Source organism: Bacillus sp. J14TS2, from assembly GCF_018333015.1.
In the GTDB taxonomy this organism is placed as follows: domain Bacteria; phylum Bacillota; class Bacilli; order Bacillales; family Bacillaceae_C; genus Lederbergia.
Map to the genome: position 1 here is coordinate 115344 of NZ_BORE01000002.1, position 230686 is coordinate 346029.

At 37.3% G+C, this 230686-nt stretch carries 214 protein-coding genes, 6 pseudogenes, 2 riboswitches and 1 other annotated feature (2 of these 223 only partly in view); of the genes and pseudogenes, 150 read left to right on the forward strand and 70 right to left on the reverse strand.

Annotated elements, in window-relative coordinates; genetic code table 11:
• Nucleotides 1-359, forward strand: the 3' portion of a protein-coding gene (locus tag KI375_RS03155; protein WP_212972106.1) for a 2-oxoglutarate dehydrogenase E1 component. 2482 nt of this gene lie to the left of the window's left edge; the window shows 359 of its 2841 coding nt (coding positions 2483-2841); its start codon lies off the left edge, out of view; the stop codon is at nt 357-359.
• 39 nt (nt 360-398) lie between these two features.
• Entirely contained in the window at nt 399-1640 is a 1242-nt protein-coding gene (gene odhB / locus KI375_RS03160; protein WP_212972107.1) for a 2-oxoglutarate dehydrogenase complex dihydrolipoyllysine-residue succinyltransferase, read from the forward strand.
• Nucleotides 1641-1761: 121 nt separating this feature from the next.
• Here odhB and sda read toward each other — a convergent pair whose 3' ends face one another.
• A complete protein-coding gene (gene sda / locus KI375_RS03165; protein WP_057988101.1) occupies nt 1762-1884 on the reverse strand; it encodes a sporulation histidine kinase inhibitor Sda in 123 nt (40 codons plus the stop codon).
• 292 nt (nt 1885-2176) lie between these two features.
• Between sda and KI375_RS03170 the strand changes: the two genes are divergently transcribed.
• From KI375_RS03170 to KI375_RS03180, 3 genes are all read left to right on the forward strand, one after another.
• On the forward strand, nt 2177-2662 hold the full coding sequence (locus KI375_RS03170) for a Rok-like winged helix domain-containing protein (protein ID WP_212972108.1): 486 nt from the start codon (nt 2177-2179) through the stop codon (nt 2660-2662).
• A gap of 110 nt (nt 2663-2772) precedes the next feature.
• The gene (locus KI375_RS03175; RefSeq protein WP_212972109.1) at nt 2773-3657 is read left to right on the forward strand and encodes an ATP-binding protein; all 885 of its coding nucleotides are present in this window, start codon (nt 2773-2775) and stop codon (nt 3655-3657) included.
• Between the two features lie 150 nt (nt 3658-3807).
• On the forward strand, nt 3808-5730 hold the full coding sequence (locus KI375_RS03180) for a vWA domain-containing protein (protein WP_212972110.1): 1923 nt from the start codon (nt 3808-3810) through the stop codon (nt 5728-5730).
• A gap of 50 nt (nt 5731-5780) precedes the next feature.
• Here the strand turns inward: KI375_RS03180 and KI375_RS03185 are convergent, their stop codons facing one another.
• Nucleotides 5781-6515 (reverse strand): TPM domain-containing protein, encoded by a 735-nt coding sequence (locus KI375_RS03185; RefSeq protein ID WP_212972111.1) that lies wholly within the window; start codon nt 6513-6515, stop codon nt 5781-5783.
• Nucleotides 6516-6664: 149 nt separating this feature from the next.
• Nucleotides 6665-7552 carry a YitT family protein gene (locus tag KI375_RS03190; RefSeq protein ID WP_212972112.1) on the reverse strand — a complete coding sequence of 296 codons (888 nt, stop codon included), beginning with the start codon at nt 7550-7552 and terminating at the stop codon, nt 6665-6667.
• Nucleotides 7553-7872: 320 nt separating this feature from the next.
• Here KI375_RS03190 and trhO point away from each other — a divergent pair, with 320 nt between their 5' ends.
• The 6 genes from trhO to KI375_RS03220 all read left to right on the forward strand — a co-directional run bounded on the left by trhO (nt 7873) and on the right by KI375_RS03220 (nt 12560).
• Nucleotides 7873-8844 (forward strand): oxygen-dependent tRNA uridine(34) hydroxylase TrhO, encoded by a 972-nt coding sequence (gene trhO / locus KI375_RS03195; RefSeq protein WP_212972113.1) that lies wholly within the window; start codon nt 7873-7875, stop codon nt 8842-8844.
• Between the two features lie 411 nt (nt 8845-9255).
• Nucleotides 9256-9459, forward strand: a complete 204-nt coding sequence (locus tag KI375_RS03200; protein WP_207452617.1) for a DUF1657 domain-containing protein — start codon at nt 9256-9258, stop codon at nt 9457-9459.
• Nucleotides 9460-9511: 52 nt separating this feature from the next.
• The gene (locus tag KI375_RS03205; protein ID WP_212972114.1) at nt 9512-9718 is read left to right on the forward strand and encodes a DUF1657 domain-containing protein; all 207 of its coding nucleotides are present in this window, start codon (nt 9512-9514) and stop codon (nt 9716-9718) included.
• Between the two features lie 59 nt (nt 9719-9777).
• A complete protein-coding gene (locus KI375_RS03210) occupies nt 9778-10608 on the forward strand; it encodes a DUF421 domain-containing protein (RefSeq protein WP_212972421.1) in 831 nt (276 codons plus the stop codon).
• Between the two features lie 87 nt (nt 10609-10695).
• Complete coding sequence (locus tag KI375_RS03215) at nt 10696-10878, forward strand: cold-shock protein (RefSeq protein ID WP_207452615.1); 183 nt, start codon at nt 10696-10698, stop codon at nt 10876-10878.
• A 146-nt stretch (nt 10879-11024) separates the two neighbouring features.
• A complete protein-coding gene (locus KI375_RS03220; protein WP_212972115.1) occupies nt 11025-12560 on the forward strand; it encodes an FAD-dependent oxidoreductase in 1536 nt (511 codons plus the stop codon).
• A 21-nt stretch (nt 12561-12581) separates the two neighbouring features.
• Here the strand turns inward: KI375_RS03220 and msrA are convergent, their stop codons facing one another.
• Nucleotides 12582-13139: a peptide-methionine (S)-S-oxide reductase MsrA gene (gene msrA, locus KI375_RS03225; protein ID WP_212972116.1), complete on the reverse strand. Its 558-nt coding sequence runs from the start codon at nt 13137-13139 to the stop codon at nt 12582-12584.
• 188 nt (nt 13140-13327) lie between these two features.
• Between msrA and KI375_RS03230 the strand changes: the two genes are divergently transcribed.
• From KI375_RS03230 to metE, 17 genes and pseudogenes are all read left to right on the forward strand, one after another.
• Complete coding sequence (locus tag KI375_RS03230) at nt 13328-15061, forward strand: ABC transporter ATP-binding protein (RefSeq protein ID WP_212972117.1); 1734 nt, start codon at nt 13328-13330, stop codon at nt 15059-15061.
• Entirely contained in the window at nt 15051-16841 is a 1791-nt protein-coding gene (locus tag KI375_RS03235) for an ABC transporter ATP-binding protein (RefSeq protein ID WP_212972118.1), read from the forward strand. The genes KI375_RS03230 and KI375_RS03235 overlap by 11 nt, the downstream gene beginning before the upstream one ends.
• A 274-nt stretch (nt 16842-17115) precedes the next feature.
• Nucleotides 17116-17493, forward strand: a complete 378-nt coding sequence (locus tag KI375_RS03240) for a glyoxalase superfamily protein (protein ID WP_212972119.1) — start codon at nt 17116-17118, stop codon at nt 17491-17493.
• Nucleotides 17494-17591: 98 nt separating this feature from the next.
• A complete protein-coding gene (gene metA / locus KI375_RS03245) occupies nt 17592-18497 on the forward strand; it encodes a homoserine O-acetyltransferase MetA (protein WP_212972120.1) in 906 nt (301 codons plus the stop codon).
• Between the two features lie 160 nt (nt 18498-18657).
• Complete coding sequence (gene rlmN, locus KI375_RS03250; RefSeq protein ID WP_212972121.1) at nt 18658-19728, forward strand: dual-specificity RNA methyltransferase RlmN; 1071 nt, start codon at nt 18658-18660, stop codon at nt 19726-19728.
• Nucleotides 19729-19930: 202 nt separating this feature from the next.
• Nucleotides 19931-20354: pseudogene (locus KI375_RS03255) on the forward strand (GNAT family N-acetyltransferase).
• Nucleotides 20355-20819: 465 nt separating this feature from the next.
• Complete coding sequence (gene cysC / locus KI375_RS03260; protein ID WP_212972122.1) at nt 20820-21425, forward strand: adenylyl-sulfate kinase; 606 nt, start codon at nt 20820-20822, stop codon at nt 21423-21425.
• A gap of 125 nt (nt 21426-21550) precedes the next feature.
• On the forward strand, nt 21551-22279 hold the full coding sequence (locus KI375_RS03265) for a phosphoadenylyl-sulfate reductase (RefSeq protein ID WP_280528622.1): 729 nt from the start codon (nt 21551-21553) through the stop codon (nt 22277-22279).
• 211 nt (nt 22280-22490) lie between these two features.
• Nucleotides 22491-23633, forward strand: a complete 1143-nt coding sequence (gene sat / locus KI375_RS03270; protein WP_212972123.1) for a sulfate adenylyltransferase — start codon at nt 22491-22493, stop codon at nt 23631-23633.
• Between the two features lie 131 nt (nt 23634-23764).
• Entirely contained in the window at nt 23765-24544 is a 780-nt protein-coding gene (gene cobA / locus KI375_RS03275; RefSeq protein WP_212972124.1) for a uroporphyrinogen-III C-methyltransferase, read from the forward strand.
• Between the two features lie 241 nt (nt 24545-24785).
• The gene (locus KI375_RS03280) at nt 24786-25541 is read left to right on the forward strand and encodes a sirohydrochlorin chelatase (RefSeq protein ID WP_212972125.1); all 756 of its coding nucleotides are present in this window, start codon (nt 24786-24788) and stop codon (nt 25539-25541) included.
• A 1-nt stretch (nt 25542) separates the two neighbouring features.
• On the forward strand, nt 25543-26160 hold the full coding sequence (locus tag KI375_RS03285) for an NAD(P)-binding protein (RefSeq protein WP_212972126.1): 618 nt from the start codon (nt 25543-25545) through the stop codon (nt 26158-26160).
• On the forward strand, nt 26153-26299 hold the full coding sequence (locus KI375_RS03290) for a YezD family protein (protein WP_207452603.1): 147 nt from the start codon (nt 26153-26155) through the stop codon (nt 26297-26299). The genes KI375_RS03285 and KI375_RS03290 overlap by 8 nt, the downstream gene beginning before the upstream one ends.
• A 36-nt stretch (nt 26300-26335) precedes the next feature.
• A complete protein-coding gene (locus tag KI375_RS03295; protein WP_212972127.1) occupies nt 26336-28147 on the forward strand; it encodes an assimilatory sulfite reductase (NADPH) flavoprotein subunit in 1812 nt (603 codons plus the stop codon).
• Nucleotides 28148-28170: 23 nt separating this feature from the next.
• Nucleotides 28171-29895, forward strand: coding sequence for an assimilatory sulfite reductase (NADPH) hemoprotein subunit (gene cysI / locus KI375_RS03300; protein ID WP_212972128.1), 1725 nt, complete (start codon nt 28171-28173; stop codon nt 29893-29895).
• A 560-nt stretch (nt 29896-30455) separates the two neighbouring features.
• Nucleotides 30456-30561: riboswitch (SAM riboswitch) on the forward strand.
• A gap of 160 nt (nt 30562-30721) precedes the next feature.
• Complete coding sequence (locus tag KI375_RS03305; RefSeq protein WP_212972129.1) at nt 30722-32557, forward strand: bifunctional homocysteine S-methyltransferase/methylenetetrahydrofolate reductase; 1836 nt, start codon at nt 30722-30724, stop codon at nt 32555-32557.
• A 118-nt stretch (nt 32558-32675) separates the two neighbouring features.
• A complete protein-coding gene (gene metE, locus KI375_RS03310; protein WP_212972130.1) occupies nt 32676-34964 on the forward strand; it encodes a 5-methyltetrahydropteroyltriglutamate--homocysteine S-methyltransferase in 2289 nt (762 codons plus the stop codon).
• Nucleotides 34965-35049: 85 nt separating this feature from the next.
• On the opposite strand, the gene KI375_RS03315 is transcribed toward metE, so the two are convergent.
• On the reverse strand, nt 35050-35682 hold the full coding sequence (locus KI375_RS03315; RefSeq protein ID WP_212972131.1) for a metal-dependent hydrolase: 633 nt from the start codon (nt 35680-35682) through the stop codon (nt 35050-35052).
• Between the two features lie 271 nt (nt 35683-35953).
• On the opposite strand from KI375_RS03315, the gene KI375_RS03320 reads away from it, so the two are divergent.
• From KI375_RS03320 to KI375_RS03400, 17 genes are all read left to right on the forward strand, one after another.
• Complete coding sequence (locus tag KI375_RS03320) at nt 35954-36706, forward strand: exodeoxyribonuclease III (protein ID WP_212972132.1); 753 nt, start codon at nt 35954-35956, stop codon at nt 36704-36706.
• Entirely contained in the window at nt 36706-37554 is an 849-nt protein-coding gene (locus KI375_RS03325) for an SDR family oxidoreductase (protein WP_212972133.1), read from the forward strand. The genes KI375_RS03320 and KI375_RS03325 overlap by 1 nt, the downstream gene beginning before the upstream one ends.
• Nucleotides 37555-37666: 112 nt before the next feature.
• A complete protein-coding gene (locus tag KI375_RS03330; RefSeq protein ID WP_212972134.1) occupies nt 37667-38689 on the forward strand; it encodes a hypothetical protein in 1023 nt (340 codons plus the stop codon).
• Nucleotides 38690-39138: 449 nt separating this feature from the next.
• A complete protein-coding gene (locus tag KI375_RS03335; RefSeq protein ID WP_212972135.1) occupies nt 39139-39744 on the forward strand; it encodes a DedA family protein in 606 nt (201 codons plus the stop codon).
• A 14-nt stretch (nt 39745-39758) separates the two neighbouring features.
• Complete coding sequence (locus KI375_RS03340; RefSeq protein WP_212972136.1) at nt 39759-40046, forward strand: DUF6509 family protein; 288 nt, start codon at nt 39759-39761, stop codon at nt 40044-40046.
• A 333-nt stretch (nt 40047-40379) separates the two neighbouring features.
• Nucleotides 40380-41471, forward strand: a complete 1092-nt coding sequence (gene proB, locus KI375_RS03345) for a glutamate 5-kinase (protein WP_212972137.1) — start codon at nt 40380-40382, stop codon at nt 41469-41471.
• A gap of 20 nt (nt 41472-41491) precedes the next feature.
• Nucleotides 41492-42739: a glutamate-5-semialdehyde dehydrogenase gene (locus KI375_RS03350; protein ID WP_212972138.1), complete on the forward strand. Its 1248-nt coding sequence runs from the start codon at nt 41492-41494 to the stop codon at nt 42737-42739.
• An 18-nt stretch (nt 42740-42757) separates the two neighbouring features.
• The gene (locus tag KI375_RS03355) at nt 42758-43825 is read left to right on the forward strand and encodes a branched-chain amino acid aminotransferase (RefSeq protein ID WP_212972139.1); all 1068 of its coding nucleotides are present in this window, start codon (nt 42758-42760) and stop codon (nt 43823-43825) included.
• Between the two features lie 101 nt (nt 43826-43926).
• Nucleotides 43927-44784 carry a dimethylarginine dimethylaminohydrolase family protein gene (locus KI375_RS03360; protein WP_212972140.1) on the forward strand — a complete coding sequence of 286 codons (858 nt, stop codon included), beginning with the start codon at nt 43927-43929 and terminating at the stop codon, nt 44782-44784.
• A 6-nt stretch (nt 44785-44790) separates the two neighbouring features.
• Nucleotides 44791-45300, forward strand: a complete 510-nt coding sequence (locus tag KI375_RS03365; RefSeq protein ID WP_212972141.1) for a mismatch-specific DNA-glycosylase — start codon at nt 44791-44793, stop codon at nt 45298-45300.
• 161 nt (nt 45301-45461) lie between these two features.
• Nucleotides 45462-45670, forward strand: a binding site (T-box leader).
• Nucleotides 45671-45952: 282 nt separating this feature from the next.
• A complete protein-coding gene (argS, locus tag KI375_RS03370; RefSeq protein WP_212972423.1) occupies nt 45953-47647 on the forward strand; it encodes an arginine--tRNA ligase in 1695 nt (564 codons plus the stop codon).
• A gap of 227 nt (nt 47648-47874) precedes the next feature.
• Nucleotides 47875-48789 carry a UDP-N-acetylmuramate dehydrogenase gene (murB, locus tag KI375_RS03375; RefSeq protein WP_374706796.1) on the forward strand — a complete coding sequence of 305 codons (915 nt, stop codon included), beginning with the start codon at nt 47875-47877 and terminating at the stop codon, nt 48787-48789.
• A gap of 208 nt (nt 48790-48997) precedes the next feature.
• Nucleotides 48998-49900: a hypothetical protein gene (locus KI375_RS03380; protein WP_212972142.1), complete on the forward strand. Its 903-nt coding sequence runs from the start codon at nt 48998-49000 to the stop codon at nt 49898-49900.
• 29 nt (nt 49901-49929) lie between these two features.
• Nucleotides 49930-50571: a DUF4129 domain-containing protein gene (locus KI375_RS03385; protein ID WP_212972143.1), complete on the forward strand. Its 642-nt coding sequence runs from the start codon at nt 49930-49932 to the stop codon at nt 50569-50571.
• 21 nt (nt 50572-50592) lie between these two features.
• A complete protein-coding gene (locus KI375_RS03390) occupies nt 50593-51732 on the forward strand; it encodes a DUF4350 domain-containing protein (RefSeq protein WP_212972144.1) in 1140 nt (379 codons plus the stop codon).
• Nucleotides 51729-52658 (forward strand): AAA family ATPase, encoded by a 930-nt coding sequence (locus KI375_RS03395; RefSeq protein WP_212972145.1) that lies wholly within the window; start codon nt 51729-51731, stop codon nt 52656-52658. Before KI375_RS03390 ends, KI375_RS03395 begins: the two co-directional genes overlap by 4 nt.
• Nucleotides 52609-53967 carry a DUF58 domain-containing protein gene (locus tag KI375_RS03400; RefSeq protein ID WP_212972146.1) on the forward strand — a complete coding sequence of 453 codons (1359 nt, stop codon included), beginning with the start codon at nt 52609-52611 and terminating at the stop codon, nt 53965-53967. The genes KI375_RS03395 and KI375_RS03400 overlap by 50 nt, the downstream gene beginning before the upstream one ends.
• Here KI375_RS03400 and KI375_RS03405 read toward each other — a convergent pair.
• A complete protein-coding gene (locus tag KI375_RS03405) occupies nt 53945-54925 on the reverse strand; it encodes a stage II sporulation protein M (RefSeq protein WP_212972147.1) in 981 nt (326 codons plus the stop codon). The genes KI375_RS03400 and KI375_RS03405 overlap by 23 nt on opposite strands.
• A 107-nt stretch (nt 54926-55032) precedes the next feature.
• Between KI375_RS03405 and KI375_RS03410 the strand changes: the two genes are divergently transcribed.
• Nucleotides 55033-55833 carry an RDD family protein gene (locus KI375_RS03410; RefSeq protein WP_212972148.1) on the forward strand — a complete coding sequence of 267 codons (801 nt, stop codon included), beginning with the start codon at nt 55033-55035 and terminating at the stop codon, nt 55831-55833.
• A gap of 252 nt (nt 55834-56085) precedes the next feature.
• Here the strand turns inward: KI375_RS03410 and KI375_RS03415 are convergent, their stop codons facing one another.
• From KI375_RS03415 to KI375_RS03425, 3 genes are all read right to left on the reverse strand, one after another.
• Nucleotides 56086-56916: a metal ABC transporter permease gene (locus tag KI375_RS03415; protein WP_212972149.1), complete on the reverse strand. Its 831-nt coding sequence runs from the start codon at nt 56914-56916 to the stop codon at nt 56086-56088.
• Nucleotides 56853-57569 (reverse strand): metal ABC transporter ATP-binding protein, encoded by a 717-nt coding sequence (locus KI375_RS03420; protein WP_212972150.1) that lies wholly within the window; start codon nt 57567-57569, stop codon nt 56853-56855. Before KI375_RS03420 ends, KI375_RS03415 begins: the two co-directional genes overlap by 64 nt.
• A gap of 134 nt (nt 57570-57703) precedes the next feature.
• Complete coding sequence (locus KI375_RS03425) at nt 57704-59413, reverse strand: metal ABC transporter solute-binding protein, Zn/Mn family (RefSeq protein ID WP_212972151.1); 1710 nt, start codon at nt 59411-59413, stop codon at nt 57704-57706.
• 804 nt (nt 59414-60217) lie between these two features.
• Here KI375_RS03425 and KI375_RS03430 point away from each other — a divergent pair.
• The 8 genes from KI375_RS03430 to KI375_RS03465 all read left to right on the forward strand — a co-directional run bounded on the left by KI375_RS03430 (nt 60218) and on the right by KI375_RS03465 (nt 69355).
• Nucleotides 60218-61786 (forward strand): type 2 periplasmic-binding domain-containing protein, encoded by a 1569-nt coding sequence (locus KI375_RS03430; RefSeq protein ID WP_212972152.1) that lies wholly within the window; start codon nt 60218-60220, stop codon nt 61784-61786.
• 59 nt (nt 61787-61845) lie between these two features.
• Nucleotides 61846-62805: an ABC transporter permease gene (locus KI375_RS03435; RefSeq protein WP_212972425.1), complete on the forward strand. Its 960-nt coding sequence runs from the start codon at nt 61846-61848 to the stop codon at nt 62803-62805.
• Nucleotides 62805-63677, forward strand: coding sequence for a carbohydrate ABC transporter permease (locus KI375_RS03440; RefSeq protein WP_212972153.1), 873 nt, complete (start codon nt 62805-62807; stop codon nt 63675-63677). The genes KI375_RS03435 and KI375_RS03440 overlap by 1 nt, the downstream gene beginning before the upstream one ends.
• Nucleotides 63678-63932: 255 nt before the next feature.
• The gene (locus KI375_RS03445) at nt 63933-65135 is read left to right on the forward strand and encodes an MFS transporter (protein WP_212972154.1); all 1203 of its coding nucleotides are present in this window, start codon (nt 63933-63935) and stop codon (nt 65133-65135) included.
• Nucleotides 65136-65274: 139 nt separating this feature from the next.
• Nucleotides 65275-66252 (forward strand): ABC transporter ATP-binding protein, encoded by a 978-nt coding sequence (locus KI375_RS03450; RefSeq protein WP_212972155.1) that lies wholly within the window; start codon nt 65275-65277, stop codon nt 66250-66252.
• Nucleotides 66249-67052 carry an ABC transporter permease gene (locus tag KI375_RS03455; RefSeq protein WP_212972156.1) on the forward strand — a complete coding sequence of 268 codons (804 nt, stop codon included), beginning with the start codon at nt 66249-66251 and terminating at the stop codon, nt 67050-67052. Before KI375_RS03450 ends, KI375_RS03455 begins: the two co-directional genes overlap by 4 nt.
• Nucleotides 67053-67057: 5 nt before the next feature.
• The gene (locus KI375_RS03460; RefSeq protein WP_212972157.1) at nt 67058-67840 is read left to right on the forward strand and encodes an ABC transporter permease; all 783 of its coding nucleotides are present in this window, start codon (nt 67058-67060) and stop codon (nt 67838-67840) included.
• Between the two features lie 51 nt (nt 67841-67891).
• Nucleotides 67892-69355: an amidase family protein gene (locus tag KI375_RS03465; RefSeq protein WP_212972158.1), complete on the forward strand. Its 1464-nt coding sequence runs from the start codon at nt 67892-67894 to the stop codon at nt 69353-69355.
• A 234-nt stretch (nt 69356-69589) separates the two neighbouring features.
• Here KI375_RS03465 and KI375_RS03470 read toward each other — a convergent pair whose 3' ends face one another.
• A complete protein-coding gene (locus tag KI375_RS03470; RefSeq protein ID WP_212972159.1) occupies nt 69590-70501 on the reverse strand; it encodes a DUF4349 domain-containing protein in 912 nt (303 codons plus the stop codon).
• Nucleotides 70502-70641: 140 nt separating this feature from the next.
• Between KI375_RS03470 and KI375_RS03475 the strand changes: the two genes are divergently transcribed.
• The 9 genes from KI375_RS03475 to KI375_RS03515 all read left to right on the forward strand — a co-directional run bounded on the left by KI375_RS03475 (nt 70642) and on the right by KI375_RS03515 (nt 79439).
• Nucleotides 70642-71322, forward strand: a complete 681-nt coding sequence (locus KI375_RS03475) for a PspA/IM30 family protein (RefSeq protein ID WP_207449592.1) — start codon at nt 70642-70644, stop codon at nt 71320-71322.
• A gap of 66 nt (nt 71323-71388) precedes the next feature.
• A complete protein-coding gene (locus tag KI375_RS03480; protein ID WP_212972160.1) occupies nt 71389-72417 on the forward strand; it encodes a TFIIB-type zinc ribbon-containing protein in 1029 nt (342 codons plus the stop codon).
• Nucleotides 72414-73202, forward strand: a complete 789-nt coding sequence (locus KI375_RS03485; RefSeq protein WP_244852283.1) for a TPM domain-containing protein — start codon at nt 72414-72416, stop codon at nt 73200-73202. The genes KI375_RS03480 and KI375_RS03485 overlap by 4 nt, the downstream gene beginning before the upstream one ends.
• A gap of 42 nt (nt 73203-73244) precedes the next feature.
• Nucleotides 73245-74225, forward strand: a complete 981-nt coding sequence (locus KI375_RS03490) for an SPFH domain-containing protein (protein WP_212972161.1) — start codon at nt 73245-73247, stop codon at nt 74223-74225.
• 523 nt (nt 74226-74748) lie between these two features.
• Complete coding sequence (locus KI375_RS03495) at nt 74749-75183, forward strand: VOC family protein (protein ID WP_212972162.1); 435 nt, start codon at nt 74749-74751, stop codon at nt 75181-75183.
• 290 nt (nt 75184-75473) lie between these two features.
• Nucleotides 75474-76640, forward strand: a complete 1167-nt coding sequence (locus tag KI375_RS03500) for a TraB/GumN family protein (protein ID WP_212972163.1) — start codon at nt 75474-75476, stop codon at nt 76638-76640.
• Nucleotides 76641-76837: 197 nt separating this feature from the next.
• Entirely contained in the window at nt 76838-77914 is a 1077-nt protein-coding gene (locus KI375_RS03505; protein WP_212972164.1) for a helix-turn-helix domain-containing protein, read from the forward strand.
• 20 nt (nt 77915-77934) lie between these two features.
• Nucleotides 77935-78738: an ATP-binding cassette domain-containing protein gene (locus tag KI375_RS03510; RefSeq protein WP_212972165.1), complete on the forward strand. Its 804-nt coding sequence runs from the start codon at nt 77935-77937 to the stop codon at nt 78736-78738.
• Nucleotides 78735-79439 (forward strand): hypothetical protein, encoded by a 705-nt coding sequence (locus KI375_RS03515; protein ID WP_212972166.1) that lies wholly within the window; start codon nt 78735-78737, stop codon nt 79437-79439. The genes KI375_RS03510 and KI375_RS03515 overlap by 4 nt, the downstream gene beginning before the upstream one ends.
• Nucleotides 79440-79572: 133 nt before the next feature.
• Here KI375_RS03515 and KI375_RS03520 read toward each other — a convergent pair whose 3' ends face one another.
• The 3 genes from KI375_RS03520 to KI375_RS03530 all read right to left on the reverse strand — a co-directional run bounded on the left by KI375_RS03520 (nt 79573) and on the right by KI375_RS03530 (nt 82694).
• Nucleotides 79573-79953: a hypothetical protein gene (locus KI375_RS03520; protein ID WP_212972167.1), complete on the reverse strand. Its 381-nt coding sequence runs from the start codon at nt 79951-79953 to the stop codon at nt 79573-79575.
• 104 nt (nt 79954-80057) lie between these two features.
• Nucleotides 80058-81845, reverse strand: coding sequence for a cation:proton antiporter (locus KI375_RS03525; RefSeq protein ID WP_212972168.1), 1788 nt, complete (start codon nt 81843-81845; stop codon nt 80058-80060).
• A 162-nt stretch (nt 81846-82007) separates the two neighbouring features.
• Complete coding sequence (locus KI375_RS03530) at nt 82008-82694, reverse strand: TerC family protein (RefSeq protein WP_212972169.1); 687 nt, start codon at nt 82692-82694, stop codon at nt 82008-82010.
• A gap of 412 nt (nt 82695-83106) precedes the next feature.
• On the opposite strand from KI375_RS03530, the gene KI375_RS03535 reads away from it, so the two are divergent.
• From KI375_RS03535 to KI375_RS03560, 6 genes are all read left to right on the forward strand, one after another.
• Entirely contained in the window at nt 83107-84309 is a 1203-nt protein-coding gene (locus KI375_RS03535; protein WP_212972170.1) for an MFS transporter, read from the forward strand.
• 245 nt (nt 84310-84554) lie between these two features.
• The gene (locus tag KI375_RS03540) at nt 84555-85352 is read left to right on the forward strand and encodes an HAD family hydrolase (protein ID WP_212972171.1); all 798 of its coding nucleotides are present in this window, start codon (nt 84555-84557) and stop codon (nt 85350-85352) included.
• Between the two features lie 39 nt (nt 85353-85391).
• Nucleotides 85392-86180 carry an HAD family hydrolase gene (locus KI375_RS03545; protein ID WP_212972172.1) on the forward strand — a complete coding sequence of 263 codons (789 nt, stop codon included), beginning with the start codon at nt 85392-85394 and terminating at the stop codon, nt 86178-86180.
• Nucleotides 86181-86351: 171 nt separating this feature from the next.
• Entirely contained in the window at nt 86352-86819 is a 468-nt protein-coding gene (locus tag KI375_RS03550; protein WP_212972173.1) for a GNAT family N-acetyltransferase, read from the forward strand.
• 289 nt (nt 86820-87108) lie between these two features.
• Entirely contained in the window at nt 87109-87963 is an 855-nt protein-coding gene (locus KI375_RS03555) for a GNAT family N-acetyltransferase (protein ID WP_212972174.1), read from the forward strand.
• A 12-nt stretch (nt 87964-87975) separates the two neighbouring features.
• Nucleotides 87976-89043, forward strand: coding sequence for an undecaprenyldiphospho-muramoylpentapeptide beta-N-acetylglucosaminyltransferase (locus KI375_RS03560; RefSeq protein ID WP_212972175.1), 1068 nt, complete (start codon nt 87976-87978; stop codon nt 89041-89043).
• Nucleotides 89044-89088: 45 nt separating this feature from the next.
• On the opposite strand, the gene KI375_RS03565 is transcribed toward KI375_RS03560, so the two are convergent.
• The gene (locus tag KI375_RS03565) at nt 89089-89739 is read right to left on the reverse strand and encodes an endonuclease III domain-containing protein (protein WP_212972176.1); all 651 of its coding nucleotides are present in this window, start codon (nt 89737-89739) and stop codon (nt 89089-89091) included.
• Between the two features lie 172 nt (nt 89740-89911).
• On the opposite strand from KI375_RS03565, the gene KI375_RS27770 reads away from it, so the two are divergent.
• The 7 genes from KI375_RS27770 (at nt 89912) to KI375_RS03595 (ending at nt 94683) form a co-directional block, all read left to right on the forward strand.
• The gene (locus KI375_RS27770) at nt 89912-90244 is read left to right on the forward strand and encodes a hypothetical protein (RefSeq protein ID WP_306419774.1); all 333 of its coding nucleotides are present in this window, start codon (nt 89912-89914) and stop codon (nt 90242-90244) included.
• On the forward strand, nt 90245-90484 hold the full coding sequence (locus KI375_RS27775) for a hypothetical protein (RefSeq protein ID WP_306419775.1): 240 nt from the start codon (nt 90245-90247) through the stop codon (nt 90482-90484).
• 347 nt (nt 90485-90831) lie between these two features.
• Nucleotides 90832-91323, forward strand: a complete 492-nt coding sequence (locus KI375_RS03575; RefSeq protein ID WP_212972177.1) for a GNAT family N-acetyltransferase — start codon at nt 90832-90834, stop codon at nt 91321-91323.
• A 175-nt stretch (nt 91324-91498) separates the two neighbouring features.
• Entirely contained in the window at nt 91499-91993 is a 495-nt protein-coding gene (locus KI375_RS03580; RefSeq protein WP_212972178.1) for an Lrp/AsnC family transcriptional regulator, read from the forward strand.
• Entirely contained in the window at nt 91990-93162 is a 1173-nt protein-coding gene (locus KI375_RS03585) for an aminotransferase (RefSeq protein ID WP_212972179.1), read from the forward strand. Before KI375_RS03580 ends, KI375_RS03585 begins: the two co-directional genes overlap by 4 nt.
• Before the next feature lie 161 nt (nt 93163-93323).
• Entirely contained in the window at nt 93324-94256 is a 933-nt protein-coding gene (locus tag KI375_RS03590) for a GNAT family N-acetyltransferase (protein WP_212972180.1), read from the forward strand.
• Nucleotides 94257-94491: 235 nt separating this feature from the next.
• Nucleotides 94492-94683: a hypothetical protein gene (locus tag KI375_RS03595; RefSeq protein WP_212972181.1), complete on the forward strand. Its 192-nt coding sequence runs from the start codon at nt 94492-94494 to the stop codon at nt 94681-94683.
• Between the two features lie 314 nt (nt 94684-94997).
• On the opposite strand, the gene KI375_RS03600 is transcribed toward KI375_RS03595, so the two are convergent.
• The 3 genes from KI375_RS03600 to KI375_RS03610 are packed head-to-tail and all read right to left on the reverse strand — an operon-like array spanning nt 94998 to nt 97010.
• Nucleotides 94998-95768 carry a hypothetical protein gene (locus KI375_RS03600; protein ID WP_212972182.1) on the reverse strand — a complete coding sequence of 257 codons (771 nt, stop codon included), beginning with the start codon at nt 95766-95768 and terminating at the stop codon, nt 94998-95000.
• A gap of 1 nt (nt 95769) precedes the next feature.
• Nucleotides 95770-96636 carry an ATP-binding cassette domain-containing protein gene (locus KI375_RS03605; protein ID WP_212972183.1) on the reverse strand — a complete coding sequence of 289 codons (867 nt, stop codon included), beginning with the start codon at nt 96634-96636 and terminating at the stop codon, nt 95770-95772.
• Nucleotides 96636-97010 carry a GntR family transcriptional regulator gene (locus tag KI375_RS03610; RefSeq protein WP_212972184.1) on the reverse strand — a complete coding sequence of 125 codons (375 nt, stop codon included), beginning with the start codon at nt 97008-97010 and terminating at the stop codon, nt 96636-96638. The genes KI375_RS03605 and KI375_RS03610 overlap by 1 nt, the downstream gene beginning before the upstream one ends.
• Before the next feature lie 903 nt (nt 97011-97913).
• Here KI375_RS03610 and KI375_RS03615 point away from each other — a divergent pair.
• Entirely contained in the window at nt 97914-99812 is a 1899-nt protein-coding gene (locus KI375_RS03615; protein WP_212972185.1) for an endonuclease MutS2, read from the forward strand.
• A 365-nt stretch (nt 99813-100177) separates the two neighbouring features.
• Here the strand turns inward: KI375_RS03615 and KI375_RS03620 are convergent, their stop codons facing one another.
• On the reverse strand, nt 100178-102442 hold the full coding sequence (locus KI375_RS03620; protein ID WP_212972186.1) for an MFS transporter: 2265 nt from the start codon (nt 102440-102442) through the stop codon (nt 100178-100180).
• A 560-nt stretch (nt 102443-103002) separates the two neighbouring features.
• On the opposite strand from KI375_RS03620, the gene KI375_RS03625 reads away from it, so the two are divergent.
• The 3 genes from KI375_RS03625 to KI375_RS03635 all read left to right on the forward strand — a co-directional run bounded on the left by KI375_RS03625 (nt 103003) and on the right by KI375_RS03635 (nt 106947).
• Nucleotides 103003-104655 (forward strand): carbohydrate-binding protein, encoded by a 1653-nt coding sequence (locus KI375_RS03625; protein ID WP_212972187.1) that lies wholly within the window; start codon nt 103003-103005, stop codon nt 104653-104655.
• Between the two features lie 129 nt (nt 104656-104784).
• Complete coding sequence (locus tag KI375_RS03630; protein ID WP_212972188.1) at nt 104785-106068, forward strand: protoporphyrinogen/coproporphyrinogen oxidase; 1284 nt, start codon at nt 104785-104787, stop codon at nt 106066-106068.
• A gap of 15 nt (nt 106069-106083) precedes the next feature.
• Nucleotides 106084-106947 carry an RNA polymerase sigma-70 factor gene (locus KI375_RS03635; protein WP_212972189.1) on the forward strand — a complete coding sequence of 288 codons (864 nt, stop codon included), beginning with the start codon at nt 106084-106086 and terminating at the stop codon, nt 106945-106947.
• A 344-nt stretch (nt 106948-107291) separates the two neighbouring features.
• Here the strand turns inward: KI375_RS03635 and KI375_RS27895 are convergent.
• The 3 genes and pseudogenes from KI375_RS27895 to KI375_RS03645 form a co-directional block, all read right to left on the reverse strand.
• Nucleotides 107292-107996 (reverse strand): annotated as a pseudogene (locus KI375_RS27895) (winged helix DNA-binding domain-containing protein).
• Entirely contained in the window at nt 107909-108316 is a 408-nt protein-coding gene (locus tag KI375_RS27265; RefSeq protein WP_244852248.1) for a DNA glycosylase AlkZ-like family protein, read from the reverse strand. Before KI375_RS27265 ends, KI375_RS27895 begins: the two are co-directional and overlap by 88 nt.
• Before the next feature lie 100 nt (nt 108317-108416).
• Nucleotides 108417-108977, reverse strand: coding sequence for a DinB family protein (locus KI375_RS03645; protein ID WP_212972190.1), 561 nt, complete (start codon nt 108975-108977; stop codon nt 108417-108419).
• 233 nt (nt 108978-109210) lie between these two features.
• Between KI375_RS03645 and KI375_RS03650 the strand changes: the two genes are divergently transcribed.
• Together KI375_RS03650 and KI375_RS03655 are read left to right on the forward strand one after the other, a co-directional pair.
• On the forward strand, nt 109211-109402 hold the full coding sequence (locus KI375_RS03650) for a hypothetical protein (protein ID WP_212972191.1): 192 nt from the start codon (nt 109211-109213) through the stop codon (nt 109400-109402).
• 197 nt (nt 109403-109599) lie between these two features.
• Nucleotides 109600-109776: a hypothetical protein gene (locus KI375_RS03655; protein ID WP_212972192.1), complete on the forward strand. Its 177-nt coding sequence runs from the start codon at nt 109600-109602 to the stop codon at nt 109774-109776.
• A gap of 57 nt (nt 109777-109833) precedes the next feature.
• Here the strand turns inward: KI375_RS03655 and KI375_RS03660 are convergent, their stop codons facing one another.
• Nucleotides 109834-110304 (reverse strand): hypothetical protein, encoded by a 471-nt coding sequence (locus tag KI375_RS03660; RefSeq protein ID WP_207449647.1) that lies wholly within the window; start codon nt 110302-110304, stop codon nt 109834-109836.
• A gap of 69 nt (nt 110305-110373) precedes the next feature.
• Nucleotides 110374-111120 carry a YqjF family protein gene (locus KI375_RS03665; protein WP_212972193.1) on the reverse strand — a complete coding sequence of 249 codons (747 nt, stop codon included), beginning with the start codon at nt 111118-111120 and terminating at the stop codon, nt 110374-110376.
• A gap of 217 nt (nt 111121-111337) precedes the next feature.
• Here KI375_RS03665 and KI375_RS03670 point away from each other — a divergent pair, with 217 nt between their 5' ends.
• Nucleotides 111338-112741 carry an FMN-binding glutamate synthase family protein gene (locus KI375_RS03670; protein WP_212972194.1) on the forward strand — a complete coding sequence of 468 codons (1404 nt, stop codon included), beginning with the start codon at nt 111338-111340 and terminating at the stop codon, nt 112739-112741.
• Nucleotides 112742-113063: 322 nt separating this feature from the next.
• On the opposite strand, the gene KI375_RS03675 is transcribed toward KI375_RS03670, so the two are convergent.
• Complete coding sequence (locus KI375_RS03675; protein WP_212972195.1) at nt 113064-113621, reverse strand: TetR/AcrR family transcriptional regulator; 558 nt, start codon at nt 113619-113621, stop codon at nt 113064-113066.
• A gap of 203 nt (nt 113622-113824) precedes the next feature.
• Between KI375_RS03675 and KI375_RS03680 the strand changes: the two genes are divergently transcribed.
• The 3 genes from KI375_RS03680 (at nt 113825) to erm (ending at nt 116488) form a co-directional block, all read left to right on the forward strand.
• Entirely contained in the window at nt 113825-114319 is a 495-nt protein-coding gene (locus tag KI375_RS03680; RefSeq protein WP_244852250.1) for a carboxymuconolactone decarboxylase family protein, read from the forward strand.
• A gap of 68 nt (nt 114320-114387) precedes the next feature.
• Entirely contained in the window at nt 114388-114924 is a 537-nt protein-coding gene (locus KI375_RS03685) for an HXXEE domain-containing protein (RefSeq protein ID WP_212972196.1), read from the forward strand.
• A 718-nt stretch (nt 114925-115642) separates the two neighbouring features.
• A complete protein-coding gene (gene erm / locus KI375_RS03690) occupies nt 115643-116488 on the forward strand; it encodes a 23S ribosomal RNA methyltransferase Erm (protein WP_212972197.1) in 846 nt (281 codons plus the stop codon).
• 245 nt (nt 116489-116733) lie between these two features.
• On the opposite strand, the gene KI375_RS03695 is transcribed toward erm, so the two are convergent.
• A complete protein-coding gene (locus KI375_RS03695) occupies nt 116734-117327 on the reverse strand; it encodes a TetR/AcrR family transcriptional regulator (RefSeq protein WP_212972198.1) in 594 nt (197 codons plus the stop codon).
• Between the two features lie 171 nt (nt 117328-117498).
• Between KI375_RS03695 and KI375_RS03700 the strand changes: the two genes are divergently transcribed.
• From KI375_RS03700 to KI375_RS03775, 16 genes are all read left to right on the forward strand, one after another.
• Nucleotides 117499-118440, forward strand: a complete 942-nt coding sequence (locus KI375_RS03700; protein ID WP_212972199.1) for an ABC transporter ATP-binding protein — start codon at nt 117499-117501, stop codon at nt 118438-118440.
• Nucleotides 118441-118452: 12 nt separating this feature from the next.
• Nucleotides 118453-119622: an ABC transporter permease gene (locus KI375_RS03705; protein ID WP_212972200.1), complete on the forward strand. Its 1170-nt coding sequence runs from the start codon at nt 118453-118455 to the stop codon at nt 119620-119622.
• 29 nt (nt 119623-119651) lie between these two features.
• Nucleotides 119652-120764: an ABC transporter permease gene (locus KI375_RS03710; RefSeq protein WP_212972201.1), complete on the forward strand. Its 1113-nt coding sequence runs from the start codon at nt 119652-119654 to the stop codon at nt 120762-120764.
• A gap of 311 nt (nt 120765-121075) precedes the next feature.
• Nucleotides 121076-121762 carry a nucleoside/nucleotide kinase family protein gene (locus KI375_RS03715; RefSeq protein ID WP_212972202.1) on the forward strand — a complete coding sequence of 229 codons (687 nt, stop codon included), beginning with the start codon at nt 121076-121078 and terminating at the stop codon, nt 121760-121762.
• A 93-nt stretch (nt 121763-121855) separates the two neighbouring features.
• Entirely contained in the window at nt 121856-122209 is a 354-nt protein-coding gene (locus KI375_RS03720; protein WP_244852252.1) for an MmcQ/YjbR family DNA-binding protein, read from the forward strand.
• 235 nt (nt 122210-122444) lie between these two features.
• Nucleotides 122445-123134: a response regulator transcription factor gene (locus KI375_RS03725; protein WP_212972204.1), complete on the forward strand. Its 690-nt coding sequence runs from the start codon at nt 122445-122447 to the stop codon at nt 123132-123134.
• Between the two features lie 23 nt (nt 123135-123157).
• On the forward strand, nt 123158-124090 hold the full coding sequence (locus KI375_RS03730; RefSeq protein WP_212972205.1) for a sensor histidine kinase: 933 nt from the start codon (nt 123158-123160) through the stop codon (nt 124088-124090).
• Between the two features lie 134 nt (nt 124091-124224).
• Nucleotides 124225-125145, forward strand: coding sequence for an ATP-binding cassette domain-containing protein (locus KI375_RS03735; RefSeq protein ID WP_212972206.1), 921 nt, complete (start codon nt 124225-124227; stop codon nt 125143-125145).
• Nucleotides 125138-125827, forward strand: a complete 690-nt coding sequence (locus KI375_RS03740; RefSeq protein ID WP_212972207.1) for an ABC transporter permease — start codon at nt 125138-125140, stop codon at nt 125825-125827. The genes KI375_RS03735 and KI375_RS03740 overlap by 8 nt, the downstream gene beginning before the upstream one ends.
• A 322-nt stretch (nt 125828-126149) precedes the next feature.
• Nucleotides 126150-126833, forward strand: a complete 684-nt coding sequence (locus tag KI375_RS03745) for an ABC transporter permease (protein WP_212972208.1) — start codon at nt 126150-126152, stop codon at nt 126831-126833.
• A gap of 64 nt (nt 126834-126897) precedes the next feature.
• Nucleotides 126898-127266, forward strand: a complete 369-nt coding sequence (locus tag KI375_RS03750; protein WP_212972209.1) for a hypothetical protein — start codon at nt 126898-126900, stop codon at nt 127264-127266.
• Nucleotides 127267-127369: 103 nt separating this feature from the next.
• Nucleotides 127370-128575, forward strand: a complete 1206-nt coding sequence (locus tag KI375_RS03755; protein WP_212972210.1) for a glycosyltransferase family 4 protein — start codon at nt 127370-127372, stop codon at nt 128573-128575.
• 52 nt (nt 128576-128627) lie between these two features.
• Complete coding sequence (locus tag KI375_RS03760; protein WP_280528623.1) at nt 128628-129650, forward strand: glycosyltransferase family 4 protein; 1023 nt, start codon at nt 128628-128630, stop codon at nt 129648-129650.
• Entirely contained in the window at nt 129631-130665 is a 1035-nt protein-coding gene (locus tag KI375_RS03765) for a lysylphosphatidylglycerol synthase transmembrane domain-containing protein (protein WP_212972211.1), read from the forward strand. The genes KI375_RS03760 and KI375_RS03765 overlap by 20 nt, the downstream gene beginning before the upstream one ends.
• A gap of 491 nt (nt 130666-131156) precedes the next feature.
• Nucleotides 131157-131699, forward strand: coding sequence for a PadR family transcriptional regulator (locus KI375_RS03770; RefSeq protein ID WP_212972212.1), 543 nt, complete (start codon nt 131157-131159; stop codon nt 131697-131699).
• A gap of 286 nt (nt 131700-131985) precedes the next feature.
• Nucleotides 131986-133179, forward strand: a complete 1194-nt coding sequence (locus KI375_RS03775) for an MFS transporter (protein WP_212972213.1) — start codon at nt 131986-131988, stop codon at nt 133177-133179.
• Nucleotides 133180-133409: 230 nt separating this feature from the next.
• Here KI375_RS03775 and KI375_RS03780 read toward each other — a convergent pair whose 3' ends face one another.
• The gene (locus tag KI375_RS03780) at nt 133410-133901 is read right to left on the reverse strand and encodes a GNAT family N-acetyltransferase (protein ID WP_212972214.1); all 492 of its coding nucleotides are present in this window, start codon (nt 133899-133901) and stop codon (nt 133410-133412) included.
• A 703-nt stretch (nt 133902-134604) separates the two neighbouring features.
• Between KI375_RS03780 and KI375_RS03785 the strand changes: the two genes are divergently transcribed.
• The 11 genes from KI375_RS03785 to KI375_RS03835 all read left to right on the forward strand — a co-directional run bounded on the left by KI375_RS03785 (nt 134605) and on the right by KI375_RS03835 (nt 144535).
• The gene (locus KI375_RS03785) at nt 134605-135285 is read left to right on the forward strand and encodes a response regulator transcription factor (protein WP_212972215.1); all 681 of its coding nucleotides are present in this window, start codon (nt 134605-134607) and stop codon (nt 135283-135285) included.
• On the forward strand, nt 135282-136289 hold the full coding sequence (locus tag KI375_RS03790) for a HAMP domain-containing sensor histidine kinase (RefSeq protein WP_212972216.1): 1008 nt from the start codon (nt 135282-135284) through the stop codon (nt 136287-136289). Before KI375_RS03785 ends, KI375_RS03790 begins: the two co-directional genes overlap by 4 nt.
• 97 nt (nt 136290-136386) lie before the next feature.
• Nucleotides 136387-137100: an ABC transporter ATP-binding protein gene (locus KI375_RS03795; RefSeq protein WP_212972217.1), complete on the forward strand. Its 714-nt coding sequence runs from the start codon at nt 136387-136389 to the stop codon at nt 137098-137100.
• The gene (locus KI375_RS03800) at nt 137097-137837 is read left to right on the forward strand and encodes an ABC transporter permease (RefSeq protein ID WP_212972218.1); all 741 of its coding nucleotides are present in this window, start codon (nt 137097-137099) and stop codon (nt 137835-137837) included. The genes KI375_RS03795 and KI375_RS03800 overlap by 4 nt, the downstream gene beginning before the upstream one ends.
• The gene (locus tag KI375_RS03805; RefSeq protein WP_212972219.1) at nt 137837-138598 is read left to right on the forward strand and encodes a hypothetical protein; all 762 of its coding nucleotides are present in this window, start codon (nt 137837-137839) and stop codon (nt 138596-138598) included. Before KI375_RS03800 ends, KI375_RS03805 begins: the two co-directional genes overlap by 1 nt.
• 449 nt (nt 138599-139047) lie before the next feature.
• Complete coding sequence (locus KI375_RS03810) at nt 139048-139719, forward strand: response regulator transcription factor (RefSeq protein ID WP_212972220.1); 672 nt, start codon at nt 139048-139050, stop codon at nt 139717-139719.
• 1 nt (nt 139720) lies between these two features.
• On the forward strand, nt 139721-140707 hold the full coding sequence (locus KI375_RS03815) for a sensor histidine kinase (protein WP_212972221.1): 987 nt from the start codon (nt 139721-139723) through the stop codon (nt 140705-140707).
• A gap of 123 nt (nt 140708-140830) precedes the next feature.
• Nucleotides 140831-141598 carry an ABC transporter ATP-binding protein gene (locus KI375_RS03820; protein WP_212972222.1) on the forward strand — a complete coding sequence of 256 codons (768 nt, stop codon included), beginning with the start codon at nt 140831-140833 and terminating at the stop codon, nt 141596-141598.
• On the forward strand, nt 141591-143600 hold the full coding sequence (locus KI375_RS03825) for an ABC transporter permease (protein WP_212972223.1): 2010 nt from the start codon (nt 141591-141593) through the stop codon (nt 143598-143600). The genes KI375_RS03820 and KI375_RS03825 overlap by 8 nt, the downstream gene beginning before the upstream one ends.
• A gap of 181 nt (nt 143601-143781) precedes the next feature.
• Nucleotides 143782-144060 carry a hypothetical protein gene (locus KI375_RS03830; RefSeq protein ID WP_212972224.1) on the forward strand — a complete coding sequence of 93 codons (279 nt, stop codon included), beginning with the start codon at nt 143782-143784 and terminating at the stop codon, nt 144058-144060.
• 244 nt (nt 144061-144304) lie between these two features.
• The gene (locus tag KI375_RS03835; protein WP_212972225.1) at nt 144305-144535 is read left to right on the forward strand and encodes a hypothetical protein; all 231 of its coding nucleotides are present in this window, start codon (nt 144305-144307) and stop codon (nt 144533-144535) included.
• A gap of 84 nt (nt 144536-144619) precedes the next feature.
• Here KI375_RS03835 and KI375_RS03840 read toward each other — a convergent pair whose 3' ends face one another.
• Nucleotides 144620-145492, reverse strand: coding sequence for a DUF3307 domain-containing protein (locus tag KI375_RS03840; RefSeq protein WP_212972226.1), 873 nt, complete (start codon nt 145490-145492; stop codon nt 144620-144622).
• Nucleotides 145489-146265, reverse strand: a complete 777-nt coding sequence (locus KI375_RS03845) for a hypothetical protein (protein WP_212972227.1) — start codon at nt 146263-146265, stop codon at nt 145489-145491. Before KI375_RS03845 ends, KI375_RS03840 begins: the two co-directional genes overlap by 4 nt.
• 423 nt (nt 146266-146688) lie before the next feature.
• Here KI375_RS03845 and KI375_RS03850 point away from each other — a divergent pair, with 423 nt between their 5' ends.
• The 5 genes from KI375_RS03850 (at nt 146689) to KI375_RS03870 (ending at nt 151768) form a co-directional block, all read left to right on the forward strand.
• Nucleotides 146689-147768, forward strand: a complete 1080-nt coding sequence (locus KI375_RS03850) for an iron-siderophore ABC transporter substrate-binding protein (protein WP_212972228.1) — start codon at nt 146689-146691, stop codon at nt 147766-147768.
• Nucleotides 147761-148801, forward strand: a complete 1041-nt coding sequence (locus tag KI375_RS03855; protein ID WP_212972229.1) for a FecCD family ABC transporter permease — start codon at nt 147761-147763, stop codon at nt 148799-148801. Before KI375_RS03850 ends, KI375_RS03855 begins: the two co-directional genes overlap by 8 nt.
• Nucleotides 148798-149829 (forward strand): FecCD family ABC transporter permease, encoded by a 1032-nt coding sequence (locus tag KI375_RS03860; protein ID WP_212972230.1) that lies wholly within the window; start codon nt 148798-148800, stop codon nt 149827-149829. The genes KI375_RS03855 and KI375_RS03860 overlap by 4 nt, the downstream gene beginning before the upstream one ends.
• Nucleotides 149829-150635: an ABC transporter ATP-binding protein gene (locus tag KI375_RS03865; protein WP_212972231.1), complete on the forward strand. Its 807-nt coding sequence runs from the start codon at nt 149829-149831 to the stop codon at nt 150633-150635. The genes KI375_RS03860 and KI375_RS03865 overlap by 1 nt, the downstream gene beginning before the upstream one ends.
• A gap of 80 nt (nt 150636-150715) precedes the next feature.
• On the forward strand, nt 150716-151768 hold the full coding sequence (locus KI375_RS03870) for an NAD(P)/FAD-dependent oxidoreductase (RefSeq protein WP_212972232.1): 1053 nt from the start codon (nt 150716-150718) through the stop codon (nt 151766-151768).
• Between the two features lie 554 nt (nt 151769-152322).
• Here the strand turns inward: KI375_RS03870 and KI375_RS28115 are convergent.
• Nucleotides 152323-152580: pseudogene (locus KI375_RS28115) on the reverse strand (IS4 family transposase); the annotation flags it as partial.
• A gap of 519 nt (nt 152581-153099) precedes the next feature.
• On the opposite strand from KI375_RS28115, the gene KI375_RS03875 reads away from it, so the two are divergent.
• From KI375_RS03875 to KI375_RS03935, 13 genes are all read left to right on the forward strand, one after another.
• The gene (locus KI375_RS03875) at nt 153100-153507 is read left to right on the forward strand and encodes an NUDIX domain-containing protein (RefSeq protein ID WP_212972233.1); all 408 of its coding nucleotides are present in this window, start codon (nt 153100-153102) and stop codon (nt 153505-153507) included.
• Between the two features lie 228 nt (nt 153508-153735).
• Complete coding sequence (gene ilvD, locus KI375_RS03880) at nt 153736-155421, forward strand: dihydroxy-acid dehydratase (protein WP_212972234.1); 1686 nt, start codon at nt 153736-153738, stop codon at nt 155419-155421.
• Between the two features lie 210 nt (nt 155422-155631).
• Nucleotides 155632-157674: a catalase gene (locus tag KI375_RS03885; RefSeq protein WP_212972235.1), complete on the forward strand. Its 2043-nt coding sequence runs from the start codon at nt 155632-155634 to the stop codon at nt 157672-157674.
• Nucleotides 157675-157839: 165 nt separating this feature from the next.
• Nucleotides 157840-159144 (forward strand): Y-family DNA polymerase, encoded by a 1305-nt coding sequence (locus KI375_RS03890; RefSeq protein WP_244852255.1) that lies wholly within the window; start codon nt 157840-157842, stop codon nt 159142-159144.
• A 2-nt stretch (nt 159145-159146) separates the two neighbouring features.
• Nucleotides 159147-159554 carry a hypothetical protein gene (locus KI375_RS03895; protein ID WP_212972236.1) on the forward strand — a complete coding sequence of 136 codons (408 nt, stop codon included), beginning with the start codon at nt 159147-159149 and terminating at the stop codon, nt 159552-159554.
• Nucleotides 159555-160400: 846 nt separating this feature from the next.
• Nucleotides 160401-161291, forward strand: a complete 891-nt coding sequence (locus tag KI375_RS03900; protein ID WP_212972237.1) for a Vgb family protein — start codon at nt 160401-160403, stop codon at nt 161289-161291.
• 15 nt (nt 161292-161306) lie between these two features.
• Complete coding sequence (locus KI375_RS03905; protein ID WP_212972238.1) at nt 161307-161954, forward strand: Vat family streptogramin A O-acetyltransferase; 648 nt, start codon at nt 161307-161309, stop codon at nt 161952-161954.
• Nucleotides 161955-162219: 265 nt separating this feature from the next.
• Entirely contained in the window at nt 162220-162912 is a 693-nt protein-coding gene (locus KI375_RS03910) for a response regulator transcription factor (protein WP_212972239.1), read from the forward strand.
• Nucleotides 162909-163904, forward strand: coding sequence for a sensor histidine kinase (locus KI375_RS03915; RefSeq protein ID WP_212972240.1), 996 nt, complete (start codon nt 162909-162911; stop codon nt 163902-163904). Before KI375_RS03910 ends, KI375_RS03915 begins: the two co-directional genes overlap by 4 nt.
• A 116-nt stretch (nt 163905-164020) precedes the next feature.
• On the forward strand, nt 164021-164782 hold the full coding sequence (locus KI375_RS03920) for an ABC transporter ATP-binding protein (protein ID WP_212972241.1): 762 nt from the start codon (nt 164021-164023) through the stop codon (nt 164780-164782).
• The gene (locus tag KI375_RS03925) at nt 164772-166622 is read left to right on the forward strand and encodes an FtsX-like permease family protein (protein ID WP_212972242.1); all 1851 of its coding nucleotides are present in this window, start codon (nt 164772-164774) and stop codon (nt 166620-166622) included. Before KI375_RS03920 ends, KI375_RS03925 begins: the two co-directional genes overlap by 11 nt.
• Before the next feature lie 383 nt (nt 166623-167005).
• Nucleotides 167006-167500: a LysM peptidoglycan-binding domain-containing protein gene (locus tag KI375_RS03930; RefSeq protein ID WP_212972243.1), complete on the forward strand. Its 495-nt coding sequence runs from the start codon at nt 167006-167008 to the stop codon at nt 167498-167500.
• Between the two features lie 231 nt (nt 167501-167731).
• Entirely contained in the window at nt 167732-168532 is an 801-nt protein-coding gene (locus KI375_RS03935) for a GNAT family N-acetyltransferase (RefSeq protein WP_212972244.1), read from the forward strand.
• 132 nt (nt 168533-168664) lie between these two features.
• Here the strand turns inward: KI375_RS03935 and KI375_RS03940 are convergent, their stop codons facing one another.
• Nucleotides 168665-169930, reverse strand: a complete 1266-nt coding sequence (locus KI375_RS03940) for an N-acetylmuramoyl-L-alanine amidase family protein (RefSeq protein ID WP_212972245.1) — start codon at nt 169928-169930, stop codon at nt 168665-168667.
• A 361-nt stretch (nt 169931-170291) separates the two neighbouring features.
• Between KI375_RS03940 and KI375_RS27620 the strand changes: the two genes are divergently transcribed.
• From KI375_RS27620 to KI375_RS03965, 5 genes are all read left to right on the forward strand, one after another.
• Complete coding sequence (locus KI375_RS27620; RefSeq protein WP_212972246.1) at nt 170292-170894, forward strand: sugar O-acetyltransferase; 603 nt, start codon at nt 170292-170294, stop codon at nt 170892-170894.
• Between the two features lie 255 nt (nt 170895-171149).
• Nucleotides 171150-171767 (forward strand): TetR/AcrR family transcriptional regulator, encoded by a 618-nt coding sequence (locus KI375_RS03950; RefSeq protein ID WP_212972247.1) that lies wholly within the window; start codon nt 171150-171152, stop codon nt 171765-171767.
• A gap of 59 nt (nt 171768-171826) precedes the next feature.
• Nucleotides 171827-173026: an alpha/beta hydrolase family protein gene (locus KI375_RS03955; protein ID WP_212972248.1), complete on the forward strand. Its 1200-nt coding sequence runs from the start codon at nt 171827-171829 to the stop codon at nt 173024-173026.
• A gap of 1063 nt (nt 173027-174089) precedes the next feature.
• Complete coding sequence (locus tag KI375_RS03960; RefSeq protein ID WP_212972249.1) at nt 174090-174764, forward strand: response regulator transcription factor; 675 nt, start codon at nt 174090-174092, stop codon at nt 174762-174764.
• Entirely contained in the window at nt 174761-176095 is a 1335-nt protein-coding gene (locus KI375_RS03965) for a sensor histidine kinase (protein ID WP_212972250.1), read from the forward strand. Before KI375_RS03960 ends, KI375_RS03965 begins: the two co-directional genes overlap by 4 nt.
• A 281-nt stretch (nt 176096-176376) precedes the next feature.
• On the opposite strand, the gene KI375_RS03970 is transcribed toward KI375_RS03965, so the two are convergent.
• On the reverse strand, nt 176377-177402 hold the full coding sequence (locus KI375_RS03970; protein ID WP_212972251.1) for a hypothetical protein: 1026 nt from the start codon (nt 177400-177402) through the stop codon (nt 176377-176379).
• 823 nt (nt 177403-178225) lie between these two features.
• Between KI375_RS03970 and KI375_RS03975 the strand changes: the two genes are divergently transcribed.
• Complete coding sequence (locus tag KI375_RS03975; protein ID WP_212972252.1) at nt 178226-179377, forward strand: LAGLIDADG family homing endonuclease; 1152 nt, start codon at nt 178226-178228, stop codon at nt 179375-179377.
• A 161-nt stretch (nt 179378-179538) separates the two neighbouring features.
• Here KI375_RS03975 and KI375_RS03980 read toward each other — a convergent pair whose 3' ends face one another.
• The 13 genes and pseudogenes from KI375_RS03980 to KI375_RS27275 all read right to left on the reverse strand — a co-directional run bounded on the left by KI375_RS03980 (nt 179539) and on the right by KI375_RS27275 (nt 196776).
• The gene (locus tag KI375_RS03980; protein ID WP_212972253.1) at nt 179539-180000 is read right to left on the reverse strand and encodes a staygreen family protein; all 462 of its coding nucleotides are present in this window, start codon (nt 179998-180000) and stop codon (nt 179539-179541) included.
• Nucleotides 180001-180171: 171 nt separating this feature from the next.
• Nucleotides 180172-181119: an ornithine carbamoyltransferase gene (gene argF / locus KI375_RS03985; protein ID WP_212972254.1), complete on the reverse strand. Its 948-nt coding sequence runs from the start codon at nt 181117-181119 to the stop codon at nt 180172-180174.
• Entirely contained in the window at nt 181119-184220 is a 3102-nt protein-coding gene (locus KI375_RS03990; protein WP_212972255.1) for a carbamoyl-phosphate synthase (glutamine-hydrolyzing) large subunit, read from the reverse strand. Before KI375_RS03990 ends, argF begins: the two co-directional genes overlap by 1 nt.
• The gene (locus KI375_RS03995; protein WP_212972256.1) at nt 184204-185265 is read right to left on the reverse strand and encodes a carbamoyl phosphate synthase small subunit; all 1062 of its coding nucleotides are present in this window, start codon (nt 185263-185265) and stop codon (nt 184204-184206) included. The genes KI375_RS03990 and KI375_RS03995 overlap by 17 nt, the downstream gene beginning before the upstream one ends.
• A 74-nt stretch (nt 185266-185339) precedes the next feature.
• A complete protein-coding gene (locus KI375_RS04000) occupies nt 185340-186485 on the reverse strand; it encodes an acetylornithine transaminase (RefSeq protein ID WP_212972257.1) in 1146 nt (381 codons plus the stop codon).
• Nucleotides 186482-187267, reverse strand: coding sequence for an acetylglutamate kinase (gene argB, locus KI375_RS04005; RefSeq protein ID WP_212972258.1), 786 nt, complete (start codon nt 187265-187267; stop codon nt 186482-186484). The genes KI375_RS04000 and argB overlap by 4 nt, the downstream gene beginning before the upstream one ends.
• Nucleotides 187268-187282: 15 nt before the next feature.
• Complete coding sequence (argJ, locus tag KI375_RS04010) at nt 187283-188512, reverse strand: bifunctional glutamate N-acetyltransferase/amino-acid acetyltransferase ArgJ (protein ID WP_212972259.1); 1230 nt, start codon at nt 188510-188512, stop codon at nt 187283-187285.
• A 24-nt stretch (nt 188513-188536) separates the two neighbouring features.
• Nucleotides 188537-189571 (reverse strand): N-acetyl-gamma-glutamyl-phosphate reductase, encoded by a 1035-nt coding sequence (argC, locus tag KI375_RS04015; RefSeq protein ID WP_212972260.1) that lies wholly within the window; start codon nt 189569-189571, stop codon nt 188537-188539.
• A gap of 272 nt (nt 189572-189843) precedes the next feature.
• Nucleotides 189844-192291, reverse strand: a complete 2448-nt coding sequence (gene parC, locus KI375_RS04020) for a DNA topoisomerase IV subunit A (RefSeq protein ID WP_212972261.1) — start codon at nt 192289-192291, stop codon at nt 189844-189846.
• Nucleotides 192288-194273 carry a DNA topoisomerase IV subunit B gene (parE, locus tag KI375_RS04025; RefSeq protein WP_212972262.1) on the reverse strand — a complete coding sequence of 662 codons (1986 nt, stop codon included), beginning with the start codon at nt 194271-194273 and terminating at the stop codon, nt 192288-192290. Before parE ends, parC begins: the two co-directional genes overlap by 4 nt.
• Before the next feature lie 551 nt (nt 194274-194824).
• Nucleotides 194825-195238: a CoA-binding protein gene (locus KI375_RS04030; RefSeq protein WP_212972263.1), complete on the reverse strand. Its 414-nt coding sequence runs from the start codon at nt 195236-195238 to the stop codon at nt 194825-194827.
• Nucleotides 195239-195556: 318 nt separating this feature from the next.
• Nucleotides 195557-196423 carry a GNAT family N-acetyltransferase gene (locus tag KI375_RS04035; RefSeq protein WP_212972264.1) on the reverse strand — a complete coding sequence of 289 codons (867 nt, stop codon included), beginning with the start codon at nt 196421-196423 and terminating at the stop codon, nt 195557-195559.
• A gap of 125 nt (nt 196424-196548) precedes the next feature.
• Nucleotides 196549-196776: pseudogene (locus tag KI375_RS27275) on the reverse strand (hypothetical protein).
• Nucleotides 196777-197506: 730 nt separating this feature from the next.
• Here KI375_RS27275 and plsY point away from each other — a divergent pair.
• Nucleotides 197507-198100, forward strand: a complete 594-nt coding sequence (gene plsY / locus KI375_RS04040; protein ID WP_212972265.1) for a glycerol-3-phosphate 1-O-acyltransferase PlsY — start codon at nt 197507-197509, stop codon at nt 198098-198100.
• A gap of 21 nt (nt 198101-198121) precedes the next feature.
• Nucleotides 198122-199264: a CapA family protein gene (locus KI375_RS04045; protein ID WP_244852258.1), complete on the forward strand. Its 1143-nt coding sequence runs from the start codon at nt 198122-198124 to the stop codon at nt 199262-199264.
• 264 nt (nt 199265-199528) lie between these two features.
• Here KI375_RS04045 and KI375_RS04050 read toward each other — a convergent pair whose 3' ends face one another.
• The 7 genes from KI375_RS04050 to acnA form a co-directional block, all read right to left on the reverse strand.
• On the reverse strand, nt 199529-199816 hold the full coding sequence (locus KI375_RS04050) for a HesB/YadR/YfhF family protein (protein WP_212972266.1): 288 nt from the start codon (nt 199814-199816) through the stop codon (nt 199529-199531).
• A 17-nt stretch (nt 199817-199833) separates the two neighbouring features.
• A complete protein-coding gene (locus KI375_RS04055; RefSeq protein ID WP_212972267.1) occupies nt 199834-200142 on the reverse strand; it encodes a hypothetical protein in 309 nt (102 codons plus the stop codon).
• Nucleotides 200142-200582, reverse strand: a complete 441-nt coding sequence (locus KI375_RS04060; protein WP_212972268.1) for an acyl-CoA thioesterase — start codon at nt 200580-200582, stop codon at nt 200142-200144. The genes KI375_RS04055 and KI375_RS04060 overlap by 1 nt, the downstream gene beginning before the upstream one ends.
• A 354-nt stretch (nt 200583-200936) precedes the next feature.
• Nucleotides 200937-201176, reverse strand: a complete 240-nt coding sequence (tlp, locus tag KI375_RS04065) for a small acid-soluble spore protein Tlp (RefSeq protein WP_212972269.1) — start codon at nt 201174-201176, stop codon at nt 200937-200939.
• Between the two features lie 29 nt (nt 201177-201205).
• Entirely contained in the window at nt 201206-201349 is a 144-nt protein-coding gene (locus KI375_RS04070; RefSeq protein WP_212972270.1) for an acid-soluble spore protein N, read from the reverse strand.
• Nucleotides 201350-201407: 58 nt separating this feature from the next.
• Nucleotides 201408-201536 (reverse strand): FbpB family small basic protein, encoded by a 129-nt coding sequence (locus tag KI375_RS04075; RefSeq protein WP_207449753.1) that lies wholly within the window; start codon nt 201534-201536, stop codon nt 201408-201410.
• Between the two features lie 217 nt (nt 201537-201753).
• Entirely contained in the window at nt 201754-204471 is a 2718-nt protein-coding gene (gene acnA / locus KI375_RS04080; protein ID WP_212972271.1) for an aconitate hydratase AcnA, read from the reverse strand.
• A 378-nt stretch (nt 204472-204849) separates the two neighbouring features.
• Here acnA and KI375_RS04085 point away from each other — a divergent pair, with 378 nt between their 5' ends.
• The gene (locus KI375_RS04085) at nt 204850-205113 is read left to right on the forward strand and encodes a GlsB/YeaQ/YmgE family stress response membrane protein (protein ID WP_212972272.1); all 264 of its coding nucleotides are present in this window, start codon (nt 204850-204852) and stop codon (nt 205111-205113) included.
• A gap of 221 nt (nt 205114-205334) precedes the next feature.
• Here the strand turns inward: KI375_RS04085 and KI375_RS04090 are convergent, their stop codons facing one another.
• The 3 genes from KI375_RS04090 to KI375_RS04100 all read right to left on the reverse strand — a co-directional run bounded on the left by KI375_RS04090 (nt 205335) and on the right by KI375_RS04100 (nt 207482).
• Nucleotides 205335-205979 (reverse strand): lytic transglycosylase domain-containing protein, encoded by a 645-nt coding sequence (locus KI375_RS04090; RefSeq protein ID WP_374706800.1) that lies wholly within the window; start codon nt 205977-205979, stop codon nt 205335-205337.
• A gap of 239 nt (nt 205980-206218) precedes the next feature.
• A complete protein-coding gene (locus KI375_RS04095; RefSeq protein ID WP_212972273.1) occupies nt 206219-206617 on the reverse strand; it encodes a general stress protein in 399 nt (132 codons plus the stop codon).
• Between the two features lie 106 nt (nt 206618-206723).
• Nucleotides 206724-207482 carry a LysM peptidoglycan-binding and 3D domain-containing protein gene (locus tag KI375_RS04100; RefSeq protein WP_212972274.1) on the reverse strand — a complete coding sequence of 253 codons (759 nt, stop codon included), beginning with the start codon at nt 207480-207482 and terminating at the stop codon, nt 206724-206726.
• 238 nt (nt 207483-207720) lie between these two features.
• On the opposite strand from KI375_RS04100, the gene KI375_RS04105 reads away from it, so the two are divergent.
• Entirely contained in the window at nt 207721-207936 is a 216-nt protein-coding gene (locus KI375_RS04105; protein WP_212972275.1) for a hypothetical protein, read from the forward strand.
• A 336-nt stretch (nt 207937-208272) separates the two neighbouring features.
• Here the strand turns inward: KI375_RS04105 and KI375_RS04110 are convergent, their stop codons facing one another.
• Entirely contained in the window at nt 208273-208464 is a 192-nt protein-coding gene (locus tag KI375_RS04110; RefSeq protein WP_212972276.1) for a hypothetical protein, read from the reverse strand.
• Between the two features lie 328 nt (nt 208465-208792).
• Between KI375_RS04110 and KI375_RS04115 the strand changes: the two genes are divergently transcribed.
• On the forward strand, nt 208793-209218 hold the full coding sequence (locus tag KI375_RS04115) for a DUF2621 domain-containing protein (protein ID WP_212972277.1): 426 nt from the start codon (nt 208793-208795) through the stop codon (nt 209216-209218).
• 85 nt (nt 209219-209303) lie between these two features.
• Here KI375_RS04115 and KI375_RS04120 read toward each other — a convergent pair whose 3' ends face one another.
• Together KI375_RS04120 and KI375_RS04125 are read right to left on the reverse strand one after the other, a co-directional pair.
• Entirely contained in the window at nt 209304-210014 is a 711-nt protein-coding gene (locus KI375_RS04120; RefSeq protein WP_207449769.1) for a cytochrome c biogenesis CcdA family protein, read from the reverse strand.
• Between the two features lie 163 nt (nt 210015-210177).
• A complete protein-coding gene (locus KI375_RS04125; RefSeq protein WP_212972278.1) occupies nt 210178-210963 on the reverse strand; it encodes an HAD-IIB family hydrolase in 786 nt (261 codons plus the stop codon).
• Nucleotides 210964-211053: 90 nt separating this feature from the next.
• Here KI375_RS04125 and KI375_RS04130 point away from each other — a divergent pair, with 90 nt between their 5' ends.
• Nucleotides 211054-211752: a Crp/Fnr family transcriptional regulator gene (locus tag KI375_RS04130; protein WP_212972279.1), complete on the forward strand. Its 699-nt coding sequence runs from the start codon at nt 211054-211056 to the stop codon at nt 211750-211752.
• Between the two features lie 169 nt (nt 211753-211921).
• Nucleotides 211922-212005: riboswitch (ZMP/ZTP riboswitch) on the forward strand.
• Nucleotides 212006-212056: 51 nt separating this feature from the next.
• Complete coding sequence (locus KI375_RS04135; protein WP_280528624.1) at nt 212057-212893, forward strand: bifunctional 5,10-methylenetetrahydrofolate dehydrogenase/5,10-methenyltetrahydrofolate cyclohydrolase; 837 nt, start codon at nt 212057-212059, stop codon at nt 212891-212893.
• Nucleotides 212894-213166: 273 nt separating this feature from the next.
• Here the strand turns inward: KI375_RS04135 and KI375_RS04140 are convergent, their stop codons facing one another.
• The 6 genes from KI375_RS04140 to yneA all read right to left on the reverse strand — a co-directional run bounded on the left by KI375_RS04140 (nt 213167) and on the right by yneA (nt 217530).
• Nucleotides 213167-213385: a YneF family protein gene (locus KI375_RS04140; protein ID WP_207449775.1), complete on the reverse strand. Its 219-nt coding sequence runs from the start codon at nt 213383-213385 to the stop codon at nt 213167-213169.
• A 74-nt stretch (nt 213386-213459) separates the two neighbouring features.
• Entirely contained in the window at nt 213460-213897 is a 438-nt protein-coding gene (gene sirA, locus KI375_RS04145) for a sporulation inhibitor of replication protein SirA (protein ID WP_212972280.1), read from the reverse strand.
• A 212-nt stretch (nt 213898-214109) separates the two neighbouring features.
• Nucleotides 214110-216116, reverse strand: coding sequence for a transketolase (gene tkt, locus KI375_RS04150; RefSeq protein ID WP_212972281.1), 2007 nt, complete (start codon nt 216114-216116; stop codon nt 214110-214112).
• An 84-nt stretch (nt 216117-216200) separates the two neighbouring features.
• Complete coding sequence (locus KI375_RS04155; protein ID WP_212972282.1) at nt 216201-216440, reverse strand: DUF896 domain-containing protein; 240 nt, start codon at nt 216438-216440, stop codon at nt 216201-216203.
• A 91-nt stretch (nt 216441-216531) separates the two neighbouring features.
• Complete coding sequence (locus KI375_RS04160) at nt 216532-217194, reverse strand: YneB family resolvase-like protein (protein ID WP_212972283.1); 663 nt, start codon at nt 217192-217194, stop codon at nt 216532-216534.
• 12 nt (nt 217195-217206) lie between these two features.
• Nucleotides 217207-217530 (reverse strand): cell division suppressor protein YneA, encoded by a 324-nt coding sequence (gene yneA, locus KI375_RS04165; RefSeq protein ID WP_212972284.1) that lies wholly within the window; start codon nt 217528-217530, stop codon nt 217207-217209.
• 160 nt (nt 217531-217690) lie between these two features.
• Between yneA and lexA the strand changes: the two genes are divergently transcribed.
• Nucleotides 217691-218314: a transcriptional repressor LexA gene (gene lexA, locus KI375_RS04170; protein ID WP_212972285.1), complete on the forward strand. Its 624-nt coding sequence runs from the start codon at nt 217691-217693 to the stop codon at nt 218312-218314.
• Between the two features lie 439 nt (nt 218315-218753).
• Here lexA and spoIIP read toward each other — a convergent pair whose 3' ends face one another.
• Together spoIIP and ppc are read right to left on the reverse strand one after the other, a co-directional pair.
• The gene (gene spoIIP / locus KI375_RS04175; RefSeq protein ID WP_212972286.1) at nt 218754-219869 is read right to left on the reverse strand and encodes a stage II sporulation protein P; all 1116 of its coding nucleotides are present in this window, start codon (nt 219867-219869) and stop codon (nt 218754-218756) included.
• Between the two features lie 269 nt (nt 219870-220138).
• Nucleotides 220139-222889 (reverse strand): phosphoenolpyruvate carboxylase, encoded by a 2751-nt coding sequence (gene ppc / locus KI375_RS04180; protein ID WP_212972287.1) that lies wholly within the window; start codon nt 222887-222889, stop codon nt 220139-220141.
• A gap of 426 nt (nt 222890-223315) precedes the next feature.
• Here ppc and KI375_RS04185 point away from each other — a divergent pair, with 426 nt between their 5' ends.
• Nucleotides 223316-223636: a CotD family spore coat protein gene (locus tag KI375_RS04185; RefSeq protein WP_212972288.1), complete on the forward strand. Its 321-nt coding sequence runs from the start codon at nt 223316-223318 to the stop codon at nt 223634-223636.
• A gap of 148 nt (nt 223637-223784) precedes the next feature.
• On the opposite strand, the gene KI375_RS04190 is transcribed toward KI375_RS04185, so the two are convergent.
• On the reverse strand, nt 223785-224330 hold the full coding sequence (locus tag KI375_RS04190) for a GNAT family N-acetyltransferase (protein ID WP_212972289.1): 546 nt from the start codon (nt 224328-224330) through the stop codon (nt 223785-223787).
• A gap of 304 nt (nt 224331-224634) precedes the next feature.
• Here KI375_RS04190 and KI375_RS27780 point away from each other — a divergent pair, with 304 nt between their 5' ends.
• The 3 genes from KI375_RS27780 to KI375_RS04205 all read left to right on the forward strand — a co-directional run bounded on the left by KI375_RS27780 (nt 224635) and on the right by KI375_RS04205 (nt 225485).
• On the forward strand, nt 224635-224811 hold the full coding sequence (locus tag KI375_RS27780) for an HIT domain-containing protein (RefSeq protein WP_212972290.1): 177 nt from the start codon (nt 224635-224637) through the stop codon (nt 224809-224811).
• 32 nt (nt 224812-224843) lie between these two features.
• Complete coding sequence (locus KI375_RS27785; protein WP_306419780.1) at nt 224844-225032, forward strand: HIT family protein; 189 nt, start codon at nt 224844-224846, stop codon at nt 225030-225032.
• A gap of 249 nt (nt 225033-225281) precedes the next feature.
• The gene (locus KI375_RS04205) at nt 225282-225485 is read left to right on the forward strand and encodes a hypothetical protein (protein WP_212972291.1); all 204 of its coding nucleotides are present in this window, start codon (nt 225282-225284) and stop codon (nt 225483-225485) included.
• Here KI375_RS04205 and KI375_RS04210 read toward each other — a convergent pair.
• The 3 genes and pseudogenes from KI375_RS04210 to KI375_RS04220 form a co-directional block, all read right to left on the reverse strand.
• A pseudogene (locus KI375_RS04210) lies at nt 225431-226754 on the reverse strand (ISL3 family transposase). The gene KI375_RS04205 and the pseudogene KI375_RS04210 overlap by 55 nt on opposite strands.
• 222 nt (nt 226755-226976) lie before the next feature.
• The gene (locus KI375_RS04215) at nt 226977-227960 is read right to left on the reverse strand and encodes a BtrH N-terminal domain-containing protein (RefSeq protein ID WP_212972292.1); all 984 of its coding nucleotides are present in this window, start codon (nt 227958-227960) and stop codon (nt 226977-226979) included.
• On the reverse strand, nt 227954-228526 hold the full coding sequence (locus KI375_RS04220; protein WP_212972293.1) for a PadR family transcriptional regulator: 573 nt from the start codon (nt 228524-228526) through the stop codon (nt 227954-227956). Before KI375_RS04220 ends, KI375_RS04215 begins: the two co-directional genes overlap by 7 nt.
• Nucleotides 228527-229200: 674 nt before the next feature.
• Here KI375_RS04220 and KI375_RS04225 point away from each other — a divergent pair.
• Nucleotides 229201-229389 (forward strand): annotated as a pseudogene (locus tag KI375_RS04225) (sigma factor-like helix-turn-helix DNA-binding protein); the annotation flags it as partial.
• Nucleotides 229390-229549: 160 nt separating this feature from the next.
• Here the strand turns inward: KI375_RS04225 and KI375_RS04230 are convergent.
• Nucleotides 229550-230686, reverse strand: a protein-coding gene (locus tag KI375_RS04230) for an IS3 family transposase (protein ID WP_244852262.1) whose coding sequence is annotated in 2 segments (ribosomal slippage) — nt 229550-230436 and nt 230436-230686 — 1359 coding nt in all; it runs 221 nt beyond the window's last position. Because the reading frame shifts where the segments join, the coding sequence is not laid out codon by codon here.

The window sequence follows — 230686 nt, forward strand, 5'->3', positions numbered from 1 at the left end:
GAATTGTTCTTTGTAGTGGGAAAATAAGTATTGATTTGGCCGAGCAATTGGAAAATGAGCAGGATTTAGATTGGCTTCATATTTTAAGGGTAGAAGAATTATATCCATTCCCATCTGAAAAGATTAAAGAAATAGTCGCTCAATATCCTAATACTAAAGAACTTGTTTGGGTACAGGAAGAACCGAAAAATATGGGCGGATGGTCACATGTTGATCCATATTTGCGCAAGCTAGCTCCAACCGATGTCGAGGTTAAATATACTGGTCGTAGGAGACGGTCTAGCCCATCTGAAGGAGATCCGACTGTTCATAAAAAAGAACAAAAACGCATCATTAGAGAAGCATTAACCAAAAACTAAATCACACAAATGTATGGTAATCATAAGGAGGATTTCAAAGTGGCTGAAATTAAAGTACCTGAATTAGCAGATTCAATTACGGAAGGTACAATCGCTCAGTGGTTGAAACAACCAGGCGATCATGTAGATAAGGGAGAATATATTGTCGAGCTTGAAACGGATAAAGTAAATCTTGAAGTGATCTCTGAAGAAGAAGGAACTTTGCAAGAATTAAAGGCAGCTGAAGGAGATACTGTTCAAGTTGGTGAAGTTATCGCAATTGTTGGAGCTGGAGAAAGCAAAGCTGATAACAAAGATACTTCAGCAAATGAAAAACCAGAAGAAAAAGTTACTGAAGAACAAACACCGGAAGCAACACCAGAAAAAGAGACTGAAGAGAAGAAGGAACGAACTATTGCTTCTCCGGCGGCCCGAAAATTGGCGAGAGAAAAAGGCATTGACCTTACACAAGTACCGACTGTTGATCCAATGGGACGTGTTCGAAAACAAGATGTTTCGTCCTATTCCAATCAGCCAAAGCAGGAAGAAGCTCCAGCAGCTGCACCAAAGCCAGCAGCTTCTACAGCTCCAGAAGATGGAAAGCCGGTTGAAAGGGTTCGTTTATCTAGACGTCGGCAAACAATTGCCAAACGTTTGCTAGAAGTGAAACAAAACACAGCCATGTTGACTACCTTCAATGAAATTGATATGACAGCTGTGATGAATTTACGCAAACGTAAAAAAGATAATTTTGTAAAAGAACATGATGTTCGCTTAGGTTTTATGTCATTTTTCACAAAAGCTGTTGTAGCGGCCCTTAAAAAGTACCCAGCTGTTAACTCTGAACTTGACGGTAATGAGTTAATTATGAAAAATTTCTATGACATTGGTGTTGCTGTTTCGACTGATGAAGGACTGGTGGTTCCGGTCATCCGTGATTGTGATCGCAAAAATTTTGCTGAAATCGAATCAGATATTTTAACAGCTGCGAATAAGGCAAGAGATAATAAATTAACCTTAAATGATCTATCTGGTGGAACATTTACGATTACAAATGGTGGTGTCTTTGGTTCTTTATTATCAACTCCTATTTTAAATGGTACACAAGTAGGGATTTTAGGCATGCATACCATTCAAACACGACCTGTTGCAATTGATGCAGAACGAATGGAAAATCGACCAATGATGTATGTCGCTCTTTCCTATGATCACAGAGTCATTGATGGAAAAGAAGCGGTAGGCTTCCTTGTAACTATCAAAAAACTGTTAGAAAATCCTGAAGACCTTCTTCTAGAAGGATAAGTAAGTGTGTTAAGAAAGAGCCGACAAAAATGCCGGCTCTTTTGTTTTTTACAATATAGAATTAAAAGGCGTGCCGGAAAATGGCACGCTAATTTTATAGATATATAGTTTTATATTTACGTTAAGCCTTTAACCCTCGTTTTCTAATTTCTGACTTGAGTAATCTAATCCATTCACTTTCATGTTTGTTTTTCTTTGCATCTCGATAGGCAGCGACCAGCAGTTCGTTACTCATAATTTTCATTGCTAGTAAAACCTCCTCGTGAAATTGGATTATTCAATTGTTAGAATACATTTTACCTTTTTTAGGGAGAAAAGGAAAGCGTTTAGCCTAAATTTTTTTGAAAATAAAGCGCTTCATTAAGTGAAACGCCATCAGACAGTGACTATGATGTGATGGAGTGTATTTTTTAAAAAGCAACTTTTTTCATGATATATAATTTTCTAAATCATCTTGCTTTTCTTAGCGCTTTTGCTCATAATCTAAGATATAATGAAAAAAATGATGAATAAGATAGGGATTGGGGAGGGAATAAATGTTGTTTGATGAAAGAAATGCATTAAAAATTAGATTAGAACAAATGAACGATGTAGAGAAAAGAATATTAGAAGATTTACATGAGGAAAGAAGTTTTATTTTTAATCGATTAAGAGAATTAGATGAACAGGATCCAGCTGAACATCTAAGCGACGAAAGACAGCTTAAAAAGAACAATCCAATATTTACTCAAGCGGATGATGTTACAACTACTCCAGTCCCTATACCTAGAAAAAGAAAAGGACGCCCCTCAAGAAGAAGTAAAACGACTAAATTAAGAGAAATTGCCATTGAGGTATTAAAAGAAGCAAATGCGCCTGTACGAGGGAAAGAATTAAAAGAGAAGATTGAAACGGCTTCGGATTCAAATATCGCAAATATGACCACGTTTATGAATACAATTCGTGAAACAGATCATCATATTATCAAGGTAGGAAGAGGCCTTTATGTATACGATTGGGAACAACAGGAACAGCAAAATTAATGAATGATGAATATTTATATTTAGTTGAGACTTGCTTAAGAGCAAGTCTTCTTTATTTTTGTTAAAATATATAGATGTGAGTTTTTAATATTGTAGAGAGGATATCATTTATGAATACATTATCTTTGCCACAGACAATAGAGCAAGTCATTAAGGAGCGACATGAGCAGTTTTCACAGCAAACAAAGGAAGCTCCCTATATAACAGCCCAATTTTTATCGAAGGATAACGAATTATTATCAGATGCCGTCATTTCAGTGGCATTAGGAAAGAATATTCTGCTTAAAGGACCGACCGGTTCTGGGAAAACGAAGCTAGCGGAAAATATGTCACAGATTTTCAAACAACCCATGCATAGCATTAATTGTTCTGTTGATTTAGACGCTGAAGCTTTATTGGGGTTTAAAACGATTAATCAGAAGGATGGTAAACAGACGATTGATTTTGTTCCTGGTCCAGTCGTTAAAGCAATGAAAAATGGACATTTATTATATGTGGATGAAATCAATATGGCGAAGCCAGAAACATTGCCGATTTTAAACAGCATTCTAGATTACCGTCGATCTGTCTTTAATCCGTTTACTGGTGAGACGATTCATGCCGAAAAAGGTTTTGGTGTGATAGCAGCTATTAATGAAGGCTATATCGGGACGGTTCCTTTAAATGAAGCGTTAAAAAATAGATTTGTTGTTCTAGATATTCCTTATATTCAGGGAGATATATTAAAAACGGTGCTTAAGACAGAAAGTATCTTGGAGGATGCAACGTTATTAGATAAGTTTGTTATATTATCTGAGGATTTAATCACACAAGTACGTAATGGACAAGTACCAGAAGAGGCAGCTTCCATTCGCGCTTTGATCGATACCTGTGATTTATCAGTTTATTTACCTCCATTAAGAGCAATTCAACGTGGAATCGCTGATAAGCTTGAAGAAGAAAGAGAAAAAGCGGCGATCATGAATATTGCATCTACATTGTTCGAAGGAAAGTAAATATAAAATGCTCTTGGAATTGCTTGAGGACTGAGTTCATTGGCGGGGGATGACCTAGTTCGTTGCAGATTTAGCCGATGTTCGGCATAATAACCTGAACCAATGAGGGGCAAAGAGGCCGCGCTTTTCTTAGTATAAGGAGTGAAAGGAATGTATCGTTTCATCGATTTTAATGATGAGAAAATTGATTCTCTACTTATGATGGAATTATCTGATCTTGCCAAAACCCTTGTAAAAGATGAGGAATATGAAGTTGACCTCCGTGTTCATTCGTATATAGACATTGCGGACAAAAAAATATATGCAAGTCATTTCTGGAATCATCGTTCTGAGAAGGATATGGTTCTAGGGATGAAGAGTGACGTTTATTTACGGGCATTGGGGAATTACCATTTTACTGATCAAAAAGTAGTTCGTAAATTTGTGGAGTGGTCTACGTACACTAATATTCCTCGTTTTGCGAGACAATTATTTTCGCTCGCTGAGGATTTAAGAATAGAAGAAATTTGTAAAAGAAAAAGGCCAGGGATGAGAAGGGAATTTAGTCAGCGAAGAAAGCTTTATTTAGGTTTTTTTCAGAATCAGTGGAAGGTTAATATGGAGAGAAGTTTGTTTACGGATGTGCTTTTTAATCTTGCTTATCTCGTTTGGAATACGGAAACGCCGCTTTTTGAAATCCCAGGAATCCATGCTAATATCGACCCAGTTATAGTGTTATATCGAGAAAAATTAGAACGCCTGTTTGATTCAGGCTCAACAGATGATGTAGCGAAAAACTGTATGCAAATTGTGACATTAGTAGAAGATGTTGTACAACGAGATTTATTAAATGATTATTTCCATCTTCATCATGATGATGAAGAGGAACAGGAACAGCATGCAGATTATCGAGATTTATTAAGAAAAGATAAGCTCATTAATAATGATCAATCGGAAGAGAAAGCAACAGGTGATGAGGAGTTTTTTAAGGAAGAGATGAAAACCTGGCATCGTGAAACCAGTGAACCGGGAGAAAACTTTTTACAATTTGATCTTGATCAAGGTACACAAACAGACATCCTTGCAAATGAAGCGAGGGAGGGAGAAGCTGGTGATCAAGCACTTGCGATCGTAAAAGGAAAAGCAGGGAAGAGTCAATACAAGGATTATTCCGATATGGAAGATCTAGGAAGGAAAAATGATAAGGCTGATTCTGTTCATGTTCCATATGGAGTAGAAAATCGCCATGCAGAGGCAATTTTTCTTTCACCAACGGTTCCAAAAAATGAAGAGATTCATCAATATCTACTTTATAAAAAGTCGATGACTTTGTACCAAAAGAAATTAAAACGAACAATTGATATGACGCTTGAACATAAAAAGCAGCTGCCGCGTACTCGTTTACAAATAGGTCGTCTGGACAATAAATTAATACACTTTTTCACAGATGATGAAAAAAGATTATTTTATAAAAAGACAGAAAAATCAACTGCAATAGATGCCGTTTTTAGTTTGTTAATTGATTGCTCTGCCTCCATGCAAGATAAAATGGAGGAGACGAGGAAGGGGATTACCTTATTTCATGAAGCATTAAAATCTGTCCGTGTACCACACGAAATAACAGGTTTTTGGGAAGATGCGAACGATGCGACAAAAGAAAGGCAGCCTAATTATTTTTCTCAACCTATTACTTTTTCAAATTCACTGAAAAAGGAAGCAGGCCCCGAAATTATGCAATTGAAAGCCGAAGAAGACAACAGGGATGGTTTTGCGATTAGAATAATGACCGAAAGATTATTAAGTAGGGGAGAAAAGCAAAAGTTCTTGATTATGTTTTCTGATGGGGAACCGGCAGCTTTTGGATATGACCAAAATGGGATTATTGACACGCATATGGCTGTAATAGATGCTCGAAAAAAAGGAATTGAAGTAATTAATATTTATTTATCTGTCAATGAAGTAGCGGATGAACAACGAAAGGTCTTCCAAAATATTTATGGGGCATACAGTTTAGTATCACCTTCCATTGAAACTTTGCCAGAACTGCTCTTTCCGCTACTTAAGAAGTTATTACTTAAGTCATTAAACAAATGAAGTGAAATGCAAGATAAAGCTATCCAGCTGATCAAATCAGCAGGATAGCTTTATCTTCGTTCTCTTACCTTTACTCTTTTTGCAGGATGCCTACCTCGTTTCTTCTTTATTTTGCGTCGCCTGAGGGGAGAGGTTAAAATGCGAAGAACAGCAAAGCACAAGGCACCACCTAAAAATTTAAAGTCTAAGAAAATAATTCCCAAGAAAACAAGTATAAAAATAGAAATAGTGAGAAGGGATGGTCCACCTTGTCCATATTCATATCCTTTTGCGGAAGCTCTCTTGTCAAGTTCATATTTAATCGCGATTTCATTAAATAACTGATTATATGTATTTGTTATAGCTACTTGAAAATTATTCTTTTCCAAAAAGGGCAGGCTATAGGCCTCTAAAATTCCCCCGATTTTTCCGGGAGGAAAGGTTTCTTCCAAACCTTTTCCAACCTCTATGTAGATTTTTCGATCTTGAACTGCGAATAGTAACAAAACACCATTCTGTTTATCCTCACCCCCAAGCTTGTATTCATGAAACACATCTTTAGCATAATCGTTTACGGATGTGTTTTGGAGGGAAGGGATAGTTAGAACACTTAACTGTGCGCCAATCTGTTTATCAAGATATGTTCCAAGCTCCGTTATCTCTTTCTTTGCTTTTTTTGGTAATAAGTCAGCAGAATCCTGAATATAAATATCGCCGCTTAGCTTAGGTATATCTTCTGCCAATGTAGATGGGGAGAATAAAAAGAGCAAAGGAATTAGAAGGATGCCGTAGATCCATTTCTCCATGATTATAAGTCCTTTCATCATTAAATCTCTGTTTTAATGTTCAAATGATTATGTTATCATCTTTCAATCAATAACACTATAGCGATCAGGAGAAAATTAATCTTTAAAAAGATAGCGGATTCCTTAATGTACATGCTTCCACTACTTCATTAGTGGATACGTCTTTTACGAAAATGTCCTCCGCGCACTTCCGAAATATTCCCAATAGCGAGGAAGGCTGATTCATCATGATCTTCTATAACTGATTTTAATTTCGATTCTTCAAGTCTTGTAATGACACAAAAGATCACTTTTTTATCGTCTCCTGTATAGGCTCCCTCACCGTTTAAATAGGTTACACCTCTTCCAAGTCTTGCTAAAATCGTTTCTCCTATCTCTTTTGCTTGATCACTGATAATCCACACCGCCTTGGATTCATTTAATCCTTCTACAACGACATCAATGACTTTAAAAGCAATAAAGTATGTAATAATAGAATACATCGCACGTTCCCAGCCAAAAATGAAACCAGCAGAAGTAAAAATGAAGAAATTAAAAAACATAATAATTTCTCCAACTGAAAATGGAATCTTATTATTAAGAAGGATCGATAAGACTTCTGTCCCATCAAGGCAGCCGCCAAAACGAATAACGATCCCGACTCCCATCCCTAAAACAATTCCACCAAAAACAGTATCTAATAAAAGATCGTTTGTCACGACGTATACATTATGTAAGAGCACGGATGTGAGAGATAAAACAAAGATGCCATATAAGGTCGTTAAGGCAAAAGTTTTTCCAATTTGTTTATAACCGAGGTAAATAAAGGGAAGATTTAATAAGAAGAGTATAAATCCTACTCTCCAGCCAGTTAGATACGAAAGAATAATGGATATTCCAGTAATTCCACCATCTAATATATTATTTGGAACTAGAAACAATTCTAAAGCAGTTGCCATCAAGACAGCGCCGAGCGTGACCAATAAAATACGCCAAAATATAATTCTTCTTTTTAACTTTTTATGATGTTGTTTGATTTCAATCTGGCTTTGTAGCATCCCATCATCCTTTCTGGAATCAATCTTGTAAGATTTGCTACTGTATCTGGCTATTAGCTCAGTAGTGAATTTGAAGCTTTCCCGTAGGTATTGCTACTCATAACATAATTTATTATAAACTTAATTAGGAGTCTTGAAAATACTTTCACATTATTAATCAGTTAGATAATGGCCCAAGCAGCAGGTTGACATTGATTTTCTCATTGAGAATCGGTAAAATAAAAAGGTAAGAGTAAAGTGTATCTATTCGGGAAACCGAAATTGAATCCTCCTAAACACGTTTATATCTTGCAAATATAACAGGATAGGTGGTATTTTTTGTGGAAAAAAAACCTAATTATCGAGTATTGTTGTACTATCAGTATGTTGAAATTGAAGAACCAGATGTATTTGCCAAAAGACATTTAAAGTTTTGTAAGAGTATTGGATTAAAGGGGCGAATTTTAGTAGCTAGTGAAGGGATGAATGGAACTGTTTCTGGTACATGGGAACAAACAGAAACGTATATGAATGAGATGAAAAAAGATCCTCGCTTTGAAACGATGGTCTTTAAAATAGACGAGTCTAATGAACATGCATTTAAAAAGATGCATGTTCGTCACCGTTCAGAACTTGTCACACTTCGGTTGGAAGATGATATAAACCCACATGAAGTAACTGGAAAATACCTTGAACCAGCCGAATTTTTCCAAGCAATGCAAGATGAAGAATCCATTGTCCTCGATGCTCGCAATGACTATGAATATGATCTTGGTCATTTTCGTGGCGCTATTCGTCCCGATATTAAAACGTTCCGTGAGTTGCCAGATTGGGTTCGGGAAAATAAAGAACAATTGCAAGGGAAAAAAATCCTTACGTATTGTACTGGTGGGATCCGTTGTGAAAAGTTCTCTGGATGGCTTAAGAAAGAAGGCTTTGAAGATGTAGGCCAACTGCATGGAGGCATTGTCACATATGGAAAGGATCCAGAAGTTCAAGGCGAGCTTTGGGATGGTCAATGTTATGTGTTTGATCAGAGAATTTCTGTTCCAGTAAATCAAAAAGAACATGTTATTGTTGGACGTGACTATTTTGATGGCACTCCATGTGAACGTTATGTGAACTGTGCAAATCCTGAATGTAATAAACAAATTTTGTGCTCAGTGGAGAATGAACATAAATATATGAGAAGCTGCACAGATGAATGCCGTGTCCATTCAAGAAATTTATATATTCAAGAACATAATCTCAGTGAAGATGAAGTGAAAAAGAGAATAGATAAGCTAAAACATGATTTAGAACCAAGTGTCTAACAAGAAAAGCGCAAGGCGCCCGCTACCTTCGACAAGCAAATGTTCTGAGGCAAAGAAAGGCGTTCTTTGCCTTTCATTGGCTCAGGTTATTTCGTGGAACATTGGCTAAGGTCGCCACATCCGCATGTCTTTGCCGATGGACTCGCTCCTGCGAGCCTCGAGGGGCTAGGCGCTGGAGCTGGACAACAACTGCCCAGCCTTAGAGCAATCTTAAGGAAAATTTTATGCTTTTTATCTTTTAAGAAATAAAAAAACAGCATTGCCAGATGGAGGCAATGCTGTTTTTTTATTTCATAATTTCAGATGTCAAAATCATTTGTTTTTTTGCTAATCCCAATTTTTTCAATGTATGGAATCCCCAAAAAATCACATAATATGAACGTTCCAAAAAAGATTGAGGGGGTAAAAAATATGACCGTTATTACAAAGGTTCAACAAACATTAACTGGATTAAAAACAGCTCAGGCTAGTTTTGAAGGCTTCGCATTAGATACCGATAATCAACAAGCTAAACAACTTTACAAATCATGCGCTCAGCAAACTCAGACGATTATTGATTCGCTGGAACCACGCGTTCAAGAAATTTTGCAGGAAGAGCCGCAATATAACCAATAATTTAAAAAGGAACAGAGTAAGCCTCTGTTCCTCCTTCTAGGAGGATTAGAAAATGACTGTCTTTGCTAATGTAAAAGGAACGTTTGCATCCGCAAAAACCATTCAAGCCGAATTTAGTCGTTTAGCTGAAATAACTGAAGATGAAGATGCCAAAAGAATTTTTCATGAATGTATGGAAGATATGAATTCAGTCATTGTTGATTTACAGCATCGAATTGAATTTATGAAAGCCGAAGAGCAGCAATACAGAAATTCATAAAGGAGGAACTTGAAGTGAATATTCCTAATTGGCTTGAAATCATCCTTCGTTCTTCATCTATGATATTCATATTATTTTTATTAACAAAATGGTTAGGAAAAAAACAGTTATCACATTTATCTTTTTTTGAGTATATTGTTGGGATCACGATTGGTAGTATAGCTGCAGAGATCTCCACAGGACTACAGTCCAATTTTATGAACGGGGTATTCAGCCTTTTAGTCTGGACAGCCATCCCTTTTATCATCGGATATATGGGACTGAAAAATAAAGGGGTGCGTAATTTTATTGAAGGTACGTCCACAGTGGTGGTTAAGGATGGGAAAATTCAAGAAGAAAACCTTACAAAAGAACAGTATACGGTTGAAGAATTATTGCAGCTCTTAAGAAAAAAGGATGCTTTTCAGGTTTCGGATGTAGAATTTGCCATTTTGGAGCCAAATGGGGATTTAAATGTAATGTTAAAAAAAGATAAGCAACCTATAACTCCCTCTGATCTTCAATTAGAAGTTGCTCCTGAAAAAATGCCTCAGACTGTTATTATGGAAGGAAAAATTATCGATATGGGTCTATCTTCAAGAGGACTAAACAGGTCTTGGCTTGATACAGAGTTAGAAAAATTAGGTGTAGCCCTTGATAATGTTTATTTAGGTCAAGTAGATACATATGGTCAGTTAACTGTGGATATATATGATGATAAGATCCAAATTCCTGAAACCAAACCAAGGCAATCTCTATTAACATCCTTGAAAAAATGCCAAGCTGATTTAGAGTCATTTTCCCTTGAAACTGATTCACAAGAGGTAAAACATATGTACAAGAAAAATGCGGAAAAACTGCAATCCATTATACAAAAATCTGAGCAGCTTCTTACTCAAAAATATTCCTAATGGCGGGTGCTGAGCTGTCAAAGGTGATTTGGTTTATTGTTCTTAATGGCGTATAATATAATTATAAATGTGAAAGGGGATCTTGCCATGGCTTACAGAAGGGGACCTAAGGAACCAACCCCGGAGAAAGAAACGGTTGTTTGGTCATGTACGAATGAAGAATGCTCATGTTGGATGAGGGATGCCTTTTCTAATGATGAAAAAACGATTTGTCCGATTTGTAAATCGGAAATGGAAAAAGAAGTAAGAGTTTTACCTGTTATAAGTTAATGTAAAACGGGGAATGTCCTTTTGGTAGTATATGGACAATCCCCTTTTTTCATTTCTGGGGATGGCTTCGTGGAAAGGGTGTACATATAAAACGATTTTTGGGGAATTATCAATAATAGTAGAAATAGCTGAGGAGGAGTGCTCCAATGAGCGAGACCAACAACAAAGCAAATTTTCCAACATCCCCGGAGTCATGGTGGATTCGTTCCACAAAAGTACATAAATTTCCGAGCCTTGAAGACGATATGAAAGTAGAAGTAGCAATTATTGGGGGTGGAATTACAGGCATAACAACGGCGTATATGTTGGCGAAAGAGGGATTGCAGGTTGCTTTATTTGAAGCAGATTCTTTATTTAATGGGACAACCGGGCATACTACAGCAAAAATTACATCACAACACGGTTTAATCTATAATGAATTGATCCAACATTTTGGAGAAGCGAAAGCTAAATTGTATTATCAGGCTAATCAAAAGGCAAAAGAACAAATGGAAGACTGGATAAAAGCCCATGATGTCCAATGTCATTTTCAAAAAGCAGATGCATTTATCTATACAAATGAAGACAGTTATGTAGATAAAATAAAAACAGAAGCCGATGCCTATCAAAAATTAGGGATTGAAGGCGGAATCACTAAGCAAATTCCGATCGATTTGCCTTATAAAAAGGCAATCCTTATGAAAAACCAAGCTCATTTTCATCCTCTTCACTATTTAGCTAAGATGGTTGAGCAATTGGAAAAGCTTGGTGTAAAAATATATGAAAATGCCGTTGCTTTGCATATGGAAGATAGTGATTCACCGATTATTCCTTTTAAGAGCGGAAAAAGGGTGGAAGCCAACTTCGTGATTTCTACTTCTCATTTCCCTTTTCATGACAGTAAAGGATTTTTTGCGCGTCTATATCCAGAACGATCTTACGTGATTGCCGCAAAGCCCGAAAAGCCTGTTGTCGATGGCATGTACATCAGTGCGGAGCAACCCACCCGTTCTATTCGTCCAGTTACGATAGAAGGAGAAGAAATGTTATTATTTGGTGGAGATGGCCATAAAGCTGGGCAGGGTGGAAATGAATCAGAACATTATCAGGCCTTAGAAAAATTTGCCAAAGAATATTTCGGAGTTAAAGAGGTTGCCTACAGGTGGTCTGCACAAGATCTTGTCACACCAGATAAGGTCCCTTACATTGGGGAACTATCAAAAGGAAGTAATGTATTTGTTGCAACTGGTTTCCGCAAATGGGGAATGACAACCAGTTATGTTGCAGCTCAATTAATTAGAGACTTAATTATCGACCAAAATAATCCTTATAAAGACCTATACACCCCCTTTAGATTTAAAGCCGATCCAAGCATAAAGAAGGTCCTGAAAGAAAGTGCAAATGTGGCCGTTCAATTAGTGGGCGGCAAACTAGAAGTCCCCGATAAAGAACTAAAAGATATAAAAGCAGGAGAAGGAGCAGCTATCGCCATCAAAGGTAAACGAGCTGGTGCCTACAAAAACGAAAAAGGCCAACTCTTTGTAGTCGACACAACCTGCACCCACATGGGCTGTGAAGTAAATTGGAATAGCGGCGACAAAACTTGGGACTGCCCATGCCACGGCTCACGCTTTACCTACAAAGGAGAAGTACTAGAAGGCCCCGCCGAAAAACCATTAAAAATACTTAACAGGGACACCTAACGGGGGCAGTCCCCCGCTACGTTAACGCGTTTCAGCGGCGGGGGACTGACCCCGTAGTTTCCAATGTTTTTGTATAAATTGGTCGCGGCCTGATTTTTCTCTGTCTGTTTGGTAGTCTGTTTTATTTTTTTTATAAAAGTCTTGGTGAAAGTCTTCGGCTGGGTAGAATGTTTGGGCTGGCTTGATTTGGGTGATGATTGGTTTGTTGAATTTGCCACTAGCAGCCAATTTGTTTTTAGATTTTTCAGCAGCTGTTTTTTGTGTTTCATTATGATAAAATATCGCTGTTCGATAGGAGTCACCACGATCATGAAATTGACCGCCTGCGTCAGTTGGGTCAATTTGTTGCCAATAGATTTCAAGTAATGTCTCATAAGGCATTTGTTTTGGATTGAAGGTAATTTGTACAACTTCATAATGTCCTGTTTCCCCTGATTTGACATCCTCATAGGTTGGATTTACGAATGTTCCTCCGGAGTAACCAGAAACAATACGCTCTACACCGTCCCATTGGTCAAAGGGTTTAACCATACACCAAAAGCATCCCCCTGCAAATGTTGCTTTTTCTAATTTCTCCATTGTATCTATGTTCCCTTCCAAACAAGTTAATCCCTATATTTAATCATATTTTTTGAAGAATTTCCATAACCATTATATTTTAGCAAGATTTTGAAAAATCAGCTTGATCAGATGACTTTTTCTTGTTTTTACTTTAAGATAGGTAATGAAAATATATTTAGGCTTACGAATGATCCGGGGGAATGCAAATGCAGAAAGTGGTCTCATATTTAAAACCTTATCGTTGGGCTATGGGCATAGCCTGGATGCTGATGCTTGTGGAACTAGTAGTAGAATTATGGCATCCTATGTTTATGGCCAATATTATCGATGAAGGAATATTAAAACAAGATCTAAATGCTGTGATGAAATGGGGCGGCATTATGGTGGGGATGTCCTTGCTTGGATTTATTGCCGGGATTACAAATTCTTTCTTTTCTGCCCATGCTAGTCAAGGCTTTGGATTTGATGTACGCTCCTCAGTGTTTAAAAAGGTGCAATCGTTCTCATTTAATAATTTAGCTCAGTTCCAAACATCTTCCCTTATCACTCGGTTGACAAATGATATTACACAAATTCAAAATACGTTGTTTATGAGTTTACGCGTTGCCTTGCGAAACCCATTGCTTATCATTGGTGGGGTAACGATGGCTTTTTTTGTCAATGCTAAGTTAGCGCTTATTTTAGTTATCCCTATACCTATTCTTGTGTTTGCGTTAATTTGGATGATGAGAAAAACGGGGAAGTTATTTCGATTAGTACAAGATAAACTGGATAAGGTCAACAATGTCATGCAAGAAAATTTAACCTCGATCCGCTTGATCAAAGCGTTTATTAGAAGAAACTTTGAAGAGAAACGTTTTGGAACAGCTAATGAAGATTTACGAAATCAAACGGCAAAAACATTGAGACTTGTGGAATTGCTTGGTCCGCTCCTCTTATTTATTATGAACCTAGCTATTTTATTCATTTTATGGTTCGCAGCAACAGATGTCCATCAGTCAAGGATGAATGTGGGAGAAGTTGTTGCGATGGTCAATTATGGTTTTCGAATCACAATGGCTTTATCCATGTTATCTTGGATTATTATGGCTTTCTCTCGAGGTTTTGCCTCTTCGGCAAGGATTACAGAAGTTCTAGCGACCTCTGTAGATTTGGAGGATGATGAATCAACCTCGTCCGATAGAAAAATCCAAAATGGAAAAGTAGAATTCCATAATGTCTATTTTAAATATCCAGGGACAGATCAACATGTGCTTCAGAATATATCTTTTACAGCAAATGCTGGTGAAACGATTGCGGTTATGGGGGCAACAGGAGCAGGGAAATCGGTACTTTTTCAACTAATACCAAGACTTTATGATGTGAATGAAGGTCAAATAAAAATTGATGGTCAAGATATTAAAAAAATGACCCTCCATTCGCTTAGAAAACAAATTGGTTTTGTTCCTCAGGAATCGATTTTATTTACAGGCTCTGTTGAAAGTAATATTGCTTGGGGAAAAGAAGAGGCATCGCACGAAGAAATGATGACAAGTACAAAGGATGCCCAAATACATGAAACAATTCAAAGATTACCTAAAGGATATGAAACAAAAGTCGGTCAGAAAGGGGTCAACTTATCAGGGGGACAAAAACAAAGACTGTCTATCGCTAGAGCCTTAGTGCGAACACCTAAACTATTATTTCTAGATGATAGTACAAGTGCTCTTGATATGAAAACAGAGACAAAATTATTAAGTGCTTTGGAAAAATATGATTCAACCATTTTTATTATTACGCAAAAAATTACTACAGCTATGAAAACCGATCAAATTCTTTTATTAGACGAGGGGAAATTAGTAGCATGTGGGAATCATGAAACGTTAATAAGAACCTCACCCCTTTATCAAAAAATCTATCATTCTCAATTTACTAAAGGGGGGATAGCAGATGGCCAATAGGAAGATGGGCCAGCCTCTGAAGGTTGAAAAAGTTAAAAATTGGAAAAAAACGTTGATTCGCATTTGGCGATACCTTGATGTTTATCGCGGCCAATTATTCCTCGTTTTGTTCACGGTGCTAGCAAGTTCTGGGCTCGGCCTATTAGGACCGTTTTTAATTGGGAAGACGATTGATAAATACATTGCTGAAAACAGTGGGAATACTTTGCTTTTTATTCTTGTTATGATAGCTTGCGTTTATTTTTTCTTTTCACTCACTAGCTTTATGCAAAACTATTGGATGATTGGAATTGGTCAAAAGACTGTTTTTACACTGAGGGAACAACTTTTTAATCGGTTACACAAATTACCGATTAAGTTTTTTGATAAACGCCAACATGGAGATTTAATGAGCCGGTTGACGAATGATATTGATAATGTCAGTCAAACATTAAATACGTCTGTAATTCAGCTTTCTTCTAGTGTTATGACTCTCGTCGGTACCATTACCGTTATGTTAATATTAAGTCCTTTACTTACGTTGATTACAATGTTTGTTGTACCGATTATGTATTTTGGAATGAAATGGATCACCAACCGAACAGGCAGGCTATTTAAAGAACAGCAGAAGCATCTTGGTGATTTAAATGGATTTATCCAAGAAACGATTGCCGGACAAACGATTGTAAAAACTTTTTCTCAAGAAGAAAAGATCATAGCCGAATTTACAGAAAAAAACGAACGATTAAGAAATGCTGGTTACTGGGCACAAGTGTATTCCGGTTTTATTCCAAAGTTAATGAACATGCTGAATAATTTAAACTTTGCTGTGATCGCGGCGGCAGGTGGGATTTTAGCGCTTAAAGGATATGTCAGTATTGGGACGATCGTTGTCTTTACGGAATACTCTCGTCAGTTCACACGCCCATTGAACGAATTAGCTAATCAATTCAATACTTTACTTTCAGCCGTAGCTGGTGCAGAAAGAGTGTTCGAAATACTGGATGAACCGGAAGAAAAAGACGGAGAATCCAGTCGTAAAATTGATCATATTCATGGAGAAATCGAATTTAAAGATGTGTCCTTCTCATATGATCCAGAAGGAGAAGAACAAACCGTTCAACAGATAAATTTTCAGGCTAAACCTGGTGAGACGGTTGCGCTTGTTGGGCCAACAGGTGCGGGAAAAACAACGATTATCAATTTGCTTGCCCGTTTTTATGAAACAAGTAGTGGAGAAATTTCCATTGATGGTATGAATATCCAAACAATTGAAAGAAATAATCTACGCAGTTATATGGGATTTGTTCTACAGGATTCTTATCTTTTCCAAGGAACGATTCGAGAAAATATTCGCTATGGAAAACTGGATGCATCTGATAAAGAAGTGGAAGAGGCTGCAAAAATGGCGAATGCCCATTCTTTTATAATGAAATTACCTAATCAATACGAGACGATTCTCAAACAAGATGGCAGTGGTATTAGTCAAGGTCAAAGACAACTTTTATCGATTGCAAGAGCAATGCTGTCCAATCCTTCTTTGCTTATTTTAGATGAAGCGACAAGTAATATTGATACGATTACAGAAATGAAGATTCAAGAAGCACTTTCGCGGTTGATGGAAGGGAGAACGAGTGTGGTTATCGCTCATCGACTGAATACTATCCAAAATGCTGATCAAATTCTTGTATTAAATCAAGGACAGTTAATTGAAAAAGGAACCCATGCAACATTGCTTCAACAACAAGGTTTCTATTATGATCTATTCCACAGCCAAATCCGCGAAGAAGTTGGGTCTTAAGAAAAGCGCAAGGCGCCCGCTACCTTCGACAAGCAAATGTTCTGAGACAAAGAAAGGCGTTCTTTGCCTTTCATTGTTTCAGGTTATATGCAGAACATCGGCTAAGTTCGCGCCGTCCTGTCGCTTCGTCTGCACTAGTACCACCTGTACGTCGCACCGCCGACGGCGCCTGGAGCTGGACAACAACTGCCTAGCTTTAAAGCAATCCTAAAAAATTTCCTTTCTTATCTTTTAAAAAAGGGAAATGCTCGAATATAAAGGAGGAACGCCTAAAATGGAAGCTGAATTTTCATTGACGAATGAAATCATTCCTATTTTAAGAGTTTTTGATGTAAAAAAGCTAAAAGAATTTTATGTAGACTTTTTAGGTTTTAAAATAGATTGGCAGCATCGATTCGACGAAAATGCTCCCTTGTATATGCAAGTATCACAACAGACATGCATTCTCCATCTATCTGAACATCATGGGGATGCCTCGCCTGGAACAAGTTTAAGAATAGGAGTACGAAAACTCCAGGAATTCCACCAAAAGCTTTTAGCAAAGGACTATACTTATGCACGTCCAGGGATGGAGAAAACACCTTGGGGGGCAACAGAATTCACCGTCCATGATCCCTTTGGCAATAAACTTATATTTTATGAACAAAAATAAGCAAACTAAAAAATTAATTTTCTCTTCTTCACTTGCCGAAACGGCAAGTGAACCCTATAATAATGCATATTAGGTTTTTAAGTTAGGGGGGATATGAATTGCCTATAAATATACCAGGTAGAATGCCTGCTAGGGAAATATTAGAGGAAGAAAAAATATTTATTATGGATGAAGACAGAGCCGTTGCGCAAGATATCCGTCCATTAAATATTTTAATCTTAAATTTAATGCCGGAAAAACAAAAAACTGAAGTCCAGATATTACGCCTATTAGGGAATACACCATTGCAACTAAATGTATCCTTTTTACATATGGCTACACATCAATCAAAAACGGTGAGTAAAACCCATCTGGACGAATTTTATACAACGTTTTCGGAAGTGAAAGATAAGTACTTTGATGGGATGATTATTACCGGGGCCCCTATTGAACATTTACCTTTTCAAGAGGTGACATATTGGGAAGAGCTGAAGGAGATCATGGAGTGGACCAAAACTCGTGTCACATCGACTATGCATATTTGCTGGGGAGCGCAAGCAGCCTTATACTACCATTATGGCATCGACAAATACGAATTAAAGGAAAAATGTTCGGGGATTTATGAACATGAACTTCTGTATCCAAAATTAAAATTGGTACGAGGATTTGATGATATATATCTAGCACCACACTCGCGGAATACAAGTGTAAGCCAGCTAGAAATTGAAGAACATCCAGAGTTACTGCTCGTTTCAAAAGGGGAGGCTGGTCCGTTTCTAATTATGTCGAAAGACGAGAAAAATATTATGGTTACAGGACATTTAGAATACGACGCTACCACATTAGCAGAAGAATATGAAAGGGATTTGAATAAAGGAATTTCCATACATCCACCGGAAAACTATTATCCAAATAACGATCATACAAAAAAACCTCTTCACGCATGGCGTTCACATAGCTATTTACTTTTTTCAAATTGGCTTAATTATTATGTTTATCAGGAAACTCCATATGAGTGGAAATAAACGATGCGGGTATCACACCCGCATCGTTTATTTTCATGGGAAAGGATTTTTTTAAAAAATTTCTCATTGATTAAAGTTTTACTGTATAGAAAGGTTGTTTCCTTTTCCAAACCTTAGTATTATAATAACTACATGTAATTTTTGAAAAGAGGTATTTATAGTGAAACAATCGATTTACAGTTTAACGATCGATCAATTAACGGAATGGTTATTGGAGCAAGGACAGAAAAAGTATCGTGCTGAACAAATATGGGATTGGTTATATAGCAAAAGAGTCACCGATTTTTCTGATATGAAGAATATTAATAAAGAATGCTTACAATTATTGGAAGAGCATTTTACAATACAAACATTGAAGCAATCGGTTAAACAGGAATCATCGGATGGAACGATTAAGTTTTTATTTGAAATGCAAGATGGAAATTTAATTGAAACAGTTTTAATGAGTTTTTCTTATGGTTTGTCTGTTTGTGTCACGACCCAAGTCGGTTGTAATATTGGCTGTAGCTTCTGTGCTAGTGGGTTGCTAAGGAAAAATAGGGATTTAAATAGCGGGGAAATTGTTGAACAAATTATGAAAGTACAACAGCATCTTGATGCAAAAGGAAAAGATGAACGAGTTAGCCATATTGTTGTGATGGGAATCGGAGAACCATTTGATAATTATCAAAATCTTATGAGCTTCTTACGTGTAGTTAATCATCCGAAAGGACTAGCCATTGGTGCAAGACATATTACAGTCTCAACAAGTGGTCTCGCCCATAAGATTCGTGAATTTGCTGATGAAAACTTACAGGTAAATTTAGCTTTGTCACTTCATGCGCCAAATGATGAGTTGAGAACACAAATTATGAAGATCAACAAAGCGTTCCCGATTGAAAAATTAATGGCGTCTTTAGACTACTATTTGGAACGAAATAATCGTAGGGTGACAATTGAATATATTTTATTAAAGGATGTAAATGATCATGTCGAAGAAGCTAAGCAATTGGCAAAGTTACTTCAAGATAAACGTCATTTAACATATGTAAATCTTATTCCTTATAATCCCGTCAATGAGCATATTCAATATGAAAGAAGCGAACAAAAAGATATTATGGCCTTCTACGATACTTTAAAGAAAAATGGTATTCAATGCGGCGTTCGTCATGAGCAAGGATCGGATATCGACGCAGCTTGTGGACAATTAAGAAGCAAGCAAATTAAGAAAAACCAAGCTAAAGCCATATAATTGGTAATACCTTAATATAAAAAGCCCAAGCCTATTGTGATTTTCTTGAACCCTACACAAAAGTCCAATTTCTCAATTTTTAGTAGTGAGAAATTGGGCTTTTTAAACTTGACTCATGTCAACGAAATATTGAAATTCAAAAAGGGAAATTCCAAATTAATCTAGAATTAGTATAAAAAGAATACAAAGGGAGAAATGAATTATGGGCTTCTATATTACTAAAGAAGTGGATAGAAAAGCTAAACAACATGTAGATGATGAGCTTTATAAATTTAATTTAAAACACTTTCCAGAGGATTTGAAAGATAGATACGAAGATATTGGTTTATTCATTAAGGATGACAACGGCATTGTACGTGGTGGATTAATCGGTTCAATCTGTTGGAATTGGTTAGAGATTTATAATTTATTTGTAGATGAAGATATAAGGAAACTAGGATTTGGAACAAAATTATTAATAACAGCGGAGAATATAGCCTTAGAAAAGAAATGCGATTTCGTTAAATTAGATACTTTGAGTTTTCAAGCATTAGATTTTTATAAAAAAAATGGCTATACAGTGTATGGAACGTTGGATAATGTAGGGAGAGAATCATAAGCATTACTATTTAAAAAAGGATTTATAAACACAGAGGTCCTTAATAGGTCACTGAAAAAGTCCCTTACTGTGTAATCCGAACTAGAAAATTATCCAAATACATATTAAGTTTCTGTCTGATAAACCTTTTAAATTGACTTCGTAATTGTACCCAGGCACATTTATTATTGGATATTCATAGAATGTGAATTAGAAAGAAGCGGTAATGAGAAGGTAAACTTGACCTATGGACCTTTATTCCTATGTTTCTCACATTTTAAGGACATAAAACCAAGTAAGGTGATAAGTTTAAAAATAAATTCAAAAGATTATTGACAATTGCCTTTTCACCCTGTAATATGAATGACAACTTTAATATTTAAAAAATAATTATGCTGATTAGTCAACTAAAGGCATCCTTATAAATTGGTCTCGATCAGTTTGTAAAGATGCCTTTTTTTATAGGAAGGACTAACCCGAATATTATTTATTGTTGGTTATGGGAGAGTGAATAATGAATATAATCTGGCATGAATCGGAAGTGTCTAAGGAAAATCGGCAACAGTTAAAACATCATAAAAGTGCAATTGTTTGGTTTACTGGACTTTCAGGAGCAGGGAAATCAACAATCTCCTCAGCTTTAGAAAAGGAATTATTTAATAAGGGCATTCATACTTATCGTTTAGATGGCGATAATGTTCGACACGGGTTAAACAAAGATCTGGGATTTAAGCAGGAAGATCGAAAAGAAAATATTAGGAGAATTGGTGAAGTATCGAAATTGCTAGTTGATGCTGGATTGTTTACTTTAACGGCTTTTATTTCTCCTTATCGAGCAGATCGTGATCAAGTTCGGGAAATGGTTGAAGCAAATGAAATGATTGAAGTCTATGTAAAGGCAACTTTAGAAACATGTGAAGCAAGAGATTCAAAAGGATTATACCAGAAAGCTCGTAATGGAGAAATTAAAGATTTTACTGGTATAGATGCTCCGTATGAAGAACCAATAAATCCGGAAATTATTCTAGATACGAATCAGTTAGGTGTTGCAGAATCAGTTGAACTAATTGTGAAATATTTGCAAAAAAAAGGATATATAGGATTAGAGAATCAAAGGTAAAACTTTGCGTTTAATTCACACTTAACCTATAGGAAAAATGATATAGTTGCTGATTGCTGACTATGAACATAGAGGCAATAATTTCAAATATCACTTTCTGTTTAAAATTTAATGGAGGTGAAACCGTGACAAAATTATTGACTTACGAAGCATGGGCTGAGCCAACAGATGAGTTTGTTGTGGATGCTCAATATAAAGGAGCACTTAATGTCCTAAATTGGGCATATGAGATGTATGATGAACGGCTTATTTATTCTTGTAGTTTCGGAATTGAAGGAATTGTTCTAATTGATCTGATTTCAAAGGTTAAACCGACAGCTAAAATTGTATTTTTGGATACGGGGCTCCATTTTCCAGAAACGTATGAGCTAATTGAAACGATAAAGCAGAAGTATCCGCTTCTCCGAATCGAAATGATTAAACCAGATTTATCTGTAGAAGAACAAGCTGACCAATTTGGAGATGAACTCTGGAAAAGACAACCTGATCGTTGCTGTTATATGCGAAAAGTTCTTCCACTAAGGAAAACATTATCAAAATCGACGGCTTGGATATCTGGACTAAGAAGGGAACAATCACCTACTAGGAGAAATACCAACTTTATCAACAAAGATGAAACATTCCAATCGATAAAAATTTGTCCACTGATCCATTGGTCGTGGAAGGATATTTGGAAATATGTGGAGGACCAACAATTACAGTATAATCCGCTCCATGACCAAGGATATCCAAGCATTGGGTGTTGGCCATGTACAATACAAGGCGATATGGAAACAGGTTCAAGATCAGGGCGTTGGGCAGATCAAGGTAAAACGGAATGTGGTTTACATCTAAATAAAAATGATAATCAATAAAGTGAGATTTCAATCAGTGTTTTTTTCGACGCATAGGATGTGCTAGTACAGACTTAGAGATTGTCGTCACGAACTTAGTTTGAATAGAGCGAGATTTATTGGGGTATTATCGCCCGTTCCCCCACTTAGACTTTTTTACGTCTTTTCGTCTTGAAGTGGGGGCTTACGGATGGAGACACTGGGAAAAATAACATGCTAGGGGGATATCAAAATGAGTTTAAGTCAACCACATGGTGGAAAGCTGATTAATCGTTGGGATCCATCATATGATCTTTCTCACATTAAACAAGCAATTGAATTAGATGATACCGCTTTAAGTGATTTGGAGTTAATAGGTGTAGGAGCATATAGCCCTCTAAGTGGTTTTCTAAGTAAGCAGGATTATCAATCTGTCTTAGCGGACATGAGATTATTAACAGGGGAGCCATGGTCCATACCCATTACACTACCAACAACAGAAAAAAATGCTCAAGATATTAATATCGGTCAGTTCGTAAAGCTTGAGAAAGATCAAATAGTTTATGGTGTTGTGCAAGTAGCAGATATCTATCAACCAGATAAGGAAAAGGAAGCTGAGCTTGTCTATCAAACAGTTGATCAAGAACATCCTGGGGTAAAGAAACTATTTGAACGAAATCCCATTTATATTGGTGGGGAAATCACACTTATTAAACGAAGTGAAAAGGGGTTATTTACCGATTATCTTTATGATCCAGTTGAAACACGCAAGCAATTTCATGAACGAGGTTGGAGTACGGTTGTTGGTTTTCAGACAAGAAATCCAGTTCATCGTGCACATGAATACATTCAAAAGTCAGCATTAGAAATTGTCGATGGCCTCTTTCTACAACCACTTGTAGGGGAAACGAAGCAGGATGATATTCCAGCAGATGTCCGTTTGGAGAGCTATCAAGTTTTACTAGATCACTATTATTCAAGGGATCACGTGTTTTTGGGCGTTTTTTCCGCAGCCATGAGATACGCAGGTCCCAGAGAAGCTGTGTTCCATGCGATGGTAAGGAAAAACTTCGGGTGTACACATTTTATTGTTGGTCGTGATCATGCCGGAGTTGGCAATTATTATGGCACTTATGATGCGCAAAAAATATTTAGTCATTTTTCCAAAGAGGAATTAGGCATTACTTTATTATTTTTTGAGCATAGTTTTTTCTGTAAAAAATGTGAAAGCATGGCAACTTCCAAAACATGCCCACATGATGCAAAATTCCATGAAATCCTATCTGGCACAAAAGTAAGAGAAAAATTAAGAAATGGAGAATCGCTTCCATCCACATTTAGTCGCCCAGAAGTTGTTGAAGTTTTAATTTCGGGGCTGCGAGAAAAAGTGGTGTAACCATTAATTGGCTTTAGAAGCAAAAAAGTCATATTGGCTAAAGGGTTGAGTCTACTACAATATGAATCCCTCATATTGTAACCCTTTTATTGAAAAGTCTTTCTAACGAGGGGAAAGGAGGTTTAGCGAAGATGGGAAAGGTTTATATTGTCGGAGCAGGTCCAGGAGATATAGACCTAATCACGGTAAAAGGTCTTAATTGTATTCAAAAGGCAGATGTGATTTTATATGATCGCCTTATCAATAAAGAACTACTTTTGCATGCAAAGAAGGGGACGGAACTGATTTTTGTCGGTAAAATCCCAGGATTTCATCAAAATAAACAAGAAGTAATCAATCAACAGCTCGTTGAATATGCCAAAAGAGGAAAGATTGTGACTCGCTTAAAAGGCGGAGATCCGTTTATTTTTGGCAGGGGAGCTGAAGAAGCACAAACTTTGGCTGAACACGGGATCCCATTTGAAATTGTTCCTGGGATTACCTCTGGGATTGCGGCTCCCGCATATGCAGGAATCCCTGTCACTCATCGTGATTTTAGCTCTAGTTTTGCCGTAATCACTGGTCATACAAAGCCAGGGAATGATGATACGATACAATGGAAAAACCTTGCCCTTGGCGTAGATACACTCGTTATTTATATGGGGGTTCGCCAATTACCTACTATTAGGGATCAATTAATCAAGGCTGGGCGGTCCCCTCATACACCAGTGGCAATGATTTATTGGGGTACAACCAACATACAAAAAACAATAACTGGAACACTTGCGACAATAGAAGAGATAGCTGTTAGTGAGAAAATGAAGAATCCAAGTATGATTATCGTCGGCGAAGTCGTTCGCTTACGTGAAAGTATTCAATGGTTCGAACAAACTTTACAGACCTATGAGTGCGTGTTCAAAAAGGGAGGGTAAAAAAAGGCGCTGATGTCCTGTCAGCAACACCGACACTAGCACCTCCTGTACGTCGAAAGTTCGAGGCGGCGTATGCTTATGCAGCGGACTTGCACAGGATATGCTGACTTTTACGTTGCCCACAAGACGTGGGCGGTTTTAGTAGAAGATCCTTTATCTCGCAGTGTCATTTTTACCAGACTTTTTGAACATCCCCTATAAACAATTACCAGTCATGGGATAAGAAGGAGGAAAGATATCTGTGCAAGCTGTCCTCTATATTAGCCACGGCAGTCGTTCAAAAGATGGGGTGCAGGAAGCCCTCAACTTTATCGACCAATGCCAAAGAAAAATCAATGTAAAGATCCAAGAAATTTGTTTCTTAGAGCTTGTAAAACCGAATATATCGGAAGGGATTGCAAACTGTATTAAACGCGGAGCAACTCATATAACGGTTGTCCCCGTCCTGCTATTAACAGCTGTACACGCAAAAAGGGATATCCCATGCGCATTAGCCAAAGCGAAAGAACTCTATCCTCAAACTGAGTTCACGTATGGATCTCCGCTTGGGGTTCATCCTAAACTAATAGAATGCCTGTATGATCAATTAACAGAACAAAAAAGTGAGGCTCATAGAAACCCAACGATCCTTATTGTTGGCAGAGGGAGTAGTGATCCCGAGGTCAAATCTGATTTAAGCGAAATTGCAAGACAATTTGAACAGATGCACGACGTACCCAAGGTTCATACTTGTTTTCTTTATGGGGCAAGTCCGAAATTTGATGAAGCATTAATAAGTCTGCTAAAAGGGGAAAGGAAACAAATATTCATTCTTCCCTATTTATTATTTAGTGGCTTATTAATGAATGGTATACAACAGAAAATCGAGAAAATGCAGGATGAATCTAAACAAATAATTCTCTGCGAAACATTAGGACATCACCCAGCTGTACCGGACATTCTCTCAGAACGAATAAATGAACTACTTCATTATAAAGAAAAGCGGTGGGTGATCTAGAATGGGGTCCTATCCGATCACGCTTCAATTATCAGGTAAGCAAGCTGTAGTTATTGGTGGTGGTTCCGTTGCATTAAGGAAAGTAATGGATTTATTAGAAGCGGATGCTAGTGTAACAGTCGTAAGCCCATCGCTTGATCCTACATTATATACCTATTATGAAACCCAGAAAATCAAGTGGATCAAAAGGGGATTTCTTCCATCTGACCTAATAGATGCTTTTATAGTAATTGCAGCCACTGATCAAAGTGAGGTAAATCAAAAAGTAAGTATGTCTGTTTCCAATCAACAGTTATTGAATGTGGTTGATCAACAAGAAGCTGGAAACTTCCATGTTCCGGCAAAATTATCAAGAGGGGAATTGGTCATTACGGTATCAACAAATGGTGCCAGTCCTTATCTTTCCAAAACAATCCGTGATGAGATTGGCGAAATCTATGATCAATCAATGAAGGACTATCTTCAGTTTCTTTCACTTGCTCGCCGAATAGTAAAAGAGCATGTAACAGAGATAGACCTAAGAAGACAGTTACTAAAAGAAATCACACACAAAGATTATCGAAACTCAGCGGAAAAGCAAAAAGTTTTTTTAGAGAGGGTGAGTGATTCCAATGAGTAAACAGAAAGAAAATTTGGAAACAGCGATTGAGGTAGTGAAAGAATATCTTAATACGATGAAATATGGATCTATAACATTAGTTGTACAGGATCAACATGTAGTACAAATTGAAAAAAATGAAAAAGTTCGCTTGAAATAGGGAACGATTGATTTTATGGTGTGAGGTGGATGTTTTTTGCAACTTCAAGCAATCAATAGTCCTTTTAGTCAGGAGCAGATTGAGGTGTTGAATCAGGTTTTACCGACTTTAACAGAAGGACAACAATTATGGTTAAGTGGATATTTAACTGCGTATAGCGGAAATACGGCATTAGAAGTAAAGCCGGCAGCAACAACTCAGAATCTAACAAACGTCAGAGAAGTAACTATTCTTTATGGTTCTCAAACTGGGAATTGTCAGAGGCTGGCAGGAGAGCTGTCGGAAACATTGGGAAGTCAAGGATATAAAATAACACTTTCTTCTATGAATGAATTTAAATCGACAAAGTTAAAGAAGCTATCTTATTTATTTCTTATTATTAGCACTCAGGGGGAAGGGGATCCTCCAGATAATGCCATCTCTTTTTACGAGTTTTTATTTAGCCGAAGAGCACCAAAATTGAATGATTTATCTTTTTCAGTCCTTTCTCTCGGAGATAGCTCATACGAGTTTTTCTGTGAAACAGGTAAAAAAATCGACCTACGATTAGAGGAATTAGGCGCGAACAGGGTAACCCCACGAGTCGATTGTGATTTAGATTTTGATGACCCAGCAGCTGAATGGCTAGGGACAGTCGTAAACTATTTAAATGAAACTGGAGAAGGAGCGGGTGGTACAACTCAACCCCTAAGTCCAATTTCCGCTTTGCCTGGAACGAGTACCACGTATTCACGCAGAAATCCCTTTAAGGCAGAAGTATTAGAGAACATCAACTTAAACGGACGGGGTTCAAATAAAGAAACACGACATCTTGAATTATCGATTGAAGGATCCGGTTTTTCCTTTAAACCAGGAGATAGCTTAGGCATCTTCCCAGAAAACACTCCTGGAATTGTTGATCTTATTATCGGAGAAATGGGATGGGATCGAAATGAACTTGTCCCGTTCAACCAAAAAGGAGAGACATGTCCTCTTCATGAAGCATTAACACATCATTACGAACTGACAGTGCTGACAAAACCATTACTAGAGAAGTTAGCACAGATTCATCCTAATGAAAGATTAACGGAGTTACTGCAATCAGATAAACAGGAGCTTAAAACGTATATTGAAGGACGAGATCTTGTTGATGTCATTCGTGACTTTACACCGTGGGACATACCAGCTGATCAATTTGTTGCTATTTTAAGGAAAATGCCAGCGCGTTTATATTCAATTGCCAATAGTTACGAAGCAAATCCGGAAGAGGTTCATCTCACTGTTGGAGCAGTCCGGTATGAAGCCCATAATCGAGCACGCCATGGTGTTTGCTCCATTCAGTGTGCAGAACGAGTCCAGCCAGGTGATTATTTGCCGGTCTATGTTCATGAAAATCCTAATTTTCACCTGCCAGAGGATCCGAGTAGACCAATTATTATGATTGGCCCTGGCACAGGGATTGCTCCGTATCGTTCCTTTCTTGAAGAGAGAGAAGCAATCGAAGCGACAGGAAAAAGTTGGCTGTTCTTTGGAGATCAACATTATGTAACAGATTTTCTCTATCAGATCGATTGGCAGAGATGGCTGAAAACAGGCATTCTCTCGAGGATGGATATAGCTTTTTCCCGCGATGCGGAAGAAAAAGTCTATGTGCAACATCGGATGATAGAAAAAAAGCAAGAACTATTTAAGTGGTTAAAAGAAGGGGCTTATCTTTATATTTGTGGTGATGAGAAACATATGGCTCATGATGTTCATACAACACTTCTTACGATTTGTCAGGAGGAAGGCAGTATGACTTCTGAGGAGGCAGAGGAATATCTTGCCCAAATGTTAAGGGAAAAACGTTACCAACGTGATGTATATTAAAATCCGAAGGGAGAGAGGATCACTTGACAAAAGATCGTTTGCCACCTACACAAGATGGACCGCCTAGTGATGTGGAACGGATTAAAAGCGACAGTAATTATTTGCGAGGATCACTTGCCGAAACGCTAAAAGAGGAGATAAGTGCTGGAATTCCTGATGATGATAATCGTTTAATGAAATTTCATGGAAGCTACTTACAAGATGACCGAGACCTTCGAGTTGAAAGGCAGAAACAAAAATTGGAGCCGGCTTATCAATTCATGGTACGAGTTAGAGCTGCCGGTGGTGTTGTATCAGCCAATCAATGGCTTGTCATGGATGAATTAGCAAATAAATATGGGAATGGAAGTCTAAAACTTACGACAAGACAATCCTTCCAGATGCATGGAATTTTAAAATGGAATATGAAAAAAGCTTTTAAAGAGATTCATGAAGCCTTATTGGAAACACTTGCGGCTTGTGGAGATGTTAATCGAAATGTGATGTGTAGTCCAAACCCGTATGCTTCAGAAATTCATATGGAAGTATACGAATGGGCGAAAAAATTAAGCCAATATCTTTCTCCACAGACAAAGGCTTATCATGAAATATGGCTGGATAAGGAAAAAATCGTTGATACTTCAAAGAATACGGAAGAAGTTGAACCGATTTATGGTCCTACCTATTTACCGCGGAAATTTAAAATCGGCATTGCCGTTCCGCCCTCTAATGATGTGGACGTCTATTCCCAGGATCTTGGCTTTATTGCTGTGGTAGAAAACGAGCAACTTCAAGGCTTTAACATAACTGTTGGTGGGGGAATGGGCTCCACCCATGGAGATAAAGCAACGTATCCTCAAGTTGGAAGAGTGATTGGGTTCTGTAAGCCTGAAGAAGTGCTTGATGTTGCTGAAAAGATTGTCACTATTCAACGAGATTATGGAAATCGGTCTGTTCGGAAAAATGCTCGATTTAAGTACACAATTGATAAGCGCGGCATGCCTTGGCTGATTGAGGAATTGCATTCAAGACTAGGTTGGGAGATACAACCAGCAAGATTCTTTCAGTTTGAGCACAATCGGGATCGTTATGGCTGGGTAAAAGGTTTGAATGATCAGTGGCATTTTACACTCTTTATTCAAAATGGCCGAATTAAGGACTGGGAACATTATAAATTGATGACAGGCTTAAGGAAAATAGCTGAAATTCACACAGGGGATTTTCGCTTGACTCCTAATCAAAACTTAATCATTGGAAACATATCAGAAGCTTTAAAACCGAAAATCGAAGCGCTTATTCAACAATATGGATTAACTGACGGAGAGCATCATACCGCTTTACGTAGAAATTCGATGGCTTGTGTTGCTTTTCCAACATGTGGCCTTGCGATGGCAGAATCGGAACGCTATTTACCTTCCTTGCTTGATAAAATTGACTTATTATTAGATAAGGCAGGGCTCCGTGAAGAGGAAATCGTCATTCGTATGTCTGGCTGCCCCAATGGTTGCTCAAGACCAGCATTAGCAGAAATTGGTTTTGTAGGAAAGGCCCCAGGAAAATATAACGTCTATTTAGGGGGCGGTTTTACAGGAGATCGTTTAAATAAACTGTACCGCGAAAATATTGGGGAGAAGGAAATATTAAGTGAATTAGAGCCAATCATAAGTCATTTTGCGAAGGAACGTAAAGAAAAAGAACGATTTGGCGACTTTGTCATTCGTTTAGGATATGTAAAAGAGGTCCACTCAGGGCTTGATTTTCATGATTAACAAGAAAAGCGCAAGGCGCCCGCCTATCGGCGACAAGCAAATGTTCTGAGACAAAGAAAGGCGTTCTTTGCCTTTCATTGGCTCAGGTTATTTGACCTCGAGCCGATGGCGCCTGGAGCTAGACACCAACTGCAAGGTAAGCTACTTATCCACTAGCTCCAATTTTATAATTCCTTAAACCAGAACAAAAGCACAAGCGCCTTGATCTAGGAAGAAAGGCTAAATTCACGCCGTCCTAACGGCAGACTCAAACCGCGATGTCCTGTCGCTTCGTCTGCACCAGTACGTCCTGTACGTTGCAACGCTGTTCTGACCTACATCCTGATGGCCTCCGACAAGCAAATGTTCTTGAACTTAGGAAGGGGCTTTTTTCCTTCATTGGCTCAAGTTATTTGCCTCGAGGAGCTACGCTAAAATTTTATAAATTGCTGGTAAGTAGAAAAATTTCAAAAAAAACTAATTTTCTCTTGTTTTTTAAACCAACTAACCTTATAATGTTTATAGAATTAAAAATTAATTCTAACACGTGAGTGAAACAAGAAAATTAAATAAAGATTTCATTCTTATCAAGAGAGGTCGAGGGAATGGCCCTAAGACGCCTCAGCAACCACCATTTTATGGAAAGGTGCTAAATCCACAAGTTGGAAACAACTTGAAAGATAAGAAGAATCCTTTTTATAAAAAAGGGCCTTCTTCTTATCGGAGTAGGCTCTTTTTGTTTGGAAGAATAGGGTAAGCAGATTGCTCTCTCTATGTCGATTTGTATGCGACCAAAAAGAGCCACCACTCTAAATAGTTTTCCAAAATATATAGGGAGGGTAGTTTATTGGGATTATTAGAACGTCTCAAAAAGGAAATTTTAATCGGGGATGGCGCTGCAGGAACACTGTTATATTCCTATGGGATTGATCGCTGTTTTGATCAATTAAATCTTACACACCCTAATGAAGTATTGCAGTTGCATCAAGCCTATGTTGAAGCTGGTGCTGACGTAATCCAAACGAATACGTACAGTGCTAATTATTTGAAACTCTCAAGATATGGATTAGAAGAGGAAGTAACGAAGATAAACAGAGCTGCTGTTCGTCTTGCGAAACAAGCAGCAAGTAAAGAAACATTTGTACTAGGAACCATTGGGGGGGTTCATGGAGCTGGATTACATTCTAGTGAAACAGAGGAAATAAAACGCGGTTTTCGAGAACAACTATATGCATTGCTGCTTGAGGGTGTAGATGGCCTTATCTTAGAAACGTATTATGATTTAGAAGAAATAAAAACCGTTTTAAAAATAGCTCGTGATGAAACGAATGTACCGATCATAGCAAACGTCACAATGCATGAACCTGGCGTACTGCAAAATGGAACACCACTTGAAGAGGCATTAAAACAGCTTGATGATTTAGGTGCCGATGTTGTTGGGATCAATTGCCGTCTCGGTCCTTATCATATGGTCAGAGCCTTAGAGTCTGTTCCGCTTTCAAAATCGGCTTATTTAGCAGCCTATCCAAATGCAAGCTTGCCAGAATATGAAGATGGGAAGTTTATGTACAAAACCGAACCAACTTATTTCACAGAATTTGTTCGACGCTTCCGTGATCAAGGTGTTCGATTAATTGGAGGGTGTTGTGGAACAACGCCAGAGCATATCCAAGCTTTGGTCAAAGGACGCCAACATTTAGTGCCGCTTGAAGAGAAGCAGGTAATCAAACAAAAGCCGATTTTTATCCAAGACCAGCAGGTTGAAAAGGCACCATCTTTATTTGAAAAAATTCAAACAGATCGATCCGTTATTGTGGAATTAGATACGCCAAAGCACCTAGATACAAAACCCTTTTTTAGAGGAGCACACGCCTTAAAAGAAGCTGGGGTGGATGGGTTGACATTAGCTGATAATTCATTAGCATCTCCCAGAATATGTAATGCAACAATGGCGTCTCTAGTTAAAAAGGAAGTTGATCTAAATTCATTGGTTCATGTGACTTGTCGGGACCGGAATTTAATCGGTTTACAATCACATCTTATGGGGCTACATACAGCAGGAATTCGTGATATATTGGCCATTACTGGTGACCCGACTAAAATTGGTGACTTTCCTGGAGCAACATCTGTCTATGATGCAACCTCTTTTGAATTAATCAAGCTGATCAAACAATTTAATGAAGGCATTTCTTTTTCGGGAAAATCGCTTAAACAAAAGACTCAATTCCATGTTGCAGCTGCTTTTAATCCGAATGTTCGTAATCTTGGGAAATCAGTTGAGCGTATGGAGAAAAAAGTACAGTATGGTGCCGATTATTTTTTAACGCAGCCAATCTTTTCTCCAGAAAAAATGATAGAAGTAGGGGAAGCAACCAAACATATGACAGCTCCTATTTATATCGGCATTATGCCACTTGTTTCAGCCAGAAATGCAGAATTCTTGCATAACGAAGTGCCTGGTATCAAGCTTCCGGACAATATTAGAGACAGAATGGCTAAAACAGAAGGAGATCCACAGAGAGCCAAACAAGAAGGGCTTGCCATTGCAAAAGAATTAATTGATGTCGCCTATGATTACTTTAAGGGATTCTATTTAATTACTCCATTTATTCAATACGAATTATCTGTTGAATTAGCAACCTATATTCAAGAAAAAACGCAAAATGTTGAAATACTACATTAAAGAGGTTGTTCAAAAAGCACAACAAATGTCGGCGTTGCTAACAGAACGTCAGCGCTTTTAGCCGACTTGGTCCTTTTTTGAACACGCATTTAAAAAACAAACAGGAAGGAAGATTGACATGACACAAATAAATTCATCTAATATTGGCTATCCGAGAATTGGGGAGCAGCGTGAATGGAAAAAGGCATTAGAAAAATATTGGAATGGAGGTATTTCCCAACAAGAGTTATTAGACACCACGAAGGAGATCCGTTTGAATGGGCTTAGAAAGCAAAAGGAATCAGGGATTGACTTAATTCCAGTGGGAGATTTCTCTTTATATGATCATGTATTGGACACAGCACTTATGTTTGGTATTGTACCTCAACGTTTTCAAAATAGTGGTTTATCAGCTTCTTCATTAGACACATACTTTGCTATCGCGAGAGGAACAAAGGAAGCATATGCTTCAGAGATGACGAAATGGTTCAATACGAATTATCATTATATCGTACCAGAATTTGATAATGCAAAACCGATTTTGGTAGAAAATCGCCCACTTCATTTCTATAAAGAAGCAAAAGAGGAATTAGGGATTAAAGGGAAACCAGTCATTCTTGGACCAATTTCCTTTTTGAAGCTTGGTAAGGGGTATAAAGAAACAGAATTCAACACCCTGTTAGAGGAATTACTCCCTTTATATATTCAAATTTTGAAAGAGTTAGAGGCAGAGGGGGTAGAATGGGTACAAATCGATGAACCTATTTTCGTAACAGAGTTAGCTGAACAAGAAATTCCTCTTATTAAACAGACATATCAGGCGATCGCGGATGCTGTGCCGAATCTAAACATTGCCTTGCAAACATATTTTGAGTCAATTCATCATTACGAAGAGTTGATTAATCTCCCTGTTGCTGGTTTTGGACTCGATTTTGTCCACGGGGATACATTAGAAGTCATTCGTCAATTTGGTTTTCCACAAGATAAGGTGCTATTTGCTGGTGTTATTGATGGAAGAAACGTTTGGCGAAAAGATTTAGAGCAAACATGGGGTGTTTTAGAAATCATTCAACAAATTGTCGAGAAAGACCGGATCATTCTTCAGCCATCATGCTCATTGCTACATGTACCGATAACCAAGGAACTAGAAAAAACTTTAGACCCCATCATTAAAGCAGGTTTGTCGTTTGCGGATGAAAAGTTAACAGAAATTGCGATACTTTCCGATGGACTTAAAAATGGTAAAGAGAAAATTAGTCAAGAAATCAATGAAAGTACGATAGCGATTCAAAGATTAAACCAGTCTGATTATCGTGGGGATGCACAGAGTTACGCTAATTTGGAACAAGGACAAGTAGACCGAATATCTCCATTCTCAGAAAGAATTGTAGAGCAACAGGAGGCATTACAACTTCCTTTATTACCAACTACGACAATCGGCAGCTTGCCACAAACTGCTGAAGTTCGTAAAGAAAGATTACGTTGGAGAAAAGGCGATCTACCCACCGCAGACTACGAGCAATTTATTGAGAAAGAAACAAAGAAATGGATTGAAATTCAAGAAGATATTGGCCTTGATGTATTAGTCCACGGTGAATTTGAGCGTACGGATATGGTAGAGTATTTTGGCGAAAAGTTAAATGGTTTTCAAGTGACAAAATTTGGTTGGGTACAGTCCTATGGGTCGCGTTGTGTTAAACCTCCACTTATTTTCGGAGATGTTTCCTTCGAAAATCCAATGACTGTCAAAGAAAGTGTCTACGCACAATCATTGACAGATAAGCATGTAAAAGGAATGCTAACAGGTCCTGTTACAATTTTGAATTGGTCATTTGCGCGTGATGATATTTCTGAATTTGAGGTACTAAATCAGATCGCTATTGCCCTCCGTGCGGAAATTGAAGAATTAGAAGCAAATAATATCACGATCATTCAGGTGGATGAACCAGCCTTGCGCGAGGGACTTCCATTAAAGAGAATAAATTGGGAAGCCTATCTAAATCACGCTGTTCATGCTTTTAGACTAGCAACAGCAACCGTAAAAAATAGCACGCAAATTCATACACATATGTGCTATTCCAGTTTTGGCGATATTTATGATGCGATCAATCGTCTAGACGCTGATGTGATTTCGATTGAAACATCTAGAAGCCACGGAGAAATCATTTCGACATTTGAAGAAAATACGTATGATAAGGAAATTGGCTTAGGTGTTTACGATATTCATAGTCCACGTGTACCGGCTAAAGAAGAGTTAAAAAATAATGTGTATCGAGCTCTTGCCACGATCCCAGTGAAGCAATTTTGGATTAATCCAGACTGCGGCCTAAAAACAAGAAAAGAAGAAGAAACCATCGCTGCTTTAAAAGTTATGGTGGAGGTGGCAAAGGAAATCAGAGAAGAACAGCTTCAAGCCCTGAAAAATTAAGGACACCATTGTTAAAAAGCCGCATTCCTTTAGCGAATGCGGCTTTCTTTTTGTGGAATGTTTCTCAGAGATTAGCAGTCTCGCTTTATAGCTCAACTTTTGAAAAAGGTAAAAATAGTTTTACACCTCTTCGGTTTTTTGGAATCCACTTCATATCTAAAATAAGATGGCTTGCATAAGCTCCTGTACAAACAAACATCAGTCCTTCTAGGAGGACTTCTCTCTCCATGTAATGGCCCAATGCAGCAAAATAGAACAGACCTAAAAGGGAGTGAGTCAGCGAACGATGTGGCAAAAGAGAAGCGATCCCAATATAGATCCCAAACATGATCATCCATACGCTACTATAATAGAAACCGAGCACCCCAACCAGTATACCTGTTAAGGTTAACATCCATTTTTGCCTCATAAAAAGGGGCGGGAAAATGAGGAAGCCAGATCCTAGTAAAATTCCTTGTTGCTTTGACCAATATGTATTGGGGCTTAAAAAACTCGAGGACATCAAATATAGACCAATGAACCCGAGAACAAGAATTGCCCATTTTTTATTAATTGATAGCTTTCTAGCTAAAACACCTGAAACATCTAAATCTGGCACCAAGCCAGAAAATCCTCCCAAAAGGGTAAAGGAAGCCGTTGTCACCAAGTCAACATGGGTATACTGGGCAACGCCAAATCCGATCAAAGCTCCCGCGATAAAATGTGTTTTTCCGTCCATGATACTCTGTCCTTTCTAAAAGAATAAAATTTTGCTAGTGTTAGGATCCAGCTTTAGCGCCTAGTCCCGAGAGGCTCGTAGGATTCGAATCCAACGGCGCGAATTTAGTTTTCTTCCTATACTAGGGCGCTTGCGCTTTTCTTCACGATCTTCTCATTATAACAAGCCGATCACTTGTTTGATAGAGAGAAAAATGTCACAATAAAAATATTATGTTTAAGAGAGTGTTCAAAAAGTCCGGTAAAATTTAAACTTTAAAGGGGTAAAAACAATGAAACTTGTATCTTGGAATGTAAATGGATTACGAGCGTGTGTCCGTAAAGGATTTTTGGATTTTTTCCATGAGGTCGATGCGGATATTTTTTGTGTGCAGGAGACGAAATTGCAAGCAGGGCAAATCGAATTAGATTTAGATGGTTATCATCAATATTGGAATTACGCACGTAAAAAGGGGTATTCTGGAACAGCTGTTTTTACAAAAATCGAACCTCTTTCCGTTAAATATGGAGTAGGTGAGGCAGAGGAAGAAGAGGAAGGGCGCATTATTACACTTGAATTCGAAGATTTTTTCCTTGTTAATGTGTATACGCCCAATTCACAAAGAGACTTGGCTAGACTTCCTTATCGTCTACAATGGGAAGAGAGGATGCGATTATATCTTTTACAATTAGATCAAATTAAGCCACTAATTCTTTGTGGGGATTTAAATGTGGCTCATAGAGAAATAGATTTGCGGAATGCTAAATCAAATCAGGGAAATTCTGGTTTCACTGTAGAAGAACGAGGAAAAATGACCCTTTTTCTTGAGGATGGATTTATTGATACATTTCGTTATTTTTACCCAGATCAAACAGAGGCCTATACCTGGTGGTCCTACATGAACAAAGTAAGGGAAAGAAATATCGGCTGGAGAATTGATTATTTTATTACATCTGAAAGATTAAAAACGAGCCTTGTAGATGCTCAGATTCATTGTGATATTATGGGGAGCGATCATTGTCCTATTATGTTGGAGATAGATTGATGAATAAAAAAACAGTACTGATTACAGGGGCGTCAAGTGGTTTTGGATTGATCACGACAATCGCGTTAGCAAAGAGAAATTTCCATGTTCTGGCAACCATGAGGGATTTGAAAAACAAGGATAACATAATAAAGTTATGTAAACAAGAAGGCGTGAAAGATAGCTCTATTGAGTTTTTTTCATTAGATATTACGGATTCTCAATCCATACAAAAGCTTAGCTCTTTTCTCTCCGATCTGCCTTCTATTGATGTTCTCATTAATAATGCTGGTTTTGCCTTAGGTGGATTTGCTGAAGAAATCAGTTTGCGCGAATATAAAGAGCAATTTGAAACGAATTTTTTTGGTACGATTGCAGTTACACAAGCAGTTCTCCCTTATATGCGTAAACAAGGAAATGGAAAGATTATAAATATGAGCAGCATTTCTGGGAAAATAGCTTTTCCTGGACTGTCTCCTTATGTAGCCTCAAAACATGCCCTTGAAGGTTGGTCAGAAAGCCTAAGATTAGAAGTTAAATCATTTGGAATTGATGTTGCTCTTATTGAACCTGGCTCTTTTCAAACAAATATTTGGACAAAGGGAAAGAGAGTAGCTCAATCATCTTTGCTTTCTACATCTCCCTATGTGTCTATGATGACAGCGCTTGAAGCTGAACTGGAAAGTGGGAGTTCAAGCTATGGTGATCCACGCAATGTCGCTCTCCTGATTGTAAATCTTTGTACAAAACAAAAACTGAATAAATTTCGCTATCCAATTGGAAAAGGTGTAAAAGGATTATTACTTATGAAGCAACTAATCTCATGGCGCTTATGGGAAAAGCTCGTATTCATTAAATTAAAGCGTTGAAGCTATTACGCTAACGATCAATATTTTATTTGAAAATACTGAAAATAGTTGTTATATTGTAGAGAAATAGAGGTAACTTTATTTCTTATGGAAAAATGAGAGGGAGAGTGAAATGGAAATAAAATTTAATAAACAGGAAGAATTGTTTTCATTTTATGATGGGAAAGGAGAAGCAATTAACCGTAAAACGGAGGTTCGCTTTGATCCGCTGACAAGTGAAACATCGCGAATTATCTTTGATGCCGGACTTTCCGTCACACCAACTGATTATTCTGAAGCTGCCAAACTGACAGGAGGAGAGAACTGCCCGTTCTGTCCAGAGAACATTTTTACAATGACGCCCGTTTTTCCTAAAAACATTGCTGATAAAGGACGGATTATCCAAGGAGATGCGATCGTTTTTCCAAACTTGTTTCCTTACAGTCAACAGAATGGTGTTGTCTTATTCTCGGGTCAACACTATGTTCAATTACACGAGTTCACGACTGATATGATTAAGAATGCTTTTTTGGCTGCCCAACTTTATATTGGAAAAATAGCTAAAACAGATCCTGCTATAAAATATGCATCGATAAATTGGAATTATTTACCTCATTCAGGAGGGAGTATTCTTCATCCGCATTTACATGTGATTGCTTCAAAAGTAGCAACGAATTATCAGCGACAGGTGAATAATGCAGTCCAAGCCTTTAGGCAAGTGAATGATTGCGATTATTTTGAAAAGCTAAGTAGCCTTGAGAAGGAATTAGGAGAAAGATGGATTGGAGAAACTGGCGAGATAGCATGGATGCACGCCTTTGCACCAAAAGGGCATAATGATTTTCTAGCGATATTCCAAAATAAACAATCGATGTTTGACATATCGGAACAGGATTGGAGCGATTTTGCAACTGGACTTAAATTGGTTTTCAAAGTGTTTGCAGAACAGGGATTTACCAGCTTTAATTTGCTAACACAACTATCAATCGATCCAAACGGGCTGCAAACTCCCCATGTTCGAATCATTCCTCGATTTACTCTGGGAGGACTAAATACAAGTGATATCAATTATTTTCAAGTGTTACATCAAGAACCATTAAGCTATAAATATCCAGAGGATATTGCCGAGAAAGCACGAAAATATTTCAATAGGTAGCCTTGATATGACCAACCCCTTGTAGGGCGATGTAACTCCATTGGTTTTATGAGGAAGAATGTGCAAATGTCTATTAAACTTTCTAGGAATTGTTCAAGCATCGATTTAGATGCTTGTTTTTTTATGCGTAAATAAAATTATACTAAAAAAGTATTCCAGAAAAACTTTTAAAGGTGGACGACTGCAGTTTTTATAGTGTTCGACTCAAATTGTTAGGACCTGGTACTAATAGTTAGAAGCGGTATTAGTACCAGGTGCAAGGTTTTTGGGAAATAACCCTGCCGCCCCCTTATATTTATTCATTTTTAACAGTAAAACGGTGTGTATATTTATACATCTTCTATTAAGACAAGACAGAACGTGTCATTTCAGCTATAATTTCAGTGATATTTAACTGAAATTGCTTGTATGATAAAATAGACAAGTTTTTAATCTTTAGGAGTGTTCATATGGATAATTGGATTATTACGATTATGGAAGAGTACGGTTATGTTGGCATTCTCTTTTTAATTACGATAGAAAATATTTTTCCACCAATCCCTTCTGAAGTAATCCTTACCTTTGGTGGGTTTATGACCACCACATCCAGTTTAAGCTTGATGGGGGTCGTTTGGTTCGCCACTTTAGGGTCAGCGATTGGGGCAGTGATCCTATATGGAATTGGTTATTTGGTTAATCCCGAACGCATTGAAAAAATAATTGATCGTTGGGGGTATCTATTGCGTTTAAAAAAGGAAGATATTCAAAAAGCAGAGCTCTGGTTTCAAAAGCACGGTGGATGGACTGTGTTTTTCTGCCGGTTTATCCCATTAGTTCGTAGTTTAATTTCAATCCCCGCAGGAATGGCACGAATGCATTTTATTCCATTCTTTCTATTGACAGTACTTGGGACTTTGATTTGGAATGTGATTTTAGTAAGTATTGGTGCAGCAGTTGGGGAATCCTGGACAAAAATTGTTGAAATAATGGACGTATACTCTACTTTCGTATATATTGGATTAGCTATATCATTAATGATTGTGTTCGGTATCTTCTTAAAGAAACGACGGACGTGAGAGAGGTATGAATGATGGATATAACTGGATATACAGTAGAAGCATTACATGATCCAACTGGAATTCTTGAAGGAACAAGATATGAGTTCTTTTTGGAAATCGAAGTACCAGAAGAAGATGAATTATTTTCTGAAAATGGTTTATTGTTAAGGGTGATTTTTGCTGGCGGCAGTCAAGGAAAAAACATTCTTCATTATGAATTTATGGAAAGAAGCTCAAACACCATTTTAGACTTTGCTCTTGAAGACGAGGAGGAAGAGCTCGTTCTTAATTTCTGCAATCAGCATTTTAAAGAGGATTAGGCAGCTTACGTAGTCTGTTCGACCCTTGACAATTCGGGTTATTTTCGTCATAATGTTAGCAAATCATTGAACGTAAAAAAGGATTAGTAAGTGGTCTTTGATGTGCAAGAGAGTGAAATTTACAAGCTGGAAGATTTCGCCACATTCATCCCACAGAACCTGCCTTTTTAGTCCCATGTTAAACATGGGCGCAAACCTCAGCGTTATAGGCAAAGTGGGGTGCTATGAAAGCATCCAATTATGGTGGTACCGCGGAAGTCAAAAGCTCTTTCGTCCTTAATGTTTTAAGGATGAGTGAGCTTTTTTTATATTATATATGTATAGGTGATTGAAATGAAAAAGCAACGTATTGTGGTCAAAATAGGAAGTAGTTCCTTAACAAATGATAAAGGGGAAATTGATCAAGATAAATTTAATGATCATATCCATGCCCTTGCTAAATTACGAGATGCCAAGCATGAGGTGATCCTCGTCTCTTCTGGGGCAGTAGCCGCTGGGTTTGCTTGTTTGGGTTATCCAGGTCGCCCTGTGACTTTAAAAGGGAAGCAGGCCGCTGCCGCTGTCGGTCAAAGCCTTTTAATCCAATCATATATTGAAAAGTTGAAAGAGTTTGAGATTATTCCCGCACAGATCCTATTAACGAGATCAGATTTCAGCGATCGAGAAAGGTATCGAAATGCTTTTGCAACGTTGTCTGAACTACTTGATAGAGGGATTCTGCCGATTATTAACGAAAATGATACGGTTGCGATTGAGGAATTAACATTCGGAGATAATGACATGCTATCGGCGCTTGTTAGTGGCTTTCTCCATGCTGATCAACTAATAATCTTAACAGATATCAATGGAATCTATACAGCCAATCCCCGCATACATCCAGATGCCAAAAGGTTGGATTACTTAGAGGGAATTCCTGATGAACTCATGAAAGGTGTAGATGAAATAGGGTCAAAAGTAGGAACTGGGGGCATGCGTTCCAAGCTTCTAGCCGCAAAAACCGCGCATTCCTTAGGTGTTCCTGTTTTTATCGGCCAAGGAGCAGGGCCGAATAAATTGATGACAATTTTACAAGGAGAGGGAGATGGAACCTATATTTCCAATTCTTCTATTTCATCTATTAATACCAACCGCCAGTGGATTGCGCTTCATTCGGCTTTATCAGGTAGGATTTATGTAGACTCAGGTGCAGAAGAAGCGATCCTTCATAATGGAAAAAGTCTTTTACCTGCAGGGGTATTTAAAGTGCAGGGAACATTTCATAAGGGAGATGTAGTAGAAGTTTTTGGTAGTAGTGGTTTATTAGGCAAAGGAGAAGTAAGCTATTCATCCGATGACCTAAAGAGAACGATTGAGAAGCGGCAGATAGAGAAGGAAATAAAACCAACCATAGAAGTGATCCATCGTAATCGTTGGGTACAATTTTAAAAAGAAAGGGGAATATATTTATGAGCGAAGTCAAAACGAAGGGGTTTGCAGCAAAGCAGGCAAGCTATGCTTTAGTGAATGTAACCACAGAGGAAAAAAATCAGGCACTAAAGTTTATTGCAGATGAATTATTAGCATCACAACAAGAATTGCTTACAGCTAATGAAAAAGATTTACAATTTGGAAAAGAGAATGGGATTTCCACAGCCATATTGGACCGGATCATGTTAAATGAAGAACGTATCCAAGCAATGGCACAAGCGATAGAGCTTTTAATCCAACTTAAAGATCCAATTGGAGAAACAATCGAAGAAATTGAAAAAGAGAATGGATTGCACATCTATAAGAAACGTGTCCCTGTTGGGGTGATCGGTATGATCTATGAAGCACGGCCAAATGTTACGATCGATGCAGCAACATTAGCTTTAAAAACGGGTAATGCGGTTATTTTAAGAGGAAGTTCCTCGGCAAAATATTCTAATATGGCGCTTGTAAAAGTCATTCATCAAGCATTAAAAAATAGTCGGTTACCCCAAGACTCAGTTCAATTATTAGAAGATACAAGCAGGGAAACAGCAAAAGAGCTATTCCGCTTAAATGAGTATTTAGATGTTCTAATCCCTAGAGGTGGTAAACAATTAATTGAAACAGTCATCCGGGAATCAACCGTTCCGGTAATTGAAACAGGGGCAGGCAATTGTCATGTTTTTATTGATGAATCAGCTGAATGGGAAATGGCTAAAAACGTAGCTTTAAATGCGAAAATTCAACGACCTTCTGTATGTAATACGATTGAAACTTTGTTAATTCATGAAAAATGGTTTGAAGAATACGGAGTAGAGCTCGTACAAAAATTCCAAGACAACAACGTAGAAATTTACGGAGATGAAATCATTAGAGAGAAGTGTCATAATATACTTGTGGCAACAGAAGAGGATTGGACGACAGAATATTTGGGTTTATCGATCAGTATGAAGGTCGTATCGAGTGTCCAAGAAGCGATTGATCATATCAATCATTATGGAACCCACCATTCAGAGTCCATTATAACTAGACAGGATCAACATGCTGCACAATTTTTAAATAGTGTCGATGCAGCGGCTGTCTATCATAATGCTTCTACACGTTTTACCGATGGATTTGAGTTCGGCTATGGTGCAGAAATAGGCATAAGTACGCAAAAATTACATGCACGCGGCCCGATGGGATTAGAAGCCCTTACGTCGAGTAAGTTCTTTATTTACGGTAATGGACAAATACGAAATTAAAGCGAAGGAGAACGCCCTATGCAAGAAATTAAAGTACAATTAAGCAAAGATCAAAAAGAAAAGCCAACCGATGCACAATTGCCTTTTGGCCGTTATTTTACGGATCATATGTTTATGATGAACTATGAGGAAGGCAAGGGCTGGTTTGATGCCAGAGTTGTTCCTTATCAACCAATTGTTTTAGATCCTGCTGCGATGATCTTTCATTATGGTCAAACTATTTTTGAAGGATTAAAGGCATATGTAACAGAAAATCAAGAAGTATTGCTATTTAGACCTGATGAAAATATGAAGCGCATGAACCGTTCCAATCAACGGTTATGTATTCCGGCGATCGATGAAAATCTAGCTTTAGAGGCATTGAAAAAGCTCATTTCCGTTGATCGTGCTTGGATTCCTACGAAGGAAGGGACTTCTCTTTATATTCGTCCGTTTATTTTTGCGACTGAGCCTTACTTAGGTGTAGCACCGTCCAAGACCTACCAATTTGTGATTATTTTATCTCCGGTGGGTGCTTATTATAAAGAAGGAATGAACCCGGTAAAAATTGCGGTGGAAAGCGAATATGTGCGAGCTGTGAAAGGCGGAACGGGCGATGCTAAAACTGCAGGTAACTATGCAGGTGCCTTAAAAGCGCAAGAAGTAGCTGAAAGAGAAGGCTATTCACAAGTCCTTTGGTTAGATGGGAAAGAACATAAGTATATTGAGGAAGTCGGCAGTATGAATGTGTTCTTTAAAATAGATGGAGAAATTATTACACCTGCAATAAATGGAAGTATTTTACAAGGGATCACACGCAAATCTGTTATAGAATTATTAAAGCACTGGAACATCCCTGTGGTAGAGAGAAAGATTTCGATGGAAGAGGTTTACGAAGCGCATAAAGAAGGTAAACTAGAAGAAGCCTTTGGTACTGGTACAGCAGCCGTTATTTCACCAATTGGAGAGCTCTTCTGGAATGATCATAAAATCACCATCCATAATGGAGAAACTGGAGAAGTATCAAAAAAGCTCTATGATACTTTAACAGGTATTCAAACTGGAAAAGAAGCAGATCCGTTAAATTGGGTGATGAAAGTAGAATAAAACGCTGATAGTAACTAGTCCAGTCCAAAAGCTGATTAGTTACTATTTTGCATTATGGCGGGTGTTGAAAGCATACACTAATCGCCAAAACAAGGAGAAAAATGATGGCAATTCAAGACAAACGAGAGAATGTATTTTGCAACAATGAATATGGAGCATTAAAAAAAGTCATTTTATGTGAACCAAAATATATGGCGATTCGCGAGATTATTAACGAAACGCAGAAGCATTATAATAACCGGCAAATTGATCATCATCTTGCGGAAGAACAGCATCTTCAATTTATCACTTCTTTACGTGAATGTGGAGTAGAAGTTTTCGTGATTCCACCTAAAAAGGAATATCCTGAACAAGTGTTTACAAGGGATATTGGGTTTACCATTGGTCACCAAGTTTGTGTCTCGAAAATGGCGAGAACTATTCGTCAGGGAGAAGAAATTGAATTAAAAAATAGTCTAACCCATCATCAATTACCTTATCTGGATATCCAGGAAGGGAGGATTGAAGGTGGCGATGTCATGATAGACGGAATCACTGTTTATGTCGGAGTAAGCAGTCGTACCAATAAACAGGCAATATCCTTTTTAAAAAATGCTCTTCCTGACTATCATATCGTTCCCATTCCGTTTCAAGATCAGTATTTACACTTAGACTGTGTCTTTAATATTTTGTCTAAGGAGGAAGCGTTGTATTTTCCTCAAGCTTTTGATGAAAATACAATTGCGCTGTTAAAGGAAAAATATAATTTAATTGAAGTAACGGAAGATGAACAATTTACACTTGGGACAAATGTTCTGTCAATAGGAGGCAAAAGGCTCTTTAGCTTACCTGTTAATCAAAAAGTCAATCAACAATTAAGAAAGAAAGGGTATACGGTAATAGAAATCGATTTATCTGAAATCATTAAATCAGGAGGCTCTTTTCGATGCTGTACCTTACCGATCCTAAGGAGGGAATGATGCATCGTGTCACTAAAACCTGTACCAGATCATCTAAAAAAAGGACTAAAACTTCTGTTTGTTGGGTTTAATCCTAGTATTCGTTCAAGTGAAACCGGTCATCACTATGCAAATCCGACGAATAAGTTTTGGAAGCTTCTATTTGAAGCAGGACTTACGGAACGAAGATATCTTCCAAGTGAGGGGGACGCCCTTTTTGCACAAGGGTACGGATTTACAAATATTGTTCCGAGGCCAACGAGAAATGCTGCAGAAATTACAAAGGAAGAATATCGAAAAGGGAAAGACGTATTAGAAGAAAAAATTCGTTTTTATCGACCGAAAATCGTCTGTTTTGTAGGAAAAGGAGTTTATCTACAATTTTCAGGGAAAAGAAAAGCAGAATGGGGGAGTCAGCCAGATCAAACGATTCCTGGAGTGATTGATTTTGTGGCTCCTTCAACGAGTGGTCTTGTGCGAATGAGTCTTGAAGAAATGAAAGAAATTTATAGCCAATTAGGAAATCTGCTTGATTAATATTGAGGTGGAATTTGTAAGGAAAGAGGTTGCTTTTCTATAAATAATCCATTATAATAACGAAAATTAATTAATAAAGTGAAACTTCAACCAGTGGGGATTTTCTTCATCCCCTACCTGTTAGTTGAACTAATCTGGGATCAACTGGCGGTTGATTCGGGATAAATCCTTTGATGAAGAGAGTAATGATCAATACGGCATAAGCGAGTTAGGGATGGTGAAAGCCTAGCAGTCTGTTTGTTCATGAAACGCACTTCTGAGGAGCGGCCTGAAGGTATAGTAGGGTTTAGCCGGAGAGATTCCGTTATAACATAAAAGCAGGTTCAATATGAACAATCAGAGTGGTACCGCGATTCAACTCGTCTCTTAATTTTAGAGGCGAGTTTTTTTGTTTCTTAAGGAATTGTAAAAATCGCAGCTTTGTGAATGATTTACTGATGTTGGTTGGGGGCGACTTCATGCTCCAGCGCCTAGAGCTCTAGAAGCTCAAAGGTTGTGAGTTCATCGGCGAAGACATGGGGATGTGGCGGTCTGGACTCTATGAAGGGAAAAGGCATCATAGGGGGCAGGGACAATTGCTTGCGAAGTACAACAGGATGTTGGTCAGAAAGGCGTTGCGCTTTTGTTAAAAAATGGGGAGTGTGAAGTGGTAATGGTATATTTTACAGAAGAATATGCGAAGAAAATTACAGAGCAACTGGATGATACTTTATCTTATGAAGAAATCGAAGAATTAATCGAAATTCCCAAATATGAAAAACAAGGTGATCTAGCTTTTCCGTGTTTTGTTCTTGCCAAAAAGTGGCGAAAATCTCCGCAAGAAATAGCTAGAGAATTATCTGAGAAGGTAGCACATCCTTTATTTAGCAAAATCGAGGCTAAAGGATCTTATGTGAATGCTTTTCTCCATAAGGAAACGGTTGTTAAGCATACTTTAGAACAAATTATTCAAGATGGAAGGAACTATGGCTCATGGAACTTCGGAGAAGGAAAAAACGTAGTAGTGGATTTTTCCTCTCCCAATATTGCTAAGCCTTTTTCAATGGGGCATTTAAGATCAACCGTAATTGGAAATTCACTAGCTTACATTGCCGAAAAGTGTGGGTATAAAGCGATCCGTATTAATCATCTGGGTGATTGGGGAACGCAATTTGGAAAGTTAATTGTCGCCTATAAGCTATGGGGAAATGAGCAGCAGGTGAAACAGCAGCCGATTAAGGAATTATTATCCTTATATGTTAAGTTTCATGAAGAAGCTGAGAAGGACCCACAACTCGAAAAGGCGGCTAGAATGTGGTTTAAGAAACTAGAAGATGGTGATGAGGAAGCCTCTCAACTATGGTTATGGTTTCGGGAGGAATCGCTTCATGCATTTACTAAGATCTATGATTTGTTACATGTTCGTTTCGATTCGTATCAGGGAGAAGCCTTTTATAATGATAAAATGGAAGAAACGGTAAACAAGCTAGCTTCGCTTCAGCTACTTGAACACTCAGATGGCGCCCAGATTGTCGAGCTAAAAGAATTCAATTTACCCCCATGCTTAATTCAGAAATCGGATGGGGCCACTTTATATGCAACAAGGGATTTAACTGCTGCTATTTATCGTCATGATCATTACCATTTTGATAAAGCCTTCTATGTAGTAGGTCAGGAACAAAGTCTGCATTTTCAACAAGTAATCCGCGTCTTAGAAAAAATGAATCACCCGTGGGCTAAAAATATTGCTCACGTCCCATTCGGTTTTATTTTAAAGGATGGGAAAAAAATGTCCACTAGGAAAGGCAAAGTGGTGTTATTAGAAAAAGTAATGGAAGAAGCCATTCAACTTGCCCAAAAAAATATTGAAGAAAAAAATCCAAATTTACCATTGAAAGAAGAAGTAGCGAAAATGGTCGGAGTAGGGGCGATTATTTTTCATGATTTAAAACACGAAAAACAAAATAATATTGAGTTTTCTCTTGAGGACATGTTAAAGTTCGAAGGGAATACAGGTCCTTATGTGCAATATACTCACGCTAGAGCCTGTTCACTCTTGAGAAAAACGGATCGCTTGGATGACACTAAGGATATAACAGGAAAAATAGAAGAAGAAAGCTGGATGATTGTCAAACAGCTTATGTTATTTCCTGCGATCGTCGAAAAAAGTTTTTTGCGTAATGAACCATCCGAAATCTCAAAGTATTTAATCCAACTATCTCAAGATTTTAATAAATATTACGCCCATATTAAGATTTTGCATGATGATCACTATCTTGCAACCCGCTTGGCCCTTGTTAAGTCCATGATAATTGTGTTAGAAGAAGGTCTTAGATTATTGGGAATACAGGCCCCAAAGCAAATGTGATCTTAGGTGAAATCCCTATGTAGAACGAATTTGGGCTTGCTGAATATGTTGATAATAGATAGCCCATGGAGCTGCAGGGGGATGAAAGCCCCCTTCTGAATGGGATAAGGTTTTACTTTATACTGCAATCAATTCGACATTTTAGTATAATGAATTTTGAACCGTTGCGAACGGGTCACTTTTTTTGATGTGAATTTTCGCAAATAATTTATAAGAGGCAGAATAAAATGGAAGAAATTTTGAATATGATGAAGGATTTACAAAAAAAATTACCATTGGTTGAGTTTTTATGCTCGGAACCATTATCAAGCCATACTTTTATCAAAACGGGTGGGAATAGTGATATTTTTGCTATCCCTTGTACAATTGAGGAATTACAAGCGATTGTCCAATATGCAGATCAGCATGGAACTCCTTTGACGATTTTGGGAAGAGGAACAAATGTAATTATAAGAGATACAGGAATTCGTGGAATAGTGATAAGTTTGGAGAAGTTTAACAAGATTAGTATAAGTGATGAAGAAATTTATTGTGGCAGCGGTGCTAGTATTATTGATGTGTCAAGAGCCGCTCTTGATTCGCAATTATCCGGCCTCGAGTTTGCTTGTGGCATTCCAGGAACAGTTGGTGGAGCTCTGATTATGAATGCGGGCGCGTATGGTGGAGAAATTTCGGAAGTGCTCATCCAGTCTACAGTGGTGACACCTTCAGGGGAAATCTTAACGCTCGGACAAGATCAGTTCGATTTTGCCTATCGAAATAGTGTATTTGCCAAGAATAAATATATCATTGTAGACGCTACATTCAAGTTGAAAATGGGAAATCCAACAGCCATTAAAGCGAAAATGGATGAAAATACATTTTTACGTGAATCAAAACAACCACTAGAATATCCTTCTTGTGGAAGTGTTTTTAAACGTCCGCCTAACCACTATGCAGGAAAACTAATTCAGGACAGCGGCTTACAAGGAACTAGAATTGGCGGAGCTGAGGTATCAACGAAACATGCGGGCTTCATTGTCAATGTCGATCATGCAACATCAACTGATTATATTAAGCTCATTCAACATGTACAAAAAACAGTGAAAGATAAATTTGGCGTAGACTTAGAAACTGAGGTTAAAATCATAGGCGATGAGTAGGCTTATCTATTAGAAAATCAGACGGGGGAAAACGAAAACCTGTCTGATTTTTTATATATATTCAAGGCCCTAAAACGACTGGACTTTTTGAACATTCTCAAAACAAGAATTTCAGCCTAAAAGTAAAAAACGTTTCCCTGCTTATGTTCGATTAATGTTAAAATAATCCTTATGATTACTTTATAGAGTGTAATAAGGGGGATATTCGTTGGATACCAAATTTAATAGTCCTAAGGGATTTGGAAAAATTTTAGATCATTCATTCAGTTTAGGGAAAAATTATTTTGCACAATTTTTTACTGTTTTCTTACTCTTTATGGGGCCTATTTTTTTATTGCAAGCCTTGATTAGACTTGTGTCAGGTGCAGGCTTTTTTAAAGGGACCGGAGAAGGGGAGTTCTGGTTTGAGCAAACTGTTATGAGTTTTGAAGAGACACCTGCTAATATAATGGCAGATCTTGGAATTAGTCTTGTAAGTTTTATTAGTATTTTTTTATACCCAGTGACATTAGGAACAATTATGTTAATGATCAATCATATCCGCAAAAATGAAACATTCACATTGGGGCAAGTGTTGAAAGAGGTTTTTCCTCGCTACGGCTATTTATTGGCAAGTAGTTTTTTGTTTGGACTGATTTCTTTTGGCTTAATTTTTGTTCCGGTTATCTTCATTAGTATTGTCGCAATCCTTAGTGGATTCATTCATCCTGCTATTGGTGTGATCCTTGCCCTTCTAATGATACTCGGAATGATTATTGGAGTAGGTTATCTACTGACGAGATGGAGTTTTTATTTTGGCCCCGTTATTCTTGGGGAAGAACCACTTGGATTCTCTAAATCTTGGAAAATGACAAAAAGCCGCGTATGGGCACTATTTGGGCTCTATATTGTTTTTTTCTTGATTATTTCCAGCATTACTTATTCGGTTGAATTTTCATTTGCGATCATTTTAGGGAATAGTGTATTGGTTACCCTCATTACTGGAGTTGTCAATTTATTTACCAGTATGATTTTTGCTGTTGGCTATTCTGTTATGTATTATGATTTAAAATTACGTTTTGAAGCAGAAGATTTAAAAAGTTTAATTAGTGAATATAATGTTCGTCCATAACGGACCTGAATAGGTTAGGTGATGGAAATATGTTAGATCCAGAGAAAGCGAGACAAGATATAGAAGAAGTCCTGAATGGCAAAGAGTATCAGGTGTACAACCAAGATACGCAAAATATATTGCAAATCTGGTGGTCTAAAGCCAAGCAATGGTTGATCGATCAACTCGAAAAGTTGTTTCCATCAATGGAAACGATAGATACATCAGCAAATATTTTACTTATTACTTTAATTGTGATTGTTGTACTGCTATTAGCAATTACCATCACATTGTTCATCCGTCGTCGTGTACGAAAAAGTAAGTTTCGCCATCAACAACCATTACAAAATTTATCCGAGATGGAATGGTCTTATCAGCGTCATCTAGCTGAAACAAAAAAACTAGAAGAAGTTGGGGATTATACGAAGGCTACACGCCATTTATTTTTGGCTTTACTTTTATATTTCAATCAATGTGGTTGGCTTGAAGCGAAAATCTGGAAAACCAATTGGGAATATTATGCGGAATTAAAAAGAACCAATCCAGCTTGGGCGCATAAATTTTACACTTTAGCTCATTTTTTCGATAAAGTGACCTATGGTGAACATCAAATTGAAGAAGTAGAATACGAGCATTACAAGAAAGATATTCTAGCAGGTCTAGAAGAAAAACAGCACGCTTCAGAAGAATAAAAGAAAGGGGGAAAATAGGAATTGCAGCCACAATCCAGTCAAAAACGAATATGGATATGGATGACCGCTCTGCTCATTATTTTCGTCGTCTTAAGCTATCTCTTTTATACACCTAACCAAAAAGAATATCCTGATTTCGTTTCCCAGTCACCCTCTCCAACTGGGGTGAAGGCATTTTATACATACTTAGATCAAGAGTTTGATTCAGTCGAAAGATTTCACTTATCTTCAGAACAATTACCAATAGCAGATCAAAATCAGTTACTTATCATCATTGAACCTTTTATCATGCCGGACAGTCATGAGATGGAAGAATACCAAGCTTATATGGAGGCTGGAAATTCTATTCTATTGGTGTCGGAAATGCCTGATGATTTTTTTGAACTGATGACCGAGCCAACAAATGGGGAAAAAATAGATGAAATTGACATTGTCACGGATCAAAATGGCAGGGAACATCAAGCAGTCATAACCAATTCTTTACGACTTGTAACAGAAGCGGCTGATCAGATTCTCCTTCAGGACAAAGAAGGAGCAATAGGCTTAAAGCGTTCCTATGGCCACGGGCAATTGTATGTCGTGAATTCACCGAAATGGCTTGCCAATGAAGAAATATTAACTGCTGACCATATTTCGATCATGATTTCATTGTTAAATGATATTGCGCCAGACGAAGTATTATTTGATGAATACTTACATGGAAACCAGTCTCCACTTACTACTGCGCATGCTTACCCTCAATGGTTTATTTTAATCATGATTCAAGGAACATTTCTAGCGATATTATGGTTATGGCATACAGGAAAAAGATTTGGTCCTACCTTCCTTCCTAGAGAAGAATCTGTTCGCTTTAGTGATGAAAGACTACGAGCATTATCCTCTTGGTATTTAAAAGGGAAACTATATCAAGATAGTTTGCGTACACAGACGGAGTATGTCAGAACATTGATGCAAGAACGTTGGGGAATATCTACTGCAAAAGATTGGGCAGATATTTCAGATGATCTTGCATATAGGGATATAAACATACCTGGTACAGAGCTTACAATATTTATAAGCAAACTAACAAATGTCTTAGCTAAAAAGGATATAAGTAAACAAGAATATCTATATTGGTCAAAAAACATTGATCGCTTAAGGAAAGAGGTGGAGGAAGGATGAAACCAGAATTAACATCCTTATTAGAAAAATACGAAGAAAAGATAATGGGACAAACAACAAATTTACGACTACTCTTATCTGCTATTCTTACAGATGGCCATGTCTTGTTAGAAGGTGTTCCAGGGACAGGAAAAACGAAAACTGTTCGGACGTTAGCAGAATTGTTAAATGGTCGTTTTAATCGAATTCAATTTACACCAGATCTTTTGCCGAGTGATATAACGGGAAGTAGTATTTACAATATGCAAGAAGGGCAATTTGAAACGATACGTGGTCCGATTTTCACCAATATCCTTTTGGCAGATGAGATTAATCGAACACCAGCGAAAACACAAGCTGCTTTATTAGAGGCGATGGAGGAAAAGCAAGTAACGATTCAAGGGGAAACCTATTCATTACCAGATGTCTTTTTTGTGGTGGCTACACAGAATCCCATTGAATTCGAGGGAACTTATCCTTTGCCAGAAGCCCAACAGGATCGCTTTTTATTTAAACTTTACATTGACTTTCCTTCTTTTGATGAAGAAAAAGCAGTTCTTCAACAAATGCTTGAACAAGCACCGTTAAAAACAGCAGTGGATGCTGTAATGCAATTAGATTCCTTTCTGGAAATTAGACAGGAAATTGAACGGATTATATTAGGGGATAGTGTACTCGATTATATTATGAAAATTGTACGTAAGACACGGGAAGTTGAATCGATTCGTTTTGGGGCTAGTACACGAGCAGCTATCTCTATTGGGAAAGCAAGTAAGGCATGGGCTTATTTGGAGGGGAGAGATTATGTTACTCCCGATGATGTAAAAATGGTAGCAAAACCAGCTTTACGGCATCGAGTACAGTTATCTCCACAGATAGAATTGGAGGGAGCGTCCATTGATCAAGTCATCCAAGAGCTGGTGGGGTCGGTTCCTGTTCCAAGATAAGGGTATTTTACCATCGAAACGATTACTTATTGTGTATGGAATACTAAGTGGAGTGTTATTGCTGTTTAGTTTTTGGGGAATTTCTTGGCGTTTTGCCATCGGACTCAATACTTTTGTGCTGTTACTAAGCTTGATAGATCTCTTTTTTTCCCCTAAACGGAAACAAATTCACTTCAAGCGTATTGTCACAGAAGAATTAGAACGAGGACTACCGTACGAGATGATCATCGAAATAAATAATCATTCTCAGTATGCTTTTACATATGCCTTTGTTGATAGCTTACCATTATCGTTTCAACGTCCCTTCCCCGTGAGAGGGAAGAGTGAGAAAGGAAGCGCTAATCAGGTTACATATGAAACAACGGCGGATGTTAGAGGAAATTACGAACTGAAATATTTATATTTTCGCTACCGGAGTATATGGGGATTATGGGAAAAGCAAATGCTTGTCGATTTAGAAAAGCATATAAAAGTCATCCCGGATTTAACGGAGACAAGAACCTTTTTAGAAGATGCGCAAAAGTTTTTATTATACGATGGAGAAAAAATTAGAAGATTCCAGAGTGGAATGGGGGACTTCGCCCAAATTAGGAATTATGTTGTAGGAGATGACCCGCGAAAAATTAATTGGCGTCAAACAGCGAAACTACATGAGTTGATGACAAATGAATATGAACCTGAGCATGGGAAATATATTACAATTTTGATTGATTGTGGCCGGATCATGGGAGCCGAGCTTGAAAAGGGCAATAAGCTTGAAAAAACTATGGAAGCAGCTTTAACTGTAGCGGCGGCTGCTTTAAAAAAGGGGGATTATGTATCTGTCCTTGCCTTTTCAAATGATGTAAAAAAATATATTCCAGCTGCAAAAGGAATGGAGCATCTTCAAACTATTCTCCATGCTATTTATAACTTGCATGTTGATGCTGTTGAATCTAACTATGGAGTAGTGTTCTCTTTTCTAGATACAATGCAAAAAAAACGTAGTCTTATTCTGCTATTTAGTGATATTCGCACGTTTTTACATGAAGAAGCAGCTTTGAACTATTTAAAACGCCTGCGTAGACGCCATTTATTTTTTATGATTGGAATTGAAGATCAACAATTGGTAGAAAAGGCGACAATGCAACCAACATATGCAGATATTGCAATGGAAAAAAGCATTGCTCAACAAGAAATTCTTTTTATTCAAAAGGAGAAAAATAAATGGGAAAGTCAAGGCCTCCAAATGATGGAGGCCAAGGGGGAATATTTAGCAACAATCGCTGTTTCCTATTACATTGATATTATGAATCGACACCTCTTATAGCTTGGCGACGGTTTAATAATTGTTTTCCGATTAAAACATATAGAATTAATCCAATAATCGTGAGAAAAGCAACAAAATACTTTACTTCTAAGGAAAACGCGGCCGGGGTGATAAAACCTTCTATTACTCCGGCGATAATAAATAACGGGATCGTCCCAATTATCAGTTGTACAGAGCGGATCGATTGTTTCTTTAGTTGAAATCCTCTTGAATATTGACCAGGTACAAAGAGCTTATAACCCATTAATAGACCGGCTCCACCGGCAATGAATATAGCGGTTAATTCGATCATACCATGTGGAACGATATAAGCCCAAAAATCGAAGGATTTTCCATGTGCCCAAAAGAGTCCGGCAAGTGCGCCAACAATAATACCGTTATAGACCATTACATATACTGTCAGTAAACCAAACGTTATGCCACCTGCAAAAGCTAGAAAAGCAACTTGAATATTATTCGTCATAATCGAGGCTGACATAGTCGGTGAATCAACCGTTCCATCACTACTTCCTAGTTGGTTAGGATCAACCGATTGAACAATATCATTCGGTAAAATTGTGTAAATATGAAGCGGGTCAGCGATCACAGAGAAAAAGCTCCCTGCCATGCCTAAAACAAATAATCCCATAGCTACTACTATCGCTTTCCATTGTTCTAGTAATAGACCAATAAAGGTGGTAGTAAAAAAGTGACGGAATTGTCCCATGCTCGTCGTTTGGTCTTTATATAACACATTATGAGCTCTTGCGACTAACTCATTAAGATAGCCTGTTAATTTTTCGTTAGGGAAATTTGTTTGGCTATAAGAGAGATTCTGTGAAGCTTTTTGGTATAGCTGGTAAAATTGCTTCATAGATTTTGCCGTCACATTTTTTTGGCTTTTTCCAATCATAGTTGTTAAATGTTCAAGTTCTTTCCAGTTTTCACGATACCTTTGCGTAAACTGTTTAATATTCATTATGACACCCACCTATTATCTCAATCAATTGGATCAATGCTTCTTATTATAATAATCTTTGATCTAAATAGAAACACTTTCACAAAAAAGTCTTTGGAGGGATCTCGTTGGACCAAGAAAAAGTCGGCGTGAAAACGCCTGAATATATATCCCTGCAATTTCAACTAGCAGGATTAGGGTCAAGAACTGTTGCTTTCATTATAGATAACGTTATTTTAACGTTTGTGATGATGATCATAATGCTTATCAGCGTTCTTTTATTATTCGCCTTTCCTGATATATCCTTTATGGGAATGGCTCAATCTTATCTCATTGCTTTTATATTAATCGGTGTGTTTCTCCTCAATTACGGCTATTTTATGATTCTTGAATTCTTTTGGGGAGGGAAAACAATCGGAAAAAAGATCATGGGGATTAGGGTCATACAAGAGAATGGCCAAAGCATCACTTTTTTATCTAGTTTCATTCGTAATCTATTGCTACTGATTGATTCATTGCCTTATTATTTAGTAGGACTTTTAATGGTTTTCTTTCATCCGAAAAAGAAACGGCTAGGGGATTTATTAGCAGGAACAATTGTGGTTTATGATGAAAGTAGTCAATCCAAACAGAAGCAATCGGCGGTTGAAAAGGAAATTCAAGAGAGAGGGCTAACAAAAGAAAGTATGACCATAGATACTTGGAATTTAAAATCAATCGAAATGAAGGATTGGAATTTAGTTCGTACATATGCAAATCGCCTTAAACAATTAGACGTCAAAGATCGGTTACAATTGACTGAACAAGTTGCTGGGATCATTTTTCCTAAATTAGGATTAGACTGGCAAAATAAAGATAAACAAGAATTAGAAAATATGCTATTGATTATTTATTTACATTTAAAAGACGAATGGGAATATGAGGTATAACTAAACAGGAATTTGATTTAGAAAGATGCTGGGACATAAGGATTTTTCACCAAAGAAAAAAACGAACGACTAGGGGGGATATACTTCGCTTCCCGGAGGGCGAGTAGCAAGACTCTTCAGGCTTTGCCTTTCGGAGTCTTGCCGAACTCTCACTTCCCATAATGCATTGTTTGTCATTGGGGCTTGGCCCGGCAAAAGTAAAGGGGAATGCAATTACAAGTACTTATAGCCATGTAAGACAAAGCTTCTAGTCTATTCGCTAGTTGCTTCTTTTTGTTTTCCTTTAGTTGTTTTCTTAAAGACGATTGTCAGTATGAATATTGCGACAAGGATTAATGTTATCGTTGCCCCAGGGGGTGTCCCGTACTCATAAGAAGTGATCAGTCCACTAAACATACCGATTAAGGCAAGGGGGATACCGATCAAGATGGTACCATTAAAGCTTTTGCTTATTTGCATCGAGATGGCTGCAGGTAAAATTATAATCGCTGAAACTAGGAGTGCACCTACAATTGGCATAATAATAGCGATGGTCACACCGGTTAAAACATTAAATAGGATGGACATGGTCCTGGTTGGTAAGCCTGCCGTAAAAGCCGTATCCTCATCAAATGTTAAAACATACATTGCTCTGCGGAAGATGGCATACAAGCCAATAATGAGGATAGTCAGCAGAAGCAACATCCAAACTTGCTCGGTACTAATTGTTACAATAGATCCAAATAGGAATTGGTTAATATTCAAAGTGGTACTTCCTTGGTTTAAACTCATCAAAAACAATGCTAAGGCCATCCCTGTTGACATGAGGATCGCAATCGATACCTCGGAGTAGCTGCGATAGAGCATGCGCAAGTATTCCAGTAAAACAGCAATGATAACTACCATTAAGATATTGGTCCATGTTGGATTAATACTGATTAATAACCCTAATGCCACACCAGCTAAGGAAACATGTGATAAGGTATCTGCCATGAGTGATTGCCTTCGTAATATTAAAAACAATCCTAATAAAGGTGCGATTAAAGAGATGAGAAATGAGGCTTGGAAAGCTCTTTGCATGAATCCATGGAAAAACATCTCCAAGGCAATCCCTCCTTTCGTACGAGTTCGATATGTTTATTGCAATAATGCCGCAATTCTTCGTGATCATGTGTGACCATAAGGATTCCCTTGCTGTGCTGTTCGCTATTATGTTGCAACAACTTATAAAATTCTTCCCGCGAATGGATATCCATTCCGGTAGTAGGTTCGTCCAACACAAATAAATCTGGATCGGTGGCAAATACACGAGCAATCGATATCCGTTGTTTCTGCCCGCCCGACAATTCTCCAATTTTCTTATGCCGCATACTCCACATTCCTACCGATTCAAGGGAGCGTCTGACATGTTCATTGTCGGCCTTATCTAATTTTCTAAACCATTTGTTTTTTTGATAACGACCAGACTTGACGAGTTCTAATACGGTGCTGGGGAAGCCAACATTAAAGGAAGCAACTTGCTGAGGCACATAGCCAACAGTTAATTTGTTTCCAAAGCAATTTTTGTCCGGCAATGTGACTTGACCTGTTGTCGGTTTTAGCAAGCCTAAGATGTTACGTAATAGGGTAGTTTTGGCCGCCCCATTTTCACCAGTCAGCATCACAAAATCACCGGGATTCACTTCAAATGATATATTTGTTAATACAGGTTCCTTTTCATAATGAAAAGCAAGGTCATCTACTTTGATATAGTACATGTTCTATCTACCTTTCTAATTGTTTCAACAAGGAAAAAAGCAACAAGTCCCTATAAATTGAGATTTCCATCAACTGGGGTGAGAAGTCCCACTGATTGAAGTTTCACTTTATAGAGCTTGTTCCTTTTTGTATATTAGTGAATACTGATTTGTAATGTCTCTAAGTTATGTCGCATTGCTTCTATATATCCCAAATCTTCTTCTTTTAACTCATCAGAGAGTACCTCTAAATCATATAGTGCGGCTGTTTCGGTTCCAGTTTCTTCCGCGACAGTTTGAGCAATGGATGAGTTTGCCCCTTGCTGATAATAGATAACTGGTACATCATGTTCTTGTACTAATTTTGTAATCTCGGCAATACGAGAAGGGCTTGGTTCAACTTCAGTAGACAGCCCACCAACGGCTACTTGTTCTAAATCATAGCGTTCTGCAAGATAGCCAAATGCTTCGTGCTGCACGAAAAAAGATCGATTTTCTGCTCCTTCAAAGGCGGTCTGATAGTCTTCATCTAAAGCCTTTAGTTCTTCTATAAAATCTTCAGCATTTTCTTCATAAATCTCTTTTCCATCAGGATCTGCTTCAATTAAGGCATCACGAATAATACGGACTTGATCTTGTGCCAAAATCGGATCGAGCCAAATATGAGGGTCATGCTTTCCGTGATCATTAATGACTACCGATACGGGATCAGATTCGGCATAGGCGTTATGGTCCTCATCATAAAGCACGGCTCGTACTTCGAAGCTTTCCCCAGTTGTTTGATATTCAAGATGATCGGTCATCTGATCTGGTACAGCTTCCCATTCCTGATCCGCATCTTCTCTCATAAACCAATGCCAGTGATCATAATCGGTTTCTTCATCCAACTCGGCAGCTAGTGACACGATATCACCTGTATGATAATGATCAGCGAGTCCAACAATCTCTACTGTTTCTGTTCCTTCAGAACCTTCTGATTCAGCATGATCTCCATGATCATGTTCTGAATCTGCATCGTGATCGTGCCCTTCATGGTCTCCATGATCAAGTTCTTTATCAGCATCGTGATCGTGCCCTTCATGGTCTCCATGATCATGTTCTTTATCAGCATCGTGATCATGCCCTTCATGATCTCCATGATCATCGTGATTATCAATTGTAAGTTCGATAGGTTCAGATTCGGCATAGGTGTTATGGTCCTCATCATAAAGCACGGCGCGTACTTCGAAGCTTTCTTCTGGCACCTCAAGGGTTAATTTTTCTGTACCTTGTCCCGAAATCACTTCCCATTCCTCATCAGCATTAGCTCTTTGATACCAATGCCAGTGATCATAATCGACATCTTCCGATAAATTCGCTGTCAATTCAATCTCACCACCAGTGTGATAGTGGTCTGCTTTTCCTTCAATTGATATACTTGCTGCAGCATCATGATCCGCTTCACCGTGATCATGATCATCATGTTCGTGTTCATGATCATGTTCTTCATTCTCAAGTCCATCTGCAGTCCGAGCGACAACAAGCTCCTTATTTTCAACTGTTTCTAATAAACTTTCTACCCAAAACTCCATTTGTTCACTACTGTATACAAACACATCTGCTTCATTGACAGCCGCGACATCTTTTGCACTAGGCTCATATTGGTGCGGATCTTGGCCGTTTGAAAGCATAAGTTGTACATCTGCCCGATCTCCAGCTACCTGTTGTGTGAATTCATACATCGGTAGAAAGGAAGTAATAACAGAAATTTCACCCTCCTCATTACTAGCGGTATCTTTCCCAGCGGTATCTTTTGACTGACATCCAACAAGGGTTACCACCGAAATAAGAGAGAGTAATAAAGTATAAAGCCACTTTCGATTCATAAATAGATTCTCCTTTGTTAAAAGATTAATAATAAAGTGAGGCTTATCTGATTAAGGTTAGAGCAGAAGAAGCTGTTTGTTCACCTGTATTTTGAAAGATTGCTAAATTAATACTTTAGCAAAATATGTACAAGAGTGAATCTCTCTAATATATCCATCCCTTTCTTATTTAACCTAAATCGAAATCATTACGATTTACAGATTACACTCACTTTTATCGGTTGTCAAGCAAATTTTTTATTGCTCAGGGTAGAAAATACATAAATAACGGATAGGAAGAAAAAGCAATAAAAACTCGATATGAAACTTTTTAATAAAAGGATGGGTTTCCTTCTCGGTCGCTCTTTGTTCAAAGGTAAGAAAGTATAAAGTTTTTCTTAAGATTGCTTTAAGGCTGGGCAGTTGTTGTCCAGCTCCAGGCGCCATCGGCTCGAGGCTCGCAGGAGCGAGTCCATCGGCGTTGCGACGTACAGGATGTACTAGTACAGACGAAGCGACACGACGTCGCGTTTGAGTCTGCCGCTAGGACGGCGCGAACTTAGCCGATGTTCTGCATAATAACCTGAGCCAATGAAAGGCAAAAAACTCCTTTCTTTGTCTCAGAACATTTGCTTGTCGCCGATAGGCGGGCGCTTTGCGCTTTTCTTAAAAATTGGGTTCTTAAACAAGCCTTGCTGAATATATTTCTATAAGAATTACAATGGAGAGGCTATAAAATCTACTACAATGATAAACAATAAAATGCGAATTCTGGTTTTAGCTATATTCATAGTCTTTTCGCTTTTTGTATAAGGGGGGCTTCTAGTGCAAAAAAAATTATCAATGTTTTTTATCATTATTCTCGGGCTTATCATAGTGGCGGGCTGTTCGAAAAATTCCTCTGGCGGGAAAGAACCGAGTGGAAAAGAAGTTGATGATGGTAGTAAAAAAATGACCATTTCCATGATTGTACCAGTACAGCAAGGGGGAGGGTGGGAAGACAAAGACCATCCTACGATCAAGTATATTGAGGATAAATTTAATATTGACTTAGATATTCGCTGGGTACCAGGAGGCAATGATTATAAAAATACATTAAATAGCTTGGCAGCCTCAAAGGATCTACCTGACATTTACATGGTCAATGAACCGGTTCAATTTAGGAAGTGGCAAAAGCAAGGAGCTTTCGTGGATCTCAAGCCTTATTTAAAAGAATTTCCAAAATTAGCAAGTGAGTTCCCACAAGAAGCAGTTGAAGTATTTAATGAACCAGGAAAAATATATGGTTTTCCCAAATATACGATGAAATATAGTAACAGTCTGTGGGTTAGAAAAGATTGGTTGGACAAGTTGGGGTTATCGATTCCAAGTCCAGAGGAATTTACAATTGAGAAGTTTTACGAAATATCAAAAGCTTTTGTCGAACAAGATCCAAATGAAACAGGAAAAGACGATACAGTCGGTTTTACGAATGAATTTGGAACCTCCACTGGTTTAGGGAAAAATAGAAATGCATTTCTTCAAGCTGCATACGGTCTTGCTTATGAATGGAAGGAACAGGATGGCAGACTCATAAAACTAGAGGAACAAAACGAAGAATGGAAGGGACTATTAACATTTTTAAGTAAAGCTTATGAAGAGGGAGTATTTGATCATAATTTCGCCACAAATATCGGAAGTGACATCGAGGCATTAGTGGAGGGGAATAAGCTTGGCTGGGAGATCGCTAGTCCAGGTGAGATTCAAAAACGGGAAGAAGCATTAAAAAAGATTGATCCAAATGCGGAGTTTGTTATGATTCCATATCCACCAACAGGGCCTAATGGGGAGTCTGGCCTAATCGTGCCTGTCCAAGGGAGAGGGAAGCTTGTTCTAAACGCTCAAATGGATGAAGAGAAAATTTATCGGATTTTAGAATGGCTCGATTGGTGGATTACCGATGAAGGGACTGTGGTGATGAAAGATGGCCCAGAAGGAGAGATTTGGGAGAAAAATGTAGATGATGAAATTATATTAACAGAAAAAGGAGAAACCTATGAAGAACAAATCAGTTTATTAAATAATTGGTTATTCCGGGCAAACGATGATGAATTTAATGTTCACGGCTGGACTCCAGAAGAAGAAAAATATGATGCTGAATTTCAGAAAGCGGTTGATCAATATCCATCAGTATGGACGGATGCAGGGGATCCTTATACGATTGATTCGCCAACCTTCCAAGAACGTTCAAAAGATCTGGCAGCAGACTTTAATGAAGCGATCGCCAATATTATTGCAGGCAGAAAACCGGTTGATTATATAGATGAGGCCATTGCTCGTTGGAAAGCAGACGGGGGAGACAAAATGATCGAAGAAGTAAATGAAGCTTACCAAAAACAGAAAGCTAAGGAGTAAACGCAAGGGGCATCTTCGCCCCTTCCTTATTAGAAAGGAAGTGAGGGCAGCTAATGAGCATGAAAACATCTACTTCGTCCACTTATGCAGAGGAGACTTTGCAACCCATACGTCCGAAAAAAACAGGGTTTAATTTTAAGCGCACCTGGCCTATTTACATGATGATTTTACCGGGTTTTTTATTTTTCATCCTTTTTAAATACATTCCGATGGCAGGCATTGTCATTGCTTTTCAAAGCTATGATCCGTTTCAAGGTTTCTGGGGGAGTGCCTGGGTGGGATTCGACAACTTTGTAAGACTCTTTACAACAAGAGATTTTTGGCCATTACTGGCGAATACGATGATCCTAAGTTGCCTTGATATCGTCATCTTTTTTCCAATACCAATTTTATTAGCCATTTTACTAAATGAAGTTAGACGCAAATGGTTTAAAGTTGTCTCACAAACAATTTTTTATGCACCGCATTTTTTATCATGGGTTGTGATTGTAGCAATTACCGTTGTATTATTTGCTACACGAGATGGGGGGATAAACGTACTTCTGAAAGATTTAGGCTTCCATACTGTTGAACCTTTGACAACTCTAGGCGGTTTCCGAATCACTTGGATATTACAAAATATCTGGCAAGGAACTGGCTGGGGAGCCATTATCTTTTTGGCAGCCATTGCAGGGGTAAATCCAAATCTATATGAAGCCGCTTCGATTGATGGGGCAGGAAGATTACGACAAATATGGCATATTACGCTGCCAGCTATCCGTGGCGTTATTGTGATTTTATTCATTTTACGATTAGGGGCCTTTATGGATATTGGATTTGAACATGTATTATTATTACAAAATCCATTGAATATGGGGACATCTGACATCTTCGACACATACATTTATCGAACTGGAATACTAATGGGGAATTTCAGTTATACAACAGCAGTAGGAATTTTCAAAGGAGTTGTTGGTCTTATCTTGGTGATTGGAGCCAATAAAATCGTTAAAAAACTTGGAGAGGAGGGGATCTTCTAATGGCAAAGCACAACCCACAAGGTAGAAATACGTTCCTGGATGCGGTTGTTTACGGCTTGCTTATCATTGGATTGATCATAATCATACTCCCGATCCTCTATGTTGTGATGACTTCTTTTGCACCGGAAAAAGAATATTTAACTCGTGGCTTTTTTATCCTTCCACATCACTTTACTTTAGAGGGATATACTTATTTATTGCAAAATAGTTCTTTTTTGAAAGCATTTAAAAACGCTGTGGAAATTACTGTCATTGGTACATTTATTAATATTGCGATCACAACATTAATGGCGTACGGTTTATCTAAGAAGTTTATAAAAGGTCGCGGATTCTTAAATTTCATCGTTGTTTTCACATTGATTTTTTCAGGTGGGATGATTCCAACTTATTTAGTTGTCGATAGTTTAGGATTGGTCAATACGTATGGTGCTCTATGGTTTTCTACGGCAATCGCCCCATTTAACTTGATTGTCATGCGTAGTTTTTTCGTCAGACTTCCTGATGAATTATTTGATTCTGCCCGTATTGATGGGGCGGGGGAATGGCGGATTCTCTTTACCATTGTCCTCCCTTTGTCTAAGGCAGCAATCGCCACCTTTACTTTATTTTACATGGTGTATAATTGGAACACATATTTTCATGCCATCTTATATTTGCATGACAATAATAAGTGGCCCCTCCAAGTGTTCTTGAAGCTAATGCTTGTTGAAGGGGATGCTGACTTTGGACAACAGGAGATTCAGGGTGTCAATTTTACACATTCTGCAAGAATGGCGGCCATCCTTATAACAGCTCTTCCATTGTTATGTGTCTATCCCTTTTTTCAAAAGCATTTTAACAAGGGAATGCTACTTGGTTCAATGAAAGATTAAGTTTTATTCCCAATTCCCCTATGGATATACATAGGTTTAAATAGATAATCGTGAATGGACAGATGTCTAAAGTTTGTTTTTAAGCTTTAGACATCTGTTCCTTATTGGATAAACTAGACATTAATTCGTTTCTTATGATATAGTAGGAGAGTTATTTCGAGACACTAAAGATAGAATATGAGGATAATTGAATTTCCTACATTGGATAGAAATAAGCGATCGTAGGACATTTTGATGGAAGAAAGGGATATTAAAATGGATTCACAAGGAAAAATTCAAGAGGTTGAGATAAAAGAAAAAATTTGGACAAGAGATTTTGTTTTAATTTGCTTGGCTAATTTTTTCATTTTTCTTGGATTTCAAATGACATTGCCCACTCTGCCGATCTTTGTTAAAGAGTTAGGCGGCAGTGATCAAATGATTGGCATTATTGTTGGGATTTTTACATTTTCAGCATTGTTATTTCGTCCGTACGCTGGACATTCGTTAGAATCAAAAGGCCGGCGTTTTGTTTATATGTTTGGATTATGCATATTTGTTTTATCTGTAGGATCCTATTCCTTTATCGGCAGTATTACCTTGTTGTTAATTATGCGTATTGTTCAAGGAATAGGGTGGGGATTCTCCACTACTGCGAGCGGGACAATTGCCACTGATTTAATTCCACCGAAACGACGTGGGGAGGGCATGGGCTATTTTGGCTTATCTGGGAATCTAGCACTTGCCTTCGGGCCATCTTTAGGTTTAACCTTGGCTGGTGTGATCCCATTTTCACAGCTATTTTTGATTTGTGGTGGTATGGGACTGGCTGCCTTGTTACTATCGACTAGAATTCGCTATAAGCAAGTAGAAGAGTCACCAAATAAAGCGGCTGTACCTAAATTCGATATTTTTGAAAAATCCGCAATTCAACCATCGTTGCTGTTATTTTTCATCACCGTTTCATTTGGTGGGATTGCTTCGTTTCTTCCATTATATGCGGCTGAAAAAAGTATTGCTGGGATTGAAGTATATTTTCTTGTGTACGCATTATTCCTAATGCTCTCACGTACATTCGCTGGGAAAATCTATGATAAAAAAGGGCATCTTTATGTATTTCTCCCTGGAACGATTTTGGTGTTTATCGCAATGGTCCTTTTATCATGGCTTCCCAACCTAACGGTAATGCTAATTGCTGCGGGATTTTATGGGTTGGGATTTGGGAGTGTTCAACCAGCCCTACAAGCATGGGCGATCGATTCATCTCCTAATAATCGTAAAGGAATGGCCAACGCCACTTTCTTTTCCTTCTTTGATTTAGGGGTAGGGCTTGGAGCGATGGTCTTCGGACAACTTGCATTCCTATATGGTTATAACGTGATCTATGTGACATCAGCTGGATCAGTTATGTTATCCATCGTTTTATATCTTTATCTGTTAATACGAACGAAAAATAGAAACAAAAACCTGGCTAATTAAGGTTTAAGAGGGGCTGTCGAGTGGAGACAGCTCTTCTTGCTTTTATCTAGAAAATTCTGATGAATACAGATTGACAAACTGCTGATAGAATGATATTATCTTTTCCTCTGACTATTCTGCCTAAAGGAGGGAAAATGGATTGATTCATATTGAAGGTTTATCCAAGTCTTTTAAAGTCGCTAAACGCTCGAATGGTTTAGGGAATTCTTTGAAAGCGCTTTTTCATCGTGAACATACTATTGTTCATGCTCTTCACGATATTTCTTTTTCGATTCAACCTGGGGAAATTGTTGGTTATATTGGACCAAACGGAGCAGGAAAATCAACAACGATTAAAATCATGAGTGGGATTTTGGTGCCTGATCAAGGCTCCTGCCAAATTATGGATTATATCCCGTGGGAAGATCGAGTCCATTATGTCAAAAATGTCGGTGTTGTTTTTGGACAAAGATCTCAATTATGGTGGGATGTTCCAGTGATCGATTCATTTGAACTTCTACGCGATATTTACAAAATTCCTCAGCCAGAATATAAAGCCAATGTCGCCTTACTGATTGAAACACTTGATCTAGAGAAGCTCATTTATACCCCTGTACGCCAGCTAAGTTTAGGGCAGAGAATGCGCTGTGAAATTGCTGCTTCCTTATTACACAGCCCCAAAATTTTATTTCTAGATGAACCAACGATTGGACTTGATGCACATTCAAAGATTGCTGTTCGGAAATTTATTCAAACGATTAATAAGGAAAAAGGAGTAACGATTCTGTTAACCACCCATGATATGCATGATATTGAAGCATTAGTAGATCGAGTCCTTCTAATTGGAAAAGGGAGTTTATTATATGATGGAAAATTGCAGGAGTTACGCAAACGATATGGCGGACATAAAATTGTAACGGTTGATTATGAAAAATTAACACAGCCCATTACGATTACAGGGGCCACTTTACTCTCACAAAAAATAGAACAAGCTATCTTTTCTTTAGATGCAGAAAAAACAAATATATCTCAGTTCATTTCTAAACTATCGGAACAAGTCAATATCTTAGATATCTCCATTAAAGAACAGCCAATTGAGGATCTGATTGTCCAATTGTATGAGGAATATCAATTATGAATGCCTATTTTTCGGTTTTGCGCTTGAAATTGCAAACAGGCATGCAATATCGGACCGCTGCTTTTGCTGGAGTGGCTACACAATTCTTTTGGGGCTTCATGTATATCATGATCTTTGAAGCTTTTTATGAACACGCTATCCAGTCACCACCAATGTCATTAAAGGAATTAATTACCTATATTTGGTTGCAGCAATTATTCTTTAGTCTTGTAATGCTTTGGTTTCGTGATAACGAATTATTTGAATTAATTACAACTGGCAATATTGCCTACGAATTGTGTAGACCATGTGATATTTATAGCTTTTGGTATGCAAAATTATTAGCGCAACGACTCTCAAACGCCGCTTTACGTAGCTTCCCGATTTTGATTGTCGCTTTTCTATTACCACAACCTTATAAAATGACATTACCTGTGGATTGGACTTCCTTTCTATTATTCTTGCTATCTTTATGTTTAGGATTATTCTTAATCATCACGATTTCCATGTTGATTTACATTTCTGTATTTATCACCATGTCGCCAACTGGTTCGTTACTTATGTTTGGCATTATTGGCGATTTTTTTGCGGGCTTAACGATCCCGATTCCATTTATGCCTGAATGGCTGCAAACAATTGCTTATATTCTTCCCTTTCGCTTGACAGCCGATTTTCCGTTCCGTGTTTATTCAGGACATATTCCACAAGGAGAGGCAATAGAAGGGATTTGTATTCAATTAATTTGGCTTGCTATTCTTTTTTTCGTTGGTAAGTTTTCAATGAAAAAAGCATTAAAAAGAGTGGTTGTACAGGGAGGGTAAGAAATTTGACCTTATATTTCAAATATTTAAAAGTATTATGGAAAGCACAGCTCCAATATCGTACTTCTTTTTGGCTTTTATCATTAGGGCAATTTTTTACACCGTTCACCGTTTTTGCAGGTTTATATTTTTTATTTGAACGGTTTGGACAGATTAAAGGGTGGAACTTTGCCGAAGTAGCACTTTGCTTTGCCGTTATTCATATGGCTTTTGCGATTAGTGAGTGTTTTGCACGCGGTTTTGACTCCTTTTCCAGTCTTGTCCGCGAAGGAAACTTTGATCGATTGCTTGTGCGTCCACGTGGAACTGTTATTCAAGTAATCGGCTCCCAGTTTGAATTCACACGGATGGGCCGTCTAGTGCAAAGTCTAATCGTCCTTATTTGGGCGATCCAGGCTTTACCGATTGATTGGACGCTTGCTAAAGTGTTTACCCTGATGCTGATGATTGGTAGTGGAATCTGTATTTTTACCGGGATTTTTATCCTTGCTGCTACTTTTTGCTTTTGGACTGTCCAGGGAATAGAAGTGACCAATATTTTTACAGATGGAGGGCGAGAGATGGCCCAATATCCATTAAATATTTATCAGAAATGGCTGTCAAAGTTCTTTACTTTTGTCATTCCTTTTGGCTGTGTCAATTATATTCCTTTATTATTTCTTTTGGATAAACATGAAGGGCATGCCTATCTTCATATGTTCGCTCCAGTACTGGGAATCATTTTTATTCTCCCATGTTTATTCGTGTGGAATATAGGGGTGCGCCATTATCGGTCAACAGGATCTTAAATAACGAATAGTAGTATGTGTAAATATAATAGTAGAAACGGAGAAATAAAAATGGAAAATCCTCTATTGAAAAAATTGCATGATGAATGGTTAATAGAAGCAACGATTGAAGATATGCAGGAAAAATTAGCTTCAGGTGACATTACATCTGTCGCCCTTGTACATATGTATTTGTATCGAATATCCCATTTTGATGGAATCATTCGTTCGGTATTAGAGGTGAATCCTGATGCATTGCAGATCGCAGCAGCATTAGATACAGAACGGACTCAAAAAGGCCCAAGAAGTAGATTACACGGAATTCCGATTTTATTGAAAGATAATATTGATACTAGCGATAAAATGCATACGACTGCCGGTTCTCTAGCACTAGACGGCCATGTTGCTATAAAGGATTCGTACGTTGCTGCTAAATTGCGCAAAGCTGGCGCGATTTTACTGGGAAAAACAAACATGACTGAATGGGCCAATTTTATGGGAGTTGGGATGCCGAGCGGTTATAGTTCTAGAGGAGGGCAGACATTAAATCCATATGGAGAATTTGATGTCGGAGGGTCTAGCTCTGGATCTGGTGCAGCGATCGCTGCTAATTTTGCGGCTGTAGCGATTGGAACAGAGACATCCGGATCGATCTTAAATCCAGCTTTAAAGAATTCCCTTGTCGGGATTAAGCCGACAGTTGGCCTCGTTAGCCGGAGAGGAATCATCCCGATTGCTCATACTCAAGATACACCTGGGCCAATGGCGAGAACTGTGAAGGATGCGGCTCATGTACTGACGGCAATCGCAGGTGTGGACGAAAACGATCCTGCTACATTATCCAATTCAAAAAAAAGCATTGATTATGCTAAATTGTTAACAGCAAGAAGCCTAAAAGGTTATCGTATTGGAATTGCTGGAAAACCTTTTTCTGATCGATTAAATAAGCACAAAATAAACATGACAGAAAAGGCGATTGCGTGTTTATGTGCGCTTGGAGCTGAAATTGTGGAAGATATTCTTATTCCATCAGCTGATGAAAAATGGGGTTATGAGGTTTTAAATTATGAATTTAAACCAGATCTAAATGCATATTTGCGTGCAACATCTCCTTTGAACGAAATCCGTTCACTAGCTGATGTGATTGCTTTTAACTACAGGTATCCTAAGGCGATGTTAAAATATGGCCAAAAGCTGTTACTGGAATCTGAAGATACAAGTGGTACTTTATTAGAAAAAGAATATATTAGCGCTTTGGAAAAGGATCAATACCTTTCACGAGAACAAGGTATCGATTTTACTTTAAAACAGCATAATTTAGATGCAATCTTTTTTGGAGGAGACAGAGGCTCTGAGATCGCTGCAAAAGCAGGTTATCCAACAGTTATTGTCCCTGTCGGATACACTCCGAATGGAGAGCCATTTGGCGTATCGTTTACTGGTACGGCGTTTAGCGAAGAGATCTTGCTAAAGATAGCTTATGCTTTTGAGCAGGCAACAAAATCTAGAGAGACACCCATGTTGAAGGAAGATTAGTAATAAATAATAACGAAGGGACTGTCCAATAAGGCCTCAACAACGTAAAAAGAATGGAGAATTTTCCTTCTCTATTACGAGTAAAGACTAAGAAAATCTCCAAAAATGGCGACACGCCTGCGGAAATACCATCAGTTGAAGCCCCCACAGCGAATGAGCTGAAGCTATGCCGCAGCAATGGAGCCTTTTGGGAGATTTTCGACTTTTGGGAAATCCTCTTGTTTTTTTCTGAAACTATCTTTCCTTTTTCACCCTTTTACGCCTTCTAATGACATAAAACAGGATTGCTCCGATACATAAAGCGATGATAAAAATAGGAAGATTTCCAATTAAGAAGACAATGATCCCAGATCCGAGGGCAAGGAGAAAATTAGTGCTCGCTGCCAATTGCTTTTTTGTCTTTTCCCATGTATTTAATGGTTTTTCGGCAATTTTTTGAATCGAGTCTTCGGTCATATAAATGGTAATCGTCGAATAATCTGTTTGATTTTTCAAGAACTTCATCTTACCTGTAATGGTTTCAATTTCTTCTTGCACACTTGCTAAATCATTCGATATTTGTAATAGATCCTCCGTCTTTTTGGCCTCCTCTAAAAAACTTAATAATCTTTTCTCGACCACTTGCTTAGATTGTAACCTCGCTTCTAAGTCGACATATTGTTCTGTGACATCCTCACCAGAAATGGTTCTTTCCAAGACCTCTGCAACTTCCTCTTCTGTATCACGAAGAAACGTTTGAAAATCCTTATCAGGAATGCGAATAACGAGCTGCCCTGCTTTTTCTGTCTCACTTTCCCGATAGATATTTGATTCAACAATATAACCTGCATATTGCTCGACTCTCTTTTCAATCAAAGCTTGAGCTTGTTCGAGCTTTTGAACACGAACCTGCAACTGCACTTGATGAATCACCATTCGATCTGTTGCTGCGATCGTATCTGCTTCTTCTGAAGCGCTTTCGTTTGCTTGATTGTTATCAAAATTTTCGAGTACACCGCTTTCGTTCGAAACGTTATTCGAACTTTCCATTTTGGCTTCATTTTTTTGGAGATGAGCGGAATCACTGCTTTCTTTTGACTGATTTGAACTACAAGCAGCTAAACATAATATAATCAATAAGCAAGTGATAAAAATCATTTTTTTCATTGATATAGCCCCCTTTACCATGATTGGACGTATTGATTATGGAAATGTTACAATTGTAAATACATATTTTTGTAAAAAAGTGAATCTTTTTAAGAGGGAAAGCAGTATATATACTATACAAAAAAACAGGAGGTTCCATTATGAGTATTTTATCTAGATTTAAAGATATAATGGCAAGTAACATTAACGCACTTTTAGACAAGGCTGAGAACCCTGAGAAAATGATTGATCAATACATGAGGAATTTAAAAAGTGATTTAGGGAAAGTAAAGGCAGAAACGGCATCTGTCATGGCTGAAGAAAAAAGATCAAAACGGGCTTTAGATGAATGTATCCAAGAAATTGATAAGATGCAAACCTACGCAGTAAAAGCGTTAGAAGCAGATAATGAAACGGATGCACGAAAATTTTTAGAGAAAAAGGCAAATTTGACATCCCAGCAAGGAGAGCTACAGTCTGCCTATAGTCTGGCTTCTGCCAATACGCTTCGGATGAGAGAAATGCATGATAAACTTGTCTCCGATATTGGAGAATTAGAAGCACGCCGGACTATGATTAAAGGAAAAATGGCGGTTGCTAAAACGCAAGAACGATTAAACAAAGTTGGTTCATCGATTACAGGAGCGAATGACTCTGTTTCCGCTTTTGGTAGAATGGAAGAAAAGGTGAACAAGGCGTTAGATGAAGCAAATGCAATGGCTGAACTTAATGCGAATCCAAAAGATGATATAGACGACCTAATGACAAAATATGATACAGATACTGGGGTAGACGATGAGCTAGCTGCTTTAAAAGCGAAAATGAAAAACAAGGAAGACTAAACTCCGAAAGCTGTAGCTTAAGCTACAGCTTTCCTAATGAAAAGGGAACAGCGAGGTGAAGTATGAGTGGTCATTCAATATAAATGCCCCAATTGTGGCGATGATATGGTTTTCGACAGTGACTCTGGGACCTTATCTTGTCCCAGTTGTGGCAGAAAAGATAATATAGACAATTTTTCGGATGAACATATTCTTACAACTTTTTCCGAAGATGAGGCGAAAGAATATCATTGTAAAAACTGTGGTGCTGTCATTCTTACTGATGCGGACACCACTGCGACAACCTGCAGTTTCTGTGGTGCTGGGGTTGTATTGGCAGATCGATTATCAGGTGTATTGGCTCCAAAGATGGTCATTCCTTTCAAAATTAGTAAAGAAGAAGCAATGAAAGCTTTCAAAACTTGGTGCAAAAACGGACGCTTAACACCAAAGGGGTTTATGACTGCAGATCGTATTAAAGCCATTACTGGTATGTACGTTCCTTTCTGGTTGTATGATTTAAACAGTAAGGTTCATGTGGAAGCAACCGGTACAAGAGTCAGGGAATATACGCGTGGAAATTATATTTATACAGAAACAAAATATTACGATGTTATGCGCAGAATTAATTTAGATTATATAAAGGTTCCTGCAGATGCTTCTGAAAAAATGACAGATCAAATCATGGATAAATTGGAGCCTTTTCATTATGAAGATTTAAAAGCTTTCAAAACTCCATATCTAGCAGGCTATATTGCAGAAAAATATAATTATAATGACGATGAATTGCTTCCTAGAGTAAAAGATAGACTAAAAGGATTTATCGATTCCTATATTTCCTCGACAATGGGAGGATACTCTTCTGTAAGTTACCGAACAAAAGATGTCCACACTAAAAAACAACAAAGTGCATACGTGCTTTTTCCTATTTGGATGGTCTATTATGATTATGACAAATCGGAGCATACTTTTGCGATGAATGGGCAAACAGGAAAAATTGTTGGGAAACCGCCAATTAGTTATGGTAAGATAGCAGGTTGGTTTGGTGGGATAGCTGGAGGAAGCTTTATCACCCTGAAGTTGATTTCCTTGTTGTTAGGGGGCGGGCTTTGGTGAAAAGAACAGGTGTTTTAATCACACTTTTTACGTTATTTTCTCTATGTATCCTACTTTTTACTAGTCCTGTTATGGCTGCTTCTCCAACGAAACAAAGAATCTATGATGATGCAGGATTGTTGTCAGAGCCAGAAACCGAAAAGTTAGAAGCACTTGCGGAAGAATATAGTGTCAAAAGAGAAACAGATTTTATTATTCTCACAACAAATGATACAAAGGGAAAAGATATCATTCCCTATATGCAAGACTTTTATGATGAAAAAGGGCTTGGCTATGATAAGGCGCATGGAAATACGGCGATTTTAACGGTTGATATGCAGGAAAGAGATATTTATTTAGCTGGATTTTACAAGGCAGAGAAATTATTGGGTGATGACCGGCTTGATTTAATTCGTGAGAAAATCACTCCAGCCATGTCGAACGAAAACTATTATGACGCCTTCGAAACGTTCATTGTAACCGCTGATGAATATATGGGGATTCGTTTTGGACTTAGTCCAAATAATGTCCTGTTTCAATTATGGTTTCAAGCAGCTGTATCGATTGGACTAGGGGCATTCATTGTCGGAGGAATGGCTTATAATTCCGGCGGAAGGGTGACCATTAATAATAAAACGTACGAAAATTCAAGTACCTCACGTGTAGTTAACAAACGGGATCAGTATATTAGAACGACCACAACAAAACGGCGGAAACCTGAAAATAATAGTAGTAGCCGATCAGGTGGCGGCGGTGGAAGAACCGGTGGCGGCCACTCTCATAGTGGGAGTAGAGGCAGTTTTTAGCGTTTAACAAAGACCATTGAATGATACAAGGGAGGATGCATAATGAGTTTTTTTAAAAATCAATTTGCTAATGTGATCGAATGGGAAGAATTTCGAGATGATATGATCTTTTGGAAATGGAATAATAGCGAAATTAAAAAAGGCAGTCGACTGATTATTCGTCCTGGCCAGGATGCTGTCTTTTTCAATAATGGAAGATTGGAAGGGATCTTTGAAGAAGAAGGCGATTATAATATTGAGTCGCAAATTATTCCCTTTCTTTCCACATTAAAAGGCTTTAAATTTGGTTTTAATAGTGGACTGCGAGTAGAGGTCTTATTTGTTAATACGAAGGAATTTACGGTTAAATGGGGAACGAAAAATGCGATTAATATTCCTACTCCCCAGTTACCAGGTGGTATGCCCATTCGTGCGAATGGAACCTTCCAATTTAAAGTGAATGACTATATTGCGCTTATGGATAAGATTGCTGGAGTGAAAGATCGTTATTTAGTAGAAGATGTGAAAATTAGGATTACTGCTATCCTTGATCAACTTTTAATGAAGTGGATTACCCGTGAAGGAAAGGATATGTTTAACCTGCAAGCCAATGCTTTTGAGATTGCCAAAGGGATCCAAGAAGATTTGGATATGCAGATTTTGGATAGTGGCATGACGATTACGGGCTTTAATATTATGAGCTTCAATTATCCAAAAGAAGTCCAAGATATGATTACTAAAAATGCCTCCCATGGAATGATTGGCGACATGAGTCGTTATCAGCAAGCTTCCATGACAGATGGAATTGCCTCTGGAAAAGTAAAGGGAGGAGGCGCGGCCTCTGATATGGCTGGCATGATGATGGGCATGGGAATGGCAAAGGAAATGATGAAAAATATGGACCAAAAGGAAGAACCGTCAAAATCAGCCCCTGCAAATTCTGGGGACAATGATGGAACAATTCCTAATTTCTGTCCGAATTGTGGAACAAAAACGGATGGTGGCAATTTTTGTTCCAACTGTGGTCAAAAATTAGTCAAGTAAAGGGGCACGAATTGTTATTAAACAGGGGGAAATCATGGGCAAGTTAACAATGGAAGGATTATAACACTATTTAGCTTTCAAATATAAAGAAGACCGATCGTCAACCGGGTTATTTATGAAGCTGGTAGAAGAAATTGGTGAGGTAGCTGAAGTCTTAAATCAGTTAGAAGGCCGAAAATCAAACACAGGGGGGATCTTCCTTAGAAAAAGAATTAGCCGATGTTATACATTATACCGTTGCAATCGCAAGTATAAATAATATTGACTTATCAAAGGTAATTTTGGAAAAAGACAAAATAGCTGCAATTAAGTATAATCAATCTCCAAATTTAGAGGAATTTTTAAGAGGAAAAACTAGTCCATTAACTAAGGATTAACTGCACTAGTAAAAACGTAATATTCAGTCATGTATCAAAATATATATTAAAGCCAATAAATGTAGCAATACGAATTTTTGAACTTGCTTTAAGCTCCCCTTAATTCGTTTAAGTGATGAAAAATCTGTACATAGGAGTGTGATCAGATGGTTAATGGAGTGGAATTTGATTTTGTTGTAAAAGATAGTAAAGCTGCACTTGAGCAGTACAAATCTATTTTTGAAGTAGCTGTAGTGGAGGAGACAAATTTTAAGGTAGGGAATAACGAAGCTGTATTCACTATCTATGGCACGCGTTTCCATATGCTTGATGAAAATCCTCAATATCAATTATTTGCGCCTAAAGAAGGAAACACACAATCATTTTGGTTTAATATCGTCGTCCCAAATATCCGAGAGACATATGAAAAAGCTCTGTCCGCTCATGCAACGGAAATTCAGCCCATCACCAGGATGGAAGAAATGGGCATATCAAATGCCATGTTTTCTGATAGCAATGGCTATGTATGGATGTTACATGAAATCCACCGAGAAGTATCTTTTGAGGAACGTATTGATATTTTAAGTAAAGATTTTGAATAAACATATAGTGCCTAAAGCACAAGATAATTCTGAACGAATACCGAAATAGTTCCCATGCAAAAAAATTAATAGTACTCACCTTTGAACACTATAAACCACAGGGATGCTTGCTCAAAAAGCATCTTTGTGGTTTTAACTATCTATTGTTGAAATGAATGCAAAATGGAGCTTGCACTTTTCTTAATAATTTAGTCTTTTTTTAGTGAACGCTTAACTTTCATCCTGTCCTTAAGTGGTTTATTATAGTATTATGAATAAGTGACCTAGTCCTAGTCTAAAGGGGTATGAGAATGACGGAGGAAAATATTACAAGAATTCATCTAAATGATAAAGAATACATATTGATTGGAACAGCTCATGTTTCTAAAAGTAGTGCCGAGCTTGTAAAAGAAGTGATTGAAAGTGAAAAGCCAGATGCTGTTTGTATTGAACTAGATGAAGGACGATACAAATCGATTACAGATGGAAACAAGTGGAAGGATATGGATATTTTCCAAGTCATTAAGGATAAAAAGGCATCTTTGCTTTTAATGAATTTAGCGATTTCTTCTTTTCAAAGAAGAATGGCCAAGCAATTTGATATCCATCCTGGTCAAGAAATGATCCAAGGAATTGAATCAGCTAAAGAGACTGAGGCCAAGCTTGTATTAGCAGATCGAAATATCCAAATTACGTTTTCACGGATATGGGGAAATGTCGGCTTCAAAGGGAAAGCGATGCTTCTTACACAAGTGATCGCCAGTATTTTTAGTCGCGAAACAATAACAGAAGAAGACCTAGAAAAAATGAAGTCGCAAGATATGATTGATTCGATGCTTCAAGAGTTTACCCAAGCCTTTCCGAAATTAAAAACACCATTGATTGATGAACGGGATCAGTATTTAGCGCAGAAGATTAAAGATGCACCGGGAGACAAAGTAGTCGCTGTACTCGGTGCGGCCCATGTCCCTGGGATTACAAAAGAAATTGAAAAAGAGCATGATTTGAAGGAGTTAACGAAGCTGCCTCCCAAATCAAAAGCTCCTAAGATTATTGGTTGGTCGATTCCAGTCTTGATTTTAGCAGTTATTCTCTATACCTTTATTGCCAACCCATCAGCTGGTTTACAGCAAACCATTAGTTGGTTTCTGTGGAATGGCACATTAGCGGGGATTGGAGCAGCGATTGCTTTTGGACATCCGCTTGCGATTGTCACAGCTTTTATTGCGGCGCCCATCACTTCATTAACTCCGCTACTTGCAGCCGGCTGGTTCGCTGGAATCGTCCAAGCTTATTTTCGGCGTCCTAATGTAAGGGACTTTGAAACTCTTTCAGAAGATGTCTTTCATGTAAAAGGATTTTGGAATAATAAAGTTACCCGGGTCCTACTAGTTGTCATACTAGCAAATCTTGGAAGTTCAATTGGGACCTTTGTTGGTGGAGCAGATGTCATCCGATTATTCTTTAAGCATATATAGGTTCCACCAAGTTGGCTCGGAAATAATTCCGGGCCTTTGTTATGCTTTATGGAGTGTGTATAGCTTGCTTATGTCATGGTCGACATCCAGCTCCAGCGCCTAGCCCCGAGAGATTCACAGGATGCGATTACATATCGCAAGTAATATCAAATAAAAGACATTAATACCTCTTATAATTTTATTTGGGAGTGAGGTAAATGAATGAACATATGCAGCTTATGGTTGATTGGATTGAAAAGCATTTAAAAAGTGAATTTTCATTAGAGGAATTATCTAACTATATGGGATATTCTCCATATTATTGTTCTTTTAAATTTCACCAAGTGACAGGTATCAGTATAAGGCGCTATATTCTACTCAGAAGATTGTACTTATCTACAAAGGATTTGGCAAATGATAGGAAGATTATTGATATAGCAGTTGATTACGGTTATTCTTCGCAAGAAGCATATAGTAGAGCTTTTAAATCCGTCTTTGGTATAAATCCAAAAGAATTTCAACTTAATAAGAAGCCTGTTCAATCGTTTATTAAACTTACTATTAATAAAGATGAGGAATGGTGTAGAATGAATATTTCTAAAAAAGTTGAAGTTGAACAGTTACAAAATAAGAAAAGTGAGTTGTTTGACAAAGACGTACTTAATATATTGAATGGTCAATGTATGTATGAGGAATTTAAAGATCATAAACTAATGGGAGATTCTGATTACGCCCCTTTTAATGAAGCGATGTGTGAAAATGCGACGACTGAACAAGTTTTTGAACAAGATTTTATAAAAACTCGAGCCGCGGGACATTGCGAGTCCGTTGAAAATTATATTGAAAAGGTTATAGATCCATTAGACAACCTTTTTAATAAATCATATACATATGTCGTTTTATGGTTTGGCGAAGATATGTTTTGTCAAATGAATTTACTTACAATTCTTTCCTATCTTGAACAGTCCGGATATTCGGGAAAAGTGTTTTTAAATAGCTTCAGAGAGGATGAATTCAAAGTAAGCCAGACGGAACTTCAATTAGGCAACTATGCCTCAGTATACAAAGAGGTATTGATAAATCATAAAAAACCAGCAACTCAACTACTTCCGGTCATGTACCAGGCAGTAGATATTTATTTGGAGATGCTCAAAGAAAATAATGTAGTCGTAAAGTATATCTCTCAGCATAAAGAGTTACCAACATCAACATTAGTGAATAGGTTATTTGAGCTTTTCCCAACAATCGGCTACGGAGATTCACAATATATTAAACTGATAAATAAAATGAAGTGAAGACAAGGGGAGGTTAATCGATGGAGGGCCCTATAATCGAAGCAAGAAATATAAGTAAAATAATAGACGGGCAAACCATTTTAAAGCGAGTTTCCTTCTGTTTGCAAGGAAATAAGGCGTTTTTCATCCGTGGACGCAATGGATCGGGAAAAAGCACCTTACTAAAATTGTTAGCAGGAATCTATCAACCAACACATGGAGCTTTAAATCGAGGTACGAATAGAATTGGGTATATGCCTGAACATTTTCCAGAAGGATTGCCTTTCCGAGTCAAAGAATATCTTTCAATGGTTGCGGATTTTCATGGCCATTCAAAAAATGAGTTAAAGGCATATATCCAATTATTTTCTATAGAAGCTTTTCTGAATACATCACTTAAACAATGTTCAAAAGGGACCAAGCAAAAGGTCGGGATTATTCAAGCACTCATTAGCAAGCCAGATATATTACTTTTAGATGAACCACTTACTGGGTTAGATCAGAAATCACAGCAGGTTTTAACACAGTTGCTGGAAAAGCAGAAAAGAAATAGCATGATCATCTTTACAGCCCATGAAAATCCGTTAATCGAAAAGCTTGCTGATGAACATTATCACCTTGAGGCAGGTGGGTTCGCTAAATCCAATATAAAGAGCAGGAAGAAACAAATAAAATTTAAATACACGAGTGTAGATATTTTACAGAATCTCCAGGTGGTCACACATAATCGTAACGAAAAAACGGCTATTCTCTCCGCTAATTCTGACCAAAGTGATCCATTATTACTTCATCTACTAAACAACCAATGCTCTATTTTAGAAGTGTGGGAAGAGGGGGAAAGATGAAAGGATTTTTTATTTACCAATTGCTAAGTTATTTTCGCTCTTTAAAATGGATCCCACCTGTTGTCGTTTACTTCATATGGGTATTCGTCTTTTATACCTATCAAGGGGTCCCGATATTGAGTAGTTACGCCGTTACAAGTATAACGTTATTATTTATTTCAACCTGGATTACAATGGGGATCTTCTCGTTAGAAAATGAAAGTGAAAAACAGCTTTTATTTGTTCAATTATCTAGTAAGCTCCGTTATCTTTGTGGAAAATGGTGTATTTGCCTTCTCGTGGTTATACCGCTGCTTATTTTTGCGATTTTTTATCCTATTCTTATCCAAGCTTTTAAACTGCCAGTTACGCCCATCCATTTTGGCTTCACTTTGTATGGGCATTTTTACTTGGCCCTATCTGGTATTTTTGTTGGCAGTCTTTTTAGTGCAACTGGATTCGCACAAAAAAAGTATTCCTGGTTAGCGGCCATGCTTGTCAATATCATCACAATTGTTTCAGAAGGAATGATAGAAAGGCTGACTATTTTGAAATGGCCGCTTTATTTATTTCCTCCAATTGGAAAACTGATATCTTATTTTCAAGAAGGAGATGAAATTATATTAAATAATGAAATTCTCTTTGTCAGTATATGGGGAATGGTCTATCTCATCTTAGGCTTTGTGATCGTCACTCAGTTATTTTTGAGAAAGGAGAGGTAAAAGTAAGGCTCTCCTACTAATGAATTTCTTTAGTAGGAGAGTGGGGGACTAATCTTTAATTAACACAATCAATTGATCCTCTTCATCAAAAGCAATTTTTGCTTTAGTGTTAAAAACTCCTCAATTGTTCCTTTTATTTAATATTTTCCTCATTTATAGCTTTTATATAGTATCCATTTGAAACCTCAATAGCAATTGCTTCTGTTGTATCAATATTAGAAATTTTAAAGATATCTGTTCCTACTTCATAATAATTAGAAAAATTCTCGTCTGTAGAATCTTCCTCCTTAGTAGAATGATACTTGATAGTACCAATTTTTTTATCAACCTTTTCTACTTGTATATCTTGGGCAACATAAACGTTTCCTTGGAAAAAGATGGACTTTTCATAAGCAAAACTTTCAGAGATACCGTTTGATAACTCATTGTTATCACAGCCATAAATTAGAACTATCGAAAAAAATATCCATAACCTTTTCTCAATAATTATCCCTCCCGTGTTGCTTTTCCTCATCTAAATAGCGTACCATAACTTATTCATAAATATAGACGTGTGTAAAACCAAATAGTTTCAGTTTGTTTTGCTGTGTTCGTTGCTAAACATGCTCATATAGTTTTTTACCTTGTTAAGCAAATCAATTGATCCCCTTCATCAAATGTTAATTTTTGTTTCATTGTCACAAATACAATAGATTCATTCTTTTTCTTTATGAATAAAGGTGTGACATCTTCAGATATTCCATCCTTTTCAATTGTTCCTTTTTTATCGATTTCAATCGCTTTAATGTGATAGCCGGTATTGATTTTTCGATTCAGTTCTGCAAACACAGCTTCCTCCGAGAATAGCAAATGAGCTTTCATGGCAGTTGAAATCGGCATTTGTTTCGCGCTATTCTTGGACCTTACTGGTAAAGCAAAAGTGTTATTAAATCCGAATTCAGGAGCATAGGATTGGCTTACTAATGCATTATAGGCAGCATCACCCGTCATCGCCAGAATCGTTTCATATGGGGTTAAATCAATTTCAAATTGAGTATGTTCAGCAAGAATTTCCCCTTGAAAAGTAGCAATATCTTTATCAGCAGCCGGTTGCAAACGTTCATGAGAGGAATCAATAATCAGCACAGGAATTCCCATCTTTTTAAAATAATGGGCAAGGGAAATAGCAAAACTACTTGCTCCAATCATTAAGATTCCAGGGGGCTCATTGCTAGCAAGTCCTAACTTTTTAGCTAAAGGTCCTAAAGAAAAACCGTGAACACAAACTGTAATGAACACAAGCGCAAACGTAAGCGCAGTTAAAAGAGAGGCGTCTTGATAGCCATCCTCCAATAATATCGACGCAAAATACCCTGACACTGTTAAGGCGACAATTCCTCTTGGCGCAATCCAACCAATTAATGTTTTTTCCTGAAGCGTCAATTCTGTCCCAATCGTAGAAATCCAAATCGATAAAGGGCGTACTAGAAATAACATCGCTATGACAAAACCAATAATAGGCAAAGTAAACACTTCCGCGATGGTTTCTCGTGTTAGAGAAGAAGTTAGTAAAATAAACACAGTCGAGGTCAAAAGAACAGAAATATTCTCAACAAAATGGCCGACATTGCCAATCGATGAAACATATTTCTTCGTCCGGCCAAGTGCAAGTCCCATTACGGTTACAGCAAGCATCCCTGTTTCATGCATAACAACCTCACCGATTGTGAAGCAAATAAGTACAAATGACAAAATGATCGGCGACTTTAAATATTCGGGAAACAGTCCTTTACTAACCATATATCCGACAAGGAGACCGATTATGTAGCCGAGAAGAATTGCAAATAAAGCACCAAGAAAGAAGTTTAACAAGTAGGACGCTGATAAACTTTCATTTGTTAATACCTTGATGACTTGATAAGCGAATAGCGCAAGAAGAGGGCCGGCCGGGTCAACGATAATTCCTTCCCACTTCAGTACGGCAGCCGTTCGTGGTTTTAATTTTGCATTTCTCAAAAGCGGAATGATCACGGTAGGTCCTGTCACAACAAATAATCCACCAATGATAAACGCGATGGCTAGATCTAAGCCAGCAATGAAATGGGCGGCTAATGAACCTCCAATCCACGCTAAAAAGGCTGCCCCTGTCACAATCCGAAACACCGATTTTGAGATACCTTTAATTTCTCGAATATCAAGACTTGAGCTGCCTTCAAATAAAATAATCGCAACAGCTAAGGAAATGAGGGGACTATATAGGCCTCCTAAAGCCTCTTGGGGATTTATAAATCCAAATACAGGTCCAATCAAAATGCCTGCTATCGACATAATCACGATAGATGGCCATTGAATCCTCCATGCTAGCCACTGAGAGAAGATCCCAATTCCAAGAATAATCACAATACTAATTAGGGCTGTTTGCTCCAAATCACTCACCTCTTAGGTCTGATGGGTTATAAAACCCGTCTCTTTTGTTATAAGGTATAGTGTACCAAACTGACCTATTCATTCACAATAACAAGGCCATTTGTGTGATTTGGCAATAAGGAGAATAAGCTGAGCATGGGGAAAGCTTAATTGATCGAAGCTTCACTTTATTTTGAAAAAATTGTGACGATTACCTTTTATATAGGAATAACAGCCAACTAGAATCACTAGAACGATCACAATATTAGCAGAAACATGAATTAGGTTCACTTTTGGCAAATAGCTATTGATTGACAATATCCATCCTTTTAACCATGGATCTCCAATTATACCGACAACCGCTGTTTGGGCAATAAAGGCTCCTGCTATAATATTGACCCATGCAAATTTTGTTGCGATTTTGATAATCACTGGTAAAAAGAACAGGGAAATAACTAAACTTAAAAAAATCCCAACTAAAGCCATTGACATGTTTTGCGAGATTTCGGAAATGACGATCACACTATCTAAACAGATTAAAAAATCTGTAGCAGCTAGCAATGATAATACTTTCACCTTTACGGAAATAGAGCGATTTAGTGGGGGGATGTTGGTTTGTTCAGCAAATGACTTTGTGACAAGACTAAAAGCAACAAATAGCAGAATCACGCCCATGATTAAATGGATGACTGGAATGGTAAGCAGGGTATCCATCACCACAATATACACCGCTCGCGTGCAAGTAAGTACCACAGCCGCAGGCAAGACTATGTTGATCTGAGGATGTTTTCGGATGATCGCTCCTAAAATTAATAAGTTGTCCAAATCACTTATAAATGTAATTAAAAATACCTTTATAATCTCATTCATTACAAATCCTCTTTTTCTCTTTTCCATTATCTGTATGCAAGAATATCGCATTCATTAAACATAATGATTATTTTATAAAAATGCGTGTTCAAAAAGGAGGATAAAAAGGACCAAGAAATTCGAGGCGGCGCAGCTTCGAGCAGCGGAATGTATGCATTTAGATACATGAGCAGCGGAGAAGCAAGCCAACGAACTTCCACACGATGTGGTGACTTCGACGTTCGACACAGGACGTGTCGGTACTTAGTCGAAGATCATTAATCTCGCAATGTCATTTTTACCGGACTTTTTGAACATCCTTTAAAAGTTTTTATTTTTATGAAAAGGATTAGACCTTATTGAAGATTCCTGATAACATGGTGTGGGTGCATATTAAACCATGAGAATTTGGTATACATAGGAGAATTATAGAATGAAAAAGTTTATTTGGATTGCTTGCCTTATTTATTGCTTGAATGGTTTTGGTCATATTATTATTGGCACGATCCTCGAACCAATGGTGGCATCATATGGAATCCAATATGGAGATGGCGGACAATTGATTATGAATCAATTTTTAGGATTTTTAGTCGGGGTCCTCGTCGCACCTTTTTTAGTAAGAGGGTTAGGTAGACGAATCACATTATCCATCGCCCTCTTCTCATTTGCGGTTGCTCAATTTATCTTTGGGTTACTTCCAAATTGGAATTTACTATTACTTGTTGCACCATTTGCTGGGGCTGGGATTGGAATTGGAGAAACGGTTGTTGCTGCGTTAATCGTTGCACATCTAAAAGAAAAAAAGGCGTCCACACTAATACTCGTTGAAGTATTCTTTGGGGTTGGGGCTTTATTGATCCCAGTTATTTCAGCCTTTTTAATTTCCAGGAATATATGGAATTTTTCCTTTTCATTTGTCGCGTGTGTGACAACGATTGCATTGCTGTTTTGGTTATTTTCTTCTTTTGGAGAAATGGATTCTGTTTTAAAAAAGCAGCCCAAACCTGTAGATGAAAATGGAAAGAAACCTGAAAAACTTCGGTATACTCGAAGACAAATTCCAATTGTAACCATTGGGGCTGTATTTTTCTTCGTGTATGTTGGGACTGAAATGGTTTTACCGAACTATTTACCGACCATCCTCCATAAAACAACACAATTAGATGCATCCTCTTTAGCCTTAAGTATAACTGTTTTTTGGCTAGCCATGACTATTGGGCGCATGTTTATGACATTTATTGTCGACAGAATCGGTTATACAAAGCTATTTGTAGTTAGTTGTATCGGAGAATTTATCGGTTTGGTTGTTTTTGCGTTATCTCCATCAATTTGGATTAGTTATGGCGCAATTTTTGTTACCGGGTTATTAATGGGCGGCATTTTCTCAATTGGATTGCTTATTATTAATGATGCCTCTCAAGGACACGAAGAGAGGACAACAAGTCTGTTAGTCGCGCTAGGTGGACTAGGCGGGGCGATCTTGCCAAAGCTTGTTGGTGAATTAATCGACCGCTTTGCTATTTCTGTTACTTTGTGGACATTAGCTGGATTTGCTTTTATTTTAGTTAGTTTAATGGGAATTATTTTTTATCTTAAAAACAAATCACAGGGAATAGATGAAAAAAGTACAGTTTGATAAAGTGAAACTTGAATCAATGAGGTTCGTTCTATCCCCATTGATTGTTAGCTCTCTAAAGCCTTGAGGTGAAGGCTTTACTGCCCGTTAAGTCGGAATAAAATCATTAGCAATGATGATTGTAAATGTGAAAGACCTTACTTTGATGGTAGGGTCTTTTATTATTACAGGAAATCTACCCCTTCTTAGATTAATATTATGGTAAACTAATAGCATAATTATATATAAATGGAGAGAGGGTCAATATGATTAAAGCTGTATTTTTTGATTTGGACGATACTTTACTTTGGGATAAAAAAAGCATTCAAGAAGCTTTTCTGTCTACTTGTAAAATAGCAGAAGAACGTTATGAAATAAAAGCAGAAAAATTTGAGGTAGCGGTGCGTGAGCAAGCAAGACAACTTTATGCCTCGTACGAAACCTATCCTTTTACCCAAATGATTGGTATTAATCCGTTTGAAGGACTGTGGGGGAACTTCCTCGAAGATCATGATGAATTCAAAAAGATGAAAGAGATCGTTCCCACTTACCGAAAAGATGCTTGGACATTAGGTTTAAAAGCAGTGGGGATTGATGACGCAGAGTTCGGTCATGAATTAGCAGAACGATTTCCGGCAGAGAGAAGGAAGCTACCATTTGTATTTGAGGACACTTTTACTGTATTAGACCGTTTACAAGAAGATTATCGACTGTTACTGCTCACAAATGGATCACCTGATTTACAGCAAACGAAACTTACAATTACTCCAGAGCTTACGCCTTATTTCGAACAGATTGTTATATCTGGTGGCTTTGGAAAAGGAAAACCGGATCCTGCTATTTTTGAACATGCGTTATCATTAATGTCGTTAAATAAAGACGAAGCGATTATGGTGGGCGATAACCTAATGACAGATATACTTGGGGCCAATCGAGTGGGGATGAAATCCGTATGGATTAATCGTGAAGAAAAAGAACGAACAGAAGTGATCCCAACTTATGAAATTCAAAATCTAGGAGAATTACATCAACTTTTAGATGATTTGAATAAAGTTAAATTATAGACTTTATAGTAAAAGAGAGTATGGGGAGGGGCATGAGCTGTGGCATTCATGAACGAGGTTAAAGCGATTGTCTTGGATTTAGATGGAACTTTATTGAATTCGAAAAAAGAAGTTTCGAAGAGAAATCAACAAGCTATTTTCGAGATGCACCAAAAAGGAATTTTCATTATATTTGCTACAGCTAGACCTCCGCGCTCAGTTCAATTATTTCTTCCTCAAAGATTGCGAGAAATCGGGGCTTTTGTTTATTATAATGGGGCGTTTTTGACAGATAACGCTTCAGGATATAGAGAGCATATGGGCATTGAAACAATGATCGTAGCTGAAATAATAGAGTATATTAGCGAAACTCATGTGGACGCCTGCTATTCTATTGAGTCAGAAGACCAATGCTACAGTAACAAGCCTTTCTATAACGAGACGGTCCCAAATGTATTGACCAAGCCAACAATCTTGTCTCTTGGTGAATTAAAAAAGCTCAAGGCTTCAAAGTTTTTACTATCAGAATATCCTCACTATCAGAATTTAAAGTCCCAGTTCCAACAAAAAGTAAATGCCATCTGTACTGATGCAGGAACGCTTATTCAAATCATGGCAAAGGGTGTCTCTAAAGAATATGCTGTTCGCAAACTCTGTCTCCATAGGAATATTCTAATGTCTAATGTAATGGCTTTCGGTGATGATTGGAATGATATAGAATTATTTCATGTCTGTGGTATTCCGATAGCCATGGAAAATGCCATTCCAGAATTGAAATCAGCTGCCTGCTCTATTACAAAAACGAATGACGAAGATGGTGTAGCTCATATATTAGAGCAATTAATCTGAATGATCCAACCTTTGTTATCATGGAAGCATGAAGATTATTTTGATTCTACAGAATATATTGGAAATTTGCAGGTAATGAAACAAATCTGGCGAATTATATTTAAAACGGTTTATCGACCATGTGCAATTGAAATAAGGGATTGAGCGGTTATTTAAAGGGAGGTAAGGATCGTGGAATTCAGAAAAATTACTTGGGATAATTTTATTGAGTGTATCGAGTTGCAAGTCACAGAAGAACAGCAAAGATTTATATCTTCCAATCAGCATGCCCTTGCAGAGGCTTATATCGCAGCGGATGAAGGGCAGGATATCATAACTTTTGCGGTTTATAAAGATGGAACCATGGTCGGCTTCATTATGATGTATTATGACGATGGGGATGGTCATTATGAGCATAGCAGTTATGGTGTTTTTAAAATGATGATTGACAAGCGCTATCAGGGTAAAGGCTATGGCAGAGAAACCATGATAAAAGCAATTGACTTTTCAAGGAGTTCTCCCCATGGAAAAGCCCGGGTTGTTGAGCTGACATATAAACCTGAAAATGTAGTTGCGAAAAACTTATATACATCACTAGGATTTGTTGAAACGGGAGATGTATTGGAATGTGGAGAAGTGAATGCCGAACTCAAATTGTAATCAAAAATAAAAAAGATATGTGAGTTATGGTTGATCAAACTTAATCTGAAGTTCCAGCTATTCTTCATATGTGTGGAGGTGGCTGTTTTTTTAAAGTTGGATACAAAATTAAAATACCCGCAATTTATCGTTCAATATAGCATCGACTACATAGCAATGTAACAAGAACGGAGAATATAAATGAATTTAATAATGCTCTCTATTTCAACAGAAAATGATTCAAAAGAACTGAATGAGCTTTTTAGAGAAGCAAAACCATACTTTATGCAAGTTGAGGGGTAGAGAGCCTTTGGCGCCTCTGATCGACATTAATACTGTGATTCCTAATATCCCAAAAGAATTAGTAAAATGTCTTAGCATCCGCTATCTGAACCATTTGATCGGCTACATATGGCTGTTTGAAAAGTCAGAGACGAATTATTATATCTTACATATGTATGTTTCAAAAAAGTATAGAAAACTAGGCTTAGGGACATTGGCAGTTCATGAATTAGATAATTATTATTTAGACAGGGGGTTCTTGACCGCTGAATTATTGGTTTCCGGCTCAAATTATCTAGGCCTAAAATTTTGGACTTCAGTCGGTTTTGACAAAATTATATACGTGGAAGCTCCAGAAGAAAATGCAGTAACGAGTTCTGTTGAATTAGAGTTAAAAAAGGAGTTGAATTCATATACTCAAAAACAACGTGTATACTTAATTCCAATAACCGATGATAATAAAATTCTAGGTCAAAGTTTAAATGTTACGGATGAACAAGTTGAAGCCAAATTAATTCTAAATGTACCAGAAGCAATTGAAGCAGCTGAAGAGCGCCCTAAGTGTGCTCGCCCCTTTTTTATACGATTGAATAATACTATTATTGGATATACAGCGTTTGTTTTCGATGAAGAAATCGGGGAGGAGCGGCTTCGCTATTGGCTCTGGCAATTTATGATTGATGAGAAGTATCAAAATAAAGGATATGCTTCGTTAGCTTTAGAAGAAGTGATCAAATACTTTAAATATAAAGATGTTCAATATATTACTTTGTCTACTACACCAACAAATAACAACGCTCTTCATTTGTATAAAAAATTCGGTTTTTATGAAACTGGAGAAATGAATGATGAAGAAGTAATGCTTCAAAAGAAGCTTTATTAAAGAGGAGTTTTTATGAAAAAAAAGCCAATTGTATTTACGGGTGGAGGTTCAGCGGGACATGTAACCCCAAATATAGCGATTATGAAAGAGCTAGGCCAAGATTGGGACATATCTTATATTGGTTCAAAAAAAGGGATTGAGAAAGAGTTGATTCAAAAACTGAATATTCCCTATTCCGGTATTAACAGTGGAAAATTAAGGCGGTATTTTGATTTGCAAAATGTGAAGGATATCTTTCATGTATTAAAAGGATACTTTGAAGCAAAAAAAATTCTAAAAAACATAAAACCTCAACTTGTTTTTTCGAAAGGCGGATTTGTTTCCGTACCCGTTATTCTAGCGGCTAAGACGCTAAAAATTCCCGTATTAATTCATGAAAGTGATATAACACCTGGATTGGCCAATAAAATTTCGCAAAGATTTGCTACAAAAATCTTTACCTCTTTTGAGGAAGCAAAGAAATTTTTCCCCGAACATAAGACGACCGTTATTGGTTCACCAATTAGAAAAGAAATACTGAGCGGTTCGGCTGCTCGTGGGAGAGCTTTTCTTGGATTTCATTCTCCACTTCCTATTTTAACGATAATGGGTGGGAGCTTGGGGGCTAAAAAAATCAATGAAATTATCAGAATGTCTTTATCTGAGCTGACATCGAAATACCAGATTGTTCATCTATGTGGAAAAGGAAATAAAGATGACCAATACTCAAATGTCTCAGGATATCGCCAATATGAGTATGTACATGATGAACTATCAGATATTTTAGCTGCTTCTGATATCGTCATTACGAGAGGCGGCTCAAACGCCATATTTGAATTTTTGGCTTTGAATATCCCGATGCTCATCATTCCTTTAGGATTAGATCAAAGCAGGGGAGACCAAATCCTCAACGCAAAGGCCTTCCAGGAAAAGGGCTATGGACTTATGTTGGAGGAAGAAAAACTAGACTGTGAGACATTGGTAGATCATTTAGACTCAATTTATAAAAACAAGGAAAAATTCGAAAAGAATATGAAATCAACGCAAAAAAGTTCTGCCTTGCAAAAACTTGTGAAAGAGATTGAAAGTTTTTATTTCTAAAAATTGAAATCGACGCAAACATCACTACGGTTCGTATTCAAAATTTCATCCAAACGACGTTAAATGATAATCACAAAGATCATTCAATGGACATCCAAGACATAGTGGTTTCGTTTTGCAATGTACTTTTCCATGTTCAACAAGAAGGGCATGGTATTCTTGGAATAGTATTAGATCAGCTGGAAATTCACTCTCAACCTGTTTTCTAAAAAAATCATAAGAAGCTGGTACATCATTTCCAAGCCGTGTAAAAATTCTCCTTGCATAAGCATCAACGACAAATACAGGTTTATGGAATGCATATAGGAGCATCGCATCTGCTGTTTCTCGGCCAATGCCATGGATGTTTAATAATTCACTGCGTAATGTCTGTTTATCTATTTGTTTAATTTTTTCGATATCATATTCATATTTTTTAAACCATTGTATAAACGCTTTGATTCGCTTAGCCTTTATGTTGAAAAACCCACTAGATTTGATCAGCTGAGCAAGTTCTGCTTCAGACAAGCGCGCAATCGTTTCAGGATCTAAAAAAGGTTTTAATTGCACGAGTGCTTTTTCAACATTACGCCAACTTGTATTTTGCACAAGGATTGCACCAATCATCATCTCAAAAGGGGTTTCAGCTGGCCACCAGTTTTGTGGGCAGTAATATTGATATAAGCGTTCATAAACGAATGAATATTGTTGTTGCATTTTATAACCTCCGTGAATTTGCCATTATACTAGATTATATGGGAAAGATGAACCCCTCGATGATTATACTATCACTTGGGTAATGTTTTTGTTAAAAATCTCATTCGTAAGAGAAGAATAGAAGGTACTGAATCAATGTATACATAGCAATCAATTGAGAGGATTAATTTTTATGGATGTCAAAGAGCGAAGAATTTGGAATCAAAACCATAAGATATTAACGGAAATTATACAAAAACCAGAAAAACACGCCCAAACTATACAATTATTTCTTTCTCAGCATGCCTTGCTACACTCATCTTCTATCGGGAATACGAGTAGAACAACACTGGAAGATGTGCTGTTAAATGACTTGGACGAAGTCACTTTTAGGAAGTATCCTGTAGCTAATCCAGATACAAAAAACTCAATTGCGTGGCACTTATGGCATATTGCTAGAATTGAAGATATGACTATAAACTTATTGATTGCAGATACTCAGCAAGTCCTTTATATAGGGGAATAGTTGGAGCAAATGAATATCGAAGTCTCTCATTCGGGCAATGACATGAGCGTAGAAGAAATTACTGAGTTAAGTGCAAAAATTAATTTTAATTCTCTCTTAGCATATAGAAGCGCTGTTGCTAAGCGGACACAGCAAGTCATACAATCATTGGAGCTGGACAATTTAAGACGAAAGTTGAACAAAACAGAATCAAACGATTGTTTAATGAAAAAGCCGTCACTCAAAAGTCAGCTTGGCTAGCAGACTATTGGAGTAGAAAAAACATCGCTGGGTTGATATTGATGCCTGCAACAATGCATAATTTTTTGCATTTGAATAAGTGTATTCGTATCAAGGATAGACTGCAATAAGCAAAAGGTAAAATAGATCGTGTTTTGGAAGGTGGGATGGTGAGCACTATGGATACTTGTTAATCCGAAGTGTGAACTAGTTTGAAACCCTCCTTTTGTGGTCTTGAAATTTTTTGATCTTTTGACATAAAAAAAGTTCGATCATGCAAATTAGTTTGATACAATTATATAAGTAGCTGGATTGTGGCAATTTGGCAAACGGACTATCCGGTTTATTTAGTTATGGAGGTAAGATGAGTGGATGTACAGATCGAAAAAGTATCTCTAGAACAAAAAAACGTATTAAAGAACTTACTCGAGTTATACAAATATGATTTTAGTGAGTTTGATCCTGAAGATGTAAATGATCAGGGATTATATGGTTATAAGTATTTTGAACATTACTGGACAGAGCCAAGTCGTTTCCCTTTTTTGATCAAGGTTAATGGAAATTATGCTGGATTTGCGCTAGTTCGTAAAATAACTCAAGAGGGTGAAAACCCTGAATTCTATTTTTCAATGGCTGAGTTTTTTGTTATGAAGAAATACCGAAAAACTGGTGTTGGGAAGAAAACTGCTTTTTATCTCTTTGATACCTTCTCGGGAACATGGCAGGTTTCAGAGATGAAGGAGAACGTTCCAGCGCAAAAATTTTGGAGAAAAATCATCTCGGAGTATACGAACGATAATTATCAAGAAGTTCAAAAAGTTGAATGGGAAGGACCTATTCAAATATTTATTACCGGCTAAACTAGCTGAGTGGTTTCTAACCTAAAGCTTTTTAAAACGAGTGCTTTTATGAAACAATTTAAATAGAAAATGATCAAATCTTTTATAAAAAAATGTATAATGATTTACATAGCATAGGTTCATTTAAAATTATATTCCTGGATATTAAAGTACAGAAGAGGAGAGTAGCCTACTTATGAAAGAAAAACAACTAGAATTACTGGAAATATTGGAAACCCACGGACGAATTGAAATTGAATCACTGGCAAAGATGCTGAATATGGATATAAATGAAGTAGCCGACATGATAAAAGACCTTGAGCAATCACAGGTGATTCAGGGCTATTCTGCGGTTATTGACTGGTCAAAAGTACTGGGCAACGGAGATATCACTGCGATGATTGATGTGAAGGTTGCTCCGAAAAGAGGCGTAGGGTTCGATCAAACTGCTGAACGAATTTATCGCCATAGCGAAGTTAAGTCGGTTTATCTAATGTCCGGGACTTATGATTTATCGGTTACGGTGGAAGGGAAATCAATGTCTGACATCAGTAATTTTGTCTCCGAAAAGCTTTCGACACTCGATTCTGTCATTTCAACAACGACACATTTTATCTTAAAAAAATATAAACATGATGGTGTCATTTTTGATGAAAAATCAAAGGATAAGAGAATGGTGGTGTCACCATGACGGCAACAAAAAGTAGCCATTTCGTTTCAGAGCTAGCCAATTCGATTCAGCCTTCCGGGATCAGACGTTTTTTTGATCTCGCCTCCCAGATGGATGATGTGGTTTCTCTTGGTGTTGGTGAACCTGATTTTACAACACCATGGAATATTATTGAAGCCAGCTATCATTCACTTGAGCAGGGCTATACCGCCTATACTTCAAATGCAGGTCTTTTCAGTTTGCGACAGGAAATCTGCCGTTATTTAACAAAATATGATTTGGATTATAATCCGGAAGATGAAATATTGGTCACCGTTGGGGCAAGCCAGGCAATTGATTTGGTTCTTCGTGCGACGATCAATAGGGGCGATGAAGTGATCATCGTCAACCCAGGATTTGTTTCGTATATCCCCCTCATTCAAATGGCAGGAGGGATAGCCGTTCCCCTCGAAACTAAGGCTGAAAATCAATTTAAACCAACACCAGAACAGCTCGAACCGTTGATTACTGCGAAAACAAAGGCGGTTTTTTTATGTAATCCTAATAATCCGACTGGCACGGTTCTCAGCAGAAACGATTTGGAACCCATTGCTCAAATTGTGAAAGACCATGATTTGCTCGTTTATTCCGATGAAATCTATGCGGAATTAATTTATGAAGATGATCATGTCAGTACAGGGGCGTTGGAAGGGATGAAAGAGCAGACTATCACCATTTCTGGGTTTTCAAAAGCATTTGCGATGACCGGTTGGCGTCTCGGTTATGCGGCGGGACCCAAGGAGATTATACAGGCGATGTTAAAAATCCACCAATCATCGATGATGTGTGCATCAACCATGGCACAGTACGCCGGCCTGGAGGCATTGACCGGCAACAGTGATAATGTCAAACGGATGGTCCGCAGTTATCGTCAAAGAAGAAATTATTTAGTGCATCAGTTGAACAGTATAGGGCTTGGCTGCGAATCACCAGGGGGCGCATTTTATTTGTTTCCATCAATTAAGAAAACTGGCTTATCTTCGGAAGAATTCGCAGAAAAATTGCTCATATCAGAAAAGGTCGCCGTCGTTCCTGGAAGTGTATTCGGTGAAAGCGGTGAAGGGTATATTCGTTGCTCATACGCAACCTCAATGACCCAATTGGAGGAAGCATCGAAACGAATACAGCGGTTTGTGGAAAATTTAGAGTGAATTTAAGTGAATAAACAGAATGATCACCCCAATGTTAATTAAATGGACATTTTCGGCATAAAGACGTTGCATTGCAACGTTCTTTGCCATGTGCCCCTAGGAGAATGATATTCCTGAAATAGCATTGAAGCATTCGATTGAGAGATATGGGGGACATTGATATGATTGTTCGAAATTTCAAGAATAGCGACTTAATTAAAATGTATAGATTGTGGGAGCTTAATCTTCGGCATAAGTGGCCAATTGAATACCAAGATTTCGAGAGAATTATTCGAAGTACAGATAGTAGTCATTCGCATTTTATAGCAGAAATAGATAATCATATTGTGGGATTTATTATTACTGGAATAAGTAGTACAAACAACCCCAGACCACGCGGTTCTGTCGTATTGATAATAGTCAATCAACTGGATCAAGGGAAAGGGATAGGAAAAAAGTTACTATCTATCGGTGAAAGACATCTTCATTCCCAAGGGGTAGTTGATATTCAACTTGGGGCAGGAGCTAATGCTTATTTCTGGCCAGGAGTTCCCGAAAATCTCCCCCACGCAATATCGTTTTTTGAGAAGTGTGACTGGAAATATTCGGAGGATAGTGTAGATTTGATAGGGAATTTGAATGAAGTTCGTCTTCCCTCTAATGTTTATATCAATACTGATATTCGTATTGAAGAATCTAGCGAAAGCGATATCAATGAATTATTAGTGTTTGAACAGAAGAATTTTCCTAATTGGTCTGATTATTTTCAGTACTATGCACAACAAAATGCTTATGAAGATATTCTATTGGCGAAAAGCAAGAATGGAGACATTATCGGATCGGTACTGCTATTTGGTAATGGAAAAGCAGGTGACCGCTTTAAATGGAAGCGGCTTATAAGTGGTCAAGTGGCTGGATTTGGTGCATTGGGTGTCAAGGAAGATTTTAGAGAAAATGGAATTGGAATGGCCATTGCCCTAAGAGCAACAGAGACACTGAGCCAAAGAGGTTTTGAATACAGCTATTTGGGATGGACTTGGTTAACAGACTGGTACGGTAAGCTAGGATACCAAGTATGGAGCAGTTACCGCATGAGTTGGAAAATATTAGAATAAGAAATTTGAAAATCTAACGACTCTGAAAATGATGTCCCACTATGTAATAGATAAGTAAAGCTGATTAGAACCACTCGCATGTTTTTAATCGGCTTTATGCGTTTTGTATATGAATCATTCAAAGTGATATAAATCTGTAAACTATTTATTTCTAGATCAGCGATTCAATCGAGCGGTTTTTTAGCCGAAACAGGAGCAGATAACGTATCGCATTCCAATTTCGAATGTCTAGCTTATGCATGGATTTCGTGTGGAGATTGATTCTGTTCCAATTACTACAGGCTGGCATCAACGACATGCTAAACGAAATCTTTCATACTTAACTTTTCATCCAATCACGACTCGTGATATTTTATGTGAAGAATTATTTCCGCATTATGATCCAGATAAAGCGATCGCTAACTTAAAGGTATGCTACATCATTTAGAATGTGATGTTATGGATTTTATGACATTAGTTCGTCAAGCTTATACCGAACGGGAAGCGATGATTCAATACGAGGGTAGGGCAGCAAAGAATAACAAATGTTAGTCTAAGATTTTTAGAGCTATTCCGAACGTTAGAAACAGGATGGTTTATATAAAATAAGTTAAACGACCACTTTCTCCCCAAAATGATGTGATGAATTAATCAATTCACTTATGAATCGAAGCCTGTATTTATTGCGGAGAGAATAGTAATTAAACAAAGAAAATAACCACTATTGAACTACCAATGGTGGTTATTTCATTTTAAACATATTTATATTTTTATCGGTGCCCGTCTAGTTAGTAGATGAATTAGTAAGATTGTAATCAAAATGACAACGACTACTAATAGTAATGCTAAATTAGTTGGGACAGCGTTTAGTGCTGAGAAACTTTGAAATAGCGGTAAATCAAGTGCTAAGCGAATCATTGAATCTTTTATTGAAATAATTCCAATTCCAATTGCTATAAAGAGTATTCCGCCAATAACTCCTAGACGCTGGAATGCTGCTCCAATTAGCCAACCGATAATATAAAAAACGAAGATATGAAGACTAAACAAAGCAAGGGAGAGGGTAAGGTTGGTTTCTGGGTTAACAAATGGTGTTAAAATGATTGACTGAATAATTTCCCCTATGATATTTCCGTCGATGTCAATTTTAATTTTCTCTAACGTATTGGCGTTCAAAACAATAGAAGAGAAATTGCCTACTATTAGCTTCTGTATCAAGTTAATCACATAAATACCTATTGGGATAATGATCGATAAAGCAACGCTAGCAATCACGTTTCCAATAAAATAATTCTTCCTTGTCACTCCCATCCCTACGTAATAGGAGAGAAAGCTTATCGCAATGATTCCGATGACGAGCATATAGATATTACTGCTAATATATCCTGCACTATAGAAGGAATCAATGTTATTCCCGAACACCAATTTAACAATATTAACGATGATAAAAATCCCCGTAGCCCAAAATGTCCATGTCAGTTGCACCCAAAATTGATCTACAGCAATCATTGGAAAAGATACGACTTTCTTCATACTAATTCCCCTCCTCCGTTAGATGAATAAATAAATTATGCAGTGATACTGGAGCAATATCGAGACGTAGTTCTTTTGCAGAAGCTCGCTCCGCAGTGCTTAATTCTCCGAACAGTGTGATTGAACGTGTGTCACCTAGCTGTTCTTCGTGGATCACATTTTTACCCTCTGAAAATTTTTGAATTGCTTGCTTATTTCCAACCACTGTAATTCCATAGGAAATAAGGCGATCATTTTGTTCATGTAGAAGAATTTTTCCGTCCTTAATTATGATGACCTCATCAAATAGATACTCCATTTCTGAAACAAGATGGGTAGATAAAATGATAATTCGTGGATGTAGCTCTTGATCCTGTAACAATTCTTTATAGAATAAATCGCGTGCTGGTGCGTCCATTCCAAGATAGACTTCGTCAAATATCGTGATCGGTGATCGACTTGCTAAGCCAACCACGACATTAAAGGCAGATTGCTTTCCTTTAGAAAGTTTAGATACTGATTTTTTCCCTTCGAGCTTAAATTTCTTTAATAAACTTTCTGCATACTCCAAATCAAAATTTGGTCGATAGCGTTTCAAATATTTTATGATTGTGGAAGGAGAGTCTGATTCCCCTGTATAATCCTTGTCATACATAAAAGTTACGTCCTGCATGATTCGAGCATTTTCAAATGGTTGCTCGCTATCGATTAATATTTGGCCAGATGTCGGTACGCGAAAGGATCCAAGTAAAGAAAGTAGGGTTGTTTTTCCGGCACCGTTTCTACCGAGTAATCCGTAAATTTTTGGTTCCGTAATTTCAAAATCTATGTCACGTAATATCTCGTCATTTCCATAAGAAAAATGAAGATTATTTGCTTTAATATTCATTATTGTTCACGTCCTTTCACTTCTTTAATATAGTTGAAGATTTCTTCTATCGTAATTTCTAGCTTTTCTGCTTCTAGTACAAGCGAGACAATATTGTCTTCAATAAATGATTGCCGTCGCATCGCGAGTATTTTATCCCGAGCCCCTTTAACTACAAACATCCCAATACCTCTTTTCTTATAAAGTATTTCTTCCTCAACTAACTGATTTATTCCCTTCGAAACAGTGGCATGATTGATTTTATAGTAATGAACAAGTTGATTCGTGGAAGGTGCTTGATCGTCTTCATTCAATTGTTTATTGATAATCTGATCTTCAATAAGCTCACGAACTTGTATATAGATTGGCTTATCAGAATTAAAAACATTACTCATTAACGACCCTCCTTTTGGGGTGGTACGGTGTTATGGTTATATACGTATGTGTGTAACCATAACAGTGAAAGACGATAGTGTCAATAACTTTTTAAGAAGTACGGGAGCCTGGCACCGAACATTATCGTTGCATGGCAGTAAAAATTTGTGCATATAAAAAACTATTGATAAAAATAGAAAAAGCTCCAGTTGTTAGTGTGGGAACGATGACTAAATCCGTTCCTACACCGACAAAGGAGCACAACTCATGAATAGGTTAATCCTTAGGATTTATCAGCTTTAAGAAACTTGTATTGATGGGCAATATGGTTAGGGTTCATTTGTATTTTAAGGCCGTAAGTCAACGACTTAATGCAGAAAAACAAATGGGTTCCAAGTCTAATTCTTATCTTATTTATTTCTTCGACTCGACTTTCATTTCATTTGGCTACCAATCCCAAGTCTTGTGTACGATTATCCTTTAAGCCGATTTCTTAGAACTAAAATATTTGATTATTCTTTACTTTTTCCGTCTCACAAAGTATAATAAAACGGTAAAGTCGATTTCAATGAGCATATAAATAATAAGGGGTGCATTTTGTGAGTGCGGTAGTTTCTGAATAGGAAAACGTATTATAAGGAAATAAGGAAGTTTTAACAACAGGGGATTTTAGTGCGATACACACCCCTTAGTTTGTTTTGGGCTTATTTCCACCTATGAAGATACCTACCATACTTTACAAACAAACGCATCATTTCATAATTAAAACGTTTGTTATTAACGTTTTTTTGATGTATTTACTTTTGATTTGTAATGTAAGCTGCGGTGTCTGCCGCAGCTTTTTTTATTTTGTTAAAACTCATTGGAATCCTGTTAGGTATCTTCATTGCTGATTAAATAATCACATTGAGGAGAATGAAAACATGAATGAAAATACTTTTGAAAAATTACAATACAACGAGCTAAAAGAAATTGTAAAATCGTATTGTGTGAGCGGGCTTGGACAACAATTAATTGATACATTAACTCCAAGTTCTAATCTAAAGGTAGTAAAACATCGATTAACTGAAACCACTGAAGCCCGTAGCATTCTGGATGCAGGAGGAAATGTACCATTTATCGGGATTTCCAACATTGAACATACCATCGACAAATTAGATAAGGGCATCATTTTAGATCCAGAGGAGCTTTTCCGTTTTTCTGACTTTTTAAGGGGCTGCCGGAGGATTAAAACTTTCATGTGTAACAAAGAAGGGATGGCACCGACATTAGCGGTGTATGCTAATTCCATGACAGAATTCACGGGGATAGAAGAGGAAATTAATTTTTCTATTAAAAATAATCAGATTGATTCGGCTGCCAGCAAAGAGCTCAAACGTGTTCGTTTCCAAATCGAATCCACTGAACAAAAAATTAAAGATCGATTGAATAAATTCCTAAACAGTACTGTTAATAAAAAATATATTCAGGAATTCGTTATTAGCGTTAAGGATGATCGCTATACAATACCGATAAAAGCTTCATACAAAAATCATGTACATGGTAGCGTTATTGAAATATCTTCTAAAGGTTCAACAGTCTTTATGGAACCTAATGTGGTAGGGAAATTAAGTGTTGAATTAGCAACATTAAAATCCGAAGAGGATATGTTGGAATATCAAATACTCGCTACTTTAACAGGGCTAGTGGCGGAAAATCTTCAACCGATTAAAATTAATATTGAGCTTATATCCCAATATGACATGGTTTTTGCTAAAGCTAAATATAGCAGAATTATGAATGGGATTGAGCCGAAAATTAATGAGCATGGAGATATTAAATTAGTTGATTGCAAGCATCCGTTATTATCAGGTCATATTGTTCCGCTTCAATTTCAAATTGGGAGTAGTTATCGCAGTTTGATTATAACGGGTCCTAATGCTGGCGGAAAAACAATTGTACTGAAAACAATTGGTCTTGTCACTTTGGCAACAATGTCCGGGTTTCATATTACAGCTTCGAAAGAAACTCAAATTGCCATATTTGCCCGTATTTTTGTCGATATTGGCGATAATCAGAGTCTAGAAAATGCCCTTAGTACGTTCTCTTCTCACATGAAGAACCTATCGGAAATCCTGCAATCTGTAAACAATAATACATTACTACTGTTTGATGAGATTGGCAGTGGAACAGAACCTAATGAAGGAGCAGCGTTAGCCATTTCTCTTTTGGAAGAATTTTATCTTAGAGGATGTATAACCATTGCGACAACGCATTATGGAGAAATCAAACGCTTTTCTGAATGGCATAATGATTTTATGAATGCTGCTATGCAATTTGATCATGAAACACTTGAACCCTTATATAAACTGCTCATCGGCCAATCGGGAGATAGTAACGCCTTATGGATTTCGAGAAAGATGAATGTACCAGAAAATGTTCTAAGAAGAGCAGAAGACTATATGAAAAATAAAGAATACAGCCTAGAACGATTAAAAGAAAATAAAATCCGAAAACCAAAACCAGTTATTGAAATAGTAGAAAATCATCTGGATTATCAGAAAGGAGATCGTGTAAAGCTGCTAGACCAGGACGACATCGGAATTGTATACAAGGAAAAAGATGATGATCATAACGTTACTGTGTTTTATCAAAATCAATTTATTAAAATTAATGAGAAACGATTGGTTTTGGAGTTAAAAGCTGCAGAGCTGTATCCAGAAGGTTATGATGTAGACACTCTATTTGTTGACTATAAAACCCGAAAACGAAATCGTGATATTGAACGAGGCTCAAAAAAAGCGCTTCGTGATGTCAATAAGGAAATACGGAGAAATAAGTAATGAGAAAAAATCCCCGCTTGTTCAAGAGTGGGGATTTTGAGTTTAAGCTTATTAGGGCAGGCGAAAAGTTGATAGTGTCATTCGCATAAATGTCACCAACACTCCCTATATTTCAGCGCATAGTTCGGAATGGCTTCCTGTCCAATAAAAAAAGATTTGCATTGCACGTCTTATCTTATGAAATACTACTGACAGTTTGGACAGATCAGAACCACCTCGATTCAACTGCAGTAGACTTCCCGCCCAGGTGGTTTCAGAACAAGCCTCCAACGAAATCTGGCAAGGCAAAAAATAATACTAAGATCGTTGTTTCCATAAGTATCCCTAAGTTAAGCTTACAGGAGCTGTCGACTGAATGTCGACTTTTATTTTTGGTCATTTCGGATACCGATGTCTTTCATTAAAATTTTTCCTTTGGTGGTCCGATCAAAAATAAAACTGATCTTGTCGATCCGTTCGGGCACCAAATTGGTGTCGGCTTTGACAAAATCATTGATATTGAACGCAAAATTTTGAAAAATTGGTTCCTTAATCGTTTGGAAGAATCCTAACGGCCGCTTGGCAAGAACGCCTTCAAGCATGGGAAGGAGCGGAGAGAACTTGCTAAGTGGCAAATGACTTATATTTCCATTTTTATCTTCAACGGAAATCGTTAAGTCGACCAAAGCGTCCGCGGCACTAACGTCTTGCTCGGTATCAAGGTTGGCGAGGGAAAATACAATAGTGCTTGTGTCAGTTATATCAACAGCGGAATCTGGCAATATGACATTATAAGCAGGCGTGGAGGTAACTGTTGTGTTATCCCATTCTAAAAAAACCGCGTTATACTGCTCATCTGACAGTTCCATTTTTACTTTGTCTTCTTTCCAAACCTTGAGGGAGTCCCCTTCCAAACGTCCGCCAGGCAACGTGGTTGTCCCCGGATCGGAATCTTCTTCATAATTAGTGACGGTGGTGGTTTTTCCGTCCCAATAATTGTTAATATACATTGTTTCGGGCAACCACTCCTTGGCGTATCCCAGATCTTGAAATACCATCCGATATGAATTATTGTCCTTCAACGTAGCCTCCAAAAAGGATGATATCAATACTTCTGCAGCTTGAATCTGTTGTTCACCAGGAAGGATCTCTGAGTTATTGAACAACATGTTTCCTACACCAACAGCATCGGTTCCACCCCAAATCGTATTGAATTGTCCATGATTTGCACCGTAGATATATACATATGATTTGATATAATCACTATTTTCAGTAAAACATGTACGATAATACTGATTCGCCCCAACGAACGAATTGACATCCATGTCGTGGGAACCATGTAGGGACAAATAGTTGATGTCTTGAAGCTTGATGGGTTGTCCTCCCGGTTGATACTGCATGTCGGTACCCGCGATCGAGATAAGGGATTTTATATTAAAATGGTAATCAAATTTGATATTTGCATCCTCTGGATATGTTGTCATTTGGTTGTAGGCGGCTGCCGTAGTGATGGCCTCACCACCACGGGAATGTCCTATCAGAGCAATATGCTGCATATCTACTTTGCCATGAAACGGATTTCCTTTAGAAGCATTCCATGTTTCCCACGTTTTTAAATGTTGGAGCAACAACCAACCTCTTGCACGGTTTTCATCTTCTAATCCATCTAAAATAAATAGATCATCGTACGGAGAAATATTTAAAAAGTTCTCATCGATCGAAGCCATGATAAATCCACGACTTGCCAGTAATTTTCCCAAATAGGCATATCCGGGATCAGAGAATTCAGTCGCAAGATGATTACCATGTACAACGAGTACAAGTGGGAAGGGACCATCACCTTCAGGATACCAAACCGAGCCATTCAGCGGCATCGCTTCTGGACCAAAACCGAAGGTGTTTGTACGTCTGGAAGACCAATTGTCCACAAATGCCGAGCCATCCACAGGCTCTGTCGTCAAGTGTCCTTGGGAATCAAGATCTTTGCGATACGTTGGATCGCTTATATAGGCAATTGATTTTACACGAAATGGGCCAGGGTCAGCCGGATTGGCCACGGAGCTTGAGTAATTGTTCGTAGTCTTAACGGTTTGTAAAGGATTCTGAACTACCAAGTTAGCAAAGCCTTCACTAGTGAGCCAATATCCCAATAAGCAAATGAAAATGCACATCGCTGCAACTCCCGTGCCTGCCGTTACTTTTACCCATCTTGAAGTTTCGCGATAGGAACCCTTTATAAATCTATAAACTAAGGATCCAAGCAGGGAAAAGGAGAAGATGATGCAAAAAAGGACGGATAACGATAACGGTAAGGGGCCTAAAAAACTGAGATACAGCAAACAAATGGAGGATAGCAGAAACCATACATACCGAGAAGGCATTTTTTTAGCCCAATGCAACCCGCTAGTAATAAGACCCGTGATTCCCAGAATGGCTAGCAGAGATAATACTGTACCTATGAAGTAGTCCTGAAACCCTCGTGACCCAAGATAATAGGAAGCTTGCACTAAACAAATGAACAATGTAACAAGTGACACTCCAAAAATAGCTCCTTTCCATCCGGGGGGAAGAGGAGAGATGCCTGGAAGAGGAATCTTGGGTAGCAGACTTCTGTGTACTTTCTTTTGATTCTTTGAACTAATGTCAAACATGGATGTACCGCCTTTCGAGTTATCGCCAATCCGCTTAGGGATGACCTTTACGCTAGATAAATCAATCAATGCTAAAAATACTGAACAGTTCTTCTTCGAATTGCATAGCGTGTGAAACTATGTGATATGTATCGACATAGTGAACAAAGAGTCCGTGTTTTGGTTAAAATTAGACATAGATCGCAAAAGTAACTACTATTCATTATTCAGTACTACACGATAAATAATAGCATAGAGTACTGAATAATGCAAGGTAGTGAATTAAAAACTATTCTACATTATTGGAAACCGTATTTTTGGAGTAAAAAGCTAGCTCATCCTAACAACAGGGGGAGCACCGTATCAGTCATAAAGGAATATATCAAAAGTCAAGACTGCGGAGGCTCCCCCTTACTAAATGCTATGCTTTTTTGAAGGGACTGCACCTTGGCCATTTTGTTCAAAAACCAAAGTATTTGTAACCTTCATATATTCTTAACTATTCTTTACTCTCAATTCATAAACGATAAATATTAGTCAATTATACTGAGAAAGAATAAGAATATGGGAGGAGAATTCACTTGAAATTCAAAACTAGTATATTATTAAGTTCAGTTTTAGCTCTGTCAATCGGTGTTGCCCAACCTATTTTTGCGGCAGAGATCCCGCCGTCGGTCATTACTTCCACTGTCACTGAGACCCCTAATAACAGCATGACACTCGCTTGGGAAACGCATGATCAGGAGGTTACAAAGGCGGTTGCGCAAATCGTCAAGAAATCAGACCCTAAAGGATTCTCATCCAAGAATAAATTAGTTTTCTCAAGTAGTGATATCACCTTCAAAAATGGACGTGCTTATAGTAAAGTTACTGCTAGCTCTCTTGAAGAAAATACTAAATACCGCTACCGCGTAGGAGATGGTTCAGAAAAAGGATGGAGTGAGGAGGGCCAGTTTAAGACTGCTAGTACAGAAGAGAATTTTTCCTTTCTTTATATCTCAGATACCCAATTTGACACCGCAGCAGGTGATGGGAAGAAAACAGAACAGATGTTAAAGAATGCGACAAAACAATTAAAGGATAAGGTTGATTTCACCTATCTAGCAGGAGATTTTACAAACACAGCAAATAATCCGGATCAATGGGATACATTCTTTGATGTTTCACATAATCTTTATCAGGATACATTTATGGTACCTGTCATTGGTAATCATGATAGTGCCAGTGGACTTTACTTAGATAATTATTTTCCTTCACCAGAAAGCGGAAAGCAAATTACAGATCTTGAGCTACCTTATGTTTATTCATTCGATTATGGATCTGCTCATTTTGCATCATTAAATACGGAAAATATAACAGATGAAGAGATTGATCAGCAAATTAATTGGTTACGAGAAGATATGCAGGCTAGTGACAAGCAATGGAAAATTGTCTTATTCCATAAAGGGATTTATTCTGGGGCGAGCCACATTACCGACTCAGGTATTATTAAGCTTCGCACTGCCCTTTCACCAGTATTGGATGAATTAAAGATTGATGTTGTCCTCTCTGGTCATGATCATGTATACAGCCGCGGTTTTGTAAATGGTGATGGTACGAAGGAAAAGGCTGAGCTAGTTCATCCAGCCAATCCTTTAACCGTTTTTGCACCTGATGCACCGTTATATTACACAATCGCTTCAGGCGGTTTAAAATTTTATAATCCTAAAAATTATTCCGTCACAGCTGGTGATCCGCTTATTCCTAACTATGATTTCCTTGATATAAAAAATACAAATGTAGAAGATGAAGCCTCCCCAGAGGGAAATAAGATGACATATAGTCAAGTCACGGTAACAGATGAGAAAATTACTTTTAATACATCCTATACAACTACGAAGACAAATGAAAACAAGCATCTTGAAACGTTCTCGATTGTTAAAGAAAAGCAAGATGAAGAATGGTCTGCAGACAAAGTGTATGTAGCAGGGGATCGTGTCAACTATAAAGGTAAGACTTATGAGGCGAAATGGTGGACCAGAGGGGAAAAGCCTTCCGATTCTGGCGAATGGGATGTCTGGAAGGAAATTAAGCATGAAGGCCCTAATCATATTTCAGACTGGCAATCATCGAAGGTGTATGTAGCAGGAGATAAGGTATATGATAACGGTATTCTTTATGAAGCAAAATGGTGGACGCGTGGTGAAAAACCATCTGATTCTGGCGAGTGGGATGTTTGGAAAAAGCTAGACTAATGTTCTTGGAGTAGCCTCAACAAGAAGGTTTCAAGCAATAAGAAATTTGCTTGAAACCTTTTTGTGCATCAACCATGTCACAGAACCTCACCTTTAATCGTCTTGATTATAGAAGGAGGGGAAGTTTAAATGGAAAAGGTCGATGTTGTTATTATTGGCGGGGGAATAGCCGGTCTAACTGCCGCGAATTATTTAGCTAAAGAGGGGAAACATGTCATCCTTCTTGAGAAATCGAATCAATTCGGGGGTCGTGCTATTACGAACCACGTTAACGGTATGTTATTTAATATCGGTGCCCATGCACTATTTACCGATGGAGAAGCCATGGCTGCTTTTAAACAACTTGGTATCAAGATTTATGGGGGAAACGCTTTTGCCCAGACTCATGGTATATGGAAAAATAAAGTGTACCCATTGGCAACGGGATTTGGTTCACTTATCACGTCTTCATTGCTCTCATGGTCTGAAAAAGTGCAATTCGCACAGTTGATGATTCGAGTGTGGAAAATGGATGCAGAAAAAATGCCTATCATGAGTTTGCGTAAATGGGCGGAACGGGAAGTTAAAAGTCCAATGGTCAGACACCATTTTTATACGTTAAGTCGTACAACGACTTATGCATATGCTCCAGATCTACAACTTATCAGCTCAGTAATTAGACAACTTCAAAGATCTATGAAAAAGGAAGTTATGTATGTTGATGGTGGGTGGGAGACGATTGTTTCAGAATTAAGAAAAACCGGAATAAGCAAGGGGGTAGAAATGTTTTGCAAATCTAGAGCGGTGGAGATTGAACATGACGACCATGTGCAAAAAGTTCATTGTGCCAATGGTGAATCGTTTGAAACTGAAAATGTCGTGATTGCTACCCCGCCAGAAGAAGCGTGCCGCCTGATAAAAGGTGTAGAAAGCACCTCTTTGCATCGGTGGAAAGAGCAAGCAGTTCCGATTACAGTGACTTGTCTGGATCTAGGCTTAAGCCATTTACCAAACCCGTCTCACCAGTTTGTCTTAGGTTTGGATCAACCAACTTATTTTACCAATGAATCAAGAGCCGCAAGATTGAGCAGTGCAAACGAAGCTATTGTACATTTGATAAAATACCATCATCCTGGGGATCAAAGCTATGATCCTCAAGCTAATAAGAAACAATTGGAACAAACAATGGATCTTCTTCAACCTGGATGGCGAGAAGGATTGATCAACCAGCAATTTTTACCGCGAATGACTGTTGTTCATGATTTTCCTCGTGTTGATAGAGAGGGCATACCCGGTCCTGCCATTCCTGAAATCAAAGGTCTTTATGTAGCAGGAGATTGGGCAGGGGATGAAGAACTACTTACTGATGCGGCAGTTGCGAGTGGGAAGCGGGCAGCCATGCATATTTTAGAGAACCACAAGGTTTTTAGATGAGAGAAGGGCATTTGTATGAAGACTGAAAAGCTGTATCAAACATATAAACCGTTATTGTTTTCTTTAGCTTATCGCATGCTGGGGAGTGTCATGGATGCTGAGGATATTGTTCATGAGGCGTTTCTATTGTTGGAAAAAGCAGATCCCTCAGAGGAGATTCACGATATCAAAGCTTATTTATGCAAAATTGTAACGAATCGCAGCATTGATACATTACGCTCTGCGGCAAAAAAACGTGAAGTCTATATTGGAACCTGGTTGCCCGAGCCACTTGTAGAAGAATATTCAGATGACCCCTCAAGCTTCTATATGACCAAGGAATCTATATCCACTGCTTATCTTTTGCTATTACAACAATTAACCGAGACAGAAAGGATAGTATTCCTTTTGCGTGAAATGTTTCAATACAACTATGATGAAATTGCCTCAATTGTTGGTAAAAGCAGTACCAATTGTCGGCAGATTTTTCATCGGGCCAAAAAAGGAATCTCGCACAATCCGAATTCAGTCAAGCAGGATTTCGGTCAATTAAGTGGGTATGTCGAGAAATTTACCCAAGCTGTGCAAGACGGAAATATCAGCGAAGTCTTGGCATTGTTGAAAAAGGATGCGATTTATTATTCCGACGGTGGAGGAAAAGTTACAGCAGCTATTCGGCCAGTATACGGTGCCGAATACATTTCACGCTTTTTCCTAGGGGTTATAACTAAAATCCCCGAAGATTTTTCACTCAAGTTTGCAAAAGTAAATGGAAATCCAGGGATGATCCTTTATTCAAGCGGGAAAGTCAAATACGTCCTTTCTTTTGAAATGAATGACGCAAAAATCGAGTCAATATACATGGTGGCCAATCCTGATAAATTAAGGCATATAAAATGATTTCGAAAGGCAAAGACCGAGTTCTGCTGCCTTGTTATGGCTTAATGAAACGAGACTTCATGATTAGATGCGTTACTGAAAACTTTTGCTGATGAGATATCAGTTTGAAGGGGAACTTCATAGTTTTCATAATTCTAGTTGCTGATAAAAACCAGCTAATCTCTCGTTCCGTCAATAGATTAGCTGGTTTTCTTAACTCATCAGAGCAGGTGAAAGGTCGATTGAATGCTGCTCAAATAAGCTTTCATCATAGAGTAAATTTCTTCTACATTGCATTGAAAAGACTGCTGAATTCACTTCTTACTGTAACCTTAAGGGACAAATCGATGTGATAGGGATGTTCATTAAATTGGGTCCAAAAATTGAATATGCTTAAACTCGGAAACAGCAGCAAAATTCATTAATTTGTCTCCCTCAATAGCAAGTTCCTCTTTATCAACCTTCGATAATGGTTTAAAAGGTTCGATAATGAGTGTGGAGGATTTTCCTTTCTGATCAATTCTCCAGAGCCCTTGGACATAACCACCTACAAGAAATGTAGCTTTAATAATACCATTGACTGTAAAGACTCGACTTCGATACTCATCAGCTATAATCCTTGAACGTTTTTTATGAGAAAGAAGGACATTATCAAATTCAGCCAAGAAACGAACGGGTACCGGCGTATCAATATCCGGAAAATCAGCGTGGTCGACATCGAACAACTCATTTCCATCTTCGTCCAAAAAGGTATTTAATTGGAATCTTAGATCCTAAATCACCTTGCGGATTTTGGTTAGTCCGGACCAAGTCTGTATATCTGCGATCGAAGCTGGTCCGAAAGCATTCAAGTAGCGTAAAATAAGTGATTCCAGACTATAATTACTAACAAGTGATTGACCCAACCAGTTCTCAGCCGAAGTATGAATGGCTTTACCTTTAGCTCTCCAAACTCCTCGAGGAGGAGGCTGGACCAATGGCACTAGGTTACGCGCCGCAGCAGCGAGAGCAGACGAATCTGTATTTTCCATGTTTCCTTTAGCAGTTTGCCGAGTTCTCCTAATGTACATGGCTGACTTTTTACAAGATCTTTACTGATTTTTGTCAACTCATTCATATCTACGTCCGTTAGTCGTCGACCAAAATTAGCTTTCAAAGCTTTATCCAAAACTGGCTGAATTAAGGGACGAAGTGTCAAACAATCACGCTTGGTAACAAGAAAGATAGTGGAACGCATAAGTGCAATGCGTACAACGCCGCGATCCAATAATAACTGAGATAATGTTTCATGCTTGAAGTTATCTACTCTAGTCCACAAACTTACATAGGGTGAATTAGGGGTTTGAGATTGCATTCCGATTAGATGCTCAAGGGCATCTGGAATCGACATGTTGGATCGTTTTATAAGAAGCTGCCTGGCTCTAAAAGTGTTCGGTTTAGAGCACGTGAACTTATTACTTTGTTTAAGTTTTTATTATTCTGATTTGATTTCATCGCTGATTATTCACATCCTCCATAGTTAATGACTGATTATGAGCACCTCCCATAAGATTTGAATATAAAAATAGTCCGAAATCTTGCATTACAGAGGTATGACCGATCTGCCGCAACATGGTAGCTATATTTCCACGGTGATAGGATCCGTGTGTGACGAGGTGGAGAATTGTTTCAAAAATTGTAGTTTCTAGAAGCCCAGCATATGGATTATCAACTTCAATCACTTTTTCATAATTTGTTTGGTCATTTAAATATTTTTTGTATCGTTTAGATAATTCAGTAAAAACAACTTTCATTTCCTCAATATTTTTTGTTTCCATCTGTTCCGTCAATTGATTTGTGTATGCCATTGCATCGCTCATGCTTGTACCAGAAATAATCTCAAGCCAGGCTAAATCTGTGAGGTATATATGGCACATTGTTTTTGCCGCTGAAGAAAAACCACTGTTAACTTCCTTATGGAAAACGTCTTGCGGTAGTTCTTTTAGGCGATTTAAAATAACTTCATTTGCCCATATGTGGTACTTATACATTGTTAATACAGAATGAACCATACTATTTCTCCTCCTATCCCCACTTTAACGATTAGATTATGTTACAAAGCTGATTGCAAATTTCAAAAAAACTACATCTATAAATATTCTGTTATTGATTAAAAAAACCTCTATTAATTTATAAAAAATATTCACTAATGCCCCATTGCTCTAAGGGTAGCAGGCGCCAAAAACTGCTCTCTTGTAAAGTATAAATATACAAGTCTTTTGGAGATTACAAATGATAATTGGTTATGTTCGGTTGTCCTATTGGCCAAAACTTTGATCGGAAAATTGGTATGATTAATAAATTGGTTGTAGCGATGAAGAAATTTAACAGTACGGTTAAAGAGTGGGGAGGACTTCATCAACTTTTTGATGACATCCGGAAAGCTGATACAAATATATTGGAGAGCATTTCCTGTTTTGGGGATAAGAACACTTAGATAAGATGAAATTCATTTCTTTAAAAGAAAGTATGGATACACGAACCATATGAGCAAAGCCTTTGCTTAATTAGAAAGAAAACTTATGGCTAAGAGAATAAAGAACAGACTCGAAGCAAGTAAATGGAGGAGAAAACATTAGATAGAGCCAAGTTGCTGGCTATGGCGCTACGGATGTATATGAAGGGAGATAGTCTATGGAAGAAGGTTTAAAGTTCAGGTTTCACTTTGCGGTTTACAGGCCCTCTGTTAGGAACATTAATTACCCTGAATTTTCTGCACCAATGAGAAAATTCAGGGCTTTATTTATGTTATGCTGGAATACTCTGAAAATTATCCTCTTCAAAGCACGAAACAAAGAATACGCAAAATAAGGAATTTAAAAAAGCAGCTGTTTTAGTTCTTATTTGATTAAACTTTATATTGCTAAACTAACTGCTTTTCCTAATCGCTTTTTCAACAAGTGCTTGAAAGCCATAGATTATAACCGCTAAGGATACATTTATAATATACCAACCAGTGTGTGTCATCTTTTTAAATTGGACAATGCCAAACTTGTTTCCAATATAAGGCATAGGATACGCGTTTACTAAATCCAATACCATATTCATGATTAGGTATTTGCGGAAATTCCCATACGTTAATTTAAATATCCACAGGGTTGCGACAAAATAAGGACCTAAAATATATGTAAAATCGATTGGCCCTGGAGATATAGGATTATTCGTTTTCCACCATTTCTTCTTGTTACAGATGAGGCTAAATACGCTTAAGAATAAATTGATAAAACTTGCAACAGGTAAGAACCTTAAAATATTTCTTTTCCCCATAAAAGGGACCGTTAGCCAGGGCAAAATTAATGTTGCGAGCGAAAATGCAATTTTCTTATTAAATTTAACCATTAAACTCAAGTTCCTCCTTAAAAAAAGATACTTTCGATACTATTTACATCAATAAATTTCCTGGATTTGTTAAATCTGAATTTTTTTTATATTCCACATCAGTGAATCAACACCGGTTGAAAAATGAGCGATCGGTTCTCCTTGAGCAAGATCTAATTGATAAGGAGTAAAAAGAGTATTTTTATCTACTTCGATCTTTGCTTTTTGCAATGGCCAAGGTCGATGGTGTATTTCGCCGCAATAGATATTGCCTCTGTTATTCGAACTATATAAACAATATCGCTCAGTAAGCCAATGATCCAGTGTTCCTTGCTTTGGATAATAAACTTCTGATACAGGAATGTATTGGCCCTTAAAAGATACAGGAGGATCGTTGTTTCCTTTACGAATACTATGGCAATGAAAGGTTTGTTCTACTTTGCGAAAAGAAAGCTTCGCCGGATGATAGGGTAAATGATACCAGTTTTTTGCTATCTTTAATGACGCCCAGTTCTCCACATCAATAGACATAAAATAAATGCCAGGTTTGCCATTATATTTTACATATGTCCTTACATTGATTTCTGGAAATTTAGGTGTAAGGGAAACATTTGAAAATCCAAGGGGGTAAATCCCCTCTATCACGAATAAAATGAGGCCTAACCATGCGGATCCATGGAAGGTGTCAATTTGCAAGGAGGAAGGAATATGTGGACGTAGCTTTTCCGGTGAAACAGGCCAATGCAAAAACAATAGATTTCTCCATGTTTGTCGCATAATCCACTTTTTCGAAGGGAATGGGAAAGGCCGATGATTGCTATCATTTAATAAGTCCATTAAATGACCTCCTTCTTACAAGAAAAAGACTCCTAAAGTTAACGAAAATTAAGTGTAAAATAAAGTGACAACTAAAATTAAAAGATCTCTTGTAGTCTTTCCGTAAAGAAAAGTTTAATACCTGCTCTTTTTTCACGATATAGAATATTTAAATGCTTCTCTTTGGGCAATAATGGTTAAATGAATGCTTAATTTATACCATATTGGAGAAGTGATTATGCCGAACTTTTTATATTATGTGTCTTTCGTGATGATTTCCCTATTATTTGTCCTTATATTATTCATACTTATTGGTTGGCGCTGGATCATGAAGCGAATGGTTAAACAAATAGGAAAAATAATTCTAACCGATAGTTATCAAGAAAATATTATCGAGTTACTACCGGGGCTGCGACATATGGGGATTCAAAATATATTGGAAAATAGTCTACGTACAGAAACAGGCGATGTTCTCCATCGACCGCTTGGTTCTTCAAAAAAGTGGCCAAATTTAGATACGCTCACGTTTATCCCTGCTCAAACATCACCATTCCCTTTAGATGGAGAGGAAGAAGTCGATGTTGCCGTTACGATTGGACCAAAAGCGAAAAAACCGATGAAAATAAAGATTCCACTGATCATTAGTGGTATGGCCTATGGTGTCGCACTAAGTGAGGAAGTGAGGCTTTCTTTGGCAGGAGCAGCAAAAAATGTAGGCACTGCTATCAATTCTGGTGAAGGCGGAGTGCTTCCTGAGGAATTAGATACCGCCGGAAAATATATTTTGCAATTTGCTAAAACAGAGTGGTCAAAGGAAGACAAACTTCTTAAACGAGCTGATATGATTGAAGTTAAATTGGGGCAGGGTGCCTTATTGGGAACAGGAGGAAAAATTTCACCTGAAAATTTAACAGGACGTGCTCGTAAGATAATGGGATTAAAGGAAGATGAGGATGCTGTCATTTATGATAATTTTTATGAGGATCAAACACTAGATGATTTGAAAGAACTTGTTGATGAACTTCGAACCTTAACAGGGGGTATTCCAATCGGAGCAAAAATCGGTGCAGGAGGAAAGATTGAAGAAGATATTGATCATTTAATTTACATGGGGGTTGATTATATTGCAATTGATGGAGGACAAGCAGCAACCCATGGAGCCCCGCCAATTTTATCTGATGATTTTGGGATTCCGACATTACATGCGGTTTTCCGGGCAGCCAATCATCTAAAAAAGAGAAAACTAAAGGAACAAATTAGTTTAATTGTATCGGGAGGATTATTTGTACCGGGACACTTTTTAAAAATACTTGCACTAGGTGCGGATGCTGTCTATCTAGGTTCAACCATTTTATTTACAGTTGCACATTCTCAATCTCTGAATGCCCTACCTTTTGAACCACCTACACAAGTTGTTTGGAATGAAGGGAAATTCAAGAATCAATTTAAGATCGACGAAGGCACGCAATCAGCAGAAAAATTCCTAACAGCAAGTATTGAAGAAATGAAAATGGCATTAAGAGCGATGGGGAAACGCTCTTTAAAAGAGTTATCAAAAAAAGACTTAGTATCTTACGATGAATTAACTGCTAAAATGCTTAGTGTTCCATTTTCATTTGAAGCTTGGAAAGACGTAAAGTGAATCTTCAAACTGAATTGCCTTTTATAATCTTCATTTCACATTATTAGCACATGTATTTGTCTTAGGAAAGTTTAGTGTGAATTTTTTATACCAGCGAACAATGATAGTAAACAATATTTAAATGTTTAGAAAGGCAGATTGTTCTGTCTTTCTTATTTATCCCGATGCAACCGTCCGTAAGACTCCCACTTCAAGACTAGGATAATTCAAAGAAGTCTAAGTGGGGGATGAAGACAAATGAGCTAAGTCATTCACGATGCCTTATTCAGAGGGACTACCTGCAAACCTCCAGCAATATCGCCCCCATTTAATTAAGATTTTCTTATCTGTAATAGTTAAACCGACTTATTTCTTCAAAGGCTTTTACCAAATCGTCATAAGAATGTTCAAAGTCGCTATCTATCCATTTCATCAGGATGTTCCACATCCCACCTGCATTAAATGCTAAAGCAAATTCCATATTCTCTTCACTGATGGTATAGGCAAACTTGTCTTCGGTCAGTCTGTGGATAGATGGTAAATGTTTATTAAAAGTCTTTAATAATAGGCCGTCTAGTTCATTTTTGCGGATTAAGCGAGCAAACTCTATCCCTTCAATCCAAAAGGTAATGAAAATTTTAGCCACTTTTCCCATATCCATATTTTCCCCTGCAGCCAGTCTCCGTAAGTATTCTTGTGCTAGCTGATCGAAGTATCGTTCCAGTACAGCTTCCTTGGAATGGAAATGTCGGTAAAAGGTACTTCGATCTAAATCCGCTTTTTCAGCAATCTCCTTGATCGTAATTTTATCATAAGGCTTTTCTTCCATAAGCGATAATAGGGCTTCCATTAGCCACTCTTGCGACCTGATGGCGGAGGGGTTATTGGATGAAAGAGACATCTTGTTGCGCTCCTCTTTTTAAATCCCACACATCACGGTGGTTTGTAGGACTTATTCATATTGTATTGCTAATTCGTTACTACTAGTATACGATAGCCTTGAAAATGCAACAAGTGTTGCACTTGTATCGATGTAATGAATAGGATCTTCGGTGTCGCTTAAAAACATGAAGCAGGCTCAAACTATAAAAGAGGAGAATGAATATGGCGAAATTAGTTAATAAAGGAATTGTCAAAGCAGCAGGAATGATGAAAATGGATAATCGAATAAATTATTTTAAAGTGGCTCCAGACGCAATGGAAACGATTATGGAATCTGAGAAATACGTGCGGAAAACATCCATTGACAGAAAGCTGAAGGAGCTTATTAAAATTAGAGTCTCACAAATTAATGGGTGTTCTTATTGCTTGGATATGCATACCAAGGCAGCAAAAAAATTAAAGGTGTCCAATGAAAAGATAGATACAGTAAAGAAGTGGAAAGAATCGGGGATATTTTCTGAGGAAGAGCAGGTGGCACTAAAATTGGCAGAGAATCTAACAATGGTTTCAGATAACGGTGTTAGTAATGCGTTGTATGAGCAGGTAAGAGAATATTGCAGTGAAAAGGAATACGTTGAACTGGTCATGGTCATTATCCAGATTAATACGTGGAACCGGTTGTCTATTTCTATGGGGAATCACGCCGACGGGATATAAGACTTTATGAATATCCGAAAACAATTAAGAGAGAATAGTAGAATAAATAGATTAGGGGGCATGGCAGTATGGAACAATGGCTTGATGTTCAAACGCTTATCTGGCTGTTTCCAGTGATATTTGTTCTGCATGATTTAGAAGAAATAATTATGGTTGAAAAGTGGATGGATAAAAATTCAGATGTTATTTATGCCAAGTTACCAAGAAAAATTGCCGATAGAGTGATCAAACAATTTTCAATGTCAACAGCACAATTCTCAGTTGCAGTATTCGTTATTTTTTTGTTTGTTAGCAGCTCGACCTATATGGCTAGTCAATATATTAATGGTGGCCCACTAGGCAATATATATTTATTTACCATTATGATATTGATCATTTTTCTTCATATATTTACTCATATTGCTCAATCTATTATTCTTAAGTCCATTACTCCTGGAGTTATAACATCAATATTTATAGTCCTTCCGTACAGCATCATATTGTTTCATTCACTATTTGAAAATAAAATTATAACGTGGAATATGATGTTTTTCAGCACACCTTTCATTATTTTGATCTTTCCAGTGTTACTTTTTGCCCATTGGCTTGGTAAAAAGATAATATGAATTTTTTATGTTTATTACTTGGATGAACTAAGGTGATAAAAAATAATTTCTATTTTTCCATTCCTTCAGGAACAAGAGACATATTCTAAAATAGCAAATCGGATAAGAAATGCGCGTATATAACTTAAATATCGGATTATTCGATTACTATAATAGGATCGGATGCTTTTCCATTATGAATGCAGGATTCAAAATGGTTTGACTTTTAATAAAATACTGATTATAATGTAACATGTAAATTTACCTTAATTTAAGGAGGATTATTAAAAAATGTCATATGCAAATAGACTTCGTTTCCCAACTTTGAATCAGTAATTGAATACTTTCAAAGGCTCTGCTTGTGTATGCAGAGTAAACGGGATTAGTCTGTTCTTTTTTAATAATCTTCATTTCATATTATTTATTATAAGTGCATATAATTTACCCTTAATGAGCGTGTTCAAAGCAGTGTCATTTTTACCAGACTTTTTGGACAAACTCCTGAGGGGAAAATTATCATGTGAATTTCTTATACTATCTTTCAGCAACGAACAATGATAGTAAACGATATGTAATGTTTAGAAAGGCGGATTGTTCTGCCTTTCTTTATTTATGTCTAAATATCTTTGCTAAAGGCTGCCAATTTGCTCCTAACTGAATAAGGATGGGTCTACTTCCCTTTACTTTGAATCACAGGCAGATTATCTGTGATTTTTTTATTTAGAAAGGATGGGAAGAGATGACCAAAAAAACTTATAAGTATAGTAGCGAAAAATTGAGGCCTGGGAAACCTCCCAATTTTTCAGGGCAGCATTTAATGTATAATAAAAGGCTGATTCATGAAATTGTTGACAAAGCAAATATAAGTCAAAAAGACATTGTTTTAGAGTTAGGGGCTGGAAAGGGAGCTTTAACAACTGTATTAAATCAACGAGCAGGCAAGGTTTTCGCTGTAGAATATGATGCCAAGTTTGTAGATATTCTCAAACGAAAAACAGCAGATAAACCTGATACCAAAATTCTTCATGAGGATATTTTGAAAATCCGTTTGCCAAAAGAAGAGTTTGTCGTTGTATCAAATATACCTTACTCTATTACAACTCCCATTATGAAAATGCTTTTAAATAATCCTTCAAGCGCTTTTCAAAAAGGGGTGATTGTTATGGAGATGGGAGCAGCCAAACGTTTTACATCAAAGTCTGTCAAAGATTATTATGTGTTAGCTTGGAGAATGTGGTTTGACATATGTTATGTCAGAAAAATATCGAGAAACAACTTTGCTCCGCCACCAAAAGTGGATTCCGCAATGGTTACAATAACGAGAAAGAAAGAGCCTATTATACCGCACAAGGATTACCTCATTTTCCTTGGATTGGCACAATATGGCTTAAAACACCCCCAGGCTCCGATTAGTGTTGCATTAAAAGGGATATTTACTCCTCCACAGCTAAAACATTTAAGAAGAAATTTGGGTGTAACGAATGATACATCAATAGGATTCCTAACAGCCAATCAATGGGGAGTTGTTTTCAATACGATGATTAAATATGTCCACCGGCCTTTATGGCCGAGAGTAAGGAAATAAAAATGTGGGATTTTTGATCAATATTAATTAAGGGCGCAAAAAGAGGGAAGGATTGCGCCCTTTCTTAGCATATGGTAAAGACAGTCTGCTTGATCTATCTTTCAATAGAGTCCATTTCATAATACAAATTTTATGTTAAAAATCTGCACAATGTTGATTTCCGCTCCAATCAACTGGTGTGAATGATTCATAATTATGAAATTAACTCAAGAAAAGAAAGTAATACCTCGATAATTTCTGTTAAATTATTTTAACCCTGCAACACTAAAAGGACCTTTTATCGTCATTTGTGAGAGTTTTTCCGCCATGTACTCTGACGAATACTGCATGTCATTCTCCAGCCAATAAGAAATAACCCCTACATACCCATTTGCCACATAATGAATAAACAGTTCTTTAGGGATTTCCATTCTATTAGGGGAAGGGTGATATTTTTCGAGATGATTTAACATATACTCCTCAATAATTTTTAAAAATTGCTGTTGAAAAGAGGGGATTCCATTCTCTCCCATCATCACCTTAAAGAACTCTCCATGCTGGTAAATATATTGCGTTGCTCTTAAATAAAAAGGATTCGGGATATCTGCTAAAACTAATTCCTCTTCACTTTTTGGGGCAACTTCTTCTACAAAAGCGATTAATTCTTCGTTCATTGTCTTCTCTAACAAATCATATTTATCGTAAAAATGTGCATAGAATGTAGATCGGTTGATTTGAGCATGCATTGTTAGTTTCTTTATCGTAATCGCTTCAAAGTCCATTTTTGTAAGAAGCGCTAATAATGCTTCTTTAAGAAGCCGCTTTGTCTTCGTTATCCGTAAATCATTTGATTTTTCCATCAGACAATTCCTCCTTATTTGTTGGTTATCTGATTGTTAATACACACTTTCCTCCTTCGTGTTTGTTAAACAACATATCAGCAAAATCATTCGGTTGTATCTTAATTATACCCGAATTACAATAAAAGCAACAACATGTTGTTTTAGGGAATGAATAGGGAGGGAATACAAATGAAAACTATTTCCATTCACGATTTAAATAAAGCTTACAACAAAAGCACAGGAGAAACATTTTTTGCATTAAAGAATCTAAACCTTGAAGTCGAGGCTGGGATGGTCTTTACATTATTAGGACCGAATGGATCTGGCAAGACAACTACGATCAATATGATTAATGGATTAAACAGGCCAACAGATGGAGATGTAAAGGTGATGGGGTTAGATCCAGTCAAAAATATGAAAAAAGTACGCAGTCTTTTATCTGTCGTACCTCAGGAAACAGCTCTTTATAATGATTTAACAGCAAAGGAAAACTTGCAATTCCATGCACAATATTATGGTCTGAACAAAAAAGAGTGGCATGCTAGCATTCAAAATGCTTTAAATCTAGTTGGATTAGAAAAAAGACAAAATGATCGGGTAGGAACTTATTCAGGCGGAATGCAGCGGAGACTGGCGCTTGCTAGAGCATTAATGACCTCACCCAAGTTATTATTGCTGGATGAACCGACGTTGGGAGTGGATGTGCAATCCAGAAATGCGATCTGGAACCAAATTAGAAACTTAGCCAAAGAAGGAAAAACGGTTTTCTTAACAACTAATTCAATGGAAGAAGCAGAAGCCCTTGCTGATCATATTATGATTATTGATCACGGCAAGGAAATCATCTCTGGAACGCCGAAAAATCTAAAAAATGAACTGGATACTAATACCCTTTTGCTTAGTTTTCAAGATCAAGCTGCTGCTAAAGAAGCTGTGAAAACTCTTAAAAATACTTATAAACTGAAACAAGATAAAACAGAGGTAGATATTCAAATAGAAGAGAGAAAAGAAGTTTTTACCCTGATGAATCAAATCTATTTCTTGAATAATAAAATCATTCGTTTTGAAATGAACGAACCAACTTTGAATGATGTATTCTTGCACTTTACTGGACGTGAATTACGAAATTAGGAGGTGTGTAGCATGTTGCAAGCCATAAAAGGAATGATTCTAAAAGATTTAAAAACATCTTTTAGAAATCCTAGTATGCTCGTTTTGAGTATTATTGTTCCGATTGTCTTTATTTTTCTCTACTCTCTTATTTCACAATTGTCAACAACCAATCCTATCGTTATCGCTCAACATTCGGATGATTCTGCAAGTAAAGAGTTAACGACAATTATGAAGGAAATGGAAATAGAGGATGGTCCTTATTATGAGATTATGACACTTGATCCAGACGAAGCATTTCGCATGTATCAGAAGGGAGAAGCTCCAGCTTTAGTTGAAATACCAGAGGATTTTGACCAGAATTTACATGAAAATGGCCATTCCAACGTAAAGCTTTATGTTAATAATTTGAATTCAGACGCCACAAAGAATTTTCAGCTTCGACTTTCGCATGCTTTATATCAATTTCAAGCAAACAGGGATAATGAAAATATAGTAGATATAATCGAAGAGTCGTCTATGTTCGAAACAGATATTTCGATGAAATTATATGTATCGATTGGATTATTAATGTTTGCGGTTATATATTCTGGGATGGTAAATACTGGCACCTTGCTAACAAGAGAGTGGGAAGAGCGGACAAGTAAAGAAATATCCTTAACACCAAACGGCTTTGTTCCATTGTTAATAGCCAAAGCGATTACTGCTTTCCTATTAACTACGGTTACTACAATTTTAGTCATGATTTTAATGGCTTTTACATTAAATTTCCCGATTGGAAATGTATCTCTAGCTATTATAGGCTGGCTCGTTATCTTATTTTTAATCGGTGCTTCACTTGGAGCCTTTGCCGGAGTGACCATAAAAAAATCTTTACCAGTCATTACTTTAGCCGCAGTGATCGGGATATCGCTTTACTTACTTTGTGGAAATGAATCTTCCATTCGCGGGTTTGCTTATGGAGGACCAATTGAAATGGTTTGGCGACTTTCCAGCTTTTTACCAATGTCCTATATTACAGATACGATGAGGTTTATCTTTGTAACTGGAAAAAGCCATATACTAACAAGCGCATCCAACCCATTAACAACAATGACAAGTTTTTATATAAGTATGTTGACCATACCCGCGACGATTCTATTATTCAGTTGGGCTTCTATTATTAAACTGAAAAATAATTTATTTTCTTCTAGTGGACAGTAGGAGAACAAATCGAGAGAGGTGAAATAAACATGAAATGGAAAACATGGTATTATGCTATTGCTGCTGTGAATAGAAAAAATATGAAAATATTATTACGGCAAAGGCAATTCCTTGTAGCGCCTTTCCTTATGCCAGTAGTTGTTATGATTTTGACAGCTCTTATTATGGGAGCAGGTGGAGATGACTGGCCAGTTGGCTTGGTAAATGAATCGGAAAGCGTGGAGTCACAAGAATTTGTTGAAACGCTAGAGAGCACACATTCAAATATTACTCCTTATTTTTCGATTAGGGAAATGGAGTACGAACAAGCCAGCGATGCTGTGAAAGAAGGCAGATTGCAAATGCTTATCCGAATTCCTGATGACTTTCAGCAAGCCCAAACCGTTTATACCGAAACATTTAATATTAATACAGATATGATGAAAAATGTGCGATTACGTTTGGAACATGCAGTATTAAATCAGCTTGAAGAAAAAGCTGAGCTTCAAGTCTCCCCAGAATTAATTACGGTAAAAGAAGAGGATGTGTGGCGAGAATCGTTTATTGCAGGCAGCACTGTTTTGCTTGCACTTATGTTCACAGCCACGATCATAGCAGCAAATTTATTTGCTTTTGATATCGAAAACCGGACACAGAAAGAAATGTCGCTTACCCCTTTAAATAATCTTTTGGGTGGTGTGGGTATTATCCTAACATCCGTTTTCATGGCATTCATATCAGGAATGTTTGCCATGCTTGTTGGTATGGTTGCTTTTCGATTAGAACCTGAGAATTTGTGGATCATTTTTATCGGGATGATACCAGCCCTTATTATTTGTGCCATCCTGGGTATAATACTTGCTCATTTATTAAAAAAATATCGAGTCATTCAACCAATCATCATTGTTACGTTTATGGCTACCTTTTTTGGCGCTGGTGGATATTCAAGTGTGGCTGGTTTACCGCCAATTGCTAGAGCATTTTCAGAAATATGGGCTTTCTCGTATATTTTTGAATGGTTTAATCCTATCTTGCATAATTTTAACAATGGTTTAGCCGCCACTCAATACATCGCTTTGATTGTAGCTACTCTGGTTTTTATAGCAATACTTCCAATCATTTATAAAAGGGAATTGTTAGCTAAAAATAGTGGGGGACAGTAATGGAAAGTTTCTATCCAATTTGGTGCTGATCGATGCTTGAAATGAAGCCGTAAAAGATTCCTAATTTGGTGGAAGAAGACCATAAAAAAAACTGCCACAATATCTGTGTCAGTTTAAGCAATCATACCTATTGAATATGTAACCTTAAAATGTCGTAGTTAAATAATAGTATATAAAAAAAGACAATATAAGTCTATTACTTTTTTTAGAAACCGTGTATGTTAGTTATGTGCCCGCGGTGCATATAGCTTTAAACTTGAACCAATTGGCAGTTTATGAATTGAATAGGATTTTAGGAGGGGAAGAACATATTGAAGATACCAGATAGATCGAAAAATGCTGTGATCGCTGCTCTTGCCAAAGAAATCGTCTCTATAAACTTAGACCACCCGACAAGGGTTGCAGTAGATGGTCGATCTGCTGCCGGAAAGACTACATTAGCTGATGAGTTAGCTAAAACAGTCCGCAATCTAAACCGTGGAGTTATTCGGGCTTCCATTGATCATTTCCATTATCCAGGACATAAAAATCGCTCACAGCAAAGAGAATGGACAGCACAATCTTATTACGATTATGGATTTGATTACACCTCATTTGCCAACTATGTATTAGAGCCTCTTGGTCCTGGTGGAAATCGAAGATGCCGAACAGTGCTTTGGGATTCATTTCACGACAAAGAGGTGCCAGAGCAGTGGGACAATGTGGGAGATAGAGATATCGCCATTATCGATGGTATATTTCTTCTCCACTCGGAGCTAGCCAGTCACTGGGATTATGTAATATGGCTAGATATTGATAACGAAACCATGGTAAATCGAGCTCTGAAAAGAGATGTGGAATGGGTTGGCTCGACTCAGGTCGTTGAAGAGAGATACCGGCAATTTTGGGTTCCCACACACGAACTCTATGAACAACTGACCTTAGCACCCTCTCGTGCTAATGCCTTTGTTGATAATCAAGACTTCACAAAGCCAAAGCTATTACGCCTATCAAACTAATAGCTTAAACTAACCACATTCCGGGAGTATTAGTTCAATGAAACGACAGTCTAGAAATTTAAATTAGATCTAATTGATTAGAAGGTGATGCCAATGAGCAGAGAAGCTATTTTAGCATATGCAAAAAAAAAGTATGATACGGATCCTGATTATCCTTGGGGGAAATTATCCGACTATGCTGTGCTCAGACATAAGAAAAATAACAAATGGTATGGATTGCTTATGAATGTGGACAGAAATAAGTTGAGCATTGAAGGAGAGGGAGAGACAAGCATACTGAATATTAAATGTGATCCAGAATTGGCTAGCATTCTAAGAAAAGAGAATGCAATATTACCCGCTTACCATATGAATAAAGAACACTGGATTAGCATTGTATTGGATGGTTCTGTTTCAAATGAAGAAATTTTCCATCTCTTAGATTTGAGCTATGATTTAACGCAGTAATAAAACTTTTTAGAGCAGTAGACATTGAGTGTTTACTGCTTTTTTTGCGTATTATTAAGTGAATCAATTTCATAAGGGATTATGAAATTGATGTTATTTTAATGCTAAAATTTATCAAATACTTGTGTAGAAATCTATGAAAAAATGATAAATGGCAGACAAGCATGGTCAGCTCACGATAGAATGAAAGAAAATATTTTTTAAAGAAAAAAATTATAGGAGAGTGCTTAGTAGTATGGACAATAAAATTTTGATCGTAGAAGATGATATTTCCGTAAGTGAATTGATGACAACCTACTTAGAAAAAGAGGGGTACAAGGTGGTTACCGCCTTTGAAGGGGAAGAAGGAATGCAAAGGTTTCAAAATGGCGCGTTTGATTTAATCATACTCGACATCATGATGCCTAAATTAGACGGCATCGAGGTAATGAAGCAAATTAGAAGAGATAGTTCTGTACCGATCCTGATTGTATCTGCGAAGGATACGGATGTTGAGAAGGTTTTAGGCCTTGAGCTTGGTGCAGATGATTATATTTCTAAACCTTTTTCCATGATTGAACTGGCTGCTAGGGTGAAAGTAGCACTAAGACGTGCTACCAACTATTCTGAAGCTAAACAAGAAGAGAGTGTTATAAACTATAAGGATCTAATAGTTGATATAAATAATTTTTCTATTAAAAAACATGGGAAGCAAATCAAACTGACTGCAAAGGAATTTGATATCTTAAAATTGTTTCTCAAACATCCAAAAAACGTTTTTACAAAGGCTCAACTATATAGCACGGTTTGGGGTAATGATTATTTTGGTGATGAGAATGTAATCAATGTTCATATAAGAAGGCTAAGAGAGAAGATTGAGGACAACCCAGCGCAGCCTGCATATATTAAAACAATATGGGGGATTGGTTACAAATTGGGTGAATAAATTTTATTAAAGGGTGAAGATATATGGTTTATTTCTTAGTAACGATTATCCTGATTTTAATTGGGATTATTATTTTCCAATATAGAGCTAAGAGAACAAGAGATAATCAAATAAAATATATGCATCAAAAATTAGATAAAATTGTAGCTGATAGAACAAGTGAGAACCTTCTTGTTTTCACCGATGATAAAGAACTAATTGATTTATTAATTGGGATTAACAATCTTTTAAACCATAACAAAAAAATATTGGCTAATTATGCAAAAAAGGAAGCATCCATTCGAAAAATGCTTTCAAATATTTCCCATGATTTGAAAACACCATTAACAGTTATTGTAGGATATTTAGAAATCATCAAATCGAATAAGGCCATAGAAAATGAGTTAGGAAAAGAAGTTAATAAAATATATGAAAAGGCGGTAGAGCTACTTACGCTGATCAATACCTTTTTTGATTTGGCAAAACTGGAATCTGGTGATAAGGAAATACCGCTTGAAAAGATCAATATCAATGAGTCATGTAGAAAAAGCATTTTAGAGTTTTATGAAATCTTAACTGAGCAAGGATTAGATGTTTCTATTAAGATTCCAGATGAGGATATTTATGTAGCAGGAAATGAAGAGGCGCTTGACAGAATCCTTAGGAACCTGATATCGAATGCCGTAAAATACGGAAATGATGGTCATGTCATAGGGATAAACTTGAAGCATGATGACTTATTCGCTTATATCGAAGTTTGGGACAAGGGCAAGGGCATTGACGAAATGAATAGGGAAAACGTTTTCGAAAGACTTTATACACTTGAAGACTCAAGAAATAAGCTATATCAAGGAAGTGGGTTGGGACTTACCATCACCAAAAGGTTAGTAGAAAGTCTTGAAGGAGATATATCACTATCCAGTAAAGCATATGAAAAAACGGTATTTACCGTTAAATTAAAGAAAATAGCTTCGTAGGTTAACGAAAACTTGAGTCTGTCTAATTCTTTGCAAACTTAAGAAAATCGTAAGATATGGTTAAGAAAAAAGATAATTTTAACGTTTACCATTATTGATATAGAATTTTTTTGCATGGAAGAGGAGGACGTATCATGGAGTATATTGTGAGAACACATGATTTAGGAAAGAGGTTTAACGGGAGCAATGTTGTTTCCAATGTGAATATGAACATTCGGAAGGGAGAAATCTATGGACTTTTAGGGCCGAATGGTGCTGGGAAAAGCACGGTCATGAAAATGATCTTGAATCTATTAAAACCAACTCAAGGTGCGATTGAGGTTTTTAACGAAACATTGACAGATACTTCTTACGAATTATTTAAAAGGATGAATGCGATTATCGAGTATCCCATTTTCTATGAGAAGCTTACTGCTAAGGATAATCTAGATTTGCATTGTGAATACATGGGTTACCACAATAAAAAAGATATAAAGGCTGCTTTAAACCTTGTGAATCTTAAAAACGTTGATAACAAGCCGGTTAAAAATTTCTCTTTAGGTATGAAACAGCGGCTCGGGATTGCCAGAGCAGTGATTACGAAACCCGAGTTATTGATATTAGATGAGCCAGTTAATGGGCTTGATCCAGTAGGAATTATCGAGATTAGAGATTTACTTGAAATGTTAAACAAAGAATATGGGATCACGATACTGATTTCAAGTCATATTTTGGCTGAGATAGAGCAAGTTGCTGACACAATTGGAGTAATGAAAAATGGGTACTTGATGGAAGAAGTTTCGATGGAATCGATTAGAGAGAATAATGCAGAGTACATTGAAATAGAAACGAACCATGCCATGCAAGCGACATATATTATTGATTCAAAGCTGAATATCAAAAATTTCAAAGTGCTTGATACTAACAAAATTAGGATATATGAAACAGAGACGCCACAAAGTCAAATATTTAAAACACTAACAGAGAATGATATTTCCATTACATCAATCAATACGAAGACAGCCTCATTAGAGGACTATTTCTTGTCCTTAATCGGAGGCGAGAATAATGCTTAAATTAATCAATTTAGAAATCAAAAAAATAAATTTCGGGCGTTATGTCATTGGTGCTTTAGCAGCATGCTTTGTTCTTACCGGATTGTTATTTTTCTCTCTATATGCTGATAGAAATACCTTTGCTTCCACTAGTTCAGATTTTTTCTTCGTGGTTGACAGCACAAGAATGGTTTTTATCGTGTTTGCAGGTGTATTAATTTCGAGGCTGGTTATTGAAGAATACAATGATAAAACGATCTCTTTGATGTTTACGTATCCAATCAGCAGAAAAAAGATTATTCTCTCTAAATTATTGATTATCATCTGCTCTACATTTTTCTTCATACACGTATCAAGAATTTTTGTAGCAGCTGTTTTATACATATTAAACAGCAACTTGAGCTTTATCGATGGAGATATAACGATTCAGATGATAACAGAATACTTTATAAACACAATAATTTATGACCTTTCTTTCAGCGGTATTAGCCTAGTGCCTTTATTTTTTGGAATGCTCAAAAAATCTGTTAGAACGACGATCATTACATCTATTATCATTGCAGTTTTTTTGGGCACAAGCAATGAAGACCTAGCAGACCTATCAATAAATTCCTTCATCGTCAGATCATTGACATTTACCATCATTGGTGTGGTTGCTTTGTATTTATCGATAAGAAATATTGAGCGTAAGGATGTATTTTAATTATAATACGAAAAACAATAATGCAGGTTTTCTATTCAAAAAACGGAAACACAATTATGTTCCGCTCTCCTTAGATTTAAGTAAAAGAAGTAAAAAGCTTTGACTAGAAACAGGATCGGGATGAATTTGTGAAGGAAAGTACAAAAGAAACCTTTTCAGAAAGCGGGTGCTCTATTTATGCATATGTAATCAAACCAAAACAAAGTAAGAAAGGGCGGACATATGATGCGATACATTGTAAGAATGCAAGACTTAGTTAAAGCGTTTAATGGAGTCAATCTGATTTATTTTGTCAATTTGAACACTAAGAGAGGTGAGAAAAATGCTTAAGCTAATCAGTTTGGAAATAAGAAAGGTGAATTTTGGACGATACACAAACAGCGCTTTAGCAGCATGCTTTGCCGTTACCGGATTTTTATTTTTCATGCTGTATATCGATAGAGATTTGTTTGCTGCCAGCAGTACAGATTTTTTCTTCCTAGTTGATAGCATTACAAGAATGGTTTTTATTGTATTTTCGGGTGTATTGATTTCGAGATTAGTGATTGAAGAATACAATGATAAAACGATTACGTTGATGTTTACGTATCCAATTAGCAGAAAAAAGATTATTATCTCTAAGCTATTGATTATTATATCCTTTACCTTTTTCTCCATGCTTCTATCGAGAATTTTTGCAGCAGTTGTTTTATACATGTTAAATAGCAACTTAGGTTTTATCGATGGTGATGTAACGATCTATATGCTCATCGAACATTTTAAAAACACAATTCTATATGACCTTTCTGCCAGCGGTATAAGCTTAGTTCCCTTATTTTTCGGGATGCTCAAAAAATCTGTTAGAACGACGATTATTACATCTATTATCATTGCTGTTTTTCTTGGCGCAAGCAATGAGGACTTATCGATCGGTTCCTTTATTGGCGTTCCGTTAACTCTTACAATCATTGGGATCGTTGCTTCTTATTTATCTATTAGAAATATTGAACACAAAGATTTACTTTAGATATAACGTAAAATAATTGTGTCCTATATTTTAATTGAAACAGATTATTAAAGGAGGACTGCAGTTGAAAAGATTCAGTTTATTGGTTTTATTGCTAATAGTGTCTATAATAACTTTATTTTTAACTACTTATTTTCAAAGAGACATAAATACTCTTTCATTGAATGATCCACAAGTAATTCAGGCAAGTATTATATTAATGGTTATTTTGTTTTTTCCTCCGTTCGTATTGTCTTTTTTAAATAATAGTGCCTGCAGGGTTATTTCATCCATTTATCAATTAATATTTCTTTTTGGATTTGTCGTACTTATACCAACAGGACTATTGGGCTTTAATGCAGTCTTAATCAGTATCGCTTCATTAGTTGGTGCAGGAATAAGTATTTGGAGCATTATTATTACGTTGCCAAAAAATTTTTTAAAAGAAAAGTAAATTTGTAAAGGTATCATCTCTGATGCAAATAATAAGGCCGATCCAGACGGTGAATTAACCTAGATGAGTATAATTACACCTAGGAAAGAAAGAAGAGAGGGTTATGAATATTGGAATTTTTACTGACACCTATTATCCGCAAATTAACGGTGTGGTAACGTCTATTAATCTATTGGAAAAGCAATTGACCGAATGGGGACATAAAGTATACATTTTTACTTCAACTGACCCTAAAGCAGACATAAAGGCAGAGGTAGGAAAAGTATTTCGCTTTCCAAGCCTTCCGTTTATCTTTTTTCCAGAAAGACGCCTCGCCTTTGCTGGACTATTCAGGCTAACAAAACTAGTGAATCGACTCGAACTTGATATCATTCATACTCATACGGAGTTTTCTTTAGGAGTGATGGGAATATTTGCCGCAAAAAAACACGATTTACCAATCGTACACACATACCATACGATGTATGAAGATTACTTGCACTATATTGGAAACGGAAAATTCGTTAAGCCTACTACTGTTAGGAAAGCAAGCAGATTATATTGCAATTACGTAGAAAAAATAATTGTTCCATCAAAAAAGGCGAAAACAGTTTTGGAAAATTATGGTGTCAACAATGAAATTAAAATCATACCAACGGGAACTGATTTTCATCAATTTGCACAAAAGCAGACATTGCCCAAGTTTAAACAATTAAAGGCAGAATTAGGTATTACTAAAGGACCGGTTTTATTATCTGTCGGACGCCTATCTCATGAAAAAAATATTGAAGCAATATTGCGGGCAATGCCGGCTATCTTAAAACAATTTCCTGAGACAAAGCTGATTATCGTTGGCGATGGACCGATGAAAATGCAATTAAATCAACTGGCAGACACTCTTCAAATTGAAGATTATGTGGTTTTTACTGGGGCCATGCCCTGGCAGGAAATAAATAAATATTATCAATTGAGCGATTTGTTTATCAGTGCATCCACTACCGAAACACAAGGATTGACGATTTTTGAAGCAATCGCAGCGAAAACACCTGTGGTAGCAAAAGCTGATCAAAGCCTTGACAACGTAATCGTTAACGGAAAGTCCGGCTTTGTTTATCAGACGGACGATGATTTGGCCGATGCGGTAAACAACGTTCTCTCTAATGAAGTTTACTCGAAACAAATTGCTATTGCGGCCTTTGAAAAAATTCAATGTTTATCTGTTGCTAGTTTCGCTGAGAACATCATGGATGTATACCGGGAAATAACTGTGAAAAAGCTCCCAATAAAATTGTATCCCGAAGCAGTAAACCATGCGAGCAGAAGACATTGAATACACTCTTTATTTATGCTGAGTAAATGATCAAACAGGAAGGAGACAGACTTTGCTAAAACTGAATATGATGTCATCAGCAGAAAAAGTAAAAGGACAAGGCGTTGCTTCCGCATACAGGGAACTCGTCAATTTATTGAACAACGTTAATCAGAACACTTACCATTTAACAGTAAATAAAAATATTACCGCAGATGTAACTCATTATCATACTGTTGATTTCTTATTTTATCTGTCCACGTTTGCCGCCAAAAAGAGAGGTATGAAAGTAGGGTATGTACATTTTCTGCCAGAAACGATAGAGGGTAGCTTAAAGCTTCTTCCTGGAATAAAAACGCTTTTCAACCGTTATTTAATATCCTTTTACAGACGTATGGACTGGCTAGTCGTCGTTAATCCATCGTTTATACCTAAGCTTAAAGCATATGGAATCCACAAAGAAAAAATAAAATACATTCCAAATTTCGTCTCTAAAAAAATGTTCCACCCTGTTGATCAGGAGAAAAAGATAGCAAAACGGAAAAAATATGGCATCTCTGAAAATGCCTTTGTCGTCATCGGGGCGGGTCAAATCCAGTATCGGAAAGGTATACTGGACTTTATCGAAGTTGCTAAGCAACTGCCAAATATTCAATTTATTTGGGCTGGTGGATTTTCTTTTGGGAAAATCACTGCTGGGTATAACGAATTTAAAAAAATATATGATAATCCTCCTGAAAACGTAAAATTTACCGGAATACTCGACCGCTCTACAATGAATGATTACTATAATCTCTCAGATGTACTATTTTTACCTTCTTACAATGAACTTTTTCCTATGGCTATTCTAGAGGCAATGAACAGCGGACTTCCGATTCTGATCAGGAATTTAGAGTTATACACGGTGATATTGGATGGCTTTTGCGTTAAAGGCGATACAATCGAAGCATTTGTCGCAACCATTCAGCGATTAGAAAATGATCGTGACTATTATGAAGAAGCAAAGGAAAATGCTGCTAAAGGAGCAAACCATTATTCTGAGGAGCGTCTCTGGGAAATATGGAAGGACTTTTATTATGAGATCAGTGGGAATTAATGTACTAAAAAACAAGCAGTTTAATATTATTCTAATCTTTGTCATCAGCTTTGGTTTTATCGCTTACCATTTCCGGACGGTAGATATCGCTATTGTCTGGGAAGGATTAAAGCATGCTAATATTATCTGGCTGCTCGCTGGAATGTTCGTCATGCTTTTATACTGGTTACTAGAATCGCTCGTTCTTTACAGAATATCAAGGAAAGTATATACGCAGCAAACTATTCTGCAATCAATTAAGATCACGATGGCAGGTCAGTTTTTTAACACGATTACGCCGTTTGCCAGCGGCGGCCAGCCGGGACAACTATATATGCTCGCAAAAAACGGAATGGACGTTGGAGTCGGGAGTTCGGTTCTGCTGATCAAATTCATCGTTTACCAGGCTATGCTCGTTGTCAATTCCTTAATCGTCTTATTATTTGGTCATCATTACTTACTGTACGGATCTATTCCAAAGCTGAGCGTGCTGATTATTACCGGGTTTATTCTTAACCTTATGGTCATTATTGCTTTAATAACCGTGGTAAAAAGCAAACGAATCGCTTCTTTTATCGTTCATATATTGCTAAAATCGGTGTCTTTTTTCATCAAAAAAGACAAGTACGGTACATTGAAAAACAGCGCCGATCAGAAATTGCATTCCTTTCATTTGGAAAGTAATCGAATGAGTTTTGATGTGAAATTGTTGCTGCGTTGCAGTGTGCTGACAACGTGGCAATTATGGCTATTTTTTTGCATCCCCTACTTTGTTTTGCAAGGTGTTGGTGTACCGCATGTAGATTTATTTCAAGTCATTGCGTTTCACTCTTTTATTATTATGTTTTCTTCCATGATTCCGATCCCAGGCGGAAGTGGCGGGGCAGAGCTCAGCTTTTCGCTGCTATTCGGTCTTATTCTTGAACCAGCGACGCTCGTCTTATGTTTGTTTTTTTGGCGCTTTATCACTTATTATACTTGTATTTTGTTCGGCTCCATCTCTTTGTTCGTTAAAAGAAAAACAGCAGAAGGCTAACATTGGACGTTCAGTAAAATATAGAAATCGAAAAACAAAGGGATTGCAGTGTGTTATATCTAGCTAAGCCAATCGGGATTATCTGGCAGCTGATTTGGAACAATAAAAATGACATTTTGGCATTTTTATTGTTCGATAATACCCCAAATATGATTAAAAGATCGCCATTATAATAATATTCTATATGGCTATTCATCCACTCAAGGTTCATTACTAACATACGTCACCTTATTTCCTTCGCTTTTCGAGATCCAATCGTGCCAACACATGGAGTGAAGTGACATCATGTTATATCCATATTAACGATCTAGCTGTTAATGCCAAAGAAGGAGCGAGATGGTTAATACAATGATCGTTTCAGATGGTATCTCTATAGGGGACCCAGGGAACGCGCTTTTTCTTTTTAGATATGATTCTTTTCATTACAGTAAATTGACTTGCGAATATATTCATTATATAATACTCAACGTTAAGTAAAGGATGTGATCTTGATGACACGATTGCTCGTACTCAGTATGTTGGATGCAAAACCGATGTCCGGCTATGATATTCAGCAGGCACTGCGAATGACAGATGCTGAAAGATGGGGCGGTGTATTAATTGGTTCGATTTATCATGCGCTCAAAAAATTAGAAAAGGATGGATATATTGCGATTGACAAGGTGGAACAAACCGGTCATCGGCAAAAATTCACCTATCGAATTACAGAAGAAGGCAAAGAACACCTTAAAGAATTGATTCGTGAGGCATTAACTAGTTCATCCGTTCAATATCCTTCCTCTTTATATGCAGGCATTTCATTTTTTGATAAGCTATCTGTTGATGAGGCACGTCAAGCCTTGGAAAAGCAGCAAGTCACTTTGGAGAATGAGTATAGAAGTGTGCAAGCAGGCTGGAGGGAAAAGAAAGCAGCAATGGAAGATAATATCCCTCCAATGGTGCAATTGGTTTTTGATAATATGTTTGCCACTATTCGGCAGCAACAGGATTTTGTTGAGCAAGCATTGGCTTATTTAGAACAAACTGATCAATAATTCTCCCTCTATTGGAGGGAGAAAAATATACTTGTTTAGTCAACGTTGACTAAACAACCATGAGTAAAAATAATAGTGGTGTGTTATAGGTGGATAACCGCAGTAATATAAGTAAAATCAAGAATTGTTGCGGTTATCGGTGGAGGCGGAGCGTTAACGAGGCGGTAAAAAACTTCTATTCTTTTTTCCTCTTAAGGAATAGAGGAAGAAAGGAGGCATTCAACACTGGCAAAGAGGAACGGTTGTTAATGAAAACAACAAAGAATCAAAAGAAAGAGGGAAAAATATGGATAAAGAACAAAATAATAAAAAAGTCCAAAGAATCGCCTTGTTTGTTGTCACACTAGCAATCTTCACCGATATGCTGCTTTATGGAATGATTGTTCCTATTCTGCCGGATTATGCTGAAAACTTAGGCTTATCACAAACCGCAATCGGCATTTTATTCGGAAGTTATGCGGCGGCTTTATTAATAACCACACCTGTTTTTGGCGTTATTTCCGATAAATTTGGGCGGCGTGGTCCGATGCTCTGGGGGATTTTTGGACTTACTATCGCAACTCTGTTATTTGCATTTGCAAATTCGTTTTGGCTCTTGCTTATTTGCCGTATTTTACAAGGGATTGCAGCAGCTGCTACCTGGACTGCTGGTCTTGCGCTCCTTGCCGATTTTTACCCATCAAAAGATCGGGGGAAAGTAATGGGAATTGCTTTGTCCGGTCAGGCCATGGGCACCCTGTTAGGACCGGCATTTGGAGGCTGGCTCTTTCAATTCGGTGGCTATATGCTCCCATTTTTTGTGGCAGCAGGCATTGCCTTCATAGATGGTTTATTGCGGGTGTTTTTATTGAAAGAGGAGCCTTCTCGACAGGAAGAAGAACGATCAGGTGTGTTACGTTTATTGAAAAATCGCACCTTGCTTATGATTGTCGGGGCAGTTATTATCGGCGCTGCTATTCCAAGTGTACTGGAGCCTACATTCCCAGCGCATCTGCAACGTGTGTTTGATGCATCTCCTGGAGTGATCGGTTTATTATTTGGCGTGCCCTCACTTGCTTATGCCTTTGCAGCACCTATTGTTGGAAGTGTTTCCACAAAGATTGGTCATCCTAAAACGATCACCATTGGTTTAGCAGTTACTGCTGTATCATTGGTACTTGTAGTTTTGCCGACAAATATGTGGCTGCAAATTGCTGCGTTAGCTTTTATTGGTATCAGTATGGGGACTGTGCTTGCACCGACACTTCCTGAACTTGCCGATATCGCGCAGGAAAATCATACACAGGCTTACGGTGTGACCTTTGCAATTTATAATACGGCCTATTCTGTAGGAATGATGTTAGGACCGATGATTAGTGGGACTGCATCCGATCTTTTCGGTTTACAACAAAGCTATTTTGCAATCGGACTTATGGTTTTGGTGTATATGCTGTTTTTTCTAGTGATGTCACCTTTGAAAAAGAAACCATACAAGTATTAAAGGAGATTTTTATATGAAAAACACTAGTTTTATCAGTATATCGAAAAGAAGGGACTAAATTCTATCTCTACTCACACCGGTCATGGTCATTCTTGGGAAAGCAAGAGTGTTATACGGCGCTTACTCGCAATGATGGAACCCAACTGTTTTTAATTTCAGTTGGGTTTTTTTATCTTTAAACGTAAATGTAAACAGGTCATGACGTCTGACTCGCGTCTTATAATCATTTGCTATAAAAATCTTTTATCATTGCTTAAAGCAACGGATGTCTCAACTTGTCTTTCTGGCACATTCCAATACTTATTTAATAACTTGCCTTTTTTTTCATTGGAAACAAGTTCAAATCCATTCTTTCTATAAAATCTTATCGCCCATTCGGCCGCTTCCCATGTTCCAATTAGAACCGGCTTATCTGTTAACCCTAACAAATGAGACAAAAGCCGTCCTCCTATTCCACTGTTCCTTTGATTTGTTCTAACATAGGCATGTCTGATTAAAGATACGTCACCTTTATCCTGAACTCCCATCACTCCTAGCAATATGTTATCTTCTTCCATCCCCCAAAACACAACCCCATCAGTCATTTCAAGGCTCAATTCTTCCATTGTCATATAGGGTTCATGATATCTGTCCTCAGGAATGATCCCTTTATATGCTTGGGCAGCATCATTAATAATGTGATAGATTGCTTCCTTATCTTCATCATTACATAATCTAATCATCGATAAAAAACCCCTTTCAAATGAATATATCATTATCTATTTTCCTAGAGCATCATGTTTAAATGTTCTTCAATTTTTAAGTCTAAACAGAATATGCTAAAAAAACAATGTACATTATTGAATAATCTGTTCATTGTTCTTTAGGAATACTCAAAGTAAACTTATATCATCGTGGGTATGTAAAAGGGGTGTTAAAGCGGTGATATTTTTTTTGAAAAATGAATTATACACTGTATTGAAGAGAATGATTCACAAAATATCCTATGTTTTCTTGAGATTTATTTTACATGTATCAGGTGTATTATTAATTCTTACTATTATTTTTCCAACAATGCTTCATGATCTTGATTGGCTCGCTTTTATGCCTTCATTTCGCATCGGCGATTTTTCGCTTAAAATCTAGTTGAAGGATATGAAAAGGGAAAACATTGTCCACCTTTGGAGGATAAAATGTTGATCCAATAGTATGAAAGCTATATGGTAAGCCTGCCTATACGAAATCTTCGTGTTGAACATAGAAACATCTATTGAGGTGCGGATGAAGATACATGAGATCGTGTCTATGATCTAAACTTATACAGACTCTTTTTGGCTTTTAAATTTAGGGAATTTTGATTAATATTTTCATAATTCTTTTTCTGGAAAATCAGATTGCTATGTTATAATTTTAGATAATTTTGAAGTATAGAGAGAAGGTTGCTACTTGAAAAAAAGCGTATTATGTATTGAAGATAATATAGAAATAGGAAATTTGGTGAAAGAAAAACTCGAACAACGAGGTTTTTCAGTACAATGGCTGCTTTCTGGGGAAGGGGCAGAAAAAGAAGTGCTTCATCATGACGTTGTTATCTTGGATATTATGCTCCCAGGATTAGATGGGTTTACGGTTGGAAGACGACTGAAAGAGGTGTCACCAATGATACCGATATTACTGTTATCAGCCAGAACCGCCATCCATGATAAGCTGGATGGATTACAATTTGCGGATGATTATGTCACAAAACCGTTCCATTCAGATGAGCTGATTGCTAGATTAGAAGTATTAATTCGCCGGCATCACGCTTCAGAAACACGTGCACGTATTCAACTAGGTGAGCATATCGAGGTGGATTTGAGCGCCCAAACTGTAATTGATAAACATACAAGAGGAGAAATCATACTGACTGGTAAAGAGCACCGAATTCTTTTGTATTTATTAGAAAACGCCAATCAAATTCTTCCGAAAGAAAAAATTTTTGAAGCGGTTTGGGATGAACCTTATATTCATGGAGATAAGACGTTATTCATGCATATTGGTCATCTTCGCAAGAAATTGGAGCAGAATCCTGATAATCCCGAAATTATTGAAACCTTTAAGGGTATAGGTTATAGGTTGAAGCGATGAGAAAAACAGTTTCATTCTTTCGTCGATATTTACTCGTTCAGTTTTTGTTCCTCATTCTATTATCCGTTTCGTTACTTATCGTAGTTATCAGTATGCTCCCTGCTATCAATGAGGGAGATATCAGTCTCCTTCAACAGTATTACCAGTTCATCTATTTTATTATTTTTCTCATCACTATCATTATTTTCATTTCATGGATTTTCTTTTTCTACCTTCATAAGCGAATTAGCAGACTAAAAAAAGCAATGGAGATTCCAGAAGGGAAGCACCCGTTTCCGAAGCCTGTCGTTGTTCGGACAGATCGAATGGATGAGATTGATCAACTCAAAGCTTCCTTTAATCGGATGATCGAACAGTTAGAAGAAAGCCGGAAACGAGAAATAGAAGAAGAAGCTCTCAAACGTTGGCTGATAGCGAATTTATCCCATGATTTACGTACACCGCTAACGATTATGCGTGGACATGTTTCCGAATTAGAACATGAATCCCTTAGTGTAAAAGGCTCTGTGTCTTTAAATGAAATTGACCATACGATTACACGAGTCAGTGATTTAATGGAGGACTTGTTGTCATATACTTTGTTGACCTCTGGGAAATACCCATATAATCCTATTTCAACAGATATGCTTCGTTTGGTGAGGGCTTCTGTTGTAGCTTGGTATCCCGTATTTGACAAGGAACAAATTCACTTTGATGTGGATTTGCCAGAGGATACGACTTTTTACTGGGAAGTAGACCCAGAATGGATGACGCGGATACTTGATAATTTATTTCAAAATATTCTACGTCACGCAGCAAAAGGGAAATATGCAAAAATTGCGATGAATGTAACAAAAGAACAGATTGTTATCGCTGATAATGGACCCGGTATGGAGGAATCTTCATATGATCGAGGGGCAGGGATTGGTTTATCCATTACAAACTATATGTTGAAAAAAATGAAGCTGCAAGCACATTTTTCTTCTTCTAACCAAGGCACTATCGTGAAAATAGATAGAAGTTGATCATATTTTTACCTAGAATTTACCCAAAAACACACCTAGATTTTACCTGACTTCGTTATAGTAGAAGCCATAACCAAAAAGAAAGGTAGTGTTATGCATGCTTACGATTAATAACTTAGTCAAACGGTACGGTTCTCAAGAAGTATTATCGAATATCAGTTTTAAAGCTCATCCAGGTAGAGTGACGGGCTTTTTGGGTCCAAATGGTGCCGGGAAAAGCTCCACACTCCGTATCCTTTTAGGTCTTGATCAAGCAACATCGGGATGTGCACAGGTGAATGGCGTGGCGTATCGTGAACTCCCTCATCCACTTACGACGGTAGGAGCTGCTTTGGGCGGAGCGGGTGCAAATCGCACTCGAACGGGGAGGGCACATCTGCGTTGGGTTGCTCGTTCCGCTGGATTTCCAACATCAAAAGTAGATGAAGTATTAGAAGTGGTGGATATTACAAAAGCTGCGTCTATGCGTATTGGCAAATATTCACTTGGCATGAGTCAACGGCTTGGGATAGCTGCGGCTCTACTTGGTGACCCAAAGATATTAATTCTGGATGAACCAGTGAACGGGCTTGATCCAGAAGGGATACGATGGATTAGAATGTTTTTACGTGAACGTGCAGATGCTGGAAACACCGTATTATTATCTAGTCATTTAATGGGTGAACTAGCAGAAATAGTAGATGATGTGGTGATTATCAATAAGGGAAGTATTGTAGCGAGTGGAACCTTGGAGGAAGTAATGAATGGATACTTTACCCTGGAAGAAGCTTTCTTTGCCCTTACTTCTCAAAATGACAGGGATCTGAGATGAAAGTATTCATATCAGAAGTATCTAAACTTGTTTCCCTTCCATTTATTTGGTTCGCTTTTATAGCTGGACTTATTGTACCAAATGGGATTGCATTGATTGCATATAGTAATGGCTCCAATGCAGCAACGATTGATATAGGGTTTGCTGAATTATCCGTTGGTGTACTGGGAGCTATTGTCCTTGGCGGCATGGCGATTGGAAGTGAATTTGTGACAGAAGGCGAGGACGCAGCCAGCGGACGGCAAATTACGACCTCCTTAATTGCTGTCCCATCCCGCATCCGCCTGTTGACTGCAAAAGTGGGTGCAACGGCTATTATAACGGCAGTTTTAGCATTTTTTGCTATAATCAGTGTATTTACTACGATTCAGTTCATTAGTGAACCCGGAACCTTGATATTCAATGGAGATATGTTTATTCGCATGGTTGGTGTCGTTATTTATTGGATTCTTATGGCTCTATTGACATTTGGATTAACAGTACTGACTCGCAATGCCATTATTCCTATCGCTGTGATGGTCGTCAATTCATCCGCAATAACGCTCACTTATATACTGACCCAGATGAATTCGCTAGCTACATATCTACCTGATATGGCGGGACAAAAAATGTTTTTTCGAGGAGTAGATACGGGAATAGAGCTTACTCCACTTGCAGGTGGAATGGTCATGGCTGCTTGGGTACTTTTACTACTTATCTTGGCAGGACTTGCCTTCTCACGAAGGGATGTAGGATGATGAAAACAGTGAAAAAAATGGAATCAACTCGGACTTTTTCACATTCCGTATCTGCTGAAATGTCAAAACTGTGGTCCTTGCCATTCCTCTGGCTTGTACTTATTGGAGCACTGGGAATCACCATAGTCTTTGCCTGTATATTTACTTTGAGTTCACGCGGCAGTATTAGTGGAGAAGCAACAGACGCTGTTATTTTAGGAATGACGCCAATCTCGTATATACAAGCCGGTTTTTTTATTTTTGGAGTCATTGCATCCTGTTCCGAATATATCGGCGGACAAATTCGTACCACTTTTTTAGCAATACCTAATCGGATCGAACAGCGGCTTGCGGCCACAGTGGCATTAATCCCAATAACGTTCGTAAGTGCTCTATTAGTTTGCGTTACAACTATTACAGTTACTTATATTTTGCTCGGCAATACTAATACAGTTTTCGATATGTGGTTGACCATCCGTATGATCCTTAACGCAGCAATTTATCTCTTGTTGATGACAATTCTTAGTTCGGCGATCGGTACTCTAGTTCAAAGATCGATTCCAATCATAGGGGGATTATTTCTGTATCTGTTTATCATCAGCCCTTTAATAGTTGGACAGCCTTTTTCATTTTATCTTCCTGATACCGCCAGTGCCACGCTTTGGTTTCCAACACCACCGGAAGGAGCACCTCCAGCAATTGAAGCATGGATGGTTGTGCTTGGCTGGCCACTTATATTTCTGATAATATCCATTATAATTGCTAAACGGCAGGATGCTTGAAATCATTTAGTCAGATATAGTTGGGATTATTCTACTACACAAGGATACAAAACGTTAGTCAAAATAATTTACAATTAACAGGATCCGTTCATCCTCGAAGCAAGTTATCATAATTGGCCAAAAAGGATGTCCTTTATTACCAATGAAGAAAAGACTAAATTATAATTCATTTTATCCGATCCAACTGGACTTTATTTTCAGTTGGATTTATTCTAGTTTAGAAAACCCTTGGTTATGGTCCGAAGTTCCAAAGAGCTTTTAGCGAAGGGCTAAAAAACTAACTTCATGGTAAGATAGAGTTTCTAAATTTTACTGGTTTTGTCGCAGTTTTTGATAATGTAGAGGGGCAGTTACTAATTTTGTTATGAATAGAGATAAAATGCTTACTTGTTCTTCTAGTATTACGAAAGTGAAAACGAGTGGACGCTAATTTAGAAGGGATTGGTAAGATGAAAATATTTATCGTAGAAGATGATGCTGTTATTGCCAAAAAAATAAAAGAACACATAGAAAAATGGGGTTATGAAGGCTCTGTGGTAGAGGACTTTCAAAATGTTTTTTCAGAAATTATTGCCTTTGATCCGCAATTGGTGCTCATGGATATTTCACTTCCGTTTTTTAATGGCTATTACTGGTGTGGGGAGATACGAAAGGTATCGAAAATCCCTATTATCTTTATTTCTTCCGCCTCCGATAATTTAAATATTGTCCGAGCTGTTGAAATGGGGGCAGATGATTATATAACTAAACCTTTTGATTGGGAAGTGCTGATGGCCAAAATACATGCTATTCTGCGGAGGACGTATGATTTTAGTGGTGGCAGCAATTTAATGGAGCATCAAGGTCTAATTTTTAATGTAAATAATTTTACCCTTTCTTTTGAGGGTAAAACAGAGGAATTAACCAAAAATGAAGCAAAAGTCTTTCAAAAACTCATAGAAAATAGAGGGAAAATCATCAAGAGGGAGAAGTTAATGATGACTTTATGGGAATCAGATAGCTTTGTAGATGATAGTGCTCTATACACCAATGTAAACCGTTTGAGAAGAAAATTGGATCAAATGGGATTGGAGAATTTTATTAAAACAAAAAAAGGCGAAGGATATATCATCGAGGGATAATATGAAAATCTTTTTAACGTATTTGAATAACTATAAAATACCGATTGCATTATGGATTTTGTTTGGCTTGATAAATATAGTTATTGGTTATTTGTATCAGGTGCCGTTAGAACGCTCTATTCTGTGGCTGGCAGTATGCGGATTTATTGGGATTACTGCCGGCAGTTTTCATTTTTATAACTATTATAGCAGCCATAAGGAGTTAAAGTCTCATCAAAGCCAAGCACATGTTGAGATAAACCAATTACCCTCACCGAGCAATTTAATAGAAAGCGATTATCAAGTATTACTGGAAAAATTGAGTATAGCACTTTCTCAGCTGGAAAATGTAAAAACACAGAATGAACAAGAGATTTTAGATTATTTCACTATGTGGGTACATCAAATAAAGATACCAATTTCAGCACTTCATTTAATTCTTGAGGATGAAGATAATGAAGTGTCTGAGGAAATGGGAGAGCAGTTATTCAAAATCGAACAATATGTAGAATTAATATTACAGTATGTGCGATTAGGAAGCCAATCAACAGATTATCATTTTCAAAAGGTGGACTTGGATACGGTTGTTCGCGAGACAATCAAAAAATACGCTTCTATCTTTATTCGGAAAAAACTGCCAGTTCGATATGATGAGATAGATCAACGTATAATTACTGATTCAAAATGGCTGAGTTTTGTGTTGGAACAACTTTTATCCAATGCGTTAAAATATACAAACGAAGGTTCAATCTCCATTTATTTTGAAGAAAGCGCTATAGTGATAGAGGATACGGGCATAGGCATTCAACCCGAAGATATTCCCCGTGTGGGCGAAAGAAATTTTACAGGGTTCACAGGTCGCCAGCATAAGAGCGCTAGTGGGATTGGACTTCACCTTTCCAAGCAAATCTTAGCGAAATTGGGACATAAAATAAAAATTGAATCGGAACCTAAACAAGGAACGAAGGTTTCTATCGTGTTTGATCAAAAACAAATGACAACAGAATAGCTAATCTAACAAAATTGTTAGAAACAAAGGAGAAATGTCAGATAGAACTGTGGAATGGCATTTCTCCTTTTTGCTATTGTATTAAGTAGCGATAAGACAATTGTCAAAAGAAAGGAGACTATTATGGCACTTTTACAGGTTCAACATTTAATGAAAGTCTATACAACAAGGTTTGGAGGAAATCAAGTAGAAGCATTATCTGATGTCTCATTCAGCGTAGATTCAGGAGATTATATAGCGATTATGGGAGAATCAGGCTCTGGTAAAACAACATTGCTAAATATTCTGGCTGCATTGGATAAGCCTACACGTGGGAATGTATTACTGAATAATAAGGATATTGTTCAGATAGCTGAAAAAGAAATTTCTGCATTCCGGCGCAATAATTTGGGATTTGTTTTTCAGGATTTTAATCTGTTAGATACTTTTTCTATTGAGGATAATATCTTTGTTCCCTTAGTTTTATCAGGAAAAAAACATAACGAAATGAAACGGAAACTAATACCGATAGCGAAGAAACTTGGTATTGAGCATATATTGACCAAATTCCCCTATGAGATATCCGGCGGGCAAAAGCAAAGAGCAGCAGTTGCTAGAGCGCTGATTGCTGATCCGGAATTAATATTGGCAGATGAGCCTACTGGGGCGTTGGATTCAAAATCATCTGATGATCTTTTACATCACTTTGGCCAAATTAATGCAGAAGGACAAACGATTCTAATGGTAACCCATAGTATCAGAGCGGCAAGTCACTCCAAACGAGTATTATTTATAAAAGATGGAAATGTATTTCATGAGTTATATAAAGGACAAATGACAAATGAGGAAATGTTTCAAAAGATTTCTCATACACTTTCAATATTAGCGGCAGGAGAAGATGGAGATGCGTAATGGCTTTTATTTAAAAATGGCGGCAGATAGTATTCGCAAAAACTGGAAAATGTATTTTCCATTTATCGTTTCCTGTATTAGTACGATTATGATGACGTATATTATCCAAGCATTATCCACCAACCCGGGACTTTCGGAAATTCCTGGCGGGGAGAACTTAAAAACAATTCTTTCTATGGGATATTTTGTATTGATATTATTCTCTACTATTTTTCTATTTTATATGAACAGCTTCTTAATGAAAAATAGAAAAAGAGAATTTGGTGTATACAATATTTTAGGTATGGATAAAAAACATATCACGAAAATGCTTGCTTACGAATCCCTTTATATTGCTGTATTTAGCATGGTAGTCGGGTTCGTCGCAGGCACGATCCTTAATAAAGTTTGTGTATTATTGATTCGCCAAATGATGGGTGCTTCTGTAGCTCTTGGATTTGAGTTTTCTTCCGGAGCAGTTATATGGACACTGAGTTTCTTTTTCATCATTTTTATGTTGATTTTATTGGGGAATGTCTATCAAATTCGCTTAGCAAATCCGATCGATCTTTTAAAAAGCGGAAATGTTGGTGAAAAAGAACCAAAAACAAAATGGTTTCTTTCGATCCTCGGTGTTCTATTAACAGGATGGGGATACTATATTGCGTTAACATTACAATCTCCTATTAGTGGTATGCCCTATGCTTTCCTTGCAGCAATAGTAATTATAGCAGGTACTTACTTATTATTTACTACTGGAAGTATTGCCGTACTCAAAATCTTAAAAAGTAATAAAAACTATTACTATCAGACCAACCATTTTATCCCTGTTTCCGGTATGCTTTACCGGATGAAAAAGAATGCGGTAGGTCTTGGCAATATTACCATTTTATCTGTCGGTGTGATTCTGTTACTTTCTATTGCTGTCTCCTTATATATTATATCTGGCAATGATGCTGATTCACAATATGCAGGGAATGTGATTTCAGAGGTAAGATTATCGGAGAATACAGATGAAGAAGTAAAAGTAAAATTAAGTGAGCTAATTGATCAAACAGCTTCTGAGACCAATAATACAGTTACCGGTTCATCCTCTTATACCTATCTTAATTTAGTGACACTAGCTACGAACGATGGGTTTGAAGTTACAAAAGATGCCTATTCGATGTTAGCAAAACAGAGTCCGGTCAGTTTATATTTGACCGATCAGGAAAGTTATAATCAGTTAACCGGAGATAATATATCGCTTGATGAAAATGAAATATATGTGCATGGCACAGATGACGAATATACAAAGGATACCCTTGCGCTGATGGATTATCAATTTTCCGTCAATGTCATGGAAGATATGGAAGAATTCTCTTTAGACAGTGAAACGACAAGTTTGATTAGCGATACCTATTACATTATCGTTGAAGACCTAGAAACCCTTCGTCAGTTAGAACAGCAGCAAAAAGAAATATTGGAGGACTATGCTGCAAGTACGAACGTGTCTACACAAATCAGCTTGGAACAGGGTGTAAATGAACAGCAGGAAATAGCGTTTGGAGAGCAGCTGCGATTCAACATGGAAAATGCAGATATGGACATTGTTGTCGTAGATAGCCGAACAGAAGCAGCAAGTGACTTACAAGCCCTCAGGAGTGGTGTTTTGTTCATCGTCTTGAATTTAGCAGTCTTACTGTTGTTAATGACAGTACTGATTATTTACTATAAACAGACTTCGGAGGCTTATGATGATAAAGAGCGATTTTCCATCTTGCAAAAAATCGGACTTAATCAAACGGAAATTAAAAAAGCCATTAAATCTCAGATTTTAACCGTCTTTTTTCTTCCTGTTATAGTAACAGGAATTCATATCTTAGCGATTTTCCTCCTAATGAGAAAATTGATGATTCTGGTTATGATCAATCAGGTAAATTTATTTCCAATAAGCGTACTTATCGCTTTTCTGTTTTTCCTGATTGTTTACGTGATTATTTACCGGATAACGGCACGCGTTTATTACAAGATTGTTCAATAAATTGAAACTTCCTTCAGTGGGGGGTCTTTCAGCTCCCACTGAAGGTTAGTTGAACGAATCTGGCCGATACTGGCTGTTGGACCTCCCATTTAGAAATAAAAAGTTTCCTTCATTTCTTGAAGTGGGAGCCTTACAGCCAGTTACACTGCGATAAATTTGTTATATGAAAGAGGTAAAGGTTATGCATTTAAGTCTATTTGAACTGCTGCTTATCTTTGTTGGCGGGATTTTGATTTTAGGGATACAATTTTACTTATCGACAAGAAAGAATCGATTAATGGGGCTTCTTTTCCCGTTAGTAGCCTTGGGTTATTGCATATATATGTTTTTAAAATCAGATTTCTTTTCTGATATGTCATTAAGTATGAAGATTTATATGTTTATTGCCCAAAATATCCCAACAATTGTTTTACTGTTGATTTACTTTTTATGCCGCAGGGGGCTGAAAAAAGTAAAGTGAGGATTACCTCCAATAAAACTCCCCATTGCCGGAGCTATCATTGGTTATGGAAGTACACGGATTGCAAATTTTTATTTAAAATTCTGTTAATACCAAGTAAGTACCCTGCATGGAATGGAATCCCCCAGGTAAATCTGTCCTAGTAATCTAAATAAAATGAGGCCGTTTTTAGGTGAAGTAGCTACCATTAAAGCACAAGCATTTAATTCATCAATTGTTTATATGGAAAACGGAAGAAATGTTCATGAATGTCCAAATGGAAATATACCTAAAGGATAAAAAACCCTCAATAAGTATCTTATATATTTTGGCAGACAACAATGAGTCAGGAAAAATCACATTTAGGCAGTCTGCTAAAGAAGAGTTATTTTCTGATGTTGATAATGATGCTATTGTCAGAAGTTTAGATGATTTAATAAAAAGCACAAATAATTATAGGAGCCATTCCCTTATTGAGAAGGGATGGCTTTTGTAGATTCTATAAATATCTAACAGAAATATTGGAATGTCGATTAGCTACTATTCCAATTTGATTTACCTGCTTTTTTCTCCTTGTCTTTTACATAATGATTCCCTGTACAACAAGCCCAAGCACTAATCCTAGAAAAATAGAAGTTAGTGTTCCTAATAAGAAATATTCCGACCAGTTGCGATCATCCAACTGTTTGAAGCGTGCAATTGATTTGGCGGCGATAATAAATGCAATCGATGGATATGCGCCAATTACTGTAAGGATAATAACAAGCAATCTTTCTATATAGCCGATCAATTTTCCGCGTGAACGAAGTGGGGTGGAGTAGGTAAGATAATGATATTTCTCCGTGAAACTACTTTCTGTTGTTAGGTGGTTTTTTTCTTGTCTTGCCTTAATTTGATTGTTCAATGTCAGTTCACCTTCAAAGTTTGCAAACTCGGATGGCAAGGAACCGATGATATATTTTACGATATGGCCGCTGACACTTGTTGCTAAAATATAAATGATGATCAAAGATAATGCTGTGTTGAACGTGCTTAAACTACTTGTCCCATATAAGTCTAAAAAACTCGCTGTCATTTCTGCCACTTTCATAGAAAAGAAGAGGATAGAGGTTAGTAGTATCATAATAACATGTAATACTTGATCTAATAGAAAGTATCCAAGCCGTTTCATATTATCGGTTGCGCTTTTTGGCATGGAATCTACTAATTTTATCTTTGATAAATCAATCAAAAGGTGTGTGAGCATAATAAAAGCTAAGGGCAGAATAAAGTAGTAGATTATATGTTGAAATTCGTATTGATACCCCCAGATAACCGCAAGTGCGAGTCCTGTTGTCAGTAGATGGTGAAGTAAGTGCTTTTTCAGATATTTTATTTTGTTTTCCACCATCTGGTCTGATTGCAGCCAAAAGTCAGCGATTAAATGTGCGAGAAGTAGCAATAATACAGTCATTGTAATTTCCTTTCTTTAGGAAAATAATCGTTTAGATGATTCCTGACATGTTGTTTAATGTTTGTTTGCAGTTTATCTGTTAGTTGATGCTTATCTTGCGCTCCCAATGAATCCAGCACCTTTACAATATCATAAAAAGCATGTAAAATGACTTGCGTTTTACCCTGTTTCATATGATGAGATATCGTAGCTGTTGTTCTTTCGAGGTATTGACTTACTTTATTTTGTTGTCCGAGCATGATATACAAAGAACAGACGAGGGATTGTATTTCGGTTTGCTCGTCCATGTGTTCCTGTTTAAGAATTAAAATCGTATTGATTAGTGTCTCAAACTGTTTGTTGAAAGCGGTGAAACCTCGTTCATCTGAAAAATCTAATAATGTAAAGTGAAATAGCGATCTGTTCTGTTGTTTTTTCAGGTAATCATTGGCATTTCTTGCTTGTTTCATTAATGGATGAATCCAAGTTTCTATGTTTATTTCGCTTACATCCTCTTGGATATCGCCGAATGATAATCCGAAATAAGGTTTATGATTTGTGAATTTCCAAATCTGGCTTATATAGAAAGCAAGTGCATATGCCGATGCATAGCCGCTGCTTATAACCACCAATTCATCGCCGGCACGGTGACTAACCTTCGTCACAGCTGTATTTTGTGTCCACTCAATAATGTGACTTTTTAATTGCTCCAGATATTCACTTAATACATTCCCGCTATTTTTTTTAGACGAATTACTTATATCCATGATGAAGACAGAGACTTCATTTGACATGAACAAAACAACTCCTTTTTTTATCCCAATATAGAGAAGTTTGATTATATAGTCGAATATATCATAAGTTAGATGAAATAATCAAACTTTATCAAAATTAGATGGTTAGTAAAAGAAATGCAAGGGGAATAATCTGCTCCTAGTCCTATGCATAAAGGAATATATAAACCTCTATAAAACGTCAATTGGATATAATTATATTGACAATATATTAGTTTGAGGATAGAATTACCTTGATAATGAGAATCATTATCAAGGTAATTCTACTTTAGCTGTAATAGCTTAAGAGAATTTGTTTGAAATATTGCCAATTCTTGATATTTTAATTAATTAATTTAATTGGAAAGGGGAATGGAAACTTTACAATAAGATAATTAGTTGTGTGATAGATACATATTATTACGAAGGAAGAAGGATATATTAATGAAATTACAACAAAAAGTTCAATTAGGAACATTACTTATGTTATTTGTGATTATGCTTGGCCTTGTTGGATGTTCCTCAGATTCGGCATCCAAAGAAAGCTCTACTGAAGACAAAAAGGCAGAACAAACAGATTCTTCTGGTACTGATTCTGAAGATGCAACGGAATATCCGATCGTCATAGAACATGCCCTTGGAAAAACGGAAATTAAAAGTAAACCTGAACGAGTGGTTACCATTCAATGGGGGAACCAAGATGTGGCGCTTGCCCTTGGAGTTGTCCCTGTAGGATTTTCGGAAGCAAATTTTGGCGTTCAAGATGACAGTGGACTTTTGCCTTGGACTAAGGAAAAACTTGAAGAACTTGATGTCACAGATCCAAATGTATTCCAGGATACGGATGGTCTTGATTTTGAGGCAATTTCAGATGCGCAGCCAGATGTTATTCTTGCAGCTTACTCTGGTATTACACAGGAAGATTACGATTTACTAAATGAAATTGCACCAGTTGTGGCATATCCAGCTTCTCCATGGACGACAACATGGCGTGAGCAAGTACTTTATAATGCAAAAGGGATGGGAATAGAAGCAGAGGGAGAACAGCTTATTAAAGATGTAGAAGATACAATTGCTGAGAAGTTAGAGAGCTATCCAGAAATTGAAGGAAAAAAAGTGGTATGGGTTAACTTCTCAGCTGAAGATACATCTCAATTGCATATATACACACCAACAGACTCTCGCGGCGCTTTTTTATATGAATTAGGATTGGAATACCCGGAAAGTATAACGGAAATGCTCGATGATCCAGACAGTTATTCCTTGAATCTAAGTGCTGAAAATGCTGGAGCGCTAAATGATGCAGATATCATTGTCGGTTATGGGAATGACGAATTGTTAAAAACGCTTCAAGAGGATCCATTGATTGGTAAAATTCCGGCAATTGAAAGAAGTTCTGTTGCATTTATTGATAGCGATACGCCTTTAGTGGCTGCGGGAACACCAACTCCACTTTCGATCACGTATACAATTGATGAATACTTGGAATTAATTGGAGGAGCTATTGAAAATATAAATGAATAGATTTTCAGGTACAAAAGTACAACAGCCAAACCCGCATATTCCGAAATATTTTGTACTTGTTCTGGTGGTTGGCTTGATCTTACTTGCTGTGAGTGTCGTTGCTTCATTTGTGTTTGGCTCAAAAATAGTTGGACTTGATGAGGTAATCAATGGATTATTTCATCCAAGCATAGACTCATATGATGCTAATATTGTTCGCAAGAGAATTTCCCGAACTGTCTTTAGTCTATTATGCGGCGTAGCACTTGGGGTTTCGGGAGCGCTTATGCAATCCGTAACCCGTAACCCGCTTGCTGATCCGAGTATACTTGGAGTAAATACCGGAGCGTCATTATTCGTTGTAATTGGCATTGCTTTTTTCCATATTAGTAGTGCCAGTCAATATATTTGGCTTGCTTTAGTTGGTGCTGCAATTACAACCGTTATTGTTTTTGGAATTGGCTCGATGGGACGTAATGGGGCTACTCCCATTAAGCTTGTTCTGGCAGGAACAGCTATCAGTGCTGCGCTTTCTTCCTTTGTCACCGCAATTCTGATTCCGCGTTCTCACACTATGGATCAATTTCGGTTCTGGCAAGTAGGAAGTGTCGGATCAGGAACATGGGATAGTATCATTACATTTGTCCCATTCCTGGTCACTGGTGTATTGATTGCCATATTTACTGCTCCAGCACTAAATGCAATGGCATTAGGGGACGAAGCTGCAACTGGTTTAGGCGTTCGAACAGGAATTCTCCGGTTTATTTCCTCTCTTGGTGCTGTTCTTTTATGTGGAGCAGCTACTGCTCTAGCAGGTCCAATTGGCTTTATCGGACTATTATCAACGCATGTCATGCGCCTTGTTCTCGGACCCGATTTGCGATTTGTGATACCCATGTCAGCTATCTCCGGAGCAATTATCTTAACATTGTCAGATGTAGTCGGCAGGCTTGTTGGCAGTCCTGGAGAGTTAGAAGTTGGTGTCGTAACAGCATTTATAGGGGCACCGTTATTAATTACACTAGCTATTAGATCGAAAGTGAGTTCATTATGAGAAATGATTCTATCGCATATATTATGGAAGGCAGACAGCAAAGACGGCGGCGTTGGATGGTCGTGACAACTCTTCTCACTGTCTTAGCAGGCGTTCTATGTCTTCTTATGCTATTACTTGGGAATACGATTTATCCAATAAAAGAAGTTTATCGGACACTTATGGGGGAACAAATTCAAGGCGTTTCTTTTGCAGTGAATGTTATACGATTGCCGAGAATGGTAGCAGGTTTTTTTGCTGGCCTTGCATTTGGTATTGCCGGGACGATTTTTCAAACATTGTTTCGTAATCCATTAGCGAATCCAAATGTACTTGGTATCACCGGCGGTTCCAGTGCGGCGGCAGTGTTTTGCATCGTTATCTTGCAGGCAAGTAATGCTGTTATTTCTGTTGCATCATTAGTTGCAGGTCTCATTACTGTTATTGTGATTTATGGGTTATCAAGAGTAAGAGGTTTTTCAATTGGCAGGTTAATCCTAATTGGCATTGGTGTTCAAGCAATGTTTGATGCTCTTATATCTTATCTGTTGCTCGTTAGTGCTGAACAAAATCTTCCTGCCGCACTTAGATGGCTGAACGGTAGCCTTAACGGTTCACAAATGCATGAGTTGCCACCTTTGATTATATCTGTTCTCATCTTGGTTCCTATTGTTATTCTTTTAACCAAACATTTAAGCGTACTAGAACTTGGAGAGCAATCGGCCGTTTCTCTTGGGGTGAACACAGACATGACAAGAATGTTGCTTGTTTTGAGTTCTGTTGTCATGATTTCTTTGGCAACCTCTACAACGGGACCCATTGCATTTATTTCTTTCCTTGCGGGACCCATTGCGAAAAGACTAGTAGGGGCAGGATTTTCAACGATCATTCCTGCAGGTCTAGTAGGTGCGAATCTAGTTTTGGCAGCAGATCTAATTGGACAATTTGCCTTTAATGTCAGATTTCCGGTCGGCGTCATAACAGGAATCATTGGAGCACCATACTTGATTTACTTACTGATTCGAATGAATCGAAGGGGAGAATTATAATGAAACCGGAACATCATTTTGAAGTGGAGCAAGTAGTAGCTGGATACGATCATAAAACGATTATTCATAAAGTGAGTCTTGTTATTCCTAATAATAAAATAAGTGTCATTATTGGACCAAATGCATGCGGTAAGTCTACCCTCCTTAAAACGATGGCCAGGCTATTAAAACCTACTTCAGGAAATATTGTACTGGATGGAAAGTCAATTGAAAAAATACCATCTAAAAAATTAGCTCGAACACTAGGACTTTTACCACAATCTCCCATTGTTCCAGAGGGAATCTCGGTTGCGGATTTAGTTGGAAGAGGGAGATTTCCTCATCAATCCTTACTCAGCGGATGGTCAAAGAAGGATTATGAAGCAGTAGCTGAGGCAATGGATATTATGAATATAACAGAACTTGCCAATTATCATATAGATGAACTTTCAGGTGGACAAAGGCAACGGGTCTGGATTGCAATGGCTCTGGCCCAGCAAACAGATATCCTATTTCTCGATGAGCCTACAACCTTTTTAGATATTACGTATCAAGTTGAAATTTTAGATTTACTTACTGATCTTAATCAAAAATACGGAACAACGATTGTGATGGTTCTTCATGATATTAATTTATCTGCACGTTATGCACACAATATTTTTGCGATGCATAATGGAAAATTAATGGCAGAAGGTAAGCCATCTGAAGTTATTACAAGTACATTGATTAAGGAGATCTTTGGTTTAGCTTGCCAGGTGATAGAGGACCCAGTTTCAGGATCACCTTCTGTGATACCTATTGGACGGCATCATGTGAACTACTCTTGAACCCACTTACTAAATTTAAAACATATAAAAAGAGAAGATGCTAAGGAGACTAGAAATTTTAACTTAAGGAGGGGTGTTAAATGACGACAGAATGCAAAGATGTAACAATTATTGGTGGTGGCTCGGCAGGATTATATGCAGCTTTCTATTGTGGAATGCGAGATTTATCCGCCCGTATTATCGAATTTAAACCTAAGCTTGGGGGCAAGGTTCATGTCTATCCCGAAAAAATGATTTGGGATGTAGGAGGTATAACACCGATTACCGGTGCTCAATTGATAGAGCAAATGGAAGAGCAAGCGCGTACATTTGATCCGGACATTATTTTAAATGAAAAAGTGGAAAAGCTTGAAAAGAATCAAGATGAGCTCTTTGTGGTAACAACCCATACAGGACATGAATACGTAAGCAAAACAGTTATCTTGGCAACTGGCGGAGGGATCTTTGAACCAATTAAATTAGATATAGAAGGAGCTGACCGTTTTGAAGTAAGTAATCTTCATTATACGGTTCAAAGTCTTGAGGCATTTAAAGACAAGAAAATAGTCGTTTCTGGTGGGGGAGATACAGCCATCGACTGGGCCAATGAACTGGAACCCATCGCCGAAAAAGTATCATTGATTTATCGTGGTGAGGAATTCAAAGCGATGGAAGCACACATCGCTCATCTAGAAGCCTCCTCTGCCAGCATCTATAAAAATACAAAGATAGAAAAGCTAATTGCTGACGAGGACGGTCATCGTGTCAAAGAGGTGTTGACGAGAAATCAAAAAACCGGTGAAGAGGTTCGGTTTGAAGTGGATGACTTAATCATTAATTATGGGTATGACAGAGAACTGAAATTTATTAAAGAAAGTCCATTACAAATAGAATTGGAACGCGATTTTTTCGTGAAAGGATCTGGTAAAGCCGAAACGAACATAGCTGGTTTATATGCTGCTGGTGATATTCTTTCATTCGATGGAAAGGTGCGATTAATTGCTGGTGCATACAATGATGCAGCGAATGCAGTAAACCAAGCAAAGCTGTATCTTAAGCCAGATGCATATGCAGAGATTTATATATCTTCTCACAACGCGAAATTTGATGCAAAAAACAGAGAACTGCTTTCCCACTTATACACTAAAAAATAAGAGGGTAGAGGCAGTCCTTTGCCAGTCTATTAAACCTTTTATCTCGGAAATGCAAAGAGCCCCGCGGCTTTTTCTAAGCATGTAACCCTATCTGTGATCTGATCTCCTTCCTGGTGTAAGAACCTTCAGGTTATCATTGATCATCTTGATTGGGTTATTTTTTCGAGAAAAACCTTTTTCTGACCTGAATACATTGAATTATTGAAAAATTACTCCTATAAATTTTACAGTCTTATTTTTTATTTGCATTCACAAACATCTTTTGTATAACAGAGCATGTTTAAAATATATTCGTCAATCTTACTAAAGCATGGACATATAAGGGAAAGGCTAAAAACTGATACCCTCTAAAGACGGTGGAGCTAAACCCGCATTTGTAACATAAACCCAATAGATTTAGATTGTTTGTAAGCTCGCTATTGAATTTCACATAGAGTGTGGGCTATTTGTGCAAACGAAGTTCTAAATATTATGTACTCGAGTTTCGGACATGCTAAATAAGCCTTAACGCTTGGTATGAAAGGGATAGGTTCAATTCTATTATCATGCTGCCCCAGCATTAAGTAGGAGATTTCCAAAATAGTCATCAGTGCCTGTGCAAAACGAATATCTTCCATTTCATTGCAGCACAAAGAGAATGGCTGACCAATGGTCTTGGGATCCTCTTCTTCCCGGCCACTAAGTGACAACATCATATATCGTAGAAACACAATCGTAGTATGTGCAGCTGCGACATTGAAACTCGCTAGTCGCAGATTGGACTTGACCACCTTGAAAAAACACTCGATTTCCCTTATCCAAACCTTTTTATAATCCAAACTTTTCAATGATTTTAATGAAAAAAGTTTGAATTATGTCCCAACGCTTGCTAAAGAGTATATGTAAAAGGACATAAAAGTTTGTACAACAAATTGAAGGTATAATAATATTGATTTTACAATACATACTTTTGATTTTGTACATATTTTTTGTCTTTTTATATGGACAAGAAACTATGTACAATTTATAATAAAGACAAAAAATTTTTACTCTTTGAAAATTTCGCTATAATATCTCTTTACACAAAATTCATTATGTTGAACAAGCAAAATAAAACATGTTAATTCTGGAGGCGGTGAAATATGTATCCCCCACTAATAACGGATGGGAATAAACATTTTGGAAATAATAGATGGCATTCAATTAGCTCGAAATTTTAAAAAGAGTTTATTTGTTTAGTGATTTGGAGTATGAACATTGGTTAAATGTAGAATCCAATCCAAATATCAATGAAAAATAATTTTGATTGTTCAAAAGTGACGAGTAATAAGTAAAAAGAAGGGGGTATTTGAATGAATTATCCTGTAGGTAAAGTCGATGAGATCCGTTTTGTTCAAATATTTGCAAAACACAAAGGTAAGTGGGTTCTATGCTTCCATAAAAAACGTCAAAAGTGGGAGTTTCCAGGAGGGCATGTAGAAGAGGGTGAGGATCCTCTTACAGCAGCCAAACGGGAGTTATATGAAGAAACAGGTGCGATTAACTTTATCATTACACCACTTTGGGACTATTACAGTCATAATAATGGAAGAGTATATTTTGCCGATGTCGATAGATTTGATGAACTACCTGATTATGATATGGAGAAAATCGGATTTTTTGACCATTTACCAGAAAATGTTACATATAATCGTACTAAAATGAACGAAGATTTAGAACGAGTTAAGAAATATATGCGGGAGCATGAATATAAAGAATGATACCAACCTCAATCTTTAGCTAGAAAATAAATCGGATTTAATTCCGTATGATTTCTAAACATGTAACCCTATCTGTGATCTGATCTCCTTTCTGGTGTAAGAACCTTTAGGTTATCATGGATCATCTTGATTGGGTTATTTTTTTCGAGAAAAACCTTTCATTGACCTGAATACATTGAATTATTGAAAAATCACTCCTATAATAGTCCACAGAAGGGTGGTATTCAGATGGAAAAAGATCTACGCATAAAAAGTCATGTTTTTAGTGAAGGTACCCTGAAAGCGCCAAACAGAGGGATGCTTCGTGCTGTCGGTGTAACGGATGAGGATTTTAAGAAGCCAATGATCGGTATTGCTAGCACATGGAGTGAAGTGACACCATGTAATATCCATATTAATGATTTAGCTGTCAATGCCAAAGAGGGAGCAAGAGCGGCCGGTGGCGTACCATTGATTTTTAATACAATTACAGTTTCAGATGGTATCTCTATGGGGACCCAAGGAATGCGCTTTTCCTTACCAAGTCGTGATCTAATTGCTGATTCAATAGAAACTGTTGTTGGAGCTGAAAATTTAGATGCATTTGTAGCGATTGGTGGTTGTGATAAAAATATTCCAGGCTGTATGATCGCGATAGCCAACGCCGACGTACCTGCAGTGTTTGTGTATGGGGGGACAATTGCACCTGGTTCCTTAAACGGCAAAGATATTGATCTTGTGTCAATATTTGAGGGTGTCGGTAAACATAATAATGGTGATATTGATGATGAGGAATTACGTTCAATCGAATGTCATGCGTGTCCAGGCGCGGGTTCTTGTGGTGGTATGTACACAGCAAATACGATGGCATCTGCTGTTGAGGCAATGGGCATGAGTCTGCCTGGCAGTTCTTCCAATCCGGCAGTGTCAGATTATAAGGCGCAAGATTGTGAGAAAGCAGGACAAGCAGTCTATAAATTGCTTGAGAAAGGCATTTATCCAAAAGACATTATGACAAAAAAGGCATTTGAGAATGGGATTACTGTTGTAATGGCGCTTGGTGGATCGACAAATGCGATCTTGCATTTAATGGCAATCGCCCATGCCTTAGAAGTCGATTTGACACTGGAAGACTTTAATCGCATTCAGGAAAAAGTGCCACATCTTGCTGATTTAAGACCAAGTGGTAAATATGTTATGCAAGACCTGCATCGGGCAGGTGGTGTACCTGCAGTCATGAAAATGCTATATGAAGCTGGATACCTTCATGGCGATTGCTTAACAGTTACAGGTAAAACAATCGCCGAGAACCTCGCGGAAGCACCGGATCTTGTGGAAGGACAGAAGGTTATTATGCCATTTGATAATCCGAAACGCGCAGATGGTCCGCTAATTGTTCTAAAAGGAAATCTTGCGCCTAGTGGTGCGGTTGCAAAAGTATCTGGTGTGCAAGTAACCAGGCATACTGGACCTGCTCGTGTGTTTGATACAGAAGAAGAAGCAACCGAAGCAGTCACACATAATAAAATTAAGGAAGGCGATGTGCTCGTTATTCGCCATATTGGTCCAAAAGGTGCTCCGGGTATGCCAGAAATGTTATCCGTCTCTTCTATTTTAGTTGGAAAAGGATTAGGGGAAAAAGTTGCATTATTAACAGACGGCAGATTCTCCGGTGGTACACATGGACTAGTTGTTGGCCATATTGCCCCGGAAGCCCAGGTAGGTGGCCCTATTGCTTTCTTAAAAGAAGGGGACACTGTAACGATTGATTCCAACAAAAAGGAAATTTCTTTTGAAGTTTCCGAGGAAGAGCTTGAACGCCGTAAGCAGAATTGGGTTGCACCGCCATTATATAAAAAAGGTGTATTAGGAAAATATGCGCATAATGTATCTTGTGCTTCCGTTGGTGCAGTTACAGATTACTTAAATAAATAATGATGAGGGCCCTGATTTAGCTATCGGGGTCCTTCTTAGTTGTATAACGAGGAAATATGATTGATCCTGACCAACGCTGTTAGTCTCACGAACGTTTCCATAGAAAAAAGATCTCCTTCTCACTTCATGCAGCGTTTAAAACCTTCTGAATACATTTAGCTTTTTTTGCTAAAAATAAACGTCATTATCATTGTGAGGAGATGGATCTATATGAGTGAACACCAAGATGTAAATAAAAAGGAAAAACAATTAGAAGCATATGTGAGAGAAACACGTAATCAAGAGATGATTTCCAATGAAGGGAAAAAGATTGTCGATGACGAAAATTCACTGACCGCTGGAGATCGTGGGCCGACTCTGATTGAAGACTTTCTTGCCAGAGAAAAGATAGCGCATTTTGATAGAGAGCGAATACCAGAACGGGTTGTTCATGCACGAGGAACTGGTGCTTATGGAGAATTTGAACTGTATCAATCCATGAGTGATGTAACGATGGCAGATTTCTTGCAGGATCCTTCTAAAAAAACACCATTATTTGTCCGATTTTCACAAGTAATTGGTTCACGGGGCTGTAATGAAACTGTTCGAGATGTGCGAGGGTTTTCCATTAAGTTCTATACAGATGACGGGAATTTTGATATTGTGGCCATCAATTTCCCTATCTTTTTTATTCAAGACGCGATCAAATTCCCCGATTTAATTCACTCTGTCAAACCAGAACCCGATAATGAATACCCTCAGGGCCAAACAGCGCACGATACTTTTTGGGATTTTATGGGGAGTAACCCGGAGACGACCCATATGGCGATGTGGATTATGACTGACCGGGCCATTCCCAAGAATTTCCGCACTATGGAAGGCTTCGGTGTGCACACATATCGTTTTGTGAACAAAGAGGGAGTAGCTCATTTTGTCAAGTTTCATATCAAGCCTATGCTAGGGGTTCATCCATTAATTTGGGATGAAGCGCAAAAGCTTGGCGAGGATGCTGATTTTCATCGAAGAGATCTTTGGACCAATATTAAGATGGGAAATCATCCGGAATTTGAACTTGCTGTACAGATTATTCGGGAAGATCAAGAATTTATGTTTGATTTCGATATTTTAGATCCGACAAAGTTTTGGCCGGAAGAGGAAGTTCCACTTCAAAAGATGGGGAAGATAACGCTAAATAAAACGGTCGATAATGCTTTTTCAGAAACAGAGCAAAGTGCATTTCATCCAGGGAATATTGTGTGTGGAATTGATTACTCCAACGATCCCCTGTTGCAAGGGCGGTTATTTTCGTATACGGATACGCAACAGGCACGAGTAGGTGCAAATTATCAGCAGCTTCCAATCAATAAACCGGTTTGCCCTGTTTTTAACAACCAGCGGGATGGTGCTTCACGTCATGTGATTGACCGCGGAAAAGTTTCTTATCATAAAAACATATTGGCAGATAATACCCCATCCGAAGTTCCGCCAGATAAGGGAGGCTTTGTAACTTATCCTTCCACTGTAGAAGGATTGAAACAGCGTAAAACAGCACCATCATTCAAAGATCATTATTCACAGGCTAGGCTCTTCTGGAATAGCATGACACCAGTAGAACGAGAGCATATTATTGGGGCCTATAGTTTTGAATTAGGAAGATGCCTTCATGTGCCTGTACGTCAGCAAATGGTTGACCGCTTAGCAAGAGTCAGCAAAGAGCTTGCGGAAGCCGTTGCTAATAATGTTGGCGTTACAGTACCAGATGTAGAAGAATCCACTGTTACGAAATCATCGCCCGCGGTAAGCCTGATGAATACAAAGTTCATGGCGGATACACTTAAAGTGGCTGTTTTTCTTGCAGAGGGTTTTCCTGGCAAGGAAGTGGATGCCCTGCTTAAACAATGGAAGGAGGCGAAGATGCATCCTGTTATTGTTAGCGATAAGCTTGGTGAAGTAAGTGGCAGCGGAGGAGTAACATATCAGGTTGATCAAAGCTTTCTCACGGGATCCCCATTAAGCTATGAGGGTGCGTATCTAGTTGGCGGAGCCGAAGCAGATGACTATTTTTATTATCAAGCCCGGACCTTTATTATGAATATGTATAATCATTTCAAGCCAATAAGCGCTAGGGAAGAGAGCAGTCAGCTATTGAAGGAAATGGGGATTAAAGAAATGCCGGGAGTTGTGATCGATACAGATCACCAATTTGGACAAACATTTATCGATGCAATGGCTAAACAACGCTTTTGGGATCGACCTAGTTACCTTTATAGATAAGCCTGTTTGGTAAACAGAATCGGTAGGAAGAGGGAGAAGAGACGTGCGGCGCATGCTTCTTCTTCCATATATTGGCATCGTGATTTCATCGTGTTGATCTTGACTAATAGAATGTACGTTCTTATAATATGTATACAAACATATATTCGTACAAAAGGTGAGACAATGAAAAATATTATGATGATGGATTATTCAAATGAGCCAAGACGGGATATTATGTGCATAGATGTCAAATCTTTTTTTGCAAGCGTAGAAGCTGCAGCACGCAATCAGCATCCTTTAAAAGCCCGGATTGCGGTTGTATCTAAACCGGATAACCAAGGTGGTTTGGTTTTAGCCTCATCTCCTTTAGTAAAGAAAGAGTATGGAGTTAAAACAGGAACAAGAATATATGAGATTCCGCACGGAGCAAATATAGAAATTGTAGAACCTCGTATGGCATTGTATGTAAAAAGAAACTTAGAAATATTAAGTATTTTTAAGCGTTATGTAGCAGAAGATGATGTCCTTGCTTATTCTATTGATGAATCGTTCATTGATGTAACTAAATCGCATAAACTTTTCGGCAGCACACATGATATAGCAAAAAAAATCCAACATGCTGTATGGCTAAAATTAGGCCTAGTCCTGACTGTGGGAATAGGGGATAATCCGCTATTAGCAAAATTAGCACTCGATCATCAGGCGAAGCATGACGAACAAAATGGATTCATAGGTGAGTGGCGTTATGAAGATGTACCACATACCGTGTGGAAAATAGCACCATTAATTGATTTCTGGGGAATCGGAAGGAAAACAGAAGCTAGTCTCAATCGGCTAGGTATTAGAAGTATCTATGATTTGTCTCAGTATGATATTCGTGTATTAAAGGCAAGGTTTGGCGTGATTGGAGAACAACTCTTTTGCCACGCACACGGAATTGACCGAACATTACTAGCGGACGCATACAAACCTAAAAGTACGTCATTCAGCAAAAACCAGATACTCAACAGAGATTATGTAGTGAAACATGACATTGAGATTGTTATTCGGGAAATGACAGATGAGAATGTAGCAAGACTAAGGAAACACCAGCTAGTGGCTGGTGTTGTTAAATTGGCCATTGGCTATTCGAAAACGATAGCGCAAGACGGATTTAATCATCAGATGAAGATTGATGCAACCGATTCGTCAAAAAAATTAAAGAAGTATATGCTGATGATCTTTCATAAATATTATCAAGAAAATGTACCGGTAAGAGTCGTTAATATCACCTTTGGAAAACTGCAGCCAAAGCAGTCATTGCAACTGGATTTCTTCGAACCAGTAGAAGAAACGATAGAAAATGAAGAGATGGATAGGGCGATTGATTTTGTGAAAAGAAAACATGGATACACGTCACTACTGCACGCTTCCAGCTTACTTGAAAGTGGAATGGCTAGATATCGTGCGAAACTGCTTGGCGGTCATCGATCTGGAAAGGAAGAGTGAAAATGGAGAAAATATCGATCACACGCATCACACCGGAACAGCTGGGATATAAAGATAGAGGAATTGTGAAATGGTTAGGGATGATGCTAAGCGACCATTCAGAAGCACTCAAAAAAGAGAAAGTAAATAACCAGCTACTAGAGGTTGAGCCGAAAAAAGAAATGACAGAAGAAGAAATCGCCCAAGTGTTGTATCAAGCTTTTGTAATGAATTCACCGGTTTCGATTCAGGCAAATGTGATAAGAAGAGATGGGAATTATTATAAAGACTTAGAGTGTAAAGTATCCGGCTATGTTGAAAATCAAATACACTTATCCTTAAAGGATGGGCGAGTTACAAGTTGTACACTCGAGCAAATAAGAAATGTGGAAATGATGGATTCGATGGATTGGTATGATAAAAGGAAATAAGAAACTTTCCAAGAGCAGACTGCCGCTCTTTTTGTAATGATTCTCTCCCCTGGATTCAATAACATCAAAACGAACATTGAACAAATTAGTATTTATTTAGAAAACACCAATACTTAAAAAGATTCATCTAAATAAAGTTAAGTTAATAGAAAGATTATAATGATTTGTGATAAACTTCTTTTGGGACAATACTAAAATGCGAAGCTTCAACAGACGAATATTGCATTACCTTAGCGGATCCGGAGCGAGGGTTATGCACATACTAATTCGGTTTTCCTTTGGTGGAAGCACTTTGTTCTAGCTTCCAAATCCATTATTTCTATGCTTACGGTAAATATAATGTGACCATACATATCATATCCCCTTTTGTTACCTCTCTAATAAATCTCCAATAAGAATTGCAAAAGACAATCTATAAAATAGTTATTTAATGGAAAAAGCACACAAATCATTTAATTTTGGAATTATCAAGCAAATCATTTTAAAAATATCTAAAAATAAGCTGAAGCTTTACACAAAGGTAGTTGACAAAACTGAGGTAGTGTTTTATTGTGAAATTATCGAAAGACGGAAGGGTGAAAAAAGGATATGATCCAATAATTCTAACTTTTAGAAAAGTCGATAACTTAACATATACATTCAGCTTTTCCATGGTCTGAATGGTTATAGGTTATGTTTTTTGATTAATTTTCTGAGATAGGATTATTGTGAAATGTACCTTATAAAGACTAAAGGACTTTAAAAACAAGTCTATTTTAGTCTGGACTAGTTTGCATAGCCTCCTATCTCAGAAAATGAGTATAGGAGGCTATTTGCGTTAGAAAATTCTCAATGGAGGGATTTTATATGAGATTTGAGCAGCAAGAAATAAATATTTCACATTCTGATTCAGGTCCTTATGGAATAGCTGTCACACAAGAGGGAAAGGTATGGTTTACCCAACATAAAGCAAATAAGATCAGTTGTCTTGATCAAGAAGGGGAGATTAAGGAATATAATGTTCCAACTCCTGATGCTAGAGTAATGTGTTTAACTGCTTCTTCAAAAGGCGATATTTGGTTTACGGAAAATGGAACAGACAAAATAGGAAGAATTACAGCAACTGGCATAGTTAAAGAGTATCCTTTGCCACACTCGAATTCAGCACCATATGGGATTACGGAAGACTCCAATGGAGATATTTGGTTTACAGAAATGAATCGAAACCGTATAGGTAAACTGACGGAGGACGGTGTGATTCATGAATATGAATTACCCAATAAAGAATCCTACCCAGCTTTTATTACGCTAGGCCCTGATAGCTCACTTTGGTTCACTGAAAATCAAAACAATGCAATTGGAAGGATAACTGAGTCGGGGAAACTAACGGAGTTTCAAATACCTACACCCTCAGCAGGACCAGTAGGTATAGCAAGAGGAAACGATGATGCACTTTGGTTTGTAGAAATATCGGGAAATAAGATCGGGAGGATTACTATTTCTGGTGAAATAACAGAAATTGACATCCCTACACCAAATGCACGTCCTCATGCAATCACTCAAGGATTGGATGAGGACTTATGGTTCACCGAATGGGGTACAAATAAAATAGGAAGGATAACAAAAAATAAATCGATTGAAGAATATCCAATCCATACACCTAATTCTGAACCTCACGGAATTGTATGTGATAAAGAAGGCACCGTATGGTTTGCATTAGAATGTAACAAGATTGGAAAATTAAACTTAATGGAATGAAGGGTGGACAGTTTTATGGACTCTAAAAGACCACTGGGACCTAACCCAGATATGATTTACCCAATTTCAGGTAATAATGGTGTCCAATTTATTAAACCGTCACTAACCAAACCCAATATTGAAGTTGGAGATTTTTCTTATTATGACAGTAAACAAGGAGAATCTTTTGAAGAACAAGTTCTTTATCACTATGAATTTATTGGGGATAAATTGATAATTGGAAAGTTTTGTTCAATCGGACCGGGTACTACATTTATTATGAATGGAGCTAACCATCGAATGGACGGATCCACCTATCCTTTTAATATTTTTGGAAATGGTTGGGAGAGTCATACACCAACATTAGAAAATCTGCCACTAAAAGGGAATATAGAGATTGGAAACGACGTATGGATTGGCAGAAATGTAACAATCATGCCTGGAGTAAAAATAGGCGATGGTGCAATAGTTGCAACAGAATCTGTTGTCACCAAAAATGTTGACCCTTACACTATTGTTGGCGGAAACCCCTCCAAACTAATAAAAAAGAGATTTTCTGATGATATAATCGCGGACTGGATCAAACTTCAGTGGTGGAATCAAGATATAAACTTGATAAACGAAAATCTTGATTACATTGTAAATGGCGATTTGGAAAATTTAAAAATAAACTTAACTAAATAAAATTTCAACTATAATTAAGAGCATGATTAATCTTTATCAAATCATGCTCTTATATAGAATCAGTGTGTAAATTTAGAGATTTTAATGAAGGTTATGGCGTATAAACTTGATAGAGCATAATACGGAATAATGTCTGTCTCCATGGGGCGTCCTTAGTGAGATACATGCATGAAGTATAAAGCAATCCTTGGCCATTGTATTTTATAAGTATAAGCAGATAATATATAATTTAAATACAAGAGTATCTAATGAGTCGGGGGATTTTATGTATAAAATATTAATTGTGGAAGATGAAACAAGTATTGCAAGCACATTAAAAAATCATATTGAAAAATACGGGTATGAATGCCATATAGTAGAAGACTTTGAAAAGATACTAGATATTTTTCAAGAGATAGAACCACATTTGGTTATAATGGATATTAACCTCCCTGCCTTTGATGGTTATTATTGGTCACGAAAAATAAGGCAGGTATCAACATGTCCGATTATGATTCTGTCTGCTCGAATGAGTGAAATAGATCAGGTATATGGTATTGAAAATGGCGCTGATGATTTTATCACCAAGCCCTTTGTAATGGATGTAGTACTAGCAAAAATCAATGGACAAATTCGTCGCATCTATGGAGAGTATGCCAAAGATACCAAATCACGAATTTTAAAAAAGGGTAATACTGCTTTAAATTTGGATACCGTGCGTTTGTCCACATCGATAGAGGAAGAAGTACTGACAGTCAAGGAACTTCAGCTCTGTAATATGCTTTTTGAGGCGTTTCCGAATGTAGTATCGAGACAGCAGCTACTTGCAGCAATTTGGGATGAAGAAGCATTTGTTGAAGAAAATACACTTACGGTAAATATTAAAAGATTACGAAATAAATTAGAAACAATTCATTCTTCTTTAGAAGTGAAAACCATTCGGGGAATTGGCTATCAACTCATGGAGAAAAATAAATGAAGCTGTTTTTAAAAGACCACCTCAGTATTATTTTTTTGTATCTGCTGACATTTATTGGTTTGCCGATTATTATTGGCCAATTAGACGGTTTTGAAAATCACTATGGCTATTTTAGCTTTTTAGCTATCATTTTACTGATTATTCTGCTTGTTCTTCGTTATCTACGTCGTAAGAAAATGTATGCACAATTAAAGAAATCAAGTTTGAATCAAGCCCATTTCCTTATCTATCAGCCTAGTGCCCCAATAGAAAAAGCATATGCCAATCAATTGAAGGCTACTTCATCTATGCTTATAGAGGAAGAGAAAGCGCATCAAACCTTCTTGCAGGAACAGCAGCTACTCATTTCCCATGCTGTGCACCAGATGAAAACCCCAGTTTCAGTGATGCAATTGCTTGTTCAAGCAAATCAAATGAACAATGTTAATTCATTGGAAGCATGGCAGAAAGTAAAAATCGAATGCGATAAGCTAAATTTTTCGTTAAATCAGCTATTGTCTTATAGCCGTTCTACCAAATTATTAGCAGATTTAAAAATCGAAGCGATGCCATTAAAAAAGATTGTACAAGAAGTTATTAATGATTTGAAGGATTACTTTATTGAGGAGGAAATATTTCCAAAGGTAGCAATAGCGGATGGAGTTCTTCTTTATTCAGATCGGAAATGGATGAAAGTCGTTATCTATCAATTGCTGAGCAATGCGATTAAATATGGAGAGAAGCAATCAACTGTTCATATCCAATATAAAAATGGACAGTTATCGATTCACAATAGAGGGGAGACCATCTCAAAAAGTGAGATTAATCGCTTGTTTGATCTGTTTTATACAGGAGCGAAGGGGAGAAAGAGAAATGAAGCGACAGGAATCGGTTTATATTTAGTGAAAAAGATTTTGACGACACTAAATCATTCTTTTGAGCTAACATCACAGCAACAAGAAACGACCTTTACCATTGATTTATCAGAAAGTATTGGAACGGCTGTCAATTAAGACAGCCGTTTTGAATGTGTCGATTTTGTCACTTGGCTGTCATGTTATCAAATGTTAAGCAATGGGTGGACTTCGCTATACTTAAATAAATAAAAGAAACAGGAGTGAAGTAAAAAATGTCAGCCATCATTTTAGATATTAAACAACTTCATAAAGAATATATAGGAGAAGTCAATTATAAAGCATTAAAAGGAATTGATTTTCAATTACAGCATAACGAATTTGTTGCCGTAATGGGACCATCTGGAAGTGGAAAAACAACATTTCTGAATTGTATCTCAACCATTGACCGCCCGACAAACGGTTCTATTATGATAAACGCTAAAAATCCTTATGTGTTAAATGATGAGGAGCTTGCAAAATTTCGGCGTAGTGAATTAGGATTTGTTTTTCAAGATTTTAATTTAGTTCACACATTAACTGTAGAAGAAAATATTTTATTACCACTGACACTCGATACAATGAATAAAAAAGAAATGACAACCCGTTTAACACAAGTCGTCGAGTTTTTAGGAATTGAAGAATTAATGAAAAAGCGAACATTTGAAATTTCAGGTGGGCAGAAACAGCGTGTAGCTATTGCAAGGGGCGTGATTCATCAGCCAAGCCTGCTATTAGCTGATGAACCGACTGGAAATTTAGACTCCAAGGCAGCGAATAGTGTGATGACACTATTTCAATCGATCCACGAAACATTTCAAACCTCTTTATTAATGGTAACGCATGACCCATATGTAGCCAGTTTTGCTGAACGGGTGATTTTTATGCAAGATGGGATGCTTTACAATGAAATACAGCGCGGTGAAAATAAGCAGCAATTCTATCAGGAGATAATGGATACACTGACATTCCTGGGTGGTGGACATCATGAGCTTTAATCATATTGTCATTCAAAATATTTTACGGGATAAATGGACCTATATTTCCTATTTTTTAAGCAGTGTTTTTTCGATTTTAGTCTTTTTCTTGTTTTTGATTACGGCATTTCACCCGATGATGGATGCAATTAATCCAGATAGTACACTAGGGATGACAATGATGTTTTGCAGTTTTATTGTTTATATTTTTTCATTTATTTTTATCATCTATTCAATGCTTGCCTTTCTAAAGAAAAAAACCAAGAGTCTAGGAATCTTTATGATTTCTGGAGCATCGATGAAACAAGTACAGAAAATGGTTTTTCGAGAAAATATACTAATTGCCGCTGCTGCTATTGTTACTGCGCTCATCGCAGGATTAATAATATCCCCTTTATTTTTAATGGTGGTTAAAAATATCTTACAAGCGGATAGTTTTGGGATGTATATCCCAGTAAAAGCTATTATGATGACATTCATTTTGTTCAGTGTTTTATTTCTGATTGTTTCTAGATTTACGACCCGGTTTATCAAGAAAGAAGAAGCGGTACAGCTATTAAAAGCGGATGTTACACAAGAAAAATTAATCCTTCCAACTCCATGGAGGCTACTGTTATCCATCTTGATGACTGCTATTTTATTACTACTGTTCAAAATGGGTTCAAGCATTATTGAAAGTTTGGGAAGCCTTTATTACATCCTTGTATTTATCAGCTTGTTAAGTACGATTTACTTTGTTTTAACCCAAGGAATGTTATTTGCTATTCGTAGATTGCAAAAGAGTTCATCTTATTATAAGAAAACGAACCTGCTTTTTGTATCAAATTTACAAGCAAAAGGCAATTCGCATGTGCATATTATTTATTTGCTTAGTATCTTATTGCTTGCCGTATTTGTTTGTACAAGTGTTTTATACAGTTCATATTATAATGTCGAAGAAAGTACAGAAGCTGTATATCCATATAGCTTTCAGTATATTTCACTTCCAGATAATCCTGTAGAAAAAGAGCAGGAAGATATTGAGTATATCGAGACAACCCTTAAGCAGACTGTTGGAGATTACGAGGCTTATCAATCTGCGTTCAAAACGGACGAAGAACGTCGAATTGGGTTTATGTCGAATGCGAATTTTAATGCACTTGGTTCACATCAGCCGATAACATTAAATGAAAATGAGTACTATGTAGTCGCGGGGAATAAAGCCACGACCCCAAGTACAGATGCGATTCAAGATTACCTGGATGGCGACATGCAGTATGTAGGATTAGAAGAAGAAATGATTCTTTCAACATCCCTACGTGAAGTATATTATGTTATACCAAATGAGATGTATGAAACAATGAATTATCCGGAATACAGTGTATTTGCCTTCGAATTGGAAGATTGGACGGAGAGACTGGATGTTGCGGAAAAAATAGAATCACAAGTAACGACTGAACCGGGTGAACGTTTGGTCACGTCGAAAATTTCATTATATGATACCGAGTCATTTATAAAAAGCATCACGTTCTTTATTGGTTTTATATTGAGTCTAATTTTTTTAAGTGCAGCCATGAGTATTCTTTATTTTTACTTACAAACCTCTCTAGCAGGAGAAAAAGAAAAATATGCAGGTATTCGTAAAATTGGTCTATCTATTAAAGAAATTAGTTCTGTTGTATCAAAAGAACTAGCGATTCTGATTTTTGTCCCTTTTACATTTGCTGCGGTTTTATTGTTTATCGTTCTAATTAGCTTACGTAATATGATTGCACCAGCATTTTATCAGATGACTGCGATTGGTGTGGGAATCTTTTTTCTATTGTTTATTTTAAGCTTTTTTATCATACGCAAGGCATATTTAAAAAAGCTAGTAGAGTAAATCAACTATAATTATATACCATTTGCAATGATAGAGATGATTATAGTTGATTGTTTTTTATAGAAAAGGGTGGTCCAACTCCAACTGTATTGGCCGCCCTTTTCTCTATCCCTAGTTATTAATCATAGGCCTCTTCAGAAACTCTAAATAAAGACAAGTATAAGAAGGATTCCAAAAAAATCATTCCGCCAGCAGCAAAATTCTTAGGCAGGAATAGCCATGTCTTGTAAAAAAATTCTATTTTTTCATTTTCATTACAATTAAATTAAAAATGTTCATATAAATAGAATCCAAGTTTACAAGCTAAAAAGATGGGTAGATAGGAATTATACATTGGAGAGGGAGGTGTTATTATCAAGCATATTTCTTCGATTTTTCTTGCTTTGCTCGGGTTGGTACTCTTCGCGGGAGCAGCAGCTGCTGAGAAGCATTATGAAGTACAATCAGGAGATAATGTATATCGTATCTCACAAAACTATCAAGTAGATGTAAATGCTATCATTGCAGCAAATCCATCCCTATCAGACCCTACATATATTAAACCAGGGCAAACAATAAAAATACCAGATGAATCTGGAACTTCTTTTACCGTTACAGCTTATACGGCTGGACCTGAATCTACAGGAAAAGAACCTGGTGATCCGGCTTACGGTATAACAGCATCTGGTAAAGTGGTAGAGGAGGGCAGGACAGTTGCATGCCCACAATCTCTTCCTTTTGGTACGAAAATACATATCCCGAAGTTAGATGAAACATACGTATGTGAAGACCGGGGAAGTGCTATTACAAATGGCCATTTGGATATTTATATGGAAGACTTAGACGATGCACTGGAATTTGGAGTACAAGAACTTCAAGCTAAAGTGTGGACCTATTAAACCTAAGAACCACCACAACAGAAAGTAACCACCTATGCACCTCATCGGGTTGGTTGCTTTCTTTGTGTGCAAAAAGGGGATAGGTCCTGTTTGAAGTACAAAAAGACAATTTTTCTTACAAAATTAAACTTGCATTAATTAAGGCTATACTTAAACTTAATATGCTTTAGCTCGAGAAAGGATATTTGAAAAGAATGTTTAATCTGTAAAGTATTGAGAGTTGGTGAAATAATGAATATAGACAGTATTATATTAGCAATCGAAGCTGAGCAGTACGATTTTGAACCTACACTTCGTATTCCTGGTTTGCGGGAAGTTAGAAATGATGAACTTATCCTACGTTTATCAGAGGGTTCCTCTAGCATCTTTGCCAATAAGGTTGTTCGCTCTGCATTTACTTCCAATCCAGATGATAAAATTAGACAGGTAATCGATTTTTATGAATCAAAACAAAAAAGCTTTGCTTGGTGGGTTGGTCCAAAATCTCAACCTGATGACTTATCCATACGTTTAAAATCAAAAGGTTTTACTTTAGAAGATGTATATTCGGGGTTGGCGATCCCCGTTCAAAAAGCATCTTCATTTAAGCCAGCTCAATGGACTTGGACTATTAGGGAAGCTCTAACAGAACCTGATCTGCGTAATTACGTGTCCATTAATGCTAAGATATGGGGTATGGATTTAGACTCTATGGAAGCAGCAATACGTGAAAGAAAGTCTTATATATCCTTACCAGGACGACGTGGTGGCTACATCGTTGCCTATAACAATGGAGGATTGCCAATTGGAAACGCCACATTTCGAATTAGTTCTGATGGTCAAACTATGTATCTTATAGGTGCTGCTGTTTTACCTGAATATCGTAATAAAGGAGTTTACCATTCGTTATTGCAATATAGACTTAATAAGTCTAAAGAGGAGGGGTGTCAGCTTCTAACCGTACAAGCTCGTGCCCGTACATCTGAACCGATACTACGTCGGCTTGGATTTAAAGAGTATTGTAAATTTGAAATGTTCGTTAAAACATTCTAACTCTTATAGTTCATACCTTAGTAATTAGTGTTCTCTTTTATCATTTGTATATAATGTCATCCCATTATATTCCTTGAGTTTTTTCGGAGTAAAGGGTTACCAAAGGTTATTGCACTAAGGTGCAAAATTAATTTATTCATTATAATATTCCTCCAATCCAATGGTAATCCCTTTAACTGCTTCTTCTTGATAACGATCTGTTTGGATAAGCTTTTGTTCATCAGGATTGCTGATAAAACCAAGTTCAATGAGTATAGCTTGTTGTTGGTTCTCTTTTAAAACTTGAAAATCTGCTTGTTTCGCTCCACGGTCATTGAGATTTACATGATTCACCACTGATGAATGAACAGCATTTGCGAGCTGGCGATTATCATCATCTCCGCTATAAAAGGTTTCGATTCCATGGACAGCTTGATCATTCGACGAATTATAATGCAAGCTGATAAATGCATCTGTATTATTGGAATTACTGATTTCAGTCCGTTTTTCTAATGAAATGTACGTGTCATCTGCTCTAGTTAATGTAACAGTAGCTCCTTTATTATTTAATTGTCTTTCTAATTTTTTGGCTGTCGAGAGTGTCAATGTTTTTTCATATACCTCTGATCCGATCGCGCCGGGGTCTTTTCCACCATGGCCCGGGTCAATAACGAAATGATAACCAGCCAGCGAATTTCCGCTAATTTGCTTTGTTTGAGTATTTTGTTTTTCATCATTATCTGTAGACTCAACTGTTAATTTTCTATTTTCATCATCTTTTTGGTCATGCACTGCTTCGGATTCTTCATTTTCAATTTCCTCTTCAGCTTGTAATGAATCATTTGTTTCATTTTCCTCTGATACCCCGCTATCTATTGATTCATTATCTGTCTCTAGCCAATTTAAGGCAACCCATGCCTCATTTCCATCAAAATACGTTTTCCCCCAACCCGATGACTTTTCAAAAATAGACACTTTATAACCTTTATTCAAATGAGTAATAATCGTTGCATCCATATCAGGAGCATTACGCAAATTGAGGACAGATGCTTTAACTCGATATAGTTGTCCCTTTTCCGGCGATTCATTCGCTGTTGTTTCTACTATATTAGCTTGATCTTGCTGTTCAGCTTCTGACAATTCTTGTGTATTGTTAACTGATATTAATTGATATAAGGCAACCCATGCTTCTTTTCCATCAAAATATGTTTTTCCCCAACCATAAGATTCTTCAAAAATAGTCACTTTTTCATCCTGATCTAATTTAGCAAGAACGGTTGCATCCGGAGCAGGTGCATCCATTAACTCAATGGTTGCCGAATCAACTTTATATATTTTTCCATTATCTGCATGAACGTTTGGTAATAAAACAAATAGACCAACAAAAAAAACGATGCTTGTCATTATGTTGTACTTCATATTGGGTAAACCTCCGATTTATAGTTTGTTATATTGGCAGGATTTCCAATAAATTCCAGTATTATACATATTTTTCAAATTTATTTGATTAGAAGTATCAAAGTCCAACAGACTATTGTCCATGAAAATCGTGACATAATGAAGTCTTTTTCCCAACTGGTAAATTTTTTATACGAAATATGAAAGATAGTGAAATACCAAACTGTTAATGAGTTCAATGAATTAAGAATGTTTCAGTTTAAAACATTTGATTGGAAATTTAGAATATGCTGGAGAATCTTTGGACAAAACATTCGTTGATTATGACAAAGAAAAACTCTATAATAATCGTCATATTAATGAAATTAAATGGAGGATAATAATGCAAAAAGAAATAGAGCATATTAAAGAAATAACAAAGAATGGTAATGAGTATGATGATATGGATCGATTTGTGGACAGATATAGAAATCGAGCGCTTAGAGAATGCCGAAAATATAATTTCTTAATCAACTCAGAAAATAAATATGACTTAGACATTTTAAAAAATCTCTTTAATAAAATGGGGGAAAATGTTTATATAGAGTCCAATTTTAATTGTGAGTTAGGGTTTAATATTTCGATGGGCAATAATATTTACATTAATCACGATATGGTAATTCTTGATTGTAGCGACGTAACGATTGGAAATGATGTTTATATAGGTCCAAGGGTCGCTTTATTTTGTGCCAACCATGCAGAAGATCCAATAGATAGAGCTAATCATGTCGTGTATGCTAAACCAATTTATATTGGCGATAAAGTGTGGCTAGGTGGAAATGTTTCTGTTTTACAAGGGGTTTCCATAGGAGAAAATACTATTATTGGTGCAGGGAGTGTAGTAACAAAAGATATTCCGCCTAACGTTATCGCTGCTGGAAATCCATGTAAAGTGATTCGTCCAATAAGAGAAAAGGATAGAAATCAAACTAAAAAAGATGAATAAAACAAAGGATAGTTAAAAGTATACTGTTTTTGAAAAAAATAAATTGGAGCTGTAAAGTGACTTTTGCTGGATTTATACCACTAAAAGTCACTTTTCATATGTCTAATTTAAATAACAAAATGTAGCAGAAAGAAAGGAGACGTATGAGTTATTAAAAGCTGAGAAAGGAAGGTTAATTAAAACATCCAAGGATTTGACACCTGATTTTTATTATGATACGATTCGTATCGTAATGTAAAGGTAGGTGTTTTTAATATGAAGAAAATATCAGATTACACACAGCAAAATGTGGGGCGTCCACGTAGTCAAGAGGCACATCAAGCTATATTGTCTGCAACGCGATCACTTATGCTGGAGGGTGGGGTTGCAAAACTAAGAATTGAAAAAATAGCAGAAAAAGCAGGCGTAGGGAAAACAACTATTTATAGGAGGTGGAAAACAAAAGAGGCGTTAATTTCCGAGGCATTTGGTTCAGTTGCGGATAAAGTTCAGATTCCCAATACTGGCAACAAAATTGAAGATCTCCTCAAAGTCGCAAAGGGAATGCTTGAATCAGTAAGTCAGTCATTTGGTATTTCGGTGCAAAAGGTTACACCTATTATTTCTGAAATACTTAGTCATCCAGAATTGATGAGAATGTATCGAGAGCAATACATCCTTCCACGTCGACAGATATTTACCCAGATTCTAGAAAAGGGGATCGAATGTGGGCAAATTCGTTCTACTGTAGATATTGATCTTGTAATTGATCAGCTCATAGGCACTTACTTTTATTTTGCATTAATGGGAGAAAATATCACGTCACTGGACGAGCGATTTCGAAAAGCTGCTCAGCAGTTGATTGAAGGAATAGGAACTAAAGATAGCCATTGATCATTTTTAATTGTTTTGTAGCAAGTTTTCTAAATATACAATAGGTTGGAGGAGATTTAATGAGTTTTGAAGAGGGAAGAAGTGGTGTTCGTCCTTATTTATTTCAGGACCAGGAAATGGACTTTCAATTAATGCGTACATTAGCAACAATGAGCGAGGGTGGAGCGGAAATTGGAGAAATTTTACAGGTTGTTCAAAATACAGAAGATGGAAATATTTACAGTTTTGCGAATGCTTGGTCAAAGATTGCAGAAACAGTAGAATGTATTGCGAATCAGGTACAACGAGAACAAAATAGACGATCCGCTGGCTTGTTAAACCTACGTGCGGCTAGCTATTATCGCTCTGCTATGGGAATATTATCTCCAAATCATCCAGATCATCAGCGGTATTGGGAACAATCTCGCATAAAATTTGAAAAAGCATGTGACCTATTAGATGAACCTTTTGTAAAACTAGATGTCTCTTATAAAGAAGGAACTCTTCCCTGTTACCTATTTACACCGCGGAGTAAAAAGTCATCCAACCCTACGCTCATTGTAGCTACAGGGGGAGAAGGAACGGCTATGGAAATGCACTTGTGGATTGGGAGAGAATGTCTTCGTCGCGGTTATAATGTTTTACTATTTGAAGGACCGCATAACCCAGGTTCGTATTATCTGTCAGAGTTATCATTAGAAGAACCGGAGGATTGTGAAAAGTCCGTGTCTTCAGTAATTGATCAATTGGTGGAGTTTGACCAAATTGATCCTAAAAAAATAGCGATAACAGGTTATAGTTTTGGGGGCTATGTTGCGATTCGCGCCGCAGCTTATGATACTCGAATTCAAGCATTAATACCAAATTCTCCTTTACGTAGTTTGCATGACTTATTGGGCACTGTTTTAACAGAAGAAGTGCAGCAATTACCTTCTGAAACGCTTGATCAAATAATATCTGAAGGTGAAAAAGCAATTATGGATGTGGCAATGAGGTCTTTTGGTGTTCAATCATTACATGAATTAATGACCAAACTTGATCATTTCCGCATTAACGGATTGGAAGAAAAAATCGTGTGCCCTACTTTATCATTAACTGGTGAAGAAGATGGCGATGAGGTTATCAATCAAGCGCAGCAATTCCATGGAAATATTGCATCTTCTAAAAAACTTCTAAAGATATTTTCGGTCGATGAAGGTGCCGCTGCACATTGTCAAGTAAATAATTTAAGTCGTATGCGCCAAGTTACTTTTGATTTTCTGGATGATATGTTCAATTAATTTATTTTTTTCAAGATTTGAAGAACTATAAGATGCCATATCGCAGAAGTTTTCAATTTCATGATAGTAATAAAATTGTTATTCACCAATCAAACTTTGCGAAGGAATTTTTCGATTTAAAGACTGATGAACAGTCAGTTATTCAAGCTCTACATTCATTACGCTAGTTGGTACGTTAGTTTAACTAAGTTAAAGAGTTAAATATCATAATTATGATCTTAAGTGATCGCACACGATTGTTACCAACGCGGGTAGAAAATGATATATGTTATTAGATAATAATCCATTTTGATTAGTCTTTTTTTCAAAATGGATTATTTTAATTTACTGTTAAATGCAACTTCATTCGATATTTTTAATCAAACTTTTTTCAAAGTTACGCGTGTAACATAGAAAAGGGAAGAGAGGATAATTTCTCTCAAACATCATTCTCATCATCAATTGATAAGCCAATCAACTATTTCACTACGCTGCTAATTTTCCAAAGTATTCTTTCGCCTTCCTAGCGATTTTTTCAGTAATCATAATATTTACACTGAATCCTTTTACCCACAAAAATCCATCTTTCGGCCCCAAGGCAATACAATAACCAACCTTAAACTCATGGGTTTATCGTCAAAGATTAAACTAAAAATAAGCATCTTTCTCGAGAAGCTTATAGTCATTACAGGATGGGTATGGAACTATTCGAGAGTCAAATTATAGTGTTGTTCATCATTTGGATAAGAATAATGATGAGCTTCTTCTTATAATTCTACTTTGGACACTTCATTTTCACTGTAGAGACTATAAATAAAGTGACCAAAAATGGCTTGACGTTATTATGAAGAGTCCATATTATTGAATTGACTGAAAAATATCAATTACAGACTGGGGAATAATCCTTTTTCATCATTTCGGAACACGTAAATTAGGGGTCCTAATGACAAAAATTGAAATGAGCGGAAACACCATTCATGCCTGTTATCTATCAGGTGTTCACAGATATACATTAAACTGGCATTCTATTAGAAATAAGCAACTCCATAAATTACAAAATAATTCGAAAAAGGGAGTTTTTTAGATGCAAGCTACAATTTTACAAATTGAAGATAACGAAGAGATCGGTTCGTGGCTCAGTGAATTTCTGACAGATAAGGGATATAAAGTGATTTGGTTGAATTCAGGGATGCCTGCATCAGAGCATGTCACGGCGGCAGATCTCATTATTTTGGATATTATGCTTCCTGGACTAGACGGGTATACAATCGGACAACGCCTTAAAAGTAAGCATCCTGACAAACCAATTCTAATGCTGACTGCAAGGAGTTCTATCGAAGATAAGCTACAAGGACTTTCCTTTGCAGATGACTATATGACCAAACCTTATCATCCTGATGAACTAGCAGCACGTATTCAGATTCTGCTTCGCCGATCAGGCGCTATTACTAATGATATTGTCGAGGTAGGGCATTTACGGGTCGATCAAAAAGCAAACCGGATTATAAATACTAACACGAACAAGGATATTATTCTAACTGGAAAACAGTTTCACATTTTTATGTATTTACTTGACCATTCCAATCAGATTTTAACACAAGCGCAAATATATGAAGCAGTGTGGGAAGAACCCTATATTAAGGGGGATCGAACGTTAATGGTACATATACGTCATTTACGCGAAAAAATAGAAATCAATCCTGGCCAACCACAAATTATCGATACAATTCGTGGGATAGGGTATAGGTTAAACCAATGAATAAACGAAAATCACTAGTCTTTAAATATTTGTTAATTATCATTGCCTCCATTCTAATGTGGCCTGTTTTACCGGCAATCTATTATTTGCCTGGCATTGTAATGGAAAAACAACATTTCTACGATACGATGGAATTAGAAGCCATGTGGGACCAGACAGCGGAGGAGCTGCAACATGCTGATAGTCAGACTATTCATATGAAGCTAAGTGAGATACAAGAGCAATACCCCCAAGCCGAGATGTTTTGGATTGACGCTGCAGGAGAATCTCATTTTTTGAATAAGGTGCTCACTGACATTCCCGATCAATGGACACATACAAGCTTAGTTCAATTTATTGATGCGAAAAAGAAACAAGATCTTTTTACTGTAACCGCTATGATTGATTATGAGAAAGAGAATCAGGGCATTATAATATTCTATATTCCTATTTCAAATACGACGCTCTCTTTAATAAACACCGAACTCTATTTGAATCTTATTTTTATCATTACGGGAATTTCTATTATCTTCGTATCCCTGTTGTTTTTCATAACTATTCGCAAGAGGTTGGTTCGACTTTCCAGTGCAATGTCAGATACAGGACATACCATGATTCCTGATAGGGTTCCTATTAGTAACAGTGATGAAATCGGGCAATTAGAAAATGCTTTTAACGAGATGGTTGATAAATTGAAAAGCAGCAGACAACGCGAGATAGAGGAAACGAATTTTCGTAAGGATTGGGTCGCCAACATATCCCATGATCTGCGTGCACCGTTGACCGTTATTCGCCAACATGCTTATACCATTCAAAGTCATCCCTCATCTCCAAAAGCCAAGGCTTCTATTCAAATCATTATCCATAAACTTAGTGATATCGAAAAATTACTTGAAAAAATGTTTACCTATACTTTGCTATCAGCTGGGAAGCATCCTTTTCATCGGGAGAATGTGGACGTTGTTGAGCATCTGCAGCATATCGCTATCGAATGGTATCCCGTCTTGGAAAAGGAGGAATTTCAGATTGATATCGACCTGCCGGATCAACCGTTGTACTGGGATGTCGATCCATTATGGCTACGATGCATATTGGATAACCTGATCCAGAACGTGATCAGATATGCTAAGTCTGGTCAATATATCGGGATGGGTTTTGTAGAGCAGAATGGTACTATAAGCCTATTTATTAAAGATAGAGGAGGAGGAATCGCGGAGGAAACTAGAAAGAAAGGGGCCGGTATCGGTCTGTCTATTGTCACCCTTATGACAAAAGAAATGTCGATCTCTTGGGAGGTCTCCAGCTCTTCCCAAGGAACGATCCATTATTTAAGTCAGTCTCTGCCTTCGTAAAATTCTTTGATAAAACAGGACACTATCCTATGGAGTAATTTTTCTCAACAGCTCATTTCAATTCATGAACAACCCCACCAGTTTACACTGGCGGGGTGTTTGGGCTGTGAAAACCACAAAAAATCTTTGTTTAATTTTTTTGACAACCTTCTGTATGAAGAAGGGATTTAATAGTGGATTTCTATCATTTACTGTGATTATGAATTTGACTACTAATGCCCATAATTTCTGTGAAGTGAATATAGGCAACACACTCAGAAAACTTAATTATCCTAAATACTTTACACTCTACCGCAGCGATCACAGTGTCTTCGCCGCCGATAATAATAGGCGATGGCGGCTAGTCCCAATGCCACTCCCCAAGGAATCCAGGTAAGCATTGGTCCAATTGTGCCCCATGCTTGCTCCAAGAGAATATTATCAACAGATACAATTTGAAACTTGTAAGCGATAAAAGAGGAGGTAAAAACCGTTCCAGCACTCGTTATGGCAATGGCGGTAATCATCGCTGGGATTACTGCTAATAAAATAGGGACTCTTTTGCCATTAAACAATGGAAACCATGCAGGAAATTGTTCACCCCAAGGTTGAATAAGGCCAAGTGTTAGCAGAGCTCCTCCCACACATAAAGAACCAAGTACCCATTCAGTCGTATGATGCACGGGGTTGATAGCTGTAAAATCTTGCAAAAATTCCCCATCTACTCCAATCGGGATGCCCAACGCCCAGGCATAACGCGTCATCACATAGGGCAATGGAGCAAAGACAGCAAGATAGGTAATCCATTTGCTCCATTGAACGAGCCAAAATGATTTTTTATTGTCTGTTCTCCCACAAATAATACATGCTTGACGTTGCTCCCTGTAGAACGCTAGCGCAGTCAAACCAAAAACTATGGCGCCTAGAATACAAAAAATCTGGTTACCCATCTCCCACGTGAAATGAAATTCAAACAAAAATACGTAAGCCATCGAAGTAATCAAGAGCGCATCGGGGACAAAAACAATTAGCACAGTTGACATGCCAATTAAATAAGTAAGGATCATCCGATTTGGGATAACCCTTGCTGGCCTCTGCATTTCTATGCCCATCACTATGCCAAGGAAACACAGGATAGTGAACATCCAACCTCCCAACTGGTCTGGAAGATACGTAATGATAGCCTCAAATAAATACCCATCGTTCTGAAACGGATACCCTGCTCCTCCAAGCAACCAATACAGATGAAGTAAACCATTGACAACAGACCAAGCTATGACCAAAAGTCCAGCTAATCGCAAAGTAGATTTTTCATTACTATTTATCATTGAAATCACCTCCATTTCAACATTACTTGACGAGGTTAAAATGGAGGTAACCTGAAAATTAATTTTGGATTAATTAAGCTTACTCGTATTTCGTTTACATTCGCCTAAACATCCGGCTAGATAGTAAATGATTCATCACCAAATCTTAATCTAAAATTAAACTTCCTCTACCTTAACTTTAAATGAAGGAGCTTATAATCAATGGAGCAGGAATTGAGCGATAGAAAGGTAGTGTGATAGATGAGGGAGGAAAGGGGCAAATGATGTGTTGAGAGGACATTGGGAGGATGAACGTTATCTTCATAATATGAATACATTGCGCTTGCATTGGCACAATTACAGATTCCAGTGATTATTTTCACCTTGCCGGATTTCACCGTTCGTCTCCTACTTTCTGAAAAACGACGTAAGAGGATTTATTCACAATTAAATAAGGCTAATAAAATGATTAAATAAGGCTAATAAAATGATTAAATTACTGGCTAGGCAACATGAATTTCTTCTGATAATTTTTGGAATAATCCGATGGTTACACACGATTCATACTGGTTAAGCGATTGTGTTCATCCTAATGGGCGTTGGTATCTTGAGATAGTAAAAATGGTATATATGAAAAGGTAAAATAAAAAGAATAATGATTTAAAAGAGAACGAAAGCAAGCAAACAATATTTTAGTCATTAATCAAGGGGATGTGGTGGAAGAAGGAAAACATGCTGCTGGCGTTTCATACAAATATTCCTTTTCCACTTGCAATCGCAAACATTTGTTTCTATAATGGATATGTAGGATCGTTTTAATATGTCGTTTTAATAGGAGAAAACAATGCCTAGAAATCCAGGTATTACAGACGAAATGATTATTAAAATGTATAAAAGTGGAATGCCTTTTAAAGAAATGCAACCGATCATTGGACTTTCTGATCGGGCAATACGAAATGTGCTCTATAAACAAGGAGTAAAAATGAATCGGGAACAATCATCAGGGCGGCCTCGTGTACATAAAATTAATGAAAATTTCTTTAAAAAATGGTCTCATGAAATGGCTTGGGTTTTAGGTTTATTTATTACGGATGGCCATGTTAATGAGCAGGTTCCTAGTGTGTCCTTATCTCAAAAAGATGAAAGGATTCTCAAAATCGTAGCAAATTACATGGGTGCAGATTATAGATTAGCACCTTTTGGGAAAACAATGACAACACCAACATTACTTATCCATTCTAAGGAAATCAAGAAGGACCTTGAAGCATTAGGAATAAAATCGAGAAAATCCTTAAATGTGCCTTTTCCCAATGTGCCAGATCAATATTTACCTTCTTTTGTAAGAGGCGTGATTGACGGGGATGGGTGGGTGGATAAGGAAGGATATGTAGCACATGTTACATCCGCTAGTTTTCATTTTGCAGAAGGATTACTATCAGTATTTTTGAACTGGGGTTTACCCTCTAAAATAACGACTTTAGAAAGAAGAACAGGGAATGCAATTTATCGCATTTGGGTGAAGGGAAAGGAAGGTCTTCTAGGACTTGCTGAAATTATATACGCTGATGCAAACTCTAATAATTTCCATGTGTATAAAAGAGTCTATATGACACAGCATGCCGAGCAAGATTATTATGTCGATGATACTGAAAACTTACCTAGATGGAAGCTCGTTAATGGAAAACTTCTTCATACAAATAGTTCCCGAACCTCGTTCCGAACAACTATAAGCCGTTCTTTATTAGAACATCTTAAACAAATGGCTAAGGAACAGAATACTCAGGTTAATTATTTACTTGAAAACGCCATAAAAAAATTACTGAAACAAAAAGAAATTATAATTTATAAAGAATTAAGGCCTAAAGATCGTATTCAATATAAAACAACATATGATCAAGAATTATTAATGAAAGTTAAAGCATTGGCAAAAGAGAACAAGTTATTCATTAATGATGTAATTGAATATAGTGTACGATTTATTAAGGAGGACTTGTAAAAGGTCCTTGAAAATTTACTAGTTAACATAATATATATTATCGGAAGTTAACTGTATATCAATATTTACAGTCTCAATACAAAAGTATACTCCTAACAGTGAGACAAAATGAGATTTTTTACTACACGAAAATAAAAACCGGATATTGAAAATCCGGTTCTCTAAAGCTTATATTCAGCTTTTTCATTTAACATATATTTTCGTGGTGTTCCAAAATTTTCTATTTTTATTAATTGTGAATGGTTATCGTATAATTCAATTAATATCGGTGCATCCATTAACCATGGCACATGCTGAAATAAATAATAATCTGACTTTATAATAAGTGTTAGTATGTGCCTAATGTTATTTTTCCATTGTTTGGTATTTATCTCTTTAAATGTTTCCTCGAAATAATTTATTTTCCCTGTAAGAACGTATTCGCCTAATTTGGGCTTCCATTCCAGTACGAATGGCTGCTCATTTTTATCCGAACAACACTGATTGGAAGAAATACCAATGGTTAAAATGCGATTTGCACCGAATAGCGGTTCCATTATATATTGTCGTCCATCCACAGGAGCGAAATTCGTTGCTGGAGGAACAATGATCACAGTAAGCTGATCTACCTGTAGCTTTTCCATTTTCTAACTCCCCCTTATATTTTTGTTACTTTATTGTATGAAAAAAGCCTATGATGGGTGAATGTTTAGGTTAAAACGTTAACGTCTCTCTGGATATCATCCATATAACTAAAAAAAGATGAAACCAAGGAATGATTTCATCTTGAAAAAGTTGACCATAAGGCTTTGTTTTTACTCTCCCATCAAAGCAACCATCAACGCTTTTTGCGCATGTAAGCGATTCTCTGCTTCATCAAAGACAAAAGATTGAGAACCATCAATCACCTCTGCTGTTACCTCTTGCCCTCTTTTTGCAGGTAAACAATGAAGAAATATCGCTGCTTTATCTGCGTATGTCATAAGCTCACTATTTACTTGATAAGATTGGAAAGTTTTTAAGCGTACTGCCTCTTCCTCTTCCCAACCCATGCTTGTCCAAACATCCGTATACACGGCATCAGCATGTTGAACTGCTTCTCTAGGGTCATTAGTGACAAGCAAACTAGCCCCAGTCTCTTTGGCGATATTTGCTGTTAAATCAATTATTTCTTGTTTTGGCTCGTATCCTTTTGGAGAAGCGATTGAACAATCAATCCCAAGCTTAGCGCAGGCGATCATTAATGAATGGGCCATATTGTTTCCATCACCGATATAAGTAAGTTTCTGGCCTTTTAGTTCACCCTTTACTTCATATAATGTCATTAAGTCAGCTAATACTTGGCATGGATGGAAATCATCTGTCAAAGCATTGATAACTGGCACATCAGAATGTGCAGCTAATTCCTCTACACCAGCATGCTCATAAGAACGAATCATAATGCCATCAACATAACGGGATAAAACCTTAGCCGTATCAGGTATCGTTTCTCCTCTTCCTAATTGGATATCATTACTGCTTAAAAATAAAGCATGACCGCCTAGTTGATTCATCCCTACTTCAAAGGAAACTCGGGTTCTTGTTGAAGATTTTTCAAAAATCATCCCCAATGTTTTTCCTTTTAAGTAGTGATGGGGAATCCCTTCCTTTTGTAATTTCTTTAACTCAATCGCATTTTCAATTAATTGCGTGATTTCCGCTGGAGAGAAATCAGCTAGTGTTAGAAAATCTCTCCCCTTTAACGAATTGACTGTGTTTTCCATTACATCACCTTCTCTTTTGTCTGTTTGATCTGATGCCATTCATGTAAAGAAACGGGAGGAATGACCTCTGTCTTTATCCCTTTTAGAAATGCAACTAATGTTTCCATTTCTGTGATGACTTTATGCTGTGCTGCGGATGCAGCCATTCTTTTGTTCGCTGCATTCTCTGTGTCTAAGAAGCTGACAAGAATAGAACCTCTACTATTTTTTAACCATTCATTAAAAGGAGCAGCCGTGATGGCAACATCATATTCTTTCAGAATCCCTTGTATATGAGTAAAATCCGCTTCGTTACTATCCACATAGATCGCGGCATTTTGCTGAATGGAATGGCCATCCCAGTTTACGGCCTTCGATAGAGCTTCATCATAACAATAACCAAAAGCAATAACTTCCCCTGTTGATTTCATTTCTGGTGTTAAAATAGGATCTACACCATCAAGCTTTCCTGTAGAAAAAACAGGGTTTTTAATTGCATAATAATCTTGCTTTATCTGTTCATACCTTATAATAGCTTTTCCAAGTAAGATATCAATACATTCTTCAATCAAATTTACACCCGTCATTTTACTAATAATTGGTACCGTACGGGAAGCTCTAGGGTTTACCTCTAATACATACACTTCATCCTTATATAAGACAAATTGCACATTGAAAATCCCTTTAAATCCGAGTTCTTTAGCAATCTTTTCAGCATAATGATAAGCCTTTTGCTGATCTTGTTCAGTAATAGTTATGGGCGGTGTTACCGCCATACTGTCACCTGAGTGGACGCCTGCTTTTTCAATATGTTCAAAAAAGCCAGGAACATAAATATCATGACCATTTGAGAGGACATCTATTTCCATTTCTTTTCCTTTATAATAAGCGTCTAATAGCACAGGATAAACAATTTTATTTAACTGCTTTTGCAAATCTTTTTCTTGTTCGATAATGATCATCCCTTGCCCGCCAATAACATAAGAAGGGCGTAATAATAGCGGGAATCCCACTTCTTTTACTTTAGCCAATAAATCTTCTTCATTGGCTGCGGAAACACCTGGAATATGAGGTATTTGCAGGTGTTGTAACAGTGTATAAAAACGATCACGATCTTCCAAAATATCGATCTGTTCCTGTGAAATAGAAAGGAGTGGCATCCCATTTTCTTCTAAAGCCTGTGCTAAATTAATAGCCGTTTGCCCCCCTAATTGGATAATCACGCCATCAGGTTGTTCGTATTCAAGTACATTAAGTACATCTTCTGTGGAAAGAGGTTCAAAATATAAGCGATCGGCTATTTGGAAATCTGTACTAACAGTACCTGGATTATTATTAATCAGGATTGCCTCATAACCAGCCTTTTTCAAAGCTAAGACACCATGGACTGTGCAATAATCAAATTCAATTCCTTGACCAATTCTTACGGGTCCTGAACCAATGATCGCAATTTTTGGTTTATCCTTCTTCTCGAATGGATCCCCTTCCCCTTTCCATGTTGAATAAAAATAAGGAGCAGCAGCTGGATATACACCTGCACATGAATCAACCATATTATAAACAGGCTGTAATCCTAATGCTTTTTGCTTTAACCGCACCTCTTTTAAGCTTGTTTGCCATGTATGAGCTAACCAAGCATCAGAAAAGCCAAGTCCCTTCACTTTTTGGAAAAAGTCTTTTTCGATTTGCCCTATATCCGTTGCTTTAATTTGTTTCTCCATTTGGACTAAGAAATCAAGATTTTCTAAGAAAAATGGTTGTATCGATGTGGCTTCATGTATTTCTTTCACAGAAATACCACGTCTCATTAATTCTAGAATCGAGAAAAGACGGAGATCATCTGGTAAAAGAATGGATTTCCATAATTCTTCATCCTGGTAATCTGCAAGGCCTTTAAATTCAAGACCTAATGTAGGCATTTCTAATGAGCGAATCGCCTTCTGAAGAGCACCGGGCAAATGACGGTCAATCGCCATGATTTCTCCTGTTGCCTTCATTTGCGTACCCAATTTACGGTCAGCCTCATGAAACTTATCAAATGGCCATCTCGGCATTTTTACCACTGTATAATCGACTACGGGTTCCATACTTGCAAATGTAACACCAGTAACTGGATTGGTTAATTCATGTAACTGATAACCAAGAGATAGCTTAGCAGCCATTTTCGCAATCGGATACCCTGTTGCTTTGGAGGCTAAGGCCGAGGAACGGCTTAATCTTGGATTGACTTCAATTAGATAATATTGGCTAGAATCTGGATCTTGTGCAAATTGAATATTACATCCGCCAATAATTTTTAATGCACGAATAATTTTAACTGCTGATTCATACAAAGTCGCATATTCATCGCTACTTAGAGTTTGCTGTGGAGCAATAACAATCGAATCACCTGTGTGGACACCCACAGGATCAAAATTTTCCATGCTGCAAATAGCAATACAAGTATCATTATCATCACGAATCATTTCAAACTCTAATTCTTTAAAACCAGCAATGCTTTTTTCGATTAAACATTGGGTAATTGGACTAGCCTCTAACCCTTTTTTAACAACGGAGATCAGCTCTGTCTTAGAGGTAACAATTCCTCCGCCACCACCACCAAGTGTATAAGCTGGTCGTATAATAACAGGATAGCCTATTTTGTTAGCGAAACTTATTGCTTCTTCAACAGTATGAATAATTTCACTTTCTGGAACAGGCTCCTTTAACTCATGCATTAAGGCCCGGAATGCCTCTCGATCTTCTCCCTGACGAATCGATTCAGGAGAAGTCCCTAATACCTCAACATTGTTTTGTTTTAGGATACCTGCTTCATATAATTCAACTGTCAAATTGAGCCCGGTCTGTCCCCCTAAGGTTCCAAGAATCGCATCTGGTTTTTCTTTTTCAATAATTCTTTCGATACTTTCCACTGTCATAGGTTCAAAATAAACAGTATCAGCTATTTGTTCATCGGTCATAATGGTAGCTGGGTTGTTATTGACCAATACAACTTTGATTCCTTCCTCTTTCAACGCCAAGCAAGCCTGTGTACCAGCATAATCAAATTCCGCAGCCTGCCCAATCATGATCGGTCCCGAACCAATCACGAGTACTTTCTTGATGTCATTTCGCTTCGGCATACAGCTTTTCCCCTTTACTTTGCTCCAATTGTTGAAAATAAGCGTTTTTTATCAGTGATTCTAATTTAAAATTCGTTCCATCTGGGTGAAATTGATAAGTAGTAATTGGTAAGTCCTTATGAATTAATCCTTCAATATCACCATCTTGAACGGAAAGGAAAGATGGTGTCAATCCTGTCTTCTCTATGTTTTGTAAGGAAATATGATGACCATGATTCTGATTCGTTAAATATACCTGCTGCGAGGAAGTATGAAGGATAGCTTGCTTGAAACCTCTGTGTCCCCATTTCATTTTTTCCACACTTGCTCCAAAGGCAAGAGCGAGGATTTGATGACCTAAACCAAATGCAAGTATTGGATATGATTCCGCTATTTTAGCATAGTCTTCAAAATACGCTTGATAATCAGCAGGATCGCCACATCCTCCAGAAAGAATCACACCATCAGGTTTAAGTTCGGCAATAGTGGAAGCGGAAGTCTCAGCTGAAAGAATCGTAAGTTTGCAATGGAACCCTTTTAGCCAATTGAGTAATGACTTTTTAATCCCAAAATTAAGGACGACTAGATTCGTTTTTCCAGTCGGATTTAACACTTTTGTCTTTTCGTGGCTTATCGACTTCTGATCGTCGAGTGCGGATGCTAGATGATGGTGATCAGCTGTCATTTCAGCAGCCATTTCTCCATCCTTTAATAACTGCTTAATGATTGTGCGTGTATCCATTCCACTCATAATCGGGATTCCTTTTTCATTAAAAAACGCAAGCCAGTTATTCTCCGCTTCGGAAAGACCAAAGATTTCCTGTTGAATGATTAAAGCGCTCAACTGTAAATCATCACTTTCACATTTAGCGGGATCGAAATGGGAATGTAGCACTCCTGGATAAGTAGCAACTACAATTTTCCCTTTTGTCTCCGGATCAGTCATAAATTCTAAAAAATTACCCATTCCTGTATAAAAAATGACTTCCCCTTTACAATGGGACACATCTCCGTGCCATTGGCCGGTATATTGCTTATGATTTTCTAATTGAATTACACCTTTCATTCATACCGACTCCTCTTGTATCTTTATAGTTATATATGAATTTTTATACATTTTATTTCAAAAAAATATTTACTTTATACAGTTTGCAGCAAAGTTTTCTTCATTGTCTCAATCGCTTGATCAATCTCCGGTTTTGTTACCGTTAATGGGGGTAGAAAACGTAAAACATTCGGTCCAGCGTTTAACACAATTAATCCATTTTTTCTTAGTTCAGCCATGAAAGGAGCCACCTCTTGCGAAAACTCAATTCCAAGCATAAGGCCCTTATGACGTATACTTTTGAAGGCATCACAATGAGAGAAAGCCTCTTCTAATTTATCCGCCAGATACTCACCTTTTTTCGTCACTTCTTCGAGGAACTTTTCTTGAAAAATAAGCTGAAGTGTCTTCTTAGCTGCAGACATTGCCAGCGGATTACCGCCGAAAGTGGAACCATGGCTACCTGGTGGAAAAGCTGCTTTTAAATTTTCCTTCCCAATCATAGCGCCAACGGGAATACCATTTCCAAGCCCCTTCGCTGAGGTAATGATATCTGGGGAAATGGAGTAATGTTGATAAGCAAATGGTTTTCCAGTTCTCCCAATTCCGGTTTGTATTTCATCTATAATTAATAAAGCACCATATTTTTTACATAATTTTTCTACATCTTGTAAAAATTCTGCTGTAGCTGGGTGAACGCCACCTTCACCTTGAATTATTTCAAGCATAACTGCCGCTGTTTCTTGATCGATCTCTTTTTCCAACGCTTCGCTATTGTTGAAAGGCAGATGAACAAAGGTTTCTAACATGGTTCCAAAGCCTTGCTTCACTTTGTCTTGTCCGGTTGCGGCCATTGTCGCAAAAGTACGTCCATGAAAAGATTGCTGAAATGTAATCACTTTTGATTTCCCTGTATATTTCCGAGCTAATTTTATCGCCGCTTCATTGGCTTCAGCCCCGCTATTACAGAAGAAAACGGCATCTCCGTCTGAGAATGTTGTGAGCTGCTCTGCCACTTCCTCTTGCAGAGAGCTTTTAAATAAATTGGACATATGCCATAATCGATTGGCCTGTTTCGTTAACGCCTCTACAACTTCTGGATGGCAATGACCTAAGTTGCAAACCCCGATGCCAGATGTAAAATCCAAATACTCCGTCTTGTTTATATCAACAACAGTCGTACCCTTCCCAGATACTAGTTCTAAATCCCAACGTCCGTAATTTTCAAATAAATCGGTCATCCGAAGCTCACCACTTTCTCTTCTTTTAAAATCGTCGTGCCAATAAAATGTCCTTCTCTATATAAAGGTGTTTTCCCACTGACAATCATTACTCGATTCATTCCACCTTCAAGACTTTTAAGAGCGGCTAATACTTTAGGGATCATTCCACCCGTAATCACGCCTTCTTGGATAAGTGTTTGAACTTCATTTTGAGAAACAGTCTCCATAACTTGTTTATTCTTTAAAATACCTGGTACATCTGTTACGAATAAAATTTTGTCAGCATTCATAGCTACCGCAATGGCTGCCGCCGCAGAGTCCGCGTTCACATTAAAATATTGATTGGAATTTTCACTAATCGCGATCGGTGAAATGACAGGAACTAGATCCATAGATAGTAAATTTAATAGAAGCTCACGATTAATGGACGTTACTTCACCAACAAAACCAAGCTTCTCAAAATCCTTCGCTTCCGCTTGGATTAAGCCACTATCAGATCCCGTCATCCCAATGGCAGAAATCCCATTTGCATGCATTGAACGAACAATTTTATTTGTAATACTTCCCGATAGAACCATTTCTACAACTTCCATGACTTCCTCTGTCGTTTTTCTTAAGCCGTTAATAAACTCTGACTGTATCTGTAAATTCTCCAGTAAGCGATTAATAGCAGGTCCACCACCATGGACGATAATCGGTTTAAATCCGTGCTCTTGCATTTTTTTTATATCCATAAAGAATTTTTCAGACAGGTCATCAATCATGCTGCCACCGCATTTGATGACAATAATTTTTTTCATTTTGATTCCCTCCAATTACGTGCGGTAACTAGCATTGATGCGGACATAATCATAAGTAAGATCACAGCCCCATGCTTTACCAGAACCATCTCCCATATTTAAATGAATCGTAATTTCTACCTTTTCATTATTTAAATACTGACTTAATTGTTCTTCGTTGTAATGAGCTGGCTCACTTTTTTCAAGTAATGCATATGGTCCAATTTCTATGTCAATGGCATGAGGATCTAATGTAATCCCGCTTCTTCCAATCGCCATCATTAAGCGTCCCCAATTCGGATCAGAGCCATAGACCATTGTTTTAACTAAGTCAGAGCCGACTACTGTCTTAGCGCACTTTCCAGCATCGCTAGAAGTCATTGCTCCATGCACTTGTACTTCTATTAACTTTGTTGCCCCTTCTCCATCTTTCGCAATCATAATCGCAAGATCTTCACAAACTTGCTTCAATAATTGCTTGAAGGTTTCCCACTCATCATGAGCAGGTGAAAGCGTATGATTGTCAGCTAAACCATTTGCCATGACAAGCACCATATCATTTGTCGATGTATCACCATCGACTGTGATACGGTTAAAGGTTTCATTCGTAATGTCTCGGAGCGCTGTTTGCAAATGTTGATGAGGGATATTGGCATCTGTCGTAATGAATCCTAGCATCGTTGCCATATTAGGCGCGATCATTCCAGAGCCTTTCGCCGATCCTCCCATTGTAATCTTCTTACCATCAATATACGTTTCATAACAAGTCGATTTCATACAAGTATCCGTTGTTAAAATAGATTCATTAAAGTCATAAGCTGCTTGATTCGTTTTTTCTGGTGTTATCTTCTCAATTCCAGAAATAATTTTATCCATCGGCATTTTTTCGCCGATTACTCCAGTCGATGCAACTGCAACGAAATGCTCTTGAATGGAAAATCGTTCAGAAACAGACGTTCTCATCGTTTCAGCATCTAAATATCCTTGCTTTCCCATACAAGCATTTGCGTTCCCGCTATTAATCACGATTGCCTGAATTTTACCTTCTTTAGCAATACTTTCTTTTGTAACAAGAAGAGGAGCAGCAATAATTTGATTCAATGTATAAACAGCAGCAGTCTCTGCAGGAACCTCACTATATAAAACTCCTAAATCATTCCTTTTATACTTTACCTTCGTGTGAAGGCCAGCAGCAGAATAACCCTGAGGTGATACAATGCTCCCCTCTGTTACTTTTGAAATTGGCTGTTTACTAGCTACATTCATTTTGAACACTCCTCTAAAACTAGTCTATGGATATACAGGACTAAACTGAAGTCCTAAAGTTTCATCAAACCCAAACATGATATTTGCATTTTGAACTGCTTGACTCGCAGCCCCTTTCATTAAATTATCAATCACCGAAACAATGGTGACCCTGGAAGTTCGTTCATCGAAATCTATCCCGATATCACAGAAATTAGAACCTGCTACTTCTTTAGTTGTGGGAAAAGTCCCTAGCTTTCTTAGCCTCACAAAAGGTTCATCAGCATAAGCCTGTTGGTAGAGCTCCCAAATTTCGTTCTTTGTTACTTTCGTATCTATATTTCCATATATTGTCGCCATAATTCCCCTTGTCATTGGAACTAGATGGGTCTGAAATGTAATCGGAGATTCGTAACCCAAGTTTCCTAGCATTTGTTCAATTTCTGGTATATGTTGATGTTGATTCACTTTATATACTTTCAAGTTTTCATTTAATTCGCTGTATATAGTAGCTAAGCTTGCGGATTGCCCAGCACCAGAAACACCTGATTTTGCATCGATGATGATTGAATTTTCCGTTAACAACTTTTCCTGCACTAGTGGTGCAAGGCCTAATATCGTAGCTGTAGGGTAACACCCTGGATTTGAAATAAATCTCGCACCCTTTGCTTTCTCCCGATTTAGTTCTGGTAATGAATAGACAGCCTCTTCAAGCCAAAATGAATTAGCTGCTTCTTTCTTATACCATTGTTCATATTCAGCTTGGTTTTTGATCCGAAAATCCCCAGATAAGTCAATGACTGAACAGCCATTTTCCACCAGTTGCGGTGCTAATTTAGAAGCGATTCCCGATGGAGTGGCCAAGAAAATTAAATCTGTTTCTTTCGCCATTTTTGCTGGATCAATCTCTTCTAACTTTTGTGGGATTAGTCCAGTTAAATGAGGATAATGTTCTTCTATATTCTTCCCATGCTGGGATGATGTGTATAAAGAGGTAATCGAGAATTCTGGATGTACCTGTAAAATCCTCAGTAATTCCGCTCCACTGTAACCTGTCGCACCCACAATGCCTATTTTCATTGATTTCACTCCTATGAATTCGTCCATAACTGTATATTTAGAGTATAACTTTTCATACTCATATTCATCTAATCAGTGTCTTTATCAAGTTAATCTTTAAGGTTTATTGGATATTTATTATTATACTGTGAATAAAAATAAATACAATAGTATATTTATAACTTTCTTGAAAAAATTAAATTTTTTGCTTTATCCCTTTTTAATCAAATGATAAAACAGAAAAAGACATCAAGTACATTCTATCCCTGTACTTGATGTCTTTATTGTCTGAATCATTCATTATTATTGTTGTTGGTTGTTTTTTTATAGAGAAGGGTCGCTTTCCCGTCTGTTTTCTCATCGATTATAAAGGACCCATTGGAGTAGCGGTCATTAAATCTAAGAGTAGATACCAGAATAGTTTCTTCTTTTCCGTTTTCTGTTCTTACGATAAGCTCATCTTGCTCCTCTACGGCCTTCATACCAATCAAACGATGCGGGTTATTCTTTAATTCTCTTAATGTGACGAGGCCGCGTTTCGCTCGTGCCGCCCGCTCAAACTCGGAGAGACGCATTTTCTTAATCGCTCCTCGGTGAGTGACAATACAGATTGCTTTTCCAGTTGGAGAACCATCTATTGAGATAGGTTCCGCTCCAATGACGAAATCTCTCTCTTTTAAGCTAATTGCTTTAACACCTGCCGCTCTTGGTCCAATGATCCCTACTTCCGATTCAGGATACCAAAGAACATAACCAAAGTGGGTCGCAAAGATAAGATCTTGCTGGCCATCTGTTAAAAAGATGTCAATTAACTCGTCTTGCTCTTTTATATTAATGGCAACAAGCGGCTTTGAATAGCGCATTGCTTTATAGGCGGCAAGTGAACTTTTCTTCACCATTCCCTGTTTCGTTACAAAAACAAGGTTGATTGCTTCCTCAAATTCTTTTACATGAAGGACTTTTACAATTTCTTCATCGCGTTCGATGGGAATGAGAGAAGCTATATGTTGTCCCATATCTTTCCACCTAATATCAGGTAATTCATGCACAGGGAAATATAAATAATTCCCTTTATTCGTAAAGATTAATAACGTATCTGTCGTATTTACTTCTTGTTGCAATAGCAGACGGTCCGTTTCTTTCATAGCAAGTTCTTGACCATTAGAAGCCGCGAAGGAGCGGAGACTTGTTCGCTTAATATATCCTTCTTTTGTGACAGTAGCGATCACATCTTCACTTGGGATCATGACCTCAAGATTGATCTTAATCTCAGAAATCTTTTCTTCAATAACGGTTCTTCGTTCATCTTGATACTTCTTTTTGACTTCCTTCAATTCTTTTTTTATAACAGATAATAATTTCTTATCACTTTCAAGAATAGCTGATAACTGGCTAATTGCTTTTAGTAATTCTTCAGCTTCAGCTTGTAAAGCCGTAACATCGGTATTGGTTAGTCGATAAAGCTGTAACGAAACAATCGCTTCTGCTTGCTTTTCGGTAAAGGCAAACTTGGCGATTAAATTATCTTTTGCATCCCGTTTATCCTTAGAAGCTCTAATTGTGGCAATCACTTCATCTAACACGGAAAGTGCCTTCATCAGTCCCTCGACGATATGATGCCGTTCTTTCGCTTTTTCAAGATCGAATCGAGAGCGATTTGTAATCACTTCTTTTTGATGAGCAATATAGGCATCCAACAACTGGCAAAGCCCCATTAGTTTAGGTCGACGTTCGTCAATTGCCACCATATTAAAGTTATAATTCACTTGTAAATCACTATTTTTGAACAAGTAGTTTAAAACACTTTCTGAATCAGCTTCTTTTTTTAATTCTATTACAATTCTCAAACCAGTTCGATCTGTTTCATCTCGGACCTCAGCAATCCCTTCAAGTTTACGATCAATCCGGAATTCATCCATCCTTTTTACAAGACTGGCTTTATTGACGTCATAAGGGATTTCTGTAATGACGATTTGATCTTTTCCTCCCCGAATCGTTTCAATCTCCGTCTTCGCTCTAACAATAATTCTACCTCGTCCAGTTTCATACGCCTTTTTTATACCATCTACCCCTTGAATGATTCCTCCAGTTGGAAAATCAGGGCCTTTAATTACCGACATTAAATCTTCGACTTGAGAAGTTGGTTTTTCCATGCGCATGATCACTGCATCAATTACCTCCTCAAGATGATGCGGTGGGATTTCCGTTGCATATCCGGCAGAAATTCCAGTAGATCCATTAACAAGTAAATTTGGAAAACGAGCTGGGAGGACAATCGGTTCCGAAGAGGTGTCATCAAAATTAGGGACAAGATCGACTGTTCGTTTTTCAATATCTCTTAAAAGCTCTGAAGAAACTTTCGATAATCTTGCTTCTGTATAACGCATTGCCGCAGCTGGATCTCCATCCACACTTCCGTTGTTTCCGTGCATATCAACAAGCATATTACGAACTTTCCATGACTGACTCATTCTCACCATCGCATCATAAACAGAAGTATCACCATGTGGATGGTAATTCCCAATGACGTTCCCGACTGTTTTAGCTGATTTCCGAAATCCTTTTTCCGCCGTATTTCCTTCCATATGCATCGCATATAGAATACGCCGTTGAACCGGTTTTAAGCCATCTCGGGCATCCGGTAATGCACGATCTTGAATAATATATTTACTATACCTGCCAAAACGATCGCCAATGACTTCTTCTAGTGCTAAATCTTGAAACTTTTCTTGAATACTCACGATACCTCAGGGCCCCCATCTACCATCAAATTATCATTTTCTAAAATACTTTGATCTTCTTCCAATCCAAATTGAACATTGTTTTCAATCCATTTTCGGCGTGGTTCTACCTTATCCCCCATCAAGGTTGTCACTCTTCTTTCAGCACGGGCAATATCATCAATTCGAACACGAATAAGTGTCCTTGTATCTGGATTCATTGTTGTCTCCCACAGTTGATCGGCGTTCATTTCACCAAGACCTTTATAGCGTTGGAGCATATATCCTTTCCCAACCTTTTGAATGACACTATCCAATTCTTCATCTGTCCAAGCATACTCAATCTTTTCCTTTTTCCCGCTCCCCTTGCTTACTTTATAAAGAGGCGGGAGAGCGATAAACACTTTCCCTGCTTCCATTAATGGTTTCATATAGCGATAGAAAAATGTCAGTAATAATACTTGAATATGAGCTCCATCTGTGTCAGCGTCCGTCATAATCACAACTTTATCGTAATTTATGTCTTCTAAATTAAAATCAGGTCCGACACCGGCACCAATCGTATGAATAATGGTGTTAATCTCCTCATTTTTAAAGATATCTTGTAGCTTGGCTTTTTCTGTGTTGATGACTTTCCCACGCAAAGGGAGAACAGCTTGAAACTTTCGATCCCGACCTTGCTTAGCTGATCCCCCCGCGGAATCACCCTCCACTAAATAAAGCTCATTCTTTTGTGGGTTACGGGACTGAGCAGGCGTTAACTTCCCTGAAAGAATGGCTTCCGTTTTACGGCGTTTTTTCCCACTACGTGCTTCTTCTCGAGCTTTACGAGCCGCTTCTCGTGCCTGAGAAGCTTTGATGGCTTTTTTCGTCAATAATGCACTCACATCATGATTTTCTGCCAAAAAATAGGATAAATGTTCAGAGATCACTGTGTCTACTGCTGATCGTGCTTCTGCGGTTCCGAGTTTTCCTTTTGTTTGACCCTCAAATTGCAGTTTTCCTTCTGGAACTTTAACTGAAACAATAGCAGCCAATCCTTCCCTGATATCTGTTCCCTCAAGGTTCTTATCTTTTTCCTTTAATAATCCTGTTTTTCTGGCATAGTCATTAAACACTCTTGTCATAGCAGCCCTGGTTCCTGCTTCATGAGTGCCCCCATCCTTCGTTCTAACATTATTGACAAACGATAGCATATTTTCGGAAAAACCATCATTAAATTGAAAGGAAAATTCTACTTCAATTTCATTCGCTTCGCCTTCAAAATAAGCAACCGGGTGCAGCCTATCTTTATCTTCGTTTAAATATTCAACGAAAGCTTCAATTCCATTTTCATAGAAGAAGACATCTTTTTGATCAAAGCGTTGATCCTTAATCTCAATCCTTAATCCCTTTAATAAGAAAGCAGATTCCCGTAATCTTTCACATAAAGTATCGTAATTAAATTCTGTCACACTAAAGATACTTGGATCTGGTTTAAAGTGGATTTTTGTCCCAGTTTGTTTCGTTGTTCCGATTTTTTCTAGCGTTGTTTCCGGTTTACCACCTTGATGAAATCTTTGCTCGTAAATAAAGCCATCGCGTTGTTTTATCGTGACAACCAACCACTCTGATAAAGCATTTACCACAGAAGCACCTACTCCATGAAGTCCTCCGCTTGTTTTATAACCACTTTGTCCAAACTTTCCTCCAGCATGTAGCACTGTAAGGATGACTTCTGTTGTCGGCCTCCCAGTATGATGGATCCCAGTGGGCATCCCCCGTCCTTTGTCTTCTACAGTCACACTCTGATCATGATGAAGTGTAATCGTAATTTCGTTTCCGTAGCCCGCTAACGCTTCATCAACAGAATTGTCTACAATCTCATATACGAGGTGATGCAAACCACGTGCATCCGTTGACCCTATATACATCCCCGGGCGTTTTCTAACAGCTTCTAATCCTTCTAATACTTGTATAGAATCATCATTATATGCAAACTCTTTATTTTTAAGATCGGTCACACAAACTTCCCCTTTCAAAACTGCACAAATAATTGCAAAGGACTTAATTTCTATGCCTTCACAAAAACGTACGTTCCCTTATCTATCGTACCATAATAGAACACATATGTCTTATAATATAACTGAATGATCGATTTTGGCAAATTACTGTAGCATTCGATGGACTCCTTTATGTAAAAAAATAAGCGCCACTCTGCGCTTATTTTGTGGTTAGCGTACTATAAAATTCTTGGCTTGTGGATAAAAGTTCTTTTGTCTCCAGCTCCAACACCTAGCCCTAAGAAGCCCTCAGGATATGAGTTCGTCAGCGAAGACATGCGGATGCGGCGACCTTAGCTGATGTTCCTCTTAATAACCTGGCCAATAAAAGTCATAAACGAGCTTTTATTCGCTCAGAACATTCGCTTGTCGGAAGCCCGTTCTATGCGGGAAAGAATAGCGTTGGGACAAACAGGATGTCCGAGTGCAGACAAAGTGTCAGGACGCCGTAAGTCTGCCGCCATGAGGGCATGTCATTAGACGTTCTAATTAGATCAAGCCTTGCAATTTGTTCATTTTGTCATTGCATGTTCCACTTTAATACAGCGGTTCATGATAACGGTATATCCTTTGTTTGTTAAAAAGTCAAAAGCTTCTTGGTTCTCAATGCCAAGTTGGGCCCAAAATACATCAGCATCAATCTCGTCAAATTCTTTGGCAAGTTCTGGTAAGTATTCTGGTCGTCTGAAAATATTTACGATGTCAACATGTCCATCGATCTCTCTTAAAGAAGGTACAGCTTTTATGCCAAAGACCTCATCTACTGTAGGATTGACTGGAATGATCTCATAACCAGCATCCTTCATTGCTTTGGCTACAGAATAGGAAGTACGACTTGGTTGTTGACTTAACCCTACAACAGCGATCTTTTTTGCCTTATGGAGAATTTCAGCGATTTGCTTGCGGTCTGGATTCTGAATGGACATACATAACCTCCTCAGCATTATTCGTATTATCTAAATGTTAATTTAATCCTCATAAAGATTCAAGTGAAAGCGCCTATAAGAGGTAATACTAGCTAAGCTGACACCATAGGGGAATGTCAAGTTTATAATCCTCTTTGAGTTAAATACTTTCGATACACATATCCCCATCCTGTTTTGGATGAGGGCAAAATAACGTTTCATTAGCAATAAAGACGTTTGAAAATCAAAGTTTTATACAATAAATGCTCCCGATTGTTGAGTTTCTTTTTCGAAAACCGCATTTCCATATCGTAGGTATAAAGGGTGTCCAATCTGGCTCTATTTTAAACGATGAAATGATTTTGTTTGAGCGAATTGTTTAAAACCAATTGACTTGTAAAGCTCATATGCATCTGGGGAAGTACAAACAACAACTGCTGTTTTTGCCCCCTTTTCACTCAACGCATTGAGAGCAAGTTTGCTGACTGAACTGGCTAACCCCATTCTCCTAAATCTCGGATTCGTTCCAACAGGTTCCAGTAACCCCACCTTGTTAACTTCATCAAACCAAATTAAACAAGATGCTACAAACTCACCATTCGGGGATTCTATTACCCAATCAAGAGAAGAATCATAAGGATAGGTATTCATAACATTCAAGTAGCTTTCTTCTGTGACTCTAGATTTATGAAATGCAGCCTTATGTACTGCCACACGATTTGTTAAATCCTCAGAACCTTTGATATGGCGACCTTTAAATTTATCTGGTAATTGAACAGGGAATAAACAACTATCCAATGAAATTTTTGTGAGGACTTCTGGATTTTCTGCAAATGGTTTGAATAAAGAATCTTCTAAGGCTGAAATAAGATGTGACTCCGTTTCTAAGACAGTCACTTTTTGCTCATTGGTTTTAGTTATTTTATCAAACCAGTCAATGACATCCTTGGCCACCTCAGGAAAATCGGGATCAACTTGACATATTAACTCACCAGGTTTTTGAATCCATCCCCAAGCAACGGGATTCCCATCCATTTCCCAAATTGCAGTATCCCAATCATCCTCTCGTCCAGCGTGTCGGTAGCGTTGCCAAGCTAGATCGCCTATATGGTAATTAGGTTCCAGTGACCATATAGCTTGTGTGAGTTTCTGCATCCGTTTTAAATCATTTGAATCCTTGTAAGTTCGAATTACAGGTTTACTCATTTATCTAACCTCCTCGAGAATTGTTTCTTTCTACCCTAGTATTCTATTTTAAAATCCATATCAGCATTTATAAATAGAAATAATGACTAGGAAGCAAAGTTACCATAAAAAAACGCTGATTATCTTTAATAAGAAACCAGTGCTAGTTGAATAAATGATTTTTTTAATGTATCTGTTGAAAGTAAATAATCTTGAGCCAGTTGACTAATGGACTTGTCATTATACTATTCATTTATTATATAAGCATTTGTTTCATCATTTTTCTTCCTTCCGTCTAAAAGCGAGACCCATTTTTGATAAGTACATGTTTGTTTCTTTATATAAATCGTTCTACCTTGAACGTATTTTTGAATCTCAACTAAAAGTTATTCAGGTAAAATAGTAGTTGCTTTTACATATTTCACTTTTGTCAGCCCCTTATTTATTTTTGATAATTAAAATAAGGTTGCAAAGCCAAGTATTTTTGATGTAATTATTCAATAGGCGATTGTTTTAATTACTACCAACTCATACAAAGAAACCGCCATTCTAATACTTAGCTTTGCATGAGATCTTGAGAATTTTGTCAATACAAAGTTATTTTGAATTTTTACAACTCTCTTCTTACTTTATTTATCTTTATTAAATAAATTTCAATTTTAATCGAATCCCATAAAGTTAATTACTATTCTACATGAATACGTGAAAACTTTCCTCCAGAATCTGGCCCAATTGCGCAAAAGAGTCGTTGTGGAGAAATGGAATTCCACCAACGGCTTTATTTTTTACGGAAAAGATAGAGAAATTTCAACAAATAGATTGGAAGACCAGGAGATTGCTGTTCTTCCCTGCATTTATTACCTCAATGAGACAATTAAAGTTAAAGACAGTGATGTCGAAAGTTTGAGGTGAACCGTTTCGAGCACAGGACGTGTGTCGGCACCTAGTCGAAAATCCTTCATCCTGAAGTGTCATTTCTACAGGTGTTTTGAACTTTCTCATAGGGAAAATAGTTTTTTCATTTATCGTTCTTCATGGTACAATGAGTGAGCAGTGATTGTCCCAATCGGACTCATTTGACGCATTTTAAAAGGGGTAATGCTTATGCAATATGTATTAATACTTTTATTGGCCTATTTAATTGGGTCCATTCCTTCTGGCTTGATTGTTGGTAAAGTATTTTACGGAATAGATATTCGAGAACATGGAAGTGGGAATCTAGGAGCGACAAACTCATTTCGTACTTTAGGGAAAAAGGCGGGGTCAGTCGTTATTCTAGCCGATATCTTAAAAGGAACAGTAACTATTTTTTTACCAATGATGTTTGGAAGTGAGCTTCATCCATTAATCCCGGGAATCTTTGCCGTTATTGGACATATGTTTCCTGTTTTTGCTCATTTCCGGGGTGGTAAGGCTGTGGCAACTTCTGGAGGAATCTTACTCGGTTATGATCCCCTACTTTTTATTTCCGTTGTAATTGTATTTTTAATTTGCTTAAAACTTTCTAAATACGTATCTTTATCATCGATTATTGTGGCAATTTTTGCGATTATCTATTCGTTAATCAATATGATCTTCACAAAGGACTATCTTTTGTCGCTTGTCGTGGCACTTCTAGCAGCCTTCGTTATTATACGACACCGAACGAATATCAGTAGAATTCGAAATAAAACAGAACCTAAAATAAAATGGTTATAAAGATGATAAGGAGGGAGAGATTTGACAAGAAACAGGCGGTTGATATGGACAGTCTCTCTTACTTTTTTGGTGATGATCTGCATAATTGCTCTGTTAATTTTTCAAAAAACAACTGCTCTTTCGAACCGTGAAATAGCGCAGAATGGCCAGAACTCACTTCAGCATACTCCTAAACAATTTGAGACAGAAGCTGTGATTGCCGGAATTGGAGATATTTTACTCCATGACACTGTTTATCATGATGCTTTAACTAAAGATGATGATTATAATTTTGACCCTATGTTGTCTCCAGTATATTCGCTACTGCAAAAACCGGATTTCTTAATTGCCAATCAAGAGTCTGTTCCAGGAGGGACGAAATTAGGGCTTTCGGGTTATCCTAGTTTCAATAGCCCTTATGAAATCATTGATGGCATTATCAATGCTGGTGTTGATATGGTCACAACGGCCAATAATCATATGTTAGATAAGGGTGAAAAAGGGGTTTTAAGTGCTATTGATTATTATGAAGAAAAAAATTTACCCTATACTGGGACATTCAAAAGTCCAGAAGACAAAAGCACAATAAGAGTCGTGAATGTGAATGGTATTAAATTAGCTGTCTTGGCTTATGCTTACGGAACAAATGGAATCCCCGTTCCAGCAGGAAAGGATTATTTGGTCAGTATATTAGAACCGAAGAAAGTACTAGATGATATTGAAGAAGCCAAGGGTAAATCAGATATTGTCTTACTTGCGCTACATTGGGGAGATGAATATGCCAGAACACCTAATCAAACGCAAAAGGAACTCGCTCATCAGTTCATTGAGGCTGGAGCTGACATTATTTTTGGCCATCATCCTCATGTCTTACAGCCGATTGAATGGATAGATAAACCTGACGGAGGAAAAGGGGTTGTTGTTTACTCTTTAGGAAATTTTCTTAATGGGCAAACAACGGAGAATGAATACATAGATATTGGGGGAATGATTGAAGTCTCAATCAAGAAGAAAACGGTCGGTGAATCCAGTGACACAACGATTGAGAATGTTGATTTTCATCCCACCTTCAACTCGAGTACACAATTTAAAAATTATCGAGTATATCCGATTGATGAAGCAAAAGAAAAAGGCTTTACAGATTATAGTGGAAAAGATTTAAAGCAATTCATGTTTCCTAAATAATGCAGGAATCCCGTAAACATAGAAAGAGGCTGAGACAAAAGTGTTTTCACTAAAGAAAAAAACGAACTAGTATGGTGCATATACCCGCTTCGGAAATATACTTCGCTTTCCGCGGGCGAGTGGCAAGCCTCTTCAGGCTTCGCCTTTCGGGGTCTCGCCGAACTCTTACTTCCCGCAGGAGTCTACGTATATTTCCTCCGCTAAGGTAATACATTGTTCGTCTTTGGAGCTTAACGTCTTAGTTATGTCCCAGCTTCTTTTCTATTATTTATAATCATAAATTGGTTCATCCTGTTTTTCATCATAATCAACAATTAAATCATACTGATCAAAGTACCAGACATCACGTGTTTCTACGAAATAGGTTATCCCGTTTTTTTTCATTTCAATGCCTGGATCCATAGGTTCTTCCTTATTCACACCTAATGAGAAGCCTTGTTGAATAGGGCTTGATCCACCATAACGAACATAAAAACGGACAAAATCACCACTATGTAAAGACATTTCCGATTCAAACCACTCTGCCGCTCTATCGGTTAATTTTATTTCCATTTCGAAGACCTCCCCGTTTAATTTAATTGGATTTTTGCTTTTATTTGATCAAGCAATCCTTCTTTTTCCAATACTTCTATCTGTTTTTCCCCAAGTAAGTCATAATGGGAATAGCCATCTTTACGATGATGAATCCATTCTTCTTTTAATTGGAAGCCTTCCCCCCACTTAGCAAGTTTCACTAAATCATGACAACCTACTTTCGTAACAGACTTACAATCAGGAAAACGAGCATCTAACCAATAATGGGTAAGAAAAGCTATTTTCCCTTGATCAATTTCCTGTTTCCAATGATGTAAATCCAATTTTGTAATGCCAAATGCCATTATCTATTCCCTTCCCGTTCAGGATCTTTTTTTGCATTTAAATAAGCCTTGTGCCAATCCGGATAAAGTTTGCGTAAGGAAACAGGTTTGAAAGTCTCTTTTTTTACACATACATGCTTTGAAAAGCCAGTTACAGCTAAATCTTTATCGTGTATATAAATCTTATATCCATAAGTTGTCCTAAGACCATTATATTCTTCTATCCATGTTTCGATTTTAACGGGATCACCATATTTTACAGGCTGATGATAGGACACTTGGATATCAACAACGGGAGCTAAAATTCCATCCTCTTCCATTTTGGTATAATGGAAGCCTAGATCCTCAATGAGCTTTGTTCTTCCAATTTCCATCCAAATAAGATAGTTTGCATGGTAAACAATTCCCATCTGGTCTGTTTCAGCATATCGAACTTCTATGCTCGTTTCTGATAAATACATCTATTCTCACCCTCTTTATGCTTATGTTCATTCTATCACATTAATTTATTTTCTAAAAAGAATATGGATTAGAACAAAGCGCAAGCGCCTTGATGAAAGACGAAAGGCTAAGTTCGCGCCGTCCTGGCGCAACACCTTTCTGACCAACATCCTGTTGGCCTCCGACAAGTAAATGTTCCTGAATCTATGAAGGGTGTATTTTCCCTTCATAGATTCAGGGTTATTTGACCTCGAGGGGCTAGGCGCTGGAGCTGGACTGCGACTTCACTCAGACTCAAGGCAACCTCAAGAAAATTTCTTTTATGTTCCTTATTTTTAAATCAAAAACCGGCTTAAAGGGCCGGTTTTTGATGATTATTCATATTGATTTTCTTGTGCAGCTGCTTCATCTGCTATTTCTTCACGCATACCGTTCAGACTTTGTTGTCTCTTTTCATTTTTCTTAGAAATATTTTCTCTTTGTTCACCATCAGAAAATTTCATTGTTGCTTCTGCTTCTTCCATATTTTCAATGGTATCATCAATCATATCTTTTAATTTTTCTACATTATCACTGCGATCGTCGGGTTTTGGTTGATATTTATCATGTGTCATCATAAAACACTCCTTTTGATAATGTAGTTTTATTCCCCTTTTGTTTGTATTACATCAGGCCCTTTATTAGTTTTATTAGCCATCTTTTTTCCTTTATTTGCATCAACTGCTACACTTTTTTCTCCAAGATGATCTGGAGTAAAGTTTTGCTGACTATGTTTTGGTTTACTCATGTTTTCTCCCCCTTTCCATCATATCTTTCACAGAAAGGGGGAGATTTATGAGAATTAATTATGCTCTTTTTGTATGCTTTTCTTCCAATTTGCTTTCTATTTTTTCAATTGCCTTTGCATCATTTATTAACGCTTGTTTATTTTCTTGTACAAGATCAGAAAAAGACTTTCTATGCACTTTTCTCACTATGTATCACTCCTTCACAATTTCCTATTATTACTATTCACCAAAAGGCGACTGACTAAACCAAATTTTCAAACTTTTTTCAGGAAAGGTTTTGAATTTCTCTTTAAAGAAAACACTTTACCCTAAAAAATTAGGGCAAAGTGTTTCCGTGTACAGGATCTACTGATTCTCGTGTTGCCCATAGAACATGGGAAATTTTGGTGATAGATCTAAAGCTTTATGCAAGCTTTCCACGAAGAACGAGTTGTAGAATTCCTCCATTACGATAGTAGTCAATTTCTACTTCGGAATCAAAGCGAACCAGTGCTTCAAATTCTGTCTTCTTTCCGTCTTCAGCTATAGCTGTAACCTTAATAATATCACGTGGTTTTACTTTTTCATCAACATGTACATTGATGACTTCTTTTCCAGTTAAACCAAGAGTCTCAGCATTTTCACCTTTTTTGAACTGTAATGGTAACACACCCATCATCGCTAAATTCGAACGGTGAATTCTTTCAAAGCTTTCAGCAATAACTGTTTTAATCCCAAGGAGATTCGTTCCCTTTGCTGCCCAGTCACGAGAAGATCCCATACCATAGTCTTTCCCAGCAAGAACAACTAGACCAGTATCTTCCTCTTTATAACGCATGCATGCATCATAAATCGGCATAACTTCTTCTGTTGGCCAATAAGTCGTGAAACCACCCTCTGTTTCCGGAGCAATTTGATTACGGATGCGGATATTAGCAAACGTTCCGCGCATCATGACTTCATGGTTCCCACGACGAGATCCATAAGAGTTAAAATCACGTGGTTTTACACCCTTTTCGATCAAATATTTTCCAGCTGGTGTATCTTTACCAATCGCACCGGCGGGAGAAATATGGTCAGTTGTCACGGAATCCCCGAACTTACCAACTACTCTTAAATCAGTAAGTGGTTTGACTGTTTCTAAGTCATTAGCTAAATCTTCAAAGAAAGGTGGGTTTTGAATATAGGTTGAATCATCATTCCATTTATACAATGGATCATTACTTGTTTTAATTTCATTCCAACGCTTGTTATCATCAAACACATGCTCATATTCTTTACGGAATAGTTCAGGTGTCACAGCGCTACTTACAGTTTCAGCAATTTCCTCTTTTGAAGGCCAAATATCCTTCATGAACACGTCGTTCCCATCTTGGTCTTTTCCAAGCGGTTCATTATTCAAGTCAATATCAACTGTACCTGCAAGAGCATATGCAACAACAAGTGGAGGGGATGCCAGGTAATTTCCTCTCACAAGTGGATGGATACGTCCCTCAAAATTTCGGTTACCTGAAAGTACAGATGTAACAAGTAAATCATTATCCATAATCGCCTTTTCAATTTCATCTTTCAAAGGTCCAGAGTTTCCGATACATGTTGTACACCCATAACCAACTAGATCAAAACCTAATTTAGATAAAAACGGCATAAGTCCAGCATCACGCAAGTAACCAGTTACCACTTTTGAACCTGGAGCAAGTGATGTTTTGACATACTTCGGTACTTCCAATCCTTTTTCAACGGCTTTTTTCGCAAGTAAACCTGCACCAAGCATAACGTATGGATTTGATGTATTTGTACAACTTGTAATCGCTGCGATGGCTACTGCACCTGTCTTCATCGTAGCTTCATCACCATTATTAAATTTAACCGCTGCTTCTTTATCGATTTCTTTTGCCGTCAAACCAAAGCCTTGATTTCCAGCAGGGGCTTGAAGAGACACTTCAAAAGAAGTTTTCATTTTTGATAGTGGGATCAAATCCTGTGGACGTTTTGGACCAGAAAGATTTGCTTCTATTTCCGATAAATCCAATTCAACGATATCTTTGTATACTGGATCCTCTTTATCCACTGTAAAGAACATATCATTTTCTTTTAAGTATGTTTCCACAAGTTGAATTTGTTCTTCTGGACGACCAGTAAGACGTAAATAGTTTAATGTTTCAGCATCTACAGGGAAAAATCCACATGTTGCCCCATACTCTGGAGCCATATTCGCAATCGTTGCACGATCTGCTAGTGGTAGACTTGCAACACCAGGACCATAGAACTCAACAAATTTACCAACTACACCATGTGAGCGTAGGACCTGTGTAACCTTTAACGCCAAATCAGTTGCTGTTGCAGCATTTGGTAATTCACCTGTTAACTTAACTCCAACTACTTCTGGAATTGGAAAATAAGATGGCTGGCCGAGCATTCCCGCTTCCGCTTCAATTCCACCTACACCCCATCCAAGCACACCTACACCATTGATCATGGTTGTATGGGAATCAGTTCCCACTAACGTATCCGGATAAGCATCAAAATCTCCATCTGGCGTTTCGACAGCATGTACCACATTAGCTAAATACTCTAAGTTAACCTGGTGAACAATACCTGTAGCAGGTGGTACAGCACGATAATTATCAAATGCTTTTTGGGCCCAGCTTAAAAACTCATAACGTTCAGCATTTCTTTGAAATTCAAAATCCATATTTGTTTGTAATGCCTCTGGTGTCCCATAAGAATCGACCTGTACAGAGTGGTCAATAACTAGATCTACAGGAATTTCCGGATTAATCTTTTCAGCATCTCCGCCTATATCAGACATTGCTTTTCTAAGTGAAGCAAGGTCCACTACAGCTGGAACTCCTGTAAAATCCTGTAAAATAACTCGAGATGGTTTAAATGGGACTTCTCCTGTCACTTCGCTATCCTCTGCCCATTTAGCCAAATCTTCTACATGCGATTGTTTAATCACCCGTCCATCCATTTGACGAAGTACAGATTCCAATAAGACCTTAATAGAGTAAGGTAGACGCCCTACTTTGGCCACACCTGCATCATCTAAAACTGATAGTCGATAATAGTTATACCGTTTCCCATTCAATTCAAAAGAAGAACGCGCTTTAAAAACATCATTTTTCGATTGTTTTCCCATAAGAATACCCCCATTTCCAATTCATCCAACCTATTTAAAAAATAGGCTTAAAACCGCTAATTTTTCCTCAATATTATTTTATAATAATTATTGTTATAAGTAAATATTAAGAAAGTTATGGTTTTCGATAAAAAAAACTTATGACTTCATAAAAGAATGCAAGTCCCAATCCATTGTTCATCATATCAAAAAAATCGAGTGAATGGAATAAAAATGATTTTGCAGGGAATACTATAAATTTCTCATCAAATGAATCATCATCAAATGTATATCAGCATATTTTTCAAATTCTTCCAATATGTTTATCCTCAACCTTTTCGGTCATAATAAAAACAAGTTCGTTAGTTTAAATCAATTATCTTAAAGGAGATGAATATAATGAGCTTTCTTTTATATCTAATCATTGGTGGAATTATCGGTTGGATTGCAAGTTTAATTCTCGGAAAAAATATTCCTGGTGGAATCATTGGAAATATCATCGCTGGGATTATTGGAGCTTGGATCGGTGGAGCCTTATTTGGAGACTGGGGACCACAGGTAGCCGGAATGGCAATCGTACCAGCCTTAATTGGTTCATTAATTTTGGTCTTTATTATGAGCTTAATTCTTGGGGCTATTTCGAAGGGAAGAGACAATGCCTAAATAAGAAAAGCGCAAGCGCCTTGATGTAAGAAGAAAGGCTAAATTCGCGCCGTCCTGTCGCTTCGTCTGTACTAGTACATCCTGTACGTCGCAACGCCGATGGATTCACATCCAGCGAGCCTCGAGGGGCTAGGCGCAGGGGCTAGATCAAAACACTAGCCAAAACTTTATAATTTCCTATCTTTTAAAAAAAACCGGGAGCATAAACACTCCCGGTTTTTTTAAGTTTCAATGTCATCCTCGTCCTCTTCAACATATTTTTCTTTATATAAATTCATGTAATGAAGGACATCCTCTACATATTGATCACTATGATTATAAGTATAGATCGCTTTTTCTACCTCTCCCTCGGCAGCACCTGAATGGGATAAAAAATTGGCTGCGCTGAAAATAGCATCTTCTATATCCCAGGGATCTGCTTTACCATCACCATTTGCATCTATCCCATAACCGTTATACTTTTTTATAATTTCTGGGTCTACCTTGTCCTCTTCTGGAATATCTCCCTCTCCTAGCCCATCACAACTCGGATGAGTCCAGCCGACAAATGTACACGGCATAAACTGCATCGGTCCTTCTGCCCCTGCAGGCGATAGCATAGGGTCCATAGTGGAAAAAATCGTTTCTACTCTATGGTGAGCGGCTAACAAATACCATGGTACTCCGAATTCTTGCTCTGCCGCTTTATAAATTGGGATAAACTCTTCAGGTATAAGGGGGCGGTCTACTTCTTGATTTCCATTAAACAAATGACCAATATAAAAAATGAGCGCGATAAAAATAGTCATGGGGACGAGAACAATCGCGAATACGATTCTTCTTCTAACAGCCTGCTTTGTCTTTTTTACGTTTTTCTTTTTATTCACTTTATTCAACCATGGATTCTCCTTATTAACTCGTGTAAGTTTGGATGAAAGTAAAATGATCCTGATCTTTTAGCGAAAACAGTTTGTCTTATAAAAGTACGCTTTTTTCACGTAGAAATATCACGAGAAACAACTTCCTTTACTCTAAACAAAGTGATTGGAAAAAGCAATTTTTTCACTACAAAAAAATAGACCCCCTTCATATTATGAAGGAAAGTCTATTTTTTGTTTTGGTTCCCTTATTCTTTTAATAAAAGAAGGATTTTCCCATTGTCAAGTTCTTCTGTATATTCATCTGATAGGTTATTTTCCCAATCATACATAGTTCCTTCTTGAAGCCCTGAAACGATTGGTCCAATCGCTAAAACGCCTGCACCAGATGTTGCACCTGTAGTGGTTCCAGTTGGAACGCCAGCCGCTGGTCCAGCCCCTGCTAAAAATCCACTTAAAAAATCAAATGGTCCACCTGAATTCTCATCATCTACATCCATTTTTTCTGTTAAATATTCAGTTTTTTTGTCATCTTTGGCGAGTACGGAAAAATTATCCCTCTTTATCCCTTTTTCTTCGTATTTCCTTATTTCCTCAATTACTTCATCCTCACTATCAAAAACACCCACCACTTTAGAAGTATCCATACTAACAGCCTCCTTTTTTTCTAGAATACCCATAGAAGCTATAAATGAAACAAAAAAGACTGTCTAAGGTGAAATAGGAACTTCACTTTAGACAGCCTTTATTTGTTTAATCGAGAACTTTTATTTTAACAGAACGGACACCAAACTTAGTGGCATCTGATTTAGCTGGCATAAATAGGTCAATCTTCTTTCCTTTAATGGCACCGCCAGTATCGCCTGCGACAGCCGTTCCATATCCTTCAACATGTACCTTTGATCCTAATGGAATGACTGTTGGATCTACAGCGATGACTTTTTGGTCTGGATTTTTCTTCAGATCAATTCCAGTTGCAGTAACTCCTGAACAACCATTACAAGAAGCTGTATAGGCTGTAGCTGTAACTGTCATTTCTTTTCCAGCGGGCTCGTTATCAGCCTGCACCGGTTCAGATTTCTCAGATTGAGTAGAAACATCCTTTTCCTCTTTTTGTTGAGGATTATTATTTTCTTCTACCTTCTTATTATTCCCTTGTATGTGAAGTTCTTGTCCCGGATGAATTGTATCTCCATCAAGTTTATTCCACTCTTTTAATTGCTTAATCGTTACATTATAGGTGCTAGCAATGTCCCAAAGAGAATCTCCAGCTTTTACTGTATATATTTCTTCTGCTTCTTGAGCATCTAATGCTAATGTTTGATTAGGTAGAATAATATCGGATGATAAATTATTTAGCTCTTTTAAATGATCGACTGTTGTCCCTTCATTATCTGAGATACTCCATAAGCTGTCACCCTCTTGGACCTTGTATGTAGCCGCAGAAACACTATTGACTCCAATGGTGGTTACGGTAATGGCGGCTGCCATAGCGATTAAAGACTTTTTCATATTTATATCCTCCTTTTTGTTAGCCCAAATCGAACCAACATGTCTTATCCTAACAGAGGAGTATAACAAGACAATAACAAACCAATGTTCATTTCTTTACAATCGTATTTCAGTTCTTGAAAGTAGTTTATTTATTAAAAATAGTGGTAGCACATTTCCCTTATTTGTTGCCCAAACCATCCTCATGCCGACACAAACCAATCCATTTGAACGTAAAATAGGATAAGGAGGGATCATCATGACTTTTCTCAATAGTAAAATCCCCATATACTTTGCTAGTATATTTGCTGGTTTTGCTGTAATTGGTCTATTGTTTGTCCCGAATGTATCAGACATGCTTGGACCAGTAGCGGGGATTCTAATGACCATGTCCGTAATCTTGATCTTACTTTTCGCTGCCGCCATTATACTAAAAGGACTATTTACCTTGTTTAGTTCTTTTATAAAACAATAAAAGTTGAAAAAGACAATTAAAAATCCGCTTTGCATTTATTTTCTGAATGCAAAGCGGATTTTCTTTTATCCCGCCTCAACGGGCAGTCATACTCCCACCTCTATACTTTAGAGAATACGGAGAAACTTAGGCGAGAGGATGAACTGCCCGTAAAGGCCCGATTGGTTCAGGCCAACAGGAGGTCGGTCACAAAGGCATAGTGACGTATAGGATGTACTAATGCAGACGATGCGACAGGACGTCGCGTTTAAGTCTGCCAACAAGATGTTGCGACCTTAGCCTTTGATCCTCTGAAATCAGTGGGATGGAAGGAATCCCGCTGATTGAAGTTTCACTTTATTTTTGCGGTTGCCTTCTTATATTTCGATAGAGCAAAACATTGACAGCTACCGCTGCTATGCAAATGATCAAAATTAGAACTCCAAAAAAATAATACGAGAGTTTGAAAGCAAAAAATGAAAAGACAAATAAGCTTAAAGTGATAAACCAAGCAAAAATCAAGGTTGCTACATAATATGTCTTCTCCAATCAAGTCACCACCTTAAAGTACGGGTTCAAAAAGGCGGGTAAAACGGAGCGAGTCGGCTAAGATCACAAACTTTCGACGTGCAGGATGCAGTGCCTTCGACGTTACCCACAGGACATGTTGATACTTAGTCAACGATCCCTTATCTCGCTGTGTCATTTTTTACCGGGCTTTTTGGAACATCCTCTTAAATCTTATTTTACGTTTCTCATGTTTTAAAGATCAAGTAGAATTAAGAATTTATTTCGACAAACGTCCTAAGTGCTTGTTTTTATAATTTTATATTCGCTATAATAACTAGAGTACTGTATGTTATATAGGGGTGAAAACATGCTTCACGGTTGGTTTTTATGGCTTATACTTTTCTGGGTTGTGTTCCTAATCACTTTTATGGGGATAGGCGGGTTTTTTATGTTTAGAAAGTTCCTCAAACGCCTGCCTAAGGAAGATGGAAAATCAGACATGGATTGGGAAGAATATTTCGTTAAAAAGACTAAAAAACTTTGGACACCAGATAAAAAGGCTTTACTCGATGAATTAGTCAGTCCTGTACCTGAATTATTCCGCGATATTGCTAGACAAAAAATTGCCGGGAAAATCGGAGAACTGGCTTTACAAGAAAAGGTAAAGAAGATCGATTTAGATGTATTGATAAGAGGGTATATCGTCGCTACTCCTAAACGTGATCATAAATTTTTAAGGAAAAAGCTAGAGGAATTAAATATCGATGTTTCTCCTTATGAACATCTTTTTTAGAAAAGCTGTTCTTCTGAGGACGAAAAAATAGGTTTGAATCTATCTGATTCAAACCTATTTTCATATCTCACTTTTCTTTATCCACTTAAAAACCCATAAAATCGCCAAATAGCAACTGAAAAATACCGATAATAAATGTCAAACCATCAAAGAAAAGCAAGATCCCAACTAAAATCATGATAATCCCGCCAATTTTCATGATTTTCACATTATGTTTGCGAATCCAGTTCATTCGACCAATAAAAAAGGAGAGAATGAAGAAGGGAATGGCAAAACCTAATGTATAGGCGATCATATAGATCACACCTGCTCCCGGATTCGAAGCAATCAATCCCAATACAACCATCAAAATGGGGCCTGTACAAGGTGTCCAGCCAGCCGCAAATGCCATTCCAATTAAGGTAGAGCCGAGGTAACCTGCTGGGCGATTCTTAAATTCAAAACGTCTTTCTTTCATTATAAAATCAAAAGAAATCACCCCTGTAATCACCAAACCAAAGAACACAATAAATATTGAGCCAATCCTTCTAATTAGGTCCTGGTACTGTATGAAAAAATGACCTATAAACGTAGTACTGAATCCAAGGACAATGAAAATAATGGAAAAACCTAATAAGAAAAAAAGCGTATGTAACATGCTTCTACGTTTAAACATCGCATTCTCACTTTTTATTTCACTAACAGACATACCAGTAATATACGATAAAAAGGCGGGATATAAAGGAAGACAGCATGGTGAAATAAAGCTCAAAAACCCCGCCCCAAAAGCCAAGAATAAATTAATATCGCCAGACATAACATGCAACTCCTACATTGATTTGATTCCATTCTAACAAATATTTAATCCTATAGGCACCTAGATGCTGTCATCACGGCAACAAAAAAGTGATTCGTTACAAACTGATGAACATTTCACAATTAAGAGGGTTTGGAATGCGGTTTGATTATAAAGGTTACTTTTATATTATACGTGTCATTTCAGATTTAATGTTACTATCTCCCCATTCACCCAATCTTTGTACTAGATTTTTTTCAATCTCTTCATCTAAAACCAATTGTTCAGATGAAAAAGTTGCTAACTGTTCGCTATGACCGATCATAATGGAGTGCATCGCATGTTGAAACATCGTAATATCATTGGCGTCATTTCCAAATGCTATATATTCTCCCTCTTTAACACCTAATTGTTGCAATCCGCTCCATTTATCTATGCCCTTTGGACTAATGTCTAAAATCCCCTCATTTCCGTGGGCATGAACGACAACGTCTATATTTTTTAACTGCTCTTCAGCAGCTTTCATGTTATTGGCAGTAAGCATTAGTATTTTCACAATTGATTGTAATTGCTCTAATTTTACTTTTTTAGCCCGTCTTTGCGGATCAAGATTATTTAAAATTGGATGATCTGCGGGCCCAGTATAGGCATAATCCCAATCACTATCGATTAAATAGGTTACATTATATTTTTTTAATAACTGCGTAACTCTTCCAATTGTTTGATCTTCAAAACAAATCGTTGAAATTATTTCCCCTCTATTTGCCACGATTGCCCCATTTCCACCAATCATTGGATAATGATGGAACCGCTCATGTAAGACGGGAAGCAAATCTCGTATTGGTCTAGCTGAAGCAAATATGATCTCATGTCCCATCCCGACTAATTTTTCTAAGGAACTTAATAAGCTTTCCGAAACTGGCTGCCCTTTAAAACAAATAGTTCCATCTAAATCAAACACAAATTTCATTATGTAACACTCCTGCAACTTTTTAATTATACCTATCATATCAGCTTCGTTTATAATAAAAAGGACATATGTCCCAAAAGGAGTTTTTTTATGAAGTTTATTCATAATAAACAAAAGCTGGAAACGAAGTTACAAGAATTTCAGATTGAGCAAATATTTAATGTAGAAAAGTCACTTCCGTTTACGCTTCAGCAATATGAACCAGATGAAATTATTTTACTAGAAGGAAGTGAACTGGAATCATTATTGTTTTTAGTAGAAGGGAACGTAAAAATCACTTCAAGCATCGAAACTGGAAAATCACTTTTACTACGATTTGCACAACCCTTCTCTATTATTGGTGATATTGAACTAATTCAAGATGTTTCCATTCAATCACAAGTTAAAGCAGTGAATACATGCTTATTCATCGGATTACCCGTTTATTATATTAAACAATTTGAGATGAAAAATCCAAATTTTTTACGAACATTATTAGAACATGTAAGCTATAAGCTGCAAACTTGCACAACAGCTTCCCGTGTCAATTTATTAGCCACTGTGGAAAGTAGATTTGCCAGTTACCTCTTATCAACCTTATCAGTTGAATCTAAGCATAGATTTGGTAAAGAAATACAAACTTCAAATATTAAAGAAATTGCAGACTTACTCGGGACAACCTATAGACATCTAAATCGTGTTATTCAGTCACTAATACAAAAGAACTTGATTGAAAAAGACAAGGATTTTATTCGAATAGTAGATTGGTCCAATTTAGAAAAATTGTCTAGCGGAATTCGATATAAATAAAAAACTTTGTCGAATAGTAACGAGTGAAGTTTCTTTAAAATATGAAAAACACTTTTCACTGCAAAATGCAGTGGAAGAGATATAGTATTGGAATACGCTTTATGGTAATAAAACACGTCCGCTTATTGACATTTAATTCCTATATGCTATCTTTTTCTTATATAAGGAAACTTGACACAGTAACTGACGACATTTGTGGAAAAGACCACAAGGAAGCTGTGTTTTATATGGTCGGGTCGTCTGGGCAGAGATAAGGATATCATCCTTATCTCTTTTTTATTACATTTTAGGAGGAGTTATTATTATGGAGAAAATCATTATGGATGGGAATGTCGTAGCTAAAGAAATAAAAGAAAACTTGAAAGAACGAATTGAATCATTAATAAACAATGGTATCACACCTTGTCTTGCAACAATTTTGGTTGGGAATAATCTTCCTTCAGAGACATATGTAAAAATGAAAGGCAATGCGTGTAAAAAAATAGGTATGAAGTCCATTCGTGTTGATTTGCCCGAAGAAACAGAAACAATGGAGTTAGTAAAAGCGATTCAAGAATTAAATAATGATCATTCCGTTCATGGCATTCTTTTACAGCATCCAGTCCCAGCACATATTGATGAGCGGCTTGCTTTTGAAGCAATTGATATTCGAAAAGACGTAGATGGTGTTACAAGTAGAGGATATGGTCAGACAGCATTAGGATTTGGGGAATATCCTTCCTGTACTCCAGCTGCAATTATGAAAATGTTAGAATATTATCAGATCCAAATTGATGGTAAACATGCTGTAGTAGTTGGAAGAAGCCCAATCCTAGGGAAACCTGTTTCAGCATTACTTCTTAATGAAAATGCAACCGTTACTACCTGCCATTCAAGAACTTCCAATTTACCTGAAATGGTAAAACAAGCAGATATCGTTGTTGCAGCGGTAGGGAAACCCAAGTTTATTCAAGGAAGTTGGTTAAAGAAAGGGGCAATCGTTTTAGATGCAGGTTATAACAAAGGGAATATCGGGGATATTGATTATAATACTTGTTATGAAATTGCCAGCGCCATAACCCCTGTTCCAGGTGGTATTGGCCCTGTAACAATTGCTACATTGATGAAGCATACAGTTGAATCCGCGGAAAAAGCATTATAAATAAGTGGGAGCGAGATATCGTTCTGAATGTCGCAAATGGAATATGCGATCTCGTATAGACAGATCCCGTACACTGACAAGGAAGCTCATTAGCCGCCAGCATCTTCCATTTGTGTGTATCCCTTGGCATTGATTGGCTTTCGAATAAGTCTTTTAAATGCACAAAAACCACTTTTTCTAACAGAAAAAGTGGTTTGAAAAAAATTAATCAAACAGCTATGTTAAGCGAATGAACAAGTTCCTAAATTGTTAGGAACTTTGTTATACCAATGGTTACTTATCCATCTGTTTATTCATTGCATTCATCATTTGATTGATTTTCTTTTGGGATGGTTTCATTCCCATTTGCATCATCATCATTTTGAGCATTTGTTCATTGATTGGTGGATTTTTCTTTAAATAATCCATCATATATTTTCGGGCTATGAAAAAGCCTAGGGCTAGTCCTGCTAGGAGACATAAAAAACCCGTTAGTCCAAATTGCCACCACATAGTGATCCTCCTTCAAGTTGTCTATCATTCAGTTTACTAAATCCTTGATTATTATACAATAATGGCCGACGATTTCATACATATTTTCTTTCTTTAATTGGCTTTACCCAGCCATAATGGTTATGTTTCATATCCATGGCTAAAAATCTACCATCAAATTTGCGTAATGCTTCAAAAAAACTAGACTCACTATCATATCCACCCCACGCTTTTAATTGTAAAAAGCGTTCTCCAATCGATAATTCTGCCCCGTCATTTTTATAGTTAGATTCCTTACAGTATGTTTTTCCGTTAATAAAAAACTCTTTTTTTTCAACCTCATATGATAAATGTTTATGCAGATCTAAATAAGGCAATGGTCTCGTTATGTAATTAATTTGTTTTCTAATAGTTTCTAATAATTCGCCACGCGATTGTTTTTCCGCTCTGAACAATTCGACAATTTTACTTTCTCGTCCATAGAAATACTCGGCAAATTCATCTTCTATTAAGTAAATCAAATAAATTCTCATGATCCCTTCACTCCTCAGCCCTATTTTACTCTATTATAGATGAGGTTTGATAAATTTTTTGTCTAATCTTGTTATATTCAGAAAAAACATTTAAGTTTCAGCATTCCCTACAAGGCTTCCTAAGTCTAATAATACGAGTATACTTTCCTTATAAAAAAAAGAGAGGGGTCCCCTCTCTTTCACCCATTTAGATCGTTACATACATTTTACTATTAGCGATTCAGTAATTTTTCAACCTGAGCTACAACATTTTCAACAGTAAATCCGTATTCTGCCATTACTTTTCCTCCTGGTGCTGAAGCACCGAATCGATCGATTCCAAGTACTGCTCCATCATCACCAGTGTATCTTTCCCAGCCAAAAGAAGAACCCACTTCAATGGCAAGGCGCTTTTTAACAGAGCTAGGCAATACAGATTCCTTATACTCTTTTGATTGCTTTTCAAAACGATCCCATGAAGGCATACTTACAACTGTTGCTTGAATTCCCTTTTCAGCTAATGCTTGCTGAGATTCCACAGCCAAGTTTACTTCTGAACCTGTTGCTAGCAGGAGAAGATCTACATTTTCCTCTTTTGCAGGAGAAACAACATAGGCACCTTTTTCTACCCCTTTAGCCGCTCCATCAATAGTTCCCGGCATCGTATCTAAGTTTTGGCGTGTTAGTACAAGAGCTGTAGGTTGATGCTTCGAGTTTAATGCTAGACGCCAAGCCGCTGCTGTTTCATTTCCATCAGCTGGTCTGATAACTGAAAGGCCAGGCATAGCACGCAATGAAGCTAGCTGTTCAATTGGTTCGTGAGTTGGTCCATCTTCTCCAACTGCAATACTATCATGAGTAAATACATAGGTAACAGGTAGTTCCATTAAAGAAGCTAGACGAATAGCAGGACGTAAATAATCAGAGAACACGAAGAAGGTTCCGCCAAAGACATTTAACCCACCATGGAGCACCATGCCATTCATCGCTGCACCCATGCCAAATTCCCTTACCCCAAACCAAATATTTTTTCCAGAATAGTCGTCTGCACTATAATCAGGGGAACCAGAGATCATCGTTTTATTAGAACCAGCCAAGTCAGCCGCTCCGCCAATCAGGCTAGGCGTATTTTTAGCAATCGCATTTAGAACTTCACTGCTTGATGCTCTTGTTGCTAAGCTTTTCCCCTCCTCATAGACAGGAATATCTTGATCCCAATTTTCAGGAAGCTTTCCAGCAATGGCTTGTTCAAATTGGCTTGCAAGTTCTGGATATGCTTGCTTATATTTAGCTAGGCGGTTTTCCCACTCAGATTCTTTTTCTTGTCCATTTTTGACAATGGTTTTTTCGAATAATTCATAGACTTCTGCTGGGACATGGAAATCCTCTTCATATGTCCATTTATAGTATTCTTTTGTTAGCTTCATTTCATCCTCGCCTAATGGAGCACCATGAACAGCTGATTTCCCAGATTTATTCGGAGAGCCATAGCCAATAACCGTTTTGACTTCAATTAAGGTTGGTTTAGAGGTTTCCGCCTTTGCTTCTTCCAAAGCCTTGGCGATTTCTTCGACGTTATTTCCATCCTCTACTCTAATATAATGCCAACCATAGGCTTTAAAACGATCTCCTACATTTTCAGAGAAGGACTTATCAAGTTCTCCATCAAGAGTGATATCATTGGAGTCATATAATAAAATCATTTTTCCTAATTTTAAGTGACCAGCTAGGGAAACTGCCTCAGATGAAACACCTTCCATTAAATCGCCATCACCACATAATGCGTAAGTATAATGATCCACCACATTATAATCATCTTGATTATAGGTAGCAGCAAGATGCTTCTCAGCCATTGCCATCCCAACGGCCATTGCAATTCCTTGGCCAAGTGGCCCTGTTGTTGCTTCTACACCTGGAGTATGACCATATTCAGGATGCCCTGGTGTTCTACTTCCCCATTGGCGGAAATTCTTAATGTCATCCATTTCAACACCATAACCTGATAGATGCAGTAAACTATATAGTAACATGGAGCCATGTCCTGCTGAAAGCACAAAACGATCACGGTTAAACCAAGCTGGATTTTTCGGATTATGATCCATAAATCTTGTCCATAGTGTATAGGCCATAGGAGCTGCACCCATTGGTAAGCCAGGATGTCCTGAATTTGCTTTTTCAATTGCATCGATGGATAATGTTCTAATGGTGTTTATTGCAATTTGATCTTCTGTCGTAAACATATCTCAACTTCCTTTCGCTCAATCTGTTTTATATTTTACCATATTTTGATAAACTTGCACCAAATTCCTTTTTGAGCACGCATTTTAATGGAGTTTTTTGTTTTTTCCTTCTTGAATTTTTTTGACCTTTTCAGGTGTTACATCTTGACCCTCTGTATCGAAAACACGTACATTTTCAATTGTTTGCCTCATAGATGAACGAAATTGCTGTAAATATTCAGAGCGAAGCTTTGTTTGTTCTTTCGCTTCTTCATTTGATAGCCCCGATGCTTTAGCTTTTTTGGCTAATTGATTAATTCTTTTAATTTTTTCCTTCGATAACATAAAGAAGCTCCTTTTTAAACTTTGCATAATTTATATTATCCTACTAAAAAAAAGCACAGATCACAAATGATCTGCCTTCATACAACTAAAGCTATTCTGTTTTTGTTTCTATGTCTGATTGCAACATATACTCCTGGTACCTTCTATGGACCGTAGCTTTAGAAATTTCGTATCCGAATCCCCTTAAGGTCGCAGCAATTTCTGCAAAAGTCAATTTATTCTTCCGCAATCTTACAATCTCTTCGATCGGGACGATTTTTCTTTCTCTTCCATCTATATTTCCACGGTTCTTCAGGTTTCTCTCAGGCCGATAACCTTTTTTAACCGCACGTTTCATGCCTCTTTTTATTTTTAAATTATGTAATGTTCGCTGGTATTCCTCTACAACACTCAATATATTAAGGACCATAGAGTCAGCCTCAGATAGTTGAAGCTCACCATTTTGTGCTACATTATAAACCTTCACATTTTCCTTCATTAAGCAATGAAGCAAGGCGATTTTGGCATTTCCCCTGCCTATTCTCGTTTCATCTTGGATTAAAATAGCCTCAATATCGTCATTTTTTATTCTTTCAAATACATCTAATATACCAGGTCTTTCCATATCATAGCCACTTGCTTGATCGCAAATAACCGATTGAACATCTAACCCCCAATTTTTTGCTGCCATCTCCAGCTCTTCTTGCTGACGATGGAGAGAGGTGACCTGTGCATCCTTTTCTGTACTTACTCTGCAATAGATAAGAGCATTCATTTATACACTTCCTTACTCTTCCTTTAATGCCATTTTCAGTTGCGAAGGCGAAGAATGAATATATTCACCTGGTATAACAAGTTGTTCCCCGCTTTTGATCACTTTTCCATAAAGTTGATTCTCCTTCTCAATAATTTTTACAAATTGAGCGGTCGAGATCCCGTATTCTTCCGCGTATTGTTTTGAGATCGACCAAAGAGAATCTCCTTCTTGAACGGTTACAGTTAAATGAGTTTGCTCACTACTTGTCTTACTACTTATTATATAAATTCCCATAAGAAATGTAATGAATATAAATACAATGATAAATGAATATCTTCTCCATAAAGTTATCATATTTATGACCCCACTTTTTTTAGAATGTTTGTTCCTATATGGATTCATTATATGAGAACAACCGTTTGTTGTCAATACTTTTTTCGAACTTACGTTTGTTGTATATATATTTTCGTGCTATAATTAAGATAGATATATTTACAGAGGGAGAGTGAGACATATGACAAAGTTATCCAAAAGACAACAAGACATTATTGATTTCATAAAAAATGAAGTGAAAAGCAAAGGATATCCTCCATCCGTACGGGAAATTGGACAGGCTGTTGGATTAGCATCGAGTTCAACGGTTCATGGGCATCTCGCTCGGCTTGAAAAGAAAGGTTTAATTAGACGTGATCCTACAAAACCTAGGGCGATTGAGATTTTACAGGTAGAAGAAGATAATATTCCTCGCCAAAGAACAATCAATGTTCCTATTGTCGGTAAGGTTACTGCTGGACTGCCTATTTCAGCCATTGAGAATATTGAAGAATATTTTCCTCTACCTGAACAATTGGTTCCCGATGACGAACAAATTTTCATGCTTGAAATTGTGGGTGAAAGCATGATCGAGACTGGTATCTTAGATGGCGATTATGTGATTGTTCGACAACAGCAAACAGCCAATAATAATGATATTGTTGTAGCCATGACAGAAGATAATGAAGCAACAGTGAAACGCTTTTTTAAGGAAAAAGATTATTTCCGTCTCCAGCCGGAAAACTCAAGTATGGAACCGATTATTTTAAAAGATGTTTCAATCTTAGGGAAAGTCATCGGCCTTTATCGGAATATTATTCATTAATCTTCCAAGCCTTAACTGATATGAGTTAAGGCTTGTTTAGTTACTTTGGAAACTATTAAATTGTGTTTTATCGTCTAGCTCCAGCGCCTAGCCCCTCGAGGTCAAATAACCCTGAACCTATGAAGGGAAAAAGCCCCTTCCTAGGTTCAGGAACATTTGCTTGTCGGAGGCCAACAGGATGTTGGTCAGAAAGGCGTTGCGCCAGGACGGCGCGAATTTAGCCTTTCTTCTTACATCAAGGCGCTTGCGCTTTAGGTCTGGTTTAGGAAATTATAAAATTGTAGCTTGTGGATAACTGCTTACATTGCGGTTGGTGTCTAGCTCTAGGCGCCAACGGCTCGAGGTCAAATAACCTGAGCCAATGAAAGGCAAAGAACGCCTTTCTTTGTCTCAGAACATTTGCTTGTCGCCGATAGGCGGGCGCCTTGCGCTTTTCTTGTTATTTTGTTGTTTCAACTGCGTCATCCCAATAATACTCACTTATTACATCTGCTAGTGCATCAACTGTACGATTTAGCTCCTCTTCTGTGTTATCGATTCCCCCAATCTCCATTACAATCGACTTCTCTGCTAGGTCCTGATTATAAACCCCGTTACTTCCCATCGATTTTTGTTTCTTGAATGCTCCCCTTGAAACTGTTGGATACTTTTTCTCCAGCAATTGATGAAGATCATTGGCAAAAGCAAAGTTTTTCTCAAAATGATCATGCCCTGTGCCAATGACAAACATCACTTTGGCATAAGATTTGCCATTTATCTCAGTAGTTGTCGTATCTTTCCTAGCAGCATCACGGTGGATATCAAAGACAATGTCGATGCCCTTATTTTGATTTAATGTTTCCGCAGCGACTTCTCTCGATGCTACGTAAGATTGACCATAGTCCATATTTCGTTCATTTAACAAGGCCTGTATATCCTTTTGTTCTACTAAAGTATTAATCCCCTTATCCTTCAATTTCTCACTTAGTCGTTTCCCAAACAAAGTGATATTTTTTTCTTTATGGAATGTTTCATTTGCTTCTTTTGCATTTGGGAGCATAGGGAAAAATGATTCATACGTATGTGTATGGTAAATATATACTTTGTAATCCTCTGTCAAATCTTTTTCCGTTTTTTCTTTTTCTTCTTTATTCTCTTGTTCTTTTTGTTCTGGATTAGCATCCTCCTCATTTTCCCAGTAGTCGAAATCTTTCGGGGGAGGAGATTCAATCGGTAGATTTGTAAAATCTGTTCCTTTTCCAGCGATTAGAATTTGTGGAGTGACAGCTCGTAAACCAGGGATTTCCGTAATCAGAAATGTTTTCATATCTGTTAAATTTATATTTGTCATAAACTCTAATGCCACTTCCCCTAAGGAGCTTTCCTTCTGAGTGTCTAGGACAGATGTGAGTGAATGATTTTCAAGACTCATAAGGTATAAGAATGACTCTGTTCTTGAAAAATCCTCTCCTAAAAATGACAGAAAGTTTACTTTAATACTTGAAAAGGCGATAGCCGAAGTAAGACAAAATATTGCAATGATGATTAGGGTAGATTTTGCTACAAATCGGAACATTCACTTCAGTCCTTTATAAAATTTGTCTTTATTCATCTTTATGAAAAGAATTAGTAGTCTATGAGGAAAATTTACAAGAATAGATAGAATGAGGGAAAGAACGTGATAGCAGAAACGGTTGTAGAGTTTGAAAAAGTTGCATCGAGCGTAGAAGACATTCATTACAATCTTTCCTTTTGCTCTCATTTACGTCTGTATAAACGGAGGAGGAGAACCCAAAAAGGCGGGCTGCAAATTGCAGCCCGCCTCACGAACGTATGCACGATGAATCAACCAGTGTTGACTAAACCAGCAGCCACCCCATTAATGGTAAGCAACACTTCCGTCACTAAATCCTCTGATGGTTCATCGGTTTCTCTTAATTTTTGAATTAAATAGACTTGCAAGAAATTTAAAGGATCTACATATGGATTTCTTCTATGCACAGATTCTTTAATATTTGGAACATGGTCGAGAAGTTCTTCATTTTCAGAAATGAGCAATAAAGCTTTTTTCGTCCGCTGATATTCGTCAAAAATATTACTATAAATTCTCTCCGCTATATCAGGTGACTGAACCAATGTTAGATATTGCTTTGCTGTTGCCATATCTGCTTTCATAAGAGCCATTTGTAAATTATTAATCGTCGAACGGAAAAATGGCCATTTACGATACATTGTTTGTAATATTTCTAGATGTTGTGGTTTTTGGTTAATAAAGGTTTCGAGTCCGGTCCCTGCTGCATACCAAGCTGGCAGCATATGACGAGATTGAGTCCAAGCAAAAACCCAAGGAATCGCTCTGAGGTCCTCAAATTGCTGACTATTTTTTCTACTCATCGGTCGTGAACCTATATTGAGTGCACCAATTTCTTTCAGTGGTGTTGCTTGATTAAAGTAAGTAAGGAAATCTGGATCACCAAACACTAACGACTGATACTTCTTTAATGAATGTTTGGACATTTCTTCCATCGCCAATTCCCACTCCTTCTCACGGGTAGAATCGACTTGTGATTCACTTGAAGCTCGCACGCTTGCTTCAAGTAATGCTGATGCAGCTTGTTCTAAATTTCTATAGGCAATGTCAGAGATTAAATACCTTGAAGAGAGAACCTCTCCTTGTTCTGTAATCTTAACACCATCTCCTAATGTCTCCACTGGTTGTGAAAGAATACTGGTATTCAATGATCCACCACCGCGTCCTAATGAACCACCACGTCCATGGAAAAACTTAAGACGAATATCAAAATCCTTTGCCATATTATGGATCTCTTGCTGAGCTTTAAAGAGCTTCCAATTGGCCGTTAACGTTCCGCCATCCTTGCTTCCATCTGAGTAGCCTAGCATTATTTCCTGATGATTTTGATGTGCCTTTAACTGATTGTAATAGACATCCATTTCGAATAAAGTCTTCATAATTTTTGGACCCGCAATTAAATCATCGATGGTTTCCAATAATGGAGCAACATTGATGTCAGATTCCACTGTACCATCAGCATATAGACGATAAATCCCAGCCTCTTTTGCGAGTAATAATACTTCCAGTAAATCACTTGCAGATTGGGTCATAGAGATTAGATACACTTGAATAGAACGTTTACCAAACTCTTTATGAGCATTTCTAATTAAATGAAAAATCTTTAAAATGTCTCTTGTTTGTTTTGAATAATCCTCTTCGAATAATAGTAATGGACGAGGGTTATTTAGTGCCTCTTCCAGGATCTCTATTTTTTCCGCTTCGTTGAGTTCTGAATAATTCTTTGTGATATTAACAGCTTTAAGAATCTCGTTTACTGCAAATTCATGTTCTCCGCTATGATTACGAATATCTAAAGTGACTAAGTGAAATCCAAATAATTTTACTTGCCTAATCAGTGTACGTAATGATTTAAGGGTTTTACCCTGCGGTTGATGACTTTCTGCACTATCCAAAATTAACTGTAAATCTTCTATCAGTTCCTCTGAATCTTTATAACCTAAATCAGATTTTCCAACCTCATGAAGTCTTTTTAAAATGATGGCAAATTTCCGACGATACACTTCTGATGTAACCGGCCATTTTTCCTCTCCATTTAAATAAACAGGCTCTTCTTTATCAATCGATTGTAATAGATTCTCATTTACTTTGATTCGAGCAGTGGACTGACTGAATCTCTTCATAAGCGCATTAATGGCTTCGTCATATTTTTTAAGTACTAGGTTTCTTTGCATTTGCAATGTTTCCCAAGTGGTTTCTGGTGTAACATTTGGGTTGCCATCCCTGTCCCCGCCGATCCAAGAGCCGAAATGAAGAAAGTTAGGAACTTTCCAATCAAAATCGTCTATTTGATTCTTTAACTGTAATTCTAATTCTTCGTGTACAGCTGGAATGACATCAAATAATGTTTGATCAAAATAGTAAAGTCCGTTACGAACTTCATCCAAAACCCTTGGCTTTCGATGACGCAATTCGTCTGTTTGCCATAGAGTCGCCACTTCATTATAGAGATTTCCCAATAAGTTTTCTTTCTCTAATTCTTCAATAGCTGGACGGTTTAAATTCTGCAAAATCATAGAGATTCTCTTTTGTATCTCTAGTACAGTGCGCTTTGTTGCCTCCGTTGGATGAGCCGTAATGATCAGCTCAATGGATAGATCATGAATAACATTTTGCAAGGCTTCATTTGGCATCTTATAATCTTTTACTTTTGATACAGCTCTTTCAATTGAAAAAGGTTGAGCTTTCTGTTCCTCTACTTTATATTGCTTTCTTCTACGCATTCGGTGGTTTTGTTCAGCGATATTAATTAAGTGAAAATAAATCGAAAAGGCTCTTATCACATTTTGTCGCATAGGTGGTTGCAGTTGCTGAATTTTCTCTTTTAGTTGCTGATAAATATTGACATCATATTCTTGTCTTAGCTTTTTCGTCATTTCCCTAATAGCTTCTACTTCATCAAATAATTCAACACCACCATGGTGAACAAGAATTTCTCCTAAAATATTCCCTAGTTTTTTTACATCGCTTCTTAATAAAGCGTTTCGATCGATTGTCTCGTTCATAAAATCCTCCTTCTTCTAGCTTATAAAAAATCATCACCTAAATAATAAAATTATCTTACATATTTGCGTGATCAGATTAAGCTAAGTATATTATTCTGTTAACTAAATTTGAAAGATTGAATGGGCAAAGAAATTCATGCGAGATAAACAAAGACAGTTTACCTCCCAACGGGTATAAACTGTCCTTTATTGATAGAATATGTACCGCCTGAAAGTACATATAATTTTATCATAGTTAAAATTAACTGGCAAATTTTTTAGAATTTTGACGAATACACCAGACACATATTAATTTTATTTTCCCGGTGCAAACATCCATATACACTCCACTGATGACAGTCTTGCTTTATAAAACGAAAACTAGGTATTTGAACATACACATGATGGACACCTCTCATAATATATAGTGAAAAGGAGGCTATAATAATGAATAGGAACAAACCTTGTGGGTGTGAAGGAAAATGCGATTGCGGATATCCTGAGGTAAAGCCAACGCAGCAGTTACCAGCCCAAACAATGCCTGCACAATATAGCCCAACAAAACAATTCAATGAGTATCAGGGCCAAGATGTTTATATCCCTATGGTCCATCCATCACACACAACGCAACAACAGCATACAACGTATAAATATATGCATTCTTACCCCCACACACAATCTGTTGTTAATTCGGTATCTGAAGAACATTACTGCGTTTGTCCACCAAACCAACATTTCGGTTGTAAACCGACAAAATATTGGCGTTAATATCGCTTAGATAACTGTCCTCAAATAAATATCAAAAGACGAAGGGAGATAAGGAATGCTCCTCCTTCGTCTTTTCTTTGAAAAGCTATTAAGATCCAATATACATGTTATGAATATTTCAAGAGCAAGCTTTAAGTAGCTACCACCTTTATTCTTGTTCCAAAGCCTCCCATTCCTCTTGTAAAATTCCCATACGAATTGAATCATAATATCTACCATTAAAGTAGCGAACTTTTCGAATACGAGCTTCCATTTGCATCCCTAATTTTTCTCCTACCCGAATCATTCGTTCATTTCCAGACCAGGTAGTGAAGCCAACTCTTTTGAGTTGTAAAGTATTAAATATATGATTAATCCATAGTTTCAAGGTACGGGTTCCTAATCCTTTACTCCAATTTTCAGCCTCGTGTATAACAATACCTACTTCCAGCCATTTATTTTGATCATCTTCAAAATAATAGGAAACGATCCCACATACGACTTCATTAATGGTTATAACCCAAAAATCATCCTCGCTGATCCAATTTGCAGCCATTTTCTCAATAAATTGTTCATATGGCATTGATTTGTGTGGAAAGTATGGTGCATCCCACTTTTTCCACTCTGGAGCATCCTCTTTATAGATTAGCTCCCAAAGTTTTAATAAATCCTGTTCCTCAATTGGACGAATGGTTAATTCATTATCACGATACATAATATCCTCTTTTCAGTATTTAGTCGATTTTGTTTGATTGAAAAGAAGAATAAATCACCTACTTTTCAATCACCTTTTTAAATTGAAATTTTTTCACTTGAATCCCATCTTTCGTATGTATAGAATTATTATAATATCTATCTAAATTATACATCAAGATCAACATCTATTCCTCCTATAACTGTGCATAAAACTAAGCCAGATGAATAGTACAGTGAAAACATGTTAAATAGCAAGTTAATTTATCAGAATTTTGAATCGCTATAAAATACGAATTTTATTTTTTGATAAAGGGGACTTATGTATGGAAAGTTGTATATTCTGTAAAATCGGAAAAGATGAAGCGAAATCTTGGAAGGTTTGTGAAGATGAATACGCATATGCATTTCTTGATATTAATCCGGTCAGCGAATACCATACTTTAATCATTCCTAAGAAGCATTACGAGAACATTTTTGATTATCGGAAGAAGAATTATTAAGAGTCACTTCGGTCGTAAAGAAGGTTGTGTCGTTGTATAACGATAAGCTCGGAATAAAGAATGTTCAAATCATCAATAGTTCAGGTCCAGAGGCTCAGCAGGATGTATTTCATTTTCATTTTCACGTTGTTCCTAGAACATTAGGGGATAATCAAGATATTAAATGGACTACTCATAAAGAATGGCGAGAGAAATTTGATGATTTGTTGGCAAAAATATAGGTGGTTTTACTTTAAGTAATCATGCCGACAAAACAAAGCTATTATTTAGTAAGACAAATAAGACTAGATAAATATTGTTAAAATATTATAATTACATCTTGTTAAGCTAATAAGGTGTTTCTCTATTTAGAGCTGGCTGTGAAATAAATGGCAGCTTTTTTATTTCCAAAAAAATGGAACCTTTTCTAATTAAAACACATCTTACTTTTGAAAAAATAAAACCAACAAAATTAATAAGGAGATGAATTCTTGAAGAACAAGGAAGTTCTAGAAGAATGGATGGATAAGTACACGCTACGTCTCGTTAGACTTGCTTATGCGTACGTCAAAGATTGGCTAAAAGCAGAAGACCAAGTACAAGAAATGTTGGGTACTCGGATTATTTGGTGGAAAAGGGCTTATAATTCACCCTTTTCCAATTTTTTAATAAGTGTGGAAAAATCGACACCATAGTTGCCTGTTATGACGTGGTCTGTTACTTCATCCCAATTGAAAGTGTCGTATAACATAGCTTTGTTGAAAGCACTTGAATTAAATCGTGGCTTACGTTTCTTATGAAGGTTCTCATTAAACAGTATCTTGGCTCGTAACGCTTCAAATGAGTAGCCTTTACCCATTCGTTCAACTTGCCTAATAATGCTGTTTATGGACTCTGTATAAGCGTTAGTGAGTCTTTTGTCGGAAGTAATTGAAGATTTCATTCTGCCAATTGTCTACGGCTTTCACAAGATCCTTATAAGCGTCTTTAGAGTTACTGGACAAACAACGTTGTCTCCAATAACTATAACGATCTCTGACCTCGGCTGGGTTAGCTGTATCCCATATCCAGTAAAACTCTTCTTTGAGTTCATAGGCATCATTTAGGTCAGGAATGTTACCTAACCAAGTTTCCAAAAGGAATAAACCTCGTTCATTCAAGTCATGTTTACGTTTAAGAAGGATATATCTCTCACGCATTAGAGTACTCCTCTCTTTTACAGACATATTCGCTTTAAGTGATTTCCTGACGTTGTCTAAGGCTTGATTAGCCATACGGACTACATGAAACTTATCTACAACTACTTTAGCCTGTGGTAAGACCGTATTTACTGCATCTTCGTAAGGCTTCCACATATCCATTGTGACGTATTCAATGTAATGCCTATCACTAATCTCTGAAAGTCGGTGTATAACAGTTTCTTTCTTACGGTTAGGCTTAATATCAAAGATGGTTTTACGCTCAATATTAGTCAGTACGAGACGAGGTTTACGGATAATATGTATTTCATCTATTCCAAGCCATTTAGGAGTCTCAAATTGATATTCTCTTTCTTTTAATGCCACATAGTCTTTAAAGATGTTTCTAACGGTTTTTTCATCTATACCAACGCTTTCGGCTACTTCCACAAAGATCTTAGACATGGATTGTTCTTCAATAGACTCTAACAACCTTTTAGTCATACTACGCTTTTCATCAATGGATATAAGGCGTTCCCAAAATGTGGAACGTCACTCACGACATTTGTAACGTCTGCGGTTTACTTGTAAGCCTACTCCCTTTAAACGAATGGGCAAGTCCATGATTAGTTGTTTTCGTGAACTGTGTTTGTACAGTTTGTCAAAACCGCATTCAGGACAATGTTCAGGTGGTTTGATTGCTTCCACTTTAAACATCATGTCGGTTTCATTTTCTTGCGGTGGTTCTATCGTTTTAAGATCTGGTAGGAATAATAGGTCTGACAAATTGTTCATCCTTTACTACTGGTGTTAAGGTATCAAGTATTTTTCGCTCCGTATAAACGGGTCAATATAACTAAAATAAATATTGTTGCTGTAAAATTTCATTATATTGAGTGTGAGAATCAACTCCTCCATATCTCCACCACGTTTATTAGAAAACACGCTGTCCTCACTAGTAATCATGAATCCATTTTTCTAAAAACTCATTTTTTGAAAGCATTGCAGTCAACTGATTCTTGATAGTTGATTCATTGCTTCATATTCTTTGTTTGATAACTCTAAAAGAATATCAGAAGCCTGATTTAGGAATAGTAATTCATGAGTCTCTCCAGCCTTTTTGATAAGCTTAGATACCTCCTCCCACATAGGTGCGATTTCATTAAACAGATTATATCCATTTTGTAAAGGAGCATGATCAACTATACTCAAACATTCTTTTAAGAAATCTCTGTACATATTTCTAAATAGGGAGCCACCAGTTCCTCCTCGCTCCATTAGTGTGGCTGCTAATACTAAGTCATTCTCAATATTTTCACTTCTCTCAAACCACTTCTTAATCTCTACACTTGTTTTCTTAATACCTTTATAGCCCAAATTTTTGATAGGAGGATTCATATAATCTAAAGCGTTATTTTTGATTGCTTTTATAATCACATCCTTTAAATTTGGTATATCCTCTTTTTTCTTAATGGTATAAGATAGATTTTTTGAAGACATTGGACCTTTTGCGTTTCTTGCCAATGCAAAATTTCCAAGACTTGTTTTTACCATACCACCCTGTTGCTTTGTATCAACCAGGTAGGCAAAACTATCGTCATATCCATACATAGCCACATAATGACCTGCAAAATGTACCTTATTAGTGAAATAATCCAAGTAATAACTGTCAAGCTTTAATCCTACTATAATTCCTTTATCTATGTTTTGTTTAACATTTTCCCAAGCCTTATTTTTGGAAGAAGTCTCTTTTACCTTCATTTGAAGGTTTAAATTATTTACAATGTTACGGGTAAGAAGATCTGGTTTAACTCTTCCTCCAATAAACGGAAAGTCCACATTTTTCATATCCCAATATATATAACCTAATCCTTCACCAATGCCAAACAACATCGCTTCAGACATTTCAATCCCTAAACTTTTCAACAAACTTCCGGTAGCAGTAGTTTCACAATGTTGGCCAGTAAAAGGCGAGAAATTATTTATTAACATTTATCCATCTCCTTATCATCACTTTTTTCCAATAAATCTTTTATTAAGATGTCCATAAACTCCATTTCATTTTTAATGAATAAAAGAGGGTGCCTGAATAATGCTTGCACGTGAAAAGGTAGACTTATTCCACCTTGTGTATCAAATTTTTTATTAATGTTTTTTGCCACTTCAGAAAGGAAATCTTTTCTTTTTTGGAGTGCTGCCAAAACTTCCTCTGTAGTTAAGAAGGGCATACTCGCAAGAGCTAAATCGAATCTGTTATCTCTTTCTCGTGAAGATGATAGAAATTCCAAAGTATTCTTTTTTAGTAATTTTGCACCTGTATCTGTTACTTCAAATTTCCTTGGCGTTGGTCCTCTACCTTTTTTTGATGTATCTAAATAGGAATTTACAAGTTGCTTTTTACTTAATTTTTTTAAACCAACATAAATAGATGTAGACCCAATATCTCCCCACTCCCTATAACCTCGCTCTATTACTAACTGATTAATTTCATAACCAGAAACCTTCTTCTGTTCAAAGATAATCTGTAAAAGCATAAATTCAACGTTAGTGATTTCCATAAAATATCCTTTCTTATATTATACTATACTGCAATATTACACTTGTGTAATATTGCAGTCAATGAAAATGTCAATCCCTTAGCGCAAGCTTATATTTAAAGGAATTTATTTAGCTAAAACTCTTAACTTAGATATTCCAAACACACAAAACACCATTCCGAAAAGGAATGGTGTTCCCGAATTTCTTTTCGATTACAAAGGGTTTTCTTTATTCAACAATATGGCCAATCGTATTGTTAAACACCGCTCTTTCACTATTCTGCCTCGTTCGTAACACAAAATCTATATTAAATTATTCTATACAATAATTCTAATACCCCGATACAGTGTTTAAATTTTTTCACAAAGTATCACTCGTATTTGATTGATACTATTGATTGAGACAACATTCCACCAGATAATCCGATTTAAGCACCCATTGTTTTAAACTATTAGAAAAGTAATTCCACCATAAAATCCGAAGGCCCGAAATGTTTATTAAAGCATTTAATTCAATGGACCAATTAAAAAATAAAGAAGAGCCGTTTCCCTGGCTTGCAAGAATTCTGATTAATGAATGTAAAAGTTCGTTTAGGAAATCATGGCGAGAGATCATAACTGTTTTTTTACCTGAAAAGAAGCAAGAAAGCAGTGAAGAATCATATCTCCGAAGTGTTCGATAAGAAGCAGTACATAGGGCTGTCAACAACCTACCTAAACATTATAGTTTACCTATTACTCTCTTCTATTTTGAAGAGCTTTCTATTCAGGAAATATCACAAATTCTAGATCTTAATATTGGCACAGTAAAATCTAGACTTGCCCGTGGCCGTGAATTATTAAGCAGGCAAAGAGGAAGGTGGATGTTCTCAGTAGCCTCCTGAAAAAAAGAAAATTAAGAGGAGTTAGTTTCCTATTGCTAAATTTCGAAGGTGAAACTAGTTGATTGGAATGGAAGGCGGCGACTCCTGGGGGATTAGCGTGACAGGTGAGACCCCACAGTGAGCGGAGTGCAGTGGCCCCATAAAATTGGACACTCATTTCCTATACGGTTAATGTAAAGTTCTCTCGATAAGCCACTGGACTTTTTCGATTTAACTTTGATTTAATTCGTAAATGGTTGTAGTAATACATGTATTGTTTCAATTCTATTTTGAAATGCTCTATGCTGTCGAACTCCTGTAGATACAGGAATTCATATTTAAGTATTCCAAAAAAGTTTTCTATAACGGCATTGTCATAACAGTTCCCTTTACGGGACATACTCTGTCTTATCTTATTTCCCTTCAGCTTTCTTCGATATTGAGGCATACGGTAATGCCAGCCCTGATCAGAGTGGATCAAGAGCTTGTCACCTTTCTTAGTGGATTTCAATGCTTGATCCAACATCGTTTCCACTAAATCAAACGTGGGTCTGGCTTGAAGGGGATAGGTAATGATTTCGCCGTTAAAAAGGTCTAATACCGGGGAGAGATATAGTTTCTCCCCCAATAATTTAAATTCCGTTACGTCTGTCACCCATTTTTGATTGGGCTTTTCAGCCTTAAAGTTACGTTTCAAAATATTGCGGGCTGCTTTTCCGTATGCCCCTTTGTAAGATTTATATTTTTTGATTCGGACTATACATTGGAGCCTTAAATCTCTCATGAGACGCAGGACTTTCTTTCTGTTTATTTCGTATCCTTTTTCCTTGAGGACATCCGTAATACGGCGATAGCCATAGCGGCCCTTGTGTCGGTGATAGATGAACGTGATCCTTCTTTTCCACTTACGGTCGGGATCTGGCTGTTTCCAGCTGTTCACAATATGGTAATAGGTGCTTCTTACCAGGTTGGCTACCTTTATCATCTTGATCACCGGAAATGCGTGCCTTAGTTCGAATATTACTTTCGCTTTGACTTTGTTGGTGATTTCTCTTTCTGAACTAAGGCTCTTAACTTTTTTAAATAGGCGTTCTCCATGCGAAGGTACTCAAGTTCCTTTTCCAACTCTTCTCTTGATTGGCTGGAAAGATCTGCGGAAGTATGTTTCTTTTGATTACGAGATGTCATAATAGATGGCCCCTTTTCTTTTGATTCAAGGGCATCTACTCCGCCTGTTTCCCACTTTTTCCTCCACCTACGGACCATACTGGGATCCGGGATATGGAAAAGGGCTGATGCCTCTCGAATGGAATAATTC

Coding starts and splice junctions, on each gene's coding strand:
- sda (WP_057988101.1), bottom strand. CDS start 1,884: ATGAAAATTATGAGTAACGAACTGCTGGTCGCTGCCTATCGAGATGCA.
- KI375_RS03170 (WP_212972108.1), top strand. CDS start 2,177: ATGTTGTTTGATGAAAGAAATGCATTAAAAATTAGATTAGAACAAATG.
- KI375_RS03175 (WP_212972109.1), top strand. CDS start 2,773: ATGAATACATTATCTTTGCCACAGACAATAGAGCAAGTCATTAAGGAG.
- KI375_RS03180 (WP_212972110.1), top strand. CDS start 3,808: ATGTATCGTTTCATCGATTTTAATGATGAGAAAATTGATTCTCTACTT.
- KI375_RS03185 (WP_212972111.1), bottom strand. CDS start 6,515: ATGGAGAAATGGATCTACGGCATCCTTCTAATTCCTTTGCTCTTTTTA.
- KI375_RS03190 (WP_212972112.1), bottom strand. CDS start 7,552: ATGCTACAAAGCCAGATTGAAATCAAACAACATCATAAAAAGTTAAAA.
- KI375_RS03200 (WP_207452617.1), top strand. CDS start 9,256: ATGACCGTTATTACAAAGGTTCAACAAACATTAACTGGATTAAAAACA.
- KI375_RS03205 (WP_212972114.1), top strand. CDS start 9,512: ATGACTGTCTTTGCTAATGTAAAAGGAACGTTTGCATCCGCAAAAACC.
- KI375_RS03210 (WP_212972421.1), top strand. CDS start 9,778: ATGATATTCATATTATTTTTATTAACAAAATGGTTAGGAAAAAAACAG.
- KI375_RS03215 (WP_207452615.1), top strand. CDS start 10,696: ATGGCTTACAGAAGGGGACCTAAGGAACCAACCCCGGAGAAAGAAACG.
- KI375_RS03220 (WP_212972115.1), top strand. CDS start 11,025: ATGAGCGAGACCAACAACAAAGCAAATTTTCCAACATCCCCGGAGTCA.
- msrA (WP_212972116.1), bottom strand. CDS start 13,139: ATGGAGAAATTAGAAAAAGCAACATTTGCAGGGGGATGCTTTTGGTGT.
- KI375_RS03230 (WP_212972117.1), top strand. CDS start 13,328: ATGCAGAAAGTGGTCTCATATTTAAAACCTTATCGTTGGGCTATGGGC.
- KI375_RS03235 (WP_212972118.1), top strand. CDS start 15,051: ATGGCCAATAGGAAGATGGGCCAGCCTCTGAAGGTTGAAAAAGTTAAA.
- KI375_RS03240 (WP_212972119.1), top strand. CDS start 17,116: ATGGAAGCTGAATTTTCATTGACGAATGAAATCATTCCTATTTTAAGA.
- cysC (WP_212972122.1), top strand. CDS start 20,820: ATGAATATAATCTGGCATGAATCGGAAGTGTCTAAGGAAAATCGGCAA.
- sat (WP_212972123.1), top strand. CDS start 22,491: ATGAGTTTAAGTCAACCACATGGTGGAAAGCTGATTAATCGTTGGGAT.
- cobA (WP_212972124.1), top strand. CDS start 23,765: ATGGGAAAGGTTTATATTGTCGGAGCAGGTCCAGGAGATATAGACCTA.
- KI375_RS03285 (WP_212972126.1), top strand. CDS start 25,543: ATGGGGTCCTATCCGATCACGCTTCAATTATCAGGTAAGCAAGCTGTA.
- KI375_RS03290 (WP_207452603.1), top strand. CDS start 26,153: ATGAGTAAACAGAAAGAAAATTTGGAAACAGCGATTGAGGTAGTGAAA.
- metE (WP_212972130.1), top strand. CDS start 32,676: ATGACACAAATAAATTCATCTAATATTGGCTATCCGAGAATTGGGGAG.
- KI375_RS03315 (WP_212972131.1), bottom strand. CDS start 35,682: ATGGACGGAAAAACACATTTTATCGCGGGAGCTTTGATCGGATTTGGC.
- KI375_RS03320 (WP_212972132.1), top strand. CDS start 35,954: ATGAAACTTGTATCTTGGAATGTAAATGGATTACGAGCGTGTGTCCGT.
- KI375_RS03325 (WP_212972133.1), top strand. CDS start 36,706: ATGAATAAAAAAACAGTACTGATTACAGGGGCGTCAAGTGGTTTTGGA.
- KI375_RS03330 (WP_212972134.1), top strand. CDS start 37,667: ATGGAAATAAAATTTAATAAACAGGAAGAATTGTTTTCATTTTATGAT.
- KI375_RS03335 (WP_212972135.1), top strand. CDS start 39,139: ATGGATAATTGGATTATTACGATTATGGAAGAGTACGGTTATGTTGGC.
- KI375_RS03340 (WP_212972136.1), top strand. CDS start 39,759: ATGGATATAACTGGATATACAGTAGAAGCATTACATGATCCAACTGGA.
- proB (WP_212972137.1), top strand. CDS start 40,380: ATGAAAAAGCAACGTATTGTGGTCAAAATAGGAAGTAGTTCCTTAACA.
- KI375_RS03350 (WP_212972138.1), top strand. CDS start 41,492: ATGAGCGAAGTCAAAACGAAGGGGTTTGCAGCAAAGCAGGCAAGCTAT.
- KI375_RS03355 (WP_212972139.1), top strand. CDS start 42,758: ATGCAAGAAATTAAAGTACAATTAAGCAAAGATCAAAAAGAAAAGCCA.
- KI375_RS03360 (WP_212972140.1), top strand. CDS start 43,927: ATGATGGCAATTCAAGACAAACGAGAGAATGTATTTTGCAACAATGAA.
- argS (WP_212972423.1), top strand. CDS start 45,953: ATGGTATATTTTACAGAAGAATATGCGAAGAAAATTACAGAGCAACTG.
- murB (WP_374706796.1), top strand. CDS start 47,875: ATGGAAGAAATTTTGAATATGATGAAGGATTTACAAAAAAAATTACCA.
- KI375_RS03385 (WP_212972143.1), top strand. CDS start 49,930: ATGTTAGATCCAGAGAAAGCGAGACAAGATATAGAAGAAGTCCTGAAT.
- KI375_RS03395 (WP_212972145.1), top strand. CDS start 51,729: ATGAAACCAGAATTAACATCCTTATTAGAAAAATACGAAGAAAAGATA.
- KI375_RS03405 (WP_212972147.1), bottom strand. CDS start 54,925: ATGAATATTAAACAGTTTACGCAAAGGTATCGTGAAAACTGGAAAGAA.
- KI375_RS03420 (WP_212972150.1), bottom strand. CDS start 57,569: ATGTACTATATCAAAGTAGATGACCTTGCTTTTCATTATGAAAAGGAA.
- KI375_RS03425 (WP_212972151.1), bottom strand. CDS start 59,413: ATGAATCGAAAGTGGCTTTATACTTTATTACTCTCTCTTATTTCGGTG.
- KI375_RS03435 (WP_212972425.1), top strand. CDS start 61,846: ATGAAAACATCTACTTCGTCCACTTATGCAGAGGAGACTTTGCAACCC.
- KI375_RS03440 (WP_212972153.1), top strand. CDS start 62,805: ATGGCAAAGCACAACCCACAAGGTAGAAATACGTTCCTGGATGCGGTT.
- KI375_RS03445 (WP_212972154.1), top strand. CDS start 63,933: ATGGATTCACAAGGAAAAATTCAAGAGGTTGAGATAAAAGAAAAAATT.
- KI375_RS03455 (WP_212972156.1), top strand. CDS start 66,249: ATGAATGCCTATTTTTCGGTTTTGCGCTTGAAATTGCAAACAGGCATG.
- KI375_RS03465 (WP_212972158.1), top strand. CDS start 67,892: ATGGAAAATCCTCTATTGAAAAAATTGCATGATGAATGGTTAATAGAA.
- KI375_RS03470 (WP_212972159.1), bottom strand. CDS start 70,501: ATGAAAAAAATGATTTTTATCACTTGCTTATTGATTATATTATGTTTA.
- KI375_RS03475 (WP_207449592.1), top strand. CDS start 70,642: ATGAGTATTTTATCTAGATTTAAAGATATAATGGCAAGTAACATTAAC.
- KI375_RS03490 (WP_212972161.1), top strand. CDS start 73,245: ATGAGTTTTTTTAAAAATCAATTTGCTAATGTGATCGAATGGGAAGAA.
- KI375_RS03495 (WP_212972162.1), top strand. CDS start 74,749: ATGGTTAATGGAGTGGAATTTGATTTTGTTGTAAAAGATAGTAAAGCT.
- KI375_RS03500 (WP_212972163.1), top strand. CDS start 75,474: ATGACGGAGGAAAATATTACAAGAATTCATCTAAATGATAAAGAATAC.
- KI375_RS03505 (WP_212972164.1), top strand. CDS start 76,838: ATGAATGAACATATGCAGCTTATGGTTGATTGGATTGAAAAGCATTTA.
- KI375_RS03510 (WP_212972165.1), top strand. CDS start 77,935: ATGGAGGGCCCTATAATCGAAGCAAGAAATATAAGTAAAATAATAGAC.
- KI375_RS03515 (WP_212972166.1), top strand. CDS start 78,735: ATGAAAGGATTTTTTATTTACCAATTGCTAAGTTATTTTCGCTCTTTA.
- KI375_RS03520 (WP_212972167.1), bottom strand. CDS start 79,953: ATGAGGAAAAGCAACACGGGAGGGATAATTATTGAGAAAAGGTTATGG.
- KI375_RS03530 (WP_212972169.1), bottom strand. CDS start 82,694: ATGAATGAGATTATAAAGGTATTTTTAATTACATTTATAAGTGATTTG.
- KI375_RS03535 (WP_212972170.1), top strand. CDS start 83,107: ATGAAAAAGTTTATTTGGATTGCTTGCCTTATTTATTGCTTGAATGGT.
- KI375_RS03540 (WP_212972171.1), top strand. CDS start 84,555: ATGATTAAAGCTGTATTTTTTGATTTGGACGATACTTTACTTTGGGAT.
- KI375_RS03560 (WP_212972175.1), top strand. CDS start 87,976: ATGAAAAAAAAGCCAATTGTATTTACGGGTGGAGGTTCAGCGGGACAT.
- KI375_RS03565 (WP_212972176.1), bottom strand. CDS start 89,739: ATGCAACAACAATATTCATTCGTTTATGAACGCTTATATCAATATTAC.
- KI375_RS27770 (WP_306419774.1), top strand. CDS start 89,912: ATGGATGTCAAAGAGCGAAGAATTTGGAATCAAAACCATAAGATATTA.
- KI375_RS03580 (WP_212972178.1), top strand. CDS start 91,499: ATGAAAGAAAAACAACTAGAATTACTGGAAATATTGGAAACCCACGGA.
- KI375_RS03585 (WP_212972179.1), top strand. CDS start 91,990: ATGACGGCAACAAAAAGTAGCCATTTCGTTTCAGAGCTAGCCAATTCG.
- KI375_RS03590 (WP_212972180.1), top strand. CDS start 93,324: ATGATTGTTCGAAATTTCAAGAATAGCGACTTAATTAAAATGTATAGA.
- KI375_RS03595 (WP_212972181.1), top strand. CDS start 94,492: ATGCATGGATTTCGTGTGGAGATTGATTCTGTTCCAATTACTACAGGC.
- KI375_RS03600 (WP_212972182.1), bottom strand. CDS start 95,768: ATGAAGAAAGTCGTATCTTTTCCAATGATTGCTGTAGATCAATTTTGG.
- KI375_RS03605 (WP_212972183.1), bottom strand. CDS start 96,636: ATGAATATTAAAGCAAATAATCTTCATTTTTCTTATGGAAATGACGAG.
- KI375_RS03610 (WP_212972184.1), bottom strand. CDS start 97,010: ATGAGTAATGTTTTTAATTCTGATAAGCCAATCTATATACAAGTTCGT.
- KI375_RS03615 (WP_212972185.1), top strand. CDS start 97,914: ATGAATGAAAATACTTTTGAAAAATTACAATACAACGAGCTAAAAGAA.
- KI375_RS03620 (WP_212972186.1), bottom strand. CDS start 102,442: ATGTTTGACATTAGTTCAAAGAATCAAAAGAAAGTACACAGAAGTCTG.
- KI375_RS03630 (WP_212972188.1), top strand. CDS start 104,785: ATGGAAAAGGTCGATGTTGTTATTATTGGCGGGGGAATAGCCGGTCTA.
- KI375_RS03635 (WP_212972189.1), top strand. CDS start 106,084: ATGAAGACTGAAAAGCTGTATCAAACATATAAACCGTTATTGTTTTCT.
- KI375_RS27265 (WP_244852248.1), bottom strand. CDS start 108,316: ATGTCGATTCCAGATGCCCTTGAGCATCTAATCGGAATGCAATCTCAA.
- KI375_RS03645 (WP_212972190.1), bottom strand. CDS start 108,977: ATGGTTCATTCTGTATTAACAATGTATAAGTACCACATATGGGCAAAT.
- KI375_RS03650 (WP_212972191.1), top strand. CDS start 109,211: ATGTTCGGTTGTCCTATTGGCCAAAACTTTGATCGGAAAATTGGTATG.
- KI375_RS03655 (WP_212972192.1), top strand. CDS start 109,600: ATGGAAGAAGGTTTAAAGTTCAGGTTTCACTTTGCGGTTTACAGGCCC.
- KI375_RS03660 (WP_207449647.1), bottom strand. CDS start 110,304: ATGGTTAAATTTAATAAGAAAATTGCATTTTCGCTCGCAACATTAATT.
- KI375_RS03665 (WP_212972193.1), bottom strand. CDS start 111,120: ATGGACTTATTAAATGATAGCAATCATCGGCCTTTCCCATTCCCTTCG.
- KI375_RS03670 (WP_212972194.1), top strand. CDS start 111,338: ATGCCGAACTTTTTATATTATGTGTCTTTCGTGATGATTTCCCTATTA.
- KI375_RS03675 (WP_212972195.1), bottom strand. CDS start 113,621: ATGTCTCTTTCATCCAATAACCCCTCCGCCATCAGGTCGCAAGAGTGG.
- KI375_RS03680 (WP_244852250.1), top strand. CDS start 113,825: ATGGCGAAATTAGTTAATAAAGGAATTGTCAAAGCAGCAGGAATGATG.
- KI375_RS03685 (WP_212972196.1), top strand. CDS start 114,388: ATGGAACAATGGCTTGATGTTCAAACGCTTATCTGGCTGTTTCCAGTG.
- erm (WP_212972197.1), top strand. CDS start 115,643: ATGACCAAAAAAACTTATAAGTATAGTAGCGAAAAATTGAGGCCTGGG.
- KI375_RS03695 (WP_212972198.1), bottom strand. CDS start 117,327: ATGGAAAAATCAAATGATTTACGGATAACGAAGACAAAGCGGCTTCTT.
- KI375_RS03700 (WP_212972199.1), top strand. CDS start 117,499: ATGAAAACTATTTCCATTCACGATTTAAATAAAGCTTACAACAAAAGC.
- KI375_RS03705 (WP_212972200.1), top strand. CDS start 118,453: ATGTTGCAAGCCATAAAAGGAATGATTCTAAAAGATTTAAAAACATCT.
- KI375_RS03710 (WP_212972201.1), top strand. CDS start 119,652: ATGAAATGGAAAACATGGTATTATGCTATTGCTGCTGTGAATAGAAAA.
- KI375_RS03720 (WP_244852252.1), top strand. CDS start 121,856: ATGAGCAGAGAAGCTATTTTAGCATATGCAAAAAAAAAGTATGATACG.
- KI375_RS03725 (WP_212972204.1), top strand. CDS start 122,445: ATGGACAATAAAATTTTGATCGTAGAAGATGATATTTCCGTAAGTGAA.
- KI375_RS03730 (WP_212972205.1), top strand. CDS start 123,158: ATGGTTTATTTCTTAGTAACGATTATCCTGATTTTAATTGGGATTATT.
- KI375_RS03735 (WP_212972206.1), top strand. CDS start 124,225: ATGGAGTATATTGTGAGAACACATGATTTAGGAAAGAGGTTTAACGGG.
- KI375_RS03740 (WP_212972207.1), top strand. CDS start 125,138: ATGCTTAAATTAATCAATTTAGAAATCAAAAAAATAAATTTCGGGCGT.
- KI375_RS03745 (WP_212972208.1), top strand. CDS start 126,150: ATGCTTAAGCTAATCAGTTTGGAAATAAGAAAGGTGAATTTTGGACGA.
- KI375_RS03755 (WP_212972210.1), top strand. CDS start 127,370: ATGAATATTGGAATTTTTACTGACACCTATTATCCGCAAATTAACGGT.
- KI375_RS03765 (WP_212972211.1), top strand. CDS start 129,631: ATGAGATCAGTGGGAATTAATGTACTAAAAAACAAGCAGTTTAATATT.
- KI375_RS03770 (WP_212972212.1), top strand. CDS start 131,157: ATGACACGATTGCTCGTACTCAGTATGTTGGATGCAAAACCGATGTCC.
- KI375_RS03775 (WP_212972213.1), top strand. CDS start 131,986: ATGGATAAAGAACAAAATAATAAAAAAGTCCAAAGAATCGCCTTGTTT.
- KI375_RS03780 (WP_212972214.1), bottom strand. CDS start 133,901: ATGATTAGATTATGTAATGATGAAGATAAGGAAGCAATCTATCACATT.
- KI375_RS03790 (WP_212972216.1), top strand. CDS start 135,282: ATGAGAAAAACAGTTTCATTCTTTCGTCGATATTTACTCGTTCAGTTT.
- KI375_RS03795 (WP_212972217.1), top strand. CDS start 136,387: ATGCTTACGATTAATAACTTAGTCAAACGGTACGGTTCTCAAGAAGTA.
- KI375_RS03800 (WP_212972218.1), top strand. CDS start 137,097: ATGAAAGTATTCATATCAGAAGTATCTAAACTTGTTTCCCTTCCATTT.
- KI375_RS03805 (WP_212972219.1), top strand. CDS start 137,837: ATGAAAACAGTGAAAAAAATGGAATCAACTCGGACTTTTTCACATTCC.
- KI375_RS03810 (WP_212972220.1), top strand. CDS start 139,048: ATGAAAATATTTATCGTAGAAGATGATGCTGTTATTGCCAAAAAAATA.
- KI375_RS03815 (WP_212972221.1), top strand. CDS start 139,721: ATGAAAATCTTTTTAACGTATTTGAATAACTATAAAATACCGATTGCA.
- KI375_RS03820 (WP_212972222.1), top strand. CDS start 140,831: ATGGCACTTTTACAGGTTCAACATTTAATGAAAGTCTATACAACAAGG.
- KI375_RS03825 (WP_212972223.1), top strand. CDS start 141,591: ATGCGTAATGGCTTTTATTTAAAAATGGCGGCAGATAGTATTCGCAAA.
- KI375_RS03830 (WP_212972224.1), top strand. CDS start 143,782: ATGCATTTAAGTCTATTTGAACTGCTGCTTATCTTTGTTGGCGGGATT.
- KI375_RS03835 (WP_212972225.1), top strand. CDS start 144,305: ATGAATGTCCAAATGGAAATATACCTAAAGGATAAAAAACCCTCAATA.
- KI375_RS03840 (WP_212972226.1), bottom strand. CDS start 145,492: ATGACTGTATTATTGCTACTTCTCGCACATTTAATCGCTGACTTTTGG.
- KI375_RS03845 (WP_212972227.1), bottom strand. CDS start 146,265: ATGTCAAATGAAGTCTCTGTCTTCATCATGGATATAAGTAATTCGTCT.
- KI375_RS03850 (WP_212972228.1), top strand. CDS start 146,689: ATGAAATTACAACAAAAAGTTCAATTAGGAACATTACTTATGTTATTT.
- KI375_RS03855 (WP_212972229.1), top strand. CDS start 147,761: ATGAATAGATTTTCAGGTACAAAAGTACAACAGCCAAACCCGCATATT.
- KI375_RS03860 (WP_212972230.1), top strand. CDS start 148,798: ATGAGAAATGATTCTATCGCATATATTATGGAAGGCAGACAGCAAAGA.
- KI375_RS03865 (WP_212972231.1), top strand. CDS start 149,829: ATGAAACCGGAACATCATTTTGAAGTGGAGCAAGTAGTAGCTGGATAC.
- KI375_RS03870 (WP_212972232.1), top strand. CDS start 150,716: ATGACGACAGAATGCAAAGATGTAACAATTATTGGTGGTGGCTCGGCA.
- KI375_RS03875 (WP_212972233.1), top strand. CDS start 153,100: ATGAATTATCCTGTAGGTAAAGTCGATGAGATCCGTTTTGTTCAAATA.
- ilvD (WP_212972234.1), top strand. CDS start 153,736: ATGGAAAAAGATCTACGCATAAAAAGTCATGTTTTTAGTGAAGGTACC.
- KI375_RS03885 (WP_212972235.1), top strand. CDS start 155,632: ATGAGTGAACACCAAGATGTAAATAAAAAGGAAAAACAATTAGAAGCA.
- KI375_RS03890 (WP_244852255.1), top strand. CDS start 157,840: ATGAAAAATATTATGATGATGGATTATTCAAATGAGCCAAGACGGGAT.
- KI375_RS03895 (WP_212972236.1), top strand. CDS start 159,147: ATGGAGAAAATATCGATCACACGCATCACACCGGAACAGCTGGGATAT.
- KI375_RS03900 (WP_212972237.1), top strand. CDS start 160,401: ATGAGATTTGAGCAGCAAGAAATAAATATTTCACATTCTGATTCAGGT.
- KI375_RS03905 (WP_212972238.1), top strand. CDS start 161,307: ATGGACTCTAAAAGACCACTGGGACCTAACCCAGATATGATTTACCCA.
- KI375_RS03910 (WP_212972239.1), top strand. CDS start 162,220: ATGTATAAAATATTAATTGTGGAAGATGAAACAAGTATTGCAAGCACA.
- KI375_RS03915 (WP_212972240.1), top strand. CDS start 162,909: ATGAAGCTGTTTTTAAAAGACCACCTCAGTATTATTTTTTTGTATCTG.
- KI375_RS03920 (WP_212972241.1), top strand. CDS start 164,021: ATGTCAGCCATCATTTTAGATATTAAACAACTTCATAAAGAATATATA.
- KI375_RS03925 (WP_212972242.1), top strand. CDS start 164,772: ATGAGCTTTAATCATATTGTCATTCAAAATATTTTACGGGATAAATGG.
- KI375_RS03935 (WP_212972244.1), top strand. CDS start 167,732: ATGAATATAGACAGTATTATATTAGCAATCGAAGCTGAGCAGTACGAT.
- KI375_RS03940 (WP_212972245.1), bottom strand. CDS start 169,930: ATGAAGTACAACATAATGACAAGCATCGTTTTTTTTGTTGGTCTATTT.
- KI375_RS27620 (WP_212972246.1), top strand. CDS start 170,292: ATGCAAAAAGAAATAGAGCATATTAAAGAAATAACAAAGAATGGTAAT.
- KI375_RS03950 (WP_212972247.1), top strand. CDS start 171,150: ATGAAGAAAATATCAGATTACACACAGCAAAATGTGGGGCGTCCACGT.
- KI375_RS03955 (WP_212972248.1), top strand. CDS start 171,827: ATGAGTTTTGAAGAGGGAAGAAGTGGTGTTCGTCCTTATTTATTTCAG.
- KI375_RS03960 (WP_212972249.1), top strand. CDS start 174,090: ATGCAAGCTACAATTTTACAAATTGAAGATAACGAAGAGATCGGTTCG.
- KI375_RS03965 (WP_212972250.1), top strand. CDS start 174,761: ATGAATAAACGAAAATCACTAGTCTTTAAATATTTGTTAATTATCATT.
- KI375_RS03970 (WP_212972251.1), bottom strand. CDS start 177,402: ATGATAAATAGTAATGAAAAATCTACTTTGCGATTAGCTGGACTTTTG.
- KI375_RS03975 (WP_212972252.1), top strand. CDS start 178,226: ATGCCTAGAAATCCAGGTATTACAGACGAAATGATTATTAAAATGTAT.
- KI375_RS03980 (WP_212972253.1), bottom strand. CDS start 180,000: ATGGAAAAGCTACAGGTAGATCAGCTTACTGTGATCATTGTTCCTCCA.
- argF (WP_212972254.1), bottom strand. CDS start 181,119: ATGGAAAACACAGTCAATTCGTTAAAGGGGAGAGATTTTCTAACACTA.
- KI375_RS03990 (WP_212972255.1), bottom strand. CDS start 184,220: ATGCCGAAGCGAAATGACATCAAGAAAGTACTCGTGATTGGTTCGGGA.
- KI375_RS03995 (WP_212972256.1), bottom strand. CDS start 185,265: ATGAAAGGTGTAATTCAATTAGAAAATCATAAGCAATATACCGGCCAA.
- KI375_RS04000 (WP_212972257.1), bottom strand. CDS start 186,485: ATGACCGATTTATTTGAAAATTACGGACGTTGGGATTTAGAACTAGTA.
- argB (WP_212972258.1), bottom strand. CDS start 187,267: ATGAAAAAAATTATTGTCATCAAATGCGGTGGCAGCATGATTGATGAC.
- argJ (WP_212972259.1), bottom strand. CDS start 188,512: ATGAATGTAGCTAGTAAACAGCCAATTTCAAAAGTAACAGAGGGGAGC.
- argC (WP_212972260.1), bottom strand. CDS start 189,571: ATGAAAATAGGCATTGTGGGTGCGACAGGTTACAGTGGAGCGGAATTA.
- KI375_RS04030 (WP_212972263.1), bottom strand. CDS start 195,238: ATGTCCATTCAGAATCCAGACCGCAAGCAAATCGCTGAAATTCTCCAT.
- KI375_RS04035 (WP_212972264.1), bottom strand. CDS start 196,423: ATGAGTAAACCTGTAATTCGAACTTACAAGGATTCAAATGATTTAAAA.
- plsY (WP_212972265.1), top strand. CDS start 197,507: ATGCAATATGTATTAATACTTTTATTGGCCTATTTAATTGGGTCCATT.
- KI375_RS04050 (WP_212972266.1), bottom strand. CDS start 199,816: ATGGAAATAAAATTAACCGATAGAGCGGCAGAGTGGTTTGAATCGGAA.
- KI375_RS04055 (WP_212972267.1), bottom strand. CDS start 200,142: ATGGCATTTGGCATTACAAAATTGGATTTACATCATTGGAAACAGGAA.
- KI375_RS04060 (WP_212972268.1), bottom strand. CDS start 200,582: ATGTATTTATCAGAAACGAGCATAGAAGTTCGATATGCTGAAACAGAC.
- tlp (WP_212972269.1), bottom strand. CDS start 201,176: ATGACACATGATAAATATCAACCAAAACCCGACGATCGCAGTGATAAT.
- KI375_RS04070 (WP_212972270.1), bottom strand. CDS start 201,349: ATGAGTAAACCAAAACATAGTCAGCAAAACTTTACTCCAGATCATCTT.
- acnA (WP_212972271.1), bottom strand. CDS start 204,471: ATGGGAAAACAATCGAAAAATGATGTTTTTAAAGCGCGTTCTTCTTTT.
- KI375_RS04085 (WP_212972272.1), top strand. CDS start 204,850: ATGAGCTTTCTTTTATATCTAATCATTGGTGGAATTATCGGTTGGATT.
- KI375_RS04095 (WP_212972273.1), bottom strand. CDS start 206,617: ATGGATACTTCTAAAGTGGTGGGTGTTTTTGATAGTGAGGATGAAGTA.
- KI375_RS04100 (WP_212972274.1), bottom strand. CDS start 207,482: ATGAAAAAGTCTTTAATCGCTATGGCAGCCGCCATTACCGTAACCACC.
- KI375_RS04105 (WP_212972275.1), top strand. CDS start 207,721: ATGACTTTTCTCAATAGTAAAATCCCCATATACTTTGCTAGTATATTT.
- KI375_RS04115 (WP_212972277.1), top strand. CDS start 208,793: ATGCTTCACGGTTGGTTTTTATGGCTTATACTTTTCTGGGTTGTGTTC.
- KI375_RS04120 (WP_207449769.1), bottom strand. CDS start 210,014: ATGTCTGGCGATATTAATTTATTCTTGGCTTTTGGGGCGGGGTTTTTG.
- KI375_RS04125 (WP_212972278.1), bottom strand. CDS start 210,963: ATGAAATTTGTGTTTGATTTAGATGGAACTATTTGTTTTAAAGGGCAG.
- KI375_RS04130 (WP_212972279.1), top strand. CDS start 211,054: ATGAAGTTTATTCATAATAAACAAAAGCTGGAAACGAAGTTACAAGAA.
- KI375_RS04135 (WP_280528624.1), top strand. CDS start 212,057: ATGGAGAAAATCATTATGGATGGGAATGTCGTAGCTAAAGAAATAAAA.
- KI375_RS04140 (WP_207449775.1), bottom strand. CDS start 213,385: ATGTGGTGGCAATTTGGACTAACGGGTTTTTTATGTCTCCTAGCAGGA.
- sirA (WP_212972280.1), bottom strand. CDS start 213,897: ATGAGAATTTATTTGATTTACTTAATAGAAGATGAATTTGCCGAGTAT.
- tkt (WP_212972281.1), bottom strand. CDS start 216,116: ATGTTTACGACAGAAGATCAAATTGCAATAAACACCATTAGAACATTA.
- KI375_RS04155 (WP_212972282.1), bottom strand. CDS start 216,440: ATGTTATCGAAGGAAAAAATTAAAAGAATTAATCAATTAGCCAAAAAA.
- KI375_RS04160 (WP_212972283.1), bottom strand. CDS start 217,194: ATGAATGCTCTTATCTATTGCAGAGTAAGTACAGAAAAGGATGCACAG.
- yneA (WP_212972284.1), bottom strand. CDS start 217,530: ATGATAACTTTATGGAGAAGATATTCATTTATCATTGTATTTATATTC.
- lexA (WP_212972285.1), top strand. CDS start 217,691: ATGACAAAGTTATCCAAAAGACAACAAGACATTATTGATTTCATAAAA.
- spoIIP (WP_212972286.1), bottom strand. CDS start 219,869: ATGTTCCGATTTGTAGCAAAATCTACCCTAATCATCATTGCAATATTT.
- ppc (WP_212972287.1), bottom strand. CDS start 222,889: ATGAACGAGACAATCGATCGAAACGCTTTATTAAGAAGCGATGTAAAA.
- KI375_RS04185 (WP_212972288.1), top strand. CDS start 223,316: ATGAATAGGAACAAACCTTGTGGGTGTGAAGGAAAATGCGATTGCGGA.
- KI375_RS04190 (WP_212972289.1), bottom strand. CDS start 224,330: ATGTATCGTGATAATGAATTAACCATTCGTCCAATTGAGGAACAGGAT.
- KI375_RS27780 (WP_212972290.1), top strand. CDS start 224,635: ATGGAAAGTTGTATATTCTGTAAAATCGGAAAAGATGAAGCGAAATCT.
- KI375_RS04215 (WP_212972292.1), bottom strand. CDS start 227,960: ATGTTAATAAATAATTTCTCGCCTTTTACTGGCCAACATTGTGAAACT.
- KI375_RS04220 (WP_212972293.1), bottom strand. CDS start 228,526: ATGGAAATCACTAACGTTGAATTTATGCTTTTACAGATTATCTTTGAA.